General features: G+C 71.4%; 193 protein-coding genes, 3 tRNA genes and 3 pseudogenes (1 of these 199 cut by a window edge). 97 read left to right on the top strand and 102 right to left on the bottom strand.

Going from position 1 to position 230,686, the window contains the following annotated elements:
• The 10 genes and pseudogenes from ACIP64_RS18955 to ACIP64_RS18910 all read right to left on the bottom strand — a co-directional run.
• Nucleotides 1-104 carry the beginning of a cytochrome P450 gene (locus ACIP64_RS18955; protein ID WP_401587780.1) on the bottom strand. It extends 1,147 nt beyond the left edge of the window, so the window shows 104 of its 1,251 coding nt (coding positions 1-104); it begins with the start codon at nt 102-104; the stop codon falls past the left edge of the window.
• Nucleotides 97-798 (bottom strand): endonuclease V, encoded by a 702-nt coding sequence (locus ACIP64_RS18950; RefSeq protein ID WP_401587778.1) that lies wholly within the window; start codon nt 796-798, stop codon nt 97-99. Before ACIP64_RS18950 ends, ACIP64_RS18955 begins: the two co-directional genes overlap by 8 nt.
• A gap of 47 nt (nt 799-845) precedes the next feature.
• A complete protein-coding gene (locus ACIP64_RS18945) occupies nt 846-1,328 on the bottom strand; it encodes a DUF6479 family protein (protein WP_401587776.1) in 483 nt (160 codons plus the stop codon).
• A gap of 553 nt (nt 1,329-1,881) precedes the next feature.
• The gene (locus tag ACIP64_RS18940; protein WP_401587773.1) at nt 1,882-2,868 is read right to left on the bottom strand and encodes a nucleoside triphosphate pyrophosphohydrolase; all 987 of its coding nucleotides are present in this window, start codon (nt 2,866-2,868) and stop codon (nt 1,882-1,884) included.
• 29 nt (nt 2,869-2,897) lie between these two features.
• Nucleotides 2,898-3,539: a SurA N-terminal domain-containing protein gene (locus ACIP64_RS18935; protein WP_401587770.1), complete on the bottom strand. Its 642-nt coding sequence runs from the start codon at nt 3,537-3,539 to the stop codon at nt 2,898-2,900.
• Nucleotides 3,540-3,655: 116 nt separating this feature from the next.
• Nucleotides 3,656-3,841: an excalibur calcium-binding domain-containing protein gene (locus ACIP64_RS18930; RefSeq protein ID WP_401588006.1), complete on the bottom strand. Its 186-nt coding sequence runs from the start codon at nt 3,839-3,841 to the stop codon at nt 3,656-3,658.
• A 3-nt stretch (nt 3,842-3,844) separates the two neighbouring features.
• Nucleotides 3,845-4,546: pseudogene (locus tag ACIP64_RS18925) on the bottom strand (HNH endonuclease family protein); the annotation flags it as partial.
• Between the two features lie 71 nt (nt 4,547-4,617).
• Complete coding sequence (locus ACIP64_RS18920; protein ID WP_401587767.1) at nt 4,618-5,451, bottom strand: glycoside hydrolase domain-containing protein; 834 nt, start codon at nt 5,449-5,451, stop codon at nt 4,618-4,620.
• Nucleotides 5,452-5,592: 141 nt separating this feature from the next.
• Nucleotides 5,593-7,338: an insulinase family protein gene (locus tag ACIP64_RS18915; protein ID WP_401587764.1), complete on the bottom strand. Its 1,746-nt coding sequence runs from the start codon at nt 7,336-7,338 to the stop codon at nt 5,593-5,595.
• Between the two features lie 27 nt (nt 7,339-7,365).
• Nucleotides 7,366-8,316: a hypothetical protein gene (locus ACIP64_RS18910; protein WP_401587761.1), complete on the bottom strand. Its 951-nt coding sequence runs from the start codon at nt 8,314-8,316 to the stop codon at nt 7,366-7,368.
• A 182-nt stretch (nt 8,317-8,498) separates the two neighbouring features.
• Between ACIP64_RS18910 and ACIP64_RS18905 the strand changes: the two genes are divergently transcribed.
• Entirely contained in the window at nt 8,499-8,942 is a 444-nt protein-coding gene (locus ACIP64_RS18905) for a hypothetical protein (protein ID WP_401587759.1), read from the top strand.
• 22 nt (nt 8,943-8,964) lie between these two features.
• On the opposite strand, the gene ACIP64_RS18900 is transcribed toward ACIP64_RS18905, so the two are convergent.
• Nucleotides 8,965-9,705, bottom strand: coding sequence for a hypothetical protein (locus ACIP64_RS18900; protein ID WP_401587756.1), 741 nt, complete (start codon nt 9,703-9,705; stop codon nt 8,965-8,967).
• Between the two features lie 366 nt (nt 9,706-10,071).
• On the opposite strand from ACIP64_RS18900, the gene ACIP64_RS18895 reads away from it, so the two are divergent.
• The 3 genes from ACIP64_RS18895 to ACIP64_RS18885 all read left to right on the top strand — a co-directional run bounded on the left by ACIP64_RS18895 (nt 10,072) and on the right by ACIP64_RS18885 (nt 14,268).
• On the top strand, nt 10,072-12,093 hold the full coding sequence (locus tag ACIP64_RS18895; protein WP_401587754.1) for an N-6 DNA methylase: 2,022 nt from the start codon (nt 10,072-10,074) through the stop codon (nt 12,091-12,093).
• 97 nt (nt 12,094-12,190) lie between these two features.
• Complete coding sequence (locus tag ACIP64_RS18890) at nt 12,191-12,733, top strand: hypothetical protein (protein WP_401587751.1); 543 nt, start codon at nt 12,191-12,193, stop codon at nt 12,731-12,733.
• A gap of 56 nt (nt 12,734-12,789) precedes the next feature.
• Nucleotides 12,790-14,268, top strand: coding sequence for a protein kinase (locus ACIP64_RS18885; RefSeq protein WP_401588004.1), 1,479 nt, complete (start codon nt 12,790-12,792; stop codon nt 14,266-14,268).
• Between the two features lie 437 nt (nt 14,269-14,705).
• Here the strand turns inward: ACIP64_RS18885 and ACIP64_RS18880 are convergent, their stop codons facing one another.
• A complete protein-coding gene (locus ACIP64_RS18880) occupies nt 14,706-17,396 on the bottom strand; it encodes a glycosyltransferase family 4 protein (protein ID WP_401587748.1) in 2,691 nt (896 codons plus the stop codon).
• Between the two features lie 395 nt (nt 17,397-17,791).
• Here ACIP64_RS18880 and ACIP64_RS18875 point away from each other — a divergent pair, with 395 nt between their 5' ends.
• A complete protein-coding gene (locus tag ACIP64_RS18875) occupies nt 17,792-19,144 on the top strand; it encodes a polysialyltransferase family glycosyltransferase (protein WP_401587745.1) in 1,353 nt (450 codons plus the stop codon).
• Between the two features lie 63 nt (nt 19,145-19,207).
• Here the strand turns inward: ACIP64_RS18875 and ACIP64_RS18870 are convergent, their stop codons facing one another.
• From ACIP64_RS18870 to ACIP64_RS18855, 4 genes are all read right to left on the bottom strand, one after another.
• On the bottom strand, nt 19,208-20,338 hold the full coding sequence (locus ACIP64_RS18870) for an acyltransferase (RefSeq protein WP_401587742.1): 1,131 nt from the start codon (nt 20,336-20,338) through the stop codon (nt 19,208-19,210).
• Between the two features lie 296 nt (nt 20,339-20,634).
• Nucleotides 20,635-24,183 carry a transcription-repair coupling factor gene (mfd, locus tag ACIP64_RS18865; RefSeq protein WP_401587740.1) on the bottom strand — a complete coding sequence of 1,183 codons (3,549 nt, stop codon included), beginning with the start codon at nt 24,181-24,183 and terminating at the stop codon, nt 20,635-20,637.
• Between the two features lie 996 nt (nt 24,184-25,179).
• Nucleotides 25,180-27,759, bottom strand: a complete 2,580-nt coding sequence (locus ACIP64_RS18860) for an ABC transporter permease (RefSeq protein WP_401587737.1) — start codon at nt 27,757-27,759, stop codon at nt 25,180-25,182.
• Entirely contained in the window at nt 27,756-28,544 is a 789-nt protein-coding gene (locus ACIP64_RS18855; protein ID WP_360910823.1) for an ABC transporter ATP-binding protein, read from the bottom strand. The genes ACIP64_RS18860 and ACIP64_RS18855 overlap by 4 nt, the downstream gene beginning before the upstream one ends.
• 372 nt (nt 28,545-28,916) lie before the next feature.
• Between ACIP64_RS18855 and ACIP64_RS18850 the strand changes: the two genes are divergently transcribed.
• The gene (locus tag ACIP64_RS18850) at nt 28,917-30,392 is read left to right on the top strand and encodes an MFS transporter (protein WP_401587734.1); all 1,476 of its coding nucleotides are present in this window, start codon (nt 28,917-28,919) and stop codon (nt 30,390-30,392) included.
• Between the two features lie 10 nt (nt 30,393-30,402).
• Here the strand turns inward: ACIP64_RS18850 and ACIP64_RS18845 are convergent, their stop codons facing one another.
• The 3 genes from ACIP64_RS18845 to ACIP64_RS18835 all read right to left on the bottom strand — a co-directional run bounded on the left by ACIP64_RS18845 (nt 30,403) and on the right by ACIP64_RS18835 (nt 34,698).
• On the bottom strand, nt 30,403-31,404 hold the full coding sequence (locus ACIP64_RS18845) for a cellulose-binding protein (RefSeq protein ID WP_401587732.1): 1,002 nt from the start codon (nt 31,402-31,404) through the stop codon (nt 30,403-30,405).
• Nucleotides 31,405-31,481: 77 nt separating this feature from the next.
• Nucleotides 31,482-33,695: an SUKH-4 family immunity protein gene (locus ACIP64_RS18840; RefSeq protein ID WP_401587729.1), complete on the bottom strand. Its 2,214-nt coding sequence runs from the start codon at nt 33,693-33,695 to the stop codon at nt 31,482-31,484.
• Between the two features lie 7 nt (nt 33,696-33,702).
• Nucleotides 33,703-34,698 carry an HNH endonuclease gene (locus ACIP64_RS18835; protein ID WP_401588001.1) on the bottom strand — a complete coding sequence of 332 codons (996 nt, stop codon included), beginning with the start codon at nt 34,696-34,698 and terminating at the stop codon, nt 33,703-33,705.
• A 400-nt stretch (nt 34,699-35,098) separates the two neighbouring features.
• Here ACIP64_RS18835 and ACIP64_RS18830 point away from each other — a divergent pair, with 400 nt between their 5' ends.
• Complete coding sequence (locus tag ACIP64_RS18830; RefSeq protein WP_401587727.1) at nt 35,099-35,593, top strand: YwqJ-related putative deaminase; 495 nt, start codon at nt 35,099-35,101, stop codon at nt 35,591-35,593.
• Entirely contained in the window at nt 35,590-36,102 is a 513-nt protein-coding gene (locus ACIP64_RS18825; protein ID WP_401587724.1) for an SUKH-3 domain-containing protein, read from the top strand. The genes ACIP64_RS18830 and ACIP64_RS18825 overlap by 4 nt, the downstream gene beginning before the upstream one ends.
• Nucleotides 36,103-36,612: 510 nt before the next feature.
• Here ACIP64_RS18825 and ACIP64_RS18820 read toward each other — a convergent pair.
• Nucleotides 36,613-37,914, bottom strand: a complete 1,302-nt coding sequence (locus tag ACIP64_RS18820) for a sensor histidine kinase (RefSeq protein ID WP_401587721.1) — start codon at nt 37,912-37,914, stop codon at nt 36,613-36,615.
• Nucleotides 37,915-38,089: 175 nt separating this feature from the next.
• Between ACIP64_RS18820 and ppc the strand changes: the two genes are divergently transcribed.
• Nucleotides 38,090-40,813: a phosphoenolpyruvate carboxylase gene (ppc, locus tag ACIP64_RS18815; protein ID WP_401587718.1), complete on the top strand. Its 2,724-nt coding sequence runs from the start codon at nt 38,090-38,092 to the stop codon at nt 40,811-40,813.
• 75 nt (nt 40,814-40,888) lie between these two features.
• On the opposite strand, the gene ACIP64_RS18810 is transcribed toward ppc, so the two are convergent.
• Nucleotides 40,889-41,491 (bottom strand): TetR/AcrR family transcriptional regulator, encoded by a 603-nt coding sequence (locus ACIP64_RS18810; protein WP_360911025.1) that lies wholly within the window; start codon nt 41,489-41,491, stop codon nt 40,889-40,891.
• A 79-nt stretch (nt 41,492-41,570) separates the two neighbouring features.
• On the bottom strand, nt 41,571-42,560 hold the full coding sequence (locus tag ACIP64_RS18805) for an acyl-CoA desaturase (RefSeq protein WP_401587716.1): 990 nt from the start codon (nt 42,558-42,560) through the stop codon (nt 41,571-41,573).
• 246 nt (nt 42,561-42,806) lie between these two features.
• Between ACIP64_RS18805 and ACIP64_RS18800 the strand changes: the two genes are divergently transcribed.
• From ACIP64_RS18800 to ACIP64_RS18775, 6 genes are all read left to right on the top strand, one after another.
• Nucleotides 42,807-42,877, top strand: a tRNA-Gln gene (locus ACIP64_RS18800).
• A gap of 105 nt (nt 42,878-42,982) precedes the next feature.
• Entirely contained in the window at nt 42,983-44,422 is a 1,440-nt protein-coding gene (glmU, locus tag ACIP64_RS18795) for a bifunctional UDP-N-acetylglucosamine diphosphorylase/glucosamine-1-phosphate N-acetyltransferase GlmU (RefSeq protein ID WP_401587713.1), read from the top strand.
• Between the two features lie 140 nt (nt 44,423-44,562).
• Nucleotides 44,563-45,540, top strand: a complete 978-nt coding sequence (locus ACIP64_RS18790) for a ribose-phosphate diphosphokinase (RefSeq protein ID WP_401587711.1) — start codon at nt 44,563-44,565, stop codon at nt 45,538-45,540.
• A 189-nt stretch (nt 45,541-45,729) separates the two neighbouring features.
• Nucleotides 45,730-46,350 carry a 50S ribosomal protein L25/general stress protein Ctc gene (locus ACIP64_RS18785; protein ID WP_401587709.1) on the top strand — a complete coding sequence of 207 codons (621 nt, stop codon included), beginning with the start codon at nt 45,730-45,732 and terminating at the stop codon, nt 46,348-46,350.
• Between the two features lie 86 nt (nt 46,351-46,436).
• Nucleotides 46,437-47,024: an aminoacyl-tRNA hydrolase gene (gene pth / locus ACIP64_RS18780; protein ID WP_401587707.1), complete on the top strand. Its 588-nt coding sequence runs from the start codon at nt 46,437-46,439 to the stop codon at nt 47,022-47,024.
• Between the two features lie 50 nt (nt 47,025-47,074).
• On the top strand, nt 47,075-47,569 hold the full coding sequence (locus ACIP64_RS18775) for a hypothetical protein (protein ID WP_401587704.1): 495 nt from the start codon (nt 47,075-47,077) through the stop codon (nt 47,567-47,569).
• A 25-nt stretch (nt 47,570-47,594) separates the two neighbouring features.
• On the opposite strand, the gene ACIP64_RS18770 is transcribed toward ACIP64_RS18775, so the two are convergent.
• Together ACIP64_RS18770 and ACIP64_RS18765 are read right to left on the bottom strand one after the other, a co-directional pair.
• Nucleotides 47,595-47,960 (bottom strand): VOC family protein, encoded by a 366-nt coding sequence (locus ACIP64_RS18770; protein ID WP_401587999.1) that lies wholly within the window; start codon nt 47,958-47,960, stop codon nt 47,595-47,597.
• A gap of 5 nt (nt 47,961-47,965) precedes the next feature.
• Entirely contained in the window at nt 47,966-48,787 is an 822-nt protein-coding gene (locus tag ACIP64_RS18765; RefSeq protein ID WP_401587702.1) for a trans-aconitate 2-methyltransferase, read from the bottom strand.
• 121 nt (nt 48,788-48,908) lie between these two features.
• Here ACIP64_RS18765 and ACIP64_RS18760 point away from each other — a divergent pair, with 121 nt between their 5' ends.
• Both ACIP64_RS18760 and ACIP64_RS18755 read left to right on the top strand, forming a co-directional pair.
• Nucleotides 48,909-49,406, top strand: a complete 498-nt coding sequence (locus ACIP64_RS18760; RefSeq protein ID WP_360910790.1) for a MarR family transcriptional regulator — start codon at nt 48,909-48,911, stop codon at nt 49,404-49,406.
• Between the two features lie 240 nt (nt 49,407-49,646).
• Complete coding sequence (locus tag ACIP64_RS18755; RefSeq protein ID WP_401587699.1) at nt 49,647-50,771, top strand: SH3 domain-containing protein; 1,125 nt, start codon at nt 49,647-49,649, stop codon at nt 50,769-50,771.
• 61 nt (nt 50,772-50,832) lie between these two features.
• Here ACIP64_RS18755 and ACIP64_RS18750 read toward each other — a convergent pair whose 3' ends face one another.
• The 7 genes from ACIP64_RS18750 to ACIP64_RS18720 form a co-directional block, all read right to left on the bottom strand.
• On the bottom strand, nt 50,833-51,639 hold the full coding sequence (locus tag ACIP64_RS18750; protein ID WP_401587697.1) for a LuxR C-terminal-related transcriptional regulator: 807 nt from the start codon (nt 51,637-51,639) through the stop codon (nt 50,833-50,835).
• 298 nt (nt 51,640-51,937) lie between these two features.
• A complete protein-coding gene (gene galK / locus ACIP64_RS18745) occupies nt 51,938-53,086 on the bottom strand; it encodes a galactokinase (protein ID WP_401587695.1) in 1,149 nt (382 codons plus the stop codon).
• A gap of 7 nt (nt 53,087-53,093) precedes the next feature.
• The gene (gene galE, locus ACIP64_RS18740; protein ID WP_401587692.1) at nt 53,094-54,098 is read right to left on the bottom strand and encodes a UDP-glucose 4-epimerase GalE; all 1,005 of its coding nucleotides are present in this window, start codon (nt 54,096-54,098) and stop codon (nt 53,094-53,096) included.
• 85 nt (nt 54,099-54,183) lie between these two features.
• Nucleotides 54,184-55,230 (bottom strand): galactose-1-phosphate uridylyltransferase, encoded by a 1,047-nt coding sequence (gene galT, locus ACIP64_RS18735; RefSeq protein ID WP_401587690.1) that lies wholly within the window; start codon nt 55,228-55,230, stop codon nt 54,184-54,186.
• Between the two features lie 530 nt (nt 55,231-55,760).
• Nucleotides 55,761-56,495 carry a response regulator transcription factor gene (locus ACIP64_RS18730; protein WP_401587688.1) on the bottom strand — a complete coding sequence of 245 codons (735 nt, stop codon included), beginning with the start codon at nt 56,493-56,495 and terminating at the stop codon, nt 55,761-55,763.
• A gap of 284 nt (nt 56,496-56,779) precedes the next feature.
• Nucleotides 56,780-58,348, bottom strand: coding sequence for a PQQ-binding-like beta-propeller repeat protein (locus ACIP64_RS18725; RefSeq protein WP_401587687.1), 1,569 nt, complete (start codon nt 58,346-58,348; stop codon nt 56,780-56,782).
• 130 nt (nt 58,349-58,478) lie between these two features.
• A complete protein-coding gene (locus ACIP64_RS18720; RefSeq protein ID WP_401587684.1) occupies nt 58,479-60,275 on the bottom strand; it encodes an ABC-F family ATP-binding cassette domain-containing protein in 1,797 nt (598 codons plus the stop codon).
• A 125-nt stretch (nt 60,276-60,400) separates the two neighbouring features.
• Between ACIP64_RS18720 and ACIP64_RS18715 the strand changes: the two genes are divergently transcribed.
• Nucleotides 60,401-60,595, top strand: a complete 195-nt coding sequence (locus tag ACIP64_RS18715; RefSeq protein WP_401587682.1) for a hypothetical protein — start codon at nt 60,401-60,403, stop codon at nt 60,593-60,595.
• A 12-nt stretch (nt 60,596-60,607) separates the two neighbouring features.
• Here the strand turns inward: ACIP64_RS18715 and ACIP64_RS18710 are convergent, their stop codons facing one another.
• The 7 genes from ACIP64_RS18710 to rsmI form a co-directional block, all read right to left on the bottom strand.
• Nucleotides 60,608-61,924, bottom strand: coding sequence for an acyltransferase (locus ACIP64_RS18710; RefSeq protein ID WP_401587680.1), 1,317 nt, complete (start codon nt 61,922-61,924; stop codon nt 60,608-60,610).
• Nucleotides 61,925-62,006: 82 nt separating this feature from the next.
• Nucleotides 62,007-62,921 carry a 4-(cytidine 5'-diphospho)-2-C-methyl-D-erythritol kinase gene (locus tag ACIP64_RS18705; protein ID WP_401587677.1) on the bottom strand — a complete coding sequence of 305 codons (915 nt, stop codon included), beginning with the start codon at nt 62,919-62,921 and terminating at the stop codon, nt 62,007-62,009.
• Between the two features lie 64 nt (nt 62,922-62,985).
• Complete coding sequence (gene rsmA / locus ACIP64_RS18700) at nt 62,986-63,858, bottom strand: 16S rRNA (adenine(1518)-N(6)/adenine(1519)-N(6))-dimethyltransferase RsmA (RefSeq protein WP_401587675.1); 873 nt, start codon at nt 63,856-63,858, stop codon at nt 62,986-62,988.
• A 604-nt stretch (nt 63,859-64,462) separates the two neighbouring features.
• On the bottom strand, nt 64,463-65,692 hold the full coding sequence (locus ACIP64_RS18695; RefSeq protein WP_401587673.1) for a ubiquitin-like domain-containing protein: 1,230 nt from the start codon (nt 65,690-65,692) through the stop codon (nt 64,463-64,465).
• Between the two features lie 93 nt (nt 65,693-65,785).
• Nucleotides 65,786-66,691: a TatD family hydrolase gene (locus tag ACIP64_RS18690; RefSeq protein ID WP_401587670.1), complete on the bottom strand. Its 906-nt coding sequence runs from the start codon at nt 66,689-66,691 to the stop codon at nt 65,786-65,788.
• Nucleotides 66,692-66,721: 30 nt separating this feature from the next.
• On the bottom strand, nt 66,722-67,123 hold the full coding sequence (locus tag ACIP64_RS18685; RefSeq protein WP_401587669.1) for a hypothetical protein: 402 nt from the start codon (nt 67,121-67,123) through the stop codon (nt 66,722-66,724).
• 190 nt (nt 67,124-67,313) lie between these two features.
• On the bottom strand, nt 67,314-68,204 hold the full coding sequence (gene rsmI / locus ACIP64_RS18680; RefSeq protein ID WP_401587666.1) for a 16S rRNA (cytidine(1402)-2'-O)-methyltransferase: 891 nt from the start codon (nt 68,202-68,204) through the stop codon (nt 67,314-67,316).
• Between the two features lie 91 nt (nt 68,205-68,295).
• Here rsmI and ACIP64_RS18675 point away from each other — a divergent pair, with 91 nt between their 5' ends.
• Nucleotides 68,296-70,011, top strand: a complete 1,716-nt coding sequence (locus ACIP64_RS18675; RefSeq protein ID WP_401587665.1) for a dolichyl-phosphate-mannose--protein mannosyltransferase — start codon at nt 68,296-68,298, stop codon at nt 70,009-70,011.
• Between the two features lie 13 nt (nt 70,012-70,024).
• On the opposite strand, the gene ACIP64_RS18670 is transcribed toward ACIP64_RS18675, so the two are convergent.
• Nucleotides 70,025-71,662, bottom strand: a complete 1,638-nt coding sequence (locus ACIP64_RS18670) for a S8 family serine peptidase (protein ID WP_401587663.1) — start codon at nt 71,660-71,662, stop codon at nt 70,025-70,027.
• 219 nt (nt 71,663-71,881) lie between these two features.
• On the opposite strand from ACIP64_RS18670, the gene ACIP64_RS18665 reads away from it, so the two are divergent.
• The 4 genes from ACIP64_RS18665 (at nt 71,882) to ACIP64_RS18650 (ending at nt 77,410) form a co-directional block, all read left to right on the top strand.
• Nucleotides 71,882-74,290, top strand: coding sequence for a SpoIIE family protein phosphatase (locus tag ACIP64_RS18665; protein ID WP_401587661.1), 2,409 nt, complete (start codon nt 71,882-71,884; stop codon nt 74,288-74,290).
• Between the two features lie 133 nt (nt 74,291-74,423).
• Nucleotides 74,424-76,043 (top strand): penicillin-binding transpeptidase domain-containing protein, encoded by a 1,620-nt coding sequence (locus ACIP64_RS18660; RefSeq protein ID WP_401587660.1) that lies wholly within the window; start codon nt 74,424-74,426, stop codon nt 76,041-76,043.
• Between the two features lie 42 nt (nt 76,044-76,085).
• Entirely contained in the window at nt 76,086-76,571 is a 486-nt protein-coding gene (locus ACIP64_RS18655) for a YbaK/EbsC family protein (protein WP_401587659.1), read from the top strand.
• The gene (locus ACIP64_RS18650) at nt 76,568-77,410 is read left to right on the top strand and encodes an EamA family transporter (protein ID WP_401587657.1); all 843 of its coding nucleotides are present in this window, start codon (nt 76,568-76,570) and stop codon (nt 77,408-77,410) included. The genes ACIP64_RS18655 and ACIP64_RS18650 overlap by 4 nt, the downstream gene beginning before the upstream one ends.
• Before the next feature lie 558 nt (nt 77,411-77,968).
• Here ACIP64_RS18650 and ACIP64_RS18645 read toward each other — a convergent pair.
• Nucleotides 77,969-78,754, bottom strand: coding sequence for an SDR family NAD(P)-dependent oxidoreductase (locus ACIP64_RS18645; protein ID WP_401587654.1), 786 nt, complete (start codon nt 78,752-78,754; stop codon nt 77,969-77,971).
• A gap of 117 nt (nt 78,755-78,871) precedes the next feature.
• Between ACIP64_RS18645 and ACIP64_RS18640 the strand changes: the two genes are divergently transcribed.
• From ACIP64_RS18640 to ACIP64_RS18630, 3 genes are all read left to right on the top strand, one after another.
• Nucleotides 78,872-80,527, top strand: a complete 1,656-nt coding sequence (locus tag ACIP64_RS18640; protein WP_401587652.1) for an FAD-binding dehydrogenase — start codon at nt 78,872-78,874, stop codon at nt 80,525-80,527.
• Between the two features lie 79 nt (nt 80,528-80,606).
• Nucleotides 80,607-81,833, top strand: coding sequence for a serine hydrolase domain-containing protein (locus tag ACIP64_RS18635; protein WP_401587649.1), 1,227 nt, complete (start codon nt 80,607-80,609; stop codon nt 81,831-81,833).
• A 68-nt stretch (nt 81,834-81,901) separates the two neighbouring features.
• On the top strand, nt 81,902-85,285 hold the full coding sequence (locus tag ACIP64_RS18630; RefSeq protein WP_401587646.1) for a S41 family peptidase: 3,384 nt from the start codon (nt 81,902-81,904) through the stop codon (nt 85,283-85,285).
• Between the two features lie 130 nt (nt 85,286-85,415).
• Here ACIP64_RS18630 and ACIP64_RS18625 read toward each other — a convergent pair whose 3' ends face one another.
• From ACIP64_RS18625 to ACIP64_RS18610, 4 genes are all read right to left on the bottom strand, one after another.
• Complete coding sequence (locus ACIP64_RS18625) at nt 85,416-85,679, bottom strand: hypothetical protein (protein WP_401587645.1); 264 nt, start codon at nt 85,677-85,679, stop codon at nt 85,416-85,418.
• Nucleotides 85,680-85,777: 98 nt separating this feature from the next.
• A complete protein-coding gene (locus tag ACIP64_RS18620; RefSeq protein ID WP_401587642.1) occupies nt 85,778-86,671 on the bottom strand; it encodes an SDR family oxidoreductase in 894 nt (297 codons plus the stop codon).
• Entirely contained in the window at nt 86,668-87,597 is a 930-nt protein-coding gene (locus ACIP64_RS18615; protein WP_401587639.1) for an alpha/beta fold hydrolase, read from the bottom strand. Before ACIP64_RS18615 ends, ACIP64_RS18620 begins: the two co-directional genes overlap by 4 nt.
• Entirely contained in the window at nt 87,594-89,105 is a 1,512-nt protein-coding gene (locus ACIP64_RS18610; RefSeq protein ID WP_401587637.1) for a flavin-containing monooxygenase, read from the bottom strand. Before ACIP64_RS18610 ends, ACIP64_RS18615 begins: the two co-directional genes overlap by 4 nt.
• Nucleotides 89,106-89,273: 168 nt before the next feature.
• Here ACIP64_RS18610 and ACIP64_RS18605 point away from each other — a divergent pair, with 168 nt between their 5' ends.
• From ACIP64_RS18605 to ACIP64_RS18590, 4 genes are all read left to right on the top strand, one after another.
• Nucleotides 89,274-89,963 (top strand): MerR family transcriptional regulator, encoded by a 690-nt coding sequence (locus tag ACIP64_RS18605; protein ID WP_401587996.1) that lies wholly within the window; start codon nt 89,274-89,276, stop codon nt 89,961-89,963.
• 101 nt (nt 89,964-90,064) lie between these two features.
• Nucleotides 90,065-90,847, top strand: a complete 783-nt coding sequence (locus tag ACIP64_RS18600) for a helix-turn-helix domain-containing protein (RefSeq protein WP_401587993.1) — start codon at nt 90,065-90,067, stop codon at nt 90,845-90,847.
• A complete protein-coding gene (locus ACIP64_RS18595) occupies nt 90,844-91,113 on the top strand; it encodes a DUF397 domain-containing protein (RefSeq protein ID WP_401587635.1) in 270 nt (89 codons plus the stop codon). Before ACIP64_RS18600 ends, ACIP64_RS18595 begins: the two co-directional genes overlap by 4 nt.
• Before the next feature lie 32 nt (nt 91,114-91,145).
• The gene (locus ACIP64_RS18590) at nt 91,146-91,367 is read left to right on the top strand and encodes a hypothetical protein (protein ID WP_360914096.1); all 222 of its coding nucleotides are present in this window, start codon (nt 91,146-91,148) and stop codon (nt 91,365-91,367) included.
• Between the two features lie 39 nt (nt 91,368-91,406).
• Here the strand turns inward: ACIP64_RS18590 and ACIP64_RS18585 are convergent, their stop codons facing one another.
• Entirely contained in the window at nt 91,407-91,973 is a 567-nt protein-coding gene (locus tag ACIP64_RS18585) for a Uma2 family endonuclease (RefSeq protein WP_401587632.1), read from the bottom strand.
• 244 nt (nt 91,974-92,217) lie between these two features.
• On the opposite strand from ACIP64_RS18585, the gene ACIP64_RS18580 reads away from it, so the two are divergent.
• Nucleotides 92,218-93,294 (top strand): glycerophosphodiester phosphodiesterase family protein, encoded by a 1,077-nt coding sequence (locus ACIP64_RS18580; RefSeq protein WP_401587629.1) that lies wholly within the window; start codon nt 92,218-92,220, stop codon nt 93,292-93,294.
• 63 nt (nt 93,295-93,357) lie between these two features.
• Here ACIP64_RS18580 and ACIP64_RS18575 read toward each other — a convergent pair whose 3' ends face one another.
• The 3 genes from ACIP64_RS18575 to ACIP64_RS18565 form a co-directional block, all read right to left on the bottom strand.
• Nucleotides 93,358-94,266: a DMT family transporter gene (locus ACIP64_RS18575; protein WP_401587627.1), complete on the bottom strand. Its 909-nt coding sequence runs from the start codon at nt 94,264-94,266 to the stop codon at nt 93,358-93,360.
• A 161-nt stretch (nt 94,267-94,427) separates the two neighbouring features.
• Nucleotides 94,428-95,624, bottom strand: a complete 1,197-nt coding sequence (locus ACIP64_RS18570) for a MarP family serine protease (RefSeq protein ID WP_401587624.1) — start codon at nt 95,622-95,624, stop codon at nt 94,428-94,430.
• Between the two features lie 252 nt (nt 95,625-95,876).
• Nucleotides 95,877-97,394 (bottom strand): MFS transporter, encoded by a 1,518-nt coding sequence (locus tag ACIP64_RS18565; RefSeq protein ID WP_401587621.1) that lies wholly within the window; start codon nt 97,392-97,394, stop codon nt 95,877-95,879.
• Nucleotides 97,395-97,584: 190 nt separating this feature from the next.
• On the opposite strand from ACIP64_RS18565, the gene ACIP64_RS18560 reads away from it, so the two are divergent.
• Nucleotides 97,585-97,854: a DUF2630 family protein gene (locus ACIP64_RS18560; protein ID WP_401587619.1), complete on the top strand. Its 270-nt coding sequence runs from the start codon at nt 97,585-97,587 to the stop codon at nt 97,852-97,854.
• Nucleotides 97,851-98,159, top strand: a complete 309-nt coding sequence (locus tag ACIP64_RS18555; RefSeq protein WP_401587616.1) for a GNAT family N-acetyltransferase — start codon at nt 97,851-97,853, stop codon at nt 98,157-98,159. The genes ACIP64_RS18560 and ACIP64_RS18555 overlap by 4 nt, the downstream gene beginning before the upstream one ends.
• Before the next feature lie 42 nt (nt 98,160-98,201).
• On the opposite strand, the gene ACIP64_RS18550 is transcribed toward ACIP64_RS18555, so the two are convergent.
• A complete protein-coding gene (locus ACIP64_RS18550; RefSeq protein WP_401587614.1) occupies nt 98,202-98,798 on the bottom strand; it encodes a TetR/AcrR family transcriptional regulator in 597 nt (198 codons plus the stop codon).
• Nucleotides 98,799-98,933: 135 nt separating this feature from the next.
• Entirely contained in the window at nt 98,934-99,371 is a 438-nt protein-coding gene (locus ACIP64_RS18545; protein WP_360914068.1) for an OsmC family peroxiredoxin, read from the bottom strand.
• A 285-nt stretch (nt 99,372-99,656) separates the two neighbouring features.
• Here ACIP64_RS18545 and ACIP64_RS18540 point away from each other — a divergent pair, with 285 nt between their 5' ends.
• The 3 genes from ACIP64_RS18540 to ACIP64_RS18530 all read left to right on the top strand — a co-directional run bounded on the left by ACIP64_RS18540 (nt 99,657) and on the right by ACIP64_RS18530 (nt 104,919).
• The gene (locus tag ACIP64_RS18540) at nt 99,657-102,173 is read left to right on the top strand and encodes a SpoIIE family protein phosphatase (protein ID WP_401587611.1); all 2,517 of its coding nucleotides are present in this window, start codon (nt 99,657-99,659) and stop codon (nt 102,171-102,173) included.
• A gap of 209 nt (nt 102,174-102,382) precedes the next feature.
• Nucleotides 102,383-103,846 (top strand): dihydrolipoyl dehydrogenase family protein, encoded by a 1,464-nt coding sequence (locus ACIP64_RS18535; protein ID WP_401587609.1) that lies wholly within the window; start codon nt 102,383-102,385, stop codon nt 103,844-103,846.
• A gap of 119 nt (nt 103,847-103,965) precedes the next feature.
• Nucleotides 103,966-104,919, top strand: a complete 954-nt coding sequence (locus ACIP64_RS18530) for a hypothetical protein (RefSeq protein ID WP_360914053.1) — start codon at nt 103,966-103,968, stop codon at nt 104,917-104,919.
• Nucleotides 104,920-105,150: 231 nt separating this feature from the next.
• Here the strand turns inward: ACIP64_RS18530 and ACIP64_RS18525 are convergent, their stop codons facing one another.
• Nucleotides 105,151-106,752: an IucA/IucC family protein gene (locus ACIP64_RS18525; protein ID WP_401587606.1), complete on the bottom strand. Its 1,602-nt coding sequence runs from the start codon at nt 106,750-106,752 to the stop codon at nt 105,151-105,153.
• A 36-nt stretch (nt 106,753-106,788) separates the two neighbouring features.
• Between ACIP64_RS18525 and ACIP64_RS18520 the strand changes: the two genes are divergently transcribed.
• Nucleotides 106,789-108,414: an IucA/IucC family protein gene (locus tag ACIP64_RS18520; protein WP_401587604.1), complete on the top strand. Its 1,626-nt coding sequence runs from the start codon at nt 106,789-106,791 to the stop codon at nt 108,412-108,414.
• A 1,093-nt stretch (nt 108,415-109,507) separates the two neighbouring features.
• Here the strand turns inward: ACIP64_RS18520 and ACIP64_RS18515 are convergent.
• From ACIP64_RS18515 to ACIP64_RS18505, 3 genes are all read right to left on the bottom strand, one after another.
• Nucleotides 109,508-110,230 carry a VWA domain-containing protein gene (locus ACIP64_RS18515; protein WP_401587601.1) on the bottom strand — a complete coding sequence of 241 codons (723 nt, stop codon included), beginning with the start codon at nt 110,228-110,230 and terminating at the stop codon, nt 109,508-109,510.
• 73 nt (nt 110,231-110,303) lie between these two features.
• Complete coding sequence (locus ACIP64_RS18510) at nt 110,304-111,086, bottom strand: GNAT family N-acetyltransferase (RefSeq protein WP_401587598.1); 783 nt, start codon at nt 111,084-111,086, stop codon at nt 110,304-110,306.
• 7 nt (nt 111,087-111,093) lie between these two features.
• Nucleotides 111,094-112,080: a helix-turn-helix domain-containing protein gene (locus tag ACIP64_RS18505; RefSeq protein WP_401587595.1), complete on the bottom strand. Its 987-nt coding sequence runs from the start codon at nt 112,078-112,080 to the stop codon at nt 111,094-111,096.
• 737 nt (nt 112,081-112,817) lie between these two features.
• Between ACIP64_RS18505 and ACIP64_RS18500 the strand changes: the two genes are divergently transcribed.
• Complete coding sequence (locus ACIP64_RS18500; protein WP_401587592.1) at nt 112,818-113,942, top strand: hypothetical protein; 1,125 nt, start codon at nt 112,818-112,820, stop codon at nt 113,940-113,942.
• A gap of 22 nt (nt 113,943-113,964) precedes the next feature.
• Here ACIP64_RS18500 and ACIP64_RS18495 read toward each other — a convergent pair whose 3' ends face one another.
• Complete coding sequence (locus ACIP64_RS18495; RefSeq protein ID WP_401587587.1) at nt 113,965-114,861, bottom strand: helix-turn-helix transcriptional regulator; 897 nt, start codon at nt 114,859-114,861, stop codon at nt 113,965-113,967.
• A 242-nt stretch (nt 114,862-115,103) separates the two neighbouring features.
• On the opposite strand from ACIP64_RS18495, the gene ACIP64_RS18490 reads away from it, so the two are divergent.
• The 3 genes from ACIP64_RS18490 to ACIP64_RS18480 all read left to right on the top strand — a co-directional run bounded on the left by ACIP64_RS18490 (nt 115,104) and on the right by ACIP64_RS18480 (nt 117,427).
• The gene (locus tag ACIP64_RS18490) at nt 115,104-115,805 is read left to right on the top strand and encodes a type 1 glutamine amidotransferase domain-containing protein (protein ID WP_401587585.1); all 702 of its coding nucleotides are present in this window, start codon (nt 115,104-115,106) and stop codon (nt 115,803-115,805) included.
• A 122-nt stretch (nt 115,806-115,927) separates the two neighbouring features.
• Nucleotides 115,928-116,614 (top strand): helix-turn-helix domain-containing protein, encoded by a 687-nt coding sequence (locus ACIP64_RS18485; protein WP_401587582.1) that lies wholly within the window; start codon nt 115,928-115,930, stop codon nt 116,612-116,614.
• A 474-nt stretch (nt 116,615-117,088) separates the two neighbouring features.
• On the top strand, nt 117,089-117,427 hold the full coding sequence (locus tag ACIP64_RS18480; protein WP_401587579.1) for a YbaB/EbfC family nucleoid-associated protein: 339 nt from the start codon (nt 117,089-117,091) through the stop codon (nt 117,425-117,427).
• Nucleotides 117,428-117,825: 398 nt separating this feature from the next.
• Here ACIP64_RS18480 and ACIP64_RS18475 read toward each other — a convergent pair whose 3' ends face one another.
• Nucleotides 117,826-118,455, bottom strand: coding sequence for a TetR/AcrR family transcriptional regulator (locus ACIP64_RS18475; RefSeq protein ID WP_401587576.1), 630 nt, complete (start codon nt 118,453-118,455; stop codon nt 117,826-117,828).
• Between the two features lie 240 nt (nt 118,456-118,695).
• Here ACIP64_RS18475 and ACIP64_RS18470 point away from each other — a divergent pair, with 240 nt between their 5' ends.
• Both ACIP64_RS18470 and ACIP64_RS18465 read left to right on the top strand, forming a co-directional pair.
• On the top strand, nt 118,696-119,745 hold the full coding sequence (locus ACIP64_RS18470; RefSeq protein ID WP_401587574.1) for an NAD(P)-dependent alcohol dehydrogenase: 1,050 nt from the start codon (nt 118,696-118,698) through the stop codon (nt 119,743-119,745).
• A 186-nt stretch (nt 119,746-119,931) separates the two neighbouring features.
• Nucleotides 119,932-120,237, top strand: a complete 306-nt coding sequence (locus tag ACIP64_RS18465; protein WP_401587571.1) for a hypothetical protein — start codon at nt 119,932-119,934, stop codon at nt 120,235-120,237.
• 63 nt (nt 120,238-120,300) lie between these two features.
• On the opposite strand, the gene lepB is transcribed toward ACIP64_RS18465, so the two are convergent.
• Both lepB and ACIP64_RS18455 read right to left on the bottom strand, forming a co-directional pair.
• Nucleotides 120,301-121,047, bottom strand: a complete 747-nt coding sequence (gene lepB / locus ACIP64_RS18460) for a signal peptidase I (RefSeq protein ID WP_401587568.1) — start codon at nt 121,045-121,047, stop codon at nt 120,301-120,303.
• 52 nt (nt 121,048-121,099) lie between these two features.
• Entirely contained in the window at nt 121,100-121,948 is an 849-nt protein-coding gene (locus ACIP64_RS18455) for an alpha/beta fold hydrolase (protein WP_401587566.1), read from the bottom strand.
• Between the two features lie 381 nt (nt 121,949-122,329).
• On the opposite strand from ACIP64_RS18455, the gene ACIP64_RS18450 reads away from it, so the two are divergent.
• A complete protein-coding gene (locus ACIP64_RS18450) occupies nt 122,330-123,022 on the top strand; it encodes an alpha/beta hydrolase (protein WP_401587564.1) in 693 nt (230 codons plus the stop codon).
• 21 nt (nt 123,023-123,043) lie between these two features.
• Here the strand turns inward: ACIP64_RS18450 and ACIP64_RS18445 are convergent, their stop codons facing one another.
• From ACIP64_RS18445 to ACIP64_RS18435, 3 genes are all read right to left on the bottom strand, one after another.
• Complete coding sequence (locus ACIP64_RS18445) at nt 123,044-123,793, bottom strand: IclR family transcriptional regulator (protein ID WP_401587561.1); 750 nt, start codon at nt 123,791-123,793, stop codon at nt 123,044-123,046.
• A gap of 140 nt (nt 123,794-123,933) precedes the next feature.
• A complete protein-coding gene (locus ACIP64_RS18440) occupies nt 123,934-124,797 on the bottom strand; it encodes an alpha/beta fold hydrolase (RefSeq protein WP_401587558.1) in 864 nt (287 codons plus the stop codon).
• Between the two features lie 159 nt (nt 124,798-124,956).
• Nucleotides 124,957-125,778, bottom strand: coding sequence for an alpha/beta hydrolase (locus ACIP64_RS18435; RefSeq protein WP_401587555.1), 822 nt, complete (start codon nt 125,776-125,778; stop codon nt 124,957-124,959).
• A 539-nt stretch (nt 125,779-126,317) separates the two neighbouring features.
• Here ACIP64_RS18435 and ACIP64_RS18430 point away from each other — a divergent pair.
• Nucleotides 126,318-127,121, top strand: coding sequence for an SDR family NAD(P)-dependent oxidoreductase (locus tag ACIP64_RS18430; RefSeq protein WP_401587553.1), 804 nt, complete (start codon nt 126,318-126,320; stop codon nt 127,119-127,121).
• Nucleotides 127,122-127,147: 26 nt separating this feature from the next.
• Here the strand turns inward: ACIP64_RS18430 and ACIP64_RS18425 are convergent, their stop codons facing one another.
• On the bottom strand, nt 127,148-129,889 hold the full coding sequence (locus ACIP64_RS18425) for an AAA family ATPase (RefSeq protein WP_401587550.1): 2,742 nt from the start codon (nt 129,887-129,889) through the stop codon (nt 127,148-127,150).
• Between the two features lie 635 nt (nt 129,890-130,524).
• Between ACIP64_RS18425 and ACIP64_RS18420 the strand changes: the two genes are divergently transcribed.
• A complete protein-coding gene (locus ACIP64_RS18420) occupies nt 130,525-131,115 on the top strand; it encodes a TetR/AcrR family transcriptional regulator (protein ID WP_401587548.1) in 591 nt (196 codons plus the stop codon).
• A 32-nt stretch (nt 131,116-131,147) separates the two neighbouring features.
• On the opposite strand, the gene ACIP64_RS18415 is transcribed toward ACIP64_RS18420, so the two are convergent.
• The 3 genes from ACIP64_RS18415 to ACIP64_RS18405 form a co-directional block, all read right to left on the bottom strand.
• On the bottom strand, nt 131,148-132,659 hold the full coding sequence (locus ACIP64_RS18415; RefSeq protein ID WP_401587545.1) for an ATP-binding SpoIIE family protein phosphatase: 1,512 nt from the start codon (nt 132,657-132,659) through the stop codon (nt 131,148-131,150).
• A gap of 110 nt (nt 132,660-132,769) precedes the next feature.
• Entirely contained in the window at nt 132,770-133,843 is a 1,074-nt protein-coding gene (locus tag ACIP64_RS18410) for a PP2C family protein-serine/threonine phosphatase (RefSeq protein WP_401587543.1), read from the bottom strand.
• A 609-nt stretch (nt 133,844-134,452) separates the two neighbouring features.
• The gene (locus ACIP64_RS18405) at nt 134,453-135,193 is read right to left on the bottom strand and encodes an IclR family transcriptional regulator (RefSeq protein WP_401587540.1); all 741 of its coding nucleotides are present in this window, start codon (nt 135,191-135,193) and stop codon (nt 134,453-134,455) included.
• 385 nt (nt 135,194-135,578) lie between these two features.
• Here ACIP64_RS18405 and ACIP64_RS18400 point away from each other — a divergent pair, with 385 nt between their 5' ends.
• The 4 genes from ACIP64_RS18400 to ACIP64_RS18385 all read left to right on the top strand — a co-directional run bounded on the left by ACIP64_RS18400 (nt 135,579) and on the right by ACIP64_RS18385 (nt 141,641).
• Nucleotides 135,579-136,154: a TetR/AcrR family transcriptional regulator gene (locus tag ACIP64_RS18400; protein ID WP_401587537.1), complete on the top strand. Its 576-nt coding sequence runs from the start codon at nt 135,579-135,581 to the stop codon at nt 136,152-136,154.
• 1,721 nt (nt 136,155-137,875) lie between these two features.
• On the top strand, nt 137,876-138,559 hold the full coding sequence (locus ACIP64_RS18395; RefSeq protein ID WP_401587535.1) for a hypothetical protein: 684 nt from the start codon (nt 137,876-137,878) through the stop codon (nt 138,557-138,559).
• A gap of 434 nt (nt 138,560-138,993) precedes the next feature.
• Complete coding sequence (locus ACIP64_RS18390) at nt 138,994-141,075, top strand: GNAT family N-acetyltransferase (protein WP_401587533.1); 2,082 nt, start codon at nt 138,994-138,996, stop codon at nt 141,073-141,075.
• Nucleotides 141,072-141,641, top strand: coding sequence for an ASCH domain-containing protein (locus ACIP64_RS18385; RefSeq protein WP_401587530.1), 570 nt, complete (start codon nt 141,072-141,074; stop codon nt 141,639-141,641). The genes ACIP64_RS18390 and ACIP64_RS18385 overlap by 4 nt, the downstream gene beginning before the upstream one ends.
• 167 nt (nt 141,642-141,808) lie before the next feature.
• On the opposite strand, the pseudogene ACIP64_RS18380 reads toward ACIP64_RS18385, so the two are convergent.
• Together ACIP64_RS18380 and ACIP64_RS18375 are read right to left on the bottom strand one after the other, a co-directional pair.
• Nucleotides 141,809-141,964: pseudogene (locus ACIP64_RS18380) on the bottom strand (helix-turn-helix domain-containing protein); the annotation flags it as partial.
• 204 nt (nt 141,965-142,168) lie between these two features.
• Nucleotides 142,169-142,885 (bottom strand): TetR/AcrR family transcriptional regulator, encoded by a 717-nt coding sequence (locus ACIP64_RS18375; RefSeq protein ID WP_401587527.1) that lies wholly within the window; start codon nt 142,883-142,885, stop codon nt 142,169-142,171.
• A 186-nt stretch (nt 142,886-143,071) separates the two neighbouring features.
• Here ACIP64_RS18375 and ACIP64_RS18370 point away from each other — a divergent pair, with 186 nt between their 5' ends.
• The 5 genes from ACIP64_RS18370 to tatC all read left to right on the top strand — a co-directional run bounded on the left by ACIP64_RS18370 (nt 143,072) and on the right by tatC (nt 147,824).
• A complete protein-coding gene (locus ACIP64_RS18370) occupies nt 143,072-144,508 on the top strand; it encodes an MFS transporter (RefSeq protein WP_401587525.1) in 1,437 nt (478 codons plus the stop codon).
• Between the two features lie 215 nt (nt 144,509-144,723).
• The gene (locus tag ACIP64_RS18365) at nt 144,724-145,983 is read left to right on the top strand and encodes an epoxide hydrolase family protein (protein ID WP_401587522.1); all 1,260 of its coding nucleotides are present in this window, start codon (nt 144,724-144,726) and stop codon (nt 145,981-145,983) included.
• A 143-nt stretch (nt 145,984-146,126) separates the two neighbouring features.
• Nucleotides 146,127-146,528, top strand: coding sequence for a Sec-independent protein translocase subunit TatB (locus tag ACIP64_RS18360; protein WP_401587519.1), 402 nt, complete (start codon nt 146,127-146,129; stop codon nt 146,526-146,528).
• Nucleotides 146,529-146,679: 151 nt separating this feature from the next.
• On the top strand, nt 146,680-146,934 hold the full coding sequence (gene tatA / locus ACIP64_RS18355; RefSeq protein ID WP_401587517.1) for a Sec-independent protein translocase subunit TatA: 255 nt from the start codon (nt 146,680-146,682) through the stop codon (nt 146,932-146,934).
• A gap of 89 nt (nt 146,935-147,023) precedes the next feature.
• Nucleotides 147,024-147,824, top strand: a complete 801-nt coding sequence (gene tatC / locus ACIP64_RS18350) for a twin-arginine translocase subunit TatC (protein ID WP_401587515.1) — start codon at nt 147,024-147,026, stop codon at nt 147,822-147,824.
• Nucleotides 147,825-147,989: 165 nt separating this feature from the next.
• On the opposite strand, the gene ACIP64_RS18345 is transcribed toward tatC, so the two are convergent.
• Both ACIP64_RS18345 and ACIP64_RS18340 read right to left on the bottom strand, forming a co-directional pair.
• The gene (locus ACIP64_RS18345; RefSeq protein ID WP_401587512.1) at nt 147,990-148,463 is read right to left on the bottom strand and encodes a hypothetical protein; all 474 of its coding nucleotides are present in this window, start codon (nt 148,461-148,463) and stop codon (nt 147,990-147,992) included.
• Nucleotides 148,464-148,562: 99 nt separating this feature from the next.
• Entirely contained in the window at nt 148,563-150,524 is a 1,962-nt protein-coding gene (locus ACIP64_RS18340) for an N-acetylmuramoyl-L-alanine amidase (RefSeq protein WP_401587510.1), read from the bottom strand.
• An 888-nt stretch (nt 150,525-151,412) separates the two neighbouring features.
• Here ACIP64_RS18340 and ACIP64_RS18335 point away from each other — a divergent pair.
• Nucleotides 151,413-152,240 carry an alpha/beta fold hydrolase gene (locus ACIP64_RS18335; RefSeq protein ID WP_401587991.1) on the top strand — a complete coding sequence of 276 codons (828 nt, stop codon included), beginning with the start codon at nt 151,413-151,415 and terminating at the stop codon, nt 152,238-152,240.
• Between the two features lie 503 nt (nt 152,241-152,743).
• Here ACIP64_RS18335 and ACIP64_RS18330 read toward each other — a convergent pair.
• The gene (locus ACIP64_RS18330) at nt 152,744-153,100 is read right to left on the bottom strand and encodes a nuclear transport factor 2 family protein (RefSeq protein WP_401587507.1); all 357 of its coding nucleotides are present in this window, start codon (nt 153,098-153,100) and stop codon (nt 152,744-152,746) included.
• A 323-nt stretch (nt 153,101-153,423) separates the two neighbouring features.
• Between ACIP64_RS18330 and ACIP64_RS18325 the strand changes: the two genes are divergently transcribed.
• From ACIP64_RS18325 to ACIP64_RS18315, 3 genes are all read left to right on the top strand, one after another.
• Nucleotides 153,424-155,703 (top strand): AAA family ATPase, encoded by a 2,280-nt coding sequence (locus ACIP64_RS18325; RefSeq protein WP_401587504.1) that lies wholly within the window; start codon nt 153,424-153,426, stop codon nt 155,701-155,703.
• An 80-nt stretch (nt 155,704-155,783) separates the two neighbouring features.
• Nucleotides 155,784-156,563: an alpha/beta fold hydrolase gene (locus ACIP64_RS18320; protein ID WP_401587502.1), complete on the top strand. Its 780-nt coding sequence runs from the start codon at nt 155,784-155,786 to the stop codon at nt 156,561-156,563.
• Nucleotides 156,564-157,012: 449 nt separating this feature from the next.
• Nucleotides 157,013-160,162: an AAA family ATPase gene (locus ACIP64_RS18315; RefSeq protein ID WP_401587500.1), complete on the top strand. Its 3,150-nt coding sequence runs from the start codon at nt 157,013-157,015 to the stop codon at nt 160,160-160,162.
• Between the two features lie 371 nt (nt 160,163-160,533).
• Here ACIP64_RS18315 and ACIP64_RS18310 read toward each other — a convergent pair whose 3' ends face one another.
• A complete protein-coding gene (locus ACIP64_RS18310; RefSeq protein ID WP_401587497.1) occupies nt 160,534-161,481 on the bottom strand; it encodes a hypothetical protein in 948 nt (315 codons plus the stop codon).
• A 453-nt stretch (nt 161,482-161,934) separates the two neighbouring features.
• Nucleotides 161,935-163,353: an amidohydrolase family protein gene (locus ACIP64_RS18305; protein ID WP_401587494.1), complete on the bottom strand. Its 1,419-nt coding sequence runs from the start codon at nt 163,351-163,353 to the stop codon at nt 161,935-161,937.
• 1,297 nt (nt 163,354-164,650) lie between these two features.
• Between ACIP64_RS18305 and ACIP64_RS18300 the strand changes: the two genes are divergently transcribed.
• The 3 genes from ACIP64_RS18300 to ACIP64_RS18290 all read left to right on the top strand — a co-directional run bounded on the left by ACIP64_RS18300 (nt 164,651) and on the right by ACIP64_RS18290 (nt 169,005).
• Nucleotides 164,651-165,601 (top strand): SDR family NAD(P)-dependent oxidoreductase, encoded by a 951-nt coding sequence (locus ACIP64_RS18300; RefSeq protein WP_401587491.1) that lies wholly within the window; start codon nt 164,651-164,653, stop codon nt 165,599-165,601.
• A 255-nt stretch (nt 165,602-165,856) separates the two neighbouring features.
• Complete coding sequence (gene mdlC, locus ACIP64_RS18295; RefSeq protein ID WP_401587489.1) at nt 165,857-167,428, top strand: benzoylformate decarboxylase; 1,572 nt, start codon at nt 165,857-165,859, stop codon at nt 167,426-167,428.
• A 302-nt stretch (nt 167,429-167,730) separates the two neighbouring features.
• Complete coding sequence (locus ACIP64_RS18290) at nt 167,731-169,005, top strand: alpha/beta hydrolase (protein WP_401587486.1); 1,275 nt, start codon at nt 167,731-167,733, stop codon at nt 169,003-169,005.
• Nucleotides 169,006-169,191: 186 nt separating this feature from the next.
• Here ACIP64_RS18290 and ACIP64_RS18285 read toward each other — a convergent pair whose 3' ends face one another.
• Together ACIP64_RS18285 and ACIP64_RS18280 are read right to left on the bottom strand one after the other, a co-directional pair.
• Complete coding sequence (locus ACIP64_RS18285) at nt 169,192-169,833, bottom strand: TetR/AcrR family transcriptional regulator C-terminal domain-containing protein (RefSeq protein WP_401587484.1); 642 nt, start codon at nt 169,831-169,833, stop codon at nt 169,192-169,194.
• Nucleotides 169,834-170,010: 177 nt separating this feature from the next.
• Nucleotides 170,011-171,555, bottom strand: coding sequence for an MFS transporter (locus ACIP64_RS18280; RefSeq protein ID WP_401587481.1), 1,545 nt, complete (start codon nt 171,553-171,555; stop codon nt 170,011-170,013).
• An 803-nt stretch (nt 171,556-172,358) separates the two neighbouring features.
• Here ACIP64_RS18280 and ACIP64_RS18275 point away from each other — a divergent pair.
• The 3 genes from ACIP64_RS18275 (at nt 172,359) to ACIP64_RS18265 (ending at nt 174,063) form a co-directional block, all read left to right on the top strand.
• Nucleotides 172,359-172,526: a hypothetical protein gene (locus ACIP64_RS18275; RefSeq protein WP_401587478.1), complete on the top strand. Its 168-nt coding sequence runs from the start codon at nt 172,359-172,361 to the stop codon at nt 172,524-172,526.
• 106 nt (nt 172,527-172,632) lie between these two features.
• Nucleotides 172,633-173,121: a hypothetical protein gene (locus ACIP64_RS18270; RefSeq protein ID WP_401587475.1), complete on the top strand. Its 489-nt coding sequence runs from the start codon at nt 172,633-172,635 to the stop codon at nt 173,119-173,121.
• Nucleotides 173,122-173,499: 378 nt separating this feature from the next.
• Nucleotides 173,500-174,063, top strand: a complete 564-nt coding sequence (locus tag ACIP64_RS18265; RefSeq protein ID WP_401587472.1) for a hypothetical protein — start codon at nt 173,500-173,502, stop codon at nt 174,061-174,063.
• A gap of 190 nt (nt 174,064-174,253) precedes the next feature.
• Here the strand turns inward: ACIP64_RS18265 and ACIP64_RS18260 are convergent, their stop codons facing one another.
• Complete coding sequence (locus tag ACIP64_RS18260) at nt 174,254-174,625, bottom strand: helix-turn-helix domain-containing protein (RefSeq protein ID WP_401587469.1); 372 nt, start codon at nt 174,623-174,625, stop codon at nt 174,254-174,256.
• Between ACIP64_RS18260 and ACIP64_RS18255 the strand changes: the two genes are divergently transcribed.
• Both ACIP64_RS18255 and ACIP64_RS18250 read left to right on the top strand, forming a co-directional pair.
• Entirely contained in the window at nt 174,608-175,588 is a 981-nt protein-coding gene (locus ACIP64_RS18255) for a hypothetical protein (protein WP_401587467.1), read from the top strand. The two genes, ACIP64_RS18260 and ACIP64_RS18255, sit on opposite strands and share 18 nt — an antisense overlap.
• Nucleotides 175,585-177,354 carry a hypothetical protein gene (locus ACIP64_RS18250; protein ID WP_401587464.1) on the top strand — a complete coding sequence of 590 codons (1,770 nt, stop codon included), beginning with the start codon at nt 175,585-175,587 and terminating at the stop codon, nt 177,352-177,354. The genes ACIP64_RS18255 and ACIP64_RS18250 overlap by 4 nt, the downstream gene beginning before the upstream one ends.
• A 251-nt stretch (nt 177,355-177,605) precedes the next feature.
• Here the strand turns inward: ACIP64_RS18250 and ACIP64_RS18245 are convergent.
• The 7 genes from ACIP64_RS18245 to galU form a co-directional block, all read right to left on the bottom strand.
• Nucleotides 177,606-177,679: transfer RNA gene (locus ACIP64_RS18245), tRNA-Ala, on the bottom strand.
• 57 nt (nt 177,680-177,736) lie between these two features.
• Complete coding sequence (locus ACIP64_RS18240; protein WP_401587462.1) at nt 177,737-178,615, bottom strand: hypothetical protein; 879 nt, start codon at nt 178,613-178,615, stop codon at nt 177,737-177,739.
• A 140-nt stretch (nt 178,616-178,755) separates the two neighbouring features.
• Nucleotides 178,756-179,376, bottom strand: coding sequence for a GNAT family N-acetyltransferase (locus tag ACIP64_RS18235; RefSeq protein ID WP_401587989.1), 621 nt, complete (start codon nt 179,374-179,376; stop codon nt 178,756-178,758).
• A complete protein-coding gene (locus tag ACIP64_RS18230) occupies nt 179,373-179,861 on the bottom strand; it encodes a molybdenum cofactor biosynthesis protein B (RefSeq protein WP_401587459.1) in 489 nt (162 codons plus the stop codon). The genes ACIP64_RS18235 and ACIP64_RS18230 overlap by 4 nt, the downstream gene beginning before the upstream one ends.
• On the bottom strand, nt 179,858-180,340 hold the full coding sequence (moaC, locus tag ACIP64_RS18225) for a cyclic pyranopterin monophosphate synthase MoaC (RefSeq protein ID WP_401587457.1): 483 nt from the start codon (nt 180,338-180,340) through the stop codon (nt 179,858-179,860). Before moaC ends, ACIP64_RS18230 begins: the two co-directional genes overlap by 4 nt.
• 54 nt (nt 180,341-180,394) lie before the next feature.
• Nucleotides 180,395-181,756, bottom strand: a complete 1,362-nt coding sequence (glp, locus tag ACIP64_RS18220; protein ID WP_401587455.1) for a gephyrin-like molybdotransferase Glp — start codon at nt 181,754-181,756, stop codon at nt 180,395-180,397.
• Nucleotides 181,753-182,661 (bottom strand): UTP--glucose-1-phosphate uridylyltransferase GalU, encoded by a 909-nt coding sequence (galU, locus tag ACIP64_RS18215; protein ID WP_401587453.1) that lies wholly within the window; start codon nt 182,659-182,661, stop codon nt 181,753-181,755. The genes glp and galU overlap by 4 nt, the downstream gene beginning before the upstream one ends.
• A gap of 81 nt (nt 182,662-182,742) precedes the next feature.
• Here galU and ACIP64_RS18210 point away from each other — a divergent pair, with 81 nt between their 5' ends.
• Nucleotides 182,743-183,342 (top strand): 5-formyltetrahydrofolate cyclo-ligase, encoded by a 600-nt coding sequence (locus ACIP64_RS18210; RefSeq protein WP_401587450.1) that lies wholly within the window; start codon nt 182,743-182,745, stop codon nt 183,340-183,342.
• A gap of 58 nt (nt 183,343-183,400) precedes the next feature.
• Here ACIP64_RS18210 and ACIP64_RS18205 read toward each other — a convergent pair whose 3' ends face one another.
• The gene (locus tag ACIP64_RS18205) at nt 183,401-186,286 is read right to left on the bottom strand and encodes a penicillin acylase family protein (RefSeq protein ID WP_401587447.1); all 2,886 of its coding nucleotides are present in this window, start codon (nt 186,284-186,286) and stop codon (nt 183,401-183,403) included.
• Between the two features lie 210 nt (nt 186,287-186,496).
• Between ACIP64_RS18205 and ACIP64_RS18200 the strand changes: the two genes are divergently transcribed.
• The 4 genes from ACIP64_RS18200 (at nt 186,497) to ACIP64_RS18185 (ending at nt 191,161) form a co-directional block, all read left to right on the top strand.
• Nucleotides 186,497-187,996, top strand: a complete 1,500-nt coding sequence (locus ACIP64_RS18200; protein WP_401587986.1) for a potassium/proton antiporter — start codon at nt 186,497-186,499, stop codon at nt 187,994-187,996.
• 285 nt (nt 187,997-188,281) lie between these two features.
• Nucleotides 188,282-189,526 (top strand): MFS transporter, encoded by a 1,245-nt coding sequence (locus tag ACIP64_RS18195; RefSeq protein WP_401587984.1) that lies wholly within the window; start codon nt 188,282-188,284, stop codon nt 189,524-189,526.
• A 66-nt stretch (nt 189,527-189,592) separates the two neighbouring features.
• Nucleotides 189,593-189,922, top strand: a complete 330-nt coding sequence (locus ACIP64_RS18190; protein WP_401587444.1) for an FmdB family zinc ribbon protein — start codon at nt 189,593-189,595, stop codon at nt 189,920-189,922.
• Nucleotides 189,923-190,150: 228 nt separating this feature from the next.
• Nucleotides 190,151-191,161, top strand: coding sequence for a zinc-binding alcohol dehydrogenase family protein (locus ACIP64_RS18185; RefSeq protein ID WP_401587981.1), 1,011 nt, complete (start codon nt 190,151-190,153; stop codon nt 191,159-191,161).
• Between the two features lie 75 nt (nt 191,162-191,236).
• Here ACIP64_RS18185 and ACIP64_RS18180 read toward each other — a convergent pair whose 3' ends face one another.
• Nucleotides 191,237-191,923: a helix-turn-helix domain-containing protein gene (locus ACIP64_RS18180; RefSeq protein WP_401587442.1), complete on the bottom strand. Its 687-nt coding sequence runs from the start codon at nt 191,921-191,923 to the stop codon at nt 191,237-191,239.
• 278 nt (nt 191,924-192,201) lie between these two features.
• On the opposite strand from ACIP64_RS18180, the gene ACIP64_RS18175 reads away from it, so the two are divergent.
• Both ACIP64_RS18175 and mscL read left to right on the top strand, forming a co-directional pair.
• Nucleotides 192,202-192,807, top strand: a complete 606-nt coding sequence (locus ACIP64_RS18175) for a hypothetical protein (protein ID WP_401587439.1) — start codon at nt 192,202-192,204, stop codon at nt 192,805-192,807.
• Between the two features lie 225 nt (nt 192,808-193,032).
• On the top strand, nt 193,033-193,509 hold the full coding sequence (mscL, locus tag ACIP64_RS18170; RefSeq protein ID WP_401587436.1) for a large conductance mechanosensitive channel protein MscL: 477 nt from the start codon (nt 193,033-193,035) through the stop codon (nt 193,507-193,509).
• A 30-nt stretch (nt 193,510-193,539) separates the two neighbouring features.
• Here the strand turns inward: mscL and ACIP64_RS18165 are convergent, their stop codons facing one another.
• Both ACIP64_RS18165 and ACIP64_RS18160 read right to left on the bottom strand, forming a co-directional pair.
• Complete coding sequence (locus tag ACIP64_RS18165; RefSeq protein WP_401587433.1) at nt 193,540-193,749, bottom strand: hypothetical protein; 210 nt, start codon at nt 193,747-193,749, stop codon at nt 193,540-193,542.
• Nucleotides 193,750-193,889: 140 nt separating this feature from the next.
• On the bottom strand, nt 193,890-194,879 hold the full coding sequence (locus tag ACIP64_RS18160; protein ID WP_360916382.1) for a sigma-70 family RNA polymerase sigma factor: 990 nt from the start codon (nt 194,877-194,879) through the stop codon (nt 193,890-193,892).
• A gap of 187 nt (nt 194,880-195,066) precedes the next feature.
• Here ACIP64_RS18160 and ACIP64_RS18155 point away from each other — a divergent pair, with 187 nt between their 5' ends.
• Nucleotides 195,067-195,636, top strand: coding sequence for a GNAT family N-acetyltransferase (locus ACIP64_RS18155; protein ID WP_401587430.1), 570 nt, complete (start codon nt 195,067-195,069; stop codon nt 195,634-195,636).
• Nucleotides 195,637-195,688: 52 nt separating this feature from the next.
• Here ACIP64_RS18155 and ACIP64_RS18150 read toward each other — a convergent pair whose 3' ends face one another.
• Complete coding sequence (locus tag ACIP64_RS18150) at nt 195,689-196,192, bottom strand: MarR family winged helix-turn-helix transcriptional regulator (RefSeq protein WP_401587427.1); 504 nt, start codon at nt 196,190-196,192, stop codon at nt 195,689-195,691.
• Nucleotides 196,193-196,298: 106 nt separating this feature from the next.
• Here ACIP64_RS18150 and ribA point away from each other — a divergent pair, with 106 nt between their 5' ends.
• Both ribA and ACIP64_RS18140 read left to right on the top strand, forming a co-directional pair.
• Nucleotides 196,299-196,928, top strand: coding sequence for a GTP cyclohydrolase II (gene ribA, locus ACIP64_RS18145; protein WP_401587424.1), 630 nt, complete (start codon nt 196,299-196,301; stop codon nt 196,926-196,928).
• A 17-nt stretch (nt 196,929-196,945) separates the two neighbouring features.
• Nucleotides 196,946-197,704, top strand: a complete 759-nt coding sequence (locus tag ACIP64_RS18140) for a dioxygenase (protein ID WP_401587978.1) — start codon at nt 196,946-196,948, stop codon at nt 197,702-197,704.
• Between the two features lie 87 nt (nt 197,705-197,791).
• Here ACIP64_RS18140 and ACIP64_RS18135 read toward each other — a convergent pair whose 3' ends face one another.
• From ACIP64_RS18135 to ACIP64_RS18125, 3 genes are all read right to left on the bottom strand, one after another.
• Nucleotides 197,792-199,306: an MFS transporter gene (locus tag ACIP64_RS18135; RefSeq protein ID WP_401587421.1), complete on the bottom strand. Its 1,515-nt coding sequence runs from the start codon at nt 199,304-199,306 to the stop codon at nt 197,792-197,794.
• 194 nt (nt 199,307-199,500) lie between these two features.
• The gene (locus ACIP64_RS18130; protein WP_401587419.1) at nt 199,501-200,127 is read right to left on the bottom strand and encodes a TetR/AcrR family transcriptional regulator; all 627 of its coding nucleotides are present in this window, start codon (nt 200,125-200,127) and stop codon (nt 199,501-199,503) included.
• 249 nt (nt 200,128-200,376) lie between these two features.
• Nucleotides 200,377-200,787 (bottom strand): organic hydroperoxide resistance protein, encoded by a 411-nt coding sequence (locus ACIP64_RS18125; protein WP_401587417.1) that lies wholly within the window; start codon nt 200,785-200,787, stop codon nt 200,377-200,379.
• A 105-nt stretch (nt 200,788-200,892) separates the two neighbouring features.
• On the opposite strand from ACIP64_RS18125, the gene ACIP64_RS18120 reads away from it, so the two are divergent.
• Nucleotides 200,893-201,387, top strand: a complete 495-nt coding sequence (locus ACIP64_RS18120) for a MarR family winged helix-turn-helix transcriptional regulator (protein ID WP_401587414.1) — start codon at nt 200,893-200,895, stop codon at nt 201,385-201,387.
• 128 nt (nt 201,388-201,515) lie between these two features.
• A tRNA-Arg gene (locus ACIP64_RS18115) sits at nt 201,516-201,588 on the top strand.
• Nucleotides 201,589-201,678: 90 nt separating this feature from the next.
• Here ACIP64_RS18115 and ACIP64_RS18110 read toward each other — a convergent pair.
• The 4 genes and pseudogenes from ACIP64_RS18110 to ACIP64_RS18095 all read right to left on the bottom strand — a co-directional run bounded on the left by ACIP64_RS18110 (nt 201,679) and on the right by ACIP64_RS18095 (nt 204,596).
• A pseudogene (locus ACIP64_RS18110) lies at nt 201,679-202,802 on the bottom strand (tyrosine-type recombinase/integrase).
• Nucleotides 202,802-203,020 carry a helix-turn-helix domain-containing protein gene (locus tag ACIP64_RS18105; protein WP_401587411.1) on the bottom strand — a complete coding sequence of 73 codons (219 nt, stop codon included), beginning with the start codon at nt 203,018-203,020 and terminating at the stop codon, nt 202,802-202,804. Before ACIP64_RS18105 ends, ACIP64_RS18110 begins: the two are co-directional and overlap by 1 nt.
• Nucleotides 203,014-204,405, bottom strand: a complete 1,392-nt coding sequence (gene repSA / locus ACIP64_RS18100; protein WP_401587409.1) for a replication initiator protein RepSA — start codon at nt 204,403-204,405, stop codon at nt 203,014-203,016. The genes ACIP64_RS18105 and repSA overlap by 7 nt, the downstream gene beginning before the upstream one ends.
• A gap of 26 nt (nt 204,406-204,431) precedes the next feature.
• The gene (locus ACIP64_RS18095) at nt 204,432-204,596 is read right to left on the bottom strand and encodes a hypothetical protein (protein ID WP_401587406.1); all 165 of its coding nucleotides are present in this window, start codon (nt 204,594-204,596) and stop codon (nt 204,432-204,434) included.
• A 352-nt stretch (nt 204,597-204,948) separates the two neighbouring features.
• On the opposite strand from ACIP64_RS18095, the gene ACIP64_RS18090 reads away from it, so the two are divergent.
• Entirely contained in the window at nt 204,949-205,308 is a 360-nt protein-coding gene (locus tag ACIP64_RS18090; protein ID WP_401587403.1) for a GntR family transcriptional regulator, read from the top strand.
• A gap of 129 nt (nt 205,309-205,437) precedes the next feature.
• On the opposite strand, the gene ACIP64_RS18085 is transcribed toward ACIP64_RS18090, so the two are convergent.
• Together ACIP64_RS18085 and ACIP64_RS18080 are read right to left on the bottom strand one after the other, a co-directional pair.
• Nucleotides 205,438-206,655: a multiprotein-bridging factor 1 family protein gene (locus tag ACIP64_RS18085; protein WP_401587400.1), complete on the bottom strand. Its 1,218-nt coding sequence runs from the start codon at nt 206,653-206,655 to the stop codon at nt 205,438-205,440.
• Between the two features lie 494 nt (nt 206,656-207,149).
• The gene (locus ACIP64_RS18080) at nt 207,150-208,391 is read right to left on the bottom strand and encodes a PP2C family protein-serine/threonine phosphatase (RefSeq protein ID WP_401587397.1); all 1,242 of its coding nucleotides are present in this window, start codon (nt 208,389-208,391) and stop codon (nt 207,150-207,152) included.
• 518 nt (nt 208,392-208,909) lie between these two features.
• On the opposite strand from ACIP64_RS18080, the gene ACIP64_RS18075 reads away from it, so the two are divergent.
• The 6 genes from ACIP64_RS18075 to ACIP64_RS18050 all read left to right on the top strand — a co-directional run bounded on the left by ACIP64_RS18075 (nt 208,910) and on the right by ACIP64_RS18050 (nt 212,499).
• The gene (locus ACIP64_RS18075) at nt 208,910-209,311 is read left to right on the top strand and encodes a hypothetical protein (RefSeq protein WP_401587394.1); all 402 of its coding nucleotides are present in this window, start codon (nt 208,910-208,912) and stop codon (nt 209,309-209,311) included.
• A 354-nt stretch (nt 209,312-209,665) separates the two neighbouring features.
• Entirely contained in the window at nt 209,666-210,109 is a 444-nt protein-coding gene (locus ACIP64_RS18070; RefSeq protein ID WP_401587391.1) for a hypothetical protein, read from the top strand.
• Nucleotides 210,110-210,399: 290 nt separating this feature from the next.
• Complete coding sequence (locus tag ACIP64_RS18065) at nt 210,400-210,756, top strand: hypothetical protein (protein ID WP_401587388.1); 357 nt, start codon at nt 210,400-210,402, stop codon at nt 210,754-210,756.
• A complete protein-coding gene (locus tag ACIP64_RS18060; protein ID WP_401587385.1) occupies nt 210,753-211,133 on the top strand; it encodes a hypothetical protein in 381 nt (126 codons plus the stop codon). The genes ACIP64_RS18065 and ACIP64_RS18060 overlap by 4 nt, the downstream gene beginning before the upstream one ends.
• 155 nt (nt 211,134-211,288) lie before the next feature.
• Nucleotides 211,289-211,819, top strand: coding sequence for a hypothetical protein (locus ACIP64_RS18055; protein ID WP_401587382.1), 531 nt, complete (start codon nt 211,289-211,291; stop codon nt 211,817-211,819).
• 245 nt (nt 211,820-212,064) lie between these two features.
• The gene (locus ACIP64_RS18050; RefSeq protein ID WP_401587380.1) at nt 212,065-212,499 is read left to right on the top strand and encodes a hypothetical protein; all 435 of its coding nucleotides are present in this window, start codon (nt 212,065-212,067) and stop codon (nt 212,497-212,499) included.
• A 112-nt stretch (nt 212,500-212,611) separates the two neighbouring features.
• Here the strand turns inward: ACIP64_RS18050 and ACIP64_RS18045 are convergent, their stop codons facing one another.
• Nucleotides 212,612-212,884: a hypothetical protein gene (locus tag ACIP64_RS18045; protein ID WP_401587377.1), complete on the bottom strand. Its 273-nt coding sequence runs from the start codon at nt 212,882-212,884 to the stop codon at nt 212,612-212,614.
• Nucleotides 212,885-213,259: 375 nt separating this feature from the next.
• On the opposite strand from ACIP64_RS18045, the gene ACIP64_RS18040 reads away from it, so the two are divergent.
• The 3 genes from ACIP64_RS18040 to ACIP64_RS18030 all read left to right on the top strand — a co-directional run bounded on the left by ACIP64_RS18040 (nt 213,260) and on the right by ACIP64_RS18030 (nt 215,050).
• On the top strand, nt 213,260-213,514 hold the full coding sequence (locus ACIP64_RS18040) for a hypothetical protein (protein WP_401587375.1): 255 nt from the start codon (nt 213,260-213,262) through the stop codon (nt 213,512-213,514).
• A gap of 11 nt (nt 213,515-213,525) precedes the next feature.
• Nucleotides 213,526-213,675 carry a hypothetical protein gene (locus ACIP64_RS18035; protein ID WP_401587373.1) on the top strand — a complete coding sequence of 50 codons (150 nt, stop codon included), beginning with the start codon at nt 213,526-213,528 and terminating at the stop codon, nt 213,673-213,675.
• 88 nt (nt 213,676-213,763) lie between these two features.
• Nucleotides 213,764-215,050, top strand: a complete 1,287-nt coding sequence (locus ACIP64_RS18030; protein ID WP_401587370.1) for an alpha/beta hydrolase — start codon at nt 213,764-213,766, stop codon at nt 215,048-215,050.
• 38 nt (nt 215,051-215,088) lie between these two features.
• Here ACIP64_RS18030 and ACIP64_RS18025 read toward each other — a convergent pair whose 3' ends face one another.
• Nucleotides 215,089-216,594: a metallophosphoesterase family protein gene (locus tag ACIP64_RS18025; protein ID WP_401587367.1), complete on the bottom strand. Its 1,506-nt coding sequence runs from the start codon at nt 216,592-216,594 to the stop codon at nt 215,089-215,091.
• A gap of 181 nt (nt 216,595-216,775) precedes the next feature.
• Between ACIP64_RS18025 and ACIP64_RS18020 the strand changes: the two genes are divergently transcribed.
• The 3 genes from ACIP64_RS18020 to ACIP64_RS18010 all read left to right on the top strand — a co-directional run bounded on the left by ACIP64_RS18020 (nt 216,776) and on the right by ACIP64_RS18010 (nt 220,338).
• Complete coding sequence (locus ACIP64_RS18020; RefSeq protein WP_401587365.1) at nt 216,776-218,836, top strand: SpoIIE family protein phosphatase; 2,061 nt, start codon at nt 216,776-216,778, stop codon at nt 218,834-218,836.
• Nucleotides 218,837-218,917: 81 nt separating this feature from the next.
• Nucleotides 218,918-219,649: a hypothetical protein gene (locus tag ACIP64_RS18015; protein WP_401587362.1), complete on the top strand. Its 732-nt coding sequence runs from the start codon at nt 218,918-218,920 to the stop codon at nt 219,647-219,649.
• 467 nt (nt 219,650-220,116) lie between these two features.
• The gene (locus ACIP64_RS18010) at nt 220,117-220,338 is read left to right on the top strand and encodes a cold shock domain-containing protein (protein ID WP_360901234.1); all 222 of its coding nucleotides are present in this window, start codon (nt 220,117-220,119) and stop codon (nt 220,336-220,338) included.
• Between the two features lie 10 nt (nt 220,339-220,348).
• Here the strand turns inward: ACIP64_RS18010 and ACIP64_RS18005 are convergent, their stop codons facing one another.
• Both ACIP64_RS18005 and ACIP64_RS18000 read right to left on the bottom strand, forming a co-directional pair.
• Nucleotides 220,349-220,789 carry an Lrp/AsnC family transcriptional regulator gene (locus ACIP64_RS18005; RefSeq protein ID WP_401587359.1) on the bottom strand — a complete coding sequence of 147 codons (441 nt, stop codon included), beginning with the start codon at nt 220,787-220,789 and terminating at the stop codon, nt 220,349-220,351.
• 5 nt (nt 220,790-220,794) lie between these two features.
• Nucleotides 220,795-222,153, bottom strand: a complete 1,359-nt coding sequence (locus ACIP64_RS18000) for a transaminase (RefSeq protein ID WP_401587356.1) — start codon at nt 222,151-222,153, stop codon at nt 220,795-220,797.
• 366 nt (nt 222,154-222,519) lie between these two features.
• Between ACIP64_RS18000 and ACIP64_RS17995 the strand changes: the two genes are divergently transcribed.
• Together ACIP64_RS17995 and ACIP64_RS17990 are read left to right on the top strand one after the other, a co-directional pair.
• The gene (locus tag ACIP64_RS17995) at nt 222,520-222,729 is read left to right on the top strand and encodes a heavy-metal-associated domain-containing protein (RefSeq protein ID WP_360901228.1); all 210 of its coding nucleotides are present in this window, start codon (nt 222,520-222,522) and stop codon (nt 222,727-222,729) included.
• The gene (locus tag ACIP64_RS17990; protein ID WP_401587354.1) at nt 222,726-225,011 is read left to right on the top strand and encodes a heavy metal translocating P-type ATPase; all 2,286 of its coding nucleotides are present in this window, start codon (nt 222,726-222,728) and stop codon (nt 225,009-225,011) included. Before ACIP64_RS17995 ends, ACIP64_RS17990 begins: the two co-directional genes overlap by 4 nt.
• Before the next feature lie 29 nt (nt 225,012-225,040).
• On the opposite strand, the gene ACIP64_RS17985 is transcribed toward ACIP64_RS17990, so the two are convergent.
• Nucleotides 225,041-225,460 (bottom strand): SsgA family sporulation/cell division regulator, encoded by a 420-nt coding sequence (locus ACIP64_RS17985; RefSeq protein WP_360901223.1) that lies wholly within the window; start codon nt 225,458-225,460, stop codon nt 225,041-225,043.
• A gap of 212 nt (nt 225,461-225,672) precedes the next feature.
• Between ACIP64_RS17985 and ACIP64_RS17980 the strand changes: the two genes are divergently transcribed.
• Together ACIP64_RS17980 and ACIP64_RS17975 are read left to right on the top strand one after the other, a co-directional pair.
• Nucleotides 225,673-226,845, top strand: coding sequence for a winged helix DNA-binding domain-containing protein (locus ACIP64_RS17980; RefSeq protein ID WP_401587351.1), 1,173 nt, complete (start codon nt 225,673-225,675; stop codon nt 226,843-226,845).
• 67 nt (nt 226,846-226,912) lie between these two features.
• The gene (locus tag ACIP64_RS17975; RefSeq protein WP_384291690.1) at nt 226,913-227,101 is read left to right on the top strand and encodes a hypothetical protein; all 189 of its coding nucleotides are present in this window, start codon (nt 226,913-226,915) and stop codon (nt 227,099-227,101) included.
• A 33-nt stretch (nt 227,102-227,134) separates the two neighbouring features.
• Here ACIP64_RS17975 and ACIP64_RS17970 read toward each other — a convergent pair whose 3' ends face one another.
• Nucleotides 227,135-229,549, bottom strand: a complete 2,415-nt coding sequence (locus ACIP64_RS17970) for a D-alanyl-D-alanine carboxypeptidase (RefSeq protein WP_401587348.1) — start codon at nt 229,547-229,549, stop codon at nt 227,135-227,137.
• A 254-nt stretch (nt 229,550-229,803) separates the two neighbouring features.
• Between ACIP64_RS17970 and ACIP64_RS17965 the strand changes: the two genes are divergently transcribed.
• A complete protein-coding gene (locus tag ACIP64_RS17965; RefSeq protein ID WP_360901211.1) occupies nt 229,804-230,514 on the top strand; it encodes a GPP34 family phosphoprotein in 711 nt (236 codons plus the stop codon).
• The last annotated feature ends 172 nt before the right edge of the window (nt 230,515-230,686 follow it).

Below are 230,686 nucleotides of genomic sequence, written 5' to 3'. Positions count from 1 at the left end.
TGCACCGGCGCGTGCTCGCGCAGCCAGGCGTACGCGGGGTACGGATCGGTGGCGAACTGCCAGGTGAACAGCTCGGGGGGCTCAGGGGTCGCACTGTCATGCACCCCATGACGTTAGCCGCTCCCGGCTGAGCCGGTCGGCCAGCCGGGTCGTCTCCGGCAGGCGGTAGGAGGGGGAGAGCGCCAGGACATGGCGGCACGCGGTGTCCAGGTCGATGCCGTGGCCGGTCGACACGTACACCGGCCGGACCCCGCTCCGGGTGCGCAGCGCCCGGCCCACCGTCTCGCCCGCGTCGACCAGCGGCACCGACGCCCCGCGTTCCTCCCCGAGCGCCGCCGCGTCGTACGTGCCGACGAACGGGGTCTTCGCCACCCCGGCGGCCGGCAGCCCGGTGACCACCCCCAGATGGCAGGCCAGACCGAAGCGGCGCGGGTGCGCCAGTCCCTGCCCGTCGCAGAGCAGCAGGTCGGGCGTGACGGTCAGGCCGCGCAGGGCCTCGATCAGCACGGGAAGCTCCCGGAACGCGAAGAGCCCGGGCACGTACGGGAAACCCGCCCGGGCCGTCGCGGTGGCCTGGTCGACGGGGGCGAGCGTGGCCGCGTCGACCACGACGACGGCGGCGGCCACGATGTCGTCCGCGGCACCGTGGCCCCCGCCGTACGCGACGTCCAGTCCCGCGACGTACCGCGGCCGCTGCGGGCCGGGCCCGCGGTGGTCGGCCAGCGGCCGGAGCCGGTCCTGAAGGGCCAGGGCCCCCGCCTCGTCGTGCGGCCACGCGTGCGGGACGTCTATGCGCATGGCCGCGAGACTACGGCCCGGGTCGGGCCGCCGGACCGCAACCCCGGTCAGGGCTGTCTGCCCCGCTGTTCCCTGTCGTCGCCGTTGGCGGGCCCCGTGCCGCGGTCCGGCCCGGGCGCCCGGTTCCGGCTCCCGGCGTGGGCCTTGGGGACGGGCACGCCCTCCGGCGGGGCGGCGACCCCGTGGGAGCCCCAGTTGCCGAAGCCCTTGAGGGAGTGCGGAAGGTGGCGGATGCCGTCCTGCGGCCACTCGTCGTAGTCGCGCCACTCGGTCAGGGGGTGCCGCTCACCATCCTGGTGACCGGGGCCGTGGTCGGCCGGGGTCTCACGGCCGTACTCCTGGCGCGTGTGCCACGCCCCGCCACGGGGCTGCGGCCGCTGCTCGGGAGGCGGCTCCTTGGACCGGTGGTAGAGGCCGATCGAGACGGCCCCGATCAGCAGGCCGACGAGGAAGATGCCCACTACCAGCGGGGCGATGCCGACGAGGTAGTCGTGCGGCACGGCCAGCTGGATCTGCTCCAGTGCTCGCATGCCACCCATTTACCCTATTCACCCGGTTTCACTCCCCGCCCACCCGCCCGTGTGCCCGGCAAGGTCTGGGCGCCCCGACGCAAGTCGTTGGGGGCCGGGTGCGGGCCCTCCGGGGCTGCCATTCTGGACAGCACATTTAGGTGCCTCAGGCACTCTCGGCTGCGCACTCGGGGTTGTGCACCCAAATATGCTCCACAGTCCAGAACGCCACCCTCCCCCAGCTACCGCTGGGAGGTGCCCCCAACTCCCCCGCCCCCTCCCTCTCGCCATGCGCCTGATCCCCGGTGGGTGGGCGAAAAGGCGGTCCGGGGTCACCGCAAGTGCCCATCCGAACCCCCACCGGCCGTAAGTCGCCCAACCGACCCGGGAGGGGGTGCGCCGGGGTCCGCCCGCAGGGGACGAGCGGAGACCGCCTGGTCGATGCCGAACAATGTGGGCGCAAACCGCGAGCGCCGAGGACGGATCCCGGAGCGGCGCCGACCCCACAACGCACGCAGGGCGGGGCCCGCACATACCGCGCCGGGCACACGGGCGGGAGGGCGGGGAAAAAGACCTAGGCGGTACGGGCGCGCTCCGCCGCGAGGATCGCGTCGCGGTACCGGCGGGCGGCAGCCCGCAAGGCGGACTCGGGGTCGATCCCCGCCGCCTGCGCGGCCACCGCCAGCGCCAGCAGCCGATCGCCGGTGTCTGCCGCGTCCGCGTCCGGCAGCGGCACCCCGAGGCCCGCCCGTTCCGCGCGGGCGCCGAGTTTGGCCGCCAGGGCCAGGGCGGGCTGGCCGAGCGGGACGCCCTCCGTGACGGACGTGCGCTGCTTCTCCTGCTCCTTCATCCGCAGCCAGTGGGCCTGGACCTCCTCCGGCGTCTCGGCGGTGTCGTCGCCGAAGACGTGGGGGTGGCGGTGGACGAGTTTGTCGACGATGGTCGCGGCGACGTCGTCGATGGAGAACGGCTCCTCGGGGTCGTCCTGGGCGATGCGGGCGTGGAAGACCACCTGGAGCAGCACGTCGCCGAGTTCCTCGCGCAGGGCGTCCCGGTCGCCCTCCTCTGCCGCCTCGACGAGTTCGTAGATCTCCTCGATGCCGTACTTCACCAGCTCCTGGCTGGTCTGCACGCTGCTCCAGGGGCATTCGCGGCGGATCCGGTCCATCACCTGGACCAGGTCGAGCAGCCGGGCACCGGGCAGGTCGTACGAGCCGGGCAGCAGTTCCAGGTCGGGCATGTCCACGCGGCCGGAGCCGCCGAGGCGGGCCAGTTCGTCGGTGACGGCCGCGTCGCCCTCGCCGCCGGTGAGGTAGACCACCGTACGGCCGTCCGCGGTGAGGTCCACCAGGTCGCGGCCGGTGGGGGCGGCGTGCTCCACGGCGACGCCGGCCTCGCGCAGGTAGGGCAGCTGCGGGTGCCCGGGGTCGGGGCAGACGACCCGGTCGGCACCGCGCAGCAGCTCCCACGCCGGCCAGGACAGCAGGCCGGGGGCGACACGGTGGGTGGTGGTCAGCAGTACCAGGCGGCCCGGGCGGGCGGAGTCATCGGAGTGGTCCACCCGTCGAAACTACCTCGCCCGGGTGCGGCTCAGGCACCGGCCTGGGGGGCGCTCACCTCGGACAGCCACGGGTCCTTGGTGGTGTCGAGGGTGAGCTTCTGCGCGTTCCACTTGCCGTAGCGCGGGTTCACGTCGATGTCGAGCCGGTCGGCCGTGCGGCGCAGCACCGTGAGCAGGGTGGCCTGGCCCTCGGGGCTCTGCACGTTCGCGCCGTAGTGGGCGGCGACCTTCTGCATGAGCAGGTCGGTGCGGATGCTCTCGTCGATGTCGGCGGGGATCATCGCGTACGTCTGGAGGACCTGCGCCTCCAGTTGCTGCTTGCCGCCGGCCTGCGTCTCGGCGGCGCGGCGGGCCTGCTGCACCTCGCGCGGGGTGACGGAGACCCCGGCGTCCTTGGCGGCGCGCTCGATGACGCGCGCCTGGACGAGGCTGTGCACGGTGTTGCGCTGGAGGTCGCTGCTGGCCTCGATGAGCTGGTCGGCCTGCGGCGACTTCTCCTGGGCGGCGCGTACCGCGGCGACCCTCGCCTGCACCGTGTTCACGGTGATCTGCCGGCCGCCGACGACGGCCGCGGCACCGGCGTGCGGTGTTCCGCAGGAGGTCAGCAGTGGCGCGGAGAACAGCACGGCGGCGGTGGCGAGGGCGGAGAGCGCAGTCCTGCGGCGGAGCATTTTGCCTCCCGGCAAGGGATCGGGCGACGGTGCACGATCTGGCAGATGCAGTGATCGAGGATATTGAGCGGGGGCCCGCAATATCCAGCACTCTGCACAAACGATGCCGGTGCCGGTCAGGTGTCGCAGGCGACTCCGTCGCCGTCGCGGTCCAGGGCGCCCGAGTAGCCGGGGTCGCCGCGGTGGAGCGGGGCGGCGCCCGCCTTCCGGGCGGCGGCGCAGTTCGGGTACGTGGTGGCGCCGGAGCCGGGCTGATCATCGCCGTTGCCGCCGTCCTTGCCGGAGGGGGCCGCGGCGGGCACGTCGGGCTTGCCGGAGCCGGGCAGCGGCTCGTCCGGGCAGGTGCGCAGGACCTCGGTCATCGCGTCCTTCTCGGCGGCGGTGACCCACAGGCCGTACTTCTTCTTCACCGCCACCTGGCGGGCGACGTAGGGGCAGCGGAACGCCTTGTTGGGGGGCAGCCAGGTCGCCGCGTCCCCGTCGCCCTTGCCGCGGTTGGCGGGGCCGTCGACGGCGAGCAGGTTGAGCGGGTCGTTGGCGACCTGTATCCGCTTGTCGCGGTCCCAGTACTTGGCGCCCTTCTGCCAGGCGTCGCTGAGTGCCACGACGTGGTCGATGTCGATGGTGCTGCGGCCGCGGGTGAAGCTGATCCCCTTGCCGGTGTACGGGTCGGCGAGGCGGCCGGAGGTGACGATGCAGTCGCCGCCGTTGTCGGACCGGAAGGACTCGCCGGTCAGGTCGCGCTGCAGTATGTCGTCGCGGGTGTCGCAGCCGTTGTGGTCGGTGTCCACCCAGGAGCTGCCGAACTGGTCGCGTGCGTAACCGGTCTTGGGCGCGCGGCCCTTGACCGTCAGGTCGCCGACCGCCTTGAGCGCCGAACCCGCCGGCGCCGCCGCGTCGCTGCCCTGTCCTCCGATGCCGTCGCCCGTGCAGCCGGCGGCGCCGAGGACCACCGCGAGCAGCGCCGCTGCCGTTACCGCCGTTGAACCCGCCCTGGTTGTGACCACCTTGGCACTGTAGGGGGTGGGGGCGCGGACCGGCAGGGGGCCTTCCGGCCCGCGGTCCGCGCCCCCGGCGGTCAGCCGGTGACGGCGACGGGGGCGTCCCAGTCGCTGCGGTCCACCGTGAGGGTCCAACCGCCGCGGGTCTCCTTGCTGTTGACCATGTACTGGTGGCCGCGGCGGTGCCCGGTCCACAGCGTCTTGGAGAACGGCCAGTCGGAGGTCGTCGTCTTCACCTGGTCCCACAGGGCGTACCAGAGGGCGTCGGGGAGCTCGGTGCGGTCCTTGGCATTGGCCACGGCGGCGGCGCTGCTGCTCTTGAAGCCGTAGAAGCCGGCCCAGTAGTTCTTGGCGTGGACGGTCTTGTCCCAGGCGCGGATGTAGGTGAGCACCGCGGTGTTGCAGGCGGTGTTCGTGATGTCGTAGGACTCCATGTCCAGGTAGAGGGTGCTGCCGGCCTTCATGCCGAGCGCCGAGGCCTTGGCCACGGCGTCCGCGCCGTCGGTGGCGCCGAGCGAGGCGGCCGTGGCGGCGGTCAGCTTCTCCGGGTTGCGGCTGGTCTGGCACGGCGGCTGCGCGCCGACGTACAGCGGGATCAGCTTCCAGCCGGACGCGCTCACGGTCTTGACCCAGGACGCGGTCAGGTTCGGCTGCGCGCAGCCGCGGTTCTTGCCGCCCACGTAGACGGCGGCGGCGCCGTAGAAGTCGGCGGACTTCCATGCCTTCATCGCCGCCGACGAGGGCGCGGTGCAGGTGTCGAACGCCCGGCCCGTGTACACCTTCGGCGCGGGACGGGACACGGTGGTCGCCATCGAGGCCTCCGCCGCGACACCGGCGCCCGCCAGCACGGCGACACCCGCGACCGCCCAGGCGATGTAACGACGCTTCTTCGACATCCGGTGACCGGACATCCCCACCCCATTCGTTGTTCATTGCTCATGACACGCGAACGCACGCGTGCGTTCCGCCGCGAAGTCGTCGACCGCCCCGACGGGCCGCGCTCCGTCCGCCGTCGGCGGGTGCGCGGGCCTCCGTGTGCGGGGCGGTCGGCATCATATCCGTCGCGTGGTGCGCCGACGGATCCGCAGGACGGGCCAGAGCAGCAGTGCGCTGACGGCCCACAGGAACACCGCGACAGTGATCCACTCGCCGGTGCCGGTCTCCGGGTCGTCGGCGCCGAAGACCGTGTACGCGAGGGCCACAAAGGCGAAGAAGCCGCCCAGCAGCCCGAAGAGGACCATCGCCACCGACTGGAGCCCGGTGCGCCGGGTGCGGGCGGCACCCGCCGGCGTGACGGCAGGAGCGGAGTCGCCGGTTCCGGCCGCCTCCCGTCGCGGTGGCGGCTGCCGGGGCGGCATCTGCACCACCGCCGCCGGTGGCACCGCGGCGTCGATGACGGCGACGGTGTGCGCGTCGATGCTGTACGGGCCCGGTTCCACCTCGACCGTGATGCCGTCGGTGCCGATGAGCCGGCGGCCGCCGTCCGGCCAGCTCAGCATGGCGGCGCAGGAACGGTAGAGCACGGTCACCGCACGTTCTGTCCCGGCGGTCCCGGCGGCCGGGCGTTCCGTCAGGCTGACGCCGTCGTCGCCCACGACCAACTCCGGGGCGTCCTTGCGGTTCTGGGTGAAACGCCGCCCGGTGACCGCGTACGGCGACCTGACCGGCGCCGCCGTGTACCCGGCCCAGTCCGCCGAGTGCCGCGCGGGCACCTGCATGAGGGCGGTTCCCTCGGCCTCCAGGGCCACCGCGTGCAGATGTGCGGGCGCGGTCGCCCACAGTTCGGAACGCAGTTCCTCCGACGTGCGCGGGAGGCGTCCGGCGAGCAGCTCCTCGGCCATGCCGGGCAGCCGGCGCACCACCGCGTCGTGTGCGGTCAGGGCCGCGTCGGCGCGGCCGCGCACCGCGTCGAGGTCGGCCTGGGCGATCCGGCCCGCCCGCAGTCCCGCGAGGACGTCGACGAATCCGCCGAGGACCGCGTCCTGCTTGGCGGGCAGGGCGTCCGCGAAGGCGGTCACCAGGGCGAACCCGTCGCGGCGCGAGGTGTGGTCGGCCGCCGTGGTGTACGAGTAGCCGCCCTCCTGCCGCAGGGCGCGGGACAGTTCGCGCTCGAGGACGGCCGCGTACAGCCGGGCGGCGGTGGTGTCGGTGACCACGGCGTCCATCAGGACCCCGCCGGTCCCGTCGGAGAAGTAGGCCGGAGCGACGGGCAGCGCGGAGGTCACCGCCGGCATCGGCCTGCGGTCCCCGCCGGGCAGTTCGAGCGACAGTCCGGCGGGCAGCCGCTCGCCGGCGATCCACAGCGTGGCGTTGCCCCGGGTGAACCAGGTCCGCGCCCACTGCCACACGTCCTGGGCACTCACGTTCCGCACACCCCACTCGGGGTAGCTGACCACGCCGTACCCCTGCGCTCCGTAACGCCACAACGGGAGCTGGCCGGGTTCGCGGCGCGACTCCTCGGTCCGCAGGATCTCCTTCTCCGTCTCCAGCCGGTCCATGGGCAGGTCGACGAGGGAGGCGCAGACACCGGTGAGGTGGGCGACGATCTCGTGCTCGGCGCCTTCCGCGTGGAAGTGGGTGAACGCCGCCTTGGTCGCCCCGTTGAAGTGGTAGTCGGCCAGGCCCTGGCGGTGCAGGGCCAGATGCTCGGTCAGGTGCGTCAGGCCCGCCCGCCCGAGCGTCTCGTCGGCGGCACCGACACGGAAGACCAGCCCCGCGCGCATCGGCCCGGCGGCGTAGGTGAAGAGGGTGGGTATGCCGTCGACCTCGGTGTGGTGGACGGCGGCCTGCTGGTTCATCTCAGGCCTCTGTTCGGCATGGGCGGGTCATCCTCTGGCGAGAACCACGTTGCGGTGTCGGACGTAGACGTCGGCGGGCTCACCGAGGTAGCTCCACGGGAACTCGGACGCCAGGTTGCCCAGCGCGCGGAAGTGGGCGGCGGCCCGGGCGGTGTCGCCGATCAGTGAGAACAGGGCCGCGAAGGAGCCCTGGACGACGACCCACCCGTGGTCGCGCCGGAACCGCGGATGGGACACGGACCGCTCGGCGGCCTCGACGAGTTCGGGGTGGACGTGCGGCCGGCGCAGGTACTCGGCCCGGTCGCGGTCGGAGTCCAGAGCGCTCCAGTGCTCGAGGTGTGCCTCGGCCACCAGCCCCGCGTTCAGCGTCGCTTCGGGGGCGCCCTGCATGCACTCCCGGGCGAACGCGTGGGCGGCCTCCCAGCTCCCGCTCCACTTGGGGCACAGCTGCTGGAGGAGCCGTGCCTGGCCCGTGAAGTGGTGCGGGTGGTACCTCGCCAGCCGTTCGTAGCGGCGGCGTGCCTCGTTCTGCCCGAGTTGGAGCCCTCTGGCCGTGTTGAGCCGCTCCGCCCAGGCCGTGCCGCAGGACGGGTCGAGGGCGGTGGCCCGGATCAGCAGTTGTTCCGCCGTCCGCAGGTGTGCGTGAAACGCCGCGAACTGCTCCCTGCTCACGCTCTGCGCCCGCTTGGCGGTCCGGATCTCCCAGCCGAGTTGGACTTCACGGGCACCGAGGACGGTGAGGGCGAAGACGTCCTCCGGAGCCGCCGCGACCATCGTGCGCAGGACGTGCTCGACGCCCGGCACTTCGGCCACGGTCCGGACGGCGTAGGCGCGGCCGGTCCCCTCGGGCAGCCCGTGGACATACCCGCGCAGCGCCTCCATGTCGGCAGCGGCGGCTGCCTGGCGGAGCCACGCGACTTCGGGATGGGCGGACGCCTCCTCGAAATCCGGGGGAGGCAGGGAAGAAACAAGCGACATACGCGGCTCCTAAGCGAACCTTGCGGGAATCCGACCGACCGGGAAATCGGCCGCACCCCACCCGATTTGACGTGAATTTGATTGTGTCCATACCGGACCATCGGCTTCCGTCCACGAAAACCGCATAATCTCCGTCCGGCACTCGCCGCACACAGCCCGTCCCCCTCGCCAGGAAGTCAGCCATGGCACTGAACGCCCGCCGCAATCGCCAACTGCTCGAAGCCCTTGCCCCCTTGCTCCTTCAGGGCGAGCAGGTGGAGCTGACCTCGCTGGCCGCTGTCGGCACGGTCTCGGTCCGCAAGCAGGTCCTCACCGCCGCAGTGGTCGGTGTGCTCAGCGCCGGCACGGTGATGGCCACCGTCACCCCCCGCCCCCTGTACATCGCCCTGACCGACCGCCGCGTGCTCTTCTTCGACGGAAATCGGGGCGGCAAGCCGGGCAAGCTCATGCTGAATCTGCCCCGGCCCTACGTGTCCGCAGGCAATTCGAAGAAGGCATTTCTCGGCCTCCAGTACGCCACCCGCCTCTCGGTGGCCGGCCAGGAACAGGGTCTCAAGGTGACCTTCCCCGTGCAGCACCGGTCGGACGGTCCCCGGTTCGCCTCGGCCTTTCCGGTGACGCACTGACGCAATTCCCGGCGGCGGCCGGTCAGCTGCCCATCTTGTCGATGTCGACGACGTCCTTGGCGGCGGGGACCTGGACGGCGGCCGCCTTGTCGAAGTCGGTGAAGCGCAGGGTGCCGGGCTCCTTGCCGCCCTTGGTGACGACCTTGAGGATGTAGGGCTTGCCCTGGGTGGCCACGTAGGCGGTGATCGTCTCGGCGCCGTCCTTGCCGGTGATCGGCAGGGCGGGGATGCCGTCGACGGTGGTGGGCTTGCCCTTGGTGCCGTCGTCGTCGCCGTCCTCCTCCTTGTCGAGTTCGGCGAGGAACGCCTTCAGGTCGCAGGCCTGGAGGAACTCCTTGGAGTCCGGGCCGGAGGCGCTCGTCTTCATCCACCGCTTCCCGATGACCTCCTGGGCGGCCTTGCCGTCCGAGCCCTGGGACGACCAGAAGGCGTCGTCGCCCTTCATGTAGAGGAAGGCGCCGGACTTCAGCAGGCGGACGTTGCCGCCCTCCATGGTGAGGTTGCCCTGGCAGTCGCCGGTGCGGGTCATGGTCATGTGGTACTTCATCGGCTCCCCGTCGGTGATGCCGTCGAGGTCGACGGTCATCGTGGAGGCCGACTTCATGGCGGCCAGGGCCTTGGTCCCGATCTCGGCGGCGGGCCGGTCGGCCAGGGCCGTCGACGCGGGCTGGGCCTTGCCGGCGCCGAGCGGGCCGCAGGCGGCGAGGGCGAGGGCGGCGGTGGAGCAGCCGAGCGCGGTGAAGGCGGCGCGGACGGTGGTCATGTGGGTCTCCCCTGGGTGAGTCGCGCGGGCGTGGTCGGCCCGTCTTCTTCCGGTCGCCGCAGCCGCCGGCGCCGAAGGTGGCGTCCTGGGCGGTGAGCGTCGCGCCGGCGGTGCCGCCGGCGTTGTCGTTCGCGCAGATCGGGATCGAGTTCACGGAGTGCCCGCGCCCCCCCCTGACCGCTCGTACGGCGGCGGTCGCGGTTGCGGGCACTCCGTGAACCGATGGGTCAATCACAGCATGTCCTGTGAACCGAGTCAACATGGATTCTCTGTTCACGCGACTTCACGCTGTGAAGGGCCGGAACGGGCGTTCATCGGTATGCTCGGGGCCACCATCGAGACCCGCGTGGGAGGGGATCCAGCCAGGTGCCGGAGAACGCAGCAGAAGTCACCGCCGCCGGCATCGCGCGACTGGCCGGTGTGGGACGCGCCGCCGTCAGCAACTGGCGCCGCCGGCACCCCGACTTCCCCAAACCCGTGGGCGGCACCGACACCAGCCCGGCCTTCGCCCTCGCCGAGGTCGAGCAGTGGCTGCGCGGCCAGGGCAAACTCGCCGAGGTCCCGCTGCGTGAACGCGTCTGGCAGCGGGCCGAGGCCCATCCCGCGGGCACCGCGACCGCCCTGCGGCAGGCGGGGGCCGTCCTGCTGCTCGTCCGTGAACACCCCGATGAAGGGCGGCACGCGGAACCGGACGCGCTCGCCAGCGCCGCGGGGGAGCTGCTGGAACGGCGCTTCGGCGGACGCTTCCCCCTGGGGGCGCCGCTGGACACGGCCCTGCTGCGCGGCGCGGCCGGCCTCGCCGCCGAACTGGGCCCGCGCCAGGCCTACGAGTTCCTGCTCGGCCGCCACCTGGACGCCAACCCGCGGCAGTACACGCTCACCCCGGCCGCCCCCGCCGAACTGATGGCGGCGCTCGCCGGGCCCGCCCGCAGCGTGCTGGACCCGGCCTGCGGCACCGGCACACTGCTGCGCGCCGTGGAAGCGCCCCACGAGGTGCGCGGACAGGAGGCCGACCCCGATCTCGCCGCGCTCGCCGCGCTGCGGCTGGCCCTGCACGCCGACCCCGCCGCGCAGGTCGAGGTGGCCGCCGGGGACAGCCTCCGCGACGACGCCTTCCCCGGCCTCGCCGCCGACGCCGTGCTGTGCCACCCGCCCTTCAACGAGCGCAACTGGGGCCACGAGGACCTGGCCTACGACCCCCGCTGGGAGTACGGCTTCCCGGCCCGCACCGAGTCCGAACTCGCCTGGGTGCAGCACTGCCTGGCCCGCGTGCGCGACGGCGGCACCGTGGTGCTCCTGATGCCCCCGGCCGCCGCGTCCCGCCGTTCCGGGCGCCGGGTCCGTGCCGACCTGCTGCGGCGCGGCGCGCTGCGCGCCGTGATCGCCCTGCCGGCCGGCGCCGCGCCCCCGTACGGCATCCCGCTGCACCTGTGGGTCCTGCGCAGGCCGCGGGACGGTGCTCCGCCGTCGCCGCACCTGCTGCTGGTCGACGCCGCGCAGGCACCGGGCGGGACGGCGCCGGGCGGCGAGAAGGTGCCCTGGCAGACGGTGCGCGCCACCGTGCTGGACGCGTGGACCGCCTTCGACCGGGACGGGACGGCCGGTCCGGGCGCCGACCGGCCGGGCGTCAGCCGCGCCCTGCCCGTCATCGACCTCCTCGACGACGACGTGGACCTCGCCCCCGCGCGCCATCTCCCGCCCCCGGCCACCGGTGCCGGCGCGTCCGAACTCACCGATGTGCGGGACCTGCTGACGGACACCTTGCGCCGCACCTGCGAACTCGCCCCCGGGCCCGCCCGGTCCGCGCCGCCCGCCCGGTGGCCGCTGACCACGGTCGGCGAACTGGCCCGGGCCGGGGCCCTGGTGCTGCGCGCGGGCGGCCAGGGCAGCCGCGGCCCCGGCGGGGGCCCCGCCGTGCTCACCGAGCACGACGTCCTGGCCGGCACCGGCCCGACCGGCACCCTGCCCGAGGGGCCGCAGGAGGACGCGCCGGTGCTGGTCGAGGAGGGCGACGTGGTCGTCCCGGTCCTGGGCCGCGGTGCGGCCGCGCGGGTCGTCGACGCCGCCACCGCGGGCGCCGCCCTCGGCCGCAACCTGCACCTGCTGCGCCCCGACCCCGCCGCCGTGGACCCGTGGTTCCTCGCCGGATTCCTGCGCGGCACCGCCAACAACCGCCAGGCCAGCAGTTACGCGTCCACCTCGACCCGGCTCGACGTGCGCAGGCTCCAGGTCCCCCGGCTGCCGCCGGCCGACCAGCGGCGCTACGGGGAGCGGTTCCGGACGCTGGCCGTCTTCGAGGAGGCGCTGCGCCTGGCCGGGCAGTTGGGCGAGCAACTGGTGCAAGGTCTGTACGACGGCTTGACGGACGGCACCGTACGGCCCGAATAGTTAGGGGATCGGGTGAACGAGTGCCGGCTGCTGCCGATACGCTCGCGATGCCACCCGCAGCTGTCCCGTACGCATGTCCAGGAGTCCAGGAGCAGTGTTGAACGGCCCCGGCCCGGTCCCGCCGCCCCCTCCCGCGCAGTCCGGGGGCACCGCAGTGGCGCTGCGTGCCACTTTCCTCGTACTGACGGCACTGAGCTGCGGTTTCCTGTCCTGCCTGCCGCTGCTGCACCTCGCGGTGCAACGCCGCAGGGCGCTGGACTGGGTGCTGTTCTGGACCGGCACGGCGGTGACCGTCGCGGCCTTCGCCACCATCGGCACGCTGCCGGAGTCGAACCCCTGGACGGACGCGGCGCTGATCGTCGTCATCTCCATGGTCCCGCTGGTCGGCGTCCACTACCTCGTGGCCGACATGGCCCTGCACCGCAAGCAGGCGCTGCCCGGGTACCCGCCGTACGCGGCGACCGTCCCCTACCCCCCGCAGCAGCCGGGCCCCGGCGGCTACAACCCGTACAGCTCCGTCCCCACACCCCCGCCGGCGCAGCAGCCGCCCGTCGCGCCGCACCCGCCGCGCCTCAACCAGGTGCGCGCCGAGCTGGACGAACTCAGTGACCTGCTGCGCAAGCAGGAGGACCAGGGGTGAACGGACGGATCGTCGCCGGCCGTTACGAGCTGGCCACGGTCCTCGGCCAGGGCGGCATGGGCCAGGTGTGGACCGCGTACGACCGCCGGCTGGACCGGCGGGTCGCGGTCAAACTGCTGCGCCCCGACAAGGTCGCGGGCGCGGCCGACGCCGAGGAACTGCGCCGGCGGTTCCTGCGCGAGTGCCGGGTCACCGCCCAGGTCGACCACCCCGGTCTGGTCACCGTCCACGACGCCGGCAGCGACACCGACGAGCTCTACTTCGTCATGCAGTACGTGGAGGGCGCCGACCTCGCCGACCACCTCGCCGAGCACGACCCGTACCCCTGGCCGTGGGCGGTCGCCGTCGCCGCGCAGTTGTGCGCGGTGCTGTCGGCCGTGCACGCGGTGCCGATCGTGCACCGCGACCTCAAGCCGCGCAACGTGATGGTGCGCCCGGACGGCTCGGTCGTCGTCCTGGACCTGGGCGTCGCCTCCGTGCTGGACACCGACACGACGCGTCTCACCCACACCGGCACGCCCATCGGCACCCCCGCCTACATGGCCCCGGAACAGGCGATGAGCGGCGCCGTGGGACCGCGCACCGACCTGTACGCGCTCGGGGTGCTGCTGCACGAACTCCTCAGCGGCACAGTGCCCTTCGCCGGGTCCACCGCCCTCGGCGTGCTCCACCGCCATCTGTACGAGCAGCCGGTACCGCTGCGCCAGGTGCGCCCGGAAGTGCCCGAGCCGCTGGAGGCACTGGTGCTCCGGCTGCTCGCCAAGGACCCCCAGCACCGCCCGGCGGACGCGCAGGAGACCTACCGCCAGCTCGCGCCGCTGCTGCCGGTGCCCGGCGCCGGCCACCACAGCCCCGGCCCGATGGACCCCACCCGGCCCTTCCTGCGCCCGCACGCCCCCTGGCCGGACCGGCCGGCCGTGCCGCCGCCGCCCTCCGCGGTGCCGCCCGTGCCCGCGGCGGCCCCGGGGACCGGTGCGCACGGCATCGCCGAGGCGGTCGACGAGGTCAAACGGCTGCTGGACGCGGGCCGCATCACGCAGGCCGTCGACATCCTGGGCGGCGTGCTGCCCGCAGCGGCCGAGAAGCACGGCGCGCACTCCCCCGTCGTGCGCATGCTGCGCAAGCAGTACGCGGCCACACTGATGGAGGACGGCCAGTACCGCCGCGCGCTGCCCGAGTTGCGCCATCTCGCGGACGAACTCGCCGCGGAGTCGGGCCCGTCGGGGCGGCCGTCGCTCCAGTACCGCTACGAGGCGGCGCAGTGCCTGGAGCAGCTCGGCGAGGCCACGGCGGCGCTGGCCGAGTACCGCGCCCTGCTGCCGTCCTTCGAGCAGTACCGGGCCACCGACCCGGAGCTGCCGCTGGAGGTGCGGCGGCGCATCGGCCACCTGCTGCTGTCGGTGGGCGACCGGATGGGCGCCCACGACGTGCTGTCCCGGCTGCTCTACGACTCCGACCGCGTGCACGGCCCGCGGCACCCGCTCTCGGTCGAGCTGCGGCGGACGCTGGCGTGGCTCGGCCAGATGGGCCGCTAGCGCGGGTTCCGAAATCTCCCCCAGCCACCGCTGGGAGGTGCTCCCACCCCAGCTACCGCTGGGGGCCCCGTCCGCGACTCCCCCGGCTCCGCTGGGGCTCCCCGCGAACACGGCACTCCCCCAGCCTTCCACCGGAGGGAAGCGTCGCATCGTCCGAAAAGCCCGGCCACGCCGACCGCAGGACGGCACCCCGCCCAACGGGCAGCCCGGCGCGGCTGTCACAACACGCCCTCCCCCGCGGACCTATGGGCCACCCCCGAACACGGCACTCCCCCAGCCTTCCGCCGGAGGGAAGCGTCGCATCGTCCGAAGAGCCCCACCGCGCCGGCCGCAGGACGGCTCCCCGCCCTCCGCGCGGCCGGCGCAGCACGCCCTCACCCGGGAGCGGTGGGCTTCCCCGCCCGGTGCGGGCGGGGAAGCCCCAGGGGCCCCAGGGGTCAGCGCCGGGTGCCGCTGCGCGCCGCGCGGTTGGCGAGCTTGATGCGCAGCGCCTCGCGCCGGGCGAGGCGGTAGACGGCGCGGCCTTCCGGGCCGAGCAGTCCGGCCACGCGGGCGATCTCGGTCCACGCCCACGACCGGGTGCCGCCCACGCAGGCGAGCGCGGCGAGCAGGCTGAGTGCCGCGGACTTCTCGCCCCGGCGCGCCCGGATCTCCGCCATGCCGATCACGACGTCCGCCGGCTGGCGGCGGCGGAGTATCTCCGCGCCGACGCGCAGCGCGTCCTCGTCGCGGCCCGCCTTGAAGTGCTCCACGAAGTCCTCGGTGAGGAAGCGGACCTGCTGCACGAGCGCCGCGGCGAACGGGCTCTCCTCCGCCGTACCGTCCTCGGAGTCCGCGTCCTCGTCCACGGTGCCCACGCCCGGCGCGCCCACGGGCGAACCGCCCATCTGCAGGCCGAGTGCCGTGGTCATACGGGTCGTGAAGGCCGGGATGTCGAAGAGTTCCTCGACCTCCGCGTACCCCGCCTCGGACACCTCGTCCGCCAGCACCTCGCGCAGCGCCTCGAGCGCGGCCTCGGGGGTGTACTCGGCAAAGGACCGGTACCCGGGGACGCCCTGGAGGACCTCCCTGGACCCGACGCGGTCGAAGGTGGCGACGCGGAGCCTGTGCTGCACGGCCTCCACGACCGACAGCGGCATCGGGTCGTCGACGCTCGACAGGAAGAAGACGTCGGACGCGGCCAGTTCCTCGCGGACGCGGTCGCGGGAGAGGGCTCCCATCCACTCCACGCGGTCCGACAGCAGCGACTTCTCGCCGACCCGCGGGGTCTTCCAGCCGATCCAGGAGAACCGCCACGGCAGGCCCAGGCTGTGCGCCCGCTCCGCCACCCGCGAGAACAGGTCGACGCCCTTGCGGTCCTGGACCGTGCCGACCATGACGATGCGCGGGCTGGCGCTGGGGGTGCGGGAGGCGATCTTGCGGTGGCTGTCCCGCGGCACCGTGTTGTACACGACGATCGGGTCGACGACGCCGAGCTGCCGGAACATGTCGGCCTGGGCCTTGGACACGCACAGGACCTTGAGCTTGGGCAGGATGTTCAGCATTTCCTGGTGGCGCTCGGGAACCCGGTTGGCCTCCCAGTTGAAGACGTACTCCGTCTCGTGCGCGTAGAGCGCGACATTGCGGCCGGAGTCGATGAGCGCCTGGACGGTGGCGTTGCCGATGGGCGAACGCCAGAACAGGGCGAGGCTGTTCACCATGATGACCTCGGCACCGCCCAGGGCGGCGGCCAGGTCGTCGGGGCGCGTGAAGGCGGCGATGTCGAAGTAGCGCACGTCGACCGGGCTCTCGGCCAGGAGCGACTGGGTGTAGGTGAGCACCGGCACCGCGACACCGGTGACGTACGAGAAGCCGGCGCCCAGCACGGCCAGCGACTTCGGGCGGTCGGCGCGCTTCTGCACGGCGAGGAACGCCCGCTCCGCGAGGGTGAGCGGCGCGGCGCCGGACCCGACCCGCGTGCTCTCCTCCTCGCCGGCCGCGGTGGCGGCCAGAGGTGCGGGGAGCTCCGCGTTCTCCACCACCCGCAGGATCTGCTCGGCGACGTCCTCACTGAAGGTGAGGTAGTGCTCGATGGGCTCCCCGTGCGTGTTCGCCAGGAACTTCCCGGTGCTCTTGAGCCTGCTGACGACGTCGGTGAGTTCACCGGCGGAGCCGACACTGCGCAGGAGCGGGTGGTGGATGGTCGGGAAGACGATGTTGAGCGGCAGCGGGTTCACCAGGACGAGCGGCACTCCGGCGCGGAGCGTCTGCAGGTAGGTGGTCGAGAAGTAGGTGACCGCCAGGTCGTAGGACTGGAGCGCCTCGGCGTCCAGCAGGGTCTCCGCGCTCTGCACCGTGACGTCGGGCAGGGTTTCGAGCCACTTGAGGTGCTGCGGCAGCGAGGACGGGTGCGGCTTGACGTCCACGTCCCCGTAGGCCGTGAGCGACTCGAGGATCTCCTTCAGGTGCTGGCGGTGCTCGCGCACGGAGAGCTTGCGCTGGTCGCCCAGCGGCTGGTCCAGCACGATGAAGCGGAGGCGGGATTCGTCGCTCGTCGAGGAGCGGTGCACACCGGAACGCGCGGCCTGCAGCAGGGCGGGGTCGTCGCTGTGCCCCAGGGCGCCGGTGATGTGGACCTGCGTCGAGACCTGCGACGAGCGGAAGTTGATGTGGTTGTAGGTCGCCGGACCCCACACGCAGATGGCCGCGGGGGCGGACGAGCCGTAGTACCAGTTCTGGTCGCGCTGGCCGGCCCGCTGCTCCTTGTAGTGGAAGTCCAGGTGTCCGTCCTGGACCAGGATCACGGGGAGCCGGGGGTTGAGCGCCTGGGTGACCCGCTTGCCGCGCTGCGACTGGTCGTTGAAGAGAACGAGCCGGTCGACTCCCTTTTCCTCCACGAAAGCGACGACCCGGAGGCTCAATTCCTCGTAGAAGGCGCCGTCGTCGAGAGCCTCGCCCTCGTTGAAGAGATTGCGGGCCGGTATGCCGCCGAGACGGATGGCTGCCTCATCGCGGATCCAGCGGGATACGTTTCCCTCCAGGTCCGCGGTGATCACCGAGAACGTGTGTTCTCCGGCTCCCTCCGCTTGCATGATCTTGCCGGCCAGGTCGACCCCGTTCCGGTTCTCGACAAAAATCGCTATATGCATTTTATTCCCTTGGCGCGGCAGAACCGGGTTGCGGACCCGGCCATCTCGCGCCCCTCCGGCCGACAGGCGGACAAATCGAACAGCCAAGTGCCTCGACGCACCGACTGAATAATGAAGGATCCCACAGTCACGCGTCGAGTGACTGGGAGCAGAGTTCACCCGTTCCTGGTGCCAGCTTCCCCTGGCGTTCACTTCCGTACCGGGATCCACGGGGAAGGGGTGGCCGGTGGCCGAAAACTCCGCGTTAACCTTCCGGCAACCTTTTCGCCATGGGGTGCGAAGCGGCGTCCGACTATACTGACGGGTCTTGCCACCCGCCCCGAGGCAGCCGGCCCGGTAGACCGTGCACACGCCAGGTATGCGCGGGCAACGCGGGCATAAAGGAAGCCTTCGAGATGACCCAGATATTCTTCGCGGCGACGCAGTACGCCGCCGCGACCATAACCGCCGCTGTGAAGGCCGGGCTTTTCGGCTCCCGTGAGGGGCGGCGGCGGGTGCTGGTGATCAGCAACACCTCGGCGATTCCCGAACTGACCACGCCGGTGGACCGCATGGCCGGATTCGAGAAACTGCGGCCCGAGTACGACGCGGTCTACTCGTGGAACGAGATGATCGCCCCGCACCACCCGGCCGGCTGGTCCCCTCTCCCCGAGGAGATCCCCGTGTGGGAGCGGGCGCTGCGCCTGGCCTGGGAACTGGGCGACGGGCCGGTGGAGATCGCCTGCGAGTCCATCCAGGCCAACCCGTCCCGCGCGGTCGCGGACATCTTCGCCGACAGCCCGATCCATGTGTACGCCGACGGCCTGATGAGCTACGGCCCCACGCGCAACCGCATGCCGGCCGACCTGCACAACCGCTTCCGGCGCCTCCTCCACCTCGACCTGGTCCCCGGCCTGCGGCCCCTGCTGCTGTCCGAGTACGGGGTGGAACCGGTCGTCATCCCCGGGGACACCTTCCAGCAGGTCCTGGAGGACATCGGCGGCCACGGCGTGTCCCTGCTGAAGGAGCTCGTCCCGGCGGACGACCGGCCGACGGCGGTGCTGCTCGGCCAGTACCTCTCCGCCCTCGAACTGATCACGGTGGCCGAGGAGGACGCACTGCACGTGCGGATGCTCCGCGGCGCCGTGGCCGCGGGCCACCGGCACCTGCTGTTCAAGCCGCACCCCAGCGCGCCCGCCCAGTACTCGCGGTCACTGGAGCAGGCCGCGGCCGAACTCGGGGTCGCGCTCACCGTCCTGGACACGCCCCTGCTGGCCGAGACCGTCTACCAGTACCTGCGCCCGGGGCTGGTCGTCGGCTGCTTCTCCACCGCGCTGATGACCGCCTCCGCGTTCTACGGCATCCCGGTCGCCCGGGTGGGCACCGAAGAACTGCTGAAGCGCCTCACCCCGTACGAGAACAGCAACCGGGTGCCGCTGACGGTCATCGACGCCGTCCTGCCGGACCTCGAGAAGGACGCGGCCGCGATCGGCACGCCGCTCCACCGGGACCCGGAGCGGGTCGGGAGCGAGCTGGCCCCCCTGGTGCGGGCGGTGGGCTACTGCATGCAGCCGAAGGCGTACGCCGCCCTCAAGGGCGAAGCGGCGGCCTGGCTCGACGGCCATCTCGCCGAGAACGCGCGGTACTTCAGCGAGAAGCGGCTGACGCGCCTCGGTCTGCCCGGCGGGAACCCCAGCCGCGCCGACACGCTGCGCCGCAACCCCGCGGTCCGGCGCCTGGTGCGCGGTCTCCGCGCCGCCCGCCGCTGACCCCTTCCGGACCGCCCGGCGCCGAACACGCCCGGGCGGTCCCCCTCCGGCCCGACGAGCCGCTCAGCCCAGCCAGCGCGACAGGTGCAGCCGCGTCCACAGCATGCTGACGGCGAAGGACAGCACGGCCGTCACTCCCACAAGCACGGTCATCAGCCCCAGCGCGCCCAGCCAGCCGGCGTCCGGCGTGACCAGGTGGCGGGCCAGCAGCTTCAGGAACAGCAGGTGCACCAGGTAGGCGCCGAAGGCCGCGGTGCCGAGCTTGGAGAGCAGCGGACGGAAGCGCTTGGGGACGGTGAGCCGGTTGAACGCCATCAGCAGCGTGCCGGCCAGGATCGGCATCATGAAGCCGTCGTACGGCGCCGGGTTGCGCACGAAGTGCTCGTACAGGACCACGGCGGCCCAGGCGCACACGCTGGCGCCCAGCCACAGCGTGCGCCGGCCCCGCCCCGTGGTGGCGGACGCGGGCAGTGCCAGCAGGAAGGCGCCGACGGCCGCGTAGGCGATCTGGTAGGGCAGGGGAACCCAGGTGAACTCGGGAATGTCGATGTTCAGCACGCCCGCCGCGTCGTCGAGGAAGGCCGGCGTCAGCGCGAGGGCGAGGAACACGACCGCGAGGCCCCAGGGCCGCTTGCCGTCCTTGACCAGGGACGTCATGGACAGCACGAGGATCACCGGGACGTAGGCGTACAGGTACCACAGGTGCAGGGTCGGAGCGACCGAGCCGAACAGCGACTCGTACGCCAGCCGCTTCGTCGAGTGGGGGTTGGTGTCCTGCGCCCAGCCCCACAGCAGGTAGATGGCCGTCCAGACGGCCATGGGCACCAGGATGCGGACCAGCCGGGTCCGCACCTGCGCCTCGCTGCGCGGCGGCGCCCCGGACAGCACGACCCACCCGGCCATGGCGAAGAACAGCGGCACGGCGCAGCGGCTGAGTCCGTGGCCCACGAGCGCGACCCAGTAGACGGGGGCGCCCCCCGACGGGTGGCGGCCGACGACGTTCAGGAACTGGCCCGCGGCGTGGCAGACGATGACGCCGATCGAGCACAGGACGCGCAGCAGGTCGATGTCGTACCGGTGCTCACGCACCGGTTTCGCGGGGGGCACCTCGGCGGAAGCGGTCTCTGCCGCGGTGACGGGCCCGGTCGCGGTGGCGGGGGCGGTGATGGTCGGCTGCACGGAGATCGTGCTCACTCCCTGTCGGGCTTACCGGGTCCGGACGTCGTCCGGCCCGGGCTCCGGATCACGTGTGTTCGGGGGCACGGCTCTCTCCCCGCGCGGGAGGGCGTCCCGGTTCCCGTGTACCCCGGATCGCCGACCGGACCGCCGGTCGGTGGGGGCAGGGCATGCCGCGTCCACCAGCCGGGCTGACGCCCGGCGGTAGGTACCATAACCATCCTTCGTGGGGCAGGGAATGCCTGTGTGACGGATGTGAGACATGCCACTCCCCCGCGAGGGAACCCGGACGCGGAGAATCCCCTCCGCCCCCGTCAGCCCCCGAGCACCGCCGTCAGCAACTCCGCCGTCCACGTGAGCAGTTCACGCCCGACGACCGGCTTGCCGCCGATGCGCGCCGTACTCGGGCGGGGGACGAGGATCTGCTTGGTCCCGGCCTTGACGACCGTGCGCGGGTAGAGCCGGTTCAGCCGCAGCTCCTGGGACTCGCGCAACTCGACCGGCGAGAAGCGCACATTGGCACCCTGCAGCGTGATGTCGGCGACACCGACCTTGCGGGCCAGCAGCCGCAGCCCGGCGACCAGCAGCAGGTTCTCCACCGGCTCGGGCAGCTTGCCGTAGCGGTCGGTGAGCTCCTCGCGGACGGCCTTGATGTCCTCGTCGGAGTTGACGGAGGCGATCGCGCGGTAGGCCTGCAGGCGCAGCCGCTCGCCGGGCGCGTAGTCGTGCGGGACGTGCGCGTCGACCGGCAGCTCGATCTTGACCTCCAGCGGGGCCTCCTCGGCCTCGCCGCCGCCCTCCTCCAGCGCGGCCCGGTAGTCGGCGACGGCCTCGCCGACCATGCGGATGTACAGGTCGAAGCCGACACCGGCGATGTGGCCGGACTGCTCGCCGCCGAGCAGGTTGCCCGCGCCGCGGATCTCCAGGTCCTTCATCGCCACGTACATGCCCGCGCCCATCTCGGTGTGCTGGGCGATGGTCGCCAGCCGCTCGTGCGCGGTCTCGGTGAGCGGCTTCTCCGGCGGGTACAGGAAGTACGCGTAGCCCCGCTCGCGGCTGCGGCCGACCCGGCCGCGCAACTGGTGCAGCTGGGACAGGCCGAAGGTGTCGCCGCGCTCCACGATCAGGGTGTTGGCGTTGGAGATGTCGATGCCGGACTCGACGATCGTCGTGGAGACCAGCACGTCGAACTTCTTCTCCCAGAAGTCGACGACGACCTGCTCCAGCTGCGACTCGCCCATCTGCCCGTGCGCGGTGGCGACCCTGGCCTCGGGGACCAGGTCGCGCAGGCGCGCCGCGGCCTTGTCGATGCTCTCCACCCGGTTGTGGATGTAGAAGGCCTGGCCCTCGCGCAGCAGCTCGCGCCGGATCGCCGCGGCGATCTGCCGGTCCTCGTACGGCCCGACGAAGGTCAGCACCGGGTGCCGCTCCTCCGGCGGGGTGGTGATCGTGGACATCTCGCGGATGCCGGTGACCGCCATCTCCAAGGTGCGCGGGATGGGGGTGGCGGACATGGTCAGCACGTCGACGTTGGCCCGCAGCTTCTTCAGCTGCTCCTTGTGCTCCACGCCGAAGCGCTGCTCCTCGTCCACGATCACCAGGCCGAGGTCCTTGAACTTCGTCTCGGAGGAGAACAGCCGGTGCGTGCCGATGACCACGTCCACCGAGCCCTCGCGCAGGCCCTCCAGGACCGCCTTGGCCTCGCTGTCGCTCTGGAACCGGGACAGGGCCTTCACCACGACCGGGAACTGCGAGTAGCGCTCGGAGAAGGTCCCGAAGTGCTGCTGCACCAGCAGCGTCGTCGGCACCAGGACGGCCACCTGCTTGCCGTCCTGGACGGCCTTGAAGGCCGCCCGCACCGCGATCTCGGTCTTGCCGTAGCCGACGTCGCCGCAGATCAGCCGGTCCATCGGGACCGACTTCTCCATGTCCTCCTTGACCTCGGCGATCGTCGTGAGCTGGTCGGGGGTCTCCGCGTACGGGAACGCGTCCTCCAGCTCCCGCTGCCAGGGGGTGTCCGGCGCGAAGGTGTGCCCGGGGGCGGCCATGCGCGCCGAGTACAGCCGGATCAGGTCGGCGGCGATCTCCTTGACCGCCTTCTTGGCGCGCGCCTTGGTCTTCGTCCAGTCCGCGCCGCCCAGGCGGTGCAGGGAGGGCGCCTCGCCGCCGACGTACTTGGTGATCTGCTCCAGCTGGTCGGTCGGGACGAACAGCCGGTCGCCCGGCTGGCCCTTCTTCGCCGGCGCGTACTCCACCACCAGGTACTCGCGGGTGGCGCCCTGCACGGTGCGCTGCACCATCTCCACGTAGCGGCCGACACCGTGCTGCTCGTGCACGATGAAGTCGCCCGACTGGAGCGTCAGCGGATCGATGGTCTTGCGGCGCCGGGACGGCATCCGGCCCATGTCCTTGGTGGACGAGCGCTGGCCCGACAGGTCGGTCTCGGTGAGGACGGCGATCCTCAGCGCGGGGTCCACGAAGCCGCTCTCGATCGAGCCGCAGGCGACATGGACGACGGCGGGCTCGATCGGCCCGGACAGCTCGGTGTCGAGCCGGGCGGCGATGCCCTCGTTGCCGAGCACCTCCACGATGCGGGCGGCCGGGCCGTGGCCCTCGGTCACGTAGACCGTGCGCCAGCCCTCGGCGAGCCAGCCCTTGGTGTCGGCCAGCGCGCGGGCGGTGTCGCCGCGGTAGAGCTCGGGGGCGTGCATGCCCAGCTTCAGGGTGTCGGCCTCACCGTCGACGGCGTCCTCGTCGGCCCCGAAGGGGCTCACCGACCACCACGGGGTGCCGAGCTCCCGGGCCCGGTCGCGGACGTCGGCGATGCCCCACAGCGAGGCCGCGCCCAGGTCGATCGGCGCCTCCCCGCCGCCCGCGGACGCCGCCCACGACGCCTCCAGGAACTCCCGGCTGGTCGCCACGAGGTCCGCGGCACGGGCCCGCACCCGCTCCGGGTCGCAGACCACCGCCATCGCCCCGGCGGGCAGCACGTCCAGCAGCAGTTCCATGTCGTCCACCAGCACCGGGGCGAGGGACTCCATGCCCTCCACCGCGATGCCCTGGGCGATCTTGTCCAGCAGCTCCCGCAGCTGCGGGTGCTGCTCGGCGAGCTCCGCCGCCCTGGCCCGCACCTCGTCGGTGAGCAGCAGCTCCCGGCACGGCGGCGCCCACAGACCGTGCTCGGCGACCTCCAGCGACCGCTGGTCGGCCACCTTGAAGTAGCGGATCTCCTCGACGTCGTCGCCCCAGAACTCGATCCGGAGCGGATGCTCCTCGGTCGGCGGGAAGACGTCCAGGATGCCGCCGCGCACCGCGAACTCGCCGCGCTTCTCCACCAGCTCCACACGGGCGTACGCGGCGGCCGCGAGGCCGTCCACGATCGCGTTCAGATCGGCGGTCTGCCCGGTGCGCAGCGCCACGGGGACCAGATCGCCCAGGCCCTTGACCTGCGGCTGGAGCACCGAGCGGATCGGCGCGACCACGACCCGCACCGGACCGGCGGTCGGATCGTCCGCGCTGGGGTGCGCCAGCCGGCGCAGCACCGCCAGCCGGCGGCCCACGGTGTCCGAGCGCGGGGACAGCCGCTCGTGCGGCAGCGTCTCCCAGGCCGGGTACTCCACGACGGAGTCGGCGGGCAGCAGCGACCGCAGGGCCGCCGTCAGGTCCTCGGCCTCGCGGCCGGTGGCCGTCACCGCCAGCACGGTGCGGCCCGTGCGGGCCGCGAGCGCGGCCAGCGCCAGCGGGCGGGCCGCCGGCGGGCCCACGAGATCGACGTGCGGGCGGTTGCCGTCGGCTGCGGCACGGACCGCCTCCGCGAGCGCGGGGTCGTCCACGACGACGTCGAGCAGACCGTTGAGGCTCATGTGGCTTTCCGTCCCAGAGGCAGACAGGCGGGGCAGCGCGAACAGCCCGACGCGTGGGAACGGGCCGGGGTGTCCCAGCGTACGACGCTTCGCTGACACCCGGTGCCGCCTCCCTTCGGGGGCCGCCCCTTTCCCCACCCGCCCGCCCTCCCCCAACCTTCGGCCGGGGGTGCCCCCAGCCCTGTGAAGTCAGGTACCCCGACGCGCGTTGTCGGGGGGCCGGGTTCGGGGCCTCCGGGGCTGCCATTCTGGACAGCACATTTAGGTGCCTCAGGTGCATTCCGTTGATCACTCCGGGTCGTGCACCCAAATATGCTCCAGTGTCCAGAACGCCACCCCTACGACCCCGCCCCCTCCGTAGTTGCAAGCGCCTGATCCCCGGTGGGTGGTCTGAAGCGGCACCGTGCTCAAGCCGTCATCGGCGCAGCGCGGCCGTCCCCTGTAGGCACCCGGACCGGGCCGGACCACCAACGCACCGGGAAGCGTCGCGAGAGGACCGCCGGGCCGCCCAACGCTGTCTGTCGGCTGATCATCGACCGCAGCCGACCGTGCCGCACCGACGGGTGGTCTGGCCGCCTCCTTGCTCCCGCCGGGGATCAGGCGCGAATGCTCACCTGCGGGAACCCCCCGGCCAAAGGCTGGTGGCCGTTCTCCTGCGGCCGATTCCGCCGCGCTGACTGCGGCCCGGGCCACGGCCGCCTTCTCACCCCCACCGGGGATCAGGCGCATGGCGAAACGGAGGGGGCGGGGGAGGTGGGGGCACCTCCCAGCGGTAGCTGGGGGAGGGTGGATGTGCTGGACGTTCGGCATATTTGTGTGCGGCATCCGGGGCGAACAACGGCAGGCGCTGGAAACGCACGTAAATATCCAGTCCAGGACGTGCAGCCCCGGAGGCCCCGAACCCGGCCCCCCACAACGCGCGTCGGGGCGCGTGACTTCACAGGGCACACGGGAGGGGGGGGCGGGTAACCCCGCCCCCCACATCGTGGCGCGGCGCTAGTCGGTCGCGATCGCCGTCAGGACGTTCATGCGGGCCGCCCGGAACGCCGGCACCAGTGCCGCGACGAGGCCGACGAAGGCGGAGCCGATGAAGACCGTGATGATCGTCGGCCAGGGGATCTCGAGGATGCCGAGGCCCTGGAGGGCGAGCAGCTTCTGGGCCGTGGCGCCCCAGCCCATGCCCAGGCCGAGGCCGAGGATCGCGCCGAAGAGGGCGATGACGACGGACTCCAGGCGGATCATGCGGCGCAGTTGCCGGCGGGACATGCCGATCGCCCGCATGAGGCCGATCTCCCGGGTGCGTTCGACGACCGAGAGGGCGAGCGTGTTCACGACGCCCAGGATCGCGACGATGATCGCGAGCGCGAGGAGGCCGTAGATCAGGTTGAGCAGTTGGCCGATCTGGTCCTTGAGCAGTTGCTTGTAGTCGGCCTGGTTGCGGACCTGGACCTGCGGGAAGTCGTGCAGGGCCTTCTTGAGTCCGGCGTACGCGGCGTCCTGCTGCCCGTCCTCGGCGGCCGCGAACATGATGTCGTTGATCGGCATCCGGTCGGCGGGGACGTAGTGGGCCGCGGTGGTGATGTTGGTGTACATCGCGCCGCCGTCGAAGGCGGTGTCCTTCGTGGTGATCGCGGTGACCTTGAGCTTCGCGGTACTGCCGGCCGAGAAGTGGACGGTGAGGGTGTCGCCGAGCGTGACGTGGTGCTTGTCGGCGAAGCTCTCGCCGACCGACATCGCGTCGGCCCCGTAGGCGGCGGAGAGTTCGCCGGCGACGGTCTTGACCTGGAGGTCCTGGGCGTAGGTGGGGTCGGCGGCGGAGATGCTGGTGTCGGAGACGGCGCCGTCGGGGGTGGTGATCTTCGCGTCGAGGGACTTGTAGTCCGTGACGTGCGCGAGGTGGGGCGCGGCCTTGATCGCGTTCTCGATCTGCGGGGTGATGGGCTGGCCGCTGTCGGAGGCGATGATGAAGTCCGCGCCGACCGACTTGTCGAGCTGGTCGCTGGCCGAGGCCACCATGGAGGAGCCGACCACGGACAGGCCCGCGACGAGGGCGAGTCCGATCATGAGGGCGGCGGCGGTGGCGCCGGTGCGGCGGGGGTTGCGGAGCGCGTTGCGTTCGGCGAGGCGGCCGACGGGGCCGAAGACCCGCAGGACGCCGGCGCTGATGACGCGGACGACGAAGCCGGCGAGCAGCGGCCCGACGACGACGAAGCCGACCAGGGTGAGCAGGACACCGAGGCCGAGGAAGGCCGAGCCGTCGGTGGCCTTGGTGGCCCGCGAGGCGGCCACGAGGGCGCCGGCGCCGGCCAGCGTGAGGACCACGCCGATCATGGCGCGCACCCGGCCGGCCCGGCCGTCGGCGGGGATGCCGGCGTCGCGGAGGGCGGCCATCGGGGAGACCTTGCCGGCCCGGCGGGCGGGCAGGTAGGCCGCGAGCACGGTGACGACGACACCGAGGACCAGGCCGGCGACGGGCGTACTGGCCTTGACGGTGAGCGAGGAGGTGTCGAGGTTCATGCCCATGCTGCCCATGAGCTTCATCAGCAGCACGGCGAGTCCGACGCCGCCGCCGATGCCGAGGACGGAGCCGACGACGCCGAGGAGCAGCGCCTCGATGAGCACCGAGCGGTTGACCTGGCGGCGGCTGGCGCCGATGGCGCGCATGAGGCCGATCTCGCGGGTGCGCTGGGCGACCAGCATGGAGAAGGTGTTGACGATCAGGAAGACGCCGACGAGGACGGCGATCCCGGCGAAGCCGAGCATCGCGTACTTGATGACGTCGAGGAAGCCGGCGATGTCCTTCTTGTTCTCGGCGGTCCACTCGGCCTGGGTCTGGATCTTGTAGCCGCCGGTGGTGCCGAGCGCGGCGGCGACGTTCTTCTTGAGCTGGTCGTCGCTGACGCCGGGGGCGGCGGTCAGGCCGACGCTGCTGAAGACGTCCTTGGCGCCGAGGATCTTCGTCTGGGTGGTGGCGGTGTCGAAGTAGAAGACGGCCGCGCCGGGGTTGGTGACCTTGAAGGTGACGATGCCGGTGATCCGGGCGCGGAACTCGCCGGGGATGGCGATGACGCGGATCTCGTCGCCGATCTTCAGGTGGTGCTTGTCGGCGGTGTCGGCGTCGACCATGGCCTCGGTGGGCCCGCGCGGGGCGTGGCCGGAGGTGAGGTCGACCGAACGTTCCTCGGTGGAGTCCCAGTTGGTGGCGATGGTGGGGGCGCCGGAGGTGGGGCTGAGGCTGTCGTTGGAGCTGTCGGTGACGGTCAGGGTCTGGCTGCCGGCCTCGCCCGTCGCCTCCTTGACGCCGTCGACGGTCTTGAGCCGCTCGACCACGGAGGCCGGCACGGTGGCGGCCTTCGCCGTCATCTGCATGCCGTCGTTGCCGGGCGCGCTCTTGGGCGTGACGGTGACGTCGGAGGCGGTGGCGGCGAAGAGCTTGTCGAAGGTGGAGGTCATCGTGTCGGTGAAGACGAGCGTGCCGCAGACGAAGCCCACCGACAGCAGGACGGCTATGGCGGAGAGCGCCATGCGGCCCTTGTGCGCGACGAAGTTGCGCAGGGAGGTCTTGAGGACGGTCACGACGTCCTCCCGCGGGCGTCGAAGTCCTTCATGCGCTCCAGGACGGAGTCGGCGGTCGGGTCGCGCATCTCGTCGACGATCCGGCCGTCGGCGAGGTAGAGGACGCGGTCGGCGTAGGAGGCGGCGACCGGGTCGTGGGTCACCATGACGATGGTCTGGCCGAGTTCGTCGACCGAGCGGCGCAGGAAGCCGAGGATCTCGGCGCCCGCGCGGGAGTCGAGGTTGCCGGTGGGCTCGTCGCCGAAGATGATCTCGGGGCGGGCGGCGAGCGCGCGGGCCACGGCGACGCGCTGCTGCTGGCCGCCGGAGAGCTGTCCGGGCCGGTGCTTCAGGCGGCCGGCCAGGCCGACCGTCTCCACGACGCGCTGCAGCCACTCGGGGTCGGCCTTGCGGCCGGCGATGTCCATGGGCAGCGTGATGTTCTCGGCCGCGTTGAGCGTCGGCAGCAGGTTGAAGGCCTGGAAGATGAAGCCGATCTTGTCCCGGCGCAGCTGCGTGAGCTTCTTGTCCTTGAGACCGGTGATCTCGGTGTCACCGACGAGGATCCGCCCCTCGGTGACGGTGTCGAGGCCGGCGAGGCAGTGCATCAGGGTCGACTTGCCGGAGCCGGACGGCCCCATGATCGCGGTGAAGCGACCGCGCTCGATGTCGACGTCGACCGCGTCGAGGGCCACGACCCGGGTCTCGCCGGAACCGTACGCCTTGGTCACGCCGCGGGCACTGGCGGCAACGGCCGTACGTTCTCCGCTGCCCCCGGACTTGGGAATCGATACTGCCGTTGTCACTGTCTGTCCTGCTTTCCTGGTGGATGTCCTGGCTGGTGCGGACGTGCGCCATCGCCTCTACAGACTGGCTGCCGGACGGGGGCCTGGACGATGGTGCGGGTCTCCGTATCGACCCGGGGGTTAGCCCCACCGAGAAGGCTAGGGAGCCCGGGAGGGGTGGCTCGTCCTCCGCCGGTACGAACCGGGGGTAGGAGAAAACTCGGTGCGCCCCCTAGGGGGACTGCATCTTTCGGGTGACCCGGCTCGGGGTCGATGCTGCACCCTCCCGCGGCGGGAGGCTCAAGCCCGGGTGTCCGGCCTGCGAGAACCCCCTGTGCGGCACCCGTACGGACATGAAAAAGTGTGTCGTACACAGATCCAGGGGGTTCTCCCGTGCAGGGCACCGATCAGACCACGACCGCGGCGGCCGTGGCCGCGCCGCCGATCCGCCGCGGGCCGGTGGTGGCCGCGCTGATGCTGGCGATGGCGCTGGCGGCGATGGACTCGACGATCATCTCCACCGCCGTCCCGCAGATCGTCGGCGAGCTCGGCGGCTTCTCCGTCTTCTCCTGGCTCTTCTCCGGCTACCTGCTCGCGGTCACGGTCACCCTGCCGGTCTACGGCAAGCTCGCCGACACCTTCGGCCGCAAGCCGGTGCTGCTCGTCGGCATCGCGATCTTCCTGCTGGGGTCGCTGCTCTGCGCGGGCTCGTGGAACATGGCCGGCCTGATCGCCTTCCGCATCGTGCAGGGGCTCGGCGGCGGCGCCATCCAGGGCACGGTGCAGACCGTGGCCGCCGATCTGTACGGGCTCAAGGAGCGCGGCCGCATCCAGGCGGCGATCTCGACGGTGTGGGCGGTCTCCGCCGTCGTCGGCCCGCTGTGCGGCGGGCTGCTGTCGGGCTACGCCAGCTGGCGCTGGATCTTCCTGATCAACCTGCCCATCGGGGCGATCGCGCTCTTCCTCATCTCCCGCCACCTGCGCGAGTCGGTCGCCCGCCGCACCCGGCACCGCGTCGACTGGCCCGGCGCGCTCGGTCTGTTCCTCTCCGGCGGGCTGCTCATCAGCGGCCTCGTCCAGGGCGGCCCGCTCCGGCCGTGGCTGCTCGGCGGCAGCGTCGTCCTGGGCGTCGCGACCTATCTGGTCGAGCGGCGCGCGGCCGAGCCGATCATCCCCGGCTGGGTCTGGCGGCGGCGCGCCATCGTCGCGGTCAACCTCGCACTCGGCATGCTCGGCGTGCTGATGGTGGCGCCGACGGTCTTCCTCCCGACGTACGCGCAGACCGTGCTCGGCCTCGGGCCGATACAGGCCGGTTTCGTGCTGTCGGTGATGACGATCAGCTGGCCGCTCTCGGCCGCCCTGAGCAACCGCGTCTATCTGCGCATCGGGTTCCGCGACACCGCCGCGCTCGGCATGGCGGCGGCCGTCGTCGTCCTCGTCGCGCTGGTGATGCTCCCGTACGCCGGCCCGGCCTGGCAGCCCACGCTCGTCATGCTGCTGCTGGGCGCGGCCCTCGGCCTGTTCCAGCTGCCGCTGATCGTCGGCGTGCAGTCCACGGTGCCCTGGCGCGAGCGCGCCACCGCGACCTCGTCGATCCTCTTCTGCCGCCAGGTGGGGCAGAGCGTCGGGGCCGCCGTCTTCGGCGCCGTCGCCAACGCGACCCTCGCCTCGCGCCTGCACGGCTCGGGGACCGACCTCGACGCGGTCACCGGCGCCGCGCACCTGAGCGAGCCGGTCCGGCGCGCGGTCGCCGCCGCGGTCAACCACGTCTACGCGGGTGCGGCGCTGGCCGCCGTGCTGGCGCTGCTCGCCGTGCTCCTGGTGGCCCCGCGCCGCTTCCCGGTGCTGGAGGAGGACCCGCAGCCGTAGTCCCGCGGGACTACGGCTCCTGCTTCCCCTCGGCGTCGTCGGTGTCGTCGGTGTCGTCGGTGTCATCGGACTTCGCCGGCGGCGGCACCTCCCCGGTGGCGGAGCCCGAGTCCGCGGCATCTGTGTCGTCCGTGTCGGGGGCCTCGCCGCCGGTGAGGGCGACGAGGCTGCTGCGGACGTGCGCCAGATGCTCGCGGATCTCGTCGCGGCGGACCTCGTGCTGGCGCAGTTCGCGCTCGGCGGCCAGCCGGATGCGCTCCTCGCGGACACGGGCCTGGGCGAGCAGTTCGGCCGCGGCCGCCTCGGCGTCCTGCTCCCGGCGGCGGGCGGCCTCCTCGGTGGCGGCCAGGGCGCGGCGGGCCTCCTCGACCATGTTCTCGGCGTAGTGGGTGAGTTCGGCCAGGCGCGCGTCCAGGCCGGCCTCGCGCTCGGCGAGTTCGTGCTCCTGGGCGTCGCGCCGTTCGCGCCGCTCCTTCTCCTGTGCGGCGAAGGCGCGTTCGGTGTCCCGGCGCAGCGCGTCGAGGCGCCGCGCGGCGTCGTCGCGCAGGTGGGCGGCCTCGCGCCGGGCCGTGCCGACGAGCTCGGAGGCGGTGGAGCGGGCCTCGTCGAGCGTGGCCGAGGCCTGGACGTCGGCACGGGTACGGCGGGCCTGCGCGGCGGCACGGGACTCGTCCAGCAGGGTGCGCCGGGCGGCCTCGGCGGCGTCGTGCGCGGTGCGGGCCTCCTCCTCGGCGCGGTCGCGCACGGCGGCGGCCTCCTCCTCCACCAGGCGCAGCAGTTCCTGGGCGCCGCCGCCGAGCGACTCGAAGGTGGGAGGGGCGAGGCCGGCGACGACGTCGCGCAGGGCGGCGCACTCGGCGTCCATCTCGTTGGCGAGGACGGTGAGCCGTGCGGCACGCTCCCAGGCGGCGTCGCGGTCCTCGGACAACTCCTCGAGGAAGCGGTCCACCTGGTCGGTGCGGTAGCCACGGCCGCGGCCCGTGGCGAAGCCGTAGGGGTATGCCGTACTCATACCCCCATATTCATGGGTTTGCCCTATTTGCACATCATGCGACACTCCGGCCGCGTACGACCGGGGTGCCGACGCGACTACAGCATCCCGTCCCACATCTGTTCGATCAGCACGGACCACCAGTGCTCGGGCGACGCCACGGCCGCCGGGTCCAGCGCGGCGATCTGCGCCTGGAAGTCCACCGTCCAGCGACCCGCCTGGTCCGGCGTCAGCCCCAGCCGCCAGCGCCACATCTTGCCCAGCAGCGCCAGGCAGCGGACGAACTCCGGCAGGGAGGAGTTGACGAACTGCGGCGCCACCGCCCCACCGCCCGGCCCCGCCTCCATCGGGACCGCGACGATGTGCGCCGTGCCGTACTGCACGCACAACTGGCGGCCGAAGTCGTTGCCCATGACCAGGTACGAACCGGCGTCCGGCGCCGGCTGCACACCGCGCTCGGCGGCCAGCTCGGCCAGCGTCGGCACCGGGCGCCCCGGCTGGGCCTGCGCCCAGAAGAACGGCCCGAAGTCCACCGGCAGCCCGGACCACGTCAGGGTCTGCGCCACGATGTCCGGCACGCCCTGCCGGGCGACCGCGCGCTGGTCGAAACGGAAGACGCCCTGCGGCCCGAAGGACTGGGCGAGCTCGTGCCCGATCGCGTCCAGCGGGATCGCGGGCACCCGCTGGACCTGGTGCGGCTCGGGCATCGGCACGCGGTGCGGGCGGCCGGGCGCCGGCGCGCTCGCCACCTGGTGCAGCTCGCCGAGGTGCGTGAGCAGGTGCTCCACGCCCGCGCGGCGGCCGGCCCGGTCCTTTCCGTACGGTGCGGTGCTGCTGATCCGGACCTGGGGCCAGGTCTCCCGGATCATGCGGGCGCAGTAACCGCCGGGCAGGTCGCAGGACTCCAGTTCGGTGTGCAGCTCCAGCACCGCCTGCGGCGGCACGCCGAGGGCGCGCAGCTCGTGCAGGATCTGCCACTCCGGGTGCGGGGTGCCCGGCGCGGAGCGGCGGATGAGCTGCTGCTCGGAACCGTCCTGCGCCCGGTAGCGGAGCACGGCCATGTAGCCCGGTCCGATGGTGGGCACGCCCGCCGGCGGCTGCGGCTGCGGCGGCGCCGGGGGCTGCGGGTAGCCGTACGCCGCCGGGGGCGGCGGCGGGGCCACCGGCACGGGCCCGGGTGCGGGGCCGGGTGCGGGCGGCGGCGGGGGCGGGCCGTCGGGGCGCGACAGCATCGTCGACGCGTGGTGCACGTCCGCGGACGGAGGCCCCGGCGCGGGCGGCGGCGGCTGGTTCGCGGGCAGCGCCTGCACCAGCTGCGTCGGCACATAGCCCGCGCCCGGGGTCCCGGGCACACCGGGACCGGGCGGCGGCGGGGGCGGAGGCGGCGGTCCGGCCTTGGCGGTCTCGGCGCCGGCCAGGTCCGCGGCGCCCTGCCGCCGCGCCCCGGCACCCGGCACTCCGGGCGGGGGCGGCGGGCCGTCGGGGCGCGACAGCATCGTCGCGGCGCGGTGCGCGTCCGCGGGCGGGGGCCCCGGCGCGGGCGGCGGGGGCGGCGGCGTCGCCGCGCCGCCGGGGTAGCCGTAACCGCCGGGCGGCAGCGGGGTACCGGTCTCCGGTACCCCGGGCAGCCGCTCGGTGCTGGCCTCGGCGCTGTTCCTGGGCGGCGGCGTGTGCGCGTCGTCGGAGTCGGTGATCGGCGGCGCGTAGACCGTCGCGGGCGGGGGCACGGCCCGGCCCGCGTCGCCGTTGTTGGTGTCCCGCCAGGTCGAGGGCGGCGGCGTCGGCGACCGGTCGTACGGCAGCGGCATCGCCGGCGTCGGCGTGGGGACGAAGGGGGGCGGCGGCCCGTCGAACGGCGAGGGAGCGCCGGCGGTCGCCCCCGCGTCCGCCACCGTGACGGCGTCGGAGGGCTCCGGGGCGGCGGGCTGCCGGTGGTCCGGGATGCCCAGGCGGTCGGCCGCGTCCTGGAGCCACTGCGGCGGGCTGAGCAGGAAGGAGGTCGCCCCCAGGTCCAGCCGTTTCGGCGGCTCCGGTACGGCGTCGGCGACGACGGCGCCCCCGTACGCCTCCTCCCAGTGCCGGATGATCTCGCCGACCGGCAGCGCCGGCCACAGCGTGGCCTCCCCGCTGTCCTTGGCGATGACGAGGCGGGCCTCGCCCTCGTCGCCGGTGGGCCCCCCTTCACGCGGCTCGGACCAGACCACGAAGCCCTGGCCGAACTCGCGCACCTGCACCTCGCGGACGAGGTACGCCGGGACGCCTGCGTTGATCCACCGCTCGGCGCGCTCCTGCGCCTCCGCGAACGTCACCATCCCCGTCTCACCCCTCCACCGGGACGGCGCGGGCGAAGCCGCCGTCCACCATCAGGTTCGCGACCGTGTCCAGCTCCGGCGGATCGCCGGCGAGCGCGGCGAGGAAGGCGTCGAAGTCCTCGCCGCAGGGCAGCAGCAGCGCGGCGACCCGCTCCTCGGTGGAGGCGAAGGCGCCGTCGGTGTCCCGGACGTCGTCGTAGGGGCACAGCCACATCGAGCCGAGGTCGGCGCCGCGCGCCTTGACCGCGAGCACCCCGCCCTGCACATAGGCGATCGCGAGGTAGTCCTTGGTGAGGTGGTCGCGCAGGCACTTGTTGACGTAGACGAGGTCGTTGACCGCCGACTCCTCGCGCACCGTGAAGAAGGGCTGGTCGACCAGGAGCCCCAGCAGGGGCAGCAGGGCGACGCCGCGCGGGGCGCAGCCGCCGGCGGCCTTGAGGAAGCTGCGGTACGCGCCGGGCAGCCGGTAGCCGAGCTCCTCCTCGACATCGCGCACCTGCTGCTCGGAGACGGCCGCCGCATCGCGCCGCCCCGTGCCCACAGCGAAGTGCGTGGGACGGGTGTCCTGGAGCGGTCGCGTGCCCCGCTTGCCGTGGTCCGCCGAGGCGGTGGTGGCGAGGCCGCCGTGGTGCCGCAGCAGCGACTTGACCTCGACGGGGATCAGCTCCAGGCGGCGCGAGCCGGCGACATGGTGCCACGTCCAGCCGTGCGGGGTGGCGACGGGCGACAGGCTGCCCCACAGCTCGTGACCGGCGGCGTGCTGGGCGGCGTTGGCCGACACGTGGTCGGTGAGCCGCAGTTCGTCGATCCCGAAGCCGTCCGGCGGCTCGGCGATCTCGGCGGCGGCACGGGCGAAGGGCGTGAAGTCGGGGAAGCCGTGGTCGTCCACGCGGACGCCCTGCGGATGGCGGGCGCGGCGCACCGGGTCGGGAAAGTGCACGATCTGACCGGCGTAGGCCGCGTTCGGTGGCGCGGCCCGGTGCCCGAGCCGACCTGTCGTCATTGCGGATGCCCCCATGCTGGATCTGTTGTTGGGCACAGCCTAGGGGGTGGGGCAACAGGGACTTCGGCTGGTTCCGGTCACTGCCGCGCACCGGATGCACGTTGTCGCGGACCCGCGAACTCCCCAGCCCTGAGCCGAACTTGATCACGAATCGGCGGCCATGCCGCCCCCCGCATCCGACCCGGCGCTACTATCCGTACAACCAGTGGCCAACACCAGGACGACCGGGAGGCGGTGGCACATAGGACTGCGACACCCATCTCCCCCCAGTGCCGTGACATCCGGCACAAAGTAAACCTCTCACCTCACAACCGACTTCCGTAACGCGCGATCAATTGGCAGTCTTACGCGGATAAGGGGGACGTCCTTCTCGAAGGACGGATCGGAGGGTCATAGGAACATGCTGACGAGAGGAGCCGCGGACCCGCGGCTGACCTGGGGAAGTGAGGAAGCGCCACCCCCGCCCGTGCTGCGCCACCGCCGCGACGGCATCCTGCCGGCGGTCGCCGCCGCACTGTCGGTCAAGGACGAGGTGCTCACCTGCACCGGGAGCAAGGGCGAACAGCCGCCCGCACTGCACCCCCTGGTCCAGGACGCCCTCGACACCCTGCCGGTAGCACAGCGTGAGCGGTTCACCGGCCGGTGCCCGGAACCCGTCCTGCTGTCCCGCTGGCTCACCGAGGCCGACACGGGGCGCAGCAAGCGCGCCGCGCGCAAGCCGTTCACCCACGCCGATGCCCGCAAGGCACTCAAGGGCGCGAAACTGACGTCCCGTCATATACGCGAGGACGGCGACCCCGAGCACGGCGGCTACGCGCCACCCTGCCGCACCTGCCTCCCGCTGCTCGAGCACTTCGGCGTGCGGGCCTTCGACCCGGGGAGCGAGACCGAGTGAACGCGAGCGACGCCCTCAACGCCCGGACCACCTCGACGCGCTTCCCCGTCGGCGTCGACGCCGCGCTGCGCGCCGCGGGCTGGCAGCCCGGCCAGTGGGACATCCGCCGGGCCGAGGTCTGGGCCGACACCCTGCGCGCCTACGTCTCCCCCGGCGGCCACCGGCACAGCGTCTTCCCGGCCGCCGTCGAGGCCTGGGCCGAATTCGGCGGCCTGACCGTCCCCGCGGTCTCCGCCCCCGGCCGCCCCCAGGTCGCACCGAGCGGCGTCGTCATCGACCCCCTCCAGGGCCTCCACCTCGCCCGCACCTGGGGCGATCTGGGCTCCGCCCTCGACACGGAGGTGGCGCCGCTGGGGGTGGAGTCCACGGGGCAGGGGCACCTGGGGATTGATGCGCTGGGGCGGGTGTACTGCGTGGACCACACCGGGGACTACTACTTGGGCCCGACGATCGACGCTGCGCTGTGCACGGTCACGGCAGGCCTGCGCCCCCACCGCCTCACGCTCTGACGCCCCCGGTTTTGGTTTTTCCCCCGCCCTCCCGCCCGATTACCCGGCGCGGTAAGTGCGGGCCCCGCGCTCTGTCCGCTGTGGGGTCGGCGCCGCTCCGGAGTCCGTCCTCGGCGCTCGCGGGTTACCCCAGCAATTTGTGTGCCGCAGTCGCCGCTCGTCGCCTGCGGGCGGACCCCGGCGCACCCCCTCCCGGGTCGGCTGGGGCGACTGACGGCCGGTGGGGGTTCGGAGAGCACTTGCGGCAACCCCGGACCGCCTTCTCACCCACCCACCGGGGATCAGGCGCAATACGAGACGGAGGGGGCGGGGTCGGAGGGGTGGCGTTCTGGACACTGGAGCATATTTGGGTGCACAACCCGGGGCACGCAGCCGACAGTGCCTGAGGCACCTAAATGTGCTGTCCAGAATGGCAGCCCCGGAGGCCCCGCACCCGGCCCCCAACAACTGGCGTCGGGGCGCCCAGACTTCACAGGGCACACGGGCGGGCGGGCGGGGAAAAAACCGAGCTCACGCCGGGAGGAGGGCCGAGACGCGGAAGCCGCCTTCCGGGGTGGTGCCCGCGGCGAAGCCGCCCCCCAGGGCGGTCACCCGCTCCCGCATCCCGATGAGCCCGTTCCCGCCGCTAGGCAACGCCATCGGCGGTACCCCGCCGGACGGCCCGTTCTGCACCAGGACGGCGACCTCCGCCTCGCGGTACGCCAGGCGGATGCGGGCGCGGGCGCCCGGGGCGTGCTTGTGGACGTTGGTGAGCGCCTCCTGCACCACGCGGTACACCGTGGCCTCCACGCGCGCGGCGAGCCGCCGCTGCGCCCCTTCGACGGTGTACTCCACGTGCATGCCGGCGGCCCGCGACTCCTCGACGAGGGCGTGGAGTTCCGCGAGGCAGGGCCCGGAGTCGTCGGGCTCTTCGGGGGGCGCGGGGGCGGGCTCCACGGGCGCGGTGACAGCGGGCACGTCCGGCCCCGCCGGCCCCGTCCGCAGGACGCCCAGCATCTCGCGGAGTTCGTTGAGCGCCTGCCGTCCCATGTCGCCCAGGAGCTGCGCGCTCGCCGAGGCCTTCTCGGGGTCCTTGACGGCGATCGCCTGGAGGGCCGCCGCGTGGACGACCATGAGGCTCACGCGGTGGGCGACCACGTCGTGCATCTCGCGGGCGATGCGGGTGCGTTCCTCCATGCGGGCCCGTTCGGCGCGTTCGGTGGCCTTCTCCGCCAGCAGCGACAGCTCCCGTTCCAGGCCGTCCGCCCGCTCGCGCAGCGACTCGACGAGCCGCCGCCGGGCGCCGGCGTAGAGCCCGAGCAGCACGGGCGGCGCGGTCACGCCGAGCGCCGCGAGCACGGAGGTGAGGGCGACCGCGACGAGCGGCGCGTGGTAGGTGCCGGAGCTGAGGTCGCCGTGCATCTGGAGGAAGGTGACGATCAGCGTGCCGAGCATGGTCATGCCGGACAGCACGGCGATGATGCGCCGGGGCACGTCGGAGGCGGCCAGGGTGTAGAGGCCGACGATGCTGAGCAGGATGCCCATCTGGGCGGGGGTGATCGCGATGGACACGAGGACCACCGCCACCGGCCACCGCCGGCGCAGCACCAGCAGGGAGCCGGCCAGCAGGCCGAAGACGCCCGCGACGACCGGGGACACGCCGGTCTTCTGCGCGAAGGCCACGCCCTCGACGAGGCACTCCAGGGCCGACACGGCGGCCAGCACCACGTCGAGGACCATGCTGCGCCGCCGGGCCCACCACCACGGCCCGGCGGCGGCCCCCCGGCTCCGTCCTCCAGCTCCGTCCGGTACGTACTCCCCCGTCGTACTCATACGGCCCAGCCTAGACGCGGCGCTGTCCGCCTGGCGGTCAGCCCCGGTCGCGGGCGGACGGCCCTTCTATCCTGGTGGCGTCGGACAGCGCGGTCCGCCCCCCGGACGACCCGCAGCGCGGGGCGCCCTTGCGTTTCTTGCCGCGATCCATACCACTGCACTAGGAGCCGCACCTGTGAGCAGCGCCGACAACACGACCGAGAGCGCACCCCTGCGCGCGGACATCCGCCGCCTGGGAGACCTCCTCGGCGGGACGCTCGTACGGCAGGAAGGCCAGGAACTCCTCGACCTCGTGGAGAGGGTGCGGGCGCTGACCCGCAGCGACGGCGAGGCCGCCGCCGCCCTTCTCGGCGACACGGATCTGCAGACCGCCGCCAAGCTGGTGCGCGCCTTCTCCACCTACTTCCATCTCGCCAATGTCACCGAGCAGGTGCACCGCGGCCGTGAGCTGCGGGCCCGGCGGGCCACCGACGGGAGCCTGCTGGCCCGTACGGCGGACCTGCTGAAGGACGCCGATCCCGAGCACCTGCGCCAGTCCGTGCGCAACCTCAATGTGCGGCCGGTCTTCACCGCCCACCCGACCGAGGCGGCCCGCCGCAGCGTGCTGAACAAGCTGCGCCGCATCGCCGCCCTGCTGGACAAGCCGCAGGACACCGACCGCCGCAGGACCGATGTGCGGCTGGCGGAGAACATCGACCTGCTGTGGCAGACCGACGAGCTGCGCGTGGTGCGTCCCGAGCCCGCGGACGAGGCGCGCAACGCCATCTACTACCTGGACGAGCTGCACACCCGCGCCGTGGGCGACGTGCTGGAGGACCTGGCCGCCGAGCTGGAGCGGGTGGGGGTGCCGCTGCCGCCGGAGACCCGCCCGCTGACCTTCGGCACGTGGATCGGCGGCGACCGCGACGGAAACCCGAACGTCACGCCGCAGGTCACCTGGGACGTGCTGATCCTCCAGCACGAGCACGGCATCACCGACGCGCTGGAGCTCGTCGACGACCTGCGGGCGATGCTGTCGAACTCCATCCGCAACTCCGGGGCCAGCCCGGAGCTGCTGGCCGATCTGGAGGAGGACCTCAAGCGGCTGCCGGGGATCAGCCCGCGCTACCGGCGGCTGAACGCGGAGGAGCCGTACCGGCTCAAGGCCACCTGCATCCGGCAGAAGCTGCTCAACACGCGCGAGCGGCTGGCCACCGGCACCCCGCACGTCCCCGGCAAGGACTACCTGGGCACCTCCGAGCTGGTGGCCGACCTGCGCCTGATCCAGGAGTCGCTGCGCGCCAACCGCGGCGAGCTGATCGCCGACGGCCGCCTGGACCGCACCATCCGCACGCTGTCGGCCTTCGGCCTCCAGCTGGCCACGATGGACGTGCGCGAGCACGCGGACGCCCACCACCACGCCCTCGGCCAGCTCTTCGACCGCCTCGGCGAGGAGTCCTGGCGGTACGCGGACATGCCGCGCGAGTACCGGCGCAAGCTGCTCGCCAAGGAGCTGCGCTCGCGCCGTCCGCTGGCGCCCACCCCGGCGCCGCTGGACGCGGACGGGGCGAAGACGCTCGGCGTCTTCCACACCGTCGCCGAGGCCTTCGAGCGTTTCGGGCCGGAGGTCGTGGAGTCGTACATCATCTCGATGTGCCTCGGCTCGGACGACGTCTTCGCGGCGGCGGTGCTGGCGCGCGAGGCCGGGCTGATCGACCTGCACGGGGACGTCGCCAGGATCGGCATCGTGCCGCTGCTGGAGACCACCGACGAGCTGAAGGTCGCCGACAAGCTGCTCGACGAGATGCTCTCCGACCCCTCGTACCGCAAGCTCGTCTCGCTGCGCGGGGACGTGCAGGAGGTCATGCTCGGCTACAGCGACAGCTCGAAGTTCGGCGGCATCACCACCTCGCAGTGGGAGATCCACCGCGCGCAGCGGCGGCTGCGCGACGTGGCGCACCGGCACGGGGTGCGGCTGCGGCTGTTCCACGGCCGCGGCGGCACGGTGGGCCGGGGCGGCGGCCCCACGCACGACGCGATCCTGGCGCAGCCGTGGGGCACGCTGGAGGGCGAGATCAAGGTGACCGAGCAGGGCGAGGTCATCTCCGACAAGTACCTCATCCCGTCGCTGGCCCGGGAGAACCTGGAGCTGACGGTGGCGGCCACGTTGCAGGCCTCGGCCCTGCACACGGCCCCGCGGCAGTCCGACGCGGCGCTGGCCCGCTGGGACGCCGCCATGGACGTGGTCTCCGACGCCGCGCACGCGGCCTACCGGCGGCTGGTGGAGGACCCGGACCTGCCGGCGTACTTCTTCGCCTCCACGCCGGTCGACCAGCTCGCGGAGCTGCACCTGGGATCCCGGCCGTCGCGCCGCCCGGACAGCGGCGCGGGCCTGGACGGCCTGCGGGCCATCCCGTGGGTGTTCGGCTGGACGCAGTCGCGGCAGATCGTGCCCGGCTGGTTCGGTGTCGGCTCGGGGCTGAAGGCGGCCCGGGAGGCGGGCCGGGAGGCGGACATCGCCGAGGCGTACGAGCGGTGGCACTTCTTCCGCAACTTCCTGTCCAACGTCGAGATGACGCTGGCCAAGACGGACCTGCGGATCGCCCGGCACTACGTGGACACCCTGGTGCCGGACGAGCTCAAGCACGTCTTCGACGTCATCACGGCGGAGCACGAGCTGACGGTCGCCGAGGTGCTGCGGATCACCGGTGAGGCGGAGCTGCTGGACGCGCAGCCGGCGCTGCGGCAGACCTTCCACATCCGGGACGCCTACCTGGACCCGATCTCCTACCTCCAGGTGGCGCTGCTGCACCGGCAGCGGGAGGCCGCGGCCCGCGGCGAGGAGCCCGATCCGCTGCTGGCCCGCGCGCTGCTGCTGACCGTCAACGGTGTGGCGGCCGGTCTGCGCAACACCGGCTGATCCGTCCCGTACGGCGAAGGCGCCGCCCCCGCCCGGGGTGCGGCGCCTTCGGCGTGCCGGGTCCACTTCCGTGGTTCAGTTCTTGCGGTGGCCGATCAGCCGGGGGCGGGGCTCCAGGCCCGACAGCCCGTTCCAGGAGAGGTTGACCAGGTGCGCGGCGACCTCGGCCTTCTTCGGCTTCTGGGCGTCCAGCCACCACTGCCCGGTCAGCGCGACCATGCCGACCAGCGCCTGCGCGTACATCGGGGCGAGCTTGGGGTCGAAGCCGCGCTGCTTGAACTCCATGCCCAGGATGTCCTCCACCTGGGTGGCGATGTCGCTGATCAGCGAGGCGAAGGTGCCCGTGGACTGCGCGACCGGGGAGTCCCGGACGAGGATCCGGAAGCCGTCGGTGAACTGCTCGATGTAGTCGAGGAGGGCGAAGGCGGCCTGTTCCAGCAGTTCGCGCGGATGGCCACCGGTGAGCGCGCCGGTGACCATGTCCAGCAGCTGGCGCATCTCGCGGTCCACGACGACGGCGTAGAGGCCCTCCTTGCCGCCGAAGTGCTCGTACACCACGGGCTTGGACACGCCCGCCTTGTGCGCGATCTCCTCGACGGAGGTGGCCTCGAAGCCGCGTTCGGCGAAGAGCGTGCGGCCCACGTCGAGGAGTTGCTCCCGGCGCTCCTTGCCCGTCATGCGCACCCGGCGGGTACGCCGGGACGACGTGGCCGCCTCGCTTCCTCTGCTGCTACTGCTGCCGTCGCTCACCCGTCAATCATGCCGCTTCGCTGACACTTTCCTTACGGCGGGCCGCGATACGGTCGGCGGTCGGCCAGCGCACGTCCGTGGCCCAGCCGAGCTGCTCCATCCAGCGGATGATGCGGGCGCTGGAGTCGATCTGGCCGCGCAGCACGCCGTGCCGGGCGCTGGTCGGGTCGGCGTGGTGCAGGTTGTGCCAGGACTCGCCGCAGGACAGGACGGCCAGCCACCAGACGTTGCCGGACTTGTCGCGGGAGCGGAAGGGGCGCTTGCCGACCGCGTGGCAGATCGAGTTGATCGACCACGTGACGTGGTGCAGCAGTGCGACGCGGACCAGGGAGCCCCAGAAGAAGGCGGTGAGGGCGCCGGTCCACGACATGGTGGCCAGACCGCCGACGAGCGGGGGCAGCCCCAGCGAGACGGTCGTCCAGAGCCAGAAGTCGCGGCTCACGCGGCGGATCGCCGGGTCCTTGACCAGGTCCGGGGCGTACTTCTGCTGCGGCGTCTGCTCCTCGTCGAAGAGCCAGCCCATGTGCGCCCACCACAGGCCCTTCAGCAGGGCCGGCAGGGTCTCCCCGTAGCGCCAGGGGCTGTGCGGGTCGCCCTCGGCGTCGGAGAACTTGTGGTGCTTGCGGTGGTCGGCGACCCAGCGGACGACCGGGCCCTCGACGGCCATGGAGCCCGCGATCGCCAGGGCGATCTTCAGCGGCCGCTTGGCCTTGAACGAGCCGTGGGTGAAGTGGCGGTGGAAGCCGATGGTGATGCCGTGGCAGCCCAGGAAGTACATCCCGACCATCAGGCCGAGATCGAGCCAGCTCAGGCCCCAGCCCCACGCGAGCGGGATCGCCGCGACGAGTGCGAGGAAGGGGATGCCGATGAAGAGCCCGAGGGTGATCTGTTCGAGGGACCCTTTCCGGTCCGCGCCGAGGGTGGCTCGGGGAATCGAGGTGTCGTCGCCGGACCCGGGTTCCGGGGACTCGGTGATCACGTCGGTCTGTGTGGTCATGGGGGTCCCTCACGATGTCGGGGAGCTACGCAACCGTAACCTACGGTGCCGTAGTTCCGGCAACTCCACGTGACGGCCGAACCGAGCGCGCGTGTCGACCGGAATACGGCTCTTGGCACATGTACCCACGATCGGGGAAGGAGAAGTGCCGATCTTTGTCGTCGCATTGGGGGGCCTCGGTGCGGCATAGTGGGGGAGGCCGAACGGGCACCTCCGCGGAGGCGCCCGGTACGACGGCTTCTGCCATCCGCTGTGGTGTAACGGCAGCACTGAGGGTTTTGGTCCCTTAAGTCCGGGTTCGAATCCTGGCAGCGGAGCGCCTCTCCCGGGTCGTCCCCGGTTTTCGGACCTTCCGCGTCGAGCGCCCGTTACGCCCCGGTATCCTGCGGGTGTCTGTCACCCCACGCCGAGGAGCCCGTTCCGTGAGCGCCCACCGCCCGGCTGCCGTCATCGTCCTTGCCGCGGGTGAGGGCACCCGCATGAAGTCGGCAACCCCCAAAGTCCTGCACGCGATCAGTGGCCGCTCCCTGGTGGGGCACGTCGTCGCCGCCGCGAACGCCCTGGACCCCGAGCACCTGCTCGTCGTCGTGGGCCACGCCCGGGACCGGGTGACCGCGCACCTGGGCGAGATCGACCCGTCGATCCGCACCGCGGTCCAGCACGAGCAGAACGGCACCGGCCACGCGGTCCGCGTCGGCCTGGCGGAACTCCCCGAGCTCAGCGGCACGGTGGTGATCGCCGCCGGCGACACCCCGCTGCTCACCCCGGACACGCTGCGCGCCCTGGTCGCCGCGCACGCGGCCGACGACAACGCCGTGACCGTGCTGACCGCCGAGGTCCCCGACCCGACGGGCTACGGCCGCATCGTGCGCGGCGGCGACGGCTCGGTGCTGGCGATCGTGGAGCAGAAGGACGCCGACGACGAGCAGCGCGCCATCCGCGAGATCAACTCCGGGGTGTTCGCGTTCGACGCGGCGCTGCTGGCGCAGACGCTGGCCAAGGTGACCACGGACAACGCCCAGGGCGAGGAGTACCTGACCGACACCCTCGGCATCCTGCGCGAGACCGGCCACCGCGTCGGCGCCTGCGTGGCCGCCGACCACCGCGAGATCGCCGGGATCAACAACCGCGTTCAGCTCGCCGAGGCCCGCCGGCTGCTCAACGACCGCCTGCTGGAACGGGCGATGCTCGAAGGCGCGACGATCATGGACCCGGCCTCCACGTGGGTGGACGTCGCGGTGGAGTTCGAGCCCGACACGGTCGTGCTGCCGAACACCCAGCTGTACGGCGCCACCCGGCTCGCCGCGGGCGCCGAGGTGGGCCCCAACTGCACCCTGACCGACACCGTGGTCGGCCCCGGTGCCCGCGTGGTCAACGCGGTCTGCGACAGCGCCGAGATCGGCGAGGCGGCCAGTGTGGGTCCGTACGCCTACCTGCGCCCCGGCACGCGGCTGGGCCCGAAGTCCAAGGCCGGCACGTACGTGGAGATGAAGAACGCCACGGTCGGGGAGGGCACCAAGGTGCCGCATCTGTCGTACGTCGGCGACGCGACCATCGGCGAGTACACCAACATCGGCGCGGCCAGCGTCTTCGTGAACTACGACGGCCAGACCAAGCACCACACCACCATCGGCTCCCACTGCCGCACCGGCTCGGACAACATGTTCGTGGCGCCCGTCACAGTCGGGGACGGCGCGTACACCGCCGCGGGCTCGGTCATCACCAAGGACGTGCCCGCCGGTTCGCTCGCCGTCGCGCGCGGTCAGCAGCGCAACATCGAGGGCTGGGTGGCCCGGAAGCGGCCGGGCAGCGCCGCGGCACACGCCGCCGAGCGTGCCGAGCAGGAGGAGCGGGACGCCTAGCCGGACCCGGGGCAGGGGCGGAAGAGGCCATTCTCACGTGCGCGGCCGCCTCCAGCAGCGCGTACCGTGTGAGGTGCACACAATTCCGCCGGCTTGCCGACCGTGGGCGAAGCTGCGTTGAACATCAAGGAGACGGTGCAGTGACCGGGATCAAGACGACCGGTGAGAAGAAGCTGATGCTCTTCTCCGGCCGCGCACACCCCGAGCTCGCGGAGGAGGTGGCACGCGAGCTGGGCGTTTCCCTTGTGCCGACCAAGGCCTTCGACTTCGCGAACGGTGAGATCTACGTCCGTTTCGAGGAGTCGGCGCGCGGCTCGGACGCCTTCGTCATCCAGAGCCACACCGCTCCGATCAACAAGTGGATCATGGAGCAACTCATCATGATCGACGCGCTGAAGCGGGCCTCCGCCAAGCGCATCACCGTGGTCGTGCCCTTCTACGGCTACGCCCGGCAGGACAAGAAGCACCGCGGCCGCGAGCCCATCTCGGCGCGGCTCGTCGCGGACATACTGAAGACCGCCGGTGCCGACCGCATCCTCACCGTCGACCTGCACACGGACCAGATCCAGGGCTTCTTCGACGGGCCGGTGGACCACCTGTTCGCGCTGCCGCTGCTGGCCGACTACGTGGGCGCCAAGGTCGACCGCTCCAAGCTCACCGTGGTCTCCCCCGACGCCGGCCGCGTCCGCGTGGCCGACCGCTGGTGCGACCGGCTCGGTGCCCCGCTGGCGATCGTCCACAAGCGGCGCGACCCGGACGTCGCCAACCAGGTCACCGTGCACGAGGTGGTCGGTGACGTGCGCGGCCGCATCTGCGTCCTGGTGGACGACATGATCGACACCGGTGGCACCATCTGCGCGGCGGCGGACGCCCTGTTCGCCAACGGCGCGGAGGACGTCATCGTGACCGCGACCCACGGTGTGCTCTCCGGCCCGGCCGCGGACCGGCTGAAGAACTCCAAGGTCAGCGAGTTCGTCTTCACGGACACGCTGCCGACGCCGGGCGAGCTGGAGCTCGACAAGATCACCGTGCTGTCGATCGCGCCGACCCTCGCCAACGCGGTCCGCGAGGTCTTCGAGGACGGTTCCGTGACGAGCCTCTTCGAGGACTCGAACTGATCAGCCGCTGATCGATTTCCGGGGCGGCCTCCCCGCCGGGTAGACTCACCGAGTTGCTCGGCGAGGGAGGCCGCTGCCGTTTCCGGCGGTGGACTCCGTTATCGACGCGCTCCTCGTAAGTGGAACGGCCCGTCGTGGGCTGGGCGACCCGACAGAAGTCCCGTCGTCATCACGAGGAGTGTGATTCCCATGTCCGAGGTGAAGATCGCCGCGCAGCTGCGCACCGAGTTCGGCAAGGGCGCTGCCCGCCGCATCCGCCGCGCGCACCAGGTCCCCGGCGTCATCTACGGCCACGGCCAGGAGCCCAAGCACGTCTCCATGCCGGGCCACGAGCTGCTGCTCGCCCTGCGCACCCCGAACGTCCTGATCAGCCTGGACATCGAGGGTGACGGCAAGGAGCTCGTCATCCCCAAGGCCGTCACCCGCGACCCGCTGAAGGGCTTCCTGGAGCACGTCGACCTGCTCGCGGTCAAGCGCGGCGAGAAGGTCACCGTCGAGATCGTGGTCAGCACCGAGGGCGAGCTCGCCCCCGGCGGCAACCTGCTGGAGCACGTGCTCAACGCGCTGCCGGTCGAGGCCGAGGCGACCCACATCCCCGACGGCGTGACCGTCTCCGTCGAGGGCCTGGAGGCCGGTACCTCCATCCTCGCCAAGGACATCCCGCTCCCCAAGGGCACCACCCTGGCCGTGGAGGAGGACACCGTCGTCCTCCAGGTCGTCGCGGCGCAGGCCGAGGCCCCCGCCGAGGGTGAGGGCGAGGAGGGCGAGGGCGCCGAGGGCGCCGAGGCCGCCGCCGCCGCCGCCGAGTAACCAGCGGCACGCAGCACGCTTTTCACGACCGCCGTCCCGCTCCGCCAGGAGCGGGACGGCGGTCCTGTTGAATGGACGCCATGAGCATGAGCGCAGCGGAAAGCGCCCCCGAGGGGCCCTGGCTGGTGGCCGGACTGGGCAACCCCGGCCCGGAGTACGCCGGCAACCGGCACAACATCGGCTTCATGGTGGCCGATCTGCTCGCCGACCGGATCGGCGGGCGCTTCAAAACCCACAAGAGCCGCTCGCAGGTGGTGGAGGGGCGCGTCAGCGGCCACCGGGTGGTCCTGGCCAAGCCGATGACGTACATGAACCTCTCGGGCGGGCCGGTGACCGCGCTGCGCGACTTCTACAAGGTGCCGCTCGGCAACATCGTCGCCGTCCACGACGAACTGGACATCGACTACGCGACGCTGCGCCTGAAGAAGGGCGGCGGCGACAACGGGCACAACGGCCTGAAGTCGATCACCAAGTCGCTCGGCCCCGACTATCTGCGGGTGCGCTGCGGCATCGGGCGCCCGCCGGGGCGGATGCAGGTGGCGGACTTTGTGCTCAAGGACTTCTCCGGCACGGAGCGCAAGGAGCTGGACTGGTTCGTGGACCGGGCGGCCGACGCGGTGGAGGCACTGATCTGCGAGGGCCTGGAGCGGGCGCAGGGCACCTACAACAGCTGACCCACCTGCGAGGTTGACCCAGGGCCAGGCGATGGCCAAGGATCGCCCGCATGGCCAAACGGAGTCTTGCCCGCCGCACTGCCGAGAGCACGTGGGGTCTGCTGCTGGTCGCCCGGATCGTGGTGCTGAGCGCACTGGTCCTGCTGATCCTCGCGGCCGGGGTGTGGACCTCGTGGAAGACCGCGCAGCACGCGATGCTCACCAAGGGGCGCGAGCGGGGGACGATGACGGTCTCCGCGTGCGCCGCCGACACCTGCACGGGGCCCTTCGTGCCGGACGGCCTCGGCTCCATCCGGGCGAAGGTGACGATCAACAAGGCGGTCACGCACCGTGTCGGCGAGCGGCTGCCCGTCGCCGTCGAGCCCGGCACCGACACGGTGGTGCGCGTCGGCACGGCCGGTGTGCTGTACACCTGGATCCCGTTCGGGGGCGCCCTGTTGCTCGCGGCGCTCGTCCTGGCGGGCCTGCTGCGGTGGACCCGTACCGCCTGGGTGGCGGGGATCGCCGGGGCGGCGCTGCTGGGGGCGGTGTTCCTCACGTTGTAGGCCCGCCGCCCCCGCGGCCGGCGCCTCAGGCCGGGTCGGGCTCCAGGAACTCCAGGCGGTTGCCGACCGGGTCCTCGGAGTAGAAGCGGCGGTGGCCCGGCAGGTCGTGGTCCCAGACGACTTTCACGCCCCGGGACTCCAGCAGATCCGCGTACGCGCGGATGTCCCGGACCCGTAGGCCCGGGTGGGCCTTGCGGGCGGGGCGGAAGTCCTCCTCCACCCCGATGTGCAGCTGGGCGCCGCCGGAGGCGAACCAGCAGCCGCCGCGGGCGGCGAGCACGGGCGGCTTGGGCACCTCGGTCATGCCGAGGACGCCGGCGTAGTACGCGCGCAGCCGCTCCTCGGCGCCGGGCGGCGCCGCGAGCTGGACGTGGTCGAGCGCGGCTATCACGGCGGTCACCGGGCCTTGCGCGCGGTGGCGAAGATCCGCCGGAACGGGAAGACCGTGCCGTGCGGACCCGTGGGGTAGGCCTTGCGCAGCAGATCGCGGTACTGGCCGAGGAACTCCGCCGCGGCCGCGGGGTCGTCGGCCAGTTCCGTGAGCACGGGGCGCAGGGCGGTGCCCTTGGTCCACTCCAGGACCGGGTCCTCGCCCTGGAGCAACTGGACGTAGGTGGTCTCCCACACGTCGACGTCCGCGTCGATGTCCGGGATGTCGATGAGGCGTTCCAGGTAGGCGGCGGGTTCGAGGATGTGGACGTAGCGGCGGCCGTGGCCGTCGCCGAGCCGGTGGCGCCAGGCCGGGGAGTCGCACAGCTCGCCCAGCAGTGCATGGCTGGGGGAGGTGAAGTTGCCCGGCACCTGGAAGGCGAGGACCCCGCCGGGCACCAGGTGCGCGGTCCACTCGGGGAAGCGCTCCGCGTGGCCCTCGACCCACTGGAGGGCGGCGTTGGAGACGATCAGGTCGTAGTCCTCGCCGGGCACCCAGTGGGCGGCGTCGGCGGCCCTGAAGTCCAGGCTGCCGCCCCCTGGGGTGGGGCCCGCGTGGGCCTGCGCGGCCTCGAGCATCTCGGCGGAGCTGTCGAAGCCGGTGATGCGCGCGGTGGGCCAGCGGTCGGCGAGCAGGGCCGTGACGTTGCCGGGGCCGCAGCCGATGTCGGCGATGCGCGGGGACGCGCCGGGGAGCTCCGGTATCCGGGCCAGAAGGTCGTGGAAGGGACGGGTCCTGTGGGTGGAGTGCCGGAGGTACTGCTGCGGGTCCCACGATGCTGCTGGCATGTCTCGAACTCCCTGACGAAAGGTGGATCTCTTCCTGCCGCCGACCTTGCCCACAAGGTTGCGGACCTAATCTCTTGATGTCAAGAGACTTCATGTCGACAGAACCACTACACTGATCCCCATGGAGGACGAGGTCGACCGGCTGGTCGCGGCGTGGCGCCGGGAGCGCCCTGACCTCGACGTCGAACCGCTCGAGGTGCTCAGCCGGGTCAGCCGGCTGGCCCGGCACCTGGACCGGGCCCGGCGTCTGGCGTTCTCCGAGCACGGCCTGGAGCCCTGGGAGTTCGACGTCCTGACGTCGCTGCGCCGCGCGGGCGCGCCCTACCAGCTCTCCCCCGGGCAATTGCTCACCCAGACGCTGGTGACGTCGGGCACGATGACCAACCGCATCGACCGGCTCACGAAGAAGGGTCTGGTGGAACGGCTCCCCGACCCCTCGGACCGGCGCGGTGTCCTCGTACGGCTCACCCCGGAGGGCCGCGACCGGGCCGACCAGGCCCTGGCGGGCCTCCTGGCACAGGAACGCGCCATCCTCGGCGAACTCTCCGACCGCCAGCGCGGGGAACTCGCCGGTCTTCTGCGCCAGTTGACGGCGCCTTTCGACAACATCCCGAGCTGAGGCCGGTTACGCGGCGTAATCGGCCGTGGAAGATCACAAACGACCACGCTCTGCCACCGGTTGCGCACCCAAAGTGGCAGATTTAGCGTGATCTACGTGAACGCCGCATAAAGGCCCGGATGGCCACCTTTGCGGCTGCCGGCGCACCCGAGCACCGGCGCCATTTTTTGAAAGGCGCCGAGCCGCGCCGGCTTCCAATCCCTGGGCCCTCTCGGGTCCCGCTCCACCTTGGAGATGCAGATGACTCTGCACACCCGCGCAAGCAAGATGGCCGCGACAGCGGTGACCGGCGCCTTGGCCGGCACCCTTGCCTTTGCCACGATGGGCACCGCGTTCGCCAACGAGACGGTTGCACCCGGCGCGCCGAAGGCCGCGCCGGCTCCCTCGGGGAACACGGAAAGCGTGGGCGCCGGCGAGGACCTCCCGGACCTGTCCGGTGAGATCGCGTCCGCATCGGCGGCCCTCCCCAACAACGCCCTCTACCAGGGCCGTGTCATCGCCCGCATCGGTCTCCGCGTCCGCAGCGGCCCGGGCACGCAGTTCAGCTCGGTGGGCGTGCTGCCGTACAACTCTCTGGTCTCGATTGTCTGCAAGACCAATGGCCAGGACATCGGTGGCAACCCGCGTTGGTACCGCCTGGCCCAGAACCTCTACGCATGGTCGGCGGGCCGCTACATCGCCAACGTCGGCGCGTCACCGCGCGTCTGCGCCGCCAGTGAACTCAGCGGTGGTGGCGGCGGTGGCATCGGCGGCGGCGGTATCGGCGGCATCGGTGGCGGGGGTATCGGCGGCATCGGTGGCGGGGGTATCGGCGGCATCGGTGGCGGGGGCATCGGCGGCATCGGCGGCGGGGGCATCGGCGGCGGTGGCGGCGGAGGCTGCTACGGCGGCGGAGGCGGTGGCGACGGCGGCCGCGACGACGGCCGCGGTGGCGGTGGCGGGGGCGGTCGCGGTGGCGACGGCGGTGGTCGCGGCGGTGAAGGCGGCGGTCGCGGTGGCGACGGCGGCGGCCGTGGCGGCGACGGCGGCGGTCGCGGCGGTGAAGGCGGCGGTCGCGGCGGTGAAGGCGGTGGTCGTGGCGGTGAAGGCGGTGGCGGCGGCAGCCGTGGCTTCAGCGTGAGCGACTACGGCGACAACGGTGGCCGTGGCGGCGACGGTGGTGGCCGTGGCGGTGAAGGCGGCGGTCGCGGCAACTACGGCGGCGGTGGCGGCAACTACGGTGGTGGCGGCGGCTGCGGTGGCGGTGGCGGCAACTACGGTGGTGGCGGCGGCGGTCGCGGCGGCGACGGTGGTGGCCGTGGCGGTGAAGGCGGCGGTCGCGGCGGCGACGGCGGCGGCCGTGGCGGTGAAGGCGGCGGTCGCTAGGACGTCGCGGTGACCCGGCGGCCCGCTCTCCCGGTTCCGGGGAGGGCGGGCCGCCGTCGTGTCACGCCGGGGCCACCGAGCCCACCCGGCCGCCGTCGCCCTCCACGGGGGGCACCCCGGCCCGCCGGGCCAGCGCCACGGCGGCCAGCGTCGAGTGGACGCCCAACTTGCCGAGCACGTTCTGCATATGGGTGCGGACCGTGTGCGGGGACAGGTACAGCCGCTCGGCCACCGCCTTGCGGCCCAGCCCCGCCACCATGCAGCGCAGGACCTCCTGCTCGCGCGGGGTGAGCGACTCCACCAGCTGTTCGCTCTCGGTGCGGTGCCGGCGCGCGGCGGTCAACTCCCGCAGCACGCCGGTGAGCAGGGCGGGCGGCAGATGGGTCTCGTCCCGGAGCACCCCGCGCATGACGGCCAGCAGCCGTGACAGCGAACAGTCCTTGGCCACCCAGCCCGACGCGCCGGCCTGCAGCGCGCGGGCGGCACGGCGGGCGTCGTCACGTTCGGCGAGCACCACCGTGCGGGTGGCGGGATGTTCGCTCCTGACGCGTTCCACCAGGGCGATGCCGTCGACACCGGCCGGCGTGCCGCCGGCCGCGGCGGGCGCGCCGGAGGCCGAAGAGGCGGCGTTGTCCACGGCGTTGAGCGTGCGCACGCCCGCCGCGCCGGCGGCCGACCCGAGGTCGGCGTCCACCAGCAGTACGTCGTAGCGGCGGCCGTCCGCCGCCGCGCGTTCGAGGCAGCGCTGGGCGGCGGCTCCGCTGCCGGCCGCCGACACGTCCACATCGGGTTCCGCGGCCAGGGCCGCGGCAAGCGACTCGGCGAAGATGCGGTGGTCGTCCACGACGAGAACACGGATTCGTCCCACGGGCCCCACTCCCGGCATTAGGCGTTCCCCCCAACGGACGAGGTTGAGGTGCACCGAGGCCCGGCACCTGGAGCGGACGCCGCATGCCGCCGGGCTAGCCGTCGTCCTCCGCCAGGTGCCGAACCCTTGTGTCTCGCCCCCTGATGCCGCCGGCCCCCACCGGCGCTGCTCAAGAGCGTAGGGGCAGGAGCAGACAAAGGCGCCGGAATGGAAAAACTGGGCGGGCGGAGTTCCCGGCCCGGGTACGCGGGTGTGACCCCCGGTGCACGGCGTGGCCCGTGCGCCGGGGGTCGTCGCGCTACGAGAGCCGCCGCGCGCCCGGCGAGGGCACCGCCGTGAAGACCCGGGGCTCGCGGTACCCCGCGTCGGCGAAGGCGGCCACGATCGACTCGGCGACCTTCTCCGCGGCCGCCTCCTCGACCAGCACGATGGCCGAGCCGCCGAAGCCGCCGCCCGTCATGCGGGCGCCGAGCGCCCCGGCCCCGGTGCCCGCGGAGACCACGAGGTCGAGTTCGGGGCAGGAGACGCGGAAGTCGTCGCGGAGCGAGGCGTGCCCCTCGGTCAGCACGGGCCCGATGGCGCGGGCGTCGCCCGCCTCCAGCAGTTCGACGACCCGCTCCACGCGCCGGTCCTCGGTCACCACGTGCCGTACCAGCGGGCGCAGTTCGGGCTCGCCGGCCAGCTGCTCCAGGGCAGCGTCGAGACCGTCGTGCGGGATGTCGCGCAGCGCGTCGACACCCAGCACGGCGGCCGCCTGCTCGCAGCCGGCCCGGCGCTTGCCGTACTCGCCCTCGCTGTGGGCGTGCGTTACCCGGGTGTCGACGACGAGCAGCCGCAGGCCCTGCGCGGCCATGTCGAACGGGATCTGACGCTGCGACAGGTCACGGGTGTCCAGCCACAGCGCGTGCCCCTCGGTGCAGCACGCCGAGGCCGTCTGGTCCATGATCCCGGTGGGGGCGCCCACATAGACGTTCTCGGCGCGCTGGCACAGCCGGGCCAGCCGCCAGGGCTCGAGTCCCAGCCCGTACAGCTCGTTGAGCGCGACGGCCGTCACCACCTCCAGTGCCGCCGACGACGACAGCCCCGCGCCGGTGGGAACGGTGCTCTCGAAGTGGATGTCGGCGCCGGTGATCACATGGCCGGCGTCGCGCAGCGCCCACACCACCCCGGCGGGGTAGTCGGCCCAGCCCGCGCCGCCCCCGGCCTCCAACTCGTCCACGTGGAGTTCGACCACGCCGCCGTCGACGTCGGGCGACGCGCTGTGCAGCCGCAGCCGTCCGTCGGCGCGGCGGGCGACCGCCGCGACGGTGGTGTGCGGCAGCGCGAAGGGCATCACGAAGCCGTCGTTGTAGTCGGTGTGCTCGCCGATGAGGTTGACCCGCCCGGGGGCGGCCCACACGCCCTCGGGACCGGTGCCGTACGTCGTTCGGAAGGCGTCCGCTGTCACTGTCGTTCTACTCCCGGTTCTGCAGGGCCTGCGTGAAGGTCCAGGCGTCGCGGACGATCTCCGCGAGGTCGGTGCGCGAGGGCCGCCAGCCCAGCCGCTCCTTGGCGCGCTCGGCGGAGGCGACGAGGACGGCGGGGTCGCCGGCCCGGCGCGGGGCGACGACCTCCGGGACGGGGTGGCCGGTGACCTGCCGGACGGTCTCGATCACCTCGCGCACCGAGAAGCCGTTGCCGTTGCCCAGGTTGCAGATCAGGTGCTCGCCCGGGGTGGCGGCGTCGACGGCGAGCAGGTGCGCCTCGGCGAGGTCGGCGACGTGGATGTAGTCGCGGATGCAGGTGCCGTCGGGGGTCGGGTAGTCGTCGCCGAAGACCGAGATGACCTCACGGCGGCCCTGGGCGACCTGGAGGACCAGCGGGATCAGGTGCGACTCGGGGTCGTGCCGCTCACCGAACTCGCCGTACGCGCCCGCCACGTTGAAGTAGCGCAGGGACACCGCGGCCAGGCCGTGCGCGACCGCCTCGCTGGTGATCATGTGGTCCACGGCGAGCTTGGACGCGCCGTACGGGTTGGTCGGCAGGGTCGGGTCGTCCTCGGTGATGGGGACGGACTTCGGCTCGCCGTAGGTGGCCGCGGTGGAGGAGAAGACCAGCCGGCGGACCCCCGCCTCGCGCATGGCGCCCAGCAGCTCCAGGGTGCCCGCGACGTTGTTGCGCCAGTACTTCTCCGGGTTGACCACGGACTCGCCGACCTGCGAGCTGGCCGCGAAGTGCAGCACAGCGTCGTACGAGGAGTCGAGCACCTTGCCGGCGTCCTGGACACGGCCCTCGACGAACGTGGCGCCGGCTGGCACGCCCGCCCGGAAGCCGGTGGACAGGTCGTCCAGCACGGTGACCTGGTGCCCGGCCTCCAGCAGGTGGGCCGCCACGACACTGCCGACATATCCGGCGCCACCGGTCACCAGGACCTTCTTGCCGCCGGTCGGGGAGGCGCCGGCGCTCGGGGTGTTGCTCATGAGGTCACAGCCTTTCTCGGGTCCGTCTCGGAGCAACCGTAGTGGGGACGGGCGAGGGCGTGCCGCGCGCGTGCCGGTGCCGGCCTCACGGGGTGGCGACCTCGCGCAGCCGGGCCGCGGCGGCCTCCGGCGGCACGTCGTTGATGAAGACGCTCATGCCGGACTCCGAGCCCGCCAGGAACTTCAGCTTCCCCTTGGTGCGGCGGATCGTGAACAGCTCCAGGTGCAGCGCGAACTCCCTGCGCAGGGGGCTGCTGAAGGGTGCCTGGTGCCAGCCGGAGATGTACGGGGTCGGCGGCTCCTCCGGGCCGAAGATCCGGTCGAAGCGGCGCAGCAGTTCCAGGTAGACCTCCGGGAACTCGGCGCGCGCGTCCTCGTCCAGCCCGAGCAGGTCGGGGACCCGGCGGCGCGGGTAGAGGTGCACCTCGTACGGCCAGTGGGCGGCGTAGGGGACGAAGGCGGTCCAGTGCTCGCCCTCCAGGACGATCCGGGAGCCGTCCTCGCGCTCGCGCTCCACGATGTCGTCGAAGAGGTTGCGGCCGCCGGTGGCCTCGCTGTGCCGCTCCAGCGAGCGCAGCATCAGCTCGGTGCGCGGGGTGGCGAAGGGGTAGCCGTAGATCTGGCCGTGCGGGTGGCCGAGGGTGACGCCGATCTCCTCGCCGCGGTTCTCGAAGCAGTAGACCTGCTCGACCCCCGCGAGCTGGGACAGCTCCCGGGTGCGGTCGGTCCAGGCGTCGAGCACCAGCCGCGCCCGCTCGGGGCTCAGCCCCGCGAAGGACTGGTCGTGGTGGTCGGTGAAGACGACCACCTCGCACCGGCCGTGTTCTCCGGAGAGCGAGGGGAAGCGGTTCTCGAAGACGGCGACCTCGTAGTGGTCGTCGGGGATCTCGGTGAGGCGGCCGTCACGCGTGGGGCACAGCGGGCACTGGTCCGCGGGCGGGTGGTACGTGCGGGCCTGCCGGTGCGAGGCGATGGCGACGGAGTCGCCCAGCAGGGCGTCGTGGCGGATCTCGGAGACCGAGGACACCGGGTCGAGCGGGCGCCGGTCGACGGCGTCGTGCACCGCGTCGTCACGGGTGTCGTAGTAGATCAGCTCGCGCCCGTCGGCGAGCCGGGTCGATGTCTTCTTCACCCTGCGGGCTCCTCACACACACCCCAACCAACAGAACCGAACACAATGAACCACAACGAAACAGGAACGTCAACGAAAGCAGCGCCACAGGGAGTGATCACCGGATGGATCAGGAGGGGGGTGGGGTCCATGACACGGCCCTCCTCGCGGCACGGCGGGCTTCGAGGACGCCACGACTTCACCGCGCGTGACGGTCCCGCGGGGCCGCGATGGCGGCATGGCGCGGTCCGCATGGGGACGTCGAAAGCGTGCGGGGCCGTCCAGGACGGGGTATCGACCCGGCGTTCGGCGCCGCCCGGACCGCCGGACCAGCGGTGACGGCCCTACCGGACACGGGCAGGACCGGGACGAGCCTCGGCGCCGCGCGGCACAGCAGGGAACCACCCGGCACCGCGGCCCTCAACGGCGCGGCGGGCGGGAATCGCCCCCGTTCACGGCGGCGAAGCGGTCACATCCCCTTCGGGGTGAGGTGGGGCGGGCGCACGCGGAAGACGTGCCGTGCCACGCCGTGCCACGCGTCGGCGCGCGGCTCAGCCCGCCCCCTCCCCCGCCGTCCCCGGAGGAGACGCCTGCGGAGGAATCACGACCCCGCCCGGAGGGCGGTGCGTGACGCGGTCCAGCAGTCCGGTGCGGGCGGCCAGTGCGGCCGCCTCCAGCCGCGACCCGACCCCGAGCTTCATCAGCACCCGCTGCACATGCGTACGGGCGGTACTCGGCGCGATCGCCATCCCCGCGGCGATCAGCCGGGTGTCCTCCCCCTCCGCGACCCGCATCAGCACCTCGACCTCGCGCGGGGTGAGCATCTGCAGCAGCCGGGTGCCCTCGTCGTCCGGCTCCACCACGGGGTTGAGCAGTTCCGCGAAGGCCCCTTGGAGCAGGGCGGGGGCCACGGCGACCTCGCCCGCGCGGGCCTTGGCCATCGCCCGTTCGACGCCCTCGATCCGCTCGTCGTGCCGGACGTAGCCCGAGGCGCCGGCGGCGAACGCGGCCGCTATCCCCCGCGGGTTGGGCACCGGGCCCAGGACCAGCACCGCCACCCCCGGCCGCTCCCGCTTGATCCGCGCGACGGCGTCGAAGGCGCCCGGCTCGGCCGGGGCCGCGGTGCCGATCAGGCACACCTCGGGTGCCCGGCTCAGGACCAGATCGGCCGCGCCCGAGGCGGGCGCGGCCGCGGCGAGCACCCGGTGCCCGCGCAGTTTCAGTGCCGAGGCGAGCGCCTCGGCCAGCAGACGATGGTCGTCGACGACGACGAGCCGTACGCCCATGGGCGTCCCCCTCATCCCCCCATGGACCGGTGCGGGCCTGCCCACCGAGTCCAAGCCGGTCCCCCTTCACATGCCGTAGCGCGGCCACCGCCCGGCGTCCCACGCGTGCCCCCACGGTGGCCCACCGCGGGCCCGGGTCATGCCCGGGAAGGTACACGCTTGTTCGACGCGGCGCGCCCCCTACCGGCCAGAAGCCTCCAGCAATTCCGAAATGACCGGTCTTCCTGGCCGCTTCTCACCCGAAACCGCTCGTTCCGTACCGTACATACCCGGAAATCGACCACTCAGCCGAAGGCCGCGATCGCCTTGCCGGTGAGGGTGGGGTTGGCGGAGATGCTGGCGGGGTTGACGAAGAAGTGGTCCTTGTAGAGCCAGTAGAAGGAGCTGCCGTCCAGGAACTGGTTCTCCAGTTCCTTGCCGCCGGCGGGGAGTTCCATGAAGTCGGCGGACGTGTGCGTGCCGGGGTCGACGGCGATCAGCCTGCCGGGCTTGTCGTACGTGTTGCGCTGATAGCCGATCACCTTGCCGTCCCGCATGCCGACGATCTTCACCTCGCGCTCCTCGCCGGGCTCCGCCAGCCACTTCGGCTTGCCGGTCCGCAGGTCCAGCGCCGCGATCTCGTTGGTCTGCGCGTAGGACTCACCGGTGCCGGCATGGCTCCGAGTGGGCAGGTAGATCGTGGTGCCGTCGATCGCGAAGTTCGCGCAGTGCGCCTCGCCGTTGGGCGGGCAGGTGACCGCGTACGTGCCCTGGTAGCCGCCGGCGCCCAGGGAGATGCGGCTCTTCATCCTGCCGTCCTCCAGGTACGCCAGATCGGTCATCAGACCGCTCGCGCCGGCCGACAGCCCGACCACGACCGGGTCGGTAGACAGGATGTTCTGCACATCGCTGCCGGTGGGCACCTGCCAGGACCACTGCTTGCGGCCGCTCTCGCTCAGCCCCTGGACGTACATGTCGCCGTTCCAGCCGCCGCACTGGACGACGGCGACCAGCTTCGCACCGCCCTTGTAGCCCTTGTCGTTGCAGTCGGAACCGGCCTTCGGGGTCCACAGGACCTCACCGGTGCCGATCCGGTAGCCGACCGAGCCGCCGAGCCACGCCAGGGCGGCGGTGTCACCGGTGACGGCGACCTGCGTGTAGTCGTGCGAGGTCTGGCCGTTCTGGTCCGGCAGCTGCTTGGCCCACAGCCTGGCGCCCTTGGCGATGTCGATCGCCATCACCTCGCCGCAGTCCGTGCCGTACGTGACGACCACGCGGTCCCCGGACGCCTCGCGCGAGGCCGGGCAGGACTCGCCGGACAGCGGGACCGACCAGTTCTCCTTGCCGGTGTCGATGTCGAAGGAGCGCACCGCGTCCGGTGTCGTCTTCACCACCGCGTTGCCGGTGAACCAGGCGTCCGGAATCGCCGCCAGGATCTCCGACTTGGGCGGACGCGCACCGTCCTTGTCCCACAGCGCCTTCGCCCGGACCACACCGCCGTCGCGCCCGCCGCTGCCACCGCCGCGGCTCGGCGACGGCGTACCGGACGTGTCCTGGCCGCCCGAGGTGAACGCCACGAACACACCGCCGCCGACGACGAGCACCGCCGCGACCGCCGCCGCGACGACGGCCACCAGCCTGCCGCCGCCCTTGCGGGGAGGCGGCGGGGGCGGTGGGAACTGCGGGTAGCCGTACGGCGGAAGGGGCTGGGTCGGGGCCTGCGCGTACGGATTGGGGCCGTACGCGCCCGGACCCGGAGGATGCGGCGGGACCGGGGCGGCGTACGGGTTGGGCTGCGGCGGCGGGTAACCGTACTGAGGCGGCTGCGGCCCGAATCCGGGCTGGTCGCCGGGCGGGGGCGGCGGCTGCGACATCAGCGGGCACCTTTCGGGCACAGGCGTGCGAGGGCGGACGGTGACCCTCTTTGTACCACCGGTGACACACCGTTCCGAGCCCGCGCCCGGCGACCGTTACGGCACTGCTACACCCCTGCCCGGCAGGTGGCTACGCCTCCGCCTCGTCGGCCAACTCCAGCCAGCGCATCTCCAGTTCCTCGCGCTCCGTGCCCAGCGAGCGCAGCTCCATGTCGAGTTCGGCGACCTTCTCGAAGTTCGTCGCGTTCTCGGCGATGGCCGCGTGCAGCTTGGACTCCCGCTCGCTGACCTTGTCCAACTGCCGCTCGATGCGCTGCAGTTCCTTCTTGGCGGCGCGGCTGTCGCCGCCGCCCTTGGGCTTGGCCGGGGCGGGCGCGGGGGCCGCGGCCTCCACCACGGCGCGGCGCCGCTCCAGGTACTCGTCGATGCCGCGCGGCAGCATGCGCAGCGTCGCGTCGCCGAGCAGGGCGAAGGTGCGGTCGGTGGTGCGCTCCAGGAAGTAGCGGTCGTGGGAGATGACGACCATCGAGCCCGGCCAGCCGTCGAGCAGGTCCTCCAGCTGGGTCAGCGTCTCGATGTCCAGGTCGTTGGTGGGCTCGTCGAGGAAGAGCACGTTCGGCTCGTCCATCAGCAGGCGCAGCAGCTGGAGCCTGCGGCGCTCACCGCCGGACAGGTCGCCGACCGGCGTCCACTGCTTCTCGTTGGTGAAGCCGAACTTCTCGCAGAGCTGACCTGCCGTCAGTTCACGGCCCTTGCCGAGGTCCACACGGCCGCGCACGGACTCCACGGCCTGGAGCACACGGATCGCCGGGTCGAGTTCGGCGACCTCCTGCGACAGATAGGCCAGGCGCACGGTCCTGCCCACCGCGACCTTGCCGGCCGCGGGCTGCTTCTCGCCGTCGCTCGCGGCGGCCTCGGCCAGCGCCCGCAGCAGCGAGGTCTTGCCCGCGCCGTTGACGCCGACCAGGCCCACCCGGTCACCGGGGCCGAGCTGCCAGGTCAGGTGCTTCAGCAGCACCTTGGGACCGGCCTGCACGGTCACGTTCTCCAGGTCGAAGACCGTCTTGCCCAGCCGGGTCGTGGCGAACTTCATCAGCTCCGCGTTGTCGCGCGGCGGCGGCACGTCGGCGATCAGCTCGTTGGCCGCCTCGATGCGGAAGCGCGGCTTGCTGGTGCGCGCGGGGGCGCCGCGGCGCAGCCACGCCAGCTCCTTGCGCATCAGGTTCTGCCGCTTGACCTCCTCGGTCGCGGCGATCCGCTCGCGCTCGGCGCGGGCGAAGACGTAGTCGCTGTAGCCGCCCTCGTAGTCGTGGACGTCACCGCGCTGCACGTCCCACATCCGCGTGCACACCTGGTCCAGGAACCAGCGGTCGTGGGTGACGCACACCAGCGCGGAACGGCGCACCCGCAGATGGCCCGCCAGCCACGAGATGCCCTCGACGTCGAGGTGGTTGGTGGGCTCGTCGAGCACGATCAGGTCCTGCTCTTCGATCAGCAGCTTCGCCAGCGCGATGCGGCGCCGCTCGCCACCGGAGAGCGGCCCGATCACCGTCTCCAGGCCCTGCGGGAAACCGGGCAGGTCCAGCCCGCCGAACAGGCCGGTCAGCACGTCGCGGATCTTCGCGTCCCCGGCCCAGTCGTGGTCGGGCCGGTCGCCGAGCACCTCGTGGCGGACGGTCGCCGCCGGGTCCAGGCTGTCGTGCTGGGTCAGCACGCCCAGCCGCAGCCCGGAGGTGTGCGTCACGCGCCCGCTGTCCGGGCCCTCCAGCTTGGCCAGCATCCGGATCAGGGTCGTCTTGCCGTCCCCGTTGCGGCCGACGACGCCGATGCGGTCGCCCTCCGATACGCCGAGCGAGATCGCGTCCAGCAGGGTGCGGGTGCCGTACACCTTGCTGACGGACTCGACGTTGACCAGATTGACGGCCATGGGACTCCTGTCGATACGAAAGAACGACCTCCCAGGGTAGTGCTGCCGCATGTCGCCCCGGATACGCCCATCGGGCTCCGGCACCCTCCCGCACGGCGCGGCCGCCTGTCTGTACCGTTTCCCCCGTGGAGAAGGATCCGCTCGCCGAAGCCCCCGACCGGCTCGGGCGGCTCGTCGGCCGAGAACCCCGGCGCCTGCGTGACGCGGCGGACGCGGCGGAAGCAGCGGCCCGCGAGGCGGCTCCCACCGGCCGCTCGATGACCCATGACGCCTTCATGGCCGCGCTGGAGGACGAGGACCTCACGGCGGAGTCTTCGTGACCCGTCCGCCGTTCACAGGTTGGGCCGGCTCCGGCCCGCGCGGGCGACCACGGCCCAGCCGGTGGCGGCCATGAGGACGGCGGCGGGGGCCGTGAGGCGGACGGCGATCAGGACGGCGGAGTGCCCGTCGAGGAGGCCGCCGAAGCCGACCGCGGACAGGCCGAGCACGCCGAGGAGGGCGAGGGCGACGCCCAGGGCGGCGCCGGGTGCGGCGAGCGGGCCGGGAGCCGCGACGGGACGCGGGGCGGGCGGGCGTTCGGCGCGGCGGAAGACCGCGACCAGCGCGGCGGTCAGCGCCGCCGCCGCGGCGATCCGCAGCGGCACCTGGGCCCACCAGGCCGCGGACGCCGGGACGGGCAGGTCACGCCCGAGGGCGATCAGCGCGCCGTAGACCGCGAGCATGGCCGTGAGGTGCCACAGGAAGGCGGTCATGGCGACGCCGTTCGCGGCGACCACGCCCCGCCACACCCGCGGCCGGCGCAGCCACCGCCCGGCGGGTCCGCGCAGCAGCTCGACGGCGCCGACGAGCCACACACCGTGGCAGAGCAGGGCGAGCGTGGGCGGCGCCATGTTGGAGATCCGCTCGCCGGGCATCCCGACCATGGACAGCGGGTACGGGCCGAGGGCCACCAGCGCCGTCGCCGCCACCAGTCCGCCGGCGGCCATCACGCCCGCCACCGCGGGCCCGCGCAGCCGGCCGTCCGCCCGCAGGAAGCCCAGCTGGTGCACCGCCAGCCACACGAAGGCGAAGTTCAGGAACGGCACGAAGGGCACCCCGGCGGCGAAGCGCAGCACGTCCACCGCCGCGGCCGCGCCGCACAGGGCGGCGAACGCGCCCCACCCGTACCGTTCGTGCAGCCGCAGCAGCGGCGGTGTGAAGGCCGCCATCCCGAGGTAGACCCCGATGAACCACAGCGGCTGCGCCACCAGCCGCGCCGCGGCGTCCGGTACGGGCAGCAGCAGCGCCGCCGCGCCCCAGACCACGGTGAAAACCGCCGTCGGCAGCATCAGCCGGTGCAACCGGGCGCGCAGGAACGCCGCGTAGCCGCCGCCCGCGCGCACCACCGAGCGGTACGACAGCGCGTGCGAGAAGCCCCCGACGAAGAAGAAGACCGGCATGACCTGGAGCACCCAGGTCAGCGGCTGGAGCACGGGGCGCACGGCCAGCAGGTTGCCGACCTCGATGCCGCCGTCGCGGGTGCTCACCGCGGCCATCAGCCAGTGCCCCAGCACGACCGCGGCCAGCGACGCCACCCTCAGGAAGTCCACGTACCGGTCCCGGCTCGCGGGCGTGGCCGCGGCCAGTGCCGCGGCGTTCGTCTCCACCATGCGGCCACGATGCCGCCGGACCGCCCGGGCCCGGCACCGCCGGACTACTCAACTCCCGTACGAACAGGGTGAGTACGCGTACCTACGACTGCCGGACGACGGTCGCGCCCTCGGCCGGGCCGGTGGTGACACGGACCTCGCGGCAGGTGCCGGACGCGGTGAGCGCGGCGGCGACGGCCTGCGCGGACTCGGCGTCCTTGGCGAGGAAAGCGCAGGTGGGACCCGAGCCGGAGACGAGACCGGCCAGCGCCCCCGCCTCGGTGCCGGCGGCCAGGGTGGCCGCGAGCGAGGGACGCAGGGACACCGCGGCGGCCTGGAGGTCGTTGGCGAGCGAGGCGGCGAGCGCGACGGGGTCGCCGGTGCGCAGCGCGTCCAGCAGGGCCGGGGCGGGCTCGGGGTCCGGCACCGCGGCGTCGCCGCGCAGGCGGTCGCACTCGCCGTAGACGGCCGGGGTCGACAGGCCGCCGTCGGCGACCGCGAAGACCCAGTGGAAGACCCCGCCCACCGGCAGCGCGGTCAGCAGCTCGCCCCGGCCGCGGCCCAGCGCCGCACCGCCGACCAGGCTGAACGGCACGTCGCTGCCGAGCTCCGCGCAGATCTCCAGCAGCTCCTCGCGGCCGGCCCCGGTCCCCCACAGCGCGTCGCACGCGAGCAGGGCCGCGGCACCGTCGGCACTGCCGCCCGCCATGCCGCCCGCGACGGGGATGTCCTTGCGGATGTGGATGTGCACGTCCGGCGTCACACCCTCGTGCCGTGCGGCCAGTGCGATCGCCGCCCGGGCGGCGAGGTTGCTCGCGTCGGCCGGCACCTGGTCCGCGTCCCGGCCCTCGACGGTGACCCGCAGCTCGCCGGCCGGGGTGACGGTGACCTCGTCGTACAGGCCCACGGCCAGGAAGACGTTGGCCAGGTCGTGAAACCCGTCCGGGCGCGGACCGCCCACCGCGAGCTGGACGTTGACCTTGGCGGGCACGCGGACGGTCACGGATCGGCTGGTCACGGGCGTGGTTCTCCTCGGGGAACGGAACGGGGCCGCACGGCGGCGGCCCCCATTGTGCCTGCTGCTACCGCCGGGCGCCCTGCTCGGCGATCGCCGCGAACTCCTCCACCGTCAGCGACTCCCCGCGCGCCTGCGGCGACACCCCGGCGGCCACCAGGACCTCCTCGGCGGCGGCCGCCGAGCCGGCCCAGCCGGCCAGCGCGGCCCGCAGGGTCTTGCGGCGCTGCGCGAACGCGGCGTCCACCACGGCGAAGACCTCCTCGCGCGTCGCGGTCGTCCTCAGCGGCTCGGCGCGGCGCACGAGCGAGACCAGACCGGAGTCGACATTCGGCGCGGGCCAGAACACATTGCGGCCGATCGCGCCGGCCCGCTTCACCTCGGCGTACCAGGCCGCCTTGACCGACGGCACCCCGTAGACCTTCGAGCCGGGCCGCGCGGCGAGGCGGTCGGCGACCTCCGACTGCACCATCACCAGGGTGCGGTCGATGGTGGGGAAGCCGGCGAGCATGTGCAGCAGCACCGGCACGGCCACGTTGTACGGCAGGTTCGCCACCAGCGCGGTCGGCGGCGGCCCGGGCAGCTCCGCCACCCGCAGCGCGTCGTTGTGCACCAGCGTGAAGCGGTCCGCGCGGCCGGGCAGGCGGGCGGCGACGGTGTCCGGGAGCGCCGCGGCGAGCACGTCGTCGATCTCCACGGCCGTCACGCGATCCGCCGCCTCCAGCAGCGCCAGCGTCAGTGAGCCCAGTCCCGGCCCGACCTCCACCACGACGTCCTCCGGACGCACGCCCGCGGTCCGGACGATGCGGCGGACCGTGTTCGCGTCGATCACGAAGTTCTGGCCGCGCTGCTTCGTGGGGCGTACGCCCAGGGTGGCGGCCAGGGCCCGCACGTCTCCGGGGCCCAGCAGCGCGTCGTCCTGATGATCGGTCTCACTCACGGCTCCAGGGTATCCGCGGCGCGGACGCCCAGGTTCCTACCCCGCCCTCCCGCCCGTGTGCCCCATGAAGTCTGGGCGCCCCGCCGCCCGTTGTGTGGGGGCCGGGTTCGGGGCCTCCGGGGCTGCCATTCTGGACAGCACATTTAGGTGCCTCAGGCACTTTCCGTCGAGCGCTCCGGGTCATGCACCCAAATATGCTCCAGTGTCCAGAACGCCACCCCTCCAACCCCGCCCCCTCCGTAGTTGCAAGCGCCTGATCCCCGGTGGGTGGTGTGAAGCGGCACCGTGCTCGGGCACCCGTTGGCGCCGCGCCAACGACCTGCTCCGCCGTCACCGCCCACAGCACTCCCACCGGCCGTAAGCCGCCCCAACGACACCGGGAGGGGGTGCGCCGGGGTCCGCCCGCTGGGGGCACCTCCCAGCGGTAGCTGGGGGAGGGACGAGCGGCGACCGCAGTACACGAATTGCAGGGGTAACCCGCGAGCCCCGAGGACGGACTCCGGAGCGGCGCCGACCCCACAACGCACGCAGCGCAGGGCCCGCACTTACCGCGCCGGGCACACGGGAGGGAGGGCGGGGAAAAGAACCTCCCCCCGCACCCGCGTCAGCGGGTGAGCTTGCGCCCGCACACCGGCCACGGCGTCGCCCCCCGTTGAATGTAGAGCCGCTTCGCCCGGTACGTCTGCTCCTTCGCCGACGCGTCCTGCGGCCGCCCGCTCCCGCCGAGCGCGCGCCACGTGCGGCGGTCGAACTGGTAGAGGCCGCCGTAGGTGCCGCTGGAGTCGACGGCGTTGGCGCGGCCGCCGGCCTCGCACTTGCCCAGGGCGTCCCAGTTGAGGTGGTCCGCGCCCGCGACGGAGTCCGGCAGGCGCTTGGTGCCGACGCGGACGATCTCGCGGACCGGGTCGCGCACCAGTTCCTCGGCGACGGGCACGGGCTTCTGCCGGACGCCGTTGATCGTGCGGTACGAGTACGTGACGCGCCGGAGCCCGTTGCGGCCCCGTTCGTCGACGGCCGTGGTGCCCTGGAAGAGCTGGGGGTCCTCGCGCCGCACGACCTCGTAGGGGATCGGCTGCTCGCGGGTCTCCTCGCGGCCGCGGATGCGCAGGACGGAGACGGTCTGGCCGTCGCGGGGGAAGCTGTCGGGGGCCACGGAGGTGGTGTCCTCGCCGCTCAGCCGGATGCCGGCGTCGCGCACGGCCTCGCCGATGGTGGCGGCGTTGGTCTGGACGGTGCGCTCCTTGCCGTCCACGAGGAACGTCAGCTGCCGTTCGGTGCGTACGTTCAGGGCCAGGCCGCGGCGCCCGATCGGTTCGGAGCGGGAGGTCGAGACGTACGCGCCGTCGGCGCGCACGCCGAGCCGGCCGAGGGCCTCGTCGACGGTGCGGGCGGTGGTCCACAGCCGTTTCGGGCGGCCGTCCAGGGTGAGCGTGACGGGGCGGCCGTAGCGGACGGCGATGCTGTCCCCGTCGTGGAGTTCGGCGTGCCGGCCCGGGGCGACGATGTCGTGGTCGCCGACCCGGACGCCCTGGCGGCGCAGGAGTTCCCCGACGTCCCCGGCGTAGGTGTGCAGGGTGCGCACCTGGCCGTCGACGGAGAGCTGGACCGCCTTGCCGCCCGTCACGTAGGCGCCGGTGCCGCCGGCGAGGACGGCGACCACCAGGGCGCGCGGCAGCAGCCTGGCCAGCGCGTCGGGGCGCTCGGCGGCGCGCCGCCTGCGGGCTTCCGCGCGTGCGGCGACGCGGGCTGCCGCACGGCCGCCCACGGCGGGCGCCGGGCGCTGCAGCGGCAGTCCGCTGCCGTACAGCCCGGCTTCGGCATACGAATGACTCACGACGTACCTCCGGCGGGTCCGGTCGGAACCGAACCGGGACCTTAGCCGAACTTCGTCGCTATCCGTGGCTGCGTCGTCACCCCGTGTCGCGGATCAGTACCCGAACGCGCGCGCCGTGTTGGCGCCGATCGCCGCCGCGACCTCGTCCTCTGCCGCCTTCCGCGCCTCCGCGATCGCACGCACCGTGATCGGAACGAGATACGGAGCGTTAGGCCGACCGCGGTACGGCACCGGGGTCAGGAAGGGGGCGTCGGTCTCGACCAGGAGGAGCTCGGCCGGGGCGACGGCCGCCGCGTCGCGCAGGTTCTGGGCGGACTTGTAGGTGATGGTGCCGGCGAAGGACAGGTAGTAGCCCTTGTCCGCGCAGGTCCGGGCCATTTCCGCGTCGCCGGAGTAGCAGTGGAAGACCACGGTGTCCGGGGCGCCCTCCTCGTCGAGGATGCGCAGGACGTCGGCGTGCGCCTCGCGGTCGTGGATGACCAGGGCCTTGCCGTGCCGCTTGGCCATGTCGATGTGGCGGCGGAAGGAGTAGTGCTGGACGTCGACGCCCTCGGGCCCGGTGCGGAAGTAGTCCAGGCCGGTCTCGCCGACGGCGCGGACGTGCGGCAGCGCGGCCAGCGCGTCGATCTCGGCGAGCGCGGCGTCCAGTGCGGCGGTGCCGCCCCCCTCGCGGGCGCCCTGGCGGGACCACCCGTCAGGATCCCCCTGGACGATCCTGGGGGCCTCGTTGGGGTGCAGGGCGACGGCCGCCCAGACGTTGTCGTACGCCGCGGCCGTACGGGCCGCCCAGTGGGAACCGTTCACGTCGCAGCCGACCTGCACGACGGTGGTGACACCGACGGAGGCCGCCTTGGCCAGCGCGTCCTCGACGCTGCCCTCCTGCATGTCGAGGTGGGTGTGGGAGTCCGCCACCGGGACCGCGAGCGGTTCGGGGAGGGGAGGGGCGGCGGACGCGTCCTTGCGCTGGTCCTTCTGCGGGCGTTCGGGCTTCTGGGGCATGCCCCAGATCCTAGGCGGCGGCCGTGGCGGCTACGCCTGGTCCCTCCTGCGGTGCAGCAGGTGCAGCGGCGACCAGTGCCGGCCGCGGCGTTCGGTGCCGCCCTCGACGGGGGCGGCGGCCGCGACGGGGCGCCGGGGGGCGGCGCAGGGAAGGGGGCCGGCCGTCGCGGTGCTGGACCACGTGCCGGTCACATCGGACACCTGTCCGGCCCGCATGATGCGGACCTTGTGGCCCTCGCACCCGACGCACGTGGGCCGGGTCAGCGGGGACGGCACCCGCTTGCCCTCGACCATGTACCAGACGAGTTCGCGGCCCTGGGCGTCGACGTGGTGCTCTATCTCGTACGCCTGCTCCCAGCCGCGACCGCAGCTGATGCAGACGAAGGCGTACGCCTCACGAACCGTGCCATCGGTTCCGATGGTCTCGCTCATGGCAGCTCCTGTTGCCCTCCGGACGAGGCGTCCGGAGCGGGACTTCCCACTACAGAGAACGCCCACGAAGGCGCCGGTGACAGCGGGGGTGCCCTTTCTTGGGTCAGTTTTGGGGTGTATGTGGCACAAGGCCGCAGGACGCCCCGCAAGCTTTCCCTGTCCCACGATAGGACTTTGCGAAGAGCCGCGTTTAGGCGCTTGTGGGTGGGTTCGTCTCCGCGTGCTTGGCGGACACCACGGCGTCGAAGACCTCGCGCTTGGGCAGCCCCGCGTCGGCCGCGACGGCGGCGATCGCCTCCTTGCGCCGCTCCCCCGCCTCCTCGCGCGCCCGTACCCGGCGCACCAGTTCGGCCGGGTCCAGCTCCTGCGGGCCGGTCTCCGGGGCGCCCTCGACGACGATCGTGATCTCCCCGCGCACGCCGTCGGCGGCCCAGGCCGCGAGTTCCTTCAGCGGCCCGCGGCGGACCTCCTCGTACGTCTTGGTCAGCTCGCGGCAGACGGCGGCGCGGCGGTCCGCGCCGAAGACCTCGGCCATCGCGCCCAGGGTCTCCGCGAGGCGGTGCGGTGCCTCGAACCAGACCAGCGTGCGCCGCTCGGCCGCGGTCTCCGCCAGCCGGGCCCGGCGCTCGCCGGCCTTGCGCGGCGGGAAGCCCTCGAAGCAGAAGCGGTCGACGGGCAGGCCGCTGAGCGCGAGCGCGGTGAGCACGGCGGACGGGCCGGGCACCGCGGTGACCCGCAGGTCCCGCTCGACGGCGGCGGCCACCAGCCGGTAGCCCGGGTCGGACACCGAGGGCATCCCCGCGTCGGTCACCAGCAGCACGCGCGACCCGTCCTCCAGGGCGCGGACCAGTTCCGGGGTGCGGGCCGACTCGTTGCCCTCGAAGTACGACACGACCCGCGCCGTGGTCGTCACACCGAGCGCCTGGGTGAGCCGGCGCAGCCGCCGGGTGTCCTCGGCGGCGATGACGTCCGCGGCGGCCAGCTCGGCCGACAGCCGGGGCGGGGCGTCGGCGATGTCGCCGATGGGGGTGCCCGCGAGCACGAGTACGCCTGCGTCCGCCGGTCCGGTCGAAGTGGTCACCGCCCCAGTCTCCCACCCGGTCGGACCCGGCCGGACCCTCGGATGGCCCGGTCCTCAGCGCATCCACAAGCCGCTTCCCTACGATGGCCCGGTGACGAGTGACACCGCTACGCAGGCGGATCCGGCCGAGGACGCCGAGCACGCCTCCCCCGAGCCGGCGGAGCAGGACTCCTGGCAGCGGCGGCTGCGCCGCTTCGGCCATGTGGACCGTCCGCGCACGAGCCTGCGCGACCGGCTGGTGCCGCCGTTCCCCGAGCCGGGGACACGCGCCTGGTCGGCGCTGGGGGTGGGCCCGGTGCTCGCGACCCGGCTGGCCCGCTGGTCGGCCTGGGGCGGCCCGCTGCTGGTGGCGCTCTTCGCGGGCGTGATGCGGTTCTGGAACCTGGGCAGCCCGCGCGCGGTGATATTCGACGAGACGTACTACGCCAAGGACGCCTGGTCGCTGCTGCAGTACGGCTACGAGGGCAGCTGGCCCGACAAGGCCAACGACCAGATCCTCTCCCGGCCGCCGACGATCCCGTTGTCGGAGGCGCCGTCCTACGTCGTCCACCCGCCCGTCGGCAAGTGGGTCATCGCCTCCGGTGAGTGGATCTTCGGGCTGAACCCGTTCGGCTGGCGGTTCGCGATGGCCGTCCTGGGCACCCTGTCGGTGCTGATGCTGTGCCGCATCGGGCGGCGGCTGTTCCGGTCCACCGCACTGGGCTGCCTGGCCGGCGGCCTGATGGCGGTGGACGGCCTGCACTTCGTGATGAGCCGCACCGCCCTGCTGGACCTCGTCGTCATGTTCTGGGTGCTGGCCGCCTTCGGCTGCCTGCTCATCGACCGCGACAAGGCCCGCGCCCGCCTCGCGGCGGCGCTGCCCGAAGGGCGCCCGGTCGACCACGTCGCGTCCTTCACATGGCTGGGGGTGCGGCCGTGGCGGATCGCGGCCGCGATCTGCCTGGGCCTGGCCATCGGCACCAAGTGGAACGGCCTGTACGTGCTCGCCGGCTTCGGCATCCTCACCGTGCTGTGGGACGCCGGAGCCCGCCGCGTCGCCGGTGCCCGCCACCCGTGGCTGACCGCGTTCTGGCTGGACGGCCTGTGGGCGGGCTTCTCCATGGTGGCCGTCGCCCTCGGCACCTACCTGGTGTCCTGGCTCGGCTGGTTCACCACGGACAAGGGCTACGACCGGACCTGGGCCAAGGGCGACGGCGGCTTCCTCTCCGACTCCTGGGCGGCGCTGCGCAGCCTGTGGCACTACGAGACGCAGGTCTACGACTTCCACGTCAACCTGCACTCGCCGCACACCTACCAGTCCAACCCCTGGAGCTGGCTGGTGCTGGGCCGGCCCGTCTCGTACTTCTACGAGTCCCCCAAGGAGGGCCAGGACGGCTGCACCGCGGTCGGCGGCTGCGCCCGCGAGGTGCTGGGCATCGGCACGCCCGCGCTGTGGTGGGCCGCGTGCTTCGCCCTGCTGTACGTGCTCTACCGCTGGGCCTTCCGCCGCGACTGGCGGGCCGGGGCCATCGCGTGCGGCGTGGCCGCGGGCTACCTGCCCTGGTTCCTGTACCAGGAGCGCACGATCTTCCTCTTCTACGCGGTCGTCTTCCTGCCCTTCCTGTGCCTGGCCCTCGCGATGATGCTGGGCGCGGTCCTCGGCCCGCCGGGGGCGGGTGAGCAGCGCCGGATGTGGGGCGCGGTGGGCGCGGGGACGCTGGTGCTGCTGATCGTCTTCAACTTCATCTACTTCTGGCCGCTCTACACCGGCCAGACGATCCCGATGGACGCCTGGCGGCAGCGGATGTGGCTCGACACCTGGATCTGACCCGCCCGCGCGGTCAGCAGCCGGGGCCGCCGAGCCAGGGCCCGAGGTCGCGGACGGTGTCCTCGACGAGGGCGGCGACGAACTCCCCGACGGGGTCGGTGCCGTCATCGGAACGGCCCGAACGGCCCGGGCGGACGGCGGTGAAGGTGTCCATGGGCGCGGTGGCCGTGTTCTCGCCGTCCCGTCCGTCCTGGCCGCCGCCGCCAGTGACGTTCTCGCCGCTCTGGCCGTTCTGGTCCTTCCGGCCCGTGGTCCCGCCCGCGCCCTGCTGCGGGCCGGCGGGGCGCTGCGCGGCCGTGCCGGAGGGGGCGGACGGCGCGGCGGCGGACCCCGCCCCGCAGTCCAGGCCGGCGCGGTCGGTGCGTACGAGGCCGTAGCGCACGCCTCGGCCGGTGGCGGGGATGGGCTGGGAGCACGCGCCGAGCCGGGCGAGGGTCTGCCCGGGCGCGCCGGTGCACACGCCGGTGCTGCGGCACAGGGCGGCGGTGGCGCTGACGAAGCCGGTGGCCATGCTCGTGCCGGACAGTGCCTGGTAGGCGTTGTTCGGGTAGGTCGAGACGATGTCGACGCCCGGGGCGGCGATGTCCACCGAGTCGCCGCGGTTGGAGAAGTACGCCAGGGAGTTGTCGGGCCCGGTCGCGGCGACCGAGATGACCTCGGGGTAGCCGGACGGGTACTCCCTCACCGTGGTGCCGTCGTTCCCGGCGGCGCCGACGAGGGTGACCCCGGAGGCGGCGGCGATCTCCACGGCCGCGTGCAGCAGCGGGCTGTCGTCGGCGGAGGTCAGGCTCATGTTGACGACGCCGATGTTGTGCGTCGCGGCGTTGGCGGCCACCCACAGCAGGCCCTCGGCGACCTGGGAGACGGAGCCGGTCCCGTCGTCGTCGAGGACCTTGACGTTCCACAGCCGTGTGCCCATGGCCTCGCTGGCGATGCCGATGCCGTTGTCGGTGACGGCGCCGATGATCCCGGCCAGGTGGGTGCCGTGGCCGTAGTGGTCGTCCACGGTGGGGCTGCCGGAGAAGTTGACCGCCCCGGCGACGACGCCCGCCAGGTCCTCGTGCCGCGCGTCGATGCCGGTGTCCAGTACGGCCACGGTCACGTCGTTGCGGGCACCGCAGGTGGGGGCCTTGACGGCGAACAGCCCCCACTGGAGCTCGGGCGTGTAGTAGGGGTCGTTCGGCACGCAGGCGCCCGGCACACCCGCGTAGGGCACGCGGTCCTTGCCGGGCAGGACGTGCTCCTTGCCCGTGCCGGGCGAGGGCGCGCCGGTCCCGCCGCCGGGCTTCAGCGGCGGGAGCACCGCGACCCGGCCGGCGCGCTCGGGCGCGTGCACGATCCCGTCCCGGACGACGGCGCTGACCAGGCGGTTCGCACGGAGGGCGGCGGCCTGTGCCGCGGTCGCGCGGATGGTGTAGGCCTTCAGCGTGCGGCCGGCGGCGGCGACGTCGTAGACCCGGCCGACGGTGGCGTGGTGCGGGCGGGCGTGCTCGGCGGCCACGGTGCGGACATCGCCCGCCGAGTCCTTGAGCATCACGATCCACTGCGCGGCCGGGCCCTCCGCCGCGCTCGCCGCACCCGGCACGAACGCCGAGAGCAGAGCACTCACCACCAGGGGGGCCGCCACGTCCGCCCCGCGTGCCCACGTCAAAGACCGCCTGGTCCTCATGCGTACTCCCGTCACACCGGCGCGCCCCTCGCGCGTCCACCGAGACCGGGAACGTACGACAATCGGACTGTCTTACTGATTTCCCACACCGGTAGCGGGCCCCCGCCCACCCCGGCGGGTCAGCGCCGGGCCGTTTTGCGGCGTCACCGCCGCCGCCCTAGCGTGGAAACGCGCTCACCCCCTCACGGGGAAACACCTCATATGACCAGCCCCGACGACAAGGCAATCGAAGCGGCCGCTGCCGACGCCGGCGGCGGTTCGGCGCTGGCGGTGGTCGACGGGGCGGGGCGCCTGACCCGGTGGACCGACAGCGCGAGACGGCTGCTGGGCTACCGGGCCGAGGAGGTGCTCAGCACCCCCGCCGCCGGCCTGCTGGCCGCGGCGGCCGAGTTGCCGAACGGCTTCACCGGCGCGTGGTCGGGGACGGTCGGGCTGCGGCACCGCGACGGCGCGCCGTTCCCGATGGGCCTGCGGGTCTCCCCCCTGCCGGGGCGCGACGGCGAAATGGACTGGCTGGTCTCGATGGCGCCGCCCGACGCCGGGGTGCTGGAGGCGGTCGGCGAGGCCTGTCCCTTCCCCATGGCCGTCTGGGACAGCGACCTGCGGATGACCTGGCTCAACGACGCCCTGGCGCAGGCCTACGGCATGCCCCGCGAGCAGCGTCTCGGGCGCCGGCTGTACGAGTCGCCGCTGTACCGGAACACCCGGGAGGTCACCCGGCTGCTGCGGAAAGTGCTGAACACCGGGGTCCCGGAGATCGACCACGAGCTGGAGCAGCTGGACCACTACCGCCACCGCGCCTACGCCCTGTCGGTGTTCCCCGTCGCCAACGCCCGAGACGGCCGCCCAGGGGTGTGCTCCCTCAATGTGGACGTCACCAGCAGCCGGCGGACCCGGGAGCGGATGACCCTGCTGAGCCGGGCGAGCCGCCGCATCGGCGCGCACCTGGACGTGATGCAGACCGCGCAGGACCTGGCCGACGTGCTGGTGCCGGTGCTCGCGGACTACGTCACCGTCGACCTGGCGGAGTCCGTCGAGCTCGGCGACGCCCCGCTCGCCCGGCTCGGCTCGTCGCACGGGGACGTCCCGGCGTTCTTCCGCGCCGGCCAGATGTCGGTCCACGACGACTTCCGCGAGTCCCTCTGGCCGCGCGGCAGCGCCGTCTTCGTCCCGCCGGACTCGCCCTTCATCGAGGTCCTGTCCTCCGGCCGGTCCCATCTGGAGACCGTCCTGGAGACGGGTCCCGGCAACTGGCTCGACCACGACCCGCGGCGGCGGGAGCGCATCCTGACCCTGGGCATGCACACCTTGCTGATCCTGCCCATCCACGCCCGCGACGAGATCCTGGGCATCGCGGTGATGGTCCGCACCGAGAACCCGCTGCCCTTCGACGAGAACGACCGGACGCTCGCCGAGGAGCTGGTCAGCCGGGCGGCGCTGAGCCTGGACAACGCCCGCCGCTACACCCGCGAGCACACCGCGGCCCTGGCCCTGCAGCGGGACCTGCTGCCGAGCGACCCGAACGGCGGGAACGCCGTGGACGTGGTGTCGCGCTACCTGCCCTCGGACGCGGAGGGCGGCGTCGGCGGCGACTGGTTCGACGTGATCCCGGTGTCCGGCGCCCGGGTGGCGCTGGTGGTCGGGGACGTCGTCGGGCACGGCATCAACGCGGCGGCGACCATGGGGCGGCTGCGCACCGCCGTGATCACCCTCGCCGCCCTGGACCAGCCGCCCGACGAACTGCTGAGGAACCTCGACGAGCTGTACGTGCGCCTCACCGAGGAGTCCGACGGCCGGGCGCTGCCCACCGCCCTCATGGGGGCCACCTGCCTCTACATGGTCTACGACCCGGTGACCCGGTGCTGCGTCTCGGCGCGGGCCGGGCATCCGCCGCCCGCGTTCATCGACCCGGCGACGGGCGAGGTGTCCTACCTCGACATCCCCTCCGGGGCGCCGCTGGGCATCGGCACCCGGTCGTTCCAGCCGGTGACGCACCACCTGCCCGAGGGCAGCGTCCTCGTCCTGTACACCGACGGCCTCGTCGAGACCCGCGAGCACGACATCGACCACGGTCTGGAGCAGTTGCGCCGGGCGCTCACCCAGCCGCCGGGGACCGGGCTGGAGGAGCTGACCGCCAGGGCGGTGGGCACGCTCGGCGACCACCGCCAGGACGACGACGTGGCGGTGCTGCTCGCCCGTACCCGGTCGCTGTGCCCCAGCCGCTTCGCCACCTGGGAGGTGCCGCGGGAGGCCGCGGCGGTCGCGGGCCTGCGCGCCGCGGCCGTGCGGACCCTCACCACCTGGGGCCTGGAGCGCCTGGTGCCCGCCGCGGAGCAGATCGTCGGCGAGCTGCTCGCCAACGCGGTGCTCCACGGGGCGGTGCCGATACGGCTGCGGCTGATCCGCGACCGGGTCCTGGTCGTCGAGGTCTTCGACAACGGGTGCTCGATGCCGCGGCAGCACAAGTCGTCGTCGGCCGACGAGGCCGGGCGGGGCGTGGCCCTCGCCGCGGCGCTGTCCTCACGCTTCGGGGTCCGCTCCTCCCCGGAGGGCAAAAGCGTGTGGGCGGAGCTGGAGTTGCCGGCCGGCTACACCGGTCCGCCGTGCTGACACCGTCCCCGGGCGGGGCCCGGGACGCGAAGCTGTGACCGATAAACGCCCCAGTTGTCACCCGTGCAGCGTAGAGTGCGCTTGCTGCACAGCTTTTTGAACGCGTTCAGGAGGATCACGGGGAGGGTCGGCCATGCGCCGAGGCGTCAAGGTGGGGATCATCAGCACGGTGTTCGCGGGGATGGTGGGGGCCGCGGGCTACGGTGCGTACAACGTCTACCAGGGGTTGAACGGCGGCGGGGGCTTCACCGCCCAGGCCGCGCCCGTGGAGACGGGGCCGCCGAGCGCGGCCGAGGTGGAGCAGACCGCGAAGGCCTTCCTCGCGGCCTGGGCCAAGGGCGACACGACGGCGGCGGGGAGCCTGACCAACGACGCCACGACGGCGCGGGACGCGCTGGCCGCCTACCGCACCGAGGCCCATGTGACCCGGGTGAAGCTGACGCCCGGCACACCGGCGGACCGCGTGGTGCCGTTCAACGTCGTCGCCACGCTCTCCTACGGCGGCAAGACCTCCACCTGGAAGTACGGCTCCGCGCTCACGGTCTTCCGCGGCGCGACCACGCACAAGCCGCTGGTGGACTGGCAGCCGTCCGTCCTGTACCCGAAACTGACGCCGGGTCAGTCGCTGGTCACCGGTGAGGCCGCCTCCCCGCAGGTGATCGTGGTGGACCGTGCCGGAAAGACCCTGAACGCCGCCCAACTCCCCTCCCTGTCCTCCGTGCTGCCGCAACTGCGCGAGCGGTACGGCAGCAGGCTCAGCGGCGGCAAGCCCGGCATCGAGACCTACGTATCCGGTCCCGACGGCCCCGGGCAGACCCTGCACACCCTCTCCGCGGGCACCCCCGCCAAGCTGCACACCACGCTCGACGCGGCACTCCAGGCGACCGCGGAGAAGGCCGTCAAGCGCAAGCCCCAGTCGTCGGTCGCCGCGGTGAAGGCGAGCACCGGCGAGATCCTGGCGTTCGCCAACAACCCGGCCACCGACAACAACAACGCCTTCAACGCCCAGGTGGCCCCCGGCTCCACCTTCAAGGTCATCACGGCGACGGCCCTGCTGGAGAAGGGCGTCAGCCCCGGCACCCCGGCGCCGTGCCCCGCCACCGCCAACTACAACAACGGCAAGATGTTCCACAACGTGGAGAGCTCGTCCGACCCCTCCGCGACCTTCCAGCGGGACTTCGCCATCTCCTGCAACACCGGCTTCATCAAGCTCGCGGGCAACCTCAGCGAGTCCTCCGTGCCCGACGTCGCCCAGCGCTACTACGGCTTCGGCCAGACCTGGAACGTCGGCGTCCCCGCCTGGGACGGCCGGGTGCCCGGCGGCAGCGGCGACGAGATGACCGAGGAGATGATCGGCCAGGGCCAGATCCAGATGAGCCCCCTCAACATGGCCGCCGTGGCCGCGACCGCGGACACCGGCACCTTCCGCCAGCCCCGGCTCGTCGCCAAGGACCTCATCGGCGAACCGCTCGCCAAGGCCGGCAGCTCACTGCCGTACGGCGTGCGCAGCAGCCTCAAGTCGATGATGCGGCTCACCGCGTCGAGCGGCACCGCCGCCGGGGCGATGAGCGGCGTCTACGGGGACGTCGGCGCGAAGACCGGCTCCGCGGAGGTCGGCGGCCAGGAGAAGCCGAACGGGTGGTTCCTCGCCTACCGCAACGACGTCGCCGCCGCCGGCATGGTGCTGGAGGGCGGCCACGGCGGCGACTCCGCGGGCCCCATCGTGGCGTCCGTGCTCAAGGCCTCTTCGTGACGATTTGGCGTCCGGCCCCCGCCTGGGACTAGCGTTCCGGGCATGCCGACCCCAGCCGCCGCCCACCCCAGGTTCGCCGAAGCCCTCGCCGGACTGGGCCTCCAGGTCCCCGTACGCTCCTTCCCGGACGCGACCCGCACCGCGGCGCAGGCCGCGGAGGCGATCGGCTGCGACCTCAGCCAGATCGTCAAGTCCCTGATCTTCCAGGCGGACGGGGCCCCCGTCCTCGTCCTCATGGACGGCGCCTCCCGCGTCGACGTCGACCTGGTCCGGGCCGAACTCGGCGCGGCGGCCGTCCGGCGCGCCGACGCGGACCTGGTGCGCGAGACGACGGGGTACGCCATCGGCGGCGTACCCCCCTTCGGGCACCGCACCCGCACCACGGTCCTCGCCGACCGGGGACTGCTGCGGCACGCGACCGTGTGGGCCGCCGCCGGCACCCCGCACACCGTCTTCCCGATGGCCCCCGGCGACCTCGTCCGGCACGCCGGGGCCACCCTGGCCGACGTCCGCGAACGCACCGCGTGACCCCGCTGGTCGCGGTGGCCGTCCTGGTCGCCGCCGTCACGCACGCCTCCTGGAACGCCCTCGCCCACGGCATCGGCGACCGCTTCGCCGCATTCACCCTCGTCGGCGCGGGCGGCGCGCTGTGCGCCGCCCCCATCGCCGTGTTCGCGCCCCTGCCGGCCTCCGGGGCGTGGCCCTGGCTCCTCACGTCGGTGGGGATCCATCTCGCCTACATGTACCTGCTGATGAAGTCCTTCACCCTGGGCGACTTCGGGCAGGTCTACCCCGTGGCCCGCGGCGTCGCCCCCATGGTCGTGACGCTGCTCGCCGCCGTGTTCGTCGGCGAGATCCCGGACGCCTGGCAGACCGCGGGCGTCGCCGTCGCCTCCGCGGGACTCGCCGGCGCCGCCCTGTGGGGCATGCGCGGACGCCGCACCGACCGGCGCGCGCTCGGCGCCGCCCTCGGCACCGGCCTCACGATCGCGGCGTACACCGTCGTCGACGGCGTGGGCGTCCGCGCCTCCGGCACCGCCCCCGGGTATGTCGCGTGGCTCCTGCTCCTCCAGGGCGTCCTGCTCACGGGTACCGCATTCGCGGTCCGCCGCACGGCCCTCCTGCCCGAACTGCGCCCCGCCGCCGGGCGCGGCCTGCTCAGCGGCGCCCTGTCCGTCGCCGCCTACGGGCTGGTCCTGTGGGCCCAGACCCGAGGCGAACTGGCGCCCATCGCGGCGCTGCGCGAGACGTCCATCATCGCGGGCGCGGTCATCGGGGCGGTGTGCTTCCGCGAACGGCTGGGGCGCCCGAGGATTGTGGCGTCCCTGGTGGTGGTGGCCGGCATCGGCCTGATGCTCCACTCCTGACCTGGGTTTTTCCCCGCCCTCCCACCCGTGTGCCCCAGGAAGTCAGGTGCCCCGACGCGCGTTGTGGGGGGCCGGGTGCGGGGCCTCCGGGGCTGCCATTCTGGACAGCACATTTAGGTGCCTCAGGCACTGTCGGCTGCGTGCCCCGGGTTGTGCACCCAAATATGCTCCACAGTCCAGAACGCCACCCTCCCCCAGCTACCGCTGGGAGGTGCCCCCAACTCCCCCGCCCCCTCAGGTTTCGCCATGCGCCTGATCCCCGGTGGGTGGTGTTGAACGGCACCGTGTTCGGGCACCCGTTGGCGCAGCGCCAACAACATGCTCCGCCGTCACCGCCAACAGACACCCCACCGGCCGTAAGTCGCCCCAACGACCCCGGGAGGGGGTGCGCCGGGGTCCGCCCGCAGGCGACGAGCGGCGACCGCGGCGCCGATAAGTAGGGCCAAACCGCGAGCGCCGAGGACGGACTCCGGAGCGGCGCCGACCCCACAACGCACGCAGCGCGGGGCCCGCACTTACCGCGCCGGGCACACGGGAGGGAGGGTGGGGGAAAAACCGTCAGGGACGAGCACGGGCGAAGCCCGCGTGGTGGGCAAGCACACCCCCGTCAACCGGGAGCACAACCCCCGTCACCCACCCCGCGTCCCCCGACGCGAGAAACGCCACCGCCGACGCGATGTCGTCCGGCTCGCCGACGCGCCCCATGGGATAGATCTCCGCGATCCGTTCGAGGTCGGCCTCGCGGCCGGCCCACGCGGGGGTGCGGACCGTGCCCGGGGCGACGAGGTTGACGCGGACGCCGCGCGGCGCGGCGTGTGCCGCGAGGGTGCGGGTGAGGGAGGCGAGGCCCGCCTTGGCGGCGCTGTAGGCGTGGTTGCCGAAGTCGACGTGGCCGTTGACGGAGCCGATGTTCACGATCGCGCCGCGCCCGCCGGCCTGCGTCAGCCACGGCAGGGCGGCCCGCGCGCAGCGCATCGCGCCGGTGAGGGTGACCTCGATGTCCTCGTACCAGTCCGCGTCGAGGAGATCCTCGAACCGCGGGGGGTCGACGTGGCACGCGTACGCGTTGTTGACCAGGACGTCGAGCCGCCCGAAGCGGTCGACGGCGTGGGCCATGGCCGCGTCGACCGCGGCCTGGTCGGCGACGTCGCAGGCGACCGCGTCGGCGAGGCCGCCGCCATCGGACTGCTGCGTGAGTGCGGCCGCCGTCGCGGCCGCGCGCTCCCCGTCGGCGTCGGCGAGCAGGACCGCGGCCCCCTCGGACATCAGCCGGCGCGCGGTGGCCGCACCGATGCCCTGGCCGCCTCCGGTGACGACGGCGACGTGTCCTTCGAATCTGCGCATGCCCGGGTCCTTCCGCCGCTCCGGGGGAGAGCATTTCGTCGCGCGCACCCTCTCGCCCGGCTACTGGCGCGTAGCGTAACGTGCACGCACACCGAACGGGAGCGGAGAGGCACACCCATGGCGCTGGACGCGGACGTCGTCGTCGTCGGAGCGGGACTGGCCGGGCTGGTCGCCACCGCGGAACTCGCCGACGCGGGCAGGAAGGTGATCCTGCTCGACCAGGAGCCGGAGTCCAACTTCGGCGGGCAGGCGTTCTGGTCGTTCGGCGGCCTGTTCCTCGTGGACTCGCCCGAGCAGCGCAGGATGCGCATCAAGGACAGCCGTGAACTGGCGCTCCAGGACTGGATGGGCACGGCCGGTTTCGACCGGCCGGAGGACCACTGGCCGCGCCGGTGGGCCGAGGCGTACGTGGACTTCGCGGCGGGCGAGAAGCGTTCCTGGCTGCACGCGCAGGGCCTGCGCTTCTTCCCGCTGGTGGGCTGGGCGGAGCGCGGCGGCTACCTGGCCACCGGGCACGGCAATTCGGTGCCGCGTTTCCACATCACGTGGGGCACCGGGCCGGGGGTGGTGGCGCCGTTCGCGCGCCGGGTGCGGGAGGCCGTCGCCAAGGGCCTGGTCGAGCTGCGTTTCCGGCACCGGGTGACGGCGCTGACGACGACCGACGGCGCCGTGGACGGCGTCGCGGGCGAGGTGCTGGTGGACAGCGACGCCGAGCGCGGCAAGGCGAGTTCGCGGGAGGTCCGCTCGGAGTTCCGGCTCTCCGCCCAGGCGGTGGTCGTCACCTCGGGCGGCATCGGCGGCAATCACGACCTGGTGCGCAAGGCGTGGCCGGAGCGGCTGGGCACGCCGCCGGGCAAGCTGCTCTCCGGTGTCCCGGCGCACGTGGACGGCCTGATGCTGGGCGTCGCCGAGCAGGCGGGCGGCCATCTGATCAACGGCGACCGGATGTGGCACTACACCGAGGGCATCGAGAACTGGAACCCGATCTGGGCCCGGCACGGCATCCGCATCCTGCCCGGCCCGTCCTCGCTGTGGCTGGACGCGACGGGCAGGCGGCTGCCGGTGCCGCTGTTCCCGGGCTTCGACACGCTGGGGACGCTGGAGCACATCATGCGGACCGGCCACGAGTACACGTGGTTCGTCCTCACCCAGCGGATCATCGAGAAGGAGTTCGCGCTGTCGGGCTCCGAGCAGAACCCGGACCTGACCGGCAAGAGCGTGCGCGAGGTGCTGCGCCGGGTGCTGCCGGGCGCGCCCGGCCCGGTGGAGGCGTTCAAGGAGCACGGCGTGGACTTCGTCGTGGAGAACGACCTGGCGGCCCTCGTGCGCGGCATGAACGCGGTCACGAAGGACGACCTGATCGACGAGGACGCGCTGCGCCGCGAGATCGTGGCCCGCGACCGGGAGATCACCAACACCTTCACCAAGGACCTCCAGGTCACCGCGATCCGCGGGGCCCGCAACTACCTCGGCGACAAGCTGAGCCGCACCGCGGCCCCGCACCGCCTGCTGGACCCGAAGGCGGGACCGCTGATCGCGGTGCGGCTGAACATCCTGACCCGCAAGTCGCTCGGCGGGCTGGAGACGGATCTGGACGCCCGGGTGCTGCGCGCCGACGGGCAGCCGCTGCCGGGCCTGTACTCGGCGGGCGAGGCGTCCGGCTTCGGCGGCGGCGGGGTGCACGGCTACCGCTCGCTGGAGGGGACGTTCCTCGGCGGCTGCATCTTCTCCGGTCGCACGGCGGGCCGGGCGGCGGCCGCGGCGACCGCCTGAGCGCCGGCCGGCGCCCCTGTCCGACGGGGCCGCACCGGTGTGCGACCCCGGTCCGGGGACGTCGCGCGCGGGAGGCACCATGGAGGGGAGCAGCGGCGGCGGCAAGGCGGGAGTACGGGCAGTGGTGGACGTCCTGGGGTCGGTAACGGACGGTTTCGAGCCGGTCCGGGAGGCTTTCGCCCGGAACTTCGAGGAGCGCGGGGAGCTCGGCGCCGCGGTGACGGTGTACCGGGACGGCGAGAAGGTCGTGGACCTGTGGGCCGGTGCCGCGAACGCCGGCGGTGCGGCCGACGGGCCTGTGTGGGCGCAGGACACCGCGCAGGTGGTCCGCTCCGCGACCAAGGGTGTGGCGGCGGCGTGCCTGCTGCTGCTGCACCAGCGCGGCCAGCTCGATCTGGACGCGCCCGTGGGCGCGTACTGGCCCGAGTTCAAGACGGCCGGCAAGGAGCGGGTGACCGTGCGCGACGCCCTCGCGCACCGCGCGGGCGTGCCGGCGCTGGACGTCCCGCTCACCCCGGCGCAGGCGCTGGACGGGGTCAGCGGGCCGCGCGCGCTGGCGGCGCAGGCGCCGTTCTGGGCGCCGGGGAGCGACCACGGCTATCACGCGATGACCTACAGCTGGCTGATAGGCGAGCTGGTGCTGCGCGCGAGCGGCGGCCGGTCGATCGGCCGCTACGTGGCGGAGGAGATCGCCCGTCCGCTGGGCCTGGACCTGTGGGTGGGCCTGCCGGCGGGGCAGGAGGCGCGGGTCGGCCGGATCGCCGCGATCACGGCCCCGGAGGCGCCGCCGGCGGCGGGGCTGCGGGCCCGTCCGAAGCGCAGTGTGAGCGAGGCGTACGACGACCCGGGGTCGCTGACCCGGCGGGCGTTCGGCGCCATCGAGCCGCTGCCGGACGAGAACGACCCCGCCTACCGTGCCGCGGAGCTCGCGGCGTCCGCGGGGATCGCCACCGCGCGTTCGCTGGCGCGCTTCTACGCCGCGCTGGTCGGCGGCCTGGCGGACGGCGGCCCGCGGCTGTTCGCCCCGGCGACGCTGACCTCGGCGCGCACGGCCGAGTCGGAGGGACCGGACCGGGTGCTGGTGGTGAACACGCGCTTCGGTCTGGGCTACATGCTGCACGGCCCGTCCTCGCCGTTCCTGTCCCCCGGTTCCTTCGGGCATCCCGGCCGCGGCGGGTCGCTGGGCTTCGCCGACCCGGACTCCGGGATCGGTTTCGGCTACGTCACCAACGGCATGCAGAAGAACGTCACCGCCGACCCGCGGGCGCAGGCGCTGGTGCGGGCGGTCCGGGAGTGCCTGCGCTGACGCAGGGCGAAACCGGGAGGACAACGGCAAAAGTTGCCCGGGCTCCGGGACCCGCGAACGATGGATGGGTGAGCGACGCCGCGTACCTCCGGTTTCCGCATGTCCACGGTGAACGGCTCTGCTTCGTCGCCGAGGACGACATCTGGGTCGCGCCCCTGGACGAGGGGCGCGCGTGGCGGGTGACGGCCGACCGGACCCGGGTGGGCCATCCCCGTTTCTCGCCGGACGGTTCGTCGATCGCCTTCAACAGCTGGCGTTCGCTGGACCCCGAGGTCCATCTCGCGCCGGTGGAGGGCGGGCAGGCGAGCCGGCTCACCTACTGGGGCAGTCCCGACACCCGCGTGCGGTCCTGGACGCCGGACGGCCGGATCCTGGCCGTCTCCTCGCACGGTGAGCCGTTCTCGCACTACACGTGGGGGTACGCCGTCCCGGCCGGTGGCGGGCCGGGCAGCCGGCTGCCGTGGGGGCCGGTGTCCGACATCGCCGTGCGGGACAGTGCCGCCGGGGAGCACCAGACGCTGCTGCTGTCGGCGACCGCGCCGCACGAGCCCGCGTCGTGGAAGCGGTACCGGGGCGGGGCGACGGGCCGGCTGTGGCTCCAGGGCGAGCTGCTGGCGCCGGACATCGGCGGGCATCTGGAGTCCCCCATGTTCGTGGGCGACCGGATCGCCTTCCTCAGCGACCACGAGGGCATCGGCAACCTGTACTCCTGCCGGCCCGACGGCACTGACCTGCGGCGGCACACCGACCACGCGGACTTCTACGCCCGCCACGCGGCCACCGACGGCCGGCGCGTGGTCTACCAGTGCGCGGGCGCGCTGTGGATGGTCGGGGAGCTGACCGCGGACTCGGTGCCGCGGCGGCTGGAGATCGACCTGGGCGGCACGCGGGCCGGGCGCCGCCCGTACCAGGTCCCGGCCGCGGCCTATCTGGACGGTCTGGCCGTGGACCGCACGGGCCGGGCGAGCGCGGTGTGCGTGCGCGGCAGCCTGTACTGGCTCACGCACCGCGACGGCCCGGCCCGCACGATCTCCGACGAGCCGGGCTCCCGGGTCCGGCTGCCCGCGATGCTGGGCGAGACCGGCCGGATCGCCTTCGTCACGGACGCCGACGGGGAGGACGCGATCGAGATCGCGGCGCTGCCGGGCCGGCCGGCGGCGCTGGCCGTCGCGGAGATCGCCGACGAGGACGACGCGGTGGCGCAGGCGCTGCGGGCGGGAGAGGAAGCGCAGGAGGCGGGGGAGGGGACGGCCGAGACCGCGGCTGGCGAGGACGCGGCGGCCGGTGAGGGCGCCCGCGCCCCCTGCCGCAGTGGCGGCGCGCGCCTGGCGTGCGGGGAGATCGGCCGGGTGCAGGAGCTGGTGCCCTCACCCGACGGGGAGACGATGGCGGTCGCGGCCCACGACGGGCGGCTGCTGCTGGTCTCCGCGGAGACGGGCGCGGTCGGCGAACTCGACCGCTCCGACAACGGTCCCGTCCGCGACCTGGCCTTCTCCCCGGACTCGGCGTGGATCGCCTGGTCGCACCCGGTGGTGGGCCGCTCGCTGCGCAAGATCCGGATCGCCCGGCTGGCGCCGGACCCCGAGGACGGCGAGCGCACGGTCATCGACGTCACCAACGGCCGCTTCGAGGACGAGCAGCCGGTCTTCACCCGTGACGGCCGCTATCTGGCCTTCCTGTCCTGGCGCGGCTTCGACCCGGTGTACGACGTGCACACCGGCGACCTGTCCTTCCCGCTGGGCTGCCGCCCGCACCTGGTGCCGCTGCACTCGGCGACGCCGTCGCCCTTCGCGCTGCCCGTGGAGGGCAGGCCGCCCGGCGGCGGCCTGGACCCGGCGGGCTTCACCGAGGGCCCGCTGGCGGTGGAGGCAGCCGGGCTGCCCATGCGGGTGACGCCGTTCCCGGTGCCCGCCTCCAAGTACAGCTCGCTGGAGGCGGTGCGCGGCGGGCTGACGTGGCTGCGCTGGCCGATCTCGGGTGCGCTGGGCGAGACGTTCGTCAATCCGACGGATCCCTCGGCCCGGCCGACGCTGGAGTACTTCGGCCTCGCCAAGTCCAAGCGAGTCGAGCTGGTGCGGCACATGGACTGGTACCGGGTCAGCGGCGACGGCACACAACTGGTCGTCTTCGACGAGGGCGAGCTGACCGTCGTGCCCGCCTACGAGCCGGGCGACATGGACTCCACCGTCTACATCGACATGCGGCGCGTGCTGCACGAGGCGCACCCGCCCGCCGAGTGGCGCCAGGCGTACGCGGAGGCCGGGCGGATCATCCGCGACTACTTCTGGGCCCCGGACATGTGCGGCATCGACTGGCCCGCGGTGCTCGACCAGTACCGTCCCCTGGTCGAACAGGTGTCCACGCCCGATGAGTTCGCCGATCTGCTGCGCGAGGTCCTGGGCGAGCTGGGCACCTCGCACGCGTATGTCGCCCCGGCCCGGCGCAACGAGGGGCCCCCGCACTACCAGCGGCCGATCGGGCTGCTGGGCGTCAACTTCGCGCACACCAAGGACGGCCGGTGGATGGTGAGCCGCATCCTGCCCGGCGAGTCCTCGGATTCCAGGGCGCGTTCGCCGCTGGCCGGCACCGGTATCCCGGAAGGGGCGGTGCTCACCCATGTCGACGGCCGCGCAGTGGACCCGGTCGACGGTCCCGGTCCGCTGCTGTCGGCGGCGGGCGGCACCACGGTGGAGCTGACGTTCGTCCCGCCCGGCGACGGCCCGCCGCGCCGGGTCGCGGTCGTGCCGCTGGTGGACGAGCGGCCGCTGCGCTACCAGGACTGGGTGGCCAAACGGCGCCTGGTGGTGCGGGAGTTGAGCGAGGGCAAGTGCGGCTATCTGCACATCCCGGATCTCGGCGGCTCCGGCTGGGCGCAGTTCAACCGCGATCTGCGCATGGAGGTCGTGCGCCCGGCGCTCATCGTCGACGTGCGCGGCAACGCGGGCGGCAACATCAGCGACCTGGTCGTGGAGAGCCTGACCCGCAGGATCCTCGGCTGGGACTGGATCCGCGACGCGCAGCCGGTGAGTTACGCGGGCAACGCGCCGCGCGGGCCGATCGTCGCGCTGGCCGACGAGGCGACCGCCTCCGACGGCGACATGATCACGGCGACGTTCCGGCTGCTGTCGATCGGCCCCGTGGTGGGCCACCGCACCTGGGGCGGCGTGGTCGGCATGACGGGCCGGCACCGGCTGGGCGACGGCACGGTGATCACGGTGCCGATGAACGCGGCCTGGTTCGAGGCGTACGGCTGGTCGGTGGAGAACCACGGCGTGGAACCGGACATCCCCTGCATCCGCACCCCGCTGGACTGGGCGGAGGGCCGCCGCACCGACCTGGAGGTGGCGGTGCAGACCGCGCTGGACCTGCTGGAGAAGCACCCCGCCGCCACGCCCCCGGATCTGTCCGACCGCCCGGACCGGCGGCGGCCGCCGCTTCCGCCGCGCCGCTGAGCGGCGGCCCCGGCGGTGTCCTGCCCGAAGTGGCCGCCGCGGCAAGGGCGGTTCGCACAGGAAGGGGCGCGCCCTTGCGGACGCGCCCCTCGGCGTTCACGCCGCGGCGTTCACGCCTTGACCACGCGGGTCAGTGGTCCCGGTGCTGCCGGTCGTCGCGCGGCGCGCCGGACTGCTCGCGACCGGTGCCCTTCGAGCCCGACTGCGGGGACTGCTTGCCGGACTGACCCTGGCCGGGCTGCCGCTGCGGCGTCCTGCCCTGCTCGCCCTGCTGGCGCATCTGCTCGTCGGTCATGCCCTGGGACTTGTCCCGGGTCTGGCCGATCCGCTCCTGCGGGCGGTCCTGCTGGCGCTGCTGCCCGGCCTTGCTTCGCGTGGGGTCGTTCTTGCCCATGATCACTCCTTCGTGATGTGTGGACTGGGCCTCGACCAGGCTGACACGTCCGGACACGCTCCGCATTTCGTACGAATGCGCAGCGTGAACACCCCTGGTCAGAGTGCCTTTTCGGCCCGGGACCGCGCATCGGCCGCACCACCGGGGCCCACCAGACCGGGCCGTATGCCGCCTGCCGCCGCGATCCTCGGCTCCAGGCGGCGCATTTCGCGCCGCCCGATCGCGCCGCCGATCAGCCCCGGCAGGAAGCCGCGCACCGACTGCATGCCGCGCAGCCACCACTGGGCGTAGACGTGCGGCGCACGGCGGGCGATGCCGTCCGCGATGCGCTCCACGGCCGGTGCCACCGGATAGGTGCGGTTGGCGGGCCAGGGCAGCCGGCGGCGGGCCTCGCGCATCACGGCGTCCTCGTCGGCGCCGCGCACCATGTCGGTGTCGGTCCAGCTCAGATACCCCACGCCGACCCGCACGCCCTTGAAGCCCACTTCGGCACGCAGGCAGTGCGCGAACGCCTCGACGCCCGCCTTGCTCGCGCAGTACGCGGTCATCAGCGGTGCCGGGGCGATCGCGGCGAGCGAGGCGATCTGCAGCAGGTACCCGCGCGAGGCGATGAGCGCCGGCAGGAACGCGCGGGCGGTGACGACGCCGCCCAGCAGATTGACCTGGACGACCCGGTCGAAGTCGGCCGGGTCCGTGTCGAGGAACGGACCGCCCGTCGCCACACCGGCGTTGGCGACCACGGCGTCGACGCGTCCGTACCGCTCCACGACCTCCTCGGCGACGCGCGCCATCGCCTCCCGGTCGGTGACATCCGCCGTCCAGTGCCCGGTGCCGGGGCCGATCTCCGCCGCGACGGCCTTCAGTTCGTCCGGCTCCAGCCCGACGAGCGCCAGGCGGGCGCCGCGTGCCGCGAGGGTGCGGGCGAGCAGCGCGCCGACCCCGCGGGCGGCGCCGGTCACCACCACGACCTGGCCGTCCAGCGACCTGCTCATGCCGTCTCCTCGGTGATCCGCGCCTGCGGCAGATGGTCCGTGACCAGGGTGCGGACCACGCCCGCGACCGCCGCGGGGGCCTCCAGCGGCGTCATGTGGCCGAGCCCCGGCAGTTCCGTGAGCCCGGCGAAGTGCGAGAGCCGGGCGGCCAGTCCGCGGGCGTGCACCGGCGGGGTGAGCTTGTCGGCGGTGCCCACCAGCACCGCGGTCGGCATGCGCAGCGCCGCCACGCCCGCGTCCAGGTTGAGCCCGGCCAGCACCCGGCCCCACGCCGCGCGCTGCCTGCGCCCGCAGGCGTGCACGATGCGTGCCGTCGCAGCCACCAGTTCCGGGCTCGAATCCGGGCCCAGGATGCCGTACTTGAGGGCAGCCCTGGTCACCGCGGACTGCGGGCCCAGCGGCGCCGAGCTGACCAGCAGGAAGCGGTGGAAGGCCTCCCGGACCCGCTGGGCGCGTACCCGCGGCGGCAGCACCAGCGTCTCGGCGAGCAGCCGCCCGCTGCCGGTGCTGGCCAGCAGCACCGCGGCGGTACGGGACTGGATCGCGGGCCGGTCGCCTGCCGCCATCGCCGTCATGCCGCCCATGGAGTGGCCGACCAGCACCGCCTTCTCGCCGGAGGGCAGCACGGACTCCAGCACCGCCGTCAGGTCGTCGGCGAGCGCGTCGGTGCTGTAGCCGCCGCGGTGCGGGGTCCCGCTGCGGCCGTGGCCGCGCTGGTCGTACGCCACGACCCGGTACTGACCGGCCAGTTCGTGGATGACCGGGGCCCAGAAGCGGGTGTTGCAGGTCCAGCCGTGGATCAGCACGACGGTCGGCGCCGTGCCCGGTTCGGGGCCGTACTCCTCCACGTTGATCGCGGTGCCGTCGGCGGAGCGCACGACGTGCGCGTACCGGGCCTTGGGCAGGTCGAAGACGCCGCTGGTCATGAAGCCACCTCCACAGGGGCCGGGCGCTGCTCGGGGGCGCCGGCGGTCATGATCGTGTACTCGTCGAGCCGCACCCGGCGGGTGGCGCGCCGGAACCCGGCGGTCGTGCCCGGCCAGACGGTGGTGTTGCGGCCCTGGTCGTCCAGGTACCAGCTGACGCAGCCGCCGGTGTTCCACACGGTGCGGACCATCCGGCGCTGCACCTCCTCGTTCCACGACCGCACCGCCTCCGGCCGGGCGTCCAGCGCGGCGGCGCCGGTGGTGTCCAGGGCCCGCAGGTAGTCGGCGATGTAGTTGAGCGAGGACTCGATCATCAGGATCATCGAGCTGTTCCCGAGGCCGGTGTTGGGCCCGATGACGAACAGCAGGTTGGGGAAGCCGTCGACGCTGGAGCCGCGCAGCGCGGCCATGCCGTCCTTCCAGTGCTCGGCCAGCGTCCGGCCGTCGGCGCCGACCACCCGGTCGCCGATCGGCATGTCGGTGACGTGGAAGCCGGTGCCGAAGACGATGGCGTCGACCTCGCGCTCGGTGCCGTCGGCCATGACGACGGTCGAGCCGCGCACCTCCTTCAGCGCGGAGGCCACGACCTCGGTGTTGGGCCGGGTGAGCGCCGGGTAGTAGTCGCTGGACAGCAGGATGCGCTTGCAGCCGATCCGGTAGTCCGGGGTGAGCTTCGCCCGCAGCACCGGGTCCTTGACCGACTTCGCCAGGTGCGACGCCGCGATCCGCTGCACGCCGCGCAGCAGCGCCGGGCGCTTGGTGAAGGCGCCGACCTGCAACTCCCGCAGCAGCCACAGCATTCCGCGCCGCGCCGTGGCGGTCGCCGGGACCTTGGCGTGCAGCCACCGCTCGGCCGCCGTGATGTCCCGGTCCATGCGCGGCATCACCCACGGCGGGGTCCGCTGCACCACGGTCAGGCTCGCCACCTCCGGCTGGATCGCCGGCACGACCTGGATGGCGGAGGCGCCGGTGCCGATCACCGCGACGCGCTTGCCCTTGAGGTCGTAGTCGTGGTCCCACCGCGAGGTGTGGAAGACCGCGCCCGGGAAGGAGTCCAGGCCCGGCACGTCCGGCAGCTTCGGGTCGGAGAGCGGGCCGCCCGCCGAGATCAGGACGTCGGCGGTCAGCTCGCCGCGCGAGGTGGTGATGTGCCAGTGCCGCGCGCCGTCGTCCCAGCGGGCCTGTCGGACCTCGGTCTCCAGCCGCAGATGCGGACGGAGGCCGAAGGTGTCCGCGACGCGCTCCAGATAGGCCCGGATGTGCGGCTGGCCGGAGAACGTGCGCGGCCACTGCGGGTTCGGCGCGAACGAGAAGGAGTACAGGTGCGAGGGCACGTCGCACGCGCACCCCGGATAGCTGTTGTCGCGCCAGGTGCCGCCGACGGAGTCGCGCCGCTCCAGCACCACGAAGTCGGTGATCCCCTCCCGCCGCAGGCGCACGGCCGCGCCGAGCCCGCCGAAGCCGGCTCCGATGACTGCCACCCGTACGTGTTCGCTGCGCCCGGCCATACCGCCGCCTCTCGGTGCCGCCCTCGAACCTGATCGCGCCAGTATTCACTGGCGCGATTCGGAGCGTAGACCGGAACGCGTTACCAGCGGTAGAGGTCGGAGCGCGCGAGTTGCCCCGGCGCACCGCCTAGGCTGGCGGACGTGGCAACGCACGAGCGCGAGTACCGGATGGACGAACTGGCCGAGGCCGCCGGCGTGCCCGTCCGCACCGTCCGCTTCTACCGGGAGCGCAAACTGCTCCCCGCCCCGCGCCGCGAGGGCCGCATCGCCTGGTACAACGAGCACCACCTCGCCCGGCTCCGCACCATCACCGCCCTCCTGGAGCGCGGCCACACCCTCGGCGGCATCGCCGAGCTCATGAACGCCTGGGAGAGCGGCCGCCACGACGTCGGCGAACTGCTGGGCCTCGACCCGGCCCTGCCCACCCCGTGGTCCGAGGAGGAGCCGCTGCGGCTGACCCCCGAGGCCCTGGCCGACCACTACGGGGACCAGGCGACCGCGGAGAACCTCGCCACCGCCCTGGACATCGGCTACATCGCCGTCGACGGCGACGACGTCGTGCACGTCAGCCGCCGCCTGCTGGAGGCCTCGTCCGCCCTGGTCAAGGAGGGCATCCCGCTCGCCGAGGTGCTGTCCGCCGGCCGCGACATGCGCCACCGCATGGACCTGCTGGCCGAACTCTTCGTGCAACTCGCCCGCTCCCACGTCCTCCCCGACGCCGAGGCCGACCTCCAGGCCGGCGACACGACCCGCCTCACGGAGGCGATAGCCCGGCTGCGCCCCCTGGTGGAGGTCGTCGTCGAGGTGGAACTCGCCCTGGCGATGGACCGCAGACTGCGCGAGGAACTCAAGGGATAGCCCGCGCACGGCACCCGGAGAAGCTACCGTTACCGAGAGTGACTGTCGCTTCACGGACGGGGGTTGATGTGACGGTGCCCAAGGACAAGCGCTCCGTGAGCATGGCGATCTTCGGCGACCTCCTCCACGCCCTCCGCGAGGGCCGGGGGATCACCCTGGACGCACTGGCCGCGCACACGGGTTACTCGAGATCACTGGCCGTCAAGATCGAGTCCGGTGAACGCCTCGCGAGCAAGGCCTTCATCGACAAGGCGGAGGAACTGCTCGGCGCTGCGGGTGCGTTGCGGGCGGTCGCGCCGCACCTGTCCCGGGAGAAGCTGCCCGCGGGGTACGGCGAGTACGCGGACGAGGAGGCCCGGGCGACGAGCATCGGCTTCTACGACGCCCACGTGGTCAATGGGCTTCTGCAGACCGAGGCCTACATGCGCGCGGTGTTCAACGCCCGCTGCCCGGCACTCGAAGAGGACGAGATCGATCACTGGACGGAGGGCCGGCTCGCCCGCCAGGCGCTCATCACGCGCAAGCCGGTGTGCATGCTGTCCTTCGTCCTGGAGGAATGGCTTCTGCGCCGGCCCGTGGGTGGAAGGCAGGCCATGAAGGACCAGTTGGGGCACCTCCTTGAACTCGGAGAGCGCCGCAACGTGCAGATCCAGGTCATGCCAACGCGCTACGAGGCCGTGGCCGGATTCAACGGACCTTTCACGTTCCTTGAAACGGCCGAACGGCAGTGGCTGGCCTACGCTGAGGGACAGGTCGGGGGGTACCTGAGCGATGATCGCGCGAGGGTCAGTGACCTGTACCACCGCTACGGCACGATCCGGGCGCAGGCCCTCACCCCCGAGGATTCGGCGAAGGTCATCGAGCAGATTGCGGGCGAGCTGTGAGCGCACTCGTGTGGTTCAAGTCCAGCTACAGCGGTGACGACGGCGGCCAATGCATTGAAGTCGCCCTCGACTGGCGGAAGTCGACCCACAGTGGAGACGACGGTGGCGAGTGCGTCGAGGTCGCGTCCTGCGCGGCGGCCGTGCATGTGCGTGACTCCAAGGACCGGACGGGCCCCGTGCTCACGTTCACGCCCGACGCGTGGGCCGCGTTCGTCGGGTTCGTCGCGTTCGCCGCGTTCGCCGCGACCGCCCAAGCGGCCGCGTAGGCCAGGCAGGAGCGGGTCTTACGATCAAGCTCATGACGAGCACTCCGGAGTCCTGGACCATTCGCCACTTCTCCCAGGCCAACCCTGCGGGCCCGGGCTGCGACAACGTGTCGGCGCTCTTGCGGAGGCTGGCCGATTCGATCGAGGCATTGGGCCCTGTTGAGGTTCAGGATGTCGTCATCGAGTCGGAGATGACCGAGCACGGACCTTGGCGGTCGGGGACGGTCTACTTCTACCTGCCCGAAGACGACTGAGCGCGACTCCGGCGCAGTCGAGCGAAGCCAAGCCACGCATCAGATCGAGCCGAGGCCGACCTCGATCGGGAACGGCACCGTGGTCTTCACGACGTCCGTGAAGACATTCCCGTCCCGATAGACCCCAGCCGCGGGATCGAGCACGTAGGTGTACACAAGAGGGACTCCGTTGGCTGTCTGCTCCACCCGCCAGTAGAAGGAGATCCCAGCTTTGGCGTACTGCTCCATCTTCACGATCCGGTCAGTGGTCTCCGAACCGGGCGAGACCACCTCGACGACCAGCAGCACATGCTCGGGCCGCGTGGGCGTGAAGTCGATGGTGTCCGCCTTGTAGACCACTACGTCCGGACGACGATTCGTCAGCGGCACGTCCTGAAGGCGGACATCGAAATCCGTATCGGCATTCCACTCCGGGGATGCGGCCGCATCCAGGGCATTGGCCAGAAGCCGAGCCAGGCGATTGTGGCGCTTGGACGCGCTCGGGCTCACCACGACCATCCCGTCCACGATCTCGATGCCCCTGCACTGCTCCGCAGACCAGGAGTCGTACTGCGCCGCGGTGATCGGGGTGTGCATCCACTCCGGCGCAATCATGTCGGCGGTCATGGCCTACCTCCCCTGGAAACAGTGACGGGCCTGCGCCTTGGGCGCCCAGTCTATGAGACCAGGGCGGGTATGTGGCGGCCATGGCGTTGGACGCGTCGAGGTGCGCCACCCTCCGTCGGCGCCACGCCCGGGGAACGTCCGTTCCCCGGGCGTTCACCATGTCCTCATACCGATGCTTGGTGCGGGCTTTACCTGCCCCCTACCTTCGCCGAAGTCCAGTTCGCCTGAAGTAGACGAGGTATAAATGTCCCTCCGGCATGCAGTCGCCGCCCTGGCCGTGGTGCCCGCGCTGGTGGTCCCCGCGACCGCCCAGGCGGCCACGGACCACCATCACCACCACGTTCCGTCGCAGAAGAACCACTTCGACCTCCAGGCCCACCGCGGCGGCCTCGGCATGACCACCGAGGAGTCCCTCGAGGGCTTCGGCAAGGCGCTGCGCCTCGGGGTGAGCACCCTGGAGCTGGACACGCACGTCACCAAGGACGAGAAGGTCGTGGTCAACCACGACCGGCAGATCAGCGCGCAGAAGTGCAAGGACACCGCGCCGGTGACGCCGGGCGACCCGATGTACCCGTACGTCGGGAAGTACATCAAGGACCTGACCCTGGCGCAGATCAAGACCATGGACTGCGGCTACCAGCAGCTGCCCGGCTTCCCCGAGCAGGAGCAGGTCAAGGGCTTCCGCATGGTGGAGCTCAAGGACGTCCTGAACCTGGTCAAGAGCTACCGGGCCAACAAGGTCACGCTCAACATCGAGACCAAGGTGGAGGCCGGCGCGCCGACCCAGACCGCGCCGCGCGAGCTGTTCGTGCGCCGCGTCTTCGAGGAGATCCACCGCTCGGGCATCGAGAAGCAGGTCACCATCCAGTCCTTCGACTGGGGCGCGCTGAACGAGATGCACAAGCTCGCGCCGAAGTACCCGCTGGTGGCGCTCACCAACTTCGACTTCCTCCAGGTCGGCAAGCCCGGCGCCTCGCCGTGGCTCGGCGGCATCGACGCGGACGACTACGACGGCGACTTCGTGAAGGCCGCCGCGGCCATCCCGGGCGTCACGGCGCTCTCGCCGGTGTACGGCCTGCCGCAGAACGGCACCGTGGCCGACCCGAACTTCACGTTCTACGTCAACAAGAAGATGGTGGACGACGCCCACTGGCGCGGCCTGCGGGTCATCCCGTGGACCTGTGACGACCCCGCCACCATCAAGGCGCTGCTGGACATGAACATCGACGGCATCATCACGGACTACCCGAACCGGGTCCGCGACATCATGGCCGAGCGCGGCATGCGCCTGCCCCGCGCCTACAAGGCGCCCCGTCACTGACGAACGGCGCGGCAGGCATGCGGACGCCCCCGGAACCGCGCGGTTCCGGGGGCGTTCACGCGTTCACATGCGCGATCCGGCCGGCTGCCCCGCGGCCACCGGCACGTGTTCCTCGGGGTGGACGCACTTGTACAGGCACTGCGTGCGGGAGAGCGCGAAGACGCCGTAGGTGAGCAGGGCGAAGCCGGCGACCGCGGGCAGCATCCACAGCCCGGTCCGCGGCTGCTCCCCGTAGAGGATCACCCCGAGGGCGAAGCCCGCCACGGCGTCGCAGAGGGTCAGGGCGGGCTGGGAGGCGATGAGCGGGCCGCCCTGCATGGCGGTGCCGAGCAGGAAGAGGGAGAAGCCGCCCGTGGCGGCGAAGGCGTAGGTCTGCCAGGACAGCAGCCAGGCCGCGATGCCCTGGTGGCCGAGGACGTCCATGGACGACTTGATCAGCGCGGCCGTCAGCGCGTTGCCGACGGCGGCCGCCGCCCCGAGGCAGGCGGCGCGGGTCAGGCCGAGCGGACGCCGCAGCCCGGCCACCACCAGGGCCGCGCCGAGGCCCCCGACGATGAGCAGCGTGGGCACCCACCAGATCCCCGGCACCTGTTCGCGTCCCCCGGCAGGGGCCAGGGAGAACAGGAAGACGCCCAGTCCCACGGCGATGCACCCGACGCAGAGCCACGCCTTCTGCGAGAGGTCGACGTGGAAGACGGCGCCGCCGATCACGAGGGCCAGCGGCAGTTCGAGGATGAAGACCGGCTGCACGGTGGCGAGCGAGCCGGTGCCGAGGGCGAGCGCCTGGAAGACCGCGGCGCCGATCACCGCGGCGATGCCGGCGAGCCAGACCGGGGTGCGCAGCAGGTCGCGCATGAGTCCCAGGCGCAGCGAGGTGGAGGCGGGCACCTTGAGCACCGCCTGTCGTTGCAGCACCGTCCCGAGGGCGTTGCTGCACGCCGCGATCACGGCGAAGAGGACCGACAGGATCATGTCGGCTGCACCACTCCCCTGCCTGCGCTGGTTCGTCAGGTCCCTGCCCCGGCGCGGCACCGCTGTCCGTGGCGGGTCCGCGGCGGGCGGCCAGTCCGGTAAGCCCGGAATGTCCGATCAAACAGTCAGTCTAACGTCGCGCGCGCGGGCACCGCCCGGGCTCACAGGGCGGCGCGGCTGCCCGTGTCCACTGCCTGCGTGGCGGCCGCGGCGCGGCGCGCGTCGTCGCGGACCTCGTCGGCGGTGAGGACGTAGCCCGTGGTGGCGTCGGTGGTGGAGCGGGCGAAGACGACCCCGTAGACATGGCCCGCGGTGTCCAGCAGCGGGCCCCCGGAGTTGCCCGGGCGCACGATCGAGCGCACCTGGTAGATGTCGCGGGTGACGATGCCGTCCCCGTAGATGTCCTGGCCGGTGGCGCGGATGCGGCCGGCCACGGTCGCCGCGCGCAGGTCCAGGCCGCCGTCCTCGGGGTATCCGGCCACGACCGCGCCGTCGCCGCGCTCGGCCTCGTCGGTGAAGTCCAGCGTGGGGGCGCGCAGCCCCGGCACGTGGAGGACCGCGACGTCCTTGCCGGGGTCGAAGAGCACGACCGTGGCCCGGTACGCGCGCCCGGCGCCGCCGATCTGGACGGCGGGGTCGTCGACGCCGGCGACAACGTGGGCGTTGGTCATGACGTGCCCGTCGGCGTAGACGAAGCCGGTGCCCTCCTGGCCCTGGCGGCGGCCGTTCACGAAGGCGATGCCCTCGATCTTGACCGTGCTGCGGGCGGCGGCCCGGGTGGCGGCGTCGGTGACGCTGTCGCCGGACGGCGCGGGCACCCCGTTGACGGGCTCGGACTCGAAGGGGTTGAAGACCTGCGGGAAGCCCGCTTCGGCCAGGGCGCTGGTCGCCCTGCTGAACCAGCTGGGCGCCTGCCGCGGCATGGTGTCCTGGACGGCGCCGAGCACCGCGGAGCCGCGGATCGACTGGGCGAGCACGTTGGAGGAGGCGGTCACCAGGACGCTCGCGGCGACCCAGGCGACCAGCAGCACCGCCACCGCGTTCGCCGCCGCGCCGCCGACGCCGTCGAGCCAGCGCAGCGGCCCCCAGTCCAGTCCCGTGCGCACCTTCCAGGCGACCCCCGAGGCGACGGCGTGGCCCGCGGCCGCCGGGATGAGGACGGTGAGCAGGGCGACGAGGGTGGCGCGGGGGGTGCCCGGCTCGACGTACTGGAGCACGTACGGCAGCAGCCACACGCCGATCACGGCCCCGCCGAGGAAGCCCGCGAGCGAGATGGTGCCCGCGACCAGTCCGCGCCGGTAGCCGGCGACCGCGTAGGCGACCGTCAGCACGAGCAGCAGCAGGTCGAGCAGGTTCAACCGAGAGGCCTTTCCCGAAACCGTATGGATCCGTAAAAACGCACATTAACCGACCATCGGTTCCCTTTTGTGTCGCACCGCACGCACTATCTGCCCGAAAAGCCATACGAACGGCCCGGTTCCGGCCTCCGTAGTCGTTCTACGGAGGCCGTCACCGGGCCGTTCATCGCGCCGTACCCCGTCCCCACGGGTGGGCGCGCACGGGACCGTCCCACCGCTCCAGGGAGGTCCCGCGGCCGGGGAGCGCCGACGTCACATGTGGACGACGGGCGCCGCGCCGGGGTCCTGCTGCGGCGCACCGCGCCGGTAGAGCACGAAGCTGATCACCAGGCCGGCCGCGAAGAAGGCCGCCGCCCACCAGTAGGCGGTCGAGTAGCTCTCCAGCGCGGCGTTCGCCTTCACCAGCGGGTCGGCCGGGTTCCTGCCGGCGATGTAGTCCGTGGCGGCGCTCGTGGCGAGGGTGTTGAGCAGGGCCGTGCCGATCGAGCCGCCGATCTGCTGCATCGCGTTGACGGCGGCGGACGCCACACCCGCGTCCTCGGGACCGACACCGGTGGTGGCCAGGTTCATGGCGGGCGGGAAGATCAGGCCCATGCCGAGGCCGATCACCAGCAGCGGCGGCAGGACGTCGGTGAGGTACGCGCTGTCCAGGCCGAGGCCGGTCAGCCAGACCAGGCCCGCGGCGGAGAGGCCGAAGCCCACGGGGACCACCGGCTTGGGCCCGATGCGGGGCACCAGCACGACGGTGGCGACCTGGGCGCCCACCATCAGCGCGGCGACGAGCGGCAGGAAGGCCAGACCCGTTTTGACCGCCGAGAAGCCGAGGGTCAGGCGCAGGTAGTAGGTCAGGAACAGGAAGACCGCGAACATGCCGGCGCTGGAGACCAGCGAGGCGGCGAAGGACGCACCGCGGTTGCGGTCGAGCAGCACGCGCAGCGGCAGCAGCGGGTGCGCGGCGCGGGTCTGCCACCAGGTGAAGGCGGTCAGCAGCGCGGCGCCGGCGACCAGGTAGCCCCACGTCTGCGGGGAGCCCCAGTCGTGGCTCTCGGCGTTGGAGAAGCCGTAGACCACGGCGAACAGGCCGGTGGTGACCAGCAGCGTGCCGGGCAGGTCGATGGTGGCGCCGGGACGGCGGCGGGCGCGCTCCAGCATGGTCATGCCGCCGAGGAAGGCGACGACGGCGAAGGCCAGGTTGACGTACAGGGTCCAGCGCCAGTTCAGGTACTCGGTCAGCACACCGCCGAGCAGCAGGCCGACGGCCGCGCCGGACCCGGCGATGGCGCCGTAGATGCCGAACGCCCGCGCCCGTTCCTTGGATTCGGTGAAGGTCGTCGTCAGCAGCGACAGCGCGGCGGGCGCCAGCAGGGCGCCGAATCCGCCCTGGAGGGCGCGCGCGGTGACCAGCATCTCGAAGCTGCCGGCCGCGCCGCCGAGCGCGGAGGCCGCGGCGAAGCCGGCGACGCCGATGAGGAACGCGGTCTTGCGGCCGAAGAGGTCGGCGATCCGGCCGCCGAGCAGCAGCAGGCTGCCGAAGGCCAGCGCGTAGGCGGTGACGATCCACTGCCGGTTGCCGTCGGTGAAGCCGAGGTCGGCCTGGGCGGAGGGCAGGGCGATGTTCACGATGGTCGCGTCCAGCACGACCATCAGCTGGGCGACACCGATGACGGCCAGGACCCACCAGCGCCTGGCGTGGCCGTCGTGATCGCCCTGCGTCCCCCCGGCCGGGGGTGCGGCGACGCCGGCGCGGGGCTCGGCGGTGCTCTGGGACATGGGGACGTGCTCCCGTCGTTCGGAAGAGGCGTGGGACAGGGGTGGCCACGGGTGGCCGGGTACGAGCGATACGAAACCGTTTCGTACGCCTGAAGCCTAGGTCCCGATCCATCGAAACGCAAGAGTTTCGATCGCATGGCCGCGACACGCTGCCTAGAGTGGGTGCCGAGCGAACGAGGAGGTGCGAACCGTGGCCGACCAGCACACGGGAGATCGCCCGGAACAGGCGATACTGCAACGGATCAGCGCGATGGTCTCCGACGAGCGGACGCTGCGCGAACTGCTCGCCGCCGGGCGGATCGACGGCGCGACCGAGCGCGACCGGCTCGACGCACTGGAGCGCGAACTCGACCAGTGCTGGGACCTGTTGCGCCAGCGCCGCGCCAAGACCGAGATCGGGGAGGACCCGGGCCAGGCCCGCGTGCGGCCCTCCGGCACGGTGGAGGGCTACCAGTCGTGAGCGCCGTACCGACGATCACCGACTCCCCGGGGACCCGCCGCTACGAGGCGCACGTGGACGGCAGGCTGGCCGGCTTCTCGGCGTACATCCGCACGCCCGAGATGATCGCCTTCCTGCACACCGAGGTGGACCCGGAGTTCGAGGGCCGCGGCGTGGGCTCCGCGCTCGCCCGCCAGGCGCTGGACGAGGCCCGGGAGCGCGGGCAGAGCGTGCTGGCGGCCTGCCCCTTCATCGCGGGCTGGATGGCGCACCACCCCGAGTACCAGGACCTGGAGTACAAGCCGCGGAGCATGGTCAGCGACTGAGCCGGGCCGGGGACGGGCGACGGGCGGTGCGGCCCGTCGCCGTCAGCGGCGGAAGCCCAGGGCCGGCAGCACCACCGCGTCGATGTAGCGGTGCATGAAGCCGGCGTCGACCTCCACGTCCTCCAGCATGCGACGGGTGATGACCGCCCCCAGAATCATGTGCGGCATGAAGGCGGCCGCCGGGTTGTCCCCGGGGATCTCCCCGCGGTCGGCGGCCCGGGTCAGCAACTGCCGCATCCCGTCGAGCGCGGGGTCGATGAGGTGCTCGCGCATCGCCTCGGCGAGGTCGGGGCTGGTGGCGGAGGCGTGCGCCAGGCCCCGCATCAGCGAGGTGTCCACCTCGGAGCCGTCGCCGAACCCGTCGGCCATCGCGTGCAGGTCGCCGTCGAGCGAACCGGTGTCGACGGGGGCGTGCGCCGGCTTGGTGCAGCGCAGCGCGGTGACCACCAGCTCCGGCTTGCTCTTCCACTGCCGGTAGAGGGTGGCCTTGCTGGACCGGGTGCGGGCGGCCACGGCGTCCATCGTCAGCGCCTCGTAACCGACCTCGCCGAGCAGCTCGATCACCGCCTCGTAGAGCTCCTGCTCACGCTCGGGTGTCAGGCGGGTACGCCGCGCCGGGGCGCTCGCGTCCGTGGTCATCTCGGCTCTCCGTCTCTCGTCCCCTGCGAAACGGTTTCGTATCCAACGACAATATGGCACCGCCCACCGAAACCGAAACGTTTCGATGGGCGGTGAAAAACGTCCGGCCGCGCCGGGGAGCGCGGCGGGGGCGGTTCAGGCCAGGGACGCGGTGAGGGTGATCACGGTGCCCGCGAGCGCCTGGCTCACCGGGCAGTTGGCCTTCGCGTCCTCGGCGGCCTTGATGAACTCCGCCTCGTCCAGACCCGGCACCTCGCCGACCACGGTCAGGTGGATACCGGTGATGCCGGTGCCCGGCTTGAAGGTGACGTCGGCCTGCGTGCGCAGCTGCGCCGGCGGGGTCTTGGCCCGGGACAGACCGGCGGACAGGGCCATGGAGAAGCAGCTGGAGTGCGCGGCGGCGATGAGCTCCTCCGGGCTCGTCTTCCCGCCCGGCTCCTGGGAGCGGGCCACCCACGTGACCGGGAACTCGCCGACCCCGGAGGAGTCGAGGGTGACGACTCCGCTGCCCTCGATGAGGGAGCCGTCCCACACGGTGTGGGCGACGCGCGTCGTCTCGCTGGGCGTGGTCATGGTGGATCCTTCCGAATATGTGGCTCGGTTCGACTCCGGGGCGCGCACCCCGGCGTGTACGGCGTTCCGGCACCCGGGCGGCGGCCTGCGGCGCGTCCAAGTCTCCACCACCGGCCACCGCTTCGCGACGTCGATCGGCGGGCGTTCCGGTGACATGTTGCCCCTGTCAAACGGCTCGTCACCCACAAGAGTGGCTCTACGCAGGGATTTCACGGTCCCGCCCCCGGCCGGTCGCCGCCGGTCCTACGTTCGGCAAGAGGACGCGGACGTCAAGGAGTGAGCCAGGTGGAGGAATCCGTACGGGTGCCGATCCTCGCGTCATGGGAACGCTGCCAGGCCGCCGGCCTCGATCCCGAACGCCTCGACGTCCCCTACACCCGGGACATCGACCTCGCCGGCCCGCTCGCCAGGGCCGCCCGGCCGGTCCTCGACCGGCTCGCCGACGCCCTCGCCGGGTCCGGCACGGCCGTCCTGCTCACCGACGGCAGCGGGCTCGTCCTGGACCGCAGGGCCGCCCGGCCGCCGCTGCTGCCCGCCCTCGACGACGTCGGCCTCGCCCCCGGCTTCGGCTACCACGAACGCGACGCCGGCACCAACGGCATCGGCACCGCCCTCACCGCCCGGCGCCCCGTCCGGGTCAGCGGCGAGGAGCACTACTGCGCCGCATTGCGCCGCTTCACCTGCTTCGGCGTGCCCCTGCGGCACCCCGTCACCGGACGCATCGAAGGCGTCCTGGACCTCACCAGCCTCCAGGACGAGGCCCACCCCCTCATGCCGCAACTCGCCCGCGGCTCCGCCCTCGCCATCGAGCACCGGCTGCTGGAGGACTCCGGACGCCGCGAACGCGCCATGCTGCACTCGTACTTGGCCGCACAGCACCGCATGCCGGGCCCCGCGGCGCTGCGGCTCGACGGCGACGGCCGCATCCAGCCCGTGGGGCCCCCGGCCGGACTCACCGCGGGCGACGAGGCGTCCCTCGCCGAGACCGCCACCCGCCTCATCGCCGCCGGACGGCGCGACGCCGCCGAACTGCCGCTCTCCCGGGGACGCACAGCCGTGCTGCTGTGCCGGCCGCTCGCTGAGGGCGCGGAGGGCGCCGAGGGCGCGGTGGTCGAGGTGAGCATCTCCGGCGACACCGGGCCGCGGGCCGAGCGCCGGCCCCTGCTCGTCGGCGACGCGGGGGTCGGCCGGCTCGCCGTCGCCGCCCGGCTGCGGCTGGAACTGCTCAGCGACGCCGCGCTGCGCATCGGCACCACGCTCGACGTCGTCCGCACCGCCGCGGAACTCTGCGAGGCCGCCGTCCCGCGCTTCGCCGACCGGGCCACCGTGGACCTCCTCGCCCCCGTCGTCCTGGGCGGCACCCCGCAGCCCGACGACACCTCCGCACCGGACCTGTGCCGGGTGGCCGACACCGGGACGGGCGCGGCGCAACCCCCCGCGCCCCCCGCACCGCCCCAGGACCCCGTCCCGGCCGCGCCGGACGGCCCGCAGGCACGCGCCCTCGCGGGCGACGGCCCGGTGCGGGCGGGCAACGGGCTCATCGCCGTACCGCTGCGTGCCCGGGACACCCCGCTCGGCGTCGCCACCTTCCACCGGACCGCCGACAGCCCGCCCTTCGCCGAGGACGACCTCACCCTCGCCCGCGAACTGGCCGCCCGCGCGGCCGTCTGCGTCGACAACGCCCGGCTGTTCACCCGCGAGCACCACCTCGCCCTGGAACTCCAGCGCAGCCTCCTCCCGCACGGCCTGCCCGCGCAGCACGCCGTCGACGTCGCCCACCGCTACCTGCCCGCCCCGGGCCGCGTCGGCGGCGACTGGTTCGACGTCATCCCGCTCTCCGGCGCGCGCGTCGCCCTCGTCGTCGGCGACGTCGTCGGCCACGGCATCCACGCGGCCGCCGCGATGGGCCGGCTGCGCACCGCCGTCCACAACTTCTCCGCCCTCGACCTGCCCCCCGACGAACTGCTCGGCCGCCTGGACGACCTGGCCGTACGGCTCGACGAGGAGGGCGGCACGCACACCGGACTGGCCGGCGCCACCTGCCTGTACGTGGTGTACGACCCCGTCGCCCGACGCTGCCAGCTCGCCCGCGCCGGGCACATGCCGCCCGCGCTGCTCGGCCCGGACGGCGACGTGAGCTTCCCGGAACTGCCCGCCGGACCGCCCCTCGGGCTGGGCCAGGTCCCCTTCGAGACCACGGAGTTCGACCTCCCCGAGGGCACCGCCCTGGTCCTCTACACCGACGGCCTCATCGAGGGCCGGCACGCCGACCCCGAGGCCGGCATGCGCAGACTCGGCCGGGCGCTCGCCGCCGCGCCCAGGGACGGGACACCGGAGGAGCTGTGCGCGGCCGTGGAGTCCGCGCTGCGCCCGGCGCCCTCGGCGGACGACATCGTGCTGCTGGTCGCCCGTACCCGCGCCCTCCACGGCGGGCAGGTCGCCTGCTGGGACGTCCCCGACGACCCGGCCGCCGTCTCGGCGCTGCGCTGCGCCATCACCCGCCGGCTGCGCGCGTGGGACCTGGACGAACTCACCTTCACCACCGAGCTGATCGCCAGTGAGCTGATCACCAATGCCCTCCGGCACGCCCAGGGCCCCGTCCAGGCCCGGCTGGTACGCGACCGGGCCCTGGTCTTCGAGGTCGCCGACGCCAGCGGCACCTCCCCCCGGCTGCGCCGCGCCGCCACCACCGACGAGGGCGGCCGCGGCATCTTCATGGTCGCCCAGCTCTGCCGCCGCTGGGGCACCCGCTACACCGAGCAGGGCAAGGTCATCTGGACCGAACAGCAACTCCCGGCGTGACCGCCGCGCCGCGCGCCCGCCCTGCCCTGGTCCACGGTCCGATCCCCCTACGCCCGTACGGCGCAGCCCCCGGCGCCCGCCCTGCGCGCCGGCTCCGGCTCAGCCGGTCGCACCGCCGCACCGGCCCGCGGCGGGACGGCGGCGGGGGACGGCGTACGAGGGTGGCCGTTCCGGCTGTGCGACGGCGCGGTGTTGCCTACGGTGGGACCATGACCACCGCGGCGCGGACCAGCGCAGACAGCAGCACGGACACCTACGACGTCATCGTCATCGGAGCGGGACCGACCGGCGAGAACGTCGCCGACCGCACTCAGGCGGCCGGGCTGAGCACCGTGATCGTCGAGGCCGAACTGGTGGGCGGTGAGTGCTCCTACTGGGCGTGCATCCCCAGCAAGGCCCTGCTCCGCCCGCAGGCCGCCCTGGGCGCCGCCCGCGCGGTCCCGGGCGCGCGCGAGGCCGCCGGCGGGAAGCTGGACGCGGCCGCCGTGCTGGCGCGGCGCGACTGGGCCACCGGGGGCTGGAAGGACGACGGGCAGGTCGGCTGGCTGGACTCGGTGGGCGTCGACCTGGTGCGCGGTGTCGGCCGGATCGACGGGCCGCGGCGCGTCGTCGTCCGGACCCCGGAGGGCGGCGAGCGGGTGCTGACCGCCCGCCACGCGGTCGCGGTGTGCACCGGCACGCGCGCGCTCCTGCCCGACCTGCCCGGGCTCGCCGAGGTGCGCCCCTGGACCAGCCGGGAGGCGACCAGCGCGCACGAGGTGCCCGGGAGCCTGCTGGTGGTCGGCGGCGGCGTCGTGGCGGTGGAGATGGCGACCGCCTGGCAGTCGCTGGGCACGCAGGTGACCGTGCTCGTGCGCGGCTCCGGCGTGCTGCCGCGCTGGGAGCCCTTCGCCGGGGAGCTCGTCGCGGAAGGGCTGCGGGGCGCCGGCGTCGACCTGCGGACCGGGGTGTCCGTCACCGCCGTGCGGCGCGAGGGCGACTCCGGCCCGGTGACCGCGACACTGTCCGACGGCTCGGAACTCAGCGCCGACGAGATCCTGTTCGCCACCGGCCGCGTGCCGCACAACGAGGACCTCGGCCTGGACACCGTCGGCCTGGCCGGCGGCGCCTGGCTGGAGGTCGACGACACCTGCCAGGTCGGCAACGTCGACGGCGGCTGGCTGTACTGCGCGGGCGACACCAACCACCGCGCCCTCCTCACCCACCAGGGCAAGTACCAGGCGCGCATCGCCGGTGCCGCCATCGCCGCCCGCGCCAAGGGCGAGCCGCTCGACACCGCCCCCTGGGGCGCGCACGTGGCCACCGCCGACCACGAGGCGGTCCCCCAGGTGGTCTTCAGCGAGCCCGAGGCCGCCGCGGTCGGCGTCACTGCCGAGGAGGCCGAGCGAGCGGGCCGCCGCATCAAGGTCGTCGACTACGAGATCGGCAACGTCTCCGGCGCCTACCTGCACGCCGAGAACTACCGCGGCCACGCCCGCGCCGTCGTGGACCTCGACCGGAACCACCTCATCGGCGTCACCTTCGTCGGGCCTGGGGTGGCTGAGCTGCTGCATTCGGCCACCATCGCCGTCGCCGCCCAGGTGCCCATGGAGCGGCTGTGGCACGCCGTTCCGTCGTTCCCGACGATCAGCGAGGTCTGGCTGCGGCTGCTGGAGACGTACCGGGACCAGTAGACCCCGCCCTCAGCGTTCTCAGCGTTCTCCGCGCGGAGGACGCTTCGCCATCGGGAAGGCGCGACCGGCCGATAGGATCGCGCCCTGCCCGTCGAGTCCAGGTCCAGGGAGCTGCAGAGGTGGGGATTTTCCGGCGCGGGCCGAAGCGCGACCAGCGGGACGCGCCTCGCGACCCCGAGTACGCCTTCTTCTCCGTGGACGAGGGCGCGCGCTTTCGCGCCCATGTGCGTGAGGCCTTCGCCGAACTCGGCCTGGAGGTCACCGTCTTCGCGGACCTCGTGACCGACAGCTCCGGCCGCAAGTTCGGCACGGGCAACCTGGCGGCGCTGTGCCACAACGACCGGCGCGGTCCGCGGGTGTGGCCGCAGCTGGCCCGGGAGCACGTCGGCGCCGTGCTGCGGACCCTCGACGGCCCGTCCCCGCTGGAGACGATGCCGCCCGAGGAGATCCGCGAGCGGCTCTACCCGCGGCTGGTCACCCCCGACATGATCGACCCCGAGACCTTCCGGTACGCCCGGATCGCCGCCCCCGGGCTGCTGGAAGTGCTCGCGCTGGACCTGCCCGAGAGCGTCATGACGCTCGCCGACCACGCGCTCGCCCCGCTGGGCGACATCCGGGAGCTGCGCGGCCGGGCCCTGCTCAACCTCCGCGACCTGCCCGTGGAGCGGCACGAGGTCGTCCGCCACGCCGATGTGCGCTTCGACGTCGTCGTCGGCGACTCCTTCTTCACCGCCGCGCGCGTCCTGGCCCTCGACGAGCTGGTCGAACGCGTCACGGGAGCGCCGCTCACCGACGACGGGGCGCTCGTCGCCATGCCGTTCCGCCACCAGCTGGCCTTCCACGCCATCCGCGACAGCGCGGTCATCCCGGCCCTCAACGGCATGGCGGGCTTCGCCGCCGCCGGCCACGAGGAGGCGGTCGGGCCGATCAGCCCGTACGTCTACTGGTGGCGCGACGGCGTCCTCACCCAGCTCAGCGAGAAGGACGGCGACGGGCTCCTCATCACCGTCGGCGAGGAGTTCCAGAACGTCCTGGAACGCCTGGTCCCCGACCAGGCCGGCGAGGAACGCTGAGCGCCCGGGCGGACGCCCGGGGGACCGAACGGGACAACCTCGACGAACTCGTCCGGGTGGCCGAGGCGGAGCACGGCACTGTCACGGACGAGGAGATCCGGTCCCTCCGTGTCCGGCTCCGGCGGGCGCGGACCGAGCAGTCGGCCGGGCCGAGCGCCGTGTGAGCCCCTCCCCGCCTCGCCTGGCGGCACCCTCGGACGGCTCGCCCCCACCGGTACGCCGTCGGCGCCGTCACGGCAGGCGCAGCGCGGGCACGGTTGCCTTCCGGGGCAGCAGGGGGTTGGTCAGGGGCACATAGCGCGCGGCGGCGCCGTCCGCGGCCGTCCAGCGCAGCAGGAGGTTGGTCTTCGCCGGGATGTGCGGTGCGGCCAGGAGGTCCCGCACGGGTGCCGGGTCGCCGTGGGCGCGGGCCCAGTCGGCGAGGAGGGCGCGGGCGCGGGCCCACAGCACGGGGGTGAGTTCCGGGCGGCCGTCGGCGACGGCTCCGGCGATCTCCAGCAGGTTGTTGGTGACGAGGCAGTAGACCAGCCGCTGCCAGCCGTGGGCCGGGCTCACGCCGGGTGCCGGCTCACCGCCCCGCGCGTGGCCGCGCAGCAGCTCGCGGTGCCGCTCCTCGTCGAGCTTGACGCCCTCGTGGTCGCGGAAGACCGCCTGCGCGGGCAGGCCGTCGCCGTCCACGGCGACCACGACGTTCTGCAGATGGGCCTCCAGCACCACGCCGTGCCCGAACCAGGCCGCGAGCACGGGGGGCACGACGCTCTCCAGGTAGGCCTGCCACCAGGCGAGGGCGGTGTGCTCGTCGCGCCGCGCGGCCTCCAGGGGGTCGCCCTCGAAGCCGCCCTCGGCGACCGCCGCCGCCAGCAGCGGGGTGAGGCCGGGCCGGACGTGGCCGCCGAGGCCGTCGCGGACCAGGACCGCCAGTGCCTCGTACGCGTCCCGGCCGCCGAGGTCGGCCGTGCGGTGGCCGCGGTCGGAGAGGATCTCCGCGCCGGTGACGGTCCGCAGGACCTCGTCCACCGGGCCGAGCCAGCGCAGGTCGTGCCGCCACAGCCGGCGGATGTCGTTGGTGATCCGCACGTCCAGGCTGAACTTGAGGAACAGGTCGGCGTCCGGCAGGTACACCGTGCGCAGCGACGCCGTGGGCACGGCGGGCACGGCCGTGCGGCCGAGCCGCAGGACGCGGCCGTCGTGCAGGGCGGGCAGGTCGCCGAGGAGTTCCAGCTGCCACGGGTGGGCGGGCAGCAGCCGGTAGCCGTCCGGAACGTCGTCGTGCAGCCGGTCGACGGCCGAGGTGTCGCCCTCCCCCGCCAGCAGGTCGGCGCGCACGGCGAGCAGCGTCAGCGGGAACGCGGTGTGCGCCTCGGGCGCGTACGGCAGCCAGCTCGCCGGGGCGCCGCCGCCGCGGGCCTTGGGCGCGGGGTGGTACCGGTGCCCGGCGACGAGGGACTGCTCGGAGCGCAGGTACGGATCGGCGGGCGGCGGCGCGTCCTCCCGGGCGGCCAGCAGCGCGGCCAGTACGTCGCGGCTGTCGCGGATCTCCGCGGGCAGCGTGGCGTTGGCCGTGCCGGTGCGGGCGGTCAGCTCGCCTGCGGTGAGGTCGACGAGCCCGTCGAACGTCAGGGGGTGCCAGTCGCCGTCCGGGGCGAGCAGCTCGGGGCGGGAGGGGTGGCGGCCGGCGCGCACGCGCAGGAGACGGCCCGTCGCGGGCAGCCGGAGGACGTCGGACCCGGCGGGTTCGGCGACTTCGCGGGCCAGGCAGTTCAGCAGGGCCGTCGCGGCCAGTTCGTCGGCCCGGTCGCGGGTCCGCGCCGGTGCTCCCGCTGCTCGTTCCACGGTGCGGCGTCCTCCTGCGTAGGCTAGGAACCCATCATGCACCCCGATTCGACGACCGCGACGCGGCGCCCCACGGAGGCGGCGTTCGCCGGCGGGCTGACCGCCCTGCGTCCAGGCCTGGCCGATGCCTGGGCCGCCGCGCTGCCCGGCGCCCGCGCCGCCGTCCTCGGCCGCCTCTGGCGCGCCCTGCTCCTGGAACCGCTGCCCGGCCTGACCGTCCACGGGCCGGGACAGGTGCGCCTGCGCGACGGGCGGTCGCTGACCGGGCCGCCGCGCCTGCCGCACGATCTCGGCGCCGCGCACGAGGAGTTGGTCCTGCGGCTGGACGGCCGCCCGTACGACCACCCGGCCGCGCTGCTGGAGGCCCTGGGCCTGCCCGGCTCCGGGCCGCTGCTGGACGAACTGGAGAACAGCGTCGCCTCGTTGGCCCTGTCGAGGGCGGGCGCGCCCGCGCCTGACGGCCCCGCCGGCGCCCTGACCGGCTTTGAGCAGGGCGTGGTCGACGGGCACCCGTACCACCCCTGCTGCCGCAGCCGCCCCGGCTTCTCCCCGGCCGAGCAACTGGCCTACGGCCCCGAGCACCGGCCGGTCGTGGGCCTGGACCTCGTCGCCGTACCCGCCGCCGAGGCCGTGGTGTCGGGCGACTGGCCGGACCGGCTGCGGGACGGCGACCGGCTGCTGCTGCCGGTGCACCCGTGGCAGACCCGGCACGTCCTGCCGGGCCTCGGCGTACGCCCCCACACCACCGCGGCGATCGCCGCGCGGCCGCTGATGTCAGTACGCACCTTCGCCCCGCTCGACGGCGGGCCGCACCTGAAGACGGCCCTCAGCATGCGGATGACCTCCGCGGTGCGCGACATCTCGGCCCAGTCGGTCGCGGACGGCGCCCGGCTGTCGGAACTGCTGGACGGGCTGACCCGGCGGCTGGAGGGCGGCAGCCTGCGCGTCACGCGCAACCTGGCGGCCGCCTCCGCGGTTCTGGGCGGCACGCCCAGTCCCGATCTGGCCGCGCTGGTACGGGAGTCCCCGGAGGACTTCGCGGACCCCGCGGAAGGGGAGACCGTGGTGCCGGTGGCGGCGCTCATCGGCCGCCCCGCGGACGGCGGCCCGCCGCTCGTGCGCTCCCTGCTGTCGGAGGACGGCGAGGCGTGGCTCACCGCGTTCGCGCGGCTCGCGCTGCCGGCCGTGCTCCGGCTGCTGTCCTGGGGGGTCGCGCTGGAGGCGCACGGCCAGAACCTGCTGGTCGTCCTCGACCGGCGGGCCCGGCCGCTGCGGCTGGTCTACCGCGACCTCGCCGACGTGCGGATCAGCCCGGCCCGGCTGGCCCGCAACGGCTTCGCGACGCCCTCCCTGGGCCGCGGGCTGAGCGACGACCCCGCCGTCCTGCACGCCAAGGCGTACGGCTCCCTGGTGGCCACCACCTTCGGCAGTCTGGTCTCCGCGCTCGGCCAGGCGCACCGCCCCACCGAGGCCCGCCTGTGGGCCGCCGTCGCGGCGGAGGCCGCCCGCGCCTGCGACGGCCTCCCGGACACCCCGGACACCCGCACCGACCGCGCGGCCCTGTTCGCCCCCGAACTCCCCGTCAAGGCCCTGACGTTGATGCGCCTCCGAACCTCCACCCCGGGCGACCGCTGGGCCCGCCTCCCCAACCCCCTGCGCTGACGCGTACGTTCGGGCTCCCGCCACGGCACCGCGGGCGGCGAACGCCGTACCCCCACGGGGGCAGCGTGCCAGGCCCGGATCGGCCGGTCCCCGTGCGGGCCCGCGGCAGACAGCCCCCACGCCCCGCCCGCGCACCCGCTCCGGCCCCCGGCGGCCGCAGCGGGTGCCGCGCGGTCACGCCCACGGCCGCCGGCAGGCGCATCCGCGACGCCCCGGGCGACCCTCGGCGTGCCCAACGACCCCAGCACCACACGTCGTTCGCCCACCGCGCACCGCAGGCACCGACACCCCGCGCCGACGCAGACCGCCACGGACCCCGGGCCGCTGCCGACCCTCGGCGTACCCAACGACCCCAGCACCACACGCCGTTCAACGGCCCTGCGCGGCAGCCATCGACGCAGACCGCCAGGCCGCCGCCCCTCAACGACCCCGCCGCCCGGCCGCCAACAGCCCTCGGCCGACGAACGACCGCAGCGGCACATGCCGTTCGGCCACCGCGGACCCGCCAAGGGACAGTCCCGACTGCCCGAGCCACCGACAGCCCTCAGCGGCACCAACGACCGCACACCGCAACGCCCCACGCCGACGCGGACCGCCACGGGCCCCAGGCCGCTACCGGCCCTCGGCGTCACCAACGACCCCAGCACCACACGCCGTTCAACAGCCGTGCGCGGCAGCCATCGCACAGACCGCCAGGCCGCCCCTCAACGGCCCCACCGCCCGAGCCACCCGCAGCCCCCGTGCAGCGGACATCCCCAGCGACACATGCCGTTCGGCCACCGCGAACTGCAGGCGCATCCGAGACGTCCCGCGCGGACACGGACCGCGAGGGGACAGTCCCGACTGCGCGGGCCGCCCTCAGCCCTCAGCCCTCAGCCCTCAGCCCTCAGCCCTCAGCCCTCAGCCCTCAGCCCTCAGCCCTCAGCCCTCAGCCCTCAGCGGCACCAACGACCCGCCGTGCGCGGCAGGCACCGACGCGGACCGCCACGGGCCCCGGGCCGCTGCCGGCCCTCGGCGCGCACCCGCCCCGGCACCACATGTCGCAGGCCACATCAGCGAGGTCCCGCGGTCACGCGGACCGCCGGGCCGCCCCTCAGCGGGCCGGGGCGATCCCTGCGGCCCGGGCGGCCGCCAGCCACTGGGGGAACTCGGTCACCAGGGCCTCGTACAGCGTCGCGTCCGGTACGTCGCGCGGCTCCGGGCCCGCGGCCCAGAAGCCGGCGTTGTCCACCGGCCGCCTGCCCGGCACGGGCAGCTCGTCCAGCTTGCGCAGGAAGTCGAACTCCTTGCTCGCGGGCTCCCCGAAGCCCACGAACTGCCAGAACAGCGGCAGCCGCGCCGCCTCGCACAGCAGGCGCTCCGCCGCCGTCCGCGAGGTCGGTCCGCCGTCGGTCTGGAAGACCACCAGCGCGGGCTCCCGGGCGCCGGACGCCTCGTAGTGGTCGATCACCGCCCGCATGGCCAGGTGGTAGTTCGTGCGTCCCATGTGGCCGTAGCTCTCGTGCAGCGCGTTCACGCGGCCCGCGTAGTGCTCCAGCCCGAGTTCGGCGATGCCGTCGACCTCCGTGGAGAAGAACACAACGGGCACGACCCCGTCGTCGTCCAGGTTCGCCGCCAGCCCCAGCACCTGTTCCGCGAGCCGCTGGACCGTTCCCTCCCGGTAGTGCCGCCGCATGCTGCCCGAGCGGTCCAGCACCAGGTAGACCGCCGCGCGCTCCCCGGCGGCCCCGGCCTTCTCCAGTGACACCCGCGCGCCCTTGTAGAGCCCCACCAGCCCGGGTGCCGCGGCGGCCACCTTCTCCAGTCCGATCCCCATCTCCCCGTGCCCCTTCCGTCCGGTGACGGTCCGGCCGGGCCGCCCCGCCCCACAGTAGGCGGGGCGCCGCCCGTCACGCCGGGGTCGGGGCCGAGATCGTCGTCAGGTGCTCCTCGGTGCGGAACCCGGCGGCCGCGTAGACGGGTTGGCCCATCTCGCTCGCGTAGAGGTAGGCGGTGGTGGCGCCGGCGGCCCAGCCGGTCCTGACCATCTCCATGGTGATCGCCGTGCCGTGTCCGCGGCGCCGGTGGGCCGGGAGCGTGGAGATGTTGAAGATGCCGGTCAGCTCGCCGGTCACGATCGCCATCCCCGTCCCCACGGGCACACCGTCCGCCTCGGCCAGGAAGAACGTGGCACCGGTCATGCGGTCCAGGGCCGGATCGGCGAAGACCCGGAAGACCTCCGGCGGCACCTCGAAACCCTCCGCCATGATCGCGACGTACACGTCGAACTCGTTGCCGCCGATCGCCCGTACCTTCAACGACCTGGTCGCCGGTTCCTCCGGCATCCCCTGCTCGGGGTGCCGGACCATGAGCGGTGTGCGGTGGAACAGGGTCAGTCCGTGCCGCGCGGCCACCTCGGTGACGCCGGGCCCCGGCACCCCGCGGACGTGGACGCCCCACGGAACGTCTCCCCACGGCTCGGAGGCCGCCAGCGCGGCGATCTCGTCCGGGTCCGGCTCCAGGCCGGGTGCGACGATTCCGTTCAGGGACGCGACCGGTGCCCCGGTGACGGCCAGTACGGCGCCCCCCGGACCCCTGCGCGTGCGCCCGGTGGTCAGGGACGCCAGGTTCTCCACGAGGCCGGCGTACGCGGACGCGATCGGTGCGAGCGGGTCGTGCCCTCGGGTCGTCATGCGGAACTCACTTTCTCTGGTCTCTCACGTAGGCGGCGGGGGTGACTCCGTAGACGGATTTGAACTGCCGGATGAAGTGGCTCGCGTCCGAGAAGAGCCAGCGCGCGGCGATCTCGGACATTCCGGCCGCGCCGCCCGGGGCCACGAGTTCGTCGTGCGCCCGTTCCAGACGCCGCCGCCGCGCGAACCCCATGACCGATTCGCCGGAGGCCGAGAAGCAGCGGTGCAGCGTGCGCAGGGACACCCCGACGCTCCGGGCGACCATCGGCGGGGACAGGTCACCGCTGTCGAGATTCTCTTCGATGACGCTCTTGGCGGCGACCACCACGGCTTCGGGATGATCACTCAGCCCCGCGCCGGGGCGCTCCGAGATGATGTGCGAGAAGAGTGTCGCGCAGGCGTCCCGGACCATCTTCCGCGCGGTGACCGAGCCCTCCAGATCGCCGCTGCTTTTGTTGATCGCTTCCAGAAAATTGACGAAGAAGCGAACCTCGGGAACATCGACGTCCGATATGTGGGCCCGCCCGACGGTTCTCCGTGATCCGATGTGCGGCAGCACGAGGTGCCGCGGAATGGAGATCACGTGCGCGGTCGTCGCGGGCGCGCAGGCGAACTCCCAGGAGGCCTTCGTGTCGCGAATGCATATCTGCCCCGGCTGTACGGAGTGTTTCCGCTTCCCCTCCGTGAACTCGATCCAGCCCGATGTCACCAGGTCGGCGACGATCGGGTCCTGGTCGAGATGGCTCCCCGACACACCTGTCAGCGTGTCGCAGTACACCTTGGCGGACAGCAGCCCGTCGATGAGATGGCCGTTCGCGACGAAGCGGAATCCGCCGGGGACGGCGGCCTCCGGTACGGCGAGGCGTACGAGGTGGGAGAAGGGACCGCGCTCCCAGTCCCGGAAATGCCGCTCGGACGTCCGCGCCTGCTCGGCGGTGAGGACCATGTCCTCGCGGTAGCGGACCCCGTCGTCGTGGGGCGGCGCGGGGTTCACGGCGCCTCTCCCGCGGTACCGGCCCTCCCGGTGCGGGCGCGGAGCGGGCGCGCTGGCACGCGCGCCGTCAGGGCGCGCAGGGACGTCATGCGTGACTCAGTCATCGAAGCTGAAGGCAATTCCTTGATCCATTGCGGTCGGCCGCCGGTTTCGGGTCCGCGCCCCCACCGGGGACCGGCACATCGAGCGGGCGCCATTGCCCTTGAGGCGCTCGCGGCGGGTCACCCCCGCGGCGAGGCGCGGCGCGCACAACGCGCCGCGGCCGGGTCGAAGGCCGCTTCCCGCATTATTGCCGACCCCGCACCTCACGAAATAGTACGGCCGCGCCAGAGTGCGGTTCCGATGCGACAAGGGCGGCACTCGGCTCCCATGAACCACAAGCGGGCGGGAAGTCCCGCGCGGCCACCCCGCCGGGCCCCCGCACAGGCGCCGCGCGGAATGCGGGAGCTTCCCGGGTCCGCGGCACACCGGGCACGATCCCGGTTCCGCGGGCAGGCGCCCGGCGGCACCTCGACGTGAATGGAAGGCCCGCGTCCGGGAATGGAATGCGGGCGTCGATCCTGGACGAATCATTTCCCTTGTGTCTGATGCTTTGTCACGCTGTGTTCTTCCTGGCCCTGTTCAGTTCTCCCGCCGTACGGAAACGGGTTTATGATCTGCTCCGTCATCGGGTCGTCGCCGCCTCGGCAGCCGTCCGACACAGACACCACAGAAGACGTAAAAGGGGACAGCGCGCCATGTATCAGCCCGCCGTGTCGGTCCATCAGTTGCGTATCGCCGTGGCCGTGCTCAGCCTCGCGCTGTTCGTCCAGACCTCCTTCTGGCTCGTGTACGACGCCGCCGTGCGCGGTCTGCCGGGCGCGTGGGAGATGTGGACGACCGGCTGGGTCCCCGGCCTGTCGGCCACGTCCTCCCTGGACTTGGGCCTGGCGGCCCTGCAACTCACCGCCGGCGTGGCCGCGTTCCTCGGCACCCGGGGGGCCGGCGGACTGCTGGTCACCGCCTGCGCGGTGACGCTCGGCTTCCGCCTGCCCGCGGTCTGGTACTTCCTGCTGAACTCGCCCGACGACCCGTGGTTCGGCTCCCTCAAGGGCCCCTCGGTGAACGCCGTCGGCGGCTCCGCCGTCCTCGCCGTGGCGCTCGCCCTGATCCTCGGCGTGCTCCTGCTGCTGGCACGGCACATCGAGTACGAGGCCGCCGCCGCGGACGGGACGCCCGCCGGCAGGATCCGCCCCGTGAAGGTCACGGCGACCACCTCCGGCGTGCTGCTCGGCGTGCTCAACGTCTTCTACATCTGCCGGAACACCGTGACCGCCTTCCAGGTCGGCCCGAGCGTGCTGGGCGACCTGCTCGTCGGCAAGGGCACCGGCCGCGCGATCCTCGGGGTGTCCACGCCGTACCAGTGGGCCTGCCTGACCGTGCTGTGCGGGGCCGGCATGCTGCTGGCCGCCAGGCGCCGCCCTGTCGCGACGGGCTTCTCCACGGGCCTGTCGCTGTTCATGATGCCGCCGGCGCTCACCGACCTGTGGGCGTACCTCCAGGACGCGATGGGGCAGACCCTCGTGGACGGTTCGCAGCACGTGCTGGAGTTCGTCGGTTCCGCGGCCGTCGTGGCCCTCACCGTCGGGGACGTCCGCCGCGACCGCCGGCCGGCCGTCATCGCCGCCGACAACCTTGTCGAAGCGGGGCCGGCTCCCGTCGCGGCGGCCGTGGCGGCCGCTCCGGCCGAGGCTGCCGTGACGACAACGGTGGCGGCTCCGGCCGACGCCGACGCCGGGGTCCCCGCACCGCGCCGCACCTCGTCCGAGCCCGCCGCATCCGAGGACGCCGAGGACGCCGAGACCGAGCCCGCCGAGGCCTGAGCCCCGAGGGCGTTCCGGCCTGCTACCGGGGCCGCCCGGCCTCGCGAGGGGCCGGGGACGCGCCCGTGCCCGCCGCCGGTTCCGCGGCGCTCCAGCTGGCCAGCAGCTTCCACGCGTCCTGCGAGCCCTGGTCCTGGGCCGGCAGGTACATGAAGAGGGTCTGGTCGGTCTCGCCCGGCATCGTGAACGCCTGGTAGTCGATGCCCAGGTCGCCGACGACGGGGTGTCGCAGGCGCTTGTGCCCGTGGGTGCGGTCGAAGACCTCGTGGTCGGCCCACCGGCGCCGGAAGTGCTCGCTCTTCATGGCCAGTTCGCCCACCAGTTCCGCGGTACGGGTGTCCTCGGGACGGCGGCCGGCGTCGAGGCGCAGGATCGCGGTCATCTCGGCGGCGATCCGCTCCCAGTCCGCGTACAGGGACCGCGCCGCATCGCTGAGCAGCACCCAGCGGGTGAGGTTGCGCTCGCGGGCGGGCATGGCGTCGAAGTCGGCCATCAGCACGCGGAAGAGGTGGTTGGTGGCGAGCACGTCGGTCCGGCGCCCCAGGACGACACCGGCCTGGTCGGTGAAGGAGTCCAGGAACCGCCGCACCCCGGGCCGGACCCGCTGCACGGTCGGCGCGGACCGGCGGCCCCCGCCGGACCTGGGCCCGACGAGGTCGAACAGATGGGTGCGTTCGGCGTCGTCCAGCCGCAGCGCGGCCGCCACCGCGTCCAGCACCCCCGTGGAGGGGCTGATCTGCCGCCCCTGTTCCAGCCGCGTGTAGTAGTCGGTGCTCACCCCCGCGAGCTGGGCGACCTCCTCCCGGCGCAGCCCCGGCACCCGCCGGTAGGCCCCTCGCTCGGGCAGCCCCGCCGACTCGGGGGTGACGCGGCCGCGGCACCGGCGCAGGAACTCGCTGAGCTCGACGTTTCTGGCCATGTCCCCATTCTCCTCCGCGGCCCTGCCCGGTCGACCGGGGAAAGGGGGTCGCTCCGTCCCAGGCAGCGGTCTCCCCGGCAGGTCAGGCCCGGGAAGCGGCCCCCGCGGCCCGTGCCGCGCGTGGTGTGCTGGATCGCGGAGGACACCGGGCGGCCCACGGGCCCCGGAACCGGGCGGTCTCCCGGTCCCCCTCCACCCATCCCCCCACGGGGCATCCCACGCGAGAGAAAGTGAGTGCCGACATGGCCAGGATCCTGATGGTGCTGTCGGGCGTCGACTACTGGACGCTGACCGACGGCAGCAAGCACCCCTCCGGCTACTGGGCCGAGGAGTTCGTCGTCCCGCACCGCATCCTGACGGGTGCCGGGTTCACCGTCGACATCGCCGCCCCGGTGGGCGGCAGGCCGGCCGCCGACCCCGTGAGCCTGCGGCCCGACGTCGCCGGACCGGAGGCGGAAGCCCTCGCCGCCTACATCGACGCGGCGGCCGACCTGCTCGCCGCCCCCAAGGCGCTGTCCGACGTCGACGCGGCCGACTACGACGCGATCTTCCTGCCCGGCGGCCACGGCCCCATGGAGGACCTGGCGCACGACCCGGACCTGGGCCGTCTCCTCATCGAGGCCGACGCCGCCGGGAAGATCATCGCCCCGGTGTGCCACGGCCCGGCCGCGCTGCTGTCGGCGAACCTGCCGGGCGGACGCTGGCTGTTCGCAGGGCGCGCCCTGACCGTGTTCACCGACGAGGAGGAGCGGCTCAACGGGACCGCCGACCTCGCCCCGTGGCTGGTGGAGACCGTGCTGTCGGCCCGCGGCGCCGTCGTCCGGTCCGCCGACACGGCCTGGGACGCGCATGTCGTCGTGGACGGCAACCTGTTCTCCGGTCAGAACCCCGCCTCCAGCAAGCCGCTGGCCGAGCGGCTCGTCGCCGCCCTCGCCGGCCGCTGACCCCGGCCGTCCGCCCCGCGCGCCGCCCGGGCGGTCCTCCCCGCGAGGACCGCCCGGGCGGCGCGGACGACAGGAACTCGGACGCCATCGGTGGCATGCTCGGGCGTAGGAGGTGCATGGCCGTGAGCGAGAACTCGACGTCCTCCCACCGGCCGGCCGGGACACCGGAGCCTCAGTCCGGCGTTGTGGCCCGTCGTGTGCGGCAGCGCTGCGCGATGCTCGGCACGAACCTCGAAGAGGTGGCGCGCCGGGCGGGCATGTCACCGCACTATCTGGAACAACTGCTGGACACCAGCCGCGACTTCGACCCGGCGGGCGTGTTCCGGGTCGCCGCCGCCCTGAGCACCACCCCCCGCGAACTGCTCGAGGGCCCCGCCGACCCGCCCGCGGGCCAGGGCGCCGCCGCGCCCCGGCCGGTGCTCCGGAAGCTCGGCCCCGAGGAGTGCCGGGATCTCGTCGGCACGCACGGAGTCGGGCGCGTCGCGATGGCGACGCCGGAAGGCCCGGTGGTCCTGCCGGTCAACTACACCGTGCTCGGCGGCGCCATCGTCTACCGCACCGATCCCGACGCCGTGACGGCCGCCGCCGAGGGCTCGGAGGTCGCCGTCGAGGTCGACCACGTGGACGACGCCCTGAGCTCGGGATGGAGCGTGCTGACCGTCGGCACGGCCGAGCACGTGAGCGATCCGGACACCGTACGGCAGCTGTCCGAGCAGGCGGCGACGGAACCCTGGGCCGGCGGCAGGCGCGACCTGTGGATCCGGGTCGCCCCCGAGCGGGTCACCGGGCGGGGTATCGAGCACGCCTGACCCGGCCTCCCGGGGGCGGCGGGATGTTCGCGCATCCCCCTGCCGTACCGGTTCCCGGGGCCGGGACTGCGCCCACGGGGTGCGCACCCGCGGCGAACGGCACCGGCCGTTTCCGGACCACCGTGACCACGCCGAGCCCCGGCATGTGGAAGGCGACCTTCCCGGGAGCGGCGGACACCGCCGCGCCTCCGTCCTCCTGGTACTCCGGCTACATCTGGTGACGGGCGTACGCCGCTCGCGGCGTCAAACGACCCGGGCACCGTGCGCGCGTCAGGGGTGTTTGACCCATGCGGCGGTCGCGGCACCGCTGGCACAGTGGCCAGGGCAAAGGAGTCGGCGAGGCATCGGCGCTCGGTGACCGGTCCGGCCGCGGGACCGGGGACATGGACGTGGACAGCCGGGCCAGGGCAGCGTGTTCCCGGCCCTCACCGCGACCCCGGAAAAGCGCAGCCCCCCCACGATCGGAAGACGACGATGGATCTCGACGGCGACAGCCCCGGTATGCGGAAGCTCCTGGACAGCGCCCAGCGGCTCCGCCAGGAACTGGCCAAGGCCCAGGACGAACTGCGCTCCGCAAGCGTCCACGGGACCGCGGGCGGCGGCACGGTCCGGGCCACGGTCGACGGCCAGGGCACGCTCCAGGACCTGAGGATCTCGTCCGTCGTCGCCGACCCGGGCAACGCGCAGGGTCTCGCCGCCATGATCGTCGCCGCCGTCCGGGACGCCCAGGAGTCCCTCGTCGTCCGGCAGGCGGCCCGGATGACTCCCGTGCTGGACGCGCTCCGGACGGACGTGGAGGACCTCCCCCGCTGAGGCGCGTTGTCCTCGGGCGGAACAGTCAACTCAGCGGAAAAGGTGGGGGAATTCCCTCTCCAGCCCGAACTCCGCGCGACGGAACGCGACAGCCGTTGTCCGGAGTCCCCCGGCCGGCACGGGACGGGCTCGGATCCGGCCGTCCTTCACGCCGGACATCCGCTTCGTCACCGCGATCCGGCGTTCGCCGAAGGCCTGCGCCTTGCCGGCACTCCTGGCCAGCCACCCCGATGTCACCTCGTTCAGCCTGTTGTTGATCCGCCGAATCGAACCGGTGCCACTGTGCCAGCGGCCCCCGAGCCCCCGCATGGGTCAAACACCCCCGATGTGCGGGTGGTGATCAGGTCGTTCGACGCTGCGCCCGAGGTGTCCCAGAGACCGGGGGCCGTCGGGGGCGTTCAGCTCTGGGTGGTCGGCTGTGCCTCGCGGGCCAGGCTTCTGGCGATGGCCGCCGCGTGGGCGGCCACGTCGTCGATCGTCGGGTGGCGGCGGCTGAGGAAGCCGCTGCGCAGGAGCGTCGCGTAGCCGTGGGCGGCGGCGATCTGCCGTTCCAGCAGTTCCAGGGCCTCGCGCGCGTCGCCGCCGGTGACGGCGAGGACCGAGGGGAGCAGTGCGTCCATGACGCCGCGGCCGGCCTGAAGGAGGTCCTCGTCGCCGGCGTCCTGCAGTTCGGGGGCGAAGATCAGATCCAGCCCCGAGCCGTTCTCGGCCGCGAAACGGGTGTAGGCGGCGGCGGACACGGCCGTGGCCTCGACCGGGTCGGGCCTTCCCTGCTCGTTGCGCGGCAGTTCCTCCTGCGCGTGCAGCATGCGCGCGGTGAGGGTCCCCGCCGCGGCGATGGCGCAGGCGATCAGCAGGGCCTGCTTGCTGGCGAAGTGCCGGTAGGGCGCGGCCGTGCTGACGCCCGCGCGGCGGGCCACTTCGGCCACGGACAGCGCGGCGATGCCCTGCTCGGCGATCAGCTCCAGCGCGGTCGAGACCAGCACGGCCTTCAGGTCGCCGTGGTGGTAGGTGCTCCGCTTCGGCACGGCCCCTCCGCTCCTCACTCAATGTAAGAGACATCTTACATCCTGCGACGGCGGCTCCGCGCACCCCCATCCTGCCCCAGCGCAGACGTTTGACTTACTGCTAGAGGGTTCTTACATTGAAGCAAGTAAGAGGCCTCACACATTGGGTGTGAGCAGCCACTTTGCCGCGATCAAGGCCGTCCCGACCCCCCGAGACGACGCGCACCGCATCGATCCCCCGAGCACTCAGAAGGAACCCCCATGCCCACCACCACCGCGGCCTTCGCCGCCCCGTCCGTCGGCGCCGAGCTGAAGCCGCTCACCATCACCCGCCGTGACCTCCGGGCCGCCGACGTACGCATCGACATCAAGTACACCGGCGTCTGCCACACCGATCTGCTGCAGACCTCCGACGGCTGGGGCCCCGGGCTGTACCCGATGGTCCCCGGGCACGAGATCACCGGCGTGGTCACCGAAGTCGGCCCGGAGGTGACGAAGTTCGCCGTCGGCGACCGCGTCGGCGTGGGCACCTACGTCGACTCCTGCGGGGAGTGCGAACCGTGCCGAGCCGGCCTCGAGGTGTACTGCGAGAAGGGCTGCACCCCCACCTACAACGCCAGGGACCGGCACGGCGAGACCACCCACGGCGGCTACTCCCGCCAGATCGTCGTCGACGAGCGCTACGTGCTCCGCATCCCCGACGGCCTGCCCCTGGACGCCGCCGCGCCCCTGCTCTGCGCCGGCATCACCACCTACTCGCCCCTCGCCCACTGGAACGCCGGGCCCGGCAAGAAGGTCGCCGTCCTCGGTATGGGCGGCCTGGGACACATCGCCGTCCAGCTCGCGCACGCCATGGGCGCCGAGGTCACCGTCCTGTCCCGCACGCTGAGCAAGAAGGACGACGGCCTGGAACTGGGTGCCGACCACTACTACGCCACCGACGACCCCGAGACCTTCGCCCGGCTGGCCGGCACCTTCGACCTGATCCTGTGCACGATCTCCGGTGCGCTCCCGTTCGACCCGTACCTCCGCCTCCTGAAGCTGGACGGCACCCTGATCAACGTCGGCGCCCCGGACGACGACATCTCCATGAACAACTGGGCCCTGATCCCCGGCCGCCGCTCCTACGCGGCCTCGGCGGCCGGCGGCATCCCCGAGACGCAGGAGATGCTCGACTTCTGCGGCGAGCACCGGATCACGGCCCGCATCGAAACCATCGCGATGGAGGACATCAACGAGGCCTTCGCGCGGCTGCACCGCTCCCAGGTCCGCTACCGCTTCGTGGTCGACATGGCGAAGTTCCAGGGCTGAGGCCCCCCTTGCCGAACCCGGAGAAGGAACACACCCCGCCCGCCCGGTGCACGCGCCGGGCGGGCGAGCCCTCGACGCGCACCGAAGGGTGCGACGGTTGCCGCACCTCGCTGCTGCACAGCGGCCAGGACCGCCCGGGAAGGGGTGGCCCGTCGAGCCGGATCCCCGGGCTGCTTGGATCAGCTCATGAGCCGTACTGGTGATCCGGTCAGCGGCAGTTCCGCACGCTTGAGTCTCGCCGTCCCCTTCGGGGCGGCATCCATCGCGTGCTGGTGCTGCTGCCCCTTCTGGATGCTGGTCTGGTTCGTGGCGCTGCCACTTGGCCTGACGGGCCTGCTGCGGGGTGTCATCGAGTATCGCGCCGCATCACGCCGGGGTGAGGCCCGCGGCAACCCGCTGGCCGGGCTTGCGCTCTCAACCGTGGGGACGGCGGCAGCCATCACGTACATGGTCTTTCTGCTGACCCACCCGGAGCTGCCCATTCAGGGCTAGGCGGAAGGGCCTTGGGCGGCGACTGCGGCTGCCCCACGCACGGACAGGTGCCCGCAACGGCGATCAGAAGTCGCGATGAAAAGTTGCCGGTACCGGCAGCGTCGCCCATCGGGGGATCGGCCAAACCACCGTGAAAGCGCGGCCGACCACATCCTTCACGGGTACGAACCCGCCGGTGGGACCGTGGACGTGGCCGCGGGAGTCCCAGGAGTCGTTGCGGTGGTCCCCCATCACCCACAAGTGGCCCTCGGGCACCTTGATCGTACCGACGGGGTTTTCGTCACACGGGGCGGAACCCGGATAAATGTACGGCTCGTTCAACGGGATTCCGTTGACCTTGAGCGGTTCCCCCCGATTGCACTCCACCGTGTCACCGCCTACCGCGATCACCCGCTTGATCAGATCTTTCTCTTCGGCCGACGGCATGAGGCCGATGAAGGCCATTCCCTTCCGCAGCCCCCGCAGAACGGAATTGTTCTCCTTCGGACCCCCTTCGTCGAGCCAGCCACCGGGATCGCGGAAGACGACGACCTCGCCGCGCTGCGGTGTCGCGCCGAACCACGGCGTGAACTTGTCCACCAGGACCCGATCGCCCCGCTGCAGCGTGTTCTGCATCGAATCGGAAGGGATCGAGAAGGCCTGCACGAAAAACGTCTTGATGAGCAACGACAGAAGCAGCGCGACGACGACCAGCACGGGCAGCTCCCGCCACCACGGGCTCCGCCTCACGCCGACCGCCTTGCCGGGCCGCTCGGCGTCCGCGCCCGGCGCGTTCCCCCGCTCGGCCGCCGCCGCTTCTTCGGTGCTCATGAATGGTTTCTCTCCCTCGGGACAGGGGCTGCGGACTGCCCGCGGTGCGGTGTCAGTTGCGGAGGAAGTCCAGGGCCTGCTGCACGAACACCTCGTGGTACTGGAAGATGCCGCCGTGGCCGGAGTCGGGGTACACGGCCAGCTTGGCGTCGGGCAGCAGCCGCGCGAGGACAAGGGTGCCGGCCGCTGTGGGCCACATCGTGTCGTTGTCGCCGTTGACGACGAGTACGGGCTGCTTCACGGCCGCCAGGCGGGCCGGCGAGGCCTCCCGCTCCCACGAGGCGAGCGCGGTGAGCTGGGCGCCGATGGCCTCGTTGGTGATCGGGGTGTCGCGGTCGTCGGCGGTGCGCCGGTCCAGGCGGGCGAGAAAGGCGTCCGCTGCCGCCTGACCGGCCTGCGACGGCTCGAAGAACAGGAAGTGCTTGGGGTGCTTTCCCCGCTCGGTCGCCTTCTGGACGGCTGCCTGAAGGACGGCACCGGTGGCGGCCGGGCCCTGGGCGCCGGCGGGCGCCGTGGCGGCCAGGATGATCCGGCGGACGCGGTCGGGGTACTGCTGGGCCACGACCTGGGCGACGATGCCGCCCAGGGAGTACCCGAGCAGGTCGACCGTGTCCAGGCCGAGGGCGTCGAGGAAGGCGACGGTGTCGTCGGCCATCGCCTCGAAGGTGTCGGGGGTGGTCCCGCCGGAGCGGCCGACCCCGCGCAGGTCGACCAGGACGACGCGCCGCTCGGCTGCCAGGCCGTCGACGACGGCGGGGTCCCAGTCGTCGAGGACCGCGGTCACGTGGTGCAGGAGGACCAGCGGAACGCCCTCGCCCTCACCCACCTCGCGGTACGCGAACGGGGTCCCCGCGACGTCGGCGGTTCGGGTCGGAGCGACGGCTGCGCCTACTGCGGACATGATGAGGTCCTTTCCCTCGTACTCGATGCCGGCGGTCCTGCCTGGCATCCATCGGATAGCGCTCGTTTATATAACGAATTCCGATGCCGAGCCAAACTTTCATTCAGTGAAAGTTTTTTGCCGCCCGCCGCTCCGCCGGTAGCATGCGGACATTCGCATTTCCGTTCGGGAGCGGAGCCGGGCTTCGGTGAAATCTCTCCTGCACGGGAGTTTCTCCGGGCACCGGACGCGGGGATTTCAAGAGCGCCCACCGGCAGGAGGCCGCGGTTCAATTCGGCCGCACCGCCGAATTGCCGGTCCGCGACAGGCGAAAGAATCATCCCGCATGAAGGACAGCAAGCGAATATTCGCGTCAGCAGCCGCCCAACCGAAAGCACTCTCATGTCTCTTCCGGCTCTGCTCCTCGTCCACGGCGCCTGGCACGACTCCGCCGCCTGGCAGCTCCTTGCCTCGCATCTCCCCGACGTGGACGTGCGGACCGTTCGCCTGCCCAGTACCGGAGAGGACCCCGAACTCCTCGGGGACCTGTACGCGGACGCGGCACGCATCGAAGCCGTCCTGGACGACATAGGGGGGCCGACGGTGCTCCTCGGCCATTCCTACGGGGGAGCGCCCGTGTCGCAGACGCCGGCGGGGCCCGGCATCGTGCGGGTGATCTACCTGGCAGCGATGATGCAGGACGTCGGTGACAGCGTGCTGACACCGACCGGAGGCGTCCGCCCCCCGTACTGGGACGTCCGTGAAGAGGAGGGCGACCGCCCCGGCTGGTTCGGCGTGTCCGATCCGGTGGACGTGCTGTACAACGGCGTCGACCCGCAACTGGCGGAGTCCGTCGCGGCATCGCTGCGCTCGCAGTCCCTCGCTTCCGTCACCCAGCCGCTCACCCGGGCCATCTGGCACGACGTACCGAGCTCCTACATCGTCTGCGAGCAGGACCGCGCGATTCCCGCCGCGTTCCAGCACGCCATGGCCCGGCAGGCCGACCGCGTCCGCCTGCTGGACAGCGGGCACTCGCCGTTCCTCTCCCACCCGGCGGAACTGGCCCGCCTGATCCGTGAGGAGATGGCCGTCTGAAGCGCGGGCATCGGGACGTGTTCACTCGCGCAGGGCGCGGGAAACCCTTCGGGCCGCCGCGCGAACGGCGGGGCCGAGCGTCTGGGGGGTTTGACTGCCCGCCCTGAAGGCGATCGAAAGGGCCGCCACGACCGAGCCGCCCGGGCCGTGGATCGGGGCTCCGATGCAGTGGACGTCCGGTCCCACCATTCTGTCGCTGCTGGCGTAGCCCTCCCTGCGGACATCGGCCAGCAGGGAGCGGAGCTGGGCGGGAGAGGTGATCGTGTTGCTGGTGTAGCGACGCGGCGGGGTGCTCAGATACTCCTCCCGGACGTCGTCGGGCGCGTGGGCGAGCAGGACGAGTCCCGCTCCCGTGGCGAACGCTCCGAAGCGGCCTCCCACCCGGCTGTCGGCCTGCGGTGCGCCCGGCGCGCTCAGGCGCTCCAGGAAGACGACGTCGAGGCGGTCCCGCACGGAGAGATGGATGTGCTGTTCCTTCGTCACGTCGTACAGGTCGTACAGGATCGGCAGGGCCAGATCGCGCAGCGGGAGGCCGCGAGGTGCGAGGGCGGCGACCTCCCACAGGCGCAGGCCCACCCGGTAGCGCCGGTCGGGTCCGCGCTCCAGGGCTCCCCAGGCGACGAGTTCGGCGGCACGACGGTGAACCGTGGGCAGCGACAGACCCGTTCGCCTGGACAACTCGGTGAGGGTGAGGGCGGGGTTCTCGTGGGTGAACGCCTCCAGCAGCGCCAGGACCTTGCCGGTCACCGACATGCCGTTTTCGTCGGACATGTCCATGCCCCTTCCTTCGTGTGCGGGACGGTCTCCGCGCCGTTCGCCGGACGTACCGTCCGCGGCCCCTCCCCGCACGGCGACGCGGGCCGCCGTGCGGGGAGGGTCGGGCACCGGCTGATGCCGGGGCCCGCTTGCCGTCAGTGGGCGGTTGCGGCGGCCTGCTTGATGAGGTCGGTGACGATGCCGGGGTTGGTGACCTGTGCGGCGTGCGGGACGTCTGCCTCGACGGTGTGCGCGTGGGCGCGGTTGGCCATGAAGCGCTCGGTGGCCGGCGGGATCACGTGGTCGTCCTTGGCGACGAGGTACCAGGACTCGACGGACTTCCAGGCGGGGACGCCGGAGGGCTCACCGAGCGCCTCGGGGGCGGCCGGGCTCTGGGTGGCGGCGAGTTCGGCGGCGGTCCTGGCGCTGACGCGGTTGCTGAAGAAGAGGTTGCGGTACTGGTCGGCCTTGGCGTAGAGGTCGACCCCGACCCCGGTGGTGCCGTCGGGCTTGGTGACGGGGAAGGTCACGGGGAACAGGGCGGTGGGAATGGCGGCGTTGGGGTCGTTGCTGATCTGGGAGCCGGGGAACTTCGCCGTCAGGGTCTTGACGTCCTCGTTCTTGTCCGGCGCGAAGGCGGAGATGTAGACGAGCGCCTTGACGTTCGTGTTGCCGGTGGCGGCGTTGGTGATGACCATGCCGCCGTAGGACTGGCCGACCAGGACGACGGGGCCCTGGATGGTCTTGAGGTACGAGGCCAGGTAGGAGGAGTCGGCGGTCACGCCCCGCAGACCGGTGGGCGGCGCGACCACCGGGTAGCCGTCGCCCTGAAGGCGCTTGACGACGCCGCTCCAGCTGGCGGCGTCGGACCAGGCCCCGTTGACCAGGACGACGGTCGGCTTGGGAGCGGCCGGGGTGTGGTGGGCGGGCGCGGCCGACGCGAACGCGGTCACGCCGCCGGCGAGGGCGACCCCGGCCGTGGCGAGAACGGCGACACGGAACGTACGACGGCGAAGCATGGGTTTCTCCTTGAGCGATGGGTGCGCGACGATCGCGTCCCCGGGGAGCCCCCGTGAATGGCGGGGGCGGCGCGCCGAAGCGTCGGTGACGGACGGCGCGTTCATGCGGTCGAAGGCCGGCCGATCAGGGCCGGCGGTCAGTACTCCCGCGGGCCGCGGTCACACGTGGGCGGGCGCGTGGTCCACGGCCCAGTCCAGCGCGAAGTCGGCGACTTCCTGCCAGCCGTCCTGGCCGATGATGAAGTGCGAACGGCCGGGGAACTCCCGGTACTCCGTGACGGCCGGCGAATTGCGGTAGAGCTTCCAGTTCGCCTTGTTGACCTTGGCCGGCACGATGTGGTCGACCTCTCCCGCGATGAACAGGAGCGGGGACCGGCGGCCGTTCCGGAAGTCGATCCGGGTGGCGGCCCGCGGGTTGAAGTTGGCGAACGCCCCCTGGAAGAGGACGCGGGCCGAGCCGGGGACGGCGTAGCGCTCGTAGCGGGCGGCCGATTCGTCCTCGCTCAACGTGTTGGTGATGGCGTAGTGGAACTGCCGCGCCGTCAGGGAGACCGCCTTGTTCTTGTTGGCGGGGTTCTTCAGGACCGGCCAGGCCGATCTGAGGGTGGACAGCGGAAGGGGAAGCACACCCTTGACCGCCGCGGAGTCGATGGCGACCCCGGCACTGCCCAGACCCCGGTCGAGCAGGATCTGCACGACGGTGCCGCCGAAGGAATGGCCTATGAGGATGGGCGGGCGAGGCAGGTCGCGGATGACCTTCTCGTAGTGGTCGACCACCTCGTGCAGGCCGATGCCCGCGATGCCCGAGGGGTCGCGCCGCAGTTCCTCCACCTCGCGGTCGAGCCCGGGCCAGGCGGGAGCGATGACTCTGTGCCCCCGCGCCTCGTAGTACTTCTTCCATCCTTCCCAGCTGCGCGGGTTCACCCACAGGCCGTGGATGAGCACGATCGTGGCTGCCTCATGGGCATGGGGCTCACTCATACGGACCTCCGAAATGAATAGAACGTTCTGTTCATTCAAGCTAGCCGAACCGGTATCCGCGGGCAAGCGGAGCCGCGAAAGCACACGGTTCGGACGCAGGGCCGGCAGCGTGCGCCGGCCTCCCGCAGCGGTCCCAGAGTGTCGTCGGAGGCCCAGGACCCACATCCGTCGAACATCTGCGGGAAACCCGTCACCGAGCCGTGCCGGGCAGTCGTTTCGCCAGCGCACCAGGCGTCCGGTCGGCCGCCGGGCGGCGGCGCGGGCGCCACGGACCGCGCGAGGCACGGGATTTCTCGGCGGAAGGATCGCGGGAGTCGTGTCCCGCGGCCCGGTCGACCTGGTCCGGCCGCCGCTCGGACCGGGACGAGCCATGAGCCCCAGTCGTCGCCACTGTCATATGACTTATGCGCTCCGGTGCCACCCGTACCGATACTGAGCAGGTGCCCGCGCTGCCACGCGCCGGTGCCGGAACTGTCGTGGCCCGTCGTCCGCCGGGACCGTGGCCGTCCCACCGCTCCCACCATGCGCCGAGGAGCATGATGTCGAAGATCATCCTTGTCACCGGGGCATCCGGCGGCCTCGGGGCAGCCACTGCCCAGGCCCTGGCCGACGCCGGTCACATCGCCTATGCCGGTGTGGAAGCGGCTTCAGGCCGTCCGTCGCTCGCCGCGCTCGCCCCAGAACCGGACGGGAACGCGGGCCGTCAAGGCGCTCGGCCGCGTCCTATCGCCCTCGACGTCGCCGATCAGCGCTCGGTCAGCGCCGCGGTCACCGGCATCACGGCGGAAGCCGGGCGGATCGACTGCGTGGTCCACACCATGGGACCTGTGCCCCGGGGCCCCGTCGAGTCCTTCACCCCCTACCAGTTGGCCCAGATCTACGACGCGAACGTGCTGTCCACCCAGCGGGTGAACCGTGCCGTGCTGCCGCAGATGCGCGAGCGCCAGGACGGTCTGCTGGTCTGGGTGGTGTCCCACGCCGATCCCGCGGACGAGGCCCCCTTCCTCGCCCTGCACTCCGAGAGCGTCGCGGTGATCGACCATCTCGCGGCCAGCTACGCGAAGGAACTGGCCGGCTTCGGGGTGGAGGCCGCGGTCGTCGTGGCCGCCCTGATCGCGCCCGAACCCGGCGGCCGGCGGCCGCGGCTGGTCCTCCCCGACGACCTCGGTACGGCGCAGGCGTACGAGGGCCGGTATCCCGGTCTGGTCGACAGCGTCGACGTGCACCTGGCCGGCCAGGCCGTCACCGCGGCGCGTCTCGCCCGCACGGCGCGGGCCGTCGCGGCCGTGGTGGACAGCCCGAAGGGCGCTCGTCCGCCGCGGGTCACCGCCGGGGACCGGTGACGGCGGTCAGGCGGAGCGTGCGGGCCTCACTCCTCCAGGGCGCCGAGCGCGTCGCGGAGCGCCGCGCGGGAGGTGATGCCGAGCTTCGGAAAGATCTGGTAGAGGTGCGCTCCGACCGTGCGGTGCGAGAGATAGAGCCGTTCGGCGATCTGCTTGTTGCTCAGCCCCGATGCCGCCAGGTCCGCGATCTCCCGCTCCTGCGCCGTGAGCACCTTCCCGCCCGCTTCGGTCCGCGACGCGACCCATCCGGCGGCCCGCAGCTGCTTGGCCGCGCGATCCACCCAGGGGCGGGCGCCGAGCTCGGCGAAGGCGTCGTGGGCCAGCGTCAGCTGCCCTCTGGCCTCCGTGTTGGCACGGGCCCGCCGGAGCCGTTCGCCATGGGCCAGCCGCACCCGGGCCAGATCGAACGGCCATTGCCCGACCTCCGGCAGGGCCAGTGCGTCGCCGAACAGGCGCACCGACTCCTCGTCGTCCGTGGCGCACAGAGCGGCCGAAGCGCCGGCGAGGAGCGCGAGCCGCGTGGAGAGCGCGGCGATGTCGTTGTCCCGGATCGCCCGTACATGAGCGGCCGCCTCCGCCGGGCGGTCGGTGCGGACCGCGGATTCGACGAGATCCATCATCACCCACAGGGCGTGCGGCACATGGGAGGCGAAGGTGCCCGCGGGGCTGATCGCCGTCGCGTGCCCGTAGGCGCCGGTGAAGTCGCCGCGTCCGAGATCGGCCACGGTGCGTATGTGCCGGGCGTAGTGCAGTGCCGTCCCGACGCCCCGCGGCGCTGCCCATCGCTCGATGCGGCCGCTGAGGAGGGCGACGGTCGCGTCCTCCCCGCGGGGGGCGGCGACGACGGCCCGGCAGTACCAGAAGTACCAGGTGAAGAACCGGTATCCGGAGTCCTCGCAGAGCTGGGCTCCTTCCTCGGCGAGTTCGACGCACTCGTCCCACCTGCCGGTCAGGTAGTCGTTCAGGCACAGGTGCATCAAGGCGCCGAGGTGCCGGCGCACCGGGCCGCCGTCCCGTCCCTGGCGGACGACCCGCCACGAGGGCTCGCGGAGGGCCGGCAGCCGATCGAGGTAGAGCGCCGCGGTGCCGACCCGGACGATGCGGCCGGGGTCGGTCTCCTCGGGCAGTCCGCCGAGGATGTCCTCCAGCCGGTCCAGCGCGGCCGCTCCCGAACGGGCCGGGTCGGAGAAGGTCCTGCCGGCGACGGACAGCAGTGCGGGCGGCTCCGGGCGCAACCGGGAGAGCGCGGTGTAGAAGGGGTCCCACAACTCCGCACGGCCGCTGAAGAAGCACAGGAGCAGCAGCAGGTGCACGGCGTCGACGACAGCGTTGTCCTCGGCGTCGTACTGGTGGGTGCCTGACTCGATGGCGCCCACCAGCAGGCGGTGAGCCGTGTCGATGTCCCCGTCGCCGTTGATGACCAGATAGACGGCGGCAGCCGCGGAGCGCAGGGACCCCGCCAGGTCCGGGTCGGCGCGCCGGGCGTCCTCGAGCAGTTCCGAGACGCCGCGCAGCTCCCCCGTCGCGTCGGCACCGATGTAGGCGGCCTCGGCCAGGCGGCGGGCCCGGTCCGACCCGTGGGGACTCAGGTCGGCGGCCCGTATCAGCGCCGCGACCGCCCCCAGGGCGTCGCCGCGCGCCGTGATGCGCTGGGCGGTCTCCTCCAGCAGGGCGGCGACCTGCTCGTCGGGCTCGACGGACGCCTCTCCGAGATGCCAGGCCCGGCGCTCGGGCTGATGCGCCAGAGCCTGGGCCAGCGCCCGGTGCGCCGCGCGGCGTTCGGCGCTGGAGCAGGCGTCGACGACGGCCGAGCGGATCAGGGGGTGGCGGAAGACGAGCCGCCGGGTGCCCTCGTCGACGGTGACCAACTGGTCCTGCTCGGCCGGGGCGAGATCCTCGAGGTCGGCTCCGCAGTCGGCCTCCCTCGCCGCCGCCTGCAGGACCCCGAGATCGCCGGTCCCGTCCATGGTGGTGAGCAGCAGCAGACGGCGGGAGGCAGCCGGGAGGCCGGAGACCCGGGAGAGGAACAGCGCCTGGAGCCGCTGGCTCAGCGGCAGGACCGCGGGCAGGTTCTCCAGCGCCATGCGCTGCTGCCCGCTCAGCACCGTGGGCAGTTCGAGCAGTGCCAGCGGGTTCCCTTCGGCCGCGGACAGCAGTCGGCGCCGCACACGTTCGGCGAGGTTCGGGAACCGCGCGTCGAGCAGGGCCCGCGACGACGCCTCGTCCAGGGGCGGCACCTCGTACTCGGGCAGTCCGCCGCGGTTGAAGAAGGACTCGCTCCCTTGCCGCACGGCGCCCAGGAAGGCGACCCGGCTGCCGCCGAGCCTGCGGGCGACGAAGCCGAACACGGCGGCGCTGGCGCGGTCCACCCACTGCAGGTCGTCGATGACGAGCAGCAGGGAGTCCGACGCGGCCACTTGGCGAAGGAGCATCAGGGTCGCGCTGGACACGACGAGCCGGTTCGGCGACGCACCGCTGCCGAAGCCCAGCGCGACCCGCAGGGCCTCCTGATGGGTGCCGTCCAGATCACCGAACGTCTCCGAGAGGGGGAAGAGGAGCTGGTTCAGCCCGGAGTAGCTCACGTCGGCCTCGAATTCGACGCCGGCCGCACGCAGCACCCGCGTCCCGGTCGCGGACGCCGACTGCGCCACGGCGTTGAGGAGAACCGTCTTGCCCACCCCCGCCTGCCCCGACAGCAGGAGCGCCCCGCCACGGTCGGTGGCGCCGAGGAAGTCGCGTATGCGATCCAGTTCCTTGGTACGCCCCACCAGAGCGCCAGCGGCTCCGTCGTCAAAGGGGTCGCCGTAGCCCACCCGTCCACGCTCCCGTCAGCCGTCCGCGTCCGCGCGGGTTCACTCGGCGGATATTTTTTAATTCATCGACAAGGGGAGCTTCATGCTACCGCGCGAGACTTCGGCATCACCGTACCGAGCTGCATTTCCGGTAAACCCTTCGGCACACCTGGAAACGCCTGGAGAAGATTTCTTTCACTGAGTGAAAGTCGGAATCCGGCGGGCGTCCGCGGAGGGTAATGTGGCGTCCGGACACGGCAAACCCCCTCGTCACGGGGGTGCCCGCGCCGGTGGGGCCGGAGTCGGGGTGCCCGTCCGGCAGCAGGTGCGACCATGCGAGAAATGCCGGAACGCGCGCGACGCGCAGCACGGAAAAGGCACCCCCTCGACCCCGGGGCACCATATATGCATTCCGGCAGGCAAAGGCCGTCCGCTCCTCATGGCCATTTCTGCCGCCCTCCCGCCGGGGAATGGCCGCTACCGCCGGTCCGCACATGGGGACCTGCGCCTTGAGCACGCCTGGCCGCGCATCGGCCCGTACAGCGGCCCCGTCTCCGGGCGCACCGTCGCCGGCACCAGATTGTGGAAGGAACGTTCTATATAATGTCTCCATGACCGAGACGAACAGCGGGCCTGTCACGACCGGCCGCAAGTCGGCGGCGCGGGAGCGGCTGCTGAGCACGGCGAGCAGGCTCTTCTACACCGAAGGGATTCGCGCCGTCGGCGTCGACCGGGTGATGGCGGAGGCCGACATCGCGCGCGGCACCTTCTACCGGCACTTCGAGGGCAAGGACGACCTGGTACGCGGCTACCTGGACGCCACCGACCACGACATCCGGGCCCGGGTGGCCGTGGCGGCGGAGAAGACGGGGGGCGGTGCGGCGCTGCTCGATGTCGTCGCGCACAGCATCGGCGAGGAGATCTGCGGTCCGGGGTTCCGGGGCTGCCCCTTCATCAACGCGGCCGCGGAGTACCCGGACAGGAAGTGCCCGATCCACCAAGTCGTGCTGAGGCACCGCGAGTGGTTCCGCCAGCTGCTGGAGGACACCCTCGCGACCATGGGGGTCGCGGACCCCCGGCGGTCCGCCGACCTGGTGGTCGCCCTGCGGGACGGAGCGATGGTCGCGGGCTACCTCGGCGACTCCGGCACCGCGGCGCACACCCTGGTCCAGGGTGTCGGTCTGGTCGTCGCGGCGGGCTGACGGAAAGCCGCGCCGAGCATCCCCGCGCTCTCTCATGGTCCGTGCAGCGGCGTGTGCTCGGCCCAGATGGTCTTGCCGTGTGCATGGTGGCGGGTGCCCCAGCGGCAGGTGAGTTGGGCGACGATGAACAGACCCCGGCCGCCTTCGTCGAGGGTCCGGGCGCGGCGCAGGTGCGGCGTGGTGGTGCTGCCGTCGGTGACCTCGCAGGTGAGACAGGCGTCGCAGCGGATCAGGCGGAGATGCAGCGGTGGCTGGGCGTGGCGGATGGCGTTGGTGACCAGTTCGCTGACGATGAGGACGGTCGTGGGGGTGGCGTCGTCCAGGCCCCAGTCCGTCAGCTGCGCGGTGACATGTCTGCGCGCGGCGGAGACGGCCGCCGGATCGGCGGCGAGGTCCCACGTGGCGACGGTGGTGGTGTCGAGTGTGCGGGTTCGTGCGGCGAGCACGCGCAGTTGACGGGGGCCACCCTCTGCCGCGAGGACCTGAAGGGCGGTGTGGCAGGTGGCCGCCAGCGAGGACTGCGGCTCGATGCGTCGTTCGGGCACGGCGGATCCGTCGCTCCCGGACCCGGAGCCCGACCCGGATCCGGTCGGCGGCGCGGAGTGCGTGTGCAGCAGGAGCACGCTGCCTTTGCCGAGCCGGATCTCGGCGGTCGCGACCTGTGCTCGTGTGCGTCCGTGCGGTGTTCCGGAGGGAAGGTCGACGGCGATCGGCACCCCTTCGGGGCTGATGACGATGGGGGCGGCATGGCCGGCGGAGGCGAGGGTGCAGTCCGCGGTGACGGGGTCGTAGACGGCGTACAGGCAGCTTGCCGTGACGTCGTGGGCGGCCTCGTCCGGTTGGAGCCGGTGGAGGACGTCCTGGAGGTGGGTCAGCGTCTCGTCCGGTTGCATGTCGATGTCCGCCAGCGTGCGTACCGCGGCGCGGAGTTCGGGCATCAGGGTGGGAGCCGGTTCTCCGTCCTCGGTCACGCTGCCGGCGACCAGTGCCACCCGGGCTCCGGGCAGTGGGATGGCGTCCAGCCAATGCGCCTGCGGACCTCCGTCATCGGCCCGGCCGTAGGAGAGTTCCACGGCTGCCGGCTGCGGGAGGCGCCCGGCCGGGGATCCCCCGGCGAGCAGGGACGCGCAGAGATCGCCGGTGTCCCGACGTGGCGCGGGAGCGATGCGGCCCCTCTTCTCGCCGCCCGGGGGAGGGATGGCGAAGGCACACCTGGCCTTCTGGCCGGTCCGGACGCGGCAGACGACCAGGCTCATGGCCAGGGACAGGAAGGCCGCGGCGATGACCACCGTCCGGCCGCCCTCCGACACGCCCGGAATGGCGAAACCGTAGATGGCCACGCTGGTCGCCAGCGTGGAGGCTCCCACGACCAGGGTGTGCCGTACGGGCAGCAGGGCCGCCGCCATCGGGGGCGCCAGGACCGAGTAGTCCGACCAGCGGACCAGGCCCACTGCGGAGGCGTTGAGTTGCACTGCGCAGGTCGCGGCGAGATAGCCGGCCAGCAGTGCACTCGGGTGCCGGAGGAGCAGTCTCGGCGTGGCCATCCTCGTCACCGTCCCTTCTGGTGTCGTACGCAGCGCCCTGCGAGACGGTGCGCCCCGGATGCGCGGCTCAGAGTTCGGGTTGTCCGCGCGGGCCTTCGCACTGCGGACGTTCACGACGGAGCCTGATCGGAACGGTCGGGCTGCCGTGGGTGATGGACAGCGACGAGGGCCAGGTCGTCCTGGAGGTTCTTGCCGGCGTGCCGGTCCACGTCGACGCTGATGTGCTGCACGAGGCGGCTGGGGCAGTCCCAGGTCCATGTCTCGGCACGGTCGAGGACGGAGAAGAAGTCGCCTGCGGAGTCGCGGGCCTCCGCCAGGCCGTCGGTGTAGAGGAGCAGGGTGTCTCCGGGGCCGAAGGCGACGGTTTCGAGGCAGAAGGCCCTGGGAGTGTCCGCCGCGAGCCCCAGCGGCGGGGCGGGCCGGGTGACGGGAAGCAGGGTGAACCGGCTGCCCCGGCGCAGCAGTGGCGGCGGGTGCCCGCAGCTGACGACCCTGGCGATGTCCTCGTCGTCGGGGAGCTCGATCAGCAGGGCGGTGATGAACCGCTCGCTGCTGTCGGGGGCGATACGGGGCAGCTCGCTGAGGTGCCGGCGAACGCTGCGTTCCAGGGAGGCCGCAAGTTCCGGGAGGGTGCGGTACTGCTGGGCCGACTCCCGGAAGGCGCCCAGGACGGCGGAGGCGTCGTCGATGGCCGGCAGCCCCTTTCCGCGGACGTCGCCGATGAGGATGCGCGTGCTGTGACCGGTACGGGCGGCTGCGTACAGATCACCGCCCACCAGTGCGTGTGCCGCCGCCGCGCGGTACATCGAGGCGACGATGAGGGGGCCCAGCTCCCTCGGGATCGGCCGGAGCAGCACGCGCTGGGCGGCTTCGGAGACGGCCCGGACTTGGGCCAGTTCGCGCAAGTCGCGGTCGTGCAGCGCCCGGGAGGCGATGACGAACGCGGAGACGATGAGGACCGCTCCGATGTGAATGGGGAGCAGCGGTGAGTGGAGCAGGCCGTCGTGCCGGTCCACGAGAAGCACCGCCGCTGCTGCGAGAAGCGCGACGACGCCTGTGAAGCGGGCTCGTGCGAACGTTCCGGTGCACGAAGGGGCCGCGACGAGCAGGGGGGACAGGTGAATCGCGAGCGGGGCGAACGACGCGGCCGAGGTGATGGCCGCGATCAGCAGGAGCGGCGGCACAGCGCGACCACGCAAGCCCGGGGTGCGCGTGCGGCGGCAATGGGCCTGCGGCAGCCCGGGGACTTCAGGACCCCGGAGCGAGCGGGCTCCGCCGCCGGTGACGGGAGTGTGCGGGAAGTGGCGCATCACGAGTCGGGGGAGCGACCGGATGTCCCTGGAAGGGCTGCGTCGAATCAACATGGCGCGGCTTTCGTGCCATCGCGATGGAAAAGGGCGGGTTGAGATCCGATGGGACGTGAGGGTCCGCACCGTTGCGGTGACGTCTTCGGTTTCCACGCGGCTCCGGACGGGTCACAGCTCCACCGCCTTTCGTTTTTCCACTGAATGAAAGCCGTTTACCAATGAGGTGATTCAACTGTGCGACGGGCGGTTCGGTACGTCAAGCGACGTCGTCACCTCTCCACCACGACCCGGCGCGGGAGACGGGACCGCGTGTCCAACCACGCGCTGTTTCCCGGGACGTGAAAGGCAATCGAGTAACGCGGGCGCCGCTTTTGAACGCGACGGTCGAGCGGGGGTGTTCAACGCGCATGGGGACAGCAGTCTTCCGCGACAGATGGGCCGAACCCACCTGCCGCGGCAGCGCATTGTGCTCCGACTCCGGCACCCTCACCCGCACGCCGACAAATAGCGCGATATGCCGAGTGCGTACCCCATGACCTGCGCGGCGAGTTCCTCGACCCGATCGGTGGTCAGTTTCTGTATGCGTCCTGCGAGGGTGACAGCGGCCGTGACGGCGCCGTTCGCATCGAACACCGGGGCCGCCAAGGTGCCCATTCCGGGAAACCGCGGGTCGTCGACAGAAGTCCAGCCGCGGCGGCGGATCCGCTCCAAGGAGCCCTCCAGGGGCCGAGGGCCACCCTCCCCGGCGAGTCGGAGGGCATGCGCGTCGTGGGCCATGAAGATGCCACCGGCCGCACTGCCGCGCAGCGGCTGCACACGGCCCACGTATCCGGGATACGCGAACGCCTGCGGTGAATGCGCCCAGAACGCGGTGACGTGCATGCTGCCCCGGCGTATCTGCAGGCCGCAGCCTTCCCCGGTCCGGTCCCGCAGGGCAGGCAGCGAGGACCTGGCCGCTGTCACGAGCTCCGAGGCCGCGTCGGCCGAGGCTCCCCACCGGATCATGCGCAGGCCGACGCTGTAGAAGGGACCGTCACGCCGCAGCAGGTCCTGGTCGACCAGCGCGGGCAGCATGTCCGCCACGGCCGACGACGGCACGCCGGCCATGCGGACGATGTCGGATGTGTGCAGGTACGGCGTTTCCACCGAGAAGCAGTCCAGTATGCGCGACCATTCCTGGAGCACCTGCCCGGCGGCCTTTGCGGCCGGCGGTCCGAATGTCGTCATGGTGGCCTCCTGCGCGGTCCCTCTCCGGGTATGTCGCGGATCTCGCCCGCTCGGACGGGACAGCACATCGGCGGCGGGCCGCGCGGCCGGGACTCCTTACGGCTGCTCCACGACAGTTGCCACCGGAACCTGAATCACGGGGAATGGATGTCCGGCCGATCGGCGAAAAGCACGACGACGTCACGGGCAATGCACCGAGGGGCCCGCTTCGGCTCTTGAGCAGACATCTGCCGACCCCGGTCGGTCCGGGTGGCGATGCAATATTAGATTCTGTTCGCCATCTTACAGGACACCGATCCCGGCGGGGAGCGGCAGCGGGCTGCGGACCGCGAGCCTAATCTGGCACCGGCGGTGTCGGACCGGCCGGCATTACGGAGGGTGATAAATGAGTCGCGTCTCGCAAGCAGAAGCGAAGGCCAATCGGGAGCGAGTGGTACTGGCGGCCTCCCGGCTGTTCCGCGAGGACGGCGTGACCAACGTGGGCATCGCGGATGTGATGAAGTCGATCGGCCTTACCCAAGGCGGCTTTTACAAGCAGTTCGCCTCCAAAGCCGCTCTCGTCGACGAAGCGGCCGCCAAGGCCTTCTCCGACAACTTGCAGGACCTTGTGGCGCTGGATCAGGAGACCGGGGGGCACCAGGCCGCGTGGCAGTCGCTGCTCGATTCCTATTGCTCTGTCGAGCACCGCGACAACCCCGGCACTGGTTGCCCCGCCGCCGGTTTCGCCGGTGACGTCGCACGCGAGCCCGAGCACCGGGAGACCTACGCCAACGGCATCCAGGAGATTGCGCGGTGGATCGCACCGGGCGAGGCCGGCCTGGCGGCCTATGCCACGCTCGTAGGCGGCCTCCTGCTTGCCCGTGCCACCGCGGGCACGCCTTTGTCCGAGCAGATCCTGCGGGCCGCGCACGCGGCGGCGGCGGGCGCTGCCGACAGCGGCGGTCGGCCGGCAACCGGCTGACGCGCACGCGATCCGGGTGTCCGCCACGTGCCGCACCGTCAGGCGTGGCAGTCCGCCGAGTGCAGATCAGCCAACGCCTCCGGCCCGAGGCGGGGTTCATCACCACGGACCCGATACCAGCGGACGCCCGGTCCGTACTCGCCGGCTCCGCTCGCCGCTTCCCCCGAAGCGGCGTCCAAGCCGTACCCGGCCCGAGACGCAGGAAATCCCATCCAGAGAACTGACCTGGATGGGATCTCGTGAACCGTTCCCGACCCGAGTCGTGAACGGCCCTGTTGTGGGCCGTTCACGAGTCGGGCTGACCTGCGCCCATGTCCGCCTTACGGAGTGCCCTTCCCGCACAAGCCAAGATCGCTTCCCGTCTTGGCATGCTCAAGACCATTTTCAGAAGCAGCAGCTCTGAGCGCTGCTCGAAGACCCAGGGGCGGTGAAGCGGCCGGAGAACGGCCCCGATGAATTCGGAGCACGCCGCACAGGGCAACGGCCCTGATGGGTCCACTGTCCGACCTGAAATAAAATGGGCCCCCACCCGTCAATGGCAGCGGACTGAGACATGCGATGCGGGTGCGGAGCAAGCGGGATTCCACTCACGTACACGAGACCCGCAGATGCGTCGTCGATCACAGAGTCGCCCGTCGACTCGGGATGCCGAGCCAAACTTTCATTCAATGAAAGGCTTTCTGCTGCCCGCCGGTCCGGAGGTACCATCCCGACGCTCATATTCCAATCCAGGCAGGCGGCGTCCACGATGCGGAAGAAGTCCCCCTGCCCGACTTCGAGCGCCCTCGCCAAGGACGGTCGACACAGGAACCCGCGTTGAAACCGGGGATTTCTCCTGACACGTGTTCACCGTCATGGGAGAGACTGCGCGCTGGCCGAGACGGAAGATGAGGATTTTTTCCGATGGCCGGCCGGCCAGTACCTGCCATGATCTGGAGCACTTTCCCCGTTCACCTATCACGAGGACGTTCAGCTCTGTCCGCCCGTTCCGATTTCGAACACCGTCCTCTGGCGCCGATTGCCAGGCGGACGGATTTTCCATCAACCGGGCTTCCCGGCCAAGTCCTTCGGTCGCGAGGCGCCGCATCCCGTGTCATCGGCGAAGCGATTGTCGCAGTCCAATTTCAAGGGAGTCGCACGTCCCGGGGTCGACCGCGATGCCTGCGTGTCGGACGAGCAGCACGAAACTCCAGCGAAGTCATATTCATCTCATGCCACGGGCGGGAGTACCGATGCCGTCATCATCTGAGTCCGAATCCGAAAATCGCGCGGGCCGAGACCCTCTGCTTCGTCTGCCGCGCAGGGCGAAGCATCCGGCTGGGGATCATGCCGGGTCGGCCGACTCGGCCGAGACGGCTGAGACGGCTGAGACGGTGCCGCCGGACATCGTTCCGGATGTCCATGCAACATGGAGCGCCCCGGACCGGGCCAGGGTCGAGCGGATCCTGCGAGGCGTGAGAGGCGGGGCTCAGCCGCCTGAGGAGAACCACCCCGACCCAGAATCCGCCGCCACCGGGTCGACACTCCCCGACACATCCTGGGCGGACGCACCGCCCACTGGAGCAGGAAGCCGGGCCGGAAGTCGCCCACGTGCCACAGGCCGTAGTCCGCGGGCCGACAGTGCAACCACGAGCGGTGCACCCACGCCCGTGGTCCCGGCCGACCCGGGCGGCCAAGACGCGCAGTCCAGCAAGCGTCGACGCCTGCTCGTGGCCGGAGCCGTGATCACCGTGGTGGTCCTGGCCGGGATTCCTCTCCTTCTCAGTGGCAACGATGAGCGGCGTCCCGCCGGAGGGACTTGGCAGGGCACCGATGCGGACTCACTGCGCAACATCCCCACACAGCAGGCGGCGACGATGCCGTCGACCGCTGGGACGGTGACCGGCGGGCACGGTTCGCCGGACACTTCCGCGACGCGACGCCCGCCTGCGGGATCACCCACCCCTTCCCCGCCTCCATCGGACAAGGGGCTCGGCCAGGGCTCGGCGGATGACGGAACCACCTCGTCGTCGGAGCCAACTCAGCCGACCGCTGCCGGCAGTCAACAGGCGCCTGCGAAGCCCCTCGGCGACAACCTCAAGCCGTTGACAGTGACGAGTACCAGGGCTTTGGCCCTGGGGGACTCGATCGTCAACGGTCCGACCGCTCTGACGCTGCAGACCAGCGGGAACCTCGTCGTGACGCACCACGGAACGGTCACGTGGTCGAGCGGGACGACGGGGCACGGCGCTACAGCGGTCTTCCAGGAAGACGGCAACTTCGTCGTCTACTCCACTGACGGATCAACCGCTTGGTCCACGCGAACGGATGGACACAACGGCGCTGTGCTGATGATCGGCACCAACGGGAACATCCGTATCGTGTACCAGAATTCGGTGCTGTGGCAGACAGGCACTGTCAACTGACAATCCGGTGCGGCCGTGCTCCCTTTACGGGGGCTCGGCGGCCAGATGGCGATCCGTCAGTGCTGAAGATGGCGCCGCACGTGTCCTGCAGCGCGTGCGGCGTCCGTGCCGATGCCGTAGAGGATGCCGGAAGCACGGTGAGTCAGCCACTGGAACCCCACCGCCTGCACTCCTGGATAGTAGGGGGGCATGCCCTCTGTCTGCCCACAGATGCCGCTTCGGGAAGCCCCGTCCATGCCGAGGGCACGGCCTTGCTTATGCCTGCCGGACGTCTACGTGGCGGGGAAGTTGCAAGTTAGCCACCCGTGCAGTCTGACTGCATTCCCGCTTCGCCCTCGACAGGTTTCTAAGCTCTCGGTGTCAGGCAGGCGCGATCTAGCCCAACATCGTCAAATCGGTGGATTCATACGGGATCAGCGTGAAGGCTGTGACACGTGGAGAACTCATCCGGCGGGCCTGTTACCCCCATCCGTGTTCAGCTGGTCGATCCGTCCAACGAACTGTTGGATGCGGTGATCCAACTGGGAGACAGCAACAGGGCCACACTCGGGTTCCTTGCGGGCGCCGCGTTCGTGCAGGCTGCGCACAGCCGTACGCTCTTGGCGGCGACCATCCGCGGAGAACTTGCCGGGTACGCCCTGTTCGCGCTACCCGGTCAGCGCATCCGCCTCGCGCATCTGTGTGTCGATGACCGCTTCAAGCACCGCGGCATCGCACGCCTCCTCGTCGACAAGATCAGCGAGCTGCATCAAGACCGCTCGGGCATTGGCCTCAAGTGTCGCCGTGACTACGGACTCGAGCCGATGTGGACCGCGCTGGGCTTCGAGCAGACCAACGAGGTCGACGGCCGAGGCGCAGATCGTCATCCACTGGTCGTCTGGTGGCGCGACCATCACCACCCCAACCTCTTCACCGACCTGGAGTCGACTGCTCAGTTCCGGGTCGCGATGGACCTGAACGTTTTTGCGGACTTGTACTCCCGCGACTCCCGGTTGGGCCGGGAGGAGACGCAGGGCCTGACCGCCCCGTGGATCGAGGACATGGTCGACCTCCTGGTCCCGCCTACGCTGGTCGATGAGATCGGCAAGCTCAAGGACCCGGCCGAGCGCCGGCGGCAACTGGCACTGGCCAGCAACCATGAGCGTATGTACCCGGACCGGGCGGCAGCCGACGCACTCGTGCAGGAGATGCTGGTCAGTGCAAAGACCGAATTCGGCCTCGATCTGCCTCGCGAGCCCAACGATCTGCTCGACCTTCGATACGTGGCCGAGGCCTCTGTCAGCGGCGTGGGCTACGTAGTGTCCAGGGACAACTTCCTCACCACCTCCATCGGACCGCTCGCTGAGGCCGTCTGCAACGTCCGTGTCCTGCGTCCCAGCGACATCGTTGTGCACGTGGACGAGCTGATCCGCGCGCAGGCCTATCAGGGCCGCGATCTGCTGGGCACCTCGTTCAGCGTTGGTGCCATTCCGGCCGGGCAGGAGGAGAGGCTTGCGGTGTTCCTCGACCAGCCCGGCGGAGAGCGCAAGAGCACCTTCAACGCCCGTCTGCGCGACCTGGCCAGCAAACCCGCCACGTGGGACCGCCGCTGGATCCTCGACGGTGACGGCCGACCGGCAGCTCTGTACTGCGTGTGCCAGCAAGACGGGCAAATGGAGGTTTCCCTGCTACGCACAGCCGTGAGTCACCCCCTCGCGCGGACCCTGGCACGCCAGCTGTTGTTTCTGCTGAAGGGAATGTGCCGCGCTCAGGGGATCTCCGTCCTTCGGCTGAGCGATCCCCACATGTCGAAGGACATCCGCACCGCTGCGGCCGAGGACGGCTTCCAATCGCACCAGGACACACTCGTCGCCCTCGTGCTCGACGCCTGCGCCGATGCCGCCAGCATCACCGACCTCGCCGCGCAAGCCGGTGCCCTCGCCGGATTCGACACCCCCGAGCTGCCCACGTCGATGCCTGCGTCCGCCGCCTACGCGGTAGAGCGCGCCTGGTGGCCCGCGAAGATCACCGATGCCGAGCTTCCCAGCTTCCTCGTCCCGATCTGGCCCCTGTTCGCGAGCGACCTGTTCGAGTTCTCCCCCTCGTTGCTGCCACGAAATGACCGCCTCGGCATCAGCCGCCAACACGTCTACTACCGCGCTGCACGCTCCGCCGGCGAGCGCGTCCCGGCCCGGATCCTGTGGTACGCCAGCAGCGACAAGAACCGCACCGTCCAACAGGTCATCGCCTGCTCCCGGCTGGACGACACCGTCGTCGACCAGGGCAGGGCCCTGCACGCCCGATTCCAACACCTCGGCGTGTGGGAGCGACGCCACATCGACAAGGCCGCCAACACGGACGGTCTTGCCCGCGCCCTGCTCTTCTCCGACACCGAGATCCTTCCTCGCCCGATCTCGCTCTCTCGGCTGAGGGCCCTGGCGGATGAGCACCGTCACTCCTTGCGGCTACAGTCGATCTCCAAGATCCCGCCGCAACTGTTCAGTGCCCTCTACCGGGAAGGCCATATCGCACGGTGAACGACAACGAACGCGCACTGCTGCTGTCGCTCCACCCCCGCTTCGCTGACTCGATCCTCGATGGCACGAAGACGGTCGAGATCCGCAGGCAGCGCGTGGCGGTCCCCGTCGGCACGCCGGTCATCTTGTACGCCACATCCCCGGTCATGGCACTGGTCGGCACCGCACAGGTCGAACACGTTCAGGTGGCCCGCCCTGCCGAGGTCTGGGCCACCCATACGACCCGCACGGCCCTCAGCCGCGCCGAGTTCGACGACTACACCGACGGTGCTCGTTACGCCTCCGCGGTCGTGCTGCGGGACGTAGAACCCCTCTCACAGCACGTACCCCTTTCGCACATGCGCTCGGCAGGCGACTTTCACCCGCCCCAGAGCTACCGCTATATGTCCAGGCAGAGCCTGCGCCAACTGGTCAGCGAACACCCGATGGCCCCAACCCTCCTGCGCCGAATCGCAGCCATGCCCCAGGCATCGACAGCCGCGCCTACCGATGTCACCCCCATCCAGCCCAAACGCGCCAACGCCGCAGGCCCAGCCCGCCCGCGCACGCGACTGCGACACGCCTGACCTGCGTCTCGCCTAGTGAGTCGAGTCGATAGTCTGTGTTCGGCGTCGAGCTCGACGGACCCCAGCCTGCTGGTCTTGGGCCGCCGAGCCTGCTCGCGAGCGCGCTGAGGCGCCTGCCACGCCCGGTATTCGACGCGGCCGCCGTTCGCGGCGGCCTCCCGCGACACTGTGGGTGTCGCCCTGTTCAGCCGGGCCGCGATCAGGGTGAACGAATCATCAGCATGCAGGCCCAGGGTGATCTCCTCCCGGTCAGCCAGCGTCAGCCGACCCGGCCCGGGAACCCACCCATCCCAGCGAAGCGGCCGCCACGCCGCGTGGCTCACGATCAGCGCCACTGCTTGGTGCGAGCAGCCCACCTGAAGGCCGATCTCCCGTAAGGACAGCCCCTGACCTTCAGCCGCAACGCCAACTGCCGTTACTCGACCGTCAGATATGGACGCATAAGCGAACCACCTCAGCTCATCGAGATTTTCTCGACTCACCAGGGCGTTGCGGCGACCGACTGAATCTGCCCAGTCAGTCACGGATCAAGCGTCGACACCCTCCTTGGGAATCAGGAGGCGCCCCAGCCAATCGCGAAGGAGGGCCCGTTCCGTGTCGCTCAGCACCGCGTCGGCGTCGTCCAGTACGGACAACAGTGCCACCGCTGCAGAAGCTGGTGTCACGCTCTGACCGCCGCCTTCCTGCGGGTGCTGAACGGTCACCGCCACACGGATCGCGTCACGCACACGGGTGGACAGTAGCGGGTCACGTTCCGTTTCAGGCGTGGTGATCAGCGTCATGATCACCCCCGTACTTGCCGCGAGGATCTCCGCAGCGGCAACAGTGGGGGTCACGGTCAGCAGGCCCTGCCGAGCGGCCGGCTCGAGAGCTTTGAGGAGCATCGCCTCCACCTCACTCACCACGCCGCAGCGGGCTCCTGTGCTCACACGGGCATAGATGTAGGCGTAGAACGTCGGATGCTCGACACCGAATCGCACATGGATGTCCCATCCATCACGGATCGCCTGGAGGGGGTCCGGGGATGCGTCCTCTGCCGCATGCGTGGCCAGGAAGTCACGGAAGCCGTGACTGACCACCTCGTCCAAGAGCCGCTGCTTGCTCCCGAAGTGGTGGTAGAGGGTGGGCGCCTGCACGCCGGCCAGCTCGCAAATGGCGCGAGTGGAGACGTCACCGACCTCGGTTTGCTCCAGCAGCTGGGCTCCCGCCAGCAGGAGGCGATCACGGGCAGAGGTTTTTGACATGCAGCTACATTACATGATGTATCAGCGCTCCATTCTCATGACCGGCGGGCGCCCGCGGGTGTGCCACCCCTGACCAGACCCTGTGTCGCGAGTGCCCGACTCGCCTCCCGCTCGGCGTCGAATGTGACAACGCTCACCCGATAAACGTTTGTATCGGCTCCATGTATCGACGCTATATTCGGCGTCATGAGTACTGCAGAAAAGACTTCAGTGGCAGGAAGCGCAGCCACATCCGCGAAATTGGGCGGCGCTGCCGCGGGGTTGCTGGCCGTCCTGTGTGCCGCGTTCTTCCTTGACGCACTGGACACCTCGATGGTCGCAGTGGCGCTGCCTACGGTGCAGCAGGCGCTGCACATGTCGATCAGCCAGCTCCAGTGGGTGGTTTCCGGCTACGTTCTGGGCTTCGGCGGGTTCCTCCTGCTGGGCGGCCGCGCGGCTGACCTCCTCGGACGCCGCAGGGTGTTCCTGATCGCACTGATCGTGTTCTTTCTGATGTCCGGACTCGGAGGTTTCGCGACCAGCGGCACGATGCTGATCGCCAGCCGCTTCCTGAAGGGTGTATCCGCCGGCTTCACCGCGCCGGCGGGCCTGGCGATCATCTTGACGAGCTTCCCTGAGGGACCGGTGCGCAACCGGGCTCTGTCCATCTACTCCTCCACCGGGGCGGCCGGCTTCACCTTCGGTCTGATATCCGGTGGCCTGCTCAGTGAGGTCGGCTGGCGATGGGTGTTCATCATGCCCACCATCGTCTCGGGGCTGATCCTGCTGGCCGCGCCCAGGCTCATTCCCGCTGACCACCGTGGTAGCAGTAGCCGCGGCAGCATGGACCTTCCCGGGGCGGCTGCGATCACCCTCGCCATGCTGCTTCTGGTCTTCACACTCACCGAGGCCCCGGGCGTCGGCTGGGGTGCTCCGCGCACCCTGCTCTCACTGCTGGCCGTCGTTGCCCTGCTGGCTGTCTTCGTGGCCATCGAGCGCCGACAGCAGTCACCGCTGCTCCCGCTTGGTCTGCTGGCCTCCTGGCCGCGGGTCCGCGCCAACCTCGGCGTGATGGCGTTCGTCGGAGGCTGGGCAGCAGCACAGTTCATGGCCACCCTCTATATGCAGGAGACCCGCGGCTGGTCCGCCCTGACCACCGCAGCCGCATTCTGGCCCTGCGGCGTTCTCGGCCTGTTCGTCGCTCCCCGGATGGAGAAGCTGATCGGCCGCTTCGGAGTCCCCCGCGTCCTCTCCTTCGGCCTCGTGCTCACCGTCGTGGCTTACGGCCTGCTGCTTCCCCTCGGTCTCACCTCCGGCTACTGGCCGGCTCTCTTCCCCACGTTCGCCCTCATCGGCATCGCCTTTGCCGTGTGCTTCAGCACGCTGAGCATCAGCGCCACAGCCGGTGTCGCACCCGAGCGGCAGGGCGTTGCCAGCGGCCTGTTCCAGTCATCGGCCCAGTTCGGTACTGCCCTGCTGGTGGCTGTCACCACGGCGGTCAACCAGGCCGTTGCCCGCCCCGGCGCCCACGGCGCCATGCACGGCTACCACGCAGCCCTGCTGGTGCCCTTGATCGCTGCTGCCGCCGTCCTGGTGCTGTCCCTGCCCGCAGCCATCCGGAAGCGGCAACCGGCCCTCGTGTAACGCCGCGGCCGACGAGAGCAGCCACCGCAATCGACTGCGCTCACCGGCCCAGGCACGCGCGGGCCGCCGCCGGCAGCGTCCGGCACCCACCACGCGACGAGAGCCCCGTTCGGGCGCGTCGCACCCCCGAGAGAACCTGTGAGATCTCCATGAGTCATGACGCAACGACCAGGCAGTCACCCGAGAGCCGGGGAGGGAAGTTCACCCGTCGCGGCGTGCTGCGAACGGCAGCGATTGCCGGTGCGGTCGCAGCTCCGCTGCCCTGGACGATGTCGCAGGCGTCGCCCGCAGCGGCGAGCGAGCGAAACCCGGTCGGGCTGGGCAAGCTGCGCCCGGCGACCGAGGCCATCACGCCCTTCCGCCTGCACGTTCCCGAGAACGCGCTGGAGGACCTGAGGTACAGGCTGCGCAACACCCGTTGGCCCGAGCAGGAGCTTGTCAAGGACTGGTCGCAGGGCGCCCCCCTGCACCGCGTCCAGAGGCTCGTGAAGCACTGGGAGACCCAGTACGACTGGCGCCGCCTGGAGCGGCGCCTCAACAGCCTCGGGCAGTACCGCACGAAGATCGACGGGCTCGGCTTCCACTTCCTGCATGTGCGCTCCCCTCACCCGGACGCGACACCGATCATCCTCACCCACGGATGGCCGGGATCGGTGGTGGAGTTCCTCAAGGTCATTGACCCGCTGACCAACCCGACCGCCCACGGCGGCCGTCCCGAGGACGCCTTCCACGTTGTCATCCCCTCCCTCCCCGGCTACGGCTTCTCCGACAAGCCCACCGAAAACGGCTGGGACGTCATGCGGATCGCCAAGGCATGGTTCGAGCTCATGCGCCGCCTCGGCTATGACCGGTACATCGCCCAGGGTGGCGACTGGGGTGCCAGCGTCACCACGGCCATGGGCAAGCTGTGGCCCACGGAACTCATCGGCGTCCACCTGAACCTGCCGGTCCTGTTCGACGCCCCGCTGGTGGGAACGCCCACCCCTGAGGAGCAGAAGGTCCTCCAGCAGATCGCCGACTTCCAGGCCAACGGCACCGCCTACAGCGCGGTCCAGCGAACCTCGCCCGAGACCATCGGCACCAGCCTGACGGACTCCCCTGCCGGCCAAGCCGCCTGGATCTACGAGAAGTTCGGCCTGTGGACCGACAGCAACCACAACCCGGAGAGCATCTGGTCCTACGACGAGATGCTCGACGACATCATGCTCTACTGGCTTCCGGGCACCGCCGCGTCGGCCGGCCGACTGTACGCGGAGAGCTTCGCCTCCGCGTTCATCCGCCACGAACTCGACCTGCCGGTGGGCGTCACCATCTTCCCCAAGGACATCTTCACCGCGCCCAAGATCTGGGGAGAGCGGACGTACCACAACCTCGTCTACTGGAACGAGGCCAAGCGCGGCGGCCACTTCGCCGCCTTCGAACAGCCGAAGATCTTCACCGAAGAACTTCGCAAGTTCGCCCGCCTCATTCGCTGACCCCATCACCAGCAGCTTGCCCGCCGGGGCCGCCCGGCGGGCAAGGGATCGAGACGAGCAAGGCACCCCGACAGTCACACTCCGGTCTCCCTCGTCGGAGGTCGGGGGGCACCACCCCACAAGCTCCCAGACGGGAACCCCAGGTGTTCTTCGACATCGGACCTCTCGAATTCGTGACCCTGATCGTGCTGGCCATCATCCTGATCGGACCCGACAAACTCCCCAAGATGGTGTCGGACGCCACACGGACCCTGCGCCGGATACGTGAACTCTCGCAGAGCGCGCAGGTGAGCATCCGGAGCGAACTCCCGCCCGAGCTCCAGGACCTGCGCATCGAGGACCTCAACCCCAAGACGCTCATACACAAGAACCTGCTGGCTGCCGAGGCCCTGGACCTCGCCACAACAGTGACCGACTTCGATCTCGAAGTCGAACCGTTCTCCACCCCCGACACGAAACTGGCAATCACCCCCAGGGCCGAGCAGCCCCGGCCGACCATCGCGACCAGCGGCCCGTCTGCCCGGCAGACGGACGGCCCCGCTTGACCAAGCAGCGCCTACGCGTGCCAGGAAGGGCACCACACCCGCCTCCCCGCCCCCCAACAGGCCATTTCCTCGCCAGGCGCAGCGCCCTCATTCCACCGATAACACGGCACCACACCGGCTTTCACCTCACCCTCCAGAGAGGAAACCCTCCATGTTCGGCAGGCTCGGAGCTCCCGAAATCGTCCTCGTCCTCGCCGTCGTAGCGCTCCTGTTCGGCGCCAAACGACTCCCTGACATAGCCCGCTCTTTCGGACAATCGCTCCGGATCCTCAAGAGCGAGACCAAGGCCATGCAACGCGAGAACACCGGAGAACGAACGTCACCCACCCCCACCCTGCAGTCCACGCCCGACCACCACGCGGCCTCCCAGAAGACCCCACCCGAGGACGTCCTTGTCGAGCACTGACCCCGACCACGTACCGATCACGTGCGGCTTGCGCCACGCGTGAGGAACCGAGACCCTCCATGCCCCCCACACCGCATGAAGAAGCCCGGATGCCCCTCCTGGACCACGTGCGCGAACTGAGGAACCGCCTGGTCAAAGGCGTCGGAGCGATCCTCCTCGTCACCGCGGGCGCTGCCTTCTTCTACAAGCAACTCGTCGGATTCCTCATCGCCCCCCTGCCCGACTGCACCCCCGGCCAACTGGCCGGAGCGGCGCTGGCAGGGCATTGCGGAGTAATCGCCATCAACGGCCTGCTCTCCCCCTTCACTCTCGCGCTGAAGGTGTCGATCACCGCGGGCGTCATCGCAGCGAGTCCGGTCTGGCTCTACCAACTGTGGGCGTTCATCGCTCCAGGGCTGCACCGCAATGAGAAGAAGTACACCCTGGCATTCCTGGGCGCCGGCATCCCGCTCTTCCTCTCGGGAGCCGCCCTGGCGTATTGGCTCCTGCCGACCACGGCCCGGGTGCTCATCTCCTTCACACCCGCTCACACCACCAACATGCTCCCGGTTGACGACTTCCTCAACCTCGCCACCCGCTTCATCGTCGTCTTCGGTCTCTCCTTCGAACTCCCCCTCCTCCTCATCTTGCTGAACTTCGGCGGCGTGATCTCCGCACGGCAGATGTCCGGCTGGTGGCGCGTCATGATCATGGCAATCACGGTCTTCGCCGCCCTCGCCACACCCAGCACAGACCCACTCACCATGCTGCTGCTCGCCGCCCCTCTGAGCCTCCTCTACTTCGCCGCCTGCGCTGTGGCATGGGCTCACGACCGCCGCCGCGTACGGCGCACCCACGACGGCATGGACGACACCGAGTTCGCCTCGCTCGAAGTGGCCTCATCACGGTAGAGCTGGGCTGTTGGTCTCACTCGACCCAGCGTCACCCTTCTGCCACCGGACACCAGATCGCCCAATTCCGCTGAATGCCCAGGGCTACGAGCAGTCCGCTCTCACGGAGGTCGTGGAGCAGGCGCTGCTGGGCCTGTGACATCTCCAGTCGCGTGGGGGAAGGGGTCAGGACAGACCGGTGACGGTCACCTTCGCCCGGCCGCTGTCCGAGCGCAGGACAATGTCGAGCAGGAAGAAGTCGCCCGCTCGTGGCCCCATGACCTCCCACGCGCCGGCACGGAGGGTGCGGGAGACGGTCTCGTGGCGTTCGCCGGGCGCCGAACCGCTGATCGCCACGAGCTGCACCGGTGTCCGGCCAGTGTTCTTCAGCGTCACCGAGCGGGTCCGTGGGCAGTGAGTGGTGCGCGTAGCGGGGCAGTGCCGACGGACATCTCCGAAACGCGCCAACCCGCACGAGACATCGGCGGCAAAGGCAAAGTCGGACGAGCAGGTGGCACCGACGCGCAGGCCGCTCGCGGTGTCCGCCTGTTCGCCGGCTTCGGATCCGTGCGAACGCGCGACGGCGAAGGCGGCGAGCGCGGTGGTGGTGACGAGTACGGCGGTGGTGGCGAGTACGGCGGACAGGAGTGCTTTCCGCACGGGTGTGCTCCCAAGGTCGTGCTGTGGATCGATGGTGCAGGTGCCGGGGGCGGGGCCCGGAAGTCATACCTCGTGGGCCCGCCCCCGGCGGGTACTTCCTCAGCGACCGGAGCTGGAGGCGTTCTGCGACGGACTGGCCGTCGCGGTCACATCGCCGGCGTAGACCAGGGCGGTGCGGTGGTTGTACTGGATCGTGTACATCTTCTTGGCGCCGAAGACGACGGTGCCGGAGGACTTGAAGTAGTCGTCGGTCAGGGCGGGGGCTGAGGTGGCGACGTAGGCCTGGCCCGACGGGATGGTGTACATGCTCAGCGGCGCCTGAGTGGAGGGAGACAGGCCCGCGGGGTACTCGGCGGCATCGGGGTAGCTGGAGCCGTAGACCTTCACCGGCGGCGTGATGGGGGTCTGGCCACTGTGGATGATGGTCACGCCACGCGCGGGGACGGTGTTGACGCCGCCGGGGTTGTGGAACCAGACCTTGGAGCCGCTGTACCAGATCGCAGTCCAGTCACCGTCCTCGCCGGCGACGACGAACTGCTGCCCGGCCTGGGCGGTGCTGCCCCAGTCGTTGATGCGGTCGGTGCCGGCGGCGCCGGAGTGGATCGCCTGGTCGCCGAACAGCGGTGCGGTGTCGCTGGGGGCGGTGCGCAGGTAGACGAAGTTCGACGGCTGGGTGACCTTGGTGCAGGCGGTGGTGGCGCCGGTCGGGTCGTCGGAGGGGCAGATCTGGACGGTCTGCCGGTTGTCCGCGAAGCCGGGAGCGATGGTCACCACGGTGCCCCAGTCGCCGACGCCGTGCCCGCCTGCGACCGGGGCGCCGAGCAGATCCATGAAGTGCTCCCAGTCCCAGGACGGGCCCGGGTCCCAGTGCATGCCGGAGACCGTCGCGGACGTCGGACCGACAACGTTGTCATGGCCGAGGATGTGCTGCCGGTCCAGCGGGATGCCGAAGCGGCCGGCCAGGTACGTCACGAGGTCCGCGGTGGCCTGGTACTGGGCTTCGGTGTACCAGGTCGCGCCGTGGGCCGCGTACCCCTCGTGCTCGATGCCGATGGAGTGCATGTTGGTCGAGTAGTTGCCCGCATGGAAGGCGAGATCCTTGGTCGGCACCATCTGGGTGACCGCGCCGTCAGCCGACCGCATCACGTAGTGCGAGGCGCTGCCGCCGGGGGCCTGGAAGGTGGCTATGGCCGAGGCATAAGAGGACTCGGTGTCGTGGATGACGATCGAGTCGATCCGGATGCCGTTGGCGGGCCGGTTGGACACCTGCCCGTTGGACGGGGCGGCCGGAACGAACGTGCAGTTCACGGTGGCCGGGCACTCGGTGTCCGTCGCCGCTGACGACGCCAGGTGCAGCTTCGCCAACTGGCCGGTGGCGGGCCGGACCTGCGGGCCGGCGGTCAGGCTGATTCGCTGGCCGTCCGCCGTCGTGCGCACGGCGCCCTGGTGCAGGGTGGCGAAGACCCGGTCGGCGAAGGCGCGGGCGCCCTGGCGCTGCGCGGACTGGCTGTAACGGGCCACCGCGCCGTACCAGTCGCCCGGATCGGCGGAGGTGTCCCCGGCCGTGGCCTTCTGGTAAGAGGCCAGCAGGGCGGCGCCGCCGCGGATGTTGGCCGCCGCGTCCGAACGCAGCTGCCACGCTGGCAGGCCCGTCAGCTTCGCGGCCGCCTCCAGCGTGTGGAGCGCGGGATCCGCGGCGAGCTTCGCCACGTCCCTACGCCCGGCCGTCCCCGAGTCACCGCCGGCCAGCATCGAAGGCGTCACGTCCGTCAGATGCATCGGACCGTAGCCGCCACTCACGCTGTGCTGCCCGGCGTGCGTGTCCCATGCCGATTCCTGATATGCCACCGCCAGCAGCACCCGCGCCGGCACGTGGAACTCTGCCGCCGCGGCGGCGAAGTCCCCCTGGCGTGCCAAGTCCGCCGGAGCGTGCCCGCCACTGGCCTGGGCGGTGAAAGGAACGGCGACCGCACCGGCAACTGCCAGTAGACCAGCGGCCACCAGCACGCCGGGACTCCGCCGCAAGGCACGTCGTCGGCGTACAGCTATTTCTCTTGTCATGCAAAATCCCCGAGTTAAGTCGGTGGACACAAATGAATGCCCACCGCTCCCATAGATCAGAACTTCCGAAATCGCAAAGTTCGGGCTGTGGAGACAACCAATCTGGTTGCGCAAGCGTCCGAGCTTCCAGTCATGGTGTCAGGTACAACCGCTCGCGACATTGGGATAAATCCCTATTCTCCTGTCATCGCGGGTACACCAAAATACCCAGACCCGCAGGCTCTGGGGTCCCAACCGGCCTCCGCGGCCGTCCATGGCCCCGTAGCGTCATTCGCCCGGCTGAGCCGCGCGACTACGGTCAGCAGGGATGGACGGGCAGGTACCGCCCGGTTCGGCCACAGGCGTGCATGGCGTGGTCGGCTTCGTATCCCGGCCGCCACCACGCCTGTCCGCGTGCCCGGGCTACGCTCGCGTGACACATGGATCTGGGAGTACTACAGCGATCTCGGTTGCCGTGATTGGCTGGACGCGGCCTTGCTCCTCCTCACTCCCGCCCTGCGGGCGCTGTGTCAGACCGTCATCGAGCGATGGGATGCCCGGTACCTCGCGGCGATAGGGCCGATCAAACCGCAGAGCCCTCAGAGCAGCCGGTCCTCGACGCAGGGCATGTGGTGGCACGACCGCTTCCCGCTGCTGATGGACCATGACGAGGAGATCCGGTTGCCGCCGTCCTGGTCACCGGAGCGCCGGCGGCTCGTCTTACCCGGTGAAGCCGGTCGACAAAACCGCACCTCCCGCGAGCGGCAGGGGGGCACATCTTCAAGGTGCCACGACCTGGCCGCCAGACTACCGTTCGAGAGTGGCAGTCTTCCCAACTCTCTGGGTTCGGCCCGACTGGCGACGCTTCGGAACCCCGCCTTCCCACTGGAGCGAGAAAGGCTCAGGATCATGCCGTATGCAACAGCCCAGGACGGAACCCAGATCTTCTTCAAGGACTGGGGGACCGGCCAGCCCGTCGTGTTCTCCCACGGGTGGCCGCTCACTGCGGACGCCTGGGACCCCCAGATGAAGTGGATGGTCGACCACGGCTTCCGGGCCGTCGCCCACGACCGTCGTGGCGGCGGGCGTTCCGGCCAGCCATGGGACGGTAACGACCTGGACACCTACGCCGACGACCTGGCGGCCGTGATCGAGGGACTCGACCTGCGCGACGTCATCCTGGTTGGGCATTCGACCGGTGGTGGCGAGGTCGCACGTTACATGGGGCGGCACGGGACGGGACGGGTGGCCAAGGCGGTCCTGCTGGGCGCCATCCCCCCGTTGATGCTGAAGACGCAGGCAAATCCCGAGGGCCTCCCGATCGAGGTCTTCGACGAGATCCGCGAGGGCGTCGCCAAGGACAGGTCTCAGTTCTACAAGGACCTCAGTGGCCCGTTCTACGGCGCGAACCGCGAAGGCTCGACCGTCAGCCAAGGCACCCGCGATGAGTTCTGGTTGTGGGGCATGACGGTAGGTATCAAGGGGGCCTACGACTGTGTCAAAGCGTTGTCTGAGACGGACACCACCGAGGACCTCAAGAAGATCGACGTGCCGACACTGATCGTGCACGGTGACGACGATCAGATCGTCCCCATCGTGGCTGCGGGCGCCAAGAGCTCGAAGCTGGTCAGGGAAGCGGTATACAAGGTGTACGAGGGAGCCCCGCATGGGCTGGCGATGGTGCCCAAGTTCGCCGAACGGTTCAACGCCGACCTGCTGAACTTTGCACAAAGCTGAGAACTGTGCATGGCGAGAGCTGTCGCCTTGGAATCCATGGCGGCTGACGACTCACGACCAAGCTGATGCGGTGGTGATCCGCCGTCGGCTAGCCGACGCCTCGCGGGTAGCAACGGGGGCGGGTCTGCCACAGGGCTGCCGCTGTTGGTTCCGCCAAGCAGGTCAGACTACGGGACTTGCGCCAGGTGACATCGCTGACGCTGCGTTCGCGCACGCATAGCACGATGAATATCAGGCCGGCGCATCAGCGGCCTTCCTCGGCCAGTGCGTCCTGTCATCATTGGCGAGTCACGCATAGAAGGAGAAGCAGGCCCTCTCCAGCAGCCTCCGCAGCAGAGCAACACTGTGGATCGTCCTCTGCGCTGTCCCGCTTTCCCGCTTGGTCATGCCGACCCATAGGTCGTCCTCTCCGAAAGCAGGCGTCCGGCCGCCGGGCGTTCACGCGACGAACCCCCACCACCCCAGCCAGGGGGCCGGGTGTATGTGGGATGGCGGGCGGCCGGTCAGGGGGCGATGCTCAGTTCGCTGATCAGCCCATGGGCCAGAACGAAACGGCAGCGCAGGTCGGCCTTACCTCCAGGGAAGTTCCCTTCGAGGTGCTGGTGGACGGTGTATCGGTTGTGGGCGTCCTGTTCGGCGCCGGCGAGCGTGACCGTGTAGGTGTACTCGGTGTCGGTCCGCCGGAGCCATAGGTTGATGGCCTCGGCTCCCTCATAGGTGTGTCCGTCGTCTGTGACAGTGGCGTCCGGTGCGAAGCCCTGCGCGGCAGCGGCGGCGTCCTTGGCGGCGCGGCCTGTCAGGTAGCGCGTGATCGGTTCGGGCAGGTCGGCGGGGTCGATCGGCGTCGGGTTCTGGGTCACGGGGTTCTCCTTTGCGCCAGGGGAAACAGTCCGCGGTGCGACTCAGCGGTGGAGGACGAGGCCGATACCCGGCCCGCCATGCGCGCGTCACTGCAGCCCCGAAAGTGCTGTACAGAAGCCAGCAGCTTCAATGTTAAGAGTGCCTTCGCATGGGTGCACCAGCCGCTTCCACGCCTTGCGCTGCCTCAACCCTGCGGCACACCGGGGCGAAGGCGTCCTACTACGCAGCCTGCGCGGCTTGACCAGCGTGGTCGTCGAGGTCCGCAGATACAACGCCACATCACCCATCGGACGCCTCACGTCGCGGCCGGTTAAGCTGGCGCATGTCCCTCATTGGTCGTGACCGAGAGCTATCGGCCCTCAGGGTTCTGCTCGACCGGTTGACTGCCGGGCTCAGCGAGCGCTTGGTCATCACCGGCCCCTCGGGAGTGGGGAAGACCGCGCTGTTGGCGGCCGCCGCTGCATTGGCCGCTGATCGAGGGATCCGTGTCGCATACGCGGGTGACCGCGCGCAGGCCGCGCCCCGTACGTCGCCGGGCCGTCCGGACGAGCCGGTGCTCGTGCTGGCCGACGTAGGCGCGGTCGAGGAGCCCGATCTCATAGGCCTCGGCTCCGAGGTGCCGTTGGCTCCGCGCGCGCTGTTGGTCACTGCGCGGGAGTACTCCGGGAGCGCGGCCGAGCTGAGGCTCGGTGGTCTGTCGGGCGCGGAGTTTGCCGCGCTGGTGCCCGGACTGCCGCGCGACGCCGTCCACGCACTGTGGCTGGTCTCCGGCGGGCTGCCGGGTCACGCGCTCCGCCTGTCCGGGCAGCTCTCGGGCCTCGACGGTGACGTCGACCCGGTGGTTCATCTCGCACTGGTGGCCCCCTCGCGAGCCCAGTTCCTCGAACTCGATCTCGGGCTCGTCCGGTTGCTGGAGTCGGCAGCAGAGCGGCCGCTCACGCCGGGCGACCGCGCCCGGGTCCTGGCGCGGCTCGCGCGTGAGCTGCTCGCCGACACCTCGGCTGCCGCGCGTCGCCGCGACCTGGCGAACACGGCTCTCGGTCTGGCCCGGGCCTCCGGTGACCCGGGCACTCTTGCTGAGGTCCTCGACAGCCGGTTGCACGCGCTGTGGGACCCGGCCGCCACGGCGGAACGTCTGGCCACGGCCGAGGAAATCGTCACAGAGGCCCGGCGGGCGCGTGACGCCGCGGCCGAGTGCCGCGGCCTGTTCTGGCGCTTCGTGGCGCATGCCGAGGCCGGGGAGCTGACGGCGGCCGAGGCGGCACTCAGCGTCTACGTGGGCGCCGCGGAACAGGCCGGTCGCACCGATGCCCGCGTGGTTGCACTGGCGCGGCAGGCGATGCTCGCCACGATTCGCGGCCGGTTCGAGGAGGCTGACGCACTGGCACACCAAGTGCTCGTTGCCGGCCGCAAGGCGGGGGTGAGCGACACCGAACGGCTGGCCGGTTCGGTGCGACATCAGCTGGACGTCATGCGAGGCCGTGCCGAGACCCGCGTCGAGCCATGGCAGAGGATGGCCCGCAGACTGCCCGGGCACTTCTTCGAGGCGACAGCGGCGCGGTCGATGCTCGAGTCCGGACGCGACGTCGAGGCCGGCCTTGAGCTGGAACGGCTGCTGCCGTCGGTCCTCGCCGGCACCGGCCCGCGATGGATCGGCGCACTGGCAGACCTCGCGGCAGTCGCCTCACGTATCGGGAGCGCGGTGGCCGCCACCGACCTTTACGAGTCGCTGCTCCCCTACCAGGGACGACTCGTTGTGTGGGGCGGAGCCAACACGATCACCGGACCCGTCGACGACTACCTGGGCCGCTTGGCAGCACGCCTCGACCGGCCGGATGATGCCCTCGGCCACTTGGACGAGGCCGCGGACCTCTCCCGTCGCCTCGGAACGCTCCCCTGGCTCGCCTGGACCCTGGCGGCGCGCGCGGAGGTACTCACACGGCGTGGCCGGCCCGGGGACCGGGAACGAGCCGGCGAGGACGTCGACCGGGCCCGGTCGATCGCCACACGGCTGGGCATGGGCGGTCTCCTCTCAGCCCTGCCGCCGGTTCCTGCGCCCGCGGACCAGTGGCGCTGGCTACCCGATGGACGCGACTGGCAGCTGGAGGCCGGCGCTGAGACAGCGCGCGTGCCCGACGGGCGCGGACCACGCTACCTGCGTGCGCTGTTGGCGGTGCCCGGCCAGGAGATCCTCGCGCTCGACCTGGTTGCGGGCGGCTCCGGGCTGGCGGTCCCGCCGACTGATCCGTTGCTGGACGATGCGGCCCGCGCCTCCTACCGCCGGCGTCTCGCCGCGCTTGACGATCAGCTTGATGCCGCCGACCGGGCCGGTGATAGCGACGCCGCGGCAGCCGTCCAGGCGGAGCGTGGAGCGCTCCTCGCCGAGCTCCGGCGCGCCGCTGGTCTCAGCGGGCGCCCCCGTGCTCACGGAAACGAGGCCGAACGCGCACGCGTCAGCGCCACGCGGGCACTGTGGAGGACCATCGAGCGCATTGAAGCCGCCGCGCCTCTCGCGGGCGCCCACCTGCGGGCGTCCCTGCGGACGGGACGCCTCCTCCGTTACCAGCCGGCTCCCGGCGGACCCGGCGGCTGGCAGGTGTGACGCCCACCACGCACAATTCGTTCGCCGCTGCGTTACGCCTTCTGTTGTGGACAGCACCCGCCACAGGAGGAAGACGCCACGTGATCACGTACGCAGGTCTGCGAGCAGAGCGCCACGGCGAGCCGGACAACAGGCCGCCGCTCGTCCTGCTGCACGGCCTCAGTTACGACCGTCGCCAATGGGGGCCGGTGTTGCGTGCTCTCGAGCTTTCCGACCCCGGTCGGAGCGTGCTCGTCCTCGACCTGCCCGGACACGGGGACTCGCCACTGCGGGAGCGGCACGGACTCGACGACGTCGCCGCGATGGTGCACCAGGCCGTCACCGAAGCCGGCCTGGCAGCACCCGTGGTGGTGGGACACTCCCTCGGCGCAGCCATAGCCACGGCCTACGCCGCGACGTACCGGGTGCGCGGCGTGGTCAACATCGACCAGCCGCTGCGCGTCGGAGGCTTCGCCGACATGCTCCAGCGCAACGAGCACCTCCTGCGCAGCCCGAACTACGGCACTGTCTGGAACGGCCTGCTCAGCCGCATGGGCATCGACACGCTGCCTCCCGAGACCCGGGACATGGCGAGCCCCGACGCGCTTCCGGCGCAGGAACTGCTTCTCAGCTACTGGAACGAACTACTGGCCACCCCGCCGTCCACGCTGCAAGAACGAAACGCCGCCCGTCTGGCCCGTATCGCCGCCCAGGGCACCCCTTACCGCTACGTCGCCGGCGCCGCGCCCGACCCGGAATACCAGGCCTGGCTCCGTCAAGCCCTGCCCGATGTCTCCATCATCGTCTTGGACGGCGGCGGCCACTTCCCCCACCTGGCTCATCCTGCCGAGGTCGCCCGCGTTCTGACCGACCACCAGTGATTTGGGGGCGACCGAAGGTCCGGATGCTTCTCAAGTCGGCCGGTGCGTTCGCACCGGCCGGCGCACCACCCATGTCCTGCACGGGCCACACTGGCCCCGGGTTCCGGGATCTCACCGTCTCCGCCCCGGTCACGGTGCGTGTGGTGGATCGGGCAGAGGTAGGGGCCGAACAAGGAAATCCCTCATGCCCGACTTCTCCATCGGGCAGACCGAACACTCTCCGTCACACGCCAACCACGAGGCGGTCTTCGCACAGGCCCGACGCGGCGTGATGCTCTCCAAGCGGGACGGCAGCCTGGAACGGCCTGAAGATCATCTTGAACTACGCTCACTGCGCGACATAAGTTGCCTGAACGAGCGCGGCCAAAATCGCCCGACCAGATGCTGCGCACGATCACGAAACACGGTAATGGCCTCCTTCCCGTCTGACTGGATCGCGAGAGAAACGCATGGCTCCGGCCAGCCGGCCGGGCCTCGCTCAGTCGAAGAAGGCCCAGTCAGCGGCCGACGGCGGCTACAACGCGTTATCGAACGACCACCCTGGAAACATTGTGTCTTTTGCGGACGTGCAGTCCACTGCGAACATCCCCGTGAGTCCGGTCTTCGTGGGCCGGGAGACCGAGCTGGCCGAGCTGAGGCGAGCAGCCGAGGCCGCGAACGAGGGTGACCCGCAGGCGGTGCTGGTGCGGGGCGAGGCGGGGATCGGCAAGACTCGACTCATCGAGGAGCTGCTGAGCACCCTGGATCCCGAGGCGTCCGTGGCGGCGGTGGGCGGATGCATCGAGGTCGGCGGCAACGGTCTCCCCCTTGCCCCGTTCTCCGAGGCGCTGCGCACGCTGTGGCAACGGTTCCCCGAGGAAGTACGCGCCGCAAGCACAGGGCAGGGAGAGCTTTTGGCCCGGGTGATACCGGAAATGGGCGCCGGCTCGTCCGCTGATCCGAGAGACGACGACGGAATACGGCTGTTCGCGCTCATCACTCGCGTTCTGGAGACATTGGCGTCCGAACGGCTGGTGGCGCTGGTCATCGAAGACCTGCATTGGGCCGATGCTTCCACTCGTAATTTGATGGGCTTCCTTTTCCGTACCCGGCGCACCGGGCGGCTCATTTTGCTGGGGACGTACCGTTCCGACGACATCCACCGCGGACACCCGCTGCGCCCACTGCTCGCCGAACTGGACCGACTACGGTCCGTGAGCCGCGTCGATCTACCACGCCTGGGGCGAGGAGAAGTGAACCGGCAGCTCACCGGCATCTTCGGAGCCATACCGGACCCACGTGTCGTCGATGACATCTACGACCGCTCGGAGGGCAACGCCTTCTTCGTCGAGGAATTGGCCCGCGCGCACCGCGACCACGTACAGACGGGACTCAACAGCCTGCACGACGTGTTGCTGACCCGGCTGGAATCGTTGCCCGAAGCGAGCCAGCAAGTCGTACGCGCGGCTGCCGAGGGTGGCGCCGTCGTCGGCTACCCACTTCTGAAGGCCGTGGCGGGCCTGTCCGAGGTCGACTTGATCGAGGCGCTGCGCGCGGCTGTGCTCGCCCGTGTCCTGGCGCCCGAGCCGAGCGGTGCGCACTATCGGTTCCGGCATGCATTGGTCCGCGAAGCCGTTGGCGACACCCTCCTGCCGGGCGAACGGCACCTGATCAATCGTCAGTACGGACAGGTGCTGGAGGCGGATCCCACACTCGTGCCGCAGGGGGAGCTAGCAGGACGGCTCGCCCAGCACTGGCACGCGGCGCAGGACGGGAGGAAAGCTCTGCGTATGAGCCTTGCGGCGGCCGAGGAGTCCCGCAACCGTTCTGCCCACGCTGAACAGTTGTGGCATCTGGAGCGGGCGCTCGAATGGTGGAACCACATGTCGGAGGAGGTCCGGCCAGCGGATCTGCCCGCGATCCACTGCCCGGAGACCTATCCCTGCAGTGCCTTGCAGGAGGACGGCATGACCCAGGTCGGCCTGCCGGAGCTGCTCGCCACGGCCGCCACCGCTGCGGTGCACAGTGGGAACCTGCACAAGGCGCTACACCTGACCGACCTTGCACTGGAACACTTCAGCCAGGCCGAGGCAGAACGGCCCCTACCTGCAGCGTGGTTCTGGACGCGGCGGTCCCGGATCATCGAGGGCTTGAGCCGCGGAGACGGCTGGCCCGAAGTGCAGACGGCGTGGCGCCTCGTCAAGGCCCTTCCTCCATCCGTCGTGGGAGCCGAAGTGCTGGTGCGCATCGCCATCTGGAACGAGCTGCACCGTCCTTCCACCAGAAACCGAGCCCCCGCCGTCGAAGCTGCACGGTACGCCGCGCGTGCAGGCGCCGAGACACAAGAACTCCACGCCCGTCTGTGTCAGTGCCTGCTGAACGCGGACACGGATACCGACGGCGGTGTCCTCGCAGAGCTCTACGCCATTCGCCAACGAGCCGAGGAACTGGGCGAACTCGGCATCGCCGGACGGGTGAGCCAAAGCTTGCCAACAATCCTCGAGGGCATGGGCCGCTCCCAGGAAGCCGTCGCCGCGGCCGACCACGGCATTGAACTCTGCCGCTCGCTCGGCCTCACCAACCGCGAAGGGTGGGTCCAGGCCAACCGGGCGATCAGTCTGCTCTCCCTGGGCCGCTGGGACGAGGCCGACTCAGCCCTCGACGAGGCCACCGCCCTCGCACGCGCCCAACTGTCACGCTCGGCATTCGCGACGCTGCGAGCGGCCGGTCTCCTGCTGCGCGGCGACCTCCAATCCGCGATCGTCCATTTGACCGCCGCCGAAAAGCTGCGTGGCACGGAACGGTTGCCGGCGCAGTTCCAAGTGGTGTTCAGTCACTGTTCCCTGGAGGTCGCCCTACGCCAGGGCCGTCTCGACGACGCCCGGAGAGAATTCCTCCATGCGGACACCGCCGGGCTGTGCGACCTCCCGCTCAGTTGGTCACTGCCGCTACTCTGCACCGCGGCAGCCATGGAGGGCGACGCCATCGACTCCCCTGGTGGCGTTGCAGCGAAGGTTTCCACTGCTCTACGGCGCACCGCGGACCGGCTGAGCACGGTCCTGCCTCTCTCCGCCGCCTACGCACACCTGCTTCGCGCCGAAGTACGACGCATCGAAGGAGCGGACGATCCGGACCTGTGGTCGGCCGCAGTCACCGCTTTCGAAGACGCCGGACGCCCGTACGAGACGGCCCGTGCGCTCTTCGGCGAAGGCCGCGCCTTCCTCACCGCACCGCGACGGCGATCCGAGGCGAACGACAGGTTCAGCCGCGCCCAAGCCCTCGCGACCAACCTCGGTGCAGGCCTTCTGATCAGCGATATCAGCCGACTCCACACCCGGGACGTCGGCCCTGCGCCGGCTGCCGCAGCCTCCAGCCGCCGGACAGCCATGGGCAAGAGACCCAGCCGGTCCCATAACGGATTCGGTCTGACGCCACGCGAGTGCGAAGTACTGCAGCTGGTGGCGCGCGGTTACAGGAATCACCGAATCGCCAAGGAGCTGTTCATCTCGGAGAAGACCACGGGCGCCCACGTGTCCAATATCCTTGCCAAACTCGGCGCCTCCGGCCGAACCGAAGCAGCAGCCATCGCCTTCCGGCACGGTCTCGCCACACCTTCGTAAAACGTGCCATTTGTCGCGCGATTGCGGGCTCTTGACAGATTCGAAGGAGCTTTTCCTCATCAACACAGACCGACAGGGTGGCTGCAAATTCCGCGCTCGTGTGATGAGTTCGGATGGCGGTGGGCTGAGGTGGTAGCGGTACAGGCACGAGCTTCGTGATCATCGTGGCCTCTTAAGCCAGTTGATCACGAGGTGGCCCGTGCCTGCCGCTGTATCTTTTCCTGTCCCCGCTGTCCTGCTGAAGCTGGCCCCGCTGAACCCGGGCCACGTCGCTGACCTGCGTCCCTACCGGGTCAAGCCAGAACGAGCACTCTCCATCCTGGGCATCACCAACGACCAGGACACTCAGCGAACTTGATCAAGCCCTGGGGTCACGGGCCCTCGAACATGTTTCGCTTGTAGACGATGTTGTAGTTGTCCCAGACGGTCAAGAGCAGGAAGATGGTGCTCGCGGCACCATTGGGCCTGTTCTCGACCAAAACAGGCGGATAGAATGTTCCTGTTCCGCTGGTCTCCCGGCTCCAACCCAAGCCATCGCCGTAGCCGACCCCGTAGTTGTTCAGTTCCTGCGACCATGTGACGAGATCGGCCCCGAGGATGGCAAGCTCCATGTTGCCGTTGTGAAGCGCGGCCAGGGCAGGCTGGGAGCGCGCGGATCCCCCGTGGTTGTACCACCCGTTCCAGACGCCGTACCCGTATGCCTGCCATGCGGTGTATGTCTGATTGTCACTGCCCACATGGGCTATGACGTACCGCGACGACTGCCAGTTGTAGGCGACCGCCGGCGGGTACATCGACTGCGTGTTGGGGAAGGTGTAGATGCCGCCGAATGCGTAGCCGTTGTAGAACCTGGCGGAGATGTTGTTATTGCCGCGCCCATGCCAGGCAATCATGAAACTTCCCTCGGGACCCGCCGATGCCGAACCCGGCAGCAGATCCTCGGTGGTCGTACCGGAGATGGCCGTCCAACCACTGTGTGATCCGTCGGCGTAGGCGCGCATCACGTATATCTGACCGCCGCCACCCGTGTGGAAAACCCACCAACCGTTGCCCCCCGCCGAGGTTATCCAAGGCTGCGTCGCCGTCGCCGAGCCCGGGACCATCTGCACGGCCGGCTGGTTGTTGATGGAACTCCAGATGGCATTGTTGTCCAGGGCGCGCCACACCGTCATATGGTTGCCATTGGTGTCATACGCTTCAGCAGCGCCGCGGCCCCGAACGTTCTGCCCCCCAGCCTGCTCGTTGTATATCTGCGATTCTTCGTTGGGGAGGGCGGAACTCGCAGCGCTCGCTGCAACGGTGGTGAACAGAACACTCACTGCCGCGGCGAGGGATGCTACGACGAGCCCCCATTTTCTGACGATAGGGATTGTCAATTTACTCACTCCTGTCAGGCGAGCCCCTCGAAGGGTGAACTTAAAGTGAACTCGCAATGGAAAAACGTGCACAGGGCCTGCGCTCGACGGCTGCGCCCCCGCGGTGTTGCAACCTCGTTCTCTCGCAACACAGTTCTGTGGTCACTACGCGGGTGCTTTCAGTCGGTTACTGCAATCGGGCCGGAGGGCACGGTAGGTGCCGGCCCTCCTGGTCCTTGCCGGCTTGTCATCCATTCGCCTGTGACCTGATCGGTCTGGCTGGTTGGACGGCTTGCCCTGTTTGTCCCGCTGGTCGGTGCAGACGGCCTTCGCGTGACGCCGAGGTGCGCCGGCTTCCACGGGGCCGGGATCCCGCAGGTCTGCCCCTTCCCCAGCCAGCTTCAAAACGGATTGTGATCACCACGCCTGGCGGGCGACGTACGGTGGCGGGACCATCGCTTCTTCCCATTCGGCGTCGCCGATCCTGGAGCGCAGGTACTCGACCGATTGCGCGACGAGGCTTCGAGCCCGGTCGAGATCGACGCCGACCAAGCGGCCTTGGTATTTCAGGACCCGGCCATTGACCATCACGGTGTCCACGTCGCCACGCCCGGCCTGGAAAACAATGTGGCCCGCCGGGTTGTGCACGGTTGTCATGACCGGGGTGTCGTTGCGTAGCAGAACCAAATCGGCGAATTTGCCGGGCGTAATGGACCCGATCTCGTCGTCGAGTCCGAGCGCCCGCGCACCACCGAGCGTGGCGTATTCCAGGACGTCCATCGCCCGGGTGTCGTTGTTGACCACGACGTTGCCCTGCTGGTGGGCGAGGTGATGCACCATCGCCCGTTCCGCGTTGAGGGTGGCCCTCATCGCGGAGAACATGTCACCGCTCCACCATGCGACCGAGTCCATCGACAGGGAGATCGGGACGCCGAACCTCCGTGCCTGGGACACAGGCGGATAGCCTTGCCCGGCGCTGTCCTCGCTCTCCGCCGAGATGGACAGCTGCGCACCGCTGTCGGCGATCAGACGGAAGGCGTCATCGCTGAGCGCGCCACCGTGCACGAGCGTGTAGCTCGGCGAGAGTGCCCCGTATGCGTGCAGGAAGCCGATCTGATCGTCTTCGTAGGCTTTGAAGACTCCCGCATGGGAGATGATCGGGAGTTCGCGTGCCCGGGCGAAGTCCAGAGCTGCCTTGGCCTCGTCGGTGGGACTGATGCGATCGAGGGCCAGCTGCATGGTCACCAACTGGTCTGTGCTGCTGAACCTGCTGTCGAGCATGTCGTCGACCCGACCGTCGACCACCCAACCCAGATCGGATGCCAACGCGTTGCCGTAGGCGAACCTGGCACGGGCGGGCACATCGAATAACGCGTCCACGGCGGCTTCAGCGTGCTCGGGCGTCCGCAGACCGTGGGAGTAGTCGAGCACCGTGGTCACGCCGTCGTACACGGCCTCGACCATGCTCATGTAGTTCGCGGCGTAGATGTCCTCCGGCCGGAACAGGTGACCCCATTTGATCATGATCCACTGGACGTAGTTGCCAAGGGTCCAGTCAGCACCCACCCCGCGCAAGGCGGACTGCCACATATGCCTATGGGTGTCCACGAAACCTGGAAGCAACAGGGCACCGCATGCCTCGATGACCGCGGCATCCGCAGGAACCTCCAGGTGGCGGCCCACCGCCTCAATGCGGGAGTTGCGGACCAGCACGTCCGTGTCCCGCAGCACGCCGTCATGCGGCTTCATCGTCACTACCGTTGCCCGTCGGAACAAGACGGGTTGCCCCAGCCGGGGTGTCGGTCGAGCCGCGATGTTGCGGTTGTGCATGTCCATCTCCGATTTTTCGTCTCTGGGGCGAGGTGATGCACAACAGCGCATCCGCCCCCCGAAAGATCTACGTCCGCCGGCCTGTAGCAAAGGTGAACTGACACGGCAGCCGCCCTGTCAGTCAAGCGCGCAGCCCCGGCCAGGGCGAGCGCACCACTGTGGTGCCCGGAGCAGTGCCGTCCGCCTTCGACAGTGGGGCCCATGCCATCGACTCGTGGCTGTGCAGCAGACAGCCGATGGTTCGTTCCGACACTCGTGTCAGAGCTCTTGGCGCCCCCCTGCGTCAGGTGGCGCTCCCCACCTTGCCCGCCCAGGAATCCCCAAGGCATCGGGAAACTTCCCCGTCTTCGTGGACGTAAAAATTCATACCTGGTTGCGCGAATTATCCTAATTGATTCCCGCGTAGCGCCCAATCACTCCGTGGAATGGAGGCCAGTAGTCCCCGGATTGCGCGCCGGTGCCCGCGCGGAAATCCTGGGCCATTGGTCAAAAGCCTGCTGCGCAATACCGCGACCGGCATACCATGCCGGGCCGGCAGTCCGACCATCAGCACGCTGAGGAAGTCCTTCTGACGGTGGCGTCCCGCGCGGCCACGCCGCCTGAGGTCCCCACCGGTTCAAGAAAATTGGCTTCAGCACGGCCAGGAGGCTCTTCTTTTACACCCCGAAGGTTCGGAGGAGCTCTTCATAGAGGGCGGCGATGACCCACGGCCCGGCGTACAGGTGCCAACTTGGGGACCGGAGCGGTTCACCGGCCCCATGCTTTGAACTATCCGAAAGGTACGGGTTGGAAACCGCTCCCGAAGCCTGACCACGAGTGCACGTCACCTTGCTGTGACGGCAGGGGAAGAATCCCTACGCTCGCAAGCCGTCGCAGGGGGTGCTGGGCCGGCCGACTGGAGAGATAGGGGGTTCTCCCCATGTCAGCGACAGAAGTTCTTGCGAAGATCGACACACGGAGCTGGGCTGGTCGACCGGATCGGCCTGAACATCGCGTACGGACAAACCGTTCAGGTGCGTGCATCTCTTGGGCTTGACCTCCACGGTGCTATCAGGTTCGTGGAAGCTACCAGCGACCCATCGTCACCCTGGCGGTGCCGCCCAGGGAGTTCCGGACTTTCAGCGCCACGCCAAGGGCCAGCGGTCCACGCGCCGGATGCATTCATGCCCGAGTGAGTGACGAGCCGGTCGTGCCCTGAGAGACCTGCACGCTTGCCCCGGAGCATTCCCTCGGCAGGGGCTGATCGTGTTCGTCGCTGGCAACCACCCGTCCCACCCCCTACGAAGCGTCACGAAGGATCACCATGGACACGTCCCCAGCACGTCTGGCCACTGAGCCGAGGCCCGGCAGGATGAGGCCGCCGAGACGGGACCACGCACTGCGCCTGCATCTCGACCCGATCGAACAACTGGACCTGACCGGACGTCGGCTGATCGTGATTGGGGGTACGAATGGGCTGGGACGCGCCATCGCCACCCAGTCCCTAGCCCGTGGTGCGGCAGTCACGGTGGTGGGCCGCACTCTCCGCGATGCTCCATCGGACCAACGGTCATTCGTTCCTGTCGACCTCTCTTCCCTGCGGGAGGCCGAGCGGATCGGCCGTGAACTGTCCGTGGAGGACTGCGATGTCCTCCTGTTCACGACCGGAACCTTCGCCGCCAGAGTTCGTGAGGAGACCCTCGATGGGGTGGAACGGGACATGGCGGTCAGTTTTCTGAATCGGCTGGCCATCCTGCGGGGACTCACGGGACGACTCGGCTCCGCCCGAGGCGATGACACCTTCCGCCCGCGGGTGTTCGTCATGGGCTCGCCGGGGTGGGGGGAGACCGGCACGCTCGCCGACCTGAACTCCGAGCACCACTATTCGGCCATGCGGGCGCACGGCAATACCCTCGCCGGAAATGAGGCGCTGGTGACGGCGGCACACTCTCGCTTTCCCGGCCCGGCCTATTTCGGCATGGCGCCGGGAGTCATCAGGACGGACATCCGCGCGAACCTGCTCGGCGAAGGAAGTGCGACGCACCGAGTGGTGGAGGGTCTCATCGGCGTTCTGGCCCCGTCCCCGCAGTCCTACGCCCGCCGCATGGTACCTCTCCTGTTCACCCCGGAGTTGGAGGGCCGCAGCGGCGACCTGTTCGGCAGGAAGGGCACGCCCATCCTGCCCTCGCGTGGACTCGACTTGGGATACGCGCGGCGCTTTCTGGACGAGTCGGAAGCGCTGCTCGACAGAGCCCTGGCCGGCTACTCGAAGTAGGAGAGGTGGGCCGGCGCTCCGCGACAAAGCACCGATACCCGACACCGATGAGGAGCCCTACCGGCGGGAAGCGCGCCAATGGCTGACCTGTACCGGGTTCGCTTGAGCCGCAGGGCTGCTCTATTCGTGCCGTTCTGTCACCACTGCATGTGAGGCGAGTTGGTCGGGCTGTCTGTTCACGCCCGATTTGCCCTTTACGCACACCGCTCCTACGGTCGTGGGACGGGCTCGATCACTCTGGGCAAGGGGCCGCTCATGGCGACCGTCAGCGATGCCTTCTACCGCGTCCTGCGCCATCACGGCGTGAGCGCCGTCTTCGGCAATCCCGGGTCCAACGAGCTGTCGTTCCTCACCGGCCTGCCCGAGAACATCCCCTACTACTTGGTCCTCCAGGAGGGCGCCGCGATCGCCATGGCGGACGGCTACGCCCAGGCCACGGACACCACGGGGTTCTTGAACCTGCACGCCGCGTCCGGCACCGGCAACGCGATGGGCTGCATGACCAATACCGCCGCCTGCCACACGCCGATGGTCGTCATGGCGGGTCAGCAGGCGCGCCGCTACGTCCCGGTGGGGGCGATGCTCACCAACGTCGACCCGACCAAGCTGTGCGACCCGCTGGTGAAGTGGTCCGGTGAGCCGTTGCGGCCGCAGGACGGGCCCGCGCTGGTCTCCAAGGCCCTGATGCTCGCCGACTCCGCGCCCCGCGGCGTGGCCTACCTGTCGGTCCCGCTGGACGACTGGACCGAGCCCGCTGAGCAGAGCGCCCTGACCCACCTCCTGGAGCGGGTGGTGGACGGCGCCCCGGTACTGGCCCCGCGAACGCTCACCATGCTGGTCGAAGCCCTGGACCGGGCGACGTCACCGGCGCTGGTCCTGGGGCCCGGCGCCGACACCGAGGCGGGATACCGGGCCGCGGTGGCCCTCGCCGAGCGGGCCCGCCTGCCGGTGTGGGTGGCACCCAGCCCGCCGCGGGCCCCGTTCCCGACCCGGCACCGCTGCTACCAGGGCCAGCTGCCGTCCGCCGTCGGTGCCGTCGCCGACACCCTCGCCGGGTACGACGTGGTCCTCTGCGTCGGAGCACCGGTCTTCCGCTACCACGCGCCCAGCGGCAGTGACTTCCTGCCGCCGGGCGTCCGCCTGTACGGGGTCACCGACGACCCCGACGAAGCCGCGCGTGCCCCGGTCGGGCGCATCAGCGTCGGTGATCCGTCCGACGCACTGGTCCGCCTCGCCGACGCTGTCGCGCCGAGCGACCGCTCCTGGCCCCCGGAACGGACCCTCCCCGAGGCGGACACCACCGGGCCGGCGTTCACCGCGGAGGCCATCCTCGACGCGATCGACGCCGGCACGACCGACGACACCGTCATCGCGCTGGAGTGGACCTCGGCGGACATGATCCGCGACCGCCTCACCCTCACCCGGCCCAAGTCGCTGTTCTACCCGGCCGCCGGCGGCCTCGGCTGGGGCCTGCCCGCCGCGATCGGACTGCGGCTGGGCCGCCCCGAGCGGCCCGTCGTCGCCCTGATCGGGGACGGCGCGATGCAGTACACCACCTCCGCCCTGTGGAGCGCCGCCCGCTACCGGGTGCCGGTGACGTACGTGGTCTGCACCAACCGCCGATACCGGGCCCTGGAGGAGTTCTCCGAGATCCTGCACGTCCCCAAGGGCGACTACCTCGACATCTCCGGCGTCGACGTCCTGGACCTCGCCCGCGGCTACGGCCTGGAGACGCACCGCGCGGAGTCCCTCGCGGACCTCACGGACTTCGTGCACCAGGGCATGACGTCCCAGGTCCCCCGCCTGGTCGAGATCCTCCAGCGCTGACCCGCGGCGCACGAGCACTTCATGTGCGGCCGGAACGTCGTCCTGACGGGCTGTCCGTCGCATAGCTCGTCGAGTCGAGCTTGGCCCGGCCAACTTACGAGGCACACCTTGTTCGAGCTCAGACGTGCCTGATACTCCCCGCGCCTGTCCGCCGACGTGGCAATGCGCTCCGGCTCTCTCGACGTCGGTGAACGGCCTTTGCTCGACGGGCGACACTCCGGTCCAAGCGCGCATAGAAGGATAAAACGACGGGAGAAGATGTCCTCTGGGACGAAGGTGGGGGTCGAACGAGAGGATCCGTCATGACCGCGCGCTCCACCGGACAGAACTGGGCACTCGACATCGCCATCGCCCAGGGCGGCTTCGACGCACTGCACCCGGCCGCCAAGGGCACCATGGAACAGCTGGGTCACGATCACACCGACTTCGACAAGGTCTTCGCGCAGGTCCGTAGCGGCGCGATGCTTCCCAAGGCTTGGGCCACCGTGGCCGCCCAGGCGGAGGAGCGCGCGACGCACCATGAGGCGGAGGGCTTCGCCCAGACGGCTGCGGATCTGTATCTGCGTGGGGCCGTGATGTGGGGGCGGGCCCAGTACTCCGTCTTCGACGCGGGAGACCCCCGCAAGACCGCGTTCCGTGACCGGTGCAATCACTGTGTGGCCCGTCTCTCCGAGCTGCGCGGCAACCGGGTGCGCCGGGCGGGCCTCGACTTCGAGGGCAAGCACATCTATGCCTTGCTCCACCTGCCCGCCGGCGAGGTACGAGGTGCGCCCACCGTAATCCTCGGCCCCGGAATGGACATGATCAAGGAGGACTACATTTACGCCGCCGAGCGGTACTACACCTCCCGCGGCGTGGTGGCCCTGTCCATCGAGGGGCCGGGCCAGGGCGAGTCGCGTGCGGGCGGTTTGGCGGTGGACCTGACCAACTACGAGCGGGCCATCGGTCGTTACATCGATTACCTGGCGGAGCTGCCTGAGGTCGACGCCCGGCGCATCGGCATGTTCGGGATCAGCATGAGCGGCTACTGGGGCATGCGTGCGGCGGCGACCGACTCCCGGCTCGCCGCCGTGGCAACTTTCGAGGCGGTCTCCGGTGACTTCGAGACGATCTTCGAACGGGCGCAGCCCAGCTTCAAGAACAACTACATGTACATGTCCGGCTACACCGACGAGGATCTCTTCGACGCGGAGTTGGCGCAGCGCATGCCCCTGGGCGCTCTTGTCTCGGACATCACGTGTCCACTGCTGATGGGGATCGGCGAGTTCGACGAACTCACCCAGTTGGAGCAGGCTCTCGCCACATACGAGCGAGTCCGGGCGCCCAAGGAGATGCGCGTCTACGAGAACGAGTTCCATCCACTGGGCGGTACCGCGGCAGAAGTCTTCCGCTTCGGGGCCGAATGGCTCGAGCGGGCGCTGGCGGGAGAGCTGAGTACCCCGGGCCGCGATGAGCGCTACTACGTCCACAATGACGGCCGCACCACGAAGGGATCCGCCCACCCGGCCTGGTGGCTGGGAACGACGCCTCGCCAGATCACCGACGCGGCGGCCTCCGGTTCCTATCATTCCTCCTGACCGCGGAGTCGGTTCGCACCGCCGTTGATGTCCCCTGGGCCAGGGGCGTTCATCAATGGCGGCGAGCCGGTTCGCCAAGTACGGGGACAGTCGCTTTTGACGACTTCGGGCAGCCCTTCAATACAAGGTGGCGGCATGAAAACGGGCGCGCACCTGGGTCGTCGACGCCCATGCCTGGACCAAGGGTCAACTCGGCCGGTGCGGCCGCTGCGCCCCCTCGGCTGCCAGCCCGTCGAGGAAAACATTCAGGCCGCTGAAAAAGCGCTCGCCCGCGTCGACGGCGTACATGGCCCGCAGTGACGTATCGGGGTCTTCGCCTGCGCGGGCGGCCTCAGCCTCGGCCTCGGACAACATGGCCTCGAATGACTCCTGCGGGATGCTGTCGCGAGCCTGCTCCTCGATGGTGTGGCCGAGCACGTAGTAGAAGAGCGCGAAAGCAAGCGTTGGTGCGCGCTCCGGGACGACGCCGGCGTCCAGCAGCGTGGCCGTGAGCGCCCGTCCGGTACGTAGGGTGTTCGGCTGCACCACAAACGTTCCCGCGACCAGTCGTGCGCCTTCGCGACGTGAGCACATGGCTTGGCGCAGCGCACCGGCCAGACCTGTCAGCCGTGCTCGCCATTCCCACGAGGGGTCGGGAGCGGCGATCCCGGACAGGATCTCCTCCGCCATGGCGTCCAGCAGTGCCTTCTTGTCGTCGAAGTGCCAGTACAGGGCGCCGACGTGCACGTCGAGCGCCGTGGCGAGTTTGCGCATGGTCAGCGCTTCCAGGCCCGCTTCGTCAAGCAGTTCAAGCGCCCTGCTGAGAACTATCGCGCGACTCAAACGCATGGTGCTGTTCCTTCTGAGAGCGTGGTCCTGGAGTGTTCGGTGGTGCCGGACGGCTGGCGGCCACCGGGTGCGTACGAGCGAACACACGAACCTCCGGAGGCCCACCTTAATGCTCGGTCGGTGAGGCACCGCCTGATGAGGTTCGGCCTGGGAGCCGGCTGGGTGGTGGCAAGCCGCTCACCGGCCCGTCCAGACCAGTTCGCGTGCGGCCTCGGCCGTCGGCTGCTGCGGGACTCGGGATCGGCTGCCCATGCCCAAGAAGACCGTGGCCATCACGGCGACCGCCGACACGCCGGCCGCGACAAGGGAAACGGTGTGCATCGCACCGAGGAAGGACGGCCCGGCCGCTTGAAGGGCGGCGCGGTTACCCGTCGCCAGGGCGGAGGTCAGCGAGGAAGAGGCGGCCTCGCGCACACCTGCCGGGACATTGGCGAGCCGGGCGTCCATGCCGCCCGCGAAGTGAGACCACAGGATCGATCCCAGGACCGCGACGCCCAGCGCGCTGCCCAACTGGCGCAGGGTGTTCAGCAGCGCGGATCCAGCGCCTGCTCGCTGCGGCGGCACGGAGGAGGAGGCCAGCGTCATTCCCGGAGACAGCACCAGCGCGAAACCGAACTGCAGCACAAAGGCTTCGAGTATGAACCAGGTGACGTTGGTATGCGCACCGAGACCGACCATGCCGACGAATGCGACAGCCATCAGGCCGAGCCCCATTGCCAGTGCGAACCGCGCGCCCATCCGCTGAGACAACCGCCGCGACAGCGGCGCGCCCAATACGAGTCCCGCCGAGAGCGGAAGCAGCAGAAGCCCGGTCTGCAGCGGCGAGAAGCCCCGTTCCTCCTGGAGGTAGAAGGTGTCGACGTACAGGTAGCCGAAGACGACGAATGAGCCGAGGGTCAGCGCCGTCGCCGCGATGGTGAACGACGGGTGCCGGAAGAGGGCAATGTCGACCAAGGGCTCGTGATGACGGATCTCCGTGACGACCAGACCCAGCAGAACGACGATGCCCGCCATCAGGGGCACCAGGGTGCCGGCCGTGACCCATCCGCCCTCGTTGACGTGGATCACTCCGTAGACCAGCAGGGAGATTCCGGCGAGCGAGCCGGCCACCGGCTGAACGCGGAGGTCACCCGAACCGCTTCCCGCGACCTCCGGGACCCAGAAGATCGTCGCCAGGAGTGCGAGCACGGCGAATGCGGCAACCAGTTCGAGGACTGAACCCCACCAGAGCCCTGCGCTGAGCATGACCCCGCCCAGCAGTGGACCGAGTGAGAGGGAAAGACCGGACGCCGCGGCCCAGATCGTGATCGCCCGGGCCCGGTTCTCCGCCGGGAAGATCCGGAGGATCGCCGCAAGGCTGGTCGGCATGATGGTCGCCGCGGCAACGCCGGTCAGTGCGCGCATGACGATCACCCAGGCAACCGAGTCCAGGCACCCGGCGATCGCAGTGGTGAGCGCGAATCCTGCCGTGCCCCAGACCAGCAGACGCTTGAGCCCGAACCGGTCGCCCGCGTTCCCCGCGACCAGCAGAAAGCCCGCGAAGGTCAACGTGTACGCGTTCAGAATCCACTGCTGGCCCGTGGCCCCGGCACCGAGTGCCTTCTGCATCTGTGGAAGCGCCACATTGAGGATGGTGCTCCCCAGAAGAACCACGGCCACCGAGAGGGAGAGCGCCAGCAGCGCCCTCCCGGGCCGGAAGGCAACCGACGTGGCGGTCGTCATCGCAACACCCCTCATCCCAAACTTGAACACCGTACAACTTGAACATTGCTCAATTTACGCCGTAGATTTGTTCGAGTCAAACGCGAACCCTGAGGTCCGCAGGCAGATCGCGCCCGCACGATGAGGTGCCGCAGGGCAACGGTGTCCTGGCCGCGCCCGCTGGCACGGGACGGCGCCCTCCCGATGCCCGGTTGATGCGGTTCTCGGTGCTCAAACCGGCGCAACATCGGCGGATGCCCCCGAAGCGCGCCAGCCCGCACTACATCGGCCGCACGGCACTGGACGGGACTCGGAGGATGTTCTGCTGAGCGGGATCCCGCTGCTGCTTACCACCGAACACGACCGGTCGAGCCAGCCTTCTACGGACAACCTCGGCCTGGCCCGACGCTCTGGCCGCACGAAGCGTCGCACACCAGAATCGGCAGTCACTTGACATATGGCATCGACCGCTCTCCCGGCTCAACCCAGTGGCTATTTGTCTAGCCGCGTTCGATGCTGCTCTCATGGATGTCCTTGCTCCTCGATTTCGCCGCATGGCCACCCTCGTCGCGATCGACACTGATGAGAGGGTGGCTCTTTTCCCGTGCCCTGATTCGGATCCGTCGCATTGGGCCTTGCCTCAAAGTTCCCTCAGATCGACGGAGTCCTACGCGGAAGCCGCTGCTCGAGTGGCGGAACGCTACTTCGGAGGGCGAGCCGTGCGTTGGGGCTCCGTAATCGGGCGACGCTGGGCCCGTCCTCCGGACGGCACATCGGCCGTACGGGTGGAGGAGCACGTCTTCCTCGCGCGCATCGGCCCCCCAATGCTCTCTGCCCCATTCGCCACCGACCTCCCCGACCTGAAGGCTCGGTGGACGCCGCGGGCAGTACTTGACGATGTCCTTCGGGAACCCCACTCCGACCGCACCACCGATCTCGTCGACGGCTACCTCGACGGGTGGCTGCCGGCCGGACCGATCACGCTCTTCTGAGATCCGTCGAAGACCGTCGGCGACGTCTGGCCAATTGCGGGCGATGACTCGTCTCCGACTGCTCCCATCGACGGACTCCCCTATAGATCCCCCACAAGGAGCGGCCATGCCAGTGCACGCCATCGAGGTCACCTTGATTCGCCCAGCCCTCAAGAGAGAGCTCAGGGCTGCCCGACACAAATGCCCAATCCCGCTGGCGGTTTCGGCCGACCGGACCCGTCTGCTCACCGTGATCAGCACTGCGAACCGGCAGGTTGCTCTGAGCGGCGTCTGGGCCGCACTGGGCGACCTGCTGCCCATCGACACCTTGTCCACCGCATATCCTGGCAAGGACGGCATGCACTTGCTCAGTGTGCAAGTAAGCGACGAGGTCTACGCGAGGGTGCGAGATGCCGCTGCAGCCTCCGGGCAGGATCCGGATGAGTACGCGACTCGGGCCCTGCGGGACGGCATGTCCCGAGATCGAGCCGATGAGGCCGCGCGTCTGAACACGCTGCTGGACCGCTTGGTCGCCGAGTTCGGGCCCGAGCAGATTACTGCCGCCGCAGCTCGCCGGATCGCTCTGCAATCAGAGGCCGTCACAGCCAGCGGATAGCAAATGCCGGCACCCCTCAGGGACTTCAGTACGTCGATCGCACAGTCCAGGCACGAGCGTCTCGGCACCCGCCCCGGCGCTGCGGACGCAACCCCAGTCGAGCTACGCCGAGCCGGCTCGCATGGCCGACTGGTACATCCGCCCCAAGCACGCACAACGGCAGGAGACACCGACCCGTCAGGCTCGCTTCCAGGCAGTCCGGCAGTAGCAACCAGACAAGGCACCTGGTCGGTTGCAACCGTCGCGTGCAGTCCAGAACCGACCGTGTCTGGCAAGGTCTGTTTTCCGACGCCGGATTTCCTGGATCTTGGCCCGTCATACCCGACAAGTCCCCTACGCTTGCGCCTGGTTGATGTTGGCCGTGACACAGGAGGAAGCATGCCGATGGAATCAGGCGCGCATTCCGCCGTGCTGGACACCCTGACCTTGGTGCACGAGCAGATGAAGGAGCAGCACGAGGGCTGTTCCACTCTGCGATCGCAACTCGCCCAAGCCGAGGGGCGCCTGGCCCGTCTCGAGGCCCTCTACGCGTCACTCATCGAGTCGCTGCCCGACCTGGGCGTCTCTCCGCAGCAACCACGCGAAGCGACTGAGGGCGAAACCGTCGAGGGTCAGGACGCAGAGGCTGAGGACCTCACCCCAACAGACGATCCTCAGCCTGCCATGACGGAAGTCGATAACGAGTCAGGCACGGCAACGCTTCCGGACCTGATCATGAACCTCATGGCAAGCGCGAACCGGCCCCTGCGCGTCAGTGACGTCCTGGAAGCCATCAACCGCCTGAGAGATCAGGGAAGAACCGACAAGTTGCGCAGCTCAAAGCGGCCCACCGAGAACGTCCGAACGGCCCTGAATCGCCTCGCGCGCAAGGGCCTTGTAGTCAAGGTCTCCCGCGGTGTCTACGAGATCGCTCGCGCCGACAACACCTCGGAGGCCGCCTGACGCAGACCACGCGCTCCTGGTCACTGCTTCAGGGGTGGTGCCGCCGGGGTGGAGCCCGGCGGCACCTCACGTGCCCCTGATCATGGTTCACGTACACCCGAGATTAGTGGAGAGCATCTCCGCTCGGGGGCGCGTGGCCGATTTCACCCTGCCATTCCACCGTAGAATGTGCGGAAAGTAGGCATACGTGTCAGTTCATGTCTCCAGCGACGGCCGACGCCGGGCTCGTCGCCCCGGGCCACAACGGCATCCCGAGACCGTCCTCAAGCCGGCTGACGGTGACGACGTCGGGCCAACTGTCCCCACGGAGCAGGTTCGCGATGACCTGCCGGTTGATCCCGCTCAGTTGCGCCAACTGCCTCAGGCTGAGGCCCTGACGCGCCATCTCGCGCTCCAGGGCCCGCGCGAGGGCCTGGACGACACCCGCCTGCGGGTGCCCGGGCAGCGGCGCGTGGGGCCACAGGTCCGGGTCCACGGCAAAGTCCCTCGGGGCCGTGCTGCGGTGCGTGCCACCGGGCATCGAGATGCGCTCCTCCACGTCGACGTGCACTATGTCCAGCAATGCGGCTATTTGATTAGCCGCTATTCGTGGCACGTCGTGCTGGAGCCAGAAATGAGTCATGCGATCCTGCGGTACCGCCCGAAAGACGCACCGCCGGAGTGGGAGGCGGTTGCCGACGGCGTGCGGATGCTGGTCGCGACCGTGGCCGACCACGTTCCGTACCGGCTCACCACGGTCTTGCGTGTAGTGGCGATGCTCGCTGTCCATGCCGAGCGAGCGGGCGTGCCCCGCGACCCGGCTGTGTGGCTGGACCAGTCGACCATCACCCACTGCCTGCTGACGGGCACGAAGCACGCTCCGAGCACGCTCCAGACCTACGCATCGCTGCTCAGCAGGGTCCGCGAGGTGCTGGTCTGGGTCGAGCGCGGCGAGCCGGCGCGGCCGCACCTGAGCGCCGACCGATCCCGCGCGCGGCCCTACAGCGCGAGCGCCCTCACCCGCCTGGCCGTGTGGGCGGACAACCTTCCGCCCACCCCCACCGGCCGTGGCAACGCCCGGGCGATGCTTGCTCTGGGTGCCGGCTGCGGCCTGTTCCCCGCAGAGATGCTCGCTGTGCGCGGGACAGACATTCACGTCCTGACCAGCGATGCGGTTGTCGTCCGCGTTCCTGGCAGCGACCGGCTGATCGTCTGCCGGTCGCTCTGGGAGGAGACCCTCGCCGAACTCGCCAGCAACGCGGGCCACCGGTACCTGTACGCCCCGGACCGCGAGGTGGGGCACCCGAAGAACGCGATCAGCAACTGGGTCGACAGAAACCGGCCTCGTGATCGCAAGGTCCCCGTCCCGGACATGAGACGCCTGCGCGCGACCTGGATCGTCTCCCTCCTCCGCGACCGCGTCCCTTCCGACCTCGTCGCCAAGGCCGCCGGCCTGCAGTCCGCCGCCTCTCTCGCTCCCTACCTGGCCTGGGTGCCCGAGATCTCCAAAGACGCCGCCGTTCGCCTGCTGCGGGGGTGGGCATGACGCACAAGCGTGAAGAGCGCAGGCCGGCGCCGTCACCGCATCCCTCCAAGCTCAACGACCGCCATGTGCGGCAGGTCCGCGACCTCGTCCGGGCCAGCGGAATTCTCGACGAGCTCGCCCCGTTGGAGGCCGCCCGTCCTGGTCCTCGCGGTCTTCCTGCCGAAAGTGTGCTGGTCGGCCTGATCCTCGCCGCTCGCGAGACACGCAGTACGAACATCGACGACGCCTGGGAGTGCATGCAGTTCCGGCTGCGTAAGCACTGGCTGAAGTACTTCGAGCTCAGGCCGGTCGATGCGACGGACATCGATGCCACGCACGCCTCGGCGAAGCGGTTCTACGATGCGTGGTCCCGCATCACGACTCTGCTGGACCCGGCCCGGCATGACCGGCGGACCCGGATGGCCCGCCACGAAACAGAGCCTTACCGTCTGGCCTGGGCACATCCGCGCAATCTCGATGCCTCGCACGCGCTTTCGCGCATCGCCAACCAGCTTGTCCTGGTGCCCGTCCGCATTGCCGTCGCCCGCGGTCTGATGGACGACTGGCGTGGCGATCTGTCGGTGGACACAACCGCGGTCCCTACCTGGGCCCGGCCGAGCACCAGGCGACACGCGTCGCTCGAAGTGACGGCCGGCCTGCACGTCTCCGGCGGCGGTGATGAGACCTTCGGCTACAGCGCCACGCTGTTGGTGGCGGGACATAGCGACCCGGCCACCTCCCGTCGCTACCCCCAACTGTGCATGGGCATGGCCGTCCACGCGCCGAGCAAAGACATCGGTCCCCAAGCCGTCCGCCTGCTGCAGATCGTCCAACGGCTCTGGCCCGTCAAGGGATTCATCGCCGGGGACCTCGCCTACTCCGATGCCAAGGTCGAGAACTTCCACACCCCCGTACGCGCCCTCGGCTACAAAGTCGTCCTCGACTACAAGACCACCATGGTCAAGAAGGAGAAGGACGCCCCCGAAGGAACCATCGCCATCGCGGGCGATCTGCTGTGCCCCCACACACCGCAGCGGATCATCGACGCCTACCACCAGATGTCCGCAGCGAAGAGCAGCTCCCAGAGAGAAGAACTGCTGCCCCTCATCGTCCAGGCAGACCCCTACGTCCTGCCCCTGAAGCAGTCGGCAGACCACCGCGGTCTGGAACGCCGCCAGTGCCCCGCAGCAGGCACCAGCCCGCGCGTCACCTGCCCTTGGGCCCAGGAGCGCGACGCGGACGCCGACCGATCGCGGCGTCGCACACAGCCTCCACGTCCAGGCCGTGCCGCGCACACCGTCGACCTGGACAATCCGCGCGCCCGTCGCGCCCATCCCGGGGCACGCCCAACGGTACGACCGCCCCACAGTCCCAAGCACCAACGTCCCGCGATCTGCCAGCAGTCCACGGTGACAGTGCCGGCCGACGTGATGCCCAAACTGCGCCAGGAACTCCCCTGGGGCCGGGCGCTTTGGCAACGCGCCTACCGCGGCCTGCGCAGCCACATCGAAGGGCTCAACGGCCGCGCCAAGAACGTCGACACGTTTCTGCACGCCCGCGAGAAGCGGCAGAGCCGCGGACGGGTGGCGCAGACCCTGCTGACCGCCGTCCAACTCATGGTCGAGAACCTGAGGACCATCGAGTCGTTCCTCCGCGAGCGACGCCTGTGGAAGGCGGAGTACTACACGATCGGCCAGGTTCCCCAGACGCCCGATCCGTACGAGGCGACGGATCTCCTCGAAGAGAGCGACATCGCCACCCCGCCGCCCGAGAACCCCGTCACGTAGACGTCCGGCAGGCACAAGCGAAGCCACACCGCCGCGCCGTGGGACCACCAGCACTCCGGTCCCACGGCCGCTTCGCCATGCCCGCGCAACCATCGCCGGCTCCGCTCGACGTGCCCACGGCACCGAACGGGGCTTCCCGAAGCGGCATCCGTGCCGTACCCAGCCTGAAATGCAGGAAATCCCACCCAGACAACCGATCTGGATGGGATCTCGTGAACCGTTCCCGACCTAAGTCGTGAACGGCCCTGTTGTGGACCTGAGGGGATTCGAACCCCTGACCCCCTCGATGCGAACGAGGTGCGCTACCGGACTGCGCCACAGGCCCTTGCAACGAGGAAAACTCTAGCACCCCGGCGGGGGTGCTCCGCTCACCCGGTGCGGATCACTCGTTGGCGGCGCGGGGGCGGTCGCGGTCGGAGTGCTGGTCGAACAGGGGGGTGCGGGAGCGGTCCCGGGTGCGGCGGGGGGCCACGGGGGCGGTGGAGAAGGTGGGGCGGGGCGCCGGGACTTCCCAGGCGTCCTCGGTGGGGGTGCGCTGCTGGTCCACCCACTCCGCGTGGTCGGTCTGCTCCACGAGGGCCCGGCGGTCGGCGGTGGCCGGCTCCTCGGCCGGGGGCAGCGGCGCGGGCTCGGTCGCTTCGGGGGCCTCGGGGGCGTGCTCGCGGGCCGTACGGGCGTCGCGGAGGCGTTTGGCGGCCTCGGCGGCGCGGCGCTGGTCGAACTTGACCTCGAAGCGGCGGCGCTCCTGGGCCCGCAGGTGGGCGATGTAGAACGTGAGCAGCACCGCCGGGATGCCCGGGGCCCACAGGAAGGCGACGCCGCCGACGGCGGCCACGATCATGCCGAAGGTGAAAGCGAGGAAGAGCAGCGTGGTGGTGCGCCGGCGCGCGGCGAGCACCTTGGCCCGGGGATTGGGCTTCTTGGCCTTGAGCTGCGCCCCGGCCTGCGCCTGCGCTGACCCCTGGCCCTGCCCCTGCGGCTTGGCCGCCAGTGGCCTGGGCTGCGCCGGCACCTCGGGCGCGGGCACGGCAAGGTCCCGGACGTCGACCGTGGGGTCTCCCTCGGTCTCCTCGTCCGGGTCCGCCGTTTTGGCGTACCTGCGCTCCAGCGCCGCGCGTCCGGACAGCAGCCGGATCGCGGTGCTGAAGCGTTCCGTCGGGCGCGCTTCGTTGAGCTCGTCCTGCCTACGGAGCCACATCGGCACCAAGTAGGCAGCCCAGGCCCCGACGATGACTGCGTAAATGAGGCCGCTGCTGCTCACGCCTCACACGGTAGGGGGGTTCGCGACGACGGATACGCAATTTGGCGCGGTGTGTCGCACGATCTGGCTGATACGCCGAAATTTTTTTCTGATTGCGTTCGTGCGAGGGCCGAAACGGCGACGAATTTCGAACAGATATCTTATTTGTGAGCCGTACCGGGTCGCGCCTGGTGCCACCGGTTCAGCATCCCCTCCGGCACCTCCTCGGCCGTCAGCGCGAACACGAGATGGTCCCGCCACGCCCCGTCGATGTGCAGATAGCGGGGGCGCAGTCCTTCGTCGCGGAAGCCGAGTTTCTCCACCACGCGCCGGCTCGGCCCGTTCTCCGGCCGGATGCACACCTCGACGCGGTGCAGGCCGACCGCGCGGAAGCAGTGGTCCACGGCCAGGGCGACGGCGGTCGGCATCACGCCGCGCCCCGCGACCGCCTCGTCGACCCAGTAGCCGATGTGGGCGCTGCACATCGAGCCCCAGGTGATGCCCGCGACGGTGAGCTGCCCGGCCAGCCGCCCCTGGTAGTCGATGACGAACGGCATCATGCGCCCCGAGGCGGCCTCGTGGCGCAGGTGCCGGACCATCTGCCGGTAGGTGGGCCGCAGGGCCACGTGGCCGGGCGGGGCGGGCGGCACGGTGGCCTCCCACGGCCGCAGCCAGTCGCGGTTGCGGCGGTTGACCTCGCGCCAGGCGCGCTGGTCGCGCATCTTTATCGGGCGGAGGAGGACGTCCCCGTCCACCAGCTCGGCCGGCCAGGACACGTTCAGCTCGGTCTCCCAGACGTAGGGTGATCGCCCCCGCGGAGCTGGTCGACGGCGTGCACGAGGAGCGGGGCCAGCACGGCCAGCCCGTCCTTGACGCCGCCGGTCGATCCGGGGAGGTTCACCACCAGGGTGCGCCCGGCCACGCCGCACACGCCACGGGAGAGCACCGCCGTGGGCACCTTCTCGCGGCCGGCGGCGCGCATGGCCTCGGCGATCCCCGGGACCTCGTAGTCCAGTACGTCGCGGGTCACCTCGGGGGTGCGGTCGGTGGGCGAGATCCCGGTGCCGCCGGTGGTGACCACGACGTCGTAGCCCTCCGCCACCGCCTGCCGCAGGGCCTGCCCCACCGGATCGCCGTCCGGGACGACGCGCGGGCCGTCCACGGCGAAGCCGAGCTCCGTGAGCCCGGCGACGACAAGGGGGCCGCCGCGGTCCTCGTAGACCCCTGCGGCAGCCCGGTTGGAGGCGGTGATCGCGAGTGCCCTCATCGGTCGCGGCTCCAGTCCCCCGACGCGCCGCCGGTCTTCTCCTCGACCCGTACGTCCGTGATGACCGCGCCCTTGTCCACGGCCTTCACCATGTCGACCACGGTGAGCGCGGCGACGCTGACCGCGGTCAGGGCCTCCATCTCGACGCCCGTGCGGTCGGTGGTCCGCACCGTGGCGGTGATGTCGACGGAGGAGTCGCCCACGGCGAGGTCGACCTTCACGCCCGAGACGGCCAGCGGGTGGCAGAGCGGGATCAGGTCGGGGGTGCGCTTGGCGCCCATGATGCCGGCGATGCGCGCGGTGGCGAGGGCGTCGCCCTTGGGAACGCCCTCGCCCCGCAGCAGTTCGACGACGCGCGCCGAGACCAGGACCCGGCCGGTGGCGCGCGCGGTGCGGGTGGTGATGTCCTTCTCCGACACGTCGACCATCCGGGCCGCCCCCGCGGCGTCGATGTGCGTCAGGCGCTGCTGTTCTGTCATCGCTACGGACACTCCCACTGCTCGCGCGTGCTCGCGTGGGAGTACGCTACCCGCTCAGTCGAGCAGGACCACGTCGACCTCGGAGCCCGCGGCGATCTCCGTGACGTCCTCGGGAACGACGATCAGCGAGTTGGCGTGGGCGAGCGCCCCCACCAAGTGCGAACCCGCCCCGCCCACAGGGGTGACCGTGCCCGTCGCGGCCTCGTGACGGCCGCGCAGGAACTGGCGCCTGCCCTTCGGGGACGAGGTCACGCCCGTCGGGCAGACCGCCCGCACCGACGGCCGGTGGATGGGCTCGACACCCATCAGCGTGCGGATCGCGGGGCGCACGAACAGCTCGAAGGAGACGTACGCGCTGACCGGGTTGCCCGGCAGCGCGACCAGCGGGGTGCGCTCCGGCTCCGCGGCCGCCTCCTCGTCCTCCGCGGCGGCGTCGGTCGTCGGGGGCTCGGCACGGGCGCCCGCGTCGACGAAGCCGAAACCCTGCGGCTTGCCGGGCTGCATGGCCAGCGTGCGGAACTCGATCTCCTCGCCCAGCGCCTCCTTGACCACGTCGTACGCGCCGACGCTGACACCGCCGCTGGTGACCACCAGGTCGGCGCGGATCAACTGGTCCTCGACGGTGGCGCGGAAGGTCTCGGCGTCGTCGGCGACCGCGCCGACGCGGTACGCCTGGGCGCCCGCGTCCCGCGCGGCGGCGGTGAGCATGAAGCTGTTGGAGTCGTGGATGCGGCCGGGACCGAGCGCCTCACCGGGCGGCACCAGTTCGCTGCCGGTCGACACCACGACGACCCGCGGCCGGGGCCGCACCCGCACCGCGGCTCGGCCGACGGCGGCGAGCAGCGCGATCTGCGGCGGCCCCAGCACCGTGCCCGCGGCGAGGGCCAGCTCACCGGCGGTCACGTCGCTGCCGCGGGCCCGGACGTGGGCGCCCGCCTCGACCTGCCGGTAGACCCGGACCTCGCCGGACGACGCCCCTGGCGCACGGCTCGCCGCGGCCATGCCGCTGACGGGCCCCGGCTCGCCGCTGCCGCCGTCGGTCCACTCGACCGGGACGACGGCCTCGGCACCGGGCGGCAGCGGCGCGCCGGTCATGATGCGCGCCGCCTCCCCCGGTCCGACGGTCGGCGGCTCGCCGCTGCCGGCCGCCACGTCGCCGATGACGGTCAGTACGGCCGGATGCTCGTCGTCCGCGCCCTGGGTGTCGGTGGTGCGCACCGCGTAGCCGTCCATCGAGCTGTTCTCGAAGGGCGGCAGCGACACCGGCACCATGACGTCCTCGACGAGCACGCACCCCTGGGCGTCGAGCAGTTGCAGCTCGATCGGCTCCAGGGGTCTCAACTGCCGGAGGATGTTGTCGAGATGTTCCGAGACGGACCAGACGCGATCGGCACCGGCGGCCGTACTACTGCTCAAGCCTGCATCTCCTCGTTGACATACGAACGCAGCCAGGTCCGGAAGTCCGGGCCCAGGTCATCACGTTCGCATGCCAGTCGGACAATGGCACGCAGATAGTCGGCACGGTCTCCGGTGTCGTAGCGCCGGCCCTTGAAGATCACGCCGTGCACGGGGCCGTCGGGGCCGCCCGCCTGGGCCAGTTCGCGCAGGGCGTCGGTCAGCTGGATCTCGCCGCCGCGGCCGGGCTGCGTCTTGCCCAGCACGCCGAAGATCGCCGGGTCCAGGACGTAGCGGCCGATGATGGCGTACGCGGAAGGCGCCTCGCCCGCCGCGGGCTTCTCGACGAGGTCGGTGATCCGGACCACGTTGTCGTCGTCGGTGGGGACGACCGCCGCGCTGCCGTAGAGGTGGATCTGGCTGGGGTCGACCTCCATCAGCGCCACGACGCTGCCGCCGTGCCGCTCCTGCACGTCGATCATCGTGCTGAGCAGCGGGTCGCGGGGGTCGATCAGGTCGTCGCCGAGGAGGACCGCGAAGGGCTGGTCGCCGACGTGCGGTTCGGCGCAGAGGACCGCGTGGCCGAGGCCGCGGGGGTTGCCCTGGCGGACGTAGTGCATGGTGGCCAGGTCGCTGGACTCCTGGACCTTGGCGAGCCGGGACTCGTCGCCCTTGCGGGTCAGGGCCTCTTCGAGCTCGTAGTTGCGGTCGAAGTGGTCCTCGAGCGGGCGCTTGTTGCGGCCGGTGATCATGAGGACGTCGGAGAGGTTGGCCGCGACGGCCTCCTCGACCACGTACTGGATGGCGGGCTTGTCCACGACCGGCAGCATTTCCTTGGGTGTCGCCTTGGTGGCGGGAAGGAAACGGGTGCCGAGGCCGGCTGCGGGGATGACAGCCTTGCTGATCCGAGTACGCGCGTGAGTCATGGTCTGCACAATAACCGCTGTATATGAGGTGAAGATGAAGTTCCGGTTGCTTGACGGCGGTAGGCGGCGTTTGTGAGCCAAATGAATAGCGGTCACGGTAGCAAAGCAGGGTTGCGAGAAAACCTCATCCGGGTGAGGAGCGGGTTGACGAACAGCGTCCGGACGGAGGCGGAGCGGCGAATCGCCCACCATGCGCTGGAGTTGCCCGAGCTGTCCGGGAAGTCCCGGACCGTGGCGGCCTACGTCTCGATGGGCACGGAACCGGGCACCCGCGCGCTGCTGGAGGCACTGCGCGAACGCGGCGTGCGGGTCCTGCTGCCCGTCCTGCTCCCCGACAACGATCTGGACTGGGGCCCCTACGAGGGCCCGGACGCGCTCGTGCGGACGTCCCGGGGCCTGTACGAGCCCACCGGCCCCCGCCTCGGCCCCGACGCCGTCACGGGCGCCCACGCCGTGCTGCTGCCGGGCCTGGCGGTCGACACGCGCGGCCTGCGCCTGGGGCGCGGCGGCGGCAGCTACGACCGCGTGCTGGCCCGGCTGGAGGCGTGCGGGGCGACGCCGGCCCTGGTGGTCCTGCTGTACGGGCACGAAGTCCTGGAGCGCGTGCCCGCCGAGCCGCACGACCGGCCGGTGGACGCGGCCGTCACCCCGGACGGCGTACGGCGGTTCGGGCCGCGCTGAACGCGAGGAGGGGCGGGCCCCACGGGCTCGCCCCTCCTGGTACGTGCGCGTCAGCGGCTCACGGCGTCAGCGCGAGCGTGTCCTGCGTCTTGGCGTCGACCGAGGGCTTGGTGAACGCCCACGGCAGGAGTTCGCCCTTGGCCCACTTCGTCGTCTGGTCCGAGTAGTGCGAGCTGTAGGCGTGGCCGGAGGCGCCGGTGAGGTTGATCCACCGCGACTTGTCGAAGTCGTCCAGCGAGACCACCATCCGCATCGACGGCACCCAGACCACCTCGTAGCCGCCGGCCGCGTTCCAGCCGGTGGCGTCGACCGCCGCCTCGCCGCCGCCGAGGTTCCAGGGCCCGCGGTTCAGCAGCCAGCGCACGACGGCCGGGCCGCCGGTGCCGAGCGTCTGGTTGCGCAGCTCCAGCTGGTGCAGCCGGCCCCAGCTCCAGGTGTCGATGTTCTTGCCGAGCTTGGCCGTCAGCTCGTAGCGGGCGTCCTTCATGGCCTGGGCGAGCAGTTCGTCGCGGGTCGTGCGCGGCTTGCCGCTGTCCTTGTCGAAGAAGGCCGTGGGGGACGTGGTCCACCACGGGTTGTCCTCGTCCTTGATGATCGACCGCACCACCTCGAACCAGCGGTCGCCGCCGTCCGGCTGCGCCTGGTCCGCGTCGCGCTGGCCGCACTCGCGCACGAGCTGGGACTTGCCGCTCAGGTCGTCGACCGGACCGGACCGGTCGGCCGCCGGCACGGTCAGGCACTGCCCCTTCGGGCGCAGTTCCTTGGGCAGCTTGTTGCCGAAGGCGAGCTTGAGGGTGTTGCGCCAGACCGCGTTGAAGTAGGCCGCGGCCGCGGAGTCCGCGTCCTGGTTGTAGTCCCAGCTCTCCAGCAGCTTCTGCGCGTTGCGGACGTAGTCGTCCTTGTCGTTCTTGATGTCGATCTTCAGCAGGTACGGCACCAGCAGCTTGGCGATCTCGCTGCTGTTGTCGCTCTGCATCTTCTGCATGTCGTCCATCGAGACCAGCCCGCTGTCCTTGATCTTGGACGCGATCAGGTCGTTGATCCGCTGGCTGCGCGTGCCGTAGCCCCAGTCCTGGGTGAGCAGGTAGGGGTACTTGTGCTGGTCGACCACGGCCTGGTTGGCGGTGACGATGTAGCCGCGCGGCGGGTTGTAGTCCCAGGGCATGGCGTCGAAGGGGATCGGCTTGCCCCACTGGTACTTCGGGTCCCAGCCGGGGGCCGGGTAGGTGCCGTCGTAACCGGCGGCGCGGGTCGGGACCTGGCCGGGGGCCTGGTACCCGATGTTGCCGTGGGCGCCCTTGCCGTCGGCGTAGATCAGGTTCTGCGAGGGGACCGCGAAGTCGCGGGCCGCGGCCCGGAACTCGTCCCAGCCGGTCGCGGTGTCCAGCTCGAACACCGCGTCCATCGTCTTGGACGGCTGGAGGGCGGTCCACTTCAGGGAGATCGCGTAGCCGTCGCCGCGGTCGGGCGCGGAGTTGTCCACGGGCGCCCGGTCGCCGACCTTGAGCAGCTCGGAGCTGCGGTCGGAGACCACCGGGCCGTTGTTGGTGCTGCGGACGGTGATCGTGCGGTCCGCTCCCCCGGCGACCTTGATCGTCTCCTGGCGGGTCTGCAGCGGCCGCTGCTTGCCGTCGTACAGGTAGGTGCTGTCGGAGAGCTTCTCCAGGTACAGATCGGTGACGTCGGCACCCAGGTTCGTCATGCCCCAGGCGATCGACTGGTTGTGGCCGATGACCACGCCCGGCATGCCGGAGAAGGTGTAGCCGGCGACGTCGAAGGGGCAGGCCTGGGAGACCGTCGTGCAGTGCAGGCCCATCTGGTACCAGAGCGAGGGCATCTGGGGCGCCAGGTGCGGATCGTTGGCGAGCAGCGGCTTGCCGGTGGTGGTGTGCTCACCGTCGACGACCCACGAGTTGGAGCCGATGCCGTTGCCGTTGGGGCCGAGCAGCGCCGGGATCTGGTCCAGGGTGCCGGAGAGCGAGGCGAGCTGCGACTGCAGGTTGCCGGCGGCCTCGTCGACGGTGGAGCCGGTGCCGCCGTCGGTGCCGGTACCTCCGTCGGTGCCTGTGCCGGCACCTCCGTCGGTGCCTGTGCCGGTACCGCCGTCGGTGCCGGTGCCTGTGCCTCCGTCGGTGCCTGTGCCCGTGCCGGTGCCCGTGCCCGAAGTGTCGCCGGACGCGCCGCTCGTGGCGGTGCCGGGCGGTTCGTACGCACCTGTGACGGTATTGACCGTTCCGCCGTCGACGATCGCCTGGTGCCGCGCGTACGGGTACGCCGGGTACAGACTCGCGATCTGCTGGGGGTTCAGCCGGCTGGTCAGCAGCGCGCGGTCGATCTCGTCCTGCATGTTGCCGCGCAGGTCCCAGGCCATGGCCTTGAGCCAGGCGACCGAGTCGACCGGCGTCCACCGCTCCGGGGTGTAGTCGTTGGTCAGCTGGAGGGCCGCGTACTCCACGGACAGGTCGGCGCCCTTGTGACCGTCCAAGTAGGCGTTGACGCCGTCCGAGTAGGCCTGCAGGTAGTCCTTGGTGGTCTTCGACAGCTTCGTGTCGTACTCGGCCTGCGCGACCCGCCGCCAGCCCAACGTGCGCAGGAAGGCGTCGGTCTCCACCTGGCCGCTGCCGAACATCTCCGAGAGGCGGCCGGCGGTCAGGTGCCGGCGCACGTCCATCTCGTAGAAGCGGTCCTGCGCCTGGACGTACCCCTGGGCGCGGAAGAGGTCCTGCGGGGTGTCCGCGTAGATCTGCGGGATGCCGTTGCCGTCCCGCTTGACCTGCACGGGCCCCGACAGGCCCTTGAGCTGCAGCGTTCCGGTGGTCTGCGGGAGGGAGGCGCGAACGGTCGCGACGCTCCAGTACGACCCGAAGGCGATGCCCGCCACCAGCAGGAGTACGACCCCGATCACGATCAGGCGCACGCGGCGGGACTTTGTCTTGGGGGGCATCGATGTCCTTCGAGGGCAGGGTGGACCGATTGCTAGGGGCCACCTTAGGCGTAGTGTCCAGCCGCCTCCCAAGCGGTGCCGGGAGCGGGGACGGAAGCTGTACGGAAGCGGTGCAGAAGCCACTCCCGGACGGGCCGCAGAGATCGCAGCGACCCCAAGCGCAGGTAAAATGTTAGGCAGGGCAACGAACTGCGGTGAAAGGAACGGCTCCTGACTGTCAACCGCCTCAACGAGCTCCTGCTGGTGTGCGCCGCCGTGCTGCTCATCGCGGTGATCGCCGTGCGCCTTTCCTCGCGCAGCGGACTGCCCAGCCTGCTGATCTACCTGGGTATCGGCGTGGCGATCGGGCAGGACGGCCTCGGCGTGAAGTTCGACAACGCCGAACTGACCCAAGTGCTAGGATATGCCGCACTTGTGGTGATTCTTGCCGAGGGTGGTCTGGGCACCAAGTGGCGGGAGATCAAACCGGCGATGCCGGCCGCCACCGTGCTCGCGACCTTCGGGATCGCGATCAGCGTCGGCGTCACCGCGGCGGGCGGGCACTACCTCGTCGGACTCGACTGGCGGCAGGCGATCCTCATCGGCGCCGTGGTGTCCTCCACCGACGCGGCGGCGGTCTTCTCCGTACTGCGCCGGGTCCCGCTGCCGACCCGGCTGACCGGTGTCCTGGAAGCCGAGTCGGGCTTCAACGACGCACCCGTGGTCATCCTGGTCGTCGCCTTCTCCGAGCACTGGCCGGTGCACAACTGGGGCGTCCTGCTGGGCGAGATCATCCTGGAGCTGGCGATCGGCTGCGTCGTCGGCCTGGCGGTCGGCCTGCTCGGCGCGTACGCCCTGCGCCACGTCGCGCTGCCCGCCTCCGGCCTCTACCCGATCGCGGTCATGGCCATCGCCGTCCTCGCCTACGCGGGCGGCGCCATGGCGCACGGCTCGGGCTTCCTCGCCGTCTACGTCGCCTCCGTCGTGCTCGGCAACGCCAGGCTGCCGCACCGGCCGGCCACCCGCGGCTTCGCCGAGGGGCTCGCGTGGATCGCGCAGATCGGGCTGTTCGTGCTGCTGGGCCTGCTGGTGACCCCGCACGAACTGGGCGACGACATCGTGCCGGCGATCGTCGTCGGGCTCGTGCTGACCATGGTCGCGCGGCCGCTGTCGGTGGCGGCGAGCCTCCTGCCCTTCCGCATGCCCCTCCGCGAGCACGCGTTGATCTCCTGGGCGGGACTGCGCGGCGCGGTGCCCATCGTGCTCGCCACCATCCCGATGGTGGCCCAGATCGAGCAGAGCGAGCGGATCTTCAACATCGTCTTCGTCCTGGTGATCGTCTACACCCTGGTGCAGGGCCCGACCCTGCCGTGGATCGCCAAGGCCCTGCGCATCGACGACCCGGGCGAGGCCGAGGACCTGGGCATCGAGTCGGCCCCGCTGGAACGGCTGCGCGGCCACCTGCTGTCGATGCGCATCCCCACCCGGTCGCGCATGCACGGCGTGGAGGTCAACGAACTGCGGCTGCCGCCCGGGGCCGCGGTCACACTGGTCGTCCGCGAGGGCAAGAGCTTCGTGCCGCTGCCGACGACCGTGCTGCGGACCGGCGACGAACTCCTGGTCGTCGCGACCGACCCGGTGCGCGACAAGGCCGAGGCGCGGCTGCGCGCGGTCGGCCGGGGCGGCAAGCTGGCCGGATGGCTGGAATCAGGGCGCGAAACCAGCCGTTAACATAGCTGCACGACAGTCACCACCAACTCTGCCTGACGCAGAGCTGGCGCGACCGCCCGGCGGCCGGACACCCGGTATCTACCTCGGTCAAGCGCGAGAGGACAGCTCTCGGCGCACCGTACGCGACCAGACGTCCAGGGTGCGCTACCAGGCGGCAGAAAGGCCCGGGCCGTGGCATCCACGGTCGATCGATCCTCCGGTTCTCCCCGTCCCTCACCTCGTACGCCGCACAAGGCGCGCCGGGACCGTGCGTCGTCCGGCGCGGGACGGCCCGGCTACGGACAGCTGCTGCGCACGCCCGGAGCGTGGACGTTCCTGCTGCCCGGGTTCACCGCCCGGCAGCCTTTCGCGATGCTCACGATCGGCATCGTGCTGCTCGTGCAGCACACGACCGGCTCCTACGGCACCGCGGGAGCCGTGTCCGCCGTCACCGGCGTCGCCATGGCGCTGTTCGCCCCGCAGAGCGGCAAGCTCGCCGACCGCTTCGGGCAGGGCGCGGTGCTCGTACCCGGCGTGCTCGTGCACACGGCCGCCGTGACGCTGCTGTCACTGCTCGCCCTCGCGCACGCCCCCCTGTGGGCACTGCTGGCGGTCGCGGTGCCGGCGGGTGCCTCGGTGCCGCAGGTCGGGCCCATGGTGCGCGCACGCTGGGCGGCCACCCTGCCGGAGAAGTCCCCGCTGCTGCCGACCGCCGCAGCCTTCGAGTCGGTGACCGACGAGTTCACCTTCGTCATCGGCCCGGTGCTGGCCACGGCCCTGTGCACCGGCGTCCACCCGGCGGCCGGGCTGCTGGCCGAAGCCGGGCTGACCCTGGCGGGCGGCCTGGTCTTCGCCGCGCAGCGACGGACCGCGCCCGCGCCGGCCGCCCGCGCCACGGGCGGCACCCGCGGACGGCAGCCCTCGGCGCTGACCGTGCCGGGCGTGCGGGTCCTCGCGGTCGCCTTCCTCGGCATCGGCGCGGTCTTCGGCGGCATGCAGGTCTCCATGACGGCCTTCACCGAGGAGATCGGCCGGCCGGACATCAACGGCCTGCTGTACGGCACCTTCGCCGCCGGGAACATGCTGGCCGGCATCGTCTGCGGCGCGGTGGCCTGGAAGTCCGGGCCCCGGCGGCGGATGGTCATCGGCTACACCGCGCTGACCGCGGCCACCTCGATGCTGTGGGCGGCACACGCCGTGCCGCTGCTCGGCGGGCTCGGGCTGCTCGTCGGGCTGACCATCGCCCCGGCACTGATCACCGGCTACACCCTGGTGGAATCGCTGGTGCCCGCGCAGGTCCGCACGGAGGCGTTCACCTGGCTGACGGGCGCGGTCGCGCTCGGGCAGGCGGCGGCGGCCACGGCGGCCGGCCGGCTCGCGGACGGCATCGGTGCGAGCGCCGGATTCACCGTGCCCCTGGCCGGTACCGCATTAGCGCTGATCACCTTGCTGGCACTGCGCGGCAGGCTCGCTCCGCAGTCCGCGGGACTGGTCGCGGCACGTGGGGACGGCAGTGGTATCGGTCACCGAGTGCCGGTCACGGTGGACTGACGCCGCGGAATGCTGCACTATTGACCGTCGTTAGCACTCACTGAGTCAGAGTGCCAGGAGGAGCAAGTGCCGACCTACCAGTACCAGTGCACCGAGTGCGGCGAGGGCCTCGAGGCGGTGCAGAAGTTCAGCGACGACGCGCTCACCGAGTGCCCGGCGTGCCACGGCCGCCTGCGCAAGGTCTTCTCCGCGGTCGGCGTTGTCTTCAAGGGTTCCGGTTTCTACCGGACCGACAGCCGCGGCTCGTCGTCCAGCAGCGCCCCGGCGGCCAAGGCCGGCAGCGGTTCCGAGTCGAAGTCGTCCGCGTCTTCGTCGTCGTCCTCGTCCTCTTCGACGGGTTCGTCCTCGGGCACCGGCGGCTCCTCGTCCAGCTCGGCGAGCACCTCCGCCGCCTGAGCGGAGGGCTTCGCGCGTCCGCACACGCGGATCCGCCCGAGCGGCGCCCCACTTTCGGGTGAAGGCCCCCGTCGGCAACGACCGGGGGCCTTCGGCGTACGCCCGCTCGCGGGGTGAGCGGGACGGGCAGGGTGAACCGGGCCGTGGCGGGCGGCCCTGCCGCCGGTATCGCCCCCGGCCGGTTTCACCGTGCGCGGCGACGGCTGCGGGCCACAGACTGGAGACATGCTGAGCGGTTGGGTCGTCGACCGGCCCGGGCCCATGATCACGGAGCCGTTGGTGCGCGTCGCCCGGCCGAAGCCGGTGCCGGGACCGACGGAGCTGCTGCTGCGCGTCGAGGCGTGCGGCGTCTGCCGGACCGATCTCCATCTGGCCGAGGGGGACCTGCCCCCGCACCGCCGGGAGACCGTGCCGGGGCACGAGGTCGTCGGGCGGGTCGTCGCCATGGGCGATCTCGCCGCCCGCTTCGCCGAGGGCGACCGGGTCGGTGTGGCCTGGCTGCGCGGCACCTGTGGGAACTGCGCCTACTGCCGGTCCGGACGGGAGAACCTGTGCCCGTTCTCCGTCTACACCGGCTGGGACGCGGACGGCGGCTTCGCGGACTTCACCACCGTCCCGGAGGACTACGCATACGCGCTGCCCGAGGACGCCGACGGCCACGACGCCGTGCACCTCGCGCCCCTGCTGTGCGCCGGGATCATCGGCTATCGCGCACTGCGCCGCAGTGACCTGCCGCACGGCGGACGGCTGGGCATCTACGGCTTCGGGGCGTCGGCGCACATCGCCGCGCAGGTCGCCCTGGCCGAGGGAGCGACGGTGCATGTGCTCACCCGGTCCCAGAAGGCCCGCGAACTCGCGCTGGAACTCGGTGCGGCCTCGGCGGCCGGTGCCGACGCCCGCCCCCCGGAACCGCTCGACGCGGCCATCCTCTTCGCGCCCGTCGGCGACCTGGTGCCGGTCGCCCTGGAGGCGCTGGACCGGGGCGGCACGCTGGCCGTCGCCGGCATCCACCTCACGGACATCCCCTCGCTCAACTACCAGCGCCATCTGTTCCAGGAACGGAATCTGCGCAGTGTCACCTCCAACACCAGACAGGACGGACAGGAGTTCCTGGCCCTGGCGGCCAGGATCGGGATCCGGGTGACGGCCACCCCGTACCCGATGGACCACGCGGACCGTGCCCTGGCGGATCTGGCCGCCGACCGCGTCAACGGCGCCGCCGTGCTCGTCCCGGGCTGACGGCGGGCGGCGGGCGGCTCCGGGCTCCCGGCTCCCGGCTCCCGGCTCCCGGCTCCCGGCTCCCGGCTCCCGGCTTCAGTCGACGCGTATCAGGCACCCCGTGACGTTCGAGGGGACGATCCGTATCCACAGGTCGTGGGTGCCGTCGGCCCACGGGTCGGGGTGGGCGTCCCTGGCGAGCGCGCGCACCTCGTCGGAGTCGGTGACGTGCTCGACGTTCCCGAGAAGCAGCACGCTCCAGCCGGCGCTGAGGGACGCGTCGAACCGATCGACCTCGAAGGCGACCTCGGTGCCCCGCCCGGCGGCCGGCGGGGTGTGCGGCGCCGTGCGGTAGACGATGGTGCCCTCGACGACGGAGTAGATGACCGGCAGTACGGCGGGATGGCCCGTGGCGGTGGTCAGCGCGACCCTGCCGACGTCCTGCCCCGACAGCCGGGTCCAGCACTCGTCCGCGCCCAGGTCGCAGGGCACCGGCTGGCCGGTCACCACATCGTCGGGACAGCTTTCGAGGTCACCCCCGAGCAGGCGGCTGGCCGTGGTCCGCAACGCGCCCGCGAGACGGAGCAGGGCGTTGGTGCCGATGCTGTGGTGGCACTGCTCCTCCACGTAGCGCACATAGCCCGGGGTCATCCCGGCCCGTGTGGCCACTTCCTCGCGGCTGAGCCCCAATTGCTCCCGCCGCTCCGCGACGCGGCGGGACACGTCGCCGGGGTGGGACCTGGAGTTTCCGGACAGGCCGTCGTGCAAGGTCTGCCTGGGCACGTCGACCACCTCCCGTTGTCGGGCTCAGGCGCTTCGTTTCGCTCTCCAGCACATCACCGCCCGGGCCGTGCCGCCAGGTCTGAATCCGCGGTCCCCTCGACCGGGCGACGAAGTTATCCACAACCGGTGAGTAATCCACAGGCCCGGAACGGCCGTCGGCGCGGTGGGGCATCGTGGTCCGTGCCGGTCCGACGACGAGAGCGGCGGCGAAAGCGGCGAGAACAAGTGACGGCACGTGGCCGGCAAGCGGTCAGCAAGTGGCGGTGGTGGCCCCAGTGATGGGTGAGAAGAGCGTGAACCGGGTGAACAGCGTGAACAGCGTGGGCGATGTGGCGGCAATGGCGGCACCAGCGACAGCGGGTGCGATCTCCCGGTCGGGCGCCGGGGCTCCGGCACCGCGCACGGTTCCGGATTTCGCGCCGATCAGGGCGGGCGGCGGGAGCCACCGCTTACGGCGGCTGCTGCGCCGGCGCCGCCGGGTGGTGGCGGCGGGACTTGCCATGACGGCCGCGGCAGTTGCGGCCACCGCGCCCCGGGAGGCCCCTCGGCCCGCGTGGTCCGGCCGGGCGGGGCCCGCGCCCGCGGTGGCCGCCGCGGCGCGTGACACGGTGCGCGCGCCCGTGCGGATCGCGGACGCGGAGGCGGTACGGCTCGTGCGCCCCGGCGACCGGGTGGACGTGATGGCCGCGGCGCGCATCGTCGCGCGGGCCGCGCCCGTGGTGGACGTACCACGGGAGTCCGACGGGTTCTCCGGTGTGCTCGGCCAGGACGGCGCGGGCGGCGGCGCGGACGGGGCGCTGATCGTGCTCTCGGTCCCGCGCGACACGGCCGCCGCGCTCTCCGGGGCCGCAGCGGGGACCCCTTTGTCCCTGGCGCTGCGGTGAAGGCGACGGCCACGGACGGTGGCCGCGGGCCCGGACCCCCGGGGCGGAGGGGGCGGGTCGGGGCGAGTCGGACAGGGGTGTGTCGCGCGGCGCCCAAGCCCGTACCCTCAGAGGCCGAACCGCTCACGGACCCCAGGGTTCCGCCGTCCGTCCCGTGGTGGGCCCGCTGACGCGTCAGGGTTCCGTAGGCCGAACATGCACGGTCGTTCGAAAGGAAATCGTCCCTTGAAGGGCTTCAAAGCCTTCCTTCTGCGTGGCAATGTCGTCGAGCTCGCTGTCGCCGTCGTCGTCGGCGCGGCGTTCAGCAAGATCGTCGATGCGTTCGTGAAGGGCCTCATCAACCCGGTGATCGGTGCCATCGGCACCAAGAACCTCGACGGCTACATCGTCTGCATCGAGAAGCCCTGCGTCGCCTCCGGCGGCGAGCTCACGAAGGGCGTGGGCCTGCTGTGGGGCTCCGTCGCCGGTGCCGCGCTGACCTTCCTGATCACGGCCGCGGTCGTGTACTTCCTGCTGATCCTCCCGATGAACAAGCTCAACGAGCGCCGCAAGACAGGCAAGGAGGAGGCGCTGCCCGGCCCGACCGAGCTGGAACTGCTCACCGAGATCCGCGACCTGCTCGCCCGCCAGCAGGGCAACGGCGGCGGTCACACCATCCCGTCGCCCTACGACCACGGCGGCGGGAACCGGACGCGCCAGTAGGCGCGGCGCGCACGGGCGCGCATGTCCGTCTCAGATGTGGTGCGGGGGCTTCTCGTCGAGGAAGCGCGCGAGATCTCCCGCACCGCCCTGCCCCTGCCGGTCGCCCCAGCCGGCGTCGGTGTCGTCGCTCGACTGCCGGTCCAGCGGGTCGTCGAAGACCAGCGCCGTCGCGGGGTCGCGTGGTTCACGCGGCCGGTCGGGTGCGGGCTGCGCGGCGGGGTGGGGATCGGAACTGCTCATGGGCTCCAGGGTACGGGGGTCCCGTACCGGGCCGGCCCGCTCCGGACAGGGGTCGGGCCCCGGTGCAGGGGGGTGGCACCGGAGCCCGAGTCTTGGGTGGGGGGTGGGTGCGGGCGCCGCGGCGGACGCCCGCCAGGGGGTCAGGCCGCCTCGATGGACAGCCCCGTCTGGCGCGCCATGCGCTTCAGGTCGGCCAGGGCGTGCTTCTCGATCTGCCGGATCCGTTCACGGGTCAGGCCGTGCTGCTTGCCGACCTCGGTCAGCGTCCGCTCGCGGCCGTCCACGATCCCGTAGCGCGCCCGGATGATGGACGCGGTCCGGTCGTCGAGCCGGTCGATCAGGTCCTCCAGTTCCTCACGCCGCAGCATGACGAGCACGGAGTCCTCCGGCGAGGCCGCCGAGGTGTCCTCGACCAGATCGCCGAACTGGGTCTCGCCCTCGTCGTCCACGGACATGTTGAGGCTCACGGGGTCGCGCGCCCAGTCCAGCACATCGGCGATGCGCTCCGGTGTGGAGTCGAGTTCGGCGGCGATCTCCGCGGGCTCCGGGTCGCGTCCGTGCTCACGGTTGAACTCGCGCTGCACCCTGCGCACACGCCCCAGCTCCTCCACCAGGTGGACGGGGAGCCGGATCGTGCGCGACTGGTCCGCGATGGACCGGGTGATCGCCTGGCGGATCCACCATGTCGCGTATGTGGAGAACTTGAAGCCCTTGGCGTAGTCGAACTTCTCGACGGCGCGGACCAGGCCCGCGTTGCCTTCCTGGATCAGGTCCAGCAGCGGAAGGCCGCTGCGCGGATAACGTCGCGCGACGGCGACGACAAGACGCAGGTTGGACCGGATGAAGACGTCCTTGGCCCGCGCACCTGCGGCGGCTATCGCCTCCAGTTCCTCGCGGTCGGCGCCGCCTCCCGAACCCAGCTCCTCGCCTGCGAGGAGCTGCTCGGCGTAGACGCCGGCCTCGATCGCCCTGGAAAGCTCGACTTCCTGCGCGGCGTCGAGCAACGGCGTGCGCGCGATCTCGTCGAGGTACATGCCGACGAGGTCGCGGTCGGCCATCTCGCCGTGGCCGTGCGCGCGGGCGCTGCTCTTCCCGCCGTTGGTGCTGCGGGCGACGGCACGGGTTGCCATGCGTGCTCCCTTGCGAAGGTTCGGTCGGGTGTCGGTCGAATGAGCCGCCTCTCAGCAGCTTCGCGACTACCTCTCGGCTGCCCACTCGAAAAGTGATAACGACTGGAATCCGGACACAATTCCCATGCGCAGCCCCATTTTTTACGATCTTGCAGTACCCTGTCCGGCCACAGCGAGAGGTGGATCATTGCCGAAGCCCCCGGAAGTGCAGGTCAGACCGGGTCGGGAGGAGGACCTGCGGGCCCTCACCGAGCTCTACAACCACTACGTCCGCGAGACGCCCGTCACCTTCGACCTGGAACCGCTTTCCCTGGAACAGCGCCGTCCATGGCTGCTCTCCCACCCGAAAGACGGACCGCACCGCCTTTTGGTTGCCCTCGAATCCGCAGAAACCCTCGAATCGGCCGCAACTCCGGACACCCCGGCCCCGGCCGGCCGCCTCCTCGGCTATGCGACGAGCAGCCCGTTCCGCCCGAGGGCGGCCTACGCGACCTCGGTGGAGACCTCTGTGTACTGCGCCCCCGGCGCGGTCGGCCTGGGTGTGGGCAGCCTGCTCTACACCGCGCTCTTCCAGGCTCTGCGGAACGAGGACGTGCACCGCGCGTACGCGGGCATCGCCCTGCCCAACGAGGCCTCGGCGCGGCTGCACGCCCGGTTCGGCTTCCGCCCGGTCGGCGTCTTCCGCGAGGTCGGCCGGAAGTTCGGCCGCTACTGGGACGTCGCCTGGTACGAGAAGGAGCTGACGCCCGTCGCCTGACCCGGGCCCCTCCCGGCCGCGCCCTTCGGAGCCGCCGGGCGCCGGGCGCCGTTCAGCGCAGCCAGGGCAGGTCCGCGACCGTCCCCTTCCCGGGCTGGAGTCCTTCCGCGATGGTCCGGCAGATCTCGCCCAGTTGCCGCGTCTGCTCCGGCGAGAGGCGGTCGAAGATCGCCCCGCGCACCGCCTCGACGTGCCCGGGCGCGGCGGCGGCGAGCGCCGCGAAGCCCTCGTCCGTCAGGACGGCGAGCTGGCCGCGCCGGTCGGACGGGCAGCTCTCGCGCCGCACCCAGCCGTTCTCCTCCAGCCGCGCTATGGCATGCGAGAGCCGGCTGCGCGTAATCTTCGAGCGTTCCGCGAGCTCCGTCATCCGCATCCGGCGCTCGGGCGTCTCCGAGAGCCACACCAGCAGCGAGTAGTAGGCGTGCGGCATGTTCGCGTCGCGCTGGAGCTGCCGGTCCAGCGCGTCGGAGACCAGCTGGGTCGATGCCATGTAGGCGCGCCAGGCGCGCTGCTCCTCCTCGCTCAGCCAGCGGGGTTCGGTCCTGCTCGTCGTCATGTGCCCATGGTACGAATTTATCTTGAAACCTCAAGCAATTAGGGGTACCGTCCATTCTGCTCGCTTGAAAGTTCAAGAAACACCGGGCAAGGAGCTCCAGGAACCGATGACCACCGCACCCGCGCTCCCCCAGGCCGCGATCCGTACCCGCGTGAGCGTCCCGCTGCGCTTCGCCGACGGCTGGACGACCTCCGCCGACGTTCTCACCTTCACCGGCCTCGCCGACGGCAAGGAGCACATCGCGCTCGGCCTCGGCGATCACGAGGGGGCGCCGGTACCGCTCGTGCGACCGCACTCCGAGTGCCTGACGGGCGACGTGTTCGGTTCCCAGCGCTGCGACTGCGGGCCCCAGTTGCGGGAGGCGGCCGAGCGCATCGCCGCCGAGGGCGGTTATCTGCTCTACCTGCGCCAGGAGGGCCGCGGCATCGGCCTGTACGCCAAGCTGGACGCGTACGCCCTCCAGGACCGGGGCCTGGACACCTACGCCGCCAACCGCGCCCTCGGCCGGGCCGACGACGAGCGCGACTACACCGCCGCCGCCCAGATGCTCGGCGCGCTCGGCGTGGACACGATCCGTCTGCTCAGCAACAACCCCGACAAGGCGGAGCAGTTGTCCGCCCTCGGTGTCGCGGTCGCCGAACGCGTGCCGACCGCCGTGCACCTCTCGCCGGCCAACGTCCGCTATCTGCGCGCCAAGGCCGAGCACACCCACCACACCCTCGACCTCCCGGCCTGAGGAGGCCCCCCATGCGCATGCCCGCCCTCTACCTGTCGCACGGCGCCCCGCCGCTCGCCGACGACCCCGTGTGGCCGGGTGAACTGGCCGCCTGGTCGGCCGGGTTCCCCCGCCCCACGGCGATCCTGATGATCTCCGCGCACTGGGAGGAGGCCCCGCTCGCGCTCGGCGCGACCACCACCGTCCCGCTGGTGTACGACTTCTGGGGCTTCCCCCAGCACTACTACGAGGTCAAGTACGCGGCCCCCGGCGCGCCCGCGCTGGCCGAGTCGGTGCGCAAGCTGCTGCGCGGCCCGGGCATCCCGGTGCAGGACATCCCGGACCGGGGTCTGGATCACGGGGCGTACGTGCCGCTCGTGGAGATGTTCCCGGGCGCGGACATCCCCGTGCTGCAGGTCTCGATGCCCACGCTCGACCCGCAGCGGCTGATGGACATCGGGCGGAGGCTGGCCCCGCTCCGCGACGAGGGCGTGCTGATCGTCGGCAGCGGCTTCTTCACGCACAACCTGGCCGCGCTGCGGCACGCCGGTGGCGTCCCCGGCTGGTCGGCCGAGTTCGACGACTGGGGTCGGCGGGCGCTGGACGCCCAGGACGTGGACGCGCTGCTGGACTTCTCGCACACCTCCCCTGCGGGCACCCTCGCCCACCCGCGCACCGAGCACTTCGCCCCGCTCTTCGTCGCCATGGGCGCGGCCGAGGACGATCTCGCCGCGCAGCGCAGCGTCATCGACGGCTTCTGGATGGGTCTGGCCAAGCGGTCTGTGCAGTTCGGCTGAGCCTCCGCCCCGCTCACCGCAAGCCGAAGGGCCCCGCTTCCGTCCGGAAGCGGGGCCCTTCGTACGGTGCGCCGGGGGGCGTCCGGGTCAGTGGGCGATCACGGGAACGACGATGTCCTCGGCGCTGCCCTCCGCCCCGTCCCCGGACGACGCCGCCACGACGCCGCCGCCGTGGCCGGCGTTGATGAAGGTGAAGGCGATGATCGCCGACACCGCCAGGATGCCGGCGGCCCACCAGATCGCGGTCGAGTAGCCGTGCACCGCGGCCGCGTTGATGAAGCCCTGCTTGCCCAGCGTGCGGGCCTCGGCGGCGTGGGAGGCGATCCACGCGGTGGTGGCGCTGGCCGCGATGGTGTTGAGCAGCGCGGTGCCGATGGCACCGCCGACCTGCTGCGAGGTGTTGACCATGGCGGAGGCGACACCTGCGTCACGCGGCTGCACACCGTACGTGGCCAGGCTCATGGCCGGCATGAACGCCGTACCCATGCCGAGGCCGAGCAGGATCTCAGCCGGCAGGATCAGGCCCGCGTAGGAGCTGCCGACCTGGAGCTGGGTCAGGATCAGCATGCCCACGGCCGCCAGCGCGAAGCCGGGGGTCATCAGCAGCCGCGGCCGGACGCGGTTCATCAGACGCGCGCCGATCTGGGTCGAGCCGGTGATCATGCCCGCGATCATCGGCAGGAACGCGAAGCCGGTCTTCAGGGCGGAGAAGCCCTGCACGACCTGGAGGTAGTAGCCGAGGAAGAGGAAGAGGCCGAACATGGCGATGATCGCCAGGCCGAGCGACATGTACACGCCGGCGCGGTTGCGGTCGGTCACCACGCGCAGCGGCAGCAGCGGCGCCTTCACACGGGACTCGACGACCACGAAGGACACCAGCAGGACGACCGCGACCACGAACAGGGCGATGGTCTTGCCCGCGAGCCAGCCGTCGGACTCGGCGACGGTGAAGCCGTAGACCAGCGAGACCAGACCCAAGGTGGCGAGCAGCGCACCGGGGATGTCGAGGCTGCTGTTGTTGCGGCTGCCGGCGGGCTCGCGGATGACCCGGAGCGCACCGAAGACGGCGACGGCGGCGAAGGGGATGTTCACAAAGAACGTCCAGCGCCAGTTCAGGTACTCGGTCAGCGCGCCACCGAGGATCAGGCCGACCGCGCCGCCACCACCGGCGATGGCGCCGAAGATGCCGAACGCCTTGGCGCGCTCCTGGGGCTCGGTGAACATCACCGCGAGCAGCGACAGGGCGGCGGGGGCGAGCAGCGCGCCGAAGGCACCCTGCAGGGCGCGGGCGCCGAAGAGCACCGCCTCGTTGGCCGCGGCGCCACCGATCGCCGAGGCGGCCGCGAAGCCGATGAGACCGGTGATGAACGTGCGGCGGCGGCCCCACATGTCGGCGATGCGCCCGCCGAAGAGCAGCAGTCCGCCGAAGACGAGCGCGTAGGCCGTGATGACCCACTGCTTGTTGGCGTCGGAGATGCCCAGGTCGACCTGGGCGGTGGGAAGCGCGATGTTCACGATGGTGCCGTCGAGGACGACCATCAGCTGAGCTATCGCGATGAAGGCCAGCGCCTTCCAGCGCTGGGCGTGGGCCGTTTCTGACATGGAAGAACTCACTAACGGTGGGGAGACGGGCACGACGGTGAACTCTGCAGACCGCATGGGCGCCGCGCGCCGATGCGGGCGGGCGCGACTCATGGACCAGAGAAGACGAAGGGGACCTACAGTACGTAACGGGTGAATGGTCGGCTAGTGAATTACCGGTCGGCCGGCCACGGCGCGCGGCTGCCGGCGGAGGCTCAGTGGTGCCCCCGAAGGTCGTCCAGCGTCACCGACGATCCGGGCAGCACCGAACGTGCCGGAGCCTCCAGACCGTCGACGAACAACTGAAGGTGCCGGTGGATGAAACGGCCCATGTCGCAGTGCGATCCCGGCAGCGGCCGGGTGAGCTGGCTGATCGCCACCATCAGATCGCCGACGTCGATGTCGTCGCGGAGCCGTCCGGACCGGCGAGCAGCCTCCATCAGACGCGCGACGCCGTCGTGCAGACGGACGCGGCCCTCCTCCAGGCGCGGATCACCCTGGCCGAAGCGCGCGACGAGCATGGGACACAGCGCCCCCACCCGCTCGTCGGCGGCTTCGTGCACAAAGGCGCGCAGCGCGTCGAAGGGGTCCGGTTCCTCGGCGAGCAGCCGCTCGGCGCGGTCCGCGATCCGGTCCATCACCGAGTACGCCACCTGGATCGCGAGTTCCTGGCGGTCGGCGAAGTGCCGGTAGACCGTCGCGTTGCCGACGCCCGCGCGGCGGGCGACCTCGTCGAGGGGTGCGTCGGCGCCGTACTCCAGGAGGACTTCACGGGCCGCGGCCATGATGCGCTCACGATTGCGTGTCGCGTCCGCGCGCTGCTTCACGGCGGTCTGGACCATGACGGGTCCTCCTCTCCCACGGTGCCGGGTGTACTGCCTGACGGTTGTCCGGTGCCGCGCATCCGGGGAACGTGTCCCCGCTTGCGCGACACAAGGGTAAACGGGGACGTCGTCCCCGGATATTTCAGCGCCTGTTGTGACCTGACTCACATTCAGCCGCATACGGGAAGGGCCCCGGCCGCACCATGGCGACCGGGGCCCTCCTCGTCTCCGTCGTGCGGGCCCACCGTCCTGGGCCCGGCATCGCGACTACTCGACGACGAGCTCGACGTCGATGTTGCCGCGGGTCGCCTTGGAGTACGGGCAGACCGCGTGGGCCTGCTCCAGCAGCTGGTGGCCGGTCTCGTTCTCCAGCTCCGGCGGCAGCTCGGCCCGGAGCACCACGGCCAGGGCGAAGCTCGTCTCGTCCTTGCCAATCGAAACCTCGGCGGTCACCGAGATGTCCTTCGTGTCCACCTTGGCCTGGCGGCCGACCAGGGCCAGCGCACTGGCGAAACAGGCCGCGTAGCCGGCGGCGAAGAGCTGCTCGGGGTTGGTGCCCTGACCGTTGCCGCCCATGGCCGGGGGCATGGCCAGCGCGAGATCGAGCTGGCCGTCGGAGCTCACGGCCCGCCCGTCGCGGCCGTTGGCGGTGGCGACAGCGGTGTACAGCGCGTCCATGGGAATCCGTCCTCTTTCGATCGCGTACGAACTCGTTGCGCCAAGTAGAGCACACAACTCAGTTGTGCACAACTAAAGTGTGGGCACTTCGGATACCCTGGACCCATGACCGCCCCTGCCTCTGCCCCCGCATCCGCATCCGCGCGGGCCGGCGACGACTACCTGCGCCTGGAGCAGCAGATCTGCTTCTCGTTGCAGTCCGCGTCCCGCGCCTTCGGCGGTGTCTACCGGGTCGTCCTCAAGGACCTCGGCCTCACGTACCCCCAGTACCTCGTCATGCTCGTGCTGTGGGAGCACGGCCCGCTGCCGGTGAAGCGCATCGGCGAGCACCTGCGCCTCGACTCCGGCACGCTCTCCCCGCTGCTGAAGCGCCTGGACACGGCAGGCCTCGTACGGCGCGAGCGCTCCGCCGACGACGAGCGCTCGGTCACCGTCCACCTCACCGAGGACGGCGCCGCCCTGCGCGAGCGCGCGCTCCAGGTGCCGCGCCGCATCTCCGCGGCCACCGGGCTCGGCCTGGACGAGATCATCGACTTGCGCACCCGCCTGGACCGGCTGACCTCGGCGCTCGACGCGGCCGACCTGGCGGAGGACGCCTGACGGCGCTTTACCGCCGGCCGGTGCGGACGCGCACGTCCGCACCGCCCCGCCCCTGATCCGCTACCCTGTCCTGGGCTGCCCTCCGGGGCGGCATCGCCTCGCCGGGACCCTGTCCCACGCGGGGCGTGGCCTCAGTAGCTCAGGGGATAGAGCACCGCTCTCCTAAAGCGGGTGTCGCAGGTTCGAATCCTGCCTGGGGCACATAGCGAAGGGCCAGTTCAGGGGCTTGGTCCCCCGGAACTGGCCCTTTCTCGTGACCACGGCCGTGCCACTTCCGTGCCACAACGCCCGCTACGAGTCGCCGTCACCCCGCGCCTTGCGGATCATCGAACCGAGCCGATCGGCGATCTCGCGATCACGACCGTTGACCATGTGCTGATAGATCAGAGCGGCACGTGGAGTGCTGTGGCCCATCCTGGTCATCAGCTCCCGCAGGCTCGCACCGGAGGCGGCGAGCGTGTTCCCGGTGTGCCGAAGATCGTGGAAGTGCACGTCTGCCGTGATGCCTGCCTTGGTCCGCGCGCGGATCCAGTCGTCTCGGAAGTTGCTCCGGCGCAACTGTCCGCCCTGCGGGCCGAGGAAGACGTGGCCGTCGCGGCCGGGCCCGGCGTAGCTGTCGAGGTGCCGTTGAACGTCCGGCAGGAGTTCGCTGGGGAAGGCCACCGGCCGAATACCGGCGTCGGACTTGGGTGCCTTGTCGAAGAGGGCTCCGGTCTGCATCTCTGCCTGCGAGCGCCGGACCATGAGCGCCGCCTTGCCCGTGTCGACGTCCCGCCGGCGGAGCGACGCCAGCTCCCCGAAGCGCAGCCCGGTAAAGGCTGCCAGGAGGACGAGCAGCCGGTAGCGCGAGCCCATCGCGTCAGCCACGGCGTACACCTCGCCCACGCTGAGGACCGGCCTCTCCGGCACGTCGTACCGGTCAGCGCCCTTGACCCGGCACGGGTTGCGCCGGATCAGTTCGTCATCCACGGCCGTGTTCAGGATCGCCCGTAAGACCTGGTACGCCTTGACCACGGTCGGCTCACCAGTGCGCGTCAGGCACGCCGTCCGCAGGCCCGCACCTGAGCTGTCGTGATCGAGACCAACGGCCGGTCACCGAAGGTGGGGAGCAGGTGCAGCCGGACCACCGATTCGTGGCGCTCGCGCGTACGCGCAGCCATCTTGCGATCCTTGAGCCACGCGAGGGCGTAGTCACCGAAGCTGACTTTGCCCGCATCCGGATCGGCCCACTGGCCGCGGGTGATGTCTGCCTCGATGTGGGTCAGCGCGACTTCCGCATCCGTCTTGGTCGCGTAGGTCTCCTCTGCGCTGCGGAGCTGGCCCGTGTTCGGGTCGCGGTATCGCACCTGCCATCGGCCCGACTTGAGTTGTCGCACCGAGCCGAAGCGGCGGCGTCTGCCCTGGTCGTTGGGCATCAGGCAACCCTCCTCAGGCCAACAGGGCAAGCACTCAGCGGCCGGACCGTGTGTTCGGCGATGAACGAGGAGACGGCGCTCTCCGGGATGCGGACGTGCCGACCGACCTTCACGAAGGTGATCCGGCGTTCCTCGATCAAGCGCCGGGGGAAGCGCACGGTAGTCCCCAGCAGCTCCGCGACTTCCTGCACTGAGAGCAGTCGATCCACGCTCACCACTCCCCCGCGTCATCGTCAGGCAGGTCGGCGAGAGCTTCGCGGGCGGTGTCGCGGTTGGTGCGGATGTCCCGGGCGATGCTGGCGGCAAGCCAGGATTCGCCGGGGGTGTGGCCGTGTCCGGCGTAGGTCCAGTGGGCGAGCACGAGCGTGGAGCCCTCCAAGGTGTCGTCGGGGTCAGGTAGCCCGCGCTGCTGGCGTTCCTGGCGGGCGCGGTAGTCGGCGCGGACCTGGCGCAGCGCGCCCAGGGTGGTGGAGTAGCGGCGGGACTTGGTGGAGAAGTGGCCGCGGAAGCCCAGCATGTGGGCCCAGGCCCGCAGCTTGCGGTCCGGGTATTCGGCGTCGAGGTCGAAGCAGGCTTCGATCAGGCGGCGGGTGTGGGTGGGGAGGTCGAACAGGTCGAGGGCTTCGCGGTTGCCCACCCGGCGATCGACGGTGCCGGTGGTCTCGGCAGCCTTGGTGGCGTACTTGGCCACGTAGGCGGCGACGGCCTGTTCGGTCAGCTCCTGGCCGTCATCCGTGCCGATGGGGCGGACATCGACCTGTGAACCCCAGCGCAGCTCCCGCGCCGGGAGGGTGCCGGCGGCCGGGACCGGAACCGAGACCCGGGCAGCAGCGGCGTGGATCGCGGCGTCCAGCAGCGCCACGCTGGCCCACGACGGCGGAACGTCCTCCGGGCCACCGGGGCCGTCGAGGCGGATGATCGCGTGGAAGTGCACGGCCCCGCGCTTTTGGTACTCGGCGACCTTGCCGAAGGAGACCCGGCAGACCTCCTTCAAGGCGGCTTGGGAGAGTCCGGCGCGGGCGGCGATCTCACGGCGCAGGTAGATGGTGAAGCGCCGCCACAGATCCCCGGCGTGGTTGTTCCACAGCACCGCACCCGCATAGTCGTACCGGTCCGGATCCAGCGGGGTGCCGATCGCCAGGTCATGCTCCGCATGGGCGAGGCCGCAGCGGCAGCGGCCGGTGTCGGGGCGGTTGTGGACCGGCCCGAACGACGGCGCGGTCAGCGTGGCGAACACCTTCGGGTGCGTGCGGACCGTTACGGGGACGTCCTTGCGCTCATCCCCGGTCAGCCCGGCCCGGATCAGGTGGAAGGTGTCGCCCGCGTAGGTCCAGGCGCACGAGGGGCAGCGCGAGGCCCGGCGGTTTCCGCACGCCACCCGTAACCGGCCCCCCGGCTCGCCATCGGTTGAGTACGAGTACAGGACGTCACCCGATTTGGCGTCGCGGGTGACGGTCAGCCCTTGCAGGTGGATCGGGTCGGCGCAGCCGCCGGTGCGCTGGATCTGCTCCCGCCACCGCTCGAACCCCGGATCATTCGCGAGCCGCAGCGCGTCGAGGAGCGTGTGGGGGTCGGTGCCGCAGGCGGCCGCAGCACCAGCCACAGCCGCCGGGGCAACAGGCGTCAAAGTCACGCGACCACCGCCATGGGGGCCATGGTCCATTCAGTGCCGGGGCGCACACCGCCCGTGTCACCGATACCGGCCTCGACCAGACGGCCGCCCTCGCAGATGTGGCACCAGATCTGGAACCCGGTCGAGTCGTAGCCAGTGCCCTCGCACTCCGGGCAGTCCATCCAGGACCGCGCCTCGAAGTACGCAGCACACGCAGCGGCGTCTCGGCACCGGCGGTCGCCACAGACCACGCAGGAACGAGACGAACGGACCGTCACCACCGCAGCCGGGCGCGAAGTTAAGGCACCGACCTCCACACGGGCAGGCAGCACAGGCATGATGGAACTTCCCTTCGTGGGACGAAGGGGGCGGCGAAACTGCTTGGCGGTAGGTGCGCCGCCCCCGGGCTTCACAGGGGGTCGATCTCATCTAGCTTCTCTTGTATTACCTAGATTAGTTGCCTGACGGCTAAGCGCAAGAGCTTTGGCGGGCACTGGGGAAGATTTCTTTAGGTCACTTAGGTAACCTGGATCCGTGACCGTGAGCCCGGACGTGCCCCGCAGCGCCTACGAACAGGTCGCTGACGATCTCCGGCGGCAGATTGCTGCTGGAGCCCTCAAGGCTGGGCAGCGGCTCGACGCAAACGCCAAACTGGCCGTCCGTTATGGCGTTGCCACCATGACCGTCCGGCACGCTCTCGACGTCCTCCGAGAAGAGGGCTTGATCGTGAGCCAGCAGGGTCGCGGAACCTTCGTCGCCAGCGATCCACCCGAGCTGGAGACCTCCGAAGGCGATGCCCAGATGACGGACGAGCTGTCCGAGATCAAGGCCGCGTTGGAGCTGATCAACTCGCGGCTCGACCGGATCGAAGGTCAGGTCCGCGCCCGGCCTTGACGTGCGAAGCGAGCCGGTCCACGCGCTGACCAGCTTCGATCAGTTGCTTCCTGATCTCGTGCAGCTCGACTAGTAACCGTGCCTTGTCCGCGACCCTCACTACAGCGTGCCCCCTGTTGGTTGTGGTGATCAGCCCAGCTTCATGTTCCCGGCGAGACGCCTGATCTCTTCCGTTCGTGCATGCCTATCCGTGGCCCGCAGGTCGTCCACAAGGTTCCGTGCAATCGGGCGATTGCGGACGTGCTGGGGAGCGATCGAGTCGGCGCGCAGAATTGCCTCAGCCGCCGGGTCCGACTTGCCGTTCATCATCTGGCCGGCCGCCATGCAGACCCAAAAGTGCGACTGCCGTTCGCCCGAGGCGATCCGGGCCACGTCGACCAGCTCAGCCTTCGACAGCACGTCGCGCGGATGCCCCAGTTCCAGACTGATCTCCACCGAGTGGATCTCCGCGTTCACCGCGTTGAACTGGGTCTGGAACACATTCCCGTCGTCAGGGAGACCGGCCGCAACTTCACGGGCCGCAGCCAGATGGGCTTCCGCTTCTGTGCGATCCCACAGCCGGGACCAGGCCACGGCGGCACGAAGGTGCATGGCTCCCCAGAGGGCCCGCACGACGTCGTCGGCGCCAGCCATGTGCGGTTCCAGATCATCCAAGGCTCGACGTGCCATGTTCTTGGCCGATCCGAGTTCGCCCTCATGGAGCCAGACCCCGCAAAGGTCCCAGCGAGCCGCCGCCTGCAAGACGGGAGAATCGGCACGCTCAGCAGCCACCAACTCACGCTGCACCGCACTCCACCCAAGGTCATGGTGACCGAGCAGGTTGGAGGAGACTCGCGCCATGTGACTCGACCGAAGCATCAGAGCCTCTGCCGCGGCCCGAGCCTCCCCGTCGGAGATGGCGCACAAGACGACCAGCTCGCGGAGGATCTGAGGGAGCACGTCACCCAGCGCCGTGAACTTCGCGTCCTGCCGCAGACGCTCGGCAGCAGCTACACGGGCCGCAAGATCAGCGAGCGTCGGGGCCGCGGGAAGCGCGATGAGATCCGCACCACCGGGCATCGTTGCCTGTTGCAGCGCCAGACGGAGACCGGGGATGGCGGCGTGACCGGAGTCGAGTTCACTCGTGTCATGCCGGTACGGCTGCCCGGTCAGCTCGACAACTTCGACGCCAAGAACATCGGCAAGCTGCCCGAGCACGCTCATGCGGTCCAGCGCCAGACGCCCGGTTTCAACCTTGGAGACCCAGCTCACGGAACGATCCACAGCGGCTGCCAGCTGCGCTTGATCCCAGCCGATGCGGCGTCGTGCCCTCGCAACGCGCTGCCCGGTAGTCAGGTCAGCTCCCATCATGGGCCCCCTTTCGACACTTCGAAGGTACCCACCAGGTGAGACCACGCTGTCAGTAAAAGTGACAGTTCAGCGAGCAACGGCCGTATCCCGCAGCCGAGTTACGGATTTCTCTACCTCATCAAGACACCCGGCGTCGCTCACGCTCCGCCGGGCGCGCGGCCCGCGTCCGGCCGCGCCCACGCTCCAGTCTTCGCCCCGCTCGGCGCGCCGTCCGCCGCCGCGCGCCCGCACAGGTAGGCCCAGGGGCATGAGGTCAAAACCGCGGTGGCTGAGGCGGCCGGCGCTCCGAGGCTTTAGGCAGCCACCATGGGGCGAGCCTCGAAGATCGGGGCCCACATCGGGCCATTGCGGGCAGGTCCACAGACCGCCCGAGTCGCCGCAAGCTTACGGGCCCCGATCTCTCGCCCCATGCCAGCTCCCGCCCAAAGCCTCTGCGCGCCGACCGTCGGTGTAGGTAACGGCCTGCTGTGGGGACGATCAGCAGTGCCTGTCTAGCCCATGATCGCCAGACGGTCGGCGGTGCCGCCGCGCCACTCGAAGAGGAAGATCGTCGCGTCGTCGCTGGTGACCCCGCCTCGCGCACGCTTCAGCGCGTGGGAAAGGACCCGCACCATGGCCCGTACACTCGTCTCCTTGATCCCGACCCGCGTGATGATGTCGACCAGTTGGCCAAGGCCGAACTGTTCCCCTCCGGCCTCGCGTTCCTCGATGAGACCGTCGGTGAAGCACAGCACCCGATCGCCGCGCCGCAGCATCAGTTCACTGATGCGGGGCTCCTCTCCACCGAAACCAACCGGCAGGGTCGTCCGGCTCTCCAGCCGCTGGATGACACGCCGGTCGCGGATGAGGAGCGGATCCGGATGGCCAGCGTTCACCCATTGCAGGTGTCCTGTCGAGATGTTGAGGCGCATCATCTGCGCGGTGACGAAGTGCTCGGGCCCGAACTGTTCAGCGATGACCTGGTCCATGAACGCGTAGATCTCGGCCAGTTCCACATCGGCGCGTCGGGCGTGGCGGTACGCACCGATGGCCGCGGTCGCCATCACGGCGGCGTCCAGACCGTGGCCCATCGCGTCGATCACGGCCAGGTGCAGGATGTCGTCGTTGAGGGCGTAGTCGAAGCTGTCGCCCGCGACCGCGTAGGCGGGCTCGAGGATTCCCGCCACCTCGACCTGGGGGACGGACATCATCAGCGGGGGCAGCAGGGACCACTGGATCTCTGCGGCTACGGTCATCGGGGCTCGGCGCCGGGCCTTCGTGAATTGATCGGTGTAGCTGTTCTTCGTCACCAGCATGTCGGCGACCATGCTCGCGAGCCGCCGCAGCAGCCGCCGGCCATCGTCATCCACGGTGTCCATCGTGACGCCCAGCACCCCCACCTGATCGCTGCCGTCCAGCAATGGCAGGAACAGCCGGATCCCGTCCGACAGCGGTACCTCCACGAGCGTTGCCTCCAGAAACGCCCGACCGGCATGAGATCCCGCGATCGGTACGGCCGCGCCACCGGCGAGTCGTCTGCCCGGCAGCGGCACGAGCATGATCTGTTCGTAGTCCTGCAGGAGCACGGAGACGGCACGTCCGCCCATCCTGGCGATCTCTTCCGCGATCAGCGGCGCGATCAATTGCGGCGGCATCTCGTGGGCACGGTCGAGCAACACGCCCAGCAGCCGTTCCCCGAATCCCTCGGACCGGTCGACCGGGACGTCGTCAGGACCGCAGGGTACTTCCGACATACCCCCATATGAACATGATCTCCGCGCTCTCCTGCGCCGACACTCATGAGGCGAGCTGACAGGGCACTTCCGCCCCCGCTGCGCCGTGGCGGACTGAGTGTCTAACTGCGCTACAACGGCCCCGTACGGGGACGGACGAGCACGGACGATCGCGCACAGTTCACGCAGGTCACCGGAGGTCCAACCCCAGGTCGCAGCACCACACGCATTGCTTCGGGACGAAGAGCGTCCGTGCCACATCCGTGCCAGATCGGGCGGGGTCTCACGGGGAATCGGGGTGCGCAGGGGTACGTGACGCCGGACTCCGCCCAGGGTAGGGAACCCGCAGGTCACAGCCTCGATCGCCCCACCTCGCTCCTAAAGCGGGTGTCGCAGGTTCGAATCCTGCCTGGGGCACGGGTTGAAGGGCCAGTTCAGAGGCTTCATCTCCTCTGACTGGCCCTTTCTGGTGACCACGGCGATGCCACGCACGTGCGACAAGGTCCGCTGTTGAAGGAGTTGCCGGCGGTGGTTGCACCATGAACAACCTGATCATCTGCATCCCCGCGACGGTGCAGCCGGCCGATCTGGTGGAGCCGCTTTCGGCGATCGGAGAAGTCGGCCTCCATCCGAACGCAGTGACCGTCGGCAAGGGTGTGGGCGGCGTCTCACTGTTGCTGGACGAGGGCCGCGAACTGGACCGCGAGTTCACGCAGGAGGAACTGGCCAGGATCGCCGAACTCCTCGGACCGTACACCGGCCTGATCCTGCCCCACCGCTACCGGGCCATGGACCTCGCCAAGCGGATCGCCCGAGCCATCGCCGAGCGCTTCCCGTGCGTGGTGGACACCGACTGGTCCTTCTTCGGCAGTGGCAAGCAGTTCCTGGCCCGCCTGGACGCGGATCCGGGCTGGGACTGGTGGGAGGACGAGGCGGGGTAGTTGGGCAGCCGGAGTCGACCGAGCCCTATCAGGAGTCCGATTCACCACGCTCTTTGCGGATCATCGAGCCGAGCCGATCGGCGATCTCGCGACCCCGTATCACCCCCGAAGTCGAACGCCTCCACCAACTGCTGCGCGAACCCCAAATGCAGCAACCGCCCTTGGTCGAACAAGCCGTGGTCGTCAAAACCCCAGCGCTGCTGGGGCAGTTCAACGCGGCCTGCACCAGCGCCGACTAACTCGAACCCGCCACCGTCGCCGCGTTCGCCACACACCCCGTCGCCGTGAGCCCGTGTCACCCGCGGCTGCTACTTTCCGGCTCGCGAACAAACCTCACCGGAAAGCAGGAACGCTGTGGGCGCATCGGGATGGGACTACTACGTGCCCTACCAGGAAGACCTGGAAGTCGCACTACAGAACCTCCGCCACAAGGTCTTCCACGCAGAGGACTACTACTGGGATCCCTGGGACGACGATCTGCCCGACGGGGTCGCCAAGCCCCGCCCGGCGACCATCGAAGAGCTGTGGGAGGACGAAACCGTCCAAGAGGAGGGCACCCACTCCATCCTGGACATGCACCGGGTCGTGCGGCCGCATGAAGAGCCTGACTACTTCACCGTGCAACCCGTCTCAACAACGGAGGCCCTACGAACCGTCGGCACCGAGCGACTCACCCGAGCCCACGTCGATGACCTGCAGCCCCTGGCCAATCGACGGTGGTTCGGCCGATGCGCCCTGCTGCACAACGCAGCCGGCGAACCCCAGGAGATCTACTTCTGGGGCTTCTCCGGCGACTGAGAAGCCGAGACTCTGCCCCCGGACAAGTCCACTCGCGCCACCTGGCCCGCGAGACAGTCCGCATCCTCGTGGTCACCGCCCATGGGCGCTGCCTTGGCGGGCAGGGCCACAGACCGCCCGAGTCGCCGCAAGCTCACGGGCCCCGATCTCTCACCCCCTGGCAGTCCAGCCCGTAGCCTCTCCACACCGGGCCGCGCGCTACAGTGCCGCTCCACCGGGGGACGGCTCTACCGGTATTTTCCGAGGCATCACGGACAGGGCGGAACGCTCAGATTCGGAAAATGATGAGAATGAGCGGGGACATCAGTGTCTCCGAGGAATACGTGTGGACCACTTCCTCCGGAATGTTCTGGTGGATCGTCGAGCACCTAAAAGAACGGGTCACCAACCAGTCCGTCTGGGCATGCGCCGACAAGGACGGGTTCGAGGTGCTGAAGGACTTCCGGGTGTACCGACTCCCGGAGCCCGGCCGCCGCGAGGTACTGCGCGTCTTGGTCCAAGACCTCCCGTCGGCCTACGGGGCATGGGCACGTGAGCACACTTCGCTGTCCGAGGCGCAGGTGGCCGGTGCGGTCCACAACCTGGAGATCCTGGCCATGATGGCCACCGAGGTGCTGCGGGAACGGGACAACGGGAGCGCGGGGTGAAGTTCTACAGCGTCTCCATCTCTCCCGAATACGGCTGGCTCATGTATTCCGGCAGGGAGCCGATGTTCAACCTGATCGTCGACATACTCCGCGAAGAGCTGCCCGCACCCGGGGAACTCACGATCGTTCCCCGCCAAGACGGTCCCGGTGACGGCGGTCTCCACCTCAACCTGTTGGCCTTGCCGGCCGACCGGTACCGGACGGCACTCGAGATACTCGCCGACGGAACAATTCCCAGGGCACGCGCGGCGCTCTACGACGGCGAACTCATCGCCGTCTATCCCCATTGGGAGTGGGGTGACGATCGAGTCAAGGCGCTGGGGGACATCAAGACGGTGGCACTGATCGCGAGGAACGTGCTGGCCCGGATGGGCTGACCCGTCTGCCGGGGGTCGCCCGGTTCGGGTTGCTGCTGCATGGGGTCCCCGGCTGTCCCTACAGCAGCCAGAACATCGAATGACCTCAGGCGACGCGCAGACCTGTCCACGGGAACCGCGGGCGGCACCCTGACGATCACGCTAGGGTGCGCAGCGTGCCGTCGCTGATCAGCGCCATCCGCGGAGACGAAGCCGCCACCGACTACCTCACATGGCCAGGCGAATTCGAGCTCGATCGTGCCAAGAACGCCGACAACGTCCGACTTGAGTCGGGTGAGCGCTTGGAGAGCTTTGCTGGAGACGGTGCCGGCGGCAGGTACTTCTTCTGCGGTGAAGGCGGCGAAGAGCGTCCAGTGCTGTTCGCTGACTCCGAAGGCAGCGCCGCACTGATCGCCATCGGTCTCCGAGAACTCCTCCAACTCCTGCTCGTTGCACCCTGGTGGCACAGCTGCCTGAACTTCACCGCGGATGAGAGCCATGAACTGGCGGCCGAATACCTGGAGGACATGCCTGACCTGTACCTGCGCCGGGACCGTGCAGCAGTGGCACTCGGCATCGACCTTCCCCCCGAGGCCGACGCCCTTGCCAGACTGCACGAGGTAGCAACGAACCTTGGCGCCGACTTCACATTGGTCTTCACGCCCTCAAACCTGCCCTACCGACCGCTCATCACCAGATCAGGCTGACCACGCGCCAACGCAGGCGAGCTGCCGGCGGCGCAGAGCAACCGCCCGATGGGACGAGCAGATCTCACCGTCGCGCCGGTGCATCCCCATCGCAGGGAACTGCGGTGGCGGGTCAGCTTCGGAGCCTGAGGAAGCGGGTAGCCGCGCTCGACCGCTGAAAGGAGGAGCCATGGAGACCGCACTCCGCCACAGCGGGTGTCGGGGTTGGAATCCTGCCTGAGAAATCGGGGCCGTAACGTGCACTCATGCGCTACTTGGCCGAGTCCTTCATCGCCGGGGCCCTGAGAAGGGGGCGTTCGGTTGAGCAGTTCCTCGGGCCGATCGGTTCGCCCGAGCGTCTTGGGGTCGCCTATGTCGAGGTCCGGCCGACGAAGGCGGCCTATGAGATCTACGTCCACGCCGTCGAGGACGTCGGACACGCGGCCTTCTGCGATCTGGTGGAGTTCCCACCGTTCGACGTGAAGGACGAGGAAGAGGCTTTCGGTCGCCTCCTTGCTGTCGCCAAGGACCCACAGGCCGCGCTGGCGACCGCCGAGAAGGAAACGGGAGCGCTCCGCACACGATGGGTGAACCAGGGCCTCGTGCAAGACGAATACTGGGACTTCGTGCGGGCAGGTCGGCCCAGCGTCATGGCTCCGGACGGGCGGGCATGGCCCAGTGGCCCGATGACATCCCTATGAGCTGACACGTGGACACCCCCGGATCCGCCTCCCCTGTCGGTTCGCGATGCGGTCCCCAGGCCGCAGAGCACCGACAACGAACCCCCGGGCGCGGACGCCGTCTCGACCGGCTCTATTCGTCCTCGGTCAAGCCCATGGCGAAGGGGAAGGACACCAGGAACTCGCGCCGTGCAGGGTCGGGCTCCGCTTCGGCCAGGTCCGCCAGGGCCCGCAGGAATCGTGTGCGTTGGTCTGCGGGCAGTTGGAGCAGGACCCAGCCGATGGTTTCCATCGTCTTCACCGCGGAGTCGGGATCCACTTCCTCGTCCCCGCAGCTCTCCAGCCACCGAACGACATCCACGAGCAGTCCGGTGAGCACGGGCACGAGCGGGTCCACGTCGGTCACCTGTGCAACCTAACCGCTCCCTGCGACACTCGGGGACACTGTGATCGCTTTGGGTCGGGCCGCGTACGATCTCGCGTTCGGGGTGGCCATGCTGCTGGTGGCGTGCGATGTCCGTCATCTCGCGCGGCGGATCCACCGGCGCATGCCGACCCGTGTCGTCAGGCCTGTCGTGTTGCGCGTGGTGGCCGCGAGCGCCGGTACCGCGGGCGTGGTGGTCGGCAGCGTCCGACTGGTGTCCGCGCTCGGCGGCTGGGGCGCAACGGCGTGCTCCGCGCGGGTGATGCGGGGCCCGGGGCCGCGCGGTGCGGCGCGCTGTTCCTGCCGGGGCGCGCATACTCCTGCGGGTTCCGCGTGGCCCGAGGAGAGGTGCTGGCGATGTCCCTGCGCGACACGGTCGAGGCCGAAGTGCGTGAGTGGTACGACGCCTACGTCGAGACGTTCGTGGGTCTGGCCCGGGGCGAGCGCACCGACACCGGGGCGCTGCTCGGCTTCTACGGCGCCCCCATGGTCGTGGTGACCGACGGCGACCACAAGGTGCGCCGACCCGCGCCGCCACCCTGGAGTTCGCGACCGGCACGATCGACACCCTGGTGCGGGCCGGCTGCACCGGGTCGGAGATCTCCCGCCTGACCGTCCACGCGGTGGCGACCGGTGCCGCCTTCATCGAGGGCGGGTTCGCACGCCACGACCGCGAGGGGCAGGAGTTCGGGGCCGGCACCGGCGCGTACCTGGCGGTCAGGACGGCGGAGGGCCGGCGGTTCGCCTCGTTCATCAGCAGCACGCGGCTGTAGGGCCGCACCCGCAACCCCCGGGCGGCCGGGACGTCGTAGCGGATGACGGGTTCCGTCATCCGACGCGACGACACGAGGCAGACAGACCATGAAGAAACGCAGCGCACGCACGACGCTGACGACCCTGGCCGGCGTACTCGCCCTCCTGGCGGTGCCCGGCACCGCACGGGCCGCGGACGGGGGTCAGGGGCCGGACCGCGGCCGGCAGGGCGTGAGCGAGGTGCTCTACAACCTGGGCGACGAGGCGTTCCGGCCGCCCAAGTCCCTGGGCTACGTGGGGAACAACGAGCTGGACGGGGCGGTGTACGTGCCCGCCGACCTCGCCGAGGGCCGTCACCCGCTGATCGTGATCGAGCACGGCATCCACGCCACCTGCGCCGACGCGGACGCCGCCCGGGACCTGGCCGCCGCGAAGGCCGCGCTGGCGCGGGACGAGGAGACCGGCGACTCCGCCGACGCCGAGAAGCAGCAGGCGGTCATCGACGCCACCGTCGCCGCCCTGTACGCGTGGCCGTGCGCGCCCGGCACGGACCAGATACCCAGCTACCGAGGTTACGACTACCTCGGCCGGGACCTGGCGCGCCGCGGCTTCGTCGTGGTCTCCATCGGGACCAACGGCATCAACTCCACCTCCTTCGGCCAGGCCGACACCGTCTACCAGGCACGGGCGAAGCTGATCGAACGCCATCTGGTGATGTGGCGGCAGCTGTCGCAGTCCGGTGGGGGCCCGCTCAAGGGCGCGTTCACCGACGCCGCTTCGGGACGCGCCTCGGCGGTGGACTTCCGCGGCCACGTGGACCTGGGCAATGTGGGGCTGATCGGGCACTCCATGGGCGGCGCCGCCGTCATGCAGGAGATCGACGACCCGAACCGCGCCTCCTGGCCCCGCGGCGTCACGATCCGCGCGGCGTTCGCCCTGGCCCCGGCCGCGACATGGGACGAGGTCACCGTCACCAGGACGCCGTTCGCGGTGATGTGGGGGACGTGCGACACGACCAACGGCGGCACGTACGTCGAGCAGAACGCGGCCCGCAACAAGGTGCCGATCACGAAGTTCACGCTGACGGGCGGGGTCCACAACTTCTACAACACGCAGTGGTCGCCGGCCGGCGGGCAGGTCCTGTCGGAGGACGAGTCCTTCCCCGGCAGCCGCCCCGGCACCTGCATGGCGCAGTTCCCCGACGCCGACTACCCGCAGCAGGACCAGGACGAGCTGTCCGAGCGGCAGCAGCGCCTGCTCACCCGGGACTACGTCGGGGCCTTCTTCGCGCACCATCTGCTGGGCGACCGGCGGTACGACGCCGTCCTGCGGGGCGAGGGGCGGTTCCCCGGCGCGCCGGACGTGGTGGACGTGCGCTACGACGCGGGCAGGTGACCCGCGCCTGAGGGGGTGCGGGACGCGCCCGCGCCCCCTCAGGCGCCGCCCGGCAGGGCGATGGTGAAGTCGTCCTCGACCGGCGGGTCCAGCTCGTGCTCCCGCAGCCCCGTGGCGGCGAAGCAGCGCACGCGTATCGCGGCGGGGCTCACGTCCAGCCGCAGGAAGCTCTTGAAGAACGGCGGGCTGTAGGTGGCCGAGCCCGGGGAGAGCAGCCGGGTGAGGACCCTGCGGACGGGCAGCCGCATCCGCCGCTTGCGGTGCGGGCGGGGCGGCGCCCCCAGCAGGCCCGCGACGAAACGGGTGCGCGCGGTGACCGGCGCCCCGGTGGCGCGCGTGGGCTCGACGCCGAGACGCTCGGCCAGGGCCGCGGCCGCCTCGTCGGGGGTGAGGTCGAACAGGCGGCGCAGGCGCAGGCGGCGCCCGTAGAGCCGGCTGTAGAACGCGAGGGAGTCGCCGCGCATCGGGTAGCAGCGGAAGGCGTCCTCGGTGACGCCGCCGACCGCGACGCGCGGGATGGTGTGGGTGGCGTGCATGAAGGCCCCGCCGCCGCCGGAGACGACGTACTCGATCCGGCGGCCGTCCACGTCGACCGGGTAGTGCTGGTAGTTGTGGATGTCGCCGCCGATCGCGGCGACGTAGTGGTGGGCCGGGTCGCGGACGATCTCGTCGACCGTGCCGCCGCCCTCTATCGCGCACGGGTGGTGCTCGCCGTCCACGTAGATCGGGGAGCCGGTGACCAGGATCTTGGGGCGGGAGCCCCGGGAGACCCGGCGCAGCCACTCGCCCTGCTCCCGGTCGATGCCGCCGAGGAGCCCGGTGTCGATGCCGATGATCCGCACCGGCCCGGAGTCCATCGCCCAGTACGGGCCGGGCAGCGACGCGGCCTGCGCGGGCGCGGACCGCATGCGGCGGTCCTCGTCGAGCCGGGCGTCGTCGGGGGTGTCCGGCCGCGCCCACAGCAGGGTCCGCCACCAGGCGGGGCTCAGCGCACGGGGTCGGGGGGCGGGCGGGAGCGCCGGGGCGCGGCAGAAGACCCGCATGAAGCCGGTGAGGCCGTCGTACCAGTCGTGGTTGCCGGGGATGGGATAGATCGGGGCGTCGTAGTCCCGGTAGGGCCGGAAGAACTTGGTGCCGTACTCGTTGGCGCTGCCCACGGGGTACAGGACGTCACTGCAGAGCACGGCGTAGCGGGTGCCCTCACCGGCCTTCAACAGGCCGGGGACCACGGCGTACTGGGGGTCGTCGCCCTCGCCGGTGTCGCCGAGGAGGAGGAACGAGAACGTGTCGGGGTCGTCCCGCTCGATCACCAGGTCCGCACCGGCGGCCCCCCGTTCCACCTGGCCCGCGACCCAGCGCTGCCGGTCCCGGCCGGTCGGGTCGCCGAACAGCGACGCCAGGGGGCCGTTGCGCGCCTTCCACAGCGTGGCCGGGTTCAGCCACGACAGGTTGACCACCCGCGCGGGCATCAACTCCTGGTACGAACCGGGCTTCTGACTCTCCCAGCCGGCACCGGCCAGGGAGTCGCGGGAGGAGTCGGACACCCGCGCACCCTAGCAACCGGAGCTGAGCCTCCGGTGCGCCGGGGACCGCCCCCACCGCCCGCCCGCCGCCTCCGGTGGCGGAGCCCCGCGCGCGGTGTATTTACTGAGAAGTGGTGGCAGCCGCACCCGAGGAGCCGAGGTCAGCCATGGCGCCGGAACGACGAGACGGCCGGGCGGGGGAATGAGCACCGGCCCCGTGGCGGAGGCCACGGGCAGCTTCGAGAAGGCCCTGTTCGACCAGTCGCGGGCCGGGCTCGAGGTGTACGACGCCGATCTGCGGGTGCTGCGCGCCAACCCCGCGTCGCTGCGCATGCGCGGCATGCCGGCCCGTTCCGTGATCGGTGCGCAGCTGGAGGAACTGGACTCCGGTATCCCCCTGTCACCGGTCGTGCGGGAGGCACTGCGGACCACCGGCACGCTCGTCGAGCGGCCCGTCGCCGCGTATCCGGGAGGCGATCCGGAGCACCGGCACGAGTACGAGGTCGCCGGCTACCACCTCCAGGACGGCGGCGGCCGCACCATCGGCGCGGCCTGCATGTTCCACGACGTCACGGGCCAGGGGCGGGTCCGGCGGGGCATGGACCTGCTGAACATCGCCCGGGCGGGCATCGGCAGCACCCTGGACGCGCTGCGGACCGCGCAGGAGCTCGCCGACGTCTCCGTGCCCTGCTTCGCCGACGCGGTCGCCGTCGACCTGCTGGAGTCCGTGCTCACCGGCGACGCCCCCATGGGCCCGATCTCCACCACGCTGCCGATGCGGCGTGCCGGGTTCAAGGCACGGGAGGGCCAGGTCGGCGCCTATCCGATGGGCGGCGCCAGTTACTACGCGATCCCGACCCCCTACACACAGGCGCTGGGCGATCTGCAGCCGCGCCTGGTCGGCGTGCTGCCGGAGAAGGGCGGCTGGCTGCTCCACGACCGGGCGCGGGCCGAGTTCATCGCCCAGAGCGGCATGCGCTCGCTCATCGTGATGCCGCTGACCGTGCACGGGCTGGTGATGGGCCTGGCCAGCTTCTACCGGAGCGGCTCGCGACCCGACTCCTTCGACGAGCAGGACCTGGCCCTGGCCACCCAGCTCGCCGCGTGCACCGCGCTGTGCCTCGACAACGCCCGCCGCTTCACCCGCGAGCACACGATCGCGACGGCGCTCCAGCGGAGCCTGCTGCCGCGCACACCGCCGCAAGTCGCGGCGGTGGATCCGGCGCACTGCTACCTGCCGGGCCGCTACGGCGCCCACTGGTTCGACGTGCTGCCGCTGTCCAGCTGCCGCGTGGGGCTGGTCATCGGCTACGTCCCCGGGGAGGACCTGCACGCGTCGGTCGCCATGGGACGGCTGCGCACCGCCGCGTCCACGCTGGCCGCGATGGACCTGCCGCCCGACGAGCTGATCACCCACCTCGACGACGTGGCGCAGAACATGGCCCGCGAGCAGGACGCCGACCCGGTCACCCTGCACCACGCGCGGGCGCCGTTCACCGCGTCCTGCCTGTACGTGACGTACGACCCGATCACGCGGCAGTGCTCGGCGGCCACCGCGGGGCACGACGGCCCGCTGCTGACCACCCCCGAGGGCGCCGTCAGCTTGCTCGACGTACCGCGCGGGGCCCCGCTGGGACGCGGCACCCCGTACGAGATGACAACCACGGAACTGCGGGACGGCAGCCTGCTGACCCTGCACTCGGACAGCGTCGCCGACCGGTACCCGGCCGAGGCCGGGGAACGGCTCAGCCGGCTGTGCGACGTGGTGTCCGACCCCGCGACCGCGCCCAGGGACATCTGCGACGCGGTCGCCTACCGGCTGCTGCGCGGCACCCCGCAGGACGGGGCGGCGCTGCTGGTGGCCAGGGTCCGCGGCATCGACCCGGACCGCATCGCCACCTGGACGTTCCCGGCCGAGCCCCCGTCGGTCCCGGAGGCCCGGCGCGCGGCACGGGACCGGCTGGCGCACTGGGGGCTGGAGGAGCACGTCCCCGTCACGGACCTGGTCGTCAGCGAGCTCGCCACGAATGTCGTCCGCCATGCCGTGGGGCCGATCCGGCTGCGCCTGATCCTCGACCTCAACCTGACCGTCGAGGTGTCCGACGCCGCCGACACCGCCCCGCACCTGCGGCACGCCCGGCTCCAGGACGAGAACGGCCGCGGGCTGTTCATCGTCGCCTCCCTCACCCGGCACTGGGGGACGCGCTACGAGGACGACGGGAAGACCATCTGGGCCGAGCAGGACCTGTCGTCCGCGGCCTGACGCGGGCGGGAGACGAGGGACGCGCGGACCCCGGGAAAAAACCGGGTGTGTGTGCGAACCGCGCTTGATAGCTTCGCCGGTGTGCCGAAGCTGAATCAGATCATCGCCGTGGAGAAGGGCGTCAAGTCCAAATCCCTCCAGGAGCTCACGCAGGCCCATCACGACGTCCAGAAGCCCGCGCTGCTCGCCGGTATCGCCCGGACCTACCAGCCGAAGGACGAGGAGGGCGAGCAACTGCCGCCCGAATCCACCCGGGTGCAGGTCAAGGCCGAGGACGTGCTGCGGACGACGGCGGCGACGCTGACCCGGCTGTTCGACGTGACGGCGACGAAGGACTGGGCGAACCGGTCCGCGGCCGCCGACGTGACGGTGGACGGCCGCGTCGTGCTGGCGCAGGTGCCGGTGCCGTATCTGCTCTTCCTGGAGAAGCAGTTGACGGACCTCCACACCTTCGTGCGCAAGCTCCCGGTCCTCGACGCCGCGGAGTCCTGGCACCCGGACCCGTCCACGGACTGCTGGAAGACCGAGCCGGTGCGGACGATCCGCACGAAGAAGGTGCCCCGCAACCACGTGAAGGCGGAGGCCACCGAGAAGCACCCGGCGCAGGTCGAGGTGTACTACGAGGACATCCCGGTCGGTTACTGGACGACGGTCAAGTTCTCCGGTGCACTGCCCGCCCGCCGGGTGAACGAGCTCCTGGACCGGGTCGAGAAGCTCCAGCAGGCCGTCAAGTTCGCCCGCGAGGAGGCCAACGGCGCGGAGGTCACGGACCAGCGCGTGGGCGACGCCGTTTTCGGCTACCTGTTCGGGTAGCCGCAGGAACGCCCCCCGTGCGAGCGGGGGGTGCGCGTGAGAGCGCAAGCTGAAACTGAACGTCGAAGCTGATCCAGGGGTGGCAGTTGAAGGTTCGAATCCTTCCCCCGGCACCGCGTGCCGGGGTGGCCCAAGCAGGCAGAGGCGGCCCTGTCAATCTCAGATTCTCGCTCCAGTCTCAGTATTCGCCACCGAACACCGGATCGACCGAGTGCGGACGACCGTCGACGGATGGGGGTTCAATTCCCCTCTGCGCCTCTTCGCGGCGCGGTAGTTCAATGGCAGAACACGTCGACCTCAGCATGATCCGCGACTCTTAAACGCCGCCGGTGTGCGCAATTGGGTGGCATCCCAGGAACCCGGGAGCTGGATACGCTCCCTGGTTCCGTCACGTTCGCGGGCGGGGGCGCGGCGGTACGGGTGAACAGCGCGGGCCGGATGCCGCGGGAGCGCCTACGCTCGGCCTCATGGCGAACGCGACCGTACGCGAGTGGGACGACGAGGCGGGCTGGGGCGTGCTGGACTGCGCCGAGACGCCGGGGGGATGCTTCGCGCACTACGGCAACATCGAGATGGCCGGGTTCCGGACCCTGTCGGCGGGCCAGTCGGTGGTGCTGGAGTGGGAGGCCCCCGGCTTCCGGCAGGACGGGTACGACTACCGCGCGCTGCGGGTCGTGCCGAAGGGCTGAGCGTCCGGCGTCAGCCCACGTCCCACAGGAAGCGGTGGGTGTGGATGCCGAAGTACGGGAAGGTCTCGACGTCCGTAACGCCCTCGAGGGGCCGGACGACGTCGTTGACGAAGTCCAGCAGCTCGGGCGGGCCGGGGCAGACGACCTCGGCGAACAGCGCGTAGGACCCGGCGGTCAGGACGGCGTAGACGACCTCGTCGCGGGCGGAGAGGGTGTCGGCCACCGCCCGGGGGTCGCCGTCGACGCGCAGGCCGAGCAGCGCCATGGCCTGCCCGCCCATCGCCATTGGGTCGGTGACGCCGACGACCTGCACGACCTTTCCGTCGACGAGCCGCTGCAGCCGCTGGCGCGCCGCCGACGGGGAGAGCCCGACCTTGGGGCCGAGGTCGGCGTAGGGGATGCGGCCGTCGGTCTGGAGTTCGCGGAGGATCGCGCGGTCGATGTCGTCCACGGGGGTCAGCCTGCCAGTTCCGCCAGCGCGTCGGCGAAGAGGGCGGTGTGGGTGTCGACGTCGGCGGCGGTGGTGTCCGGGCACATCAGGGCCATGTTGTGGAACGGCGTCATGAGGACGCCCCGGTTGGCCGTCCACAGGTGCAGGAAGTCCTCCAGTTCGGGGTCGGCGGCGGCGGCCGACGCGGTGCCGGTGCGCGGGGCGGGCGAGGAGAAGCGGTACTCCGTGCGGGCGCCGAGGGTGCTGACGGACCAGGGCAGGCCGTGCTTGGCGACGGCGCCTTCGACTCCGTCCGCAAAGCGGGCGGCGAGGGCGGACATCCGTGTGAACGCCTCGTCGGTGAGGACGTGTTCGAGGGTGGCGCGCATGGCGGCGACGGACAGGGCGTTGCCGGCGAGGGTGCCGCCGACGCCGCCCATGTCGACGAGGTCGAGGTCGGCGCGGCCGAGGAGCCGGTCGGCGAGTGCGGCGGACAGGCCGTAGGCGCCGGCGGGGACGCCGCCCGCGACGGCCTTGCCGACGGTGAGGATGTCGGGCTCCAGGGACCAGGCGGCGGTGGCGCCGCCGGGACCGGCGGAGAAGGTGTGGGTCTCGTCGTTGATCAGGAGCACGTCGTGGCGGCGGGTGAGGGCGCGGACCCCGTCGAGGTAGCCGGGTTCGGGCAGCACGATGCCGATGTTCGTGAGCGCGGGTTCCATGAGGACGGCGGCGACGTCCCCGTGGGCGAGTTCGCGTTCCAGTCCCTCCAGGTCGTTGAACTCCGCGACGCGGCTGGTCAGGGTGACGTCGCAGGGGGCGCCGACGTTGCCGGGGCGGCTGACGCCGCCGCGTCCGCCGGGGCCGGTGACGATCAGCGACTCATCGACGCTGCCGTGGTAGCAGTAGCTGTTGACGAGGATCTTCTGCCGTCCGGTGACGGCGCGGGCGAGCCGGATCGCCCAGCGGTTGGCGTCGGTGGCGGTGAGGGTGAACGACCAGCGCGGCAGGCCGAAGCGGCGGGCGAGTTCGGCGCCGACCCATTCGGCGTCCTCGGTGGGCAGCATCGCGGTGGCGCCGCCCTGTTCGCGGAAGCGGCGCTCGACGGCTGCGGCGACGGGTTCCGGGGAGTGGCCGGCCATGGCGCCGGTGTCGCCGAGGCAGAAGTCGACGTAGCTGTGGCCGTCGATGTCGGTGACACGGGCGCCCCGGGCGCCGGCGAGGTAGCGCGGGAAGGCGCCGGCGGTCTTGTTCATCCAGGTCATCGGTACGCGTCCGAAGAGGTGGTCGGCCGCTTCGTAGGCGGCGCGGGACTTCGGGTTGCGGGCGACGGCGTCGGCGGTCTCGCGGGCGAGCAGTGCGCGCAGCCGGGTGCGGTCGAGGGACATGGGCGCTGCCTCCTGTGCGGCGGATGACGCGACGCGCTGACGCTACTGCTGATTCGAGCGTCACATCAATGCCTTGCGCGTGAATCACGCGATCCGGCGCCGAATGCGTGATCGCCCCGCACGGGAATCGCATCCCGCCAGCACTGATCGCCGCACCCCGGGCCGCCATTGGCCCATACGCCCGTTGGCCGTTCGCACCGGTGCTTTTCTTGACGTCGCGGGCACCGCGCGTGACACGGACCTCGGCCGGCACTCCGCCTACTCATACCCCTAGGGGGTATAGTGTGGTCATCGGGTGGACGGCCTCGCGGTCCTCGCGGTCCTCGCCGCCCACCGGAACACGCACTTAACGCACGAGGAGAACCCATGTCTGTCACCTACAGCGTCTCCGGGATGAGCTGCGGTCACTGCGAGTCCGCGGTCACCAAGGAGGTCTCCGCCCTCCCCGGCGTGACCGGGATCGAGGTGGACGCCAAGACCGGTCTGCTGACGGTCGCCTCCGCCGCCCCGCTGGACGACGACGCGATCCGCGCCGCCGTGGACGAGGCGGGCTACGAGCTGGTCGGCAGGGCATGACTCCCGCGGATCGCCCGCAGGTCCTCCCGCCGGTCGCCGCGGCGCCGGTCACCGAGCTCGAACTCGAGATCGGCGGGATGACCTGCGCCTCGTGCGCCGCGCGCGTGGAGAAGAAGCTCAACCGGATGGACGGCGTCACGGCCACCGTCAACTACGCCACCGAGAAGGCCAAGGTCGCGTTCGGCGACGGCATCGGCGTGACGGACCTGATCGCCACCGTGGAGGCCACCGGCTACACCGCGGCCCTGCCCGCGCCGCCGGCCCCCGCCGCGGCTCCCGGCGACCCCGCCGGCACCCCCTCCGCGCCCGACGAGCTCACCACCCTGCGGCAGCGGCTCGTGACCGCGGTCGTGCTGGCCGTGCCCGTGATCGCCATGTCGATGGTCCCGGCCCTGCAGTTCACCAACTGGCAGTGGCTCTCGCTGACGCTGGCCGCGCCGGTCGTCGCGTACGCCGCGTGGCCCTTCCACCGGGCCGCCTGGACCAATCTGCGGCACGGCGCCACCACCATGGACACGCTGATCTCGCTCGGCACGCTGTCGGCCTTCGGCTGGTCGGTGTGGGCGCTGTTCTTCGGCGAGGCCGGCATGCCCGGCATGAAGCACCCCTTCGAGCTGACCGTGGCCCGCGGCGAGGGCTCGGCGAACCTCTATCTGGAGGTCGCCGCCGGTGTCACCGCCTTCATCCTGGCCGGGCGCTTCTTCGAGGCCCGTTCCAAACGCCGTGCGGGCGCCGCGCTGCGCGCCCTGATGGAGCTGGGCGCCCGGGACGTCGCCGTGCTGCGCGACGGGCGCGAGGTGCGGATCGCGACCGCGGACCTCGCGGTGGGCGACCTGTTCGTGGTCCGTCCCGGCGAGAAGATCGCCACCGACGGCGTCGTGCGGGAGGGGACCTCGGCCGTCGACGCGGCCATGCTCACCGGTGAGTCGGTGCCCGTCGAGGTCGGTCCCGGGGACTCCGTCACCGGCGCCACCGTCAACGCCGGCGGACGGCTGGTCGTGGAGGCCGTCCGGGTCGGCGCGGACACCCGGCTCGCGCAGATGGCGCGGCTCGTGGAGGACGCGCAGAACGGGAAGGCCGCCGCCCAGCGGCTCGCGGACCGCATCTCCGCGGTCTTCGTGCCCGTCGTGATCCTGCTGGCCCTGGGGACGCTCGGCGTGTGGCTCGCGCTGGGCGAGGGCGCCGTCGCGGCGTTCACCGCGGCCGTCGCCGTCCTGATCATCGCGTGCCCGTGCGCACTCGGCCTGGCCACGCCGACCGCCCTGATGGTGGGCACCGGACGGGGTGCGCAGCTCGGCATCCTCATCAAGGGTCCCGAGGTGCTGGAGACCACCCGCCGGGTCGGCACCGTCGTGCTCGACAAGACCGGGACCGTCACCACGGGCGTCATGACCCTCACCGGCGTGCACCTTGCCGACGGCGAACGGGAGGACGAGGTCCTGCTGCTGGCCGGCGCCCTGGAGGACGCCTCGGAGCACCCCATCGCGCGGGCCGTCGCCCAGGCGGCCCGCGAACGCGCCGGCGACCTGCCGGGCGTGGCGGACTTCCGGTCGCTGCCCGGTCTCGGCGTCCAGGGCACGGTGGACGGCCGGGCCGTCACCGTCGGCCGCCAGACGCCGCCGGCGCCGCTGCCGGAGAAGCTCGTCCTCGCCAAGGTGCAGTCCGAGGCGCTGGGCGGCACCGTGGTGACCGTCTCGTGGGACGGGCGGCCGCGGGCCCTGCTGGTCGTCGCGGACGCGGTGAAGCCCGGCAGCGCCCGGGCCGTGGCGATGCTGCGCGAACTCGGTCTCACCCCGGTGCTGCTGACCGGGGACCACGAGGCCGTGGCCCGCTCGGTGGCGGCCGAGGTCGGCATCGACGCGGCCGACGTCATCGCCGGGGTCATGCCGGAGGAGAAGGTCGCCGTCGTCCGGCGGCTCCAGCAGCAGGGCCGGTCGGTCGCCATGGTGGGCGACGGCGTCAACGACGCGGCCGCTCTGGCCCAGGCGGACCTGGGTCTGGCCATGGGCACGGGAACGGACGCCGCCATCGAGGCGGGCGACCTGACCCTGGTCCGGGGCGACCTGCGGGTCGCGGCGGACGCCATCAGGCTGTCGCGCCGCACCCTGGCCACGATCAAGGGCAATCTCTTCTGGGCCTTCGGCTACAACGTGGCGGCGCTGCCGCTGGCCGCCGCGGGCCTGCTCAACCCGATGATCGCGGGCGCCGCGATGGCCTTCTCGTCGGTCTTCGTCGTGGGCAACTCCCTCCGGCTGCGCGGTTTCCGGCCCCTCGCGGACTGAGTCCGGCGGCAGTCCGCGCCGCGGTCGCCTCACTCCTCCCCGAGGAGCGAGGCGATCACGGCGTCCATGTCGACGCCGCGGAACTCGTGGCCGGGCGGGACGGCCTCGTAGACCCGGGCCAGGAAGATCCGCAGGTCGGTGGTGGCGACCTCGACGAGGGCGACGCCCGCGGGGGCGCGGAACTCCAGCACCGTGCGGTCCGGGCCGGCGGGGCGGACGTGGACGTCGCCCTCGCCGGCCGGTTCGTAGAGCCCCGTGGTGAGCAGGCCGCGGGCGAAGACCCAGGTCACCTCGGCGCCGTCGAGCGACACCGAGGGCGGGAAGGCCATGCGCGCCGCCAGCGGGTCGTCGCGGTGGTAGCGCAGGGTCGCCGTGATCTCGTGGCCCTCCGGCCCGGACTTCGGGGTGTGCAGGCGGGCCTGGACGATGTGGTCGATGTCGGTGAGCATGGCTGGGTCCTCCGGGGGTGCCGTGCCGGGTCCGGTGTGCCTTCCGTCGGGGATGAGAGCGTCGACCGCCCCGTGTCTTACGCGGGTTGGGGGACGACTTACGGCGAGGTGATGTGACCTGCGTCACACCGTGCGGCAGCGTTGTCGGTGGGCCGTGCCACGATGGCCCCGCGGCGCCCGCCAGGACGCCGCGGGACACGACGGGGGTGGCCATGGGAGCGCGGCGCGAGGTCGGGGCGGAGGAGCGGCGGCACCGGATGGCGGCGCGGCAGCGGCTGACCGCCGACGGGCGCGCGGAGCGGCCGGAGGAGGCCGCGGAGTCGCTGGTCGCCCTGCACGGCACCGACCCGGCGACGGTCTACCTGTCCGCCGCGGCCCGGATGCGCGTCCCGGACGCGGCGGCGATCGACCACGCCCTGTACGAGGAACGGAGCCTGACCCGGCTGCTCGCGATGCGCCGGACGATGTTCGTGGTCACGGCGGACGCCCGGCCCCTCGTCCACGCGGCGGCGGCGCACGCGATCGCCGCGGCCGAGCGCCGGAAGCTGACGGCCTGGCTCGCCGAGGGCGGCGGCTGGGACGAACGGTGGCTGGCGGAGGTCGAGGACGCCGTCCTGGTCGCCCTCGCCGGGGGCGCGGAGTCCACGGCGGCGGAACTGGCCCAGCGGGTCCCGCGCCTGCGCGAGCAGGTGGTGGCGGCCCGCGGCAAGCCGTACGAGGCGACGCAGAACGTGTCGAGCCGCATCCTGCGCGTGCTGGCCGCCGAGGGCCGGATCGTACGGCGGCGCCCGGTCGGCGGCTGGACGAGCAGTCAGTACCGGTGGGCGGCCGGCGCGGTGCCGCCGCCGACCCCGGCCGGCGAGGCGCGGGCGGAGCTGGTGCGGCGCTGGCTGGCGGCGTACGGGCCGGGCACCGAGGCCGATCTGAAGTGGTGGACGGGGTGGACGCTCACCGAGGTCCGCACGGCGCTGGCCGCGGTCGGCGCGGAGCCCGTCGGACTGGCGGAGGGCACCGGCCACCTGCTGCCGCAGGACATGGCGTTGGAGCCCGACCCCGGGCCGTGGGCGGCGCTGCTGCCCGCGCTCGACCCGACGCCGATGGGCTGGCGGGGGCGCGACTGGTACCTGCCGGAGGACCCCGCGGACCGTGCCGCGCTCTTCGACCGCTCGGGCAACATCGGCCCCACGGTGTGGTGGAACGGCCGGGTCGTGGGCGGCTGGGCCCAGCGCGCGGACGGCAGCGTGGTGCACCGTCTGTTCGCCGATCCCGGACGCGAGGCGGCCGCGGCGATCGGTGCGGAGGCGGCCCGGCTGCGCGGCTGGCTGGGCGGCACCCGCGTCACCCCCCGCTTCCGGACACCGATGGAACGCGAGCTGTCGGCCTGAACCGCCGTCACTCCGGGTATGCCGCACCCGACGGTCGGTACACAGAGCTGACAGTGGAGGTGACCCCATGGAACAGGTGGCGGTGTTCTGCGGCAATTGCGACTGCGGCTGTCCCACCCTGTACGTGGACGAGAGCGCGCCGCCCGAGCAGAGGGTCGTGATGACCGACGACTTCGGGCAGCGCGTGCGGATGAGTTCCGACCAGTTCCGTTCGCTGGTGGAAGAGGCGAAGGCGGGCCGGCTGGACCACGTCTAGCGGTCCGGCCGGCCCGCCTTCGCGGGTGCGCCGTCAGCCGAGGCGGGTGAGCTTCGAGCCGAAGGACGGCTGGGTCAGGTCGCGTTCGAGTGCGACGGGGACCTTGATGCTGCTGTCGCCGTTGCCGACGGTGAGGGTGCCGATCGTGGTTCCGGCCGGCGCCTTGTGCGGGATACCGCCCTTGGCGGCGACGACCGAGATGTCGACCTTCAGCCCGGTCCAGCCGATCGCGGTGACGTCCTTGGTGGCCACGACGCGCGTCCGGCCGCCGAGGCCGTCGTCGATGTAGCCGACGACGTCACCCTTCTTGATCACGGTGTCCGAGGTGAGGGTGGACAGGGCGGCCTGCAGCAGGGTGCTGCTGCGGGTGAGCACCGTGTCGATGATGGGTGCCTTGTGCTGCCCCAGCATCGCGCCGATGATCAGCTGCTTCGTGCCGCCGATCTCACGGACCGCCGCGAAGAGCAGATTGCCGCCGGCCTTGGTGCTGGTGCCGGTCTTGATGCCGACGACGTTGTCGTAGCCCGCGAGCTGGTTGTAGTTCTTCTGCTTGTCGCCGTTGATGTCCCTGTACTCGATCTTGGTGGCGATCTCCGCGAACACCGGGTTCTTCATGGCGGCGTGACCCAGCTTCACCTGGTCGCTCGCCGTGCTGACGGTGGTCGCCTCCAGGCCGCTGGGGTCGGTGTAGTGGGTGTTCTTCATCCCGAGCTGCTGGGCGGCGGCGTTCATCTTCTTCACGAACGCCTTCTCCGAGCCCGCGTCCCAGCGGGCCAGCAGGCGCGCGACGTTGTTCGCCGACGGCAGCATGACCGCCTCCAGCGCCTCGTACTCGCTGAGCTTCTGTCCTTCGGTCACCTTGACCACGGACTCCTGCTCCGCCTGGCCGCTGACGAACTGCTCCTCGGCCGTCTTGTCGACCGGGACCGTCTCGCCGTCGCCGCCCTTCTTGATCGGGTGGTCGCGCAGGATCACATAGGTCGTCATGACCTTCGCGACGCTGGCGATCGGCACGGGCTTCTCCTCGCCGAACGCGCCCAGCCGGCCCAGGCCCTCGGCCTCGACGACGGCCTGGCCCTGCGGGGGCCACGGCAGCGAGAGCTCGTCGCCCTCGAAGGTGTACGAGGACTTCGCCGTCAGGGTCAGCTCGGGCGCGGGCAGCGGGCGCAGCGCCTGCACCAGGACGAAGATCACCGCCAGCAGCAGCACCACCGGCGTCCAGATCTTCACCCGGCGCACGGTGGTGCGCAGCGGGGTCTGCACCGGCGGCGGGGTGTTGGTCAGCTCCGCCAGCAGCTTGAGGGGTTCGTCCGGCTCGGGCGGGAGCGGCATCTGCTTGGTGCGCGAGCCGAGGTCCTCGGCGGCCGGCCGGTCGTCGCCGACGAGCGGGACAAACGTTCCGCCGCCCGGCCGGGCGGGCGTCGCCGCGGGCGCGGAGGCGGCCGGGCGTGCGACGGCCTTCCCGGCCGTGCCGGAGCCGTCGGTGCCGCCCGTCCCGCCCTTCTCCGGCGCGGCGGCCGGGGCGCCCGGCGCCCTCAGGGTGAGCGTTCCCTCGCGGGGCGGGGCGTCCGCGCCGTCCGCGCGCGGCGCACGCAGCGTCATGGTGCCCTCGCCGGTCCGCGGACCCGCGCCGGAGCCCCCGAACCAGTCCGCCGAGCCGTTGACATGGCGGGGGGTCTCCTGGGAGGGGCCGCCGGAGTCGTCGCCCCCGGCGGAGGCCGCGGCCCTGCCGGAGTCGCCCGAGTCGCCGGGACCGTCCTCGTCGCTCTCCTCGGCGTCCTCCTCGGCGTCCTCCGCGGCCACGGACCCGTCCGGGTGGGCCGCCGGGTCCGCTCCGCCGGAACCCTCCGGGGCGTCAGAAGCCTCCGGGCCGCCCGTGGCACCCGTGCGGTCCGCGTCCCCGGGGCGTTCCGCTTCGCCCGCGGGCTCCTCAGGCGCCGCTGTGGCGGCCTCGGGCGCGTCGTCCGGCCCGTCGGGGCCGCCGGCGGCTTCCGCTTCCGCTCCGGCGCCCTCAGGGGCTTCCTCGGGGGCGTCGGAGGCCGGTCCGGCGCCGGAGCCCGTCGCATGGTCCGGGTCGTCGGGGTCGTCCTGCCCGGAGCGGGCATCCGCGGGCTCGTCCGCCGGAGCGCCTGCGGCGTCGGTACCGGATTCCCCGGGGCTCCCCCCGTCGTCCGCCGCGGAGGCGTCCTCGGCGTCCGGCGCAGTCCCGTCCGGCACATCGTCCGCGTCCGCTCCGCCGTCCGGCGTACCGGGACTACGCCGCTCCGGCTCCGCCGCCGCGGGCGCCCCGGCCGCCGCGGGCGGCTCCGGCGCGGACTCCGGTGCGTCCGGAGACGTTTCCGCCGGCTCCCCGCGGAAGACCGCGAGCCTCGGATCCACCGCCCCGCGCCCGGTCGCCTCCCCGGCCGACTCCTGCTGATCCGCCCTGCCGGGGGACTCGCCCGCCACGCAGACCTCCTCCACACGTCGTGCGGAGCGCCGCCGCGGCGCCCCGCTCACCCATACACCAATTTCCGGGCCCCGGCAGAACAGCCTCCTCGGGACCCGCCGACGGGACACCTGCGCCGCCCCCACAGGCGGCGCCGCCCCGGTGCAAGACGCAAACGACATATGAGTCGGTTCCCGCACGAACGGGCAAGGCGCTCTCGACAGGCCGGTGTGAGAGGCGTCACCCTGTCATTCATCCACGCGGGGAGGCATGGATGGGCAGGAGCCGCAGAACACTTCCGGAGGAGCTGTTGCTGCTCGCCCTGGACCCGGCCACGGGTACCACGGCGCAGCCGCAGTCTCTTGACCTCGGTCTGGCCGGGGCACAGCTAGTGGAGCTGTGTCTGGCCGGACGAATAGCCCCTGACGGGGATCGTATCGCCGTGGTGCACCCACGGCCGACAGGAGATCCGACCCTGGACTCCGCGCTCGAACTGCTGCGCCGACGCGGCAGCCCGGTGCGCGCCGTCCACTGGATCGGCGGGCCCCGCCTGGGGCTGCGCCAGACGTATCTCGTGCACCTGGAGCGGTGCGGCATGGTGCATGCCGTACCGGGCCAGATGTGCGGGGTGCTGCCGACCACGCGCTATCAGGCGACCGACAGCGAGGTCAGCCGGGAGATCAGGGCCCGGCTGGACAGCGCGATCCGCACCGGTGTGCCACCGGACCCGCGGACCGCGGCCCTCGCCGCGATCGCCCATGCGGTGGGCCTCGGCAAGCATTTGTACCCGGGCAACGAGGGCCGGTCCTCGCGATCGCGTCTGCGTGACCTGATCCGGTACGACCCCATGGGCGGCCTCGTCGCGCACGCCGTGATGGACGTGCAGAACGGCGCCGCCGCACCGCCCAAACGCGCCCCCGCCCAGGGGCGCCCCGCACCGGACCGGGCGACGGGCCACGGCATGGTGCGGGCGGGCGCCCGCTGAACCGCGGTGCCGGGGTCAGGGCCCCGGCACCGGCACCGGCACCGGCGACAGCACAGCCGTTGCGCAGCGGCGGGGGGGGGGCGGGGGGGGGGGGGGGGGGCCCCGCCCGCCCCGCGCGCGGGCGGGGTGGGGTGGGTGTGTGGGGTGGTCGGTCTAGGGGGGGGAACGCGGG

The sequence above is a fragment of the Streptomyces sp. NPDC088733 genome, from assembly GCF_044751185.1.
Taxonomy (GTDB): domain Bacteria; phylum Actinomycetota; class Actinomycetes; order Streptomycetales; family Streptomycetaceae; genus Actinacidiphila.
Note: the sequence above shows the minus strand (reverse complement) of the source record. Positions and strands in the feature narration are given on the sequence as shown.

Bases quoted from the DNA above. Each gene is read 5' to 3' on its own strand.
- ACIP64_RS18710 (WP_401587680.1), bottom strand. From the start codon at position 61,924: ATGGTGGAGACGAACGCCGCGGCACTGGCCGCGGCCACGCCCGCGAGC.
- ribA (WP_401587424.1), top strand. From the start codon at position 196,299: ATGACCACCGCACCCGCGCTCCCCCAGGCCGCGATCCGTACCCGCGTG.
- ACIP64_RS18075 (WP_401587394.1), top strand. From the start codon at position 208,910: ATGAACAACCTGATCATCTGCATCCCCGCGACGGTGCAGCCGGCCGAT.
- ACIP64_RS18445 (WP_401587561.1), bottom strand. From the start codon at position 123,793: ATGTCCGACGAAAACGGCATGTCGGTGACCGGCAAGGTCCTGGCGCTG.
- ACIP64_RS18440 (WP_401587558.1), bottom strand. From the start codon at position 124,797: ATGCTTCGCCGTCGTACGTTCCGTGTCGCCGTTCTCGCCACGGCCGGG.
- ACIP64_RS17995 (WP_360901228.1), top strand. From the start codon at position 222,520: ATGTCTGTCACCTACAGCGTCTCCGGGATGAGCTGCGGTCACTGCGAG.
- ACIP64_RS18660 (WP_401587660.1), top strand. From the start codon at position 74,424: ATGCGCCGAGGCGTCAAGGTGGGGATCATCAGCACGGTGTTCGCGGGG.
- ACIP64_RS18945 (WP_401587776.1), bottom strand. From the start codon at position 1,328: ATGCGAGCACTGGAGCAGATCCAGCTGGCCGTGCCGCACGACTACCTC.
- ACIP64_RS18610 (WP_401587637.1), bottom strand. From the start codon at position 89,105: ATGGCCGGGCGCAGCGAACACGTACGGGTGGCAGTCATCGGAGCCGGC.
- ACIP64_RS18430 (WP_401587553.1), top strand. From the start codon at position 126,318: ATGTCGAAGATCATCCTTGTCACCGGGGCATCCGGCGGCCTCGGGGCA.
- ACIP64_RS18205 (WP_401587447.1), bottom strand. From the start codon at position 186,286: ATGCCCCCCAAGACAAAGTCCCGCCGCGTGCGCCTGATCGTGATCGGG.
- moaC (WP_401587457.1), bottom strand. From the start codon at position 180,340: ATGACAGAACAGCAGCGCCTGACGCACATCGACGCCGCGGGGGCGGCC.
- ACIP64_RS18405 (WP_401587540.1), bottom strand. From the start codon at position 135,193: ATGACGACATTCGGACCGCCGGCCGCAAAGGCCGCCGGGCAGGTGCTC.
- ACIP64_RS18585 (WP_401587632.1), bottom strand. From the start codon at position 91,973: ATGACCGCCGACATGATTGCGCCGGAGTGGATGCACACCCCGATCACC.
- ACIP64_RS18545 (WP_360914068.1), bottom strand. From the start codon at position 99,371: ATGACCACGCCCAGCGAGACGACGCGCGTCGCCCACACCGTGTGGGAC.
- ACIP64_RS18065 (WP_401587388.1), top strand. From the start codon at position 210,400: ATGAGCGGGGACATCAGTGTCTCCGAGGAATACGTGTGGACCACTTCC.
- mfd (WP_401587740.1), bottom strand. From the start codon at position 24,183: ATGAGCCTCAACGGTCTGCTCGACGTCGTCGTGGACGACCCCGCGCTC.
- ACIP64_RS18515 (WP_401587601.1), bottom strand. From the start codon at position 110,230: ATGGGGATCGGACTGGAGAAGGTGGCCGCCGCGGCACCCGGGCTGGTG.
- ACIP64_RS18080 (WP_401587397.1), bottom strand. From the start codon at position 208,391: ATGTCGGAAGTACCCTGCGGTCCTGACGACGTCCCGGTCGACCGGTCC.
- ACIP64_RS18520 (WP_401587604.1), top strand. From the start codon at position 106,789: ATGCACCCCGATTCGACGACCGCGACGCGGCGCCCCACGGAGGCGGCG.
- ACIP64_RS18455 (WP_401587566.1), bottom strand. From the start codon at position 121,948: ATGTCCGCAGTAGGCGCAGCCGTCGCTCCGACCCGAACCGCCGACGTC.
- ACIP64_RS18765 (WP_401587702.1), bottom strand. From the start codon at position 48,787: ATGCCAGCAGCATCGTGGGACCCGCAGCAGTACCTCCGGCACTCCACC.
- galE (WP_401587692.1), bottom strand. From the start codon at position 54,098: ATGAGCAACACCCCGAGCGCCGGCGCCTCCCCGACCGGCGGCAAGAAG.
- ACIP64_RS18605 (WP_401587996.1), top strand. From the start codon at position 89,274: ATGGACGAACTGGCCGAGGCCGCCGGCGTGCCCGTCCGCACCGTCCGC.
- ACIP64_RS18900 (WP_401587756.1), bottom strand. From the start codon at position 9,705: ATGACCACCGTCCGCGCCGCCTTCACCGCGCTCGGCTGCTCCACCGCC.
- ACIP64_RS18030 (WP_401587370.1), top strand. From the start codon at position 213,764: ATGAAGAAACGCAGCGCACGCACGACGCTGACGACCCTGGCCGGCGTA.
- ACIP64_RS18565 (WP_401587621.1), bottom strand. From the start codon at position 97,394: ATGTCCCAGAGCACCGCCGAGCCCCGCGCCGGCGTCGCCGCACCCCCG.
- ACIP64_RS18810 (WP_360911025.1), bottom strand. From the start codon at position 41,491: ATGACGGGCAAGGAGCGCCGGGAGCAACTCCTCGACGTGGGCCGCACG.
- pth (WP_401587707.1), top strand. From the start codon at position 46,437: ATGAGCGCAGCGGAAAGCGCCCCCGAGGGGCCCTGGCTGGTGGCCGGA.
- ACIP64_RS18290 (WP_401587486.1), top strand. From the start codon at position 167,731: ATGACCGCGCGCTCCACCGGACAGAACTGGGCACTCGACATCGCCATC.
- ACIP64_RS18335 (WP_401587991.1), top strand. From the start codon at position 151,413: ATGCCGTATGCAACAGCCCAGGACGGAACCCAGATCTTCTTCAAGGAC.
- ACIP64_RS18305 (WP_401587494.1), bottom strand. From the start codon at position 163,353: ATGGACATGCACAACCGCAACATCGCGGCTCGACCGACACCCCGGCTG.
- ACIP64_RS18685 (WP_401587669.1), bottom strand. From the start codon at position 67,123: ATGAGCGAGACCATCGGAACCGATGGCACGGTTCGTGAGGCGTACGCC.
- ACIP64_RS18135 (WP_401587421.1), bottom strand. From the start codon at position 199,306: ATGTCAGAAACGGCCCACGCCCAGCGCTGGAAGGCGCTGGCCTTCATC.
- ACIP64_RS18415 (WP_401587545.1), bottom strand. From the start codon at position 132,659: ATGGCCACGCCGAGACTGCTCCTCCGGCACCCGAGTGCACTGCTGGCC.
- ACIP64_RS18840 (WP_401587729.1), bottom strand. From the start codon at position 33,695: ATGGTGACGTTCGCGGAGGCGCAGGAGCGCGCCGAGCGGTGGATCAAC.
- ACIP64_RS18340 (WP_401587510.1), bottom strand. From the start codon at position 150,524: ATGACAAGAGAAATAGCTGTACGCCGACGACGTGCCTTGCGGCGGAGT.
- ACIP64_RS17990 (WP_401587354.1), top strand. From the start codon at position 222,726: ATGACTCCCGCGGATCGCCCGCAGGTCCTCCCGCCGGTCGCCGCGGCG.
- ACIP64_RS18270 (WP_401587475.1), top strand. From the start codon at position 172,633: ATGCCAGTGCACGCCATCGAGGTCACCTTGATTCGCCCAGCCCTCAAG.
- ACIP64_RS18905 (WP_401587759.1), top strand. From the start codon at position 8,499: ATGGCACTGAACGCCCGCCGCAATCGCCAACTGCTCGAAGCCCTTGCC.
- ACIP64_RS18760 (WP_360910790.1), top strand. From the start codon at position 48,909: ATGGAGGACGAGGTCGACCGGCTGGTCGCGGCGTGGCGCCGGGAGCGC.
- ACIP64_RS18140 (WP_401587978.1), top strand. From the start codon at position 196,946: ATGCCCGCCCTCTACCTGTCGCACGGCGCCCCGCCGCTCGCCGACGAC.
- ACIP64_RS17975 (WP_384291690.1), top strand. From the start codon at position 226,913: ATGGAACAGGTGGCGGTGTTCTGCGGCAATTGCGACTGCGGCTGTCCC.
- tatC (WP_401587515.1), top strand. From the start codon at position 147,024: ATGCCCCTCCTGGACCACGTGCGCGAACTGAGGAACCGCCTGGTCAAA.
- ACIP64_RS18125 (WP_401587417.1), bottom strand. From the start codon at position 200,787: ATGGACGCGCTGTACACCGCTGTCGCCACCGCCAACGGCCGCGACGGG.
- ACIP64_RS18830 (WP_401587727.1), top strand. From the start codon at position 35,099: ATGCTGACGAGAGGAGCCGCGGACCCGCGGCTGACCTGGGGAAGTGAG.
- ACIP64_RS18935 (WP_401587770.1), bottom strand. From the start codon at position 3,539: ATGCTCCGCCGCAGGACTGCGCTCTCCGCCCTCGCCACCGCCGCCGTG.
- ACIP64_RS18480 (WP_401587579.1), top strand. From the start codon at position 117,089: ATGGATCTCGACGGCGACAGCCCCGGTATGCGGAAGCTCCTGGACAGC.
- lepB (WP_401587568.1), bottom strand. From the start codon at position 121,047: ATGAGCACCGAAGAAGCGGCGGCGGCCGAGCGGGGGAACGCGCCGGGC.
- ACIP64_RS18625 (WP_401587645.1), bottom strand. From the start codon at position 85,679: ATGGGCAAGAACGACCCCACGCGAAGCAAGGCCGGGCAGCAGCGCCAG.
- ACIP64_RS18175 (WP_401587439.1), top strand. From the start codon at position 192,202: ATGGGTGAGAAGAGCGTGAACCGGGTGAACAGCGTGAACAGCGTGGGC.
- ACIP64_RS18755 (WP_401587699.1), top strand. From the start codon at position 49,647: ATGACTCTGCACACCCGCGCAAGCAAGATGGCCGCGACAGCGGTGACC.
- ACIP64_RS18265 (WP_401587472.1), top strand. From the start codon at position 173,500: ATGCCGATGGAATCAGGCGCGCATTCCGCCGTGCTGGACACCCTGACC.
- tatA (WP_401587517.1), top strand. From the start codon at position 146,680: ATGTTCGGCAGGCTCGGAGCTCCCGAAATCGTCCTCGTCCTCGCCGTC.
- ACIP64_RS18160 (WP_360916382.1), bottom strand. From the start codon at position 194,879: ATGGCAACCCGTGCCGTCGCCCGCAGCACCAACGGCGGGAAGAGCAGC.
- ACIP64_RS18285 (WP_401587484.1), bottom strand. From the start codon at position 169,833: ATGCGTTTGAGTCGCGCGATAGTTCTCAGCAGGGCGCTTGAACTGCTT.
- ACIP64_RS18450 (WP_401587564.1), top strand. From the start codon at position 122,330: ATGTCTCTTCCGGCTCTGCTCCTCGTCCACGGCGCCTGGCACGACTCC.
- ACIP64_RS18210 (WP_401587450.1), top strand. From the start codon at position 182,743: ATGAATAGCGGTCACGGTAGCAAAGCAGGGTTGCGAGAAAACCTCATC.
- ACIP64_RS18835 (WP_401588001.1), bottom strand. From the start codon at position 34,698: ATGACGACAGGTCGGCTCGGGCACCGGGCCGCGCCACCGAACGCGGCC.
- ACIP64_RS18640 (WP_401587652.1), top strand. From the start codon at position 78,872: ATGGCGCTGGACGCGGACGTCGTCGTCGTCGGAGCGGGACTGGCCGGG.
- ACIP64_RS18165 (WP_401587433.1), bottom strand. From the start codon at position 193,749: ATGAGCAGTTCCGATCCCCACCCCGCCGCGCAGCCCGCACCCGACCGG.
- ACIP64_RS18465 (WP_401587571.1), top strand. From the start codon at position 119,932: ATGAGCCGTACTGGTGATCCGGTCAGCGGCAGTTCCGCACGCTTGAGT.
- ACIP64_RS18915 (WP_401587764.1), bottom strand. From the start codon at position 7,338: ATGAACCAGCAGGCCGCCGTCCACCACACCGAGGTCGACGGCATACCC.
- ACIP64_RS18820 (WP_401587721.1), bottom strand. From the start codon at position 37,914: ATGAGTACGACGGGGGAGTACGTACCGGACGGAGCTGGAGGACGGAGC.
- ACIP64_RS18805 (WP_401587716.1), bottom strand. From the start codon at position 42,560: ATGACCACACAGACCGACGTGATCACCGAGTCCCCGGAACCCGGGTCC.
- ACIP64_RS18095 (WP_401587406.1), bottom strand. From the start codon at position 204,596: ATGGACTGCCCGGAGTGCGAGGGCACTGGCTACGACTCGACCGGGTTC.
- ACIP64_RS18575 (WP_401587627.1), bottom strand. From the start codon at position 94,266: ATGATCCTGTCGGTCCTCTTCGCCGTGATCGCGGCGTGCAGCAACGCC.
- ACIP64_RS18130 (WP_401587419.1), bottom strand. From the start codon at position 200,127: ATGGTCCAGACCGCCGTGAAGCAGCGCGCGGACGCGACACGCAATCGT.
- ACIP64_RS18085 (WP_401587400.1), bottom strand. From the start codon at position 206,655: ATGGGAGCTGACCTGACTACCGGGCAGCGCGTTGCGAGGGCACGACGC.
- ACIP64_RS18435 (WP_401587555.1), bottom strand. From the start codon at position 125,778: ATGAGTGAGCCCCATGCCCATGAGGCAGCCACGATCGTGCTCATCCAC.
- ACIP64_RS18655 (WP_401587659.1), top strand. From the start codon at position 76,086: ATGCCGACCCCAGCCGCCGCCCACCCCAGGTTCGCCGAAGCCCTCGCC.
- ACIP64_RS18730 (WP_401587688.1), bottom strand. From the start codon at position 56,495: ATGGGCGTACGGCTCGTCGTCGTCGACGACCATCGTCTGCTGGCCGAG.
- ACIP64_RS18470 (WP_401587574.1), top strand. From the start codon at position 118,696: ATGCCCACCACCACCGCGGCCTTCGCCGCCCCGTCCGTCGGCGCCGAG.
- ACIP64_RS18645 (WP_401587654.1), bottom strand. From the start codon at position 78,754: ATGCGCAGATTCGAAGGACACGTCGCCGTCGTCACCGGAGGCGGCCAG.
- ACIP64_RS18280 (WP_401587481.1), bottom strand. From the start codon at position 171,555: ATGACGACCGCCACGTCGGTTGCCTTCCGGCCCGGGAGGGCGCTGCTG.
- ACIP64_RS18375 (WP_401587527.1), bottom strand. From the start codon at position 142,885: ATGTCAAAAACCTCTGCCCGTGATCGCCTCCTGCTGGCGGGAGCCCAG.
- ACIP64_RS18370 (WP_401587525.1), top strand. From the start codon at position 143,072: ATGAGTACTGCAGAAAAGACTTCAGTGGCAGGAAGCGCAGCCACATCC.
- ACIP64_RS18400 (WP_401587537.1), top strand. From the start codon at position 135,579: ATGAGTCGCGTCTCGCAAGCAGAAGCGAAGGCCAATCGGGAGCGAGTG.
- ACIP64_RS18490 (WP_401587585.1), top strand. From the start codon at position 115,104: ATGGCCAGGATCCTGATGGTGCTGTCGGGCGTCGACTACTGGACGCTG.
- ACIP64_RS18845 (WP_401587732.1), bottom strand. From the start codon at position 31,404: ATGAGTACGGCATACCCCTACGGCTTCGCCACGGGCCGCGGCCGTGGC.
- ACIP64_RS18580 (WP_401587629.1), top strand. From the start codon at position 92,218: ATGTCCCTCCGGCATGCAGTCGCCGCCCTGGCCGTGGTGCCCGCGCTG.
- ACIP64_RS18620 (WP_401587642.1), bottom strand. From the start codon at position 86,671: ATGAGCAGGTCGCTGGACGGCCAGGTCGTGGTGGTGACCGGCGCCGCC.
- ACIP64_RS18775 (WP_401587704.1), top strand. From the start codon at position 47,075: ATGGCCAAACGGAGTCTTGCCCGCCGCACTGCCGAGAGCACGTGGGGT.
- ACIP64_RS18040 (WP_401587375.1), top strand. From the start codon at position 213,260: ATGTCCCTGCGCGACACGGTCGAGGCCGAAGTGCGTGAGTGGTACGAC.
- ACIP64_RS18020 (WP_401587365.1), top strand. From the start codon at position 216,776: ATGAGCACCGGCCCCGTGGCGGAGGCCACGGGCAGCTTCGAGAAGGCC.
- ACIP64_RS17980 (WP_401587351.1), top strand. From the start codon at position 225,673: ATGGGAGCGCGGCGCGAGGTCGGGGCGGAGGAGCGGCGGCACCGGATG.
- mdlC (WP_401587489.1), top strand. From the start codon at position 165,857: ATGGCGACCGTCAGCGATGCCTTCTACCGCGTCCTGCGCCATCACGGC.
- ACIP64_RS18500 (WP_401587592.1), top strand. From the start codon at position 112,818: ATGTATCAGCCCGCCGTGTCGGTCCATCAGTTGCGTATCGCCGTGGCC.
- ACIP64_RS17965 (WP_360901211.1), top strand. From the start codon at position 229,804: ATGGGCAGGAGCCGCAGAACACTTCCGGAGGAGCTGTTGCTGCTCGCC.
- galU (WP_401587453.1), bottom strand. From the start codon at position 182,661: ATGACTCACGCGCGTACTCGGATCAGCAAGGCTGTCATCCCCGCAGCC.
- ACIP64_RS18325 (WP_401587504.1), top strand. From the start codon at position 153,424: ATGTCCCTCATTGGTCGTGACCGAGAGCTATCGGCCCTCAGGGTTCTG.
- ACIP64_RS18690 (WP_401587670.1), bottom strand. From the start codon at position 66,691: ATGCCCCAGAAGCCCGAACGCCCGCAGAAGGACCAGCGCAAGGACGCG.
- ACIP64_RS18875 (WP_401587745.1), top strand. From the start codon at position 17,792: ATGACCCAGATATTCTTCGCGGCGACGCAGTACGCCGCCGCGACCATA.
- ACIP64_RS18920 (WP_401587767.1), bottom strand. From the start codon at position 5,451: ATGTCCGGTCACCGGATGTCGAAGAAGCGTCGTTACATCGCCTGGGCG.
- ACIP64_RS18910 (WP_401587761.1), bottom strand. From the start codon at position 8,316: ATGTCGCTTGTTTCTTCCCTGCCTCCCCCGGATTTCGAGGAGGCGTCC.
- ACIP64_RS17985 (WP_360901223.1), bottom strand. From the start codon at position 225,460: ATGCTCACCGACATCGACCACATCGTCCAGGCCCGCCTGCACACCCCG.
- ACIP64_RS18150 (WP_401587427.1), bottom strand. From the start codon at position 196,192: ATGACGACGAGCAGGACCGAACCCCGCTGGCTGAGCGAGGAGGAGCAG.
- ACIP64_RS18550 (WP_401587614.1), bottom strand. From the start codon at position 98,798: ATGACCACGGACGCGAGCGCCCCGGCGCGGCGTACCCGCCTGACACCC.
- ACIP64_RS18590 (WP_360914096.1), top strand. From the start codon at position 91,146: ATGACGAGCACTCCGGAGTCCTGGACCATTCGCCACTTCTCCCAGGCC.
- ACIP64_RS18665 (WP_401587661.1), top strand. From the start codon at position 71,882: ATGACCAGCCCCGACGACAAGGCAATCGAAGCGGCCGCTGCCGACGCC.
- ACIP64_RS18000 (WP_401587356.1), bottom strand. From the start codon at position 222,153: ATGTCCCTCGACCGCACCCGGCTGCGCGCACTGCTCGCCCGCGAGACC.
- ACIP64_RS18510 (WP_401587598.1), bottom strand. From the start codon at position 111,086: ATGACGACCCGAGGGCACGACCCGCTCGCACCGATCGCGTCCGCGTAC.
- ACIP64_RS18230 (WP_401587459.1), bottom strand. From the start codon at position 179,861: ATGAGGGCACTCGCGATCACCGCCTCCAACCGGGCTGCCGCAGGGGTC.
- ACIP64_RS18600 (WP_401587993.1), top strand. From the start codon at position 90,065: ATGGCGATCTTCGGCGACCTCCTCCACGCCCTCCGCGAGGGCCGGGGG.
- ACIP64_RS18725 (WP_401587687.1), bottom strand. From the start codon at position 58,348: ATGTCGCAGCCGCCGCCCCCGCCCGGCGACCAGCCCGGATTCGGGCCG.
- ACIP64_RS18120 (WP_401587414.1), top strand. From the start codon at position 200,893: ATGACCGCCCCTGCCTCTGCCCCCGCATCCGCATCCGCGCGGGCCGGC.
- ACIP64_RS18315 (WP_401587500.1), top strand. From the start codon at position 157,013: ATGGCTCCGGCCAGCCGGCCGGGCCTCGCTCAGTCGAAGAAGGCCCAG.
- ACIP64_RS18785 (WP_401587709.1), top strand. From the start codon at position 45,730: ATGTCCGAGGTGAAGATCGCCGCGCAGCTGCGCACCGAGTTCGGCAAG.
- ACIP64_RS18720 (WP_401587684.1), bottom strand. From the start codon at position 60,275: ATGGCCGTCAATCTGGTCAACGTCGAGTCCGTCAGCAAGGTGTACGGC.
- ACIP64_RS18275 (WP_401587478.1), top strand. From the start codon at position 172,359: ATGCTCTCTGCCCCATTCGCCACCGACCTCCCCGACCTGAAGGCTCGG.
- ACIP64_RS18885 (WP_401588004.1), top strand. From the start codon at position 12,790: ATGGGCCAGGTGTGGACCGCGTACGACCGCCGGCTGGACCGGCGGGTC.
- ACIP64_RS18880 (WP_401587748.1), bottom strand. From the start codon at position 17,396: ATGCATATAGCGATTTTTGTCGAGAACCGGAACGGGGTCGACCTGGCC.
- ACIP64_RS18300 (WP_401587491.1), top strand. From the start codon at position 164,651: ATGGACACGTCCCCAGCACGTCTGGCCACTGAGCCGAGGCCCGGCAGG.
- ACIP64_RS18420 (WP_401587548.1), top strand. From the start codon at position 130,525: ATGACCGAGACGAACAGCGGGCCTGTCACGACCGGCCGCAAGTCGGCG.
- ACIP64_RS18950 (WP_401587778.1), bottom strand. From the start codon at position 798: ATGCGCATAGACGTCCCGCACGCGTGGCCGCACGACGAGGCGGGGGCC.
- ACIP64_RS18010 (WP_360901234.1), top strand. From the start codon at position 220,117: ATGGCGAACGCGACCGTACGCGAGTGGGACGACGAGGCGGGCTGGGGC.
- ACIP64_RS18050 (WP_401587380.1), top strand. From the start codon at position 212,065: ATGCGCTACTTGGCCGAGTCCTTCATCGCCGGGGCCCTGAGAAGGGGG.
- ACIP64_RS18615 (WP_401587639.1), bottom strand. From the start codon at position 87,597: ATGACCAGCGGCGTCTTCGACCTGCCCAAGGCCCGGTACGCGCACGTC.
- ACIP64_RS18250 (WP_401587464.1), top strand. From the start codon at position 175,585: ATGACGCACAAGCGTGAAGAGCGCAGGCCGGCGCCGTCACCGCATCCC.
- ACIP64_RS18535 (WP_401587609.1), top strand. From the start codon at position 102,383: ATGACCACCGCGGCGCGGACCAGCGCAGACAGCAGCACGGACACCTAC.
- ACIP64_RS18635 (WP_401587649.1), top strand. From the start codon at position 80,607: ATGGAGGGGAGCAGCGGCGGCGGCAAGGCGGGAGTACGGGCAGTGGTG.
- ACIP64_RS18495 (WP_401587587.1), bottom strand. From the start codon at position 114,861: ATGGCCAGAAACGTCGAGCTCAGCGAGTTCCTGCGCCGGTGCCGCGGC.